The organism is Stutzerimonas stutzeri RCH2 (genome assembly GCF_000327065.1).
Lineage (GTDB): Bacteria > Pseudomonadota > Gammaproteobacteria > Pseudomonadales > Pseudomonadaceae > Stutzerimonas > Stutzerimonas stutzeri_AE.
The window spans coordinates 848,260-1,075,620 of record NC_019936.1; the positions used below are offsets into that span (position 1 = coordinate 848,260).

At 61.4% G+C, this 227,361-nt stretch carries 195 protein-coding genes, 2 tRNA genes, 1 other RNA gene and 11 pseudogenes (1 of these 209 only partly in view); 128 read left to right on the top strand and 81 right to left on the bottom strand.

Annotation, left to right across the window (positions count from 1 at the left end; translation table 11 throughout):
* The 3 genes from PSEST_RS03815 to phhA all read right to left on the bottom strand — a co-directional run.
* Positions 1-772, bottom strand: the 5' portion of a protein-coding gene (locus PSEST_RS03815) for an amino acid aminotransferase (protein ID WP_015275719.1). The gene continues 425 nt to the left of window position 1, outside the view; only the first 772 of its 1,197 coding nucleotides appear in the window; the start codon lies at positions 770-772; its stop codon lies off the left edge, out of view.
* Positions 772-1,128, bottom strand: coding sequence for a 4a-hydroxytetrahydrobiopterin dehydratase (locus PSEST_RS03820; RefSeq protein WP_011914586.1), 357 nt, complete (start codon positions 1,126-1,128; stop codon positions 772-774). The genes PSEST_RS03815 and PSEST_RS03820 overlap by 1 nt, the downstream gene beginning before the upstream one ends.
* Positions 1,129-1,355: 227 nt before the next feature.
* The gene (gene phhA / locus PSEST_RS03825) at positions 1,356-2,141 is read right to left on the bottom strand and encodes a phenylalanine 4-monooxygenase (RefSeq protein WP_015275720.1); all 786 of its coding nucleotides are present in this window, start codon (positions 2,139-2,141) and stop codon (positions 1,356-1,358) included.
* Positions 2,142-2,391: 250 nt separating this feature from the next.
* Between phhA and PSEST_RS03830 the strand changes: the two genes are divergently transcribed.
* The gene (locus tag PSEST_RS03830; RefSeq protein WP_015275721.1) at positions 2,392-3,951 is read left to right on the top strand and encodes a sigma-54-dependent phenylalanine hydroxylase transcriptional regulator PhhR; all 1,560 of its coding nucleotides are present in this window, start codon (positions 2,392-2,394) and stop codon (positions 3,949-3,951) included.
* Positions 3,952-4,058: 107 nt separating this feature from the next.
* On the opposite strand, the gene PSEST_RS03835 is transcribed toward PSEST_RS03830, so the two are convergent.
* The 3 genes from PSEST_RS03835 to PSEST_RS03845 form a co-directional block, all read right to left on the bottom strand.
* On the bottom strand, positions 4,059-8,231 hold the full coding sequence (locus tag PSEST_RS03835; protein ID WP_015275722.1) for a CheR family methyltransferase: 4,173 nt from the start codon (positions 8,229-8,231) through the stop codon (positions 4,059-4,061).
* 126 nt (positions 8,232-8,357) lie between these two features.
* On the bottom strand, positions 8,358-9,734 hold the full coding sequence (locus PSEST_RS03840) for an L-serine ammonia-lyase (RefSeq protein WP_015275723.1): 1,377 nt from the start codon (positions 9,732-9,734) through the stop codon (positions 8,358-8,360).
* Between the two features lie 108 nt (positions 9,735-9,842).
* Complete coding sequence (locus PSEST_RS03845; protein ID WP_015275724.1) at positions 9,843-10,790, bottom strand: NAD(P)/FAD-dependent oxidoreductase; 948 nt, start codon at positions 10,788-10,790, stop codon at positions 9,843-9,845.
* Positions 10,791-11,144: 354 nt separating this feature from the next.
* On the opposite strand from PSEST_RS03845, the gene PSEST_RS03850 reads away from it, so the two are divergent.
* A complete protein-coding gene (locus PSEST_RS03850; RefSeq protein WP_041756892.1) occupies positions 11,145-12,140 on the top strand; it encodes a TRAP transporter substrate-binding protein in 996 nt (331 codons plus the stop codon).
* A gap of 363 nt (positions 12,141-12,503) precedes the next feature.
* Positions 12,504-13,502 carry a TRAP transporter substrate-binding protein gene (locus PSEST_RS03855; protein ID WP_015275726.1) on the top strand — a complete coding sequence of 333 codons (999 nt, stop codon included), beginning with the start codon at positions 12,504-12,506 and terminating at the stop codon, positions 13,500-13,502.
* Here the strand turns inward: PSEST_RS03855 and PSEST_RS03860 are convergent.
* Positions 13,486-13,905, bottom strand: coding sequence for a DUF488 domain-containing protein (locus PSEST_RS03860; RefSeq protein ID WP_015275727.1), 420 nt, complete (start codon positions 13,903-13,905; stop codon positions 13,486-13,488). The two genes, PSEST_RS03855 and PSEST_RS03860, sit on opposite strands and share 17 nt — an antisense overlap.
* 216 nt (positions 13,906-14,121) lie before the next feature.
* On the opposite strand from PSEST_RS03860, the gene PSEST_RS03865 reads away from it, so the two are divergent.
* The 13 genes from PSEST_RS03865 to PSEST_RS03925 all read left to right on the top strand — a co-directional run bounded on the left by PSEST_RS03865 (position 14,122) and on the right by PSEST_RS03925 (position 28,691).
* On the top strand, positions 14,122-14,475 hold the full coding sequence (locus PSEST_RS03865; RefSeq protein WP_015275728.1) for a hypothetical protein: 354 nt from the start codon (positions 14,122-14,124) through the stop codon (positions 14,473-14,475).
* A gap of 68 nt (positions 14,476-14,543) precedes the next feature.
* Positions 14,544-14,984: a CopD family copper resistance protein gene (locus PSEST_RS03870; RefSeq protein ID WP_015275729.1), complete on the top strand. Its 441-nt coding sequence runs from the start codon at positions 14,544-14,546 to the stop codon at positions 14,982-14,984.
* A gap of 166 nt (positions 14,985-15,150) precedes the next feature.
* Positions 15,151-16,401, top strand: a complete 1,251-nt coding sequence (locus tag PSEST_RS03875) for an acyl-CoA dehydrogenase family protein (protein WP_015275730.1) — start codon at positions 15,151-15,153, stop codon at positions 16,399-16,401.
* Between the two features lie 275 nt (positions 16,402-16,676).
* Positions 16,677-18,854, top strand: coding sequence for a transcriptional regulator NosR (gene nosR, locus PSEST_RS03880; protein ID WP_015275731.1), 2,178 nt, complete (start codon positions 16,677-16,679; stop codon positions 18,852-18,854).
* Positions 18,855-18,921: 67 nt separating this feature from the next.
* On the top strand, positions 18,922-20,835 hold the full coding sequence (nosZ, locus tag PSEST_RS03885; protein ID WP_015275732.1) for a TAT-dependent nitrous-oxide reductase: 1,914 nt from the start codon (positions 18,922-18,924) through the stop codon (positions 20,833-20,835).
* Between the two features lie 121 nt (positions 20,836-20,956).
* A complete protein-coding gene (locus PSEST_RS03890) occupies positions 20,957-22,267 on the top strand; it encodes a nitrous oxide reductase family maturation protein NosD (RefSeq protein WP_015275733.1) in 1,311 nt (436 codons plus the stop codon).
* Positions 22,264-23,190, top strand: a complete 927-nt coding sequence (locus PSEST_RS03895; RefSeq protein ID WP_015275734.1) for an ABC transporter ATP-binding protein — start codon at positions 22,264-22,266, stop codon at positions 23,188-23,190. The genes PSEST_RS03890 and PSEST_RS03895 overlap by 4 nt, the downstream gene beginning before the upstream one ends.
* Positions 23,187-24,017 (top strand): ABC transporter permease, encoded by an 831-nt coding sequence (locus PSEST_RS03900; RefSeq protein ID WP_015275735.1) that lies wholly within the window; start codon positions 23,187-23,189, stop codon positions 24,015-24,017. Before PSEST_RS03895 ends, PSEST_RS03900 begins: the two co-directional genes overlap by 4 nt.
* 25 nt (positions 24,018-24,042) lie before the next feature.
* Positions 24,043-24,615: a nitrous oxide reductase accessory protein NosL gene (locus PSEST_RS03905; protein ID WP_015275736.1), complete on the top strand. Its 573-nt coding sequence runs from the start codon at positions 24,043-24,045 to the stop codon at positions 24,613-24,615.
* 45 nt (positions 24,616-24,660) lie between these two features.
* The gene (gene tatA / locus PSEST_RS03910) at positions 24,661-24,843 is read left to right on the top strand and encodes a twin-arginine translocase TatA/TatE family subunit (protein WP_015275737.1); all 183 of its coding nucleotides are present in this window, start codon (positions 24,661-24,663) and stop codon (positions 24,841-24,843) included.
* 322 nt (positions 24,844-25,165) lie between these two features.
* The gene (locus PSEST_RS03915; protein WP_015275738.1) at positions 25,166-26,356 is read left to right on the top strand and encodes an NnrS family protein; all 1,191 of its coding nucleotides are present in this window, start codon (positions 25,166-25,168) and stop codon (positions 26,354-26,356) included.
* Positions 26,357-26,474: 118 nt separating this feature from the next.
* Positions 26,475-27,218 carry an SDR family NAD(P)-dependent oxidoreductase gene (locus PSEST_RS03920; protein ID WP_015275739.1) on the top strand — a complete coding sequence of 248 codons (744 nt, stop codon included), beginning with the start codon at positions 26,475-26,477 and terminating at the stop codon, positions 27,216-27,218.
* Positions 27,219-27,554: 336 nt separating this feature from the next.
* Positions 27,555-28,691, top strand: a complete 1,137-nt coding sequence (locus PSEST_RS03925; RefSeq protein WP_015275740.1) for an HPP family protein — start codon at positions 27,555-27,557, stop codon at positions 28,689-28,691.
* A gap of 10 nt (positions 28,692-28,701) precedes the next feature.
* Here the strand turns inward: PSEST_RS03925 and PSEST_RS03930 are convergent, their stop codons facing one another.
* The 13 genes from PSEST_RS03930 to PSEST_RS03990 form a co-directional block, all read right to left on the bottom strand.
* Entirely contained in the window at positions 28,702-29,562 is an 861-nt protein-coding gene (locus PSEST_RS03930) for a LysR family transcriptional regulator (protein WP_015275741.1), read from the bottom strand.
* A gap of 70 nt (positions 29,563-29,632) precedes the next feature.
* Positions 29,633-30,160, bottom strand: a complete 528-nt coding sequence (locus PSEST_RS03935) for a GspH/FimT family pseudopilin (RefSeq protein WP_015275742.1) — start codon at positions 30,158-30,160, stop codon at positions 29,633-29,635.
* An 8-nt stretch (positions 30,161-30,168) separates the two neighbouring features.
* Positions 30,169-33,186 (bottom strand): pilus assembly protein, encoded by a 3,018-nt coding sequence (locus PSEST_RS03940; RefSeq protein WP_015275743.1) that lies wholly within the window; start codon positions 33,184-33,186, stop codon positions 30,169-30,171.
* Positions 33,187-33,209: 23 nt separating this feature from the next.
* Positions 33,210-33,683: a PilX N-terminal domain-containing pilus assembly protein gene (locus tag PSEST_RS03945; protein ID WP_015275744.1), complete on the bottom strand. Its 474-nt coding sequence runs from the start codon at positions 33,681-33,683 to the stop codon at positions 33,210-33,212.
* Positions 33,680-34,795 carry a PilW family protein gene (locus PSEST_RS03950; RefSeq protein ID WP_015275745.1) on the bottom strand — a complete coding sequence of 372 codons (1,116 nt, stop codon included), beginning with the start codon at positions 34,793-34,795 and terminating at the stop codon, positions 33,680-33,682. Before PSEST_RS03950 ends, PSEST_RS03945 begins: the two co-directional genes overlap by 4 nt.
* On the bottom strand, positions 34,792-35,352 hold the full coding sequence (pilV, locus tag PSEST_RS03955; protein ID WP_041756897.1) for a type IV pilus modification protein PilV: 561 nt from the start codon (positions 35,350-35,352) through the stop codon (positions 34,792-34,794). Before pilV ends, PSEST_RS03950 begins: the two co-directional genes overlap by 4 nt.
* Before the next feature lie 5 nt (positions 35,353-35,357).
* Positions 35,358-35,750: a type IV pilin protein gene (locus tag PSEST_RS03960; RefSeq protein ID WP_015275747.1), complete on the bottom strand. Its 393-nt coding sequence runs from the start codon at positions 35,748-35,750 to the stop codon at positions 35,358-35,360.
* A gap of 244 nt (positions 35,751-35,994) precedes the next feature.
* Positions 35,995-37,506 carry a nitrite reductase gene (locus tag PSEST_RS03965; protein WP_015275748.1) on the bottom strand — a complete coding sequence of 504 codons (1,512 nt, stop codon included), beginning with the start codon at positions 37,504-37,506 and terminating at the stop codon, positions 35,995-35,997.
* The gene (gene cobA, locus PSEST_RS03970) at positions 37,497-38,333 is read right to left on the bottom strand and encodes a uroporphyrinogen-III C-methyltransferase (RefSeq protein ID WP_015275749.1); all 837 of its coding nucleotides are present in this window, start codon (positions 38,331-38,333) and stop codon (positions 37,497-37,499) included. Before cobA ends, PSEST_RS03965 begins: the two co-directional genes overlap by 10 nt.
* A gap of 69 nt (positions 38,334-38,402) precedes the next feature.
* Positions 38,403-39,584, bottom strand: coding sequence for a heme d1 biosynthesis radical SAM protein NirJ (nirJ, locus tag PSEST_RS03975; protein ID WP_015275750.1), 1,182 nt, complete (start codon positions 39,582-39,584; stop codon positions 38,403-38,405).
* A 170-nt stretch (positions 39,585-39,754) separates the two neighbouring features.
* Entirely contained in the window at positions 39,755-40,003 is a 249-nt protein-coding gene (locus PSEST_RS03980) for a cytochrome C oxidase subunit IV family protein (protein ID WP_015275751.1), read from the bottom strand.
* Between the two features lie 3 nt (positions 40,004-40,006).
* Positions 40,007-40,594 carry a cytochrome c oxidase subunit 3 gene (locus PSEST_RS03985; protein WP_015275752.1) on the bottom strand — a complete coding sequence of 196 codons (588 nt, stop codon included), beginning with the start codon at positions 40,592-40,594 and terminating at the stop codon, positions 40,007-40,009.
* Positions 40,578-41,390 (bottom strand): CbbQ/NirQ/NorQ/GpvN family protein, encoded by an 813-nt coding sequence (locus PSEST_RS03990; RefSeq protein WP_015275753.1) that lies wholly within the window; start codon positions 41,388-41,390, stop codon positions 40,578-40,580. Before PSEST_RS03990 ends, PSEST_RS03985 begins: the two co-directional genes overlap by 17 nt.
* Before the next feature lie 343 nt (positions 41,391-41,733).
* Between PSEST_RS03990 and PSEST_RS03995 the strand changes: the two genes are divergently transcribed.
* From PSEST_RS03995 to PSEST_RS04055, 13 genes are all read left to right on the top strand, one after another.
* Positions 41,734-43,416 carry a nitrite reductase gene (locus PSEST_RS03995; protein WP_015275754.1) on the top strand — a complete coding sequence of 561 codons (1,683 nt, stop codon included), beginning with the start codon at positions 41,734-41,736 and terminating at the stop codon, positions 43,414-43,416.
* Between the two features lie 69 nt (positions 43,417-43,485).
* Positions 43,486-44,091, top strand: a complete 606-nt coding sequence (locus PSEST_RS04000; protein ID WP_015275755.1) for a cytochrome c3 family protein — start codon at positions 43,486-43,488, stop codon at positions 44,089-44,091.
* A 49-nt stretch (positions 44,092-44,140) separates the two neighbouring features.
* Positions 44,141-45,016, top strand: a complete 876-nt coding sequence (locus tag PSEST_RS04005) for an ethylbenzene dehydrogenase-related protein (protein ID WP_015275756.1) — start codon at positions 44,141-44,143, stop codon at positions 45,014-45,016.
* Between the two features lie 317 nt (positions 45,017-45,333).
* Entirely contained in the window at positions 45,334-45,648 is a 315-nt protein-coding gene (locus tag PSEST_RS04010) for a c-type cytochrome (RefSeq protein WP_015275758.1), read from the top strand.
* 18 nt (positions 45,649-45,666) lie between these two features.
* A complete protein-coding gene (locus tag PSEST_RS04015) occupies positions 45,667-46,008 on the top strand; it encodes a c-type cytochrome (RefSeq protein WP_015275759.1) in 342 nt (113 codons plus the stop codon).
* The gene (locus tag PSEST_RS04020) at positions 46,005-47,180 is read left to right on the top strand and encodes a cytochrome D1 domain-containing protein (protein ID WP_015275760.1); all 1,176 of its coding nucleotides are present in this window, start codon (positions 46,005-46,007) and stop codon (positions 47,178-47,180) included. Before PSEST_RS04015 ends, PSEST_RS04020 begins: the two co-directional genes overlap by 4 nt.
* Before the next feature lies 1 nt (position 47,181).
* Positions 47,182-47,640 carry an Lrp/AsnC family transcriptional regulator gene (locus tag PSEST_RS04025; protein ID WP_015275761.1) on the top strand — a complete coding sequence of 153 codons (459 nt, stop codon included), beginning with the start codon at positions 47,182-47,184 and terminating at the stop codon, positions 47,638-47,640.
* Entirely contained in the window at positions 47,637-48,149 is a 513-nt protein-coding gene (locus PSEST_RS04030) for an Lrp/AsnC family transcriptional regulator (protein ID WP_015275762.1), read from the top strand. Before PSEST_RS04025 ends, PSEST_RS04030 begins: the two co-directional genes overlap by 4 nt.
* Positions 48,142-48,585 (top strand): Lrp/AsnC family transcriptional regulator, encoded by a 444-nt coding sequence (locus PSEST_RS04035; RefSeq protein ID WP_015275763.1) that lies wholly within the window; start codon positions 48,142-48,144, stop codon positions 48,583-48,585. Before PSEST_RS04030 ends, PSEST_RS04035 begins: the two co-directional genes overlap by 8 nt.
* Entirely contained in the window at positions 48,560-49,066 is a 507-nt protein-coding gene (locus tag PSEST_RS04040) for an Lrp/AsnC family transcriptional regulator (protein WP_015275764.1), read from the top strand. Before PSEST_RS04035 ends, PSEST_RS04040 begins: the two co-directional genes overlap by 26 nt.
* A 252-nt stretch (positions 49,067-49,318) precedes the next feature.
* The gene (locus PSEST_RS04045) at positions 49,319-49,759 is read left to right on the top strand and encodes a c-type cytochrome (RefSeq protein WP_014819180.1); all 441 of its coding nucleotides are present in this window, start codon (positions 49,319-49,321) and stop codon (positions 49,757-49,759) included.
* Between the two features lie 44 nt (positions 49,760-49,803).
* Positions 49,804-51,228, top strand: coding sequence for a cbb3-type cytochrome c oxidase subunit I (locus PSEST_RS04050; RefSeq protein WP_015275765.1), 1,425 nt, complete (start codon positions 49,804-49,806; stop codon positions 51,226-51,228).
* Between the two features lie 82 nt (positions 51,229-51,310).
* Positions 51,311-53,152, top strand: coding sequence for a nitric oxide reductase activation protein NorD (locus tag PSEST_RS04055; RefSeq protein ID WP_015275766.1), 1,842 nt, complete (start codon positions 51,311-51,313; stop codon positions 53,150-53,152).
* Between the two features lie 401 nt (positions 53,153-53,553).
* Here PSEST_RS04055 and PSEST_RS04060 read toward each other — a convergent pair whose 3' ends face one another.
* From PSEST_RS04060 to ytfE, 4 genes are all read right to left on the bottom strand, one after another.
* Positions 53,554-53,745 carry a hypothetical protein gene (locus PSEST_RS04060; protein WP_015275767.1) on the bottom strand — a complete coding sequence of 64 codons (192 nt, stop codon included), beginning with the start codon at positions 53,743-53,745 and terminating at the stop codon, positions 53,554-53,556.
* Between the two features lie 67 nt (positions 53,746-53,812).
* Positions 53,813-54,496 (bottom strand): Crp/Fnr family transcriptional regulator, encoded by a 684-nt coding sequence (locus PSEST_RS04065; RefSeq protein WP_015275768.1) that lies wholly within the window; start codon positions 54,494-54,496, stop codon positions 53,813-53,815.
* A 136-nt stretch (positions 54,497-54,632) separates the two neighbouring features.
* Positions 54,633-55,151: a hypothetical protein gene (locus tag PSEST_RS04070; RefSeq protein ID WP_015275769.1), complete on the bottom strand. Its 519-nt coding sequence runs from the start codon at positions 55,149-55,151 to the stop codon at positions 54,633-54,635.
* A complete protein-coding gene (gene ytfE / locus PSEST_RS04075; protein ID WP_015275770.1) occupies positions 55,148-55,867 on the bottom strand; it encodes an iron-sulfur cluster repair protein YtfE in 720 nt (239 codons plus the stop codon). The genes PSEST_RS04070 and ytfE overlap by 4 nt, the downstream gene beginning before the upstream one ends.
* Before the next feature lie 148 nt (positions 55,868-56,015).
* Between ytfE and norR the strand changes: the two genes are divergently transcribed.
* The 5 genes from norR (at position 56,016) to ubiT (ending at position 60,406) form a co-directional block, all read left to right on the top strand.
* A complete protein-coding gene (gene norR, locus PSEST_RS04080) occupies positions 56,016-57,542 on the top strand; it encodes a nitric oxide reductase transcriptional regulator NorR (protein WP_041756455.1) in 1,527 nt (508 codons plus the stop codon).
* Positions 57,543-57,615: 73 nt separating this feature from the next.
* Entirely contained in the window at positions 57,616-57,825 is a 210-nt protein-coding gene (locus tag PSEST_RS04085; protein WP_015275772.1) for a hypothetical protein, read from the top strand.
* A 192-nt stretch (positions 57,826-58,017) separates the two neighbouring features.
* Positions 58,018-59,013, top strand: coding sequence for a ubiquinone anaerobic biosynthesis protein UbiU (gene ubiU, locus PSEST_RS04090; protein WP_015275773.1), 996 nt, complete (start codon positions 58,018-58,020; stop codon positions 59,011-59,013).
* Positions 59,014-59,027: 14 nt separating this feature from the next.
* Positions 59,028-59,918 (top strand): U32 family peptidase, encoded by an 891-nt coding sequence (locus PSEST_RS04095; protein ID WP_015275774.1) that lies wholly within the window; start codon positions 59,028-59,030, stop codon positions 59,916-59,918.
* A complete protein-coding gene (gene ubiT / locus PSEST_RS04100) occupies positions 59,912-60,406 on the top strand; it encodes a ubiquinone anaerobic biosynthesis accessory factor UbiT (RefSeq protein WP_015275775.1) in 495 nt (164 codons plus the stop codon). Before PSEST_RS04095 ends, ubiT begins: the two co-directional genes overlap by 7 nt.
* A gap of 180 nt (positions 60,407-60,586) precedes the next feature.
* Here ubiT and PSEST_RS04105 read toward each other — a convergent pair whose 3' ends face one another.
* Together PSEST_RS04105 and PSEST_RS04110 are read right to left on the bottom strand one after the other, a co-directional pair.
* On the bottom strand, positions 60,587-60,973 hold the full coding sequence (locus tag PSEST_RS04105) for a putative zinc-binding protein (RefSeq protein WP_015275776.1): 387 nt from the start codon (positions 60,971-60,973) through the stop codon (positions 60,587-60,589).
* A gap of 96 nt (positions 60,974-61,069) precedes the next feature.
* Entirely contained in the window at positions 61,070-61,747 is a 678-nt protein-coding gene (locus tag PSEST_RS04110) for a Crp/Fnr family transcriptional regulator (RefSeq protein ID WP_015275777.1), read from the bottom strand.
* 231 nt (positions 61,748-61,978) lie between these two features.
* On the opposite strand from PSEST_RS04110, the gene PSEST_RS04115 reads away from it, so the two are divergent.
* The 3 genes from PSEST_RS04115 to PSEST_RS04125 all read left to right on the top strand — a co-directional run bounded on the left by PSEST_RS04115 (position 61,979) and on the right by PSEST_RS04125 (position 64,919).
* Positions 61,979-63,997, top strand: a complete 2,019-nt coding sequence (locus PSEST_RS04115; protein ID WP_015275778.1) for a ribonucleoside triphosphate reductase — start codon at positions 61,979-61,981, stop codon at positions 63,995-63,997.
* Positions 63,998-64,071: 74 nt separating this feature from the next.
* Positions 64,072-64,227: an anaerobic ribonucleoside-triphosphate reductase gene (nrdD, locus tag PSEST_RS04120; protein ID WP_003279708.1), complete on the top strand. Its 156-nt coding sequence runs from the start codon at positions 64,072-64,074 to the stop codon at positions 64,225-64,227.
* Positions 64,224-64,919: an anaerobic ribonucleoside-triphosphate reductase activating protein gene (locus tag PSEST_RS04125; protein ID WP_015275779.1), complete on the top strand. Its 696-nt coding sequence runs from the start codon at positions 64,224-64,226 to the stop codon at positions 64,917-64,919. The genes nrdD and PSEST_RS04125 overlap by 4 nt, the downstream gene beginning before the upstream one ends.
* 49 nt (positions 64,920-64,968) lie before the next feature.
* Here PSEST_RS04125 and PSEST_RS04130 read toward each other — a convergent pair whose 3' ends face one another.
* The 4 genes from PSEST_RS04130 to PSEST_RS04145 are packed head-to-tail and all read right to left on the bottom strand — an operon-like array spanning position 64,969 to position 68,087.
* Entirely contained in the window at positions 64,969-66,345 is a 1,377-nt protein-coding gene (locus tag PSEST_RS04130; protein ID WP_015275780.1) for a 4Fe-4S binding protein, read from the bottom strand.
* Positions 66,342-67,199 (bottom strand): FTR1 family iron permease, encoded by an 858-nt coding sequence (locus PSEST_RS04135; RefSeq protein ID WP_015275781.1) that lies wholly within the window; start codon positions 67,197-67,199, stop codon positions 66,342-66,344. Before PSEST_RS04135 ends, PSEST_RS04130 begins: the two co-directional genes overlap by 4 nt.
* Before the next feature lie 16 nt (positions 67,200-67,215).
* On the bottom strand, positions 67,216-67,554 hold the full coding sequence (locus tag PSEST_RS04140; protein WP_015275782.1) for a cupredoxin domain-containing protein: 339 nt from the start codon (positions 67,552-67,554) through the stop codon (positions 67,216-67,218).
* Positions 67,554-68,087, bottom strand: a complete 534-nt coding sequence (locus PSEST_RS04145) for an iron transporter (RefSeq protein WP_015275783.1) — start codon at positions 68,085-68,087, stop codon at positions 67,554-67,556. The genes PSEST_RS04140 and PSEST_RS04145 overlap by 1 nt, the downstream gene beginning before the upstream one ends.
* A gap of 270 nt (positions 68,088-68,357) precedes the next feature.
* Between PSEST_RS04145 and mdtD the strand changes: the two genes are divergently transcribed.
* The 4 genes from mdtD to PSEST_RS04165 all read left to right on the top strand — a co-directional run bounded on the left by mdtD (position 68,358) and on the right by PSEST_RS04165 (position 73,158).
* Positions 68,358-69,785, top strand: a complete 1,428-nt coding sequence (gene mdtD / locus PSEST_RS04150) for a multidrug transporter subunit MdtD (protein WP_015275784.1) — start codon at positions 68,358-68,360, stop codon at positions 69,783-69,785.
* Between the two features lie 231 nt (positions 69,786-70,016).
* On the top strand, positions 70,017-70,277 hold the full coding sequence (locus PSEST_RS04155) for a hypothetical protein (RefSeq protein ID WP_015275785.1): 261 nt from the start codon (positions 70,017-70,019) through the stop codon (positions 70,275-70,277).
* A gap of 98 nt (positions 70,278-70,375) precedes the next feature.
* Positions 70,376-72,202 (top strand): phosphogluconate dehydratase, encoded by a 1,827-nt coding sequence (edd, locus tag PSEST_RS04160; RefSeq protein ID WP_015275786.1) that lies wholly within the window; start codon positions 70,376-70,378, stop codon positions 72,200-72,202.
* Positions 72,199-73,158, top strand: a complete 960-nt coding sequence (locus PSEST_RS04165) for a glucokinase (protein WP_015275787.1) — start codon at positions 72,199-72,201, stop codon at positions 73,156-73,158. Before edd ends, PSEST_RS04165 begins: the two co-directional genes overlap by 4 nt.
* Positions 73,159-73,230: 72 nt before the next feature.
* Here the strand turns inward: PSEST_RS04165 and PSEST_RS04170 are convergent, their stop codons facing one another.
* Entirely contained in the window at positions 73,231-74,100 is an 870-nt protein-coding gene (locus PSEST_RS04170; protein ID WP_014820929.1) for a MurR/RpiR family transcriptional regulator, read from the bottom strand.
* Positions 74,101-74,271: 171 nt separating this feature from the next.
* On the opposite strand from PSEST_RS04170, the gene zwf reads away from it, so the two are divergent.
* From zwf to sugE, 6 genes are all read left to right on the top strand, one after another.
* Positions 74,272-75,741: a glucose-6-phosphate dehydrogenase gene (zwf, locus tag PSEST_RS04175; protein WP_015275788.1), complete on the top strand. Its 1,470-nt coding sequence runs from the start codon at positions 74,272-74,274 to the stop codon at positions 75,739-75,741.
* Positions 75,728-76,441 (top strand): 6-phosphogluconolactonase, encoded by a 714-nt coding sequence (pgl, locus tag PSEST_RS04180; RefSeq protein WP_015275789.1) that lies wholly within the window; start codon positions 75,728-75,730, stop codon positions 76,439-76,441. Before zwf ends, pgl begins: the two co-directional genes overlap by 14 nt.
* 18 nt (positions 76,442-76,459) lie before the next feature.
* Positions 76,460-77,197, top strand: coding sequence for a bifunctional 4-hydroxy-2-oxoglutarate aldolase/2-dehydro-3-deoxy-phosphogluconate aldolase (locus PSEST_RS04185; RefSeq protein WP_015275790.1), 738 nt, complete (start codon positions 76,460-76,462; stop codon positions 77,195-77,197).
* A gap of 70 nt (positions 77,198-77,267) precedes the next feature.
* The gene (locus PSEST_RS04190; RefSeq protein ID WP_015275791.1) at positions 77,268-78,896 is read left to right on the top strand and encodes an NADP-dependent glyceraldehyde-3-phosphate dehydrogenase; all 1,629 of its coding nucleotides are present in this window, start codon (positions 77,268-77,270) and stop codon (positions 78,894-78,896) included.
* A gap of 12 nt (positions 78,897-78,908) precedes the next feature.
* Positions 78,909-79,772, top strand: coding sequence for an aldo/keto reductase (locus PSEST_RS04195; RefSeq protein ID WP_015275792.1), 864 nt, complete (start codon positions 78,909-78,911; stop codon positions 79,770-79,772).
* Between the two features lie 275 nt (positions 79,773-80,047).
* On the top strand, positions 80,048-80,368 hold the full coding sequence (gene sugE, locus PSEST_RS04200; protein WP_015275793.1) for a quaternary ammonium compound efflux SMR transporter SugE: 321 nt from the start codon (positions 80,048-80,050) through the stop codon (positions 80,366-80,368).
* 251 nt (positions 80,369-80,619) lie between these two features.
* On the opposite strand, the gene PSEST_RS04205 is transcribed toward sugE, so the two are convergent.
* Positions 80,620-81,543, bottom strand: coding sequence for a MalM family protein (locus tag PSEST_RS04205; RefSeq protein WP_015275794.1), 924 nt, complete (start codon positions 81,541-81,543; stop codon positions 80,620-80,622).
* 122 nt (positions 81,544-81,665) lie between these two features.
* Entirely contained in the window at positions 81,666-82,958 is a 1,293-nt protein-coding gene (locus PSEST_RS04210; protein WP_015275795.1) for a maltoporin, read from the bottom strand.
* 387 nt (positions 82,959-83,345) lie between these two features.
* On the opposite strand from PSEST_RS04210, the gene mta reads away from it, so the two are divergent.
* Positions 83,346-84,992: a glucan 1,4-alpha-maltotetraohydrolase gene (gene mta / locus PSEST_RS04215; protein ID WP_015275796.1), complete on the top strand. Its 1,647-nt coding sequence runs from the start codon at positions 83,346-83,348 to the stop codon at positions 84,990-84,992.
* Positions 84,993-85,152: 160 nt separating this feature from the next.
* Here the strand turns inward: mta and PSEST_RS04220 are convergent, their stop codons facing one another.
* Positions 85,153-86,268 (bottom strand): hypothetical protein, encoded by a 1,116-nt coding sequence (locus PSEST_RS04220; RefSeq protein WP_015275797.1) that lies wholly within the window; start codon positions 86,266-86,268, stop codon positions 85,153-85,155.
* A complete protein-coding gene (locus tag PSEST_RS04225) occupies positions 86,265-88,337 on the bottom strand; it encodes an alpha-amylase (RefSeq protein WP_015275798.1) in 2,073 nt (690 codons plus the stop codon). Before PSEST_RS04225 ends, PSEST_RS04220 begins: the two co-directional genes overlap by 4 nt.
* A gap of 252 nt (positions 88,338-88,589) precedes the next feature.
* On the opposite strand from PSEST_RS04225, the gene malE reads away from it, so the two are divergent.
* The 5 genes from malE (at position 88,590) to PSEST_RS04250 (ending at position 95,725) form a co-directional block, all read left to right on the top strand.
* A complete protein-coding gene (gene malE, locus PSEST_RS04230; RefSeq protein ID WP_015275799.1) occupies positions 88,590-89,777 on the top strand; it encodes a maltose/maltodextrin ABC transporter substrate-binding protein MalE in 1,188 nt (395 codons plus the stop codon).
* 67 nt (positions 89,778-89,844) lie between these two features.
* A complete protein-coding gene (gene malF, locus PSEST_RS04235) occupies positions 89,845-91,410 on the top strand; it encodes a maltose ABC transporter permease MalF (RefSeq protein WP_015275800.1) in 1,566 nt (521 codons plus the stop codon).
* Between the two features lie 11 nt (positions 91,411-91,421).
* A complete protein-coding gene (gene malG / locus PSEST_RS04240; RefSeq protein WP_015275801.1) occupies positions 91,422-92,312 on the top strand; it encodes a maltose ABC transporter permease MalG in 891 nt (296 codons plus the stop codon).
* Between the two features lie 102 nt (positions 92,313-92,414).
* Positions 92,415-95,162 carry an HTH-type transcriptional regulator MalT gene (gene malT, locus PSEST_RS04245; RefSeq protein WP_041756459.1) on the top strand — a complete coding sequence of 916 codons (2,748 nt, stop codon included), beginning with the start codon at positions 92,415-92,417 and terminating at the stop codon, positions 95,160-95,162.
* A 134-nt stretch (positions 95,163-95,296) separates the two neighbouring features.
* On the top strand, positions 95,297-95,725 hold the full coding sequence (locus PSEST_RS04250) for a hypothetical protein (RefSeq protein ID WP_015275803.1): 429 nt from the start codon (positions 95,297-95,299) through the stop codon (positions 95,723-95,725).
* Between the two features lie 45 nt (positions 95,726-95,770).
* Here the strand turns inward: PSEST_RS04250 and PSEST_RS04255 are convergent, their stop codons facing one another.
* Complete coding sequence (locus PSEST_RS04255; protein WP_015275804.1) at positions 95,771-96,394, bottom strand: glutathione S-transferase family protein; 624 nt, start codon at positions 96,392-96,394, stop codon at positions 95,771-95,773.
* A 174-nt stretch (positions 96,395-96,568) separates the two neighbouring features.
* Between PSEST_RS04255 and PSEST_RS04260 the strand changes: the two genes are divergently transcribed.
* From PSEST_RS04260 to PSEST_RS04300, 10 genes and pseudogenes are all read left to right on the top strand, one after another.
* Positions 96,569-97,117 (top strand): sugar O-acetyltransferase, encoded by a 549-nt coding sequence (locus PSEST_RS04260; RefSeq protein WP_015275805.1) that lies wholly within the window; start codon positions 96,569-96,571, stop codon positions 97,115-97,117.
* 150 nt (positions 97,118-97,267) lie between these two features.
* Complete coding sequence (locus PSEST_RS04265; RefSeq protein WP_015275806.1) at positions 97,268-98,896, top strand: alpha-amylase family glycosyl hydrolase; 1,629 nt, start codon at positions 97,268-97,270, stop codon at positions 98,894-98,896.
* Between the two features lie 81 nt (positions 98,897-98,977).
* Positions 98,978-100,093, top strand: a complete 1,116-nt coding sequence (gene malK / locus PSEST_RS04270; protein WP_015275807.1) for a maltose/maltodextrin ABC transporter ATP-binding protein MalK — start codon at positions 98,978-98,980, stop codon at positions 100,091-100,093.
* 174 nt (positions 100,094-100,267) lie between these two features.
* Positions 100,268-100,585 carry a helix-turn-helix domain-containing protein gene (locus PSEST_RS04275; RefSeq protein WP_015275808.1) on the top strand — a complete coding sequence of 106 codons (318 nt, stop codon included), beginning with the start codon at positions 100,268-100,270 and terminating at the stop codon, positions 100,583-100,585.
* Positions 100,585-101,904: a HipA domain-containing protein gene (locus PSEST_RS04280; protein WP_015275809.1), complete on the top strand. Its 1,320-nt coding sequence runs from the start codon at positions 100,585-100,587 to the stop codon at positions 101,902-101,904. Before PSEST_RS04275 ends, PSEST_RS04280 begins: the two co-directional genes overlap by 1 nt.
* Before the next feature lie 122 nt (positions 101,905-102,026).
* Positions 102,027-104,003: a type I restriction-modification system subunit M gene (locus tag PSEST_RS04285; RefSeq protein ID WP_015275810.1), complete on the top strand. Its 1,977-nt coding sequence runs from the start codon at positions 102,027-102,029 to the stop codon at positions 104,001-104,003.
* Complete coding sequence (locus PSEST_RS22355; protein ID WP_051035494.1) at positions 104,000-105,085, top strand: restriction endonuclease subunit S; 1,086 nt, start codon at positions 104,000-104,002, stop codon at positions 105,083-105,085. Before PSEST_RS04285 ends, PSEST_RS22355 begins: the two co-directional genes overlap by 4 nt.
* Before the next feature lie 131 nt (positions 105,086-105,216).
* Positions 105,217-105,339, top strand: a pseudogene (locus PSEST_RS22545) (restriction endonuclease subunit S); the annotation flags it as partial.
* Entirely contained in the window at positions 105,340-108,534 is a 3,195-nt protein-coding gene (locus tag PSEST_RS04295) for a type I restriction endonuclease subunit R (RefSeq protein WP_015275811.1), read from the top strand.
* Positions 108,535-108,574: 40 nt separating this feature from the next.
* Entirely contained in the window at positions 108,575-109,486 is a 912-nt protein-coding gene (locus tag PSEST_RS04300; RefSeq protein ID WP_015275812.1) for a restriction endonuclease, read from the top strand.
* 541 nt (positions 109,487-110,027) lie between these two features.
* Here the strand turns inward: PSEST_RS04300 and PSEST_RS21670 are convergent.
* Together PSEST_RS21670 and PSEST_RS04305 are read right to left on the bottom strand one after the other, a co-directional pair.
* Positions 110,028-110,234: a hypothetical protein gene (locus tag PSEST_RS21670; protein ID WP_197445814.1), complete on the bottom strand. Its 207-nt coding sequence runs from the start codon at positions 110,232-110,234 to the stop codon at positions 110,028-110,030.
* Between the two features lie 68 nt (positions 110,235-110,302).
* Positions 110,303-111,199, bottom strand: a complete 897-nt coding sequence (locus PSEST_RS04305; protein WP_015275813.1) for a LysR family transcriptional regulator — start codon at positions 111,197-111,199, stop codon at positions 110,303-110,305.
* Positions 111,200-111,339: 140 nt separating this feature from the next.
* Between PSEST_RS04305 and PSEST_RS04310 the strand changes: the two genes are divergently transcribed.
* From PSEST_RS04310 to PSEST_RS04325, 5 genes and pseudogenes are all read left to right on the top strand, one after another.
* The gene (locus tag PSEST_RS04310; protein WP_041756905.1) at positions 111,340-112,329 is read left to right on the top strand and encodes a zinc-dependent alcohol dehydrogenase family protein; all 990 of its coding nucleotides are present in this window, start codon (positions 111,340-111,342) and stop codon (positions 112,327-112,329) included.
* A gap of 149 nt (positions 112,330-112,478) precedes the next feature.
* Positions 112,479-112,790, top strand: a pseudogene (locus PSEST_RS04315) (transposase); the annotation flags it as partial.
* A gap of 112 nt (positions 112,791-112,902) precedes the next feature.
* Positions 112,903-113,241, top strand: a complete 339-nt coding sequence (locus PSEST_RS22060) for an inositol monophosphatase family protein (RefSeq protein WP_330216887.1) — start codon at positions 112,903-112,905, stop codon at positions 113,239-113,241.
* Positions 113,242-113,342: 101 nt separating this feature from the next.
* The gene (locus PSEST_RS04320; protein ID WP_015275815.1) at positions 113,343-113,669 is read left to right on the top strand and encodes a type II toxin-antitoxin system PrlF family antitoxin; all 327 of its coding nucleotides are present in this window, start codon (positions 113,343-113,345) and stop codon (positions 113,667-113,669) included.
* Entirely contained in the window at positions 113,666-114,169 is a 504-nt protein-coding gene (locus PSEST_RS04325) for a type II toxin-antitoxin system YhaV family toxin (RefSeq protein ID WP_015275816.1), read from the top strand. Before PSEST_RS04320 ends, PSEST_RS04325 begins: the two co-directional genes overlap by 4 nt.
* A gap of 644 nt (positions 114,170-114,813) precedes the next feature.
* Here PSEST_RS04325 and PSEST_RS04330 read toward each other — a convergent pair.
* Positions 114,814-115,116 (bottom strand): putative quinol monooxygenase, encoded by a 303-nt coding sequence (locus tag PSEST_RS04330; RefSeq protein ID WP_007182542.1) that lies wholly within the window; start codon positions 115,114-115,116, stop codon positions 114,814-114,816.
* 117 nt (positions 115,117-115,233) lie between these two features.
* Here PSEST_RS04330 and PSEST_RS22550 point away from each other — a divergent pair.
* The 3 genes and pseudogenes from PSEST_RS22550 to PSEST_RS21675 all read left to right on the top strand — a co-directional run.
* A pseudogene (locus tag PSEST_RS22550) lies at positions 115,234-115,716 on the top strand (DJ-1/PfpI family protein); the annotation flags it as partial.
* Positions 115,717-115,887: 171 nt separating this feature from the next.
* Positions 115,888-116,196 carry a helix-turn-helix domain-containing protein gene (locus tag PSEST_RS22555; RefSeq protein ID WP_369806812.1) on the top strand — a complete coding sequence of 103 codons (309 nt, stop codon included), beginning with the start codon at positions 115,888-115,890 and terminating at the stop codon, positions 116,194-116,196.
* Positions 116,197-116,400: 204 nt separating this feature from the next.
* A pseudogene (locus PSEST_RS21675) lies at positions 116,401-116,595 on the top strand (transposase); the annotation flags it as partial.
* Positions 116,596-116,698: 103 nt separating this feature from the next.
* Here PSEST_RS21675 and PSEST_RS04340 read toward each other — a convergent pair.
* From PSEST_RS04340 to PSEST_RS04360, 5 genes and pseudogenes are all read right to left on the bottom strand, one after another.
* Positions 116,699-118,034, bottom strand: a pseudogene (locus tag PSEST_RS04340) (DUF3422 family protein).
* A gap of 185 nt (positions 118,035-118,219) precedes the next feature.
* Positions 118,220-118,618 carry a VOC family protein gene (locus PSEST_RS04345; protein ID WP_003291554.1) on the bottom strand — a complete coding sequence of 133 codons (399 nt, stop codon included), beginning with the start codon at positions 118,616-118,618 and terminating at the stop codon, positions 118,220-118,222.
* Between the two features lie 43 nt (positions 118,619-118,661).
* Positions 118,662-119,771: an S-(hydroxymethyl)glutathione dehydrogenase/class III alcohol dehydrogenase gene (locus PSEST_RS04350; protein ID WP_003291553.1), complete on the bottom strand. Its 1,110-nt coding sequence runs from the start codon at positions 119,769-119,771 to the stop codon at positions 118,662-118,664.
* Between the two features lie 59 nt (positions 119,772-119,830).
* A complete protein-coding gene (locus PSEST_RS04355; RefSeq protein WP_013970887.1) occupies positions 119,831-120,055 on the bottom strand; it encodes a metal-sensing transcriptional repressor in 225 nt (74 codons plus the stop codon).
* A gap of 60 nt (positions 120,056-120,115) precedes the next feature.
* On the bottom strand, positions 120,116-120,859 hold the full coding sequence (locus tag PSEST_RS04360) for an SDR family oxidoreductase (protein ID WP_031633346.1): 744 nt from the start codon (positions 120,857-120,859) through the stop codon (positions 120,116-120,118).
* A gap of 144 nt (positions 120,860-121,003) precedes the next feature.
* Here PSEST_RS04360 and PSEST_RS04365 point away from each other — a divergent pair, with 144 nt between their 5' ends.
* The 5 genes and pseudogenes from PSEST_RS04365 (at position 121,004) to PSEST_RS04385 (ending at position 129,167) form a co-directional block, all read left to right on the top strand.
* On the top strand, positions 121,004-121,918 hold the full coding sequence (locus PSEST_RS04365) for a LysR family transcriptional regulator (protein WP_015275820.1): 915 nt from the start codon (positions 121,004-121,006) through the stop codon (positions 121,916-121,918).
* Between the two features lie 568 nt (positions 121,919-122,486).
* The gene (locus PSEST_RS04370) at positions 122,487-123,626 is read left to right on the top strand and encodes a glutathione-independent formaldehyde dehydrogenase (RefSeq protein WP_015275821.1); all 1,140 of its coding nucleotides are present in this window, start codon (positions 122,487-122,489) and stop codon (positions 123,624-123,626) included.
* 668 nt (positions 123,627-124,294) lie between these two features.
* A pseudogene (locus tag PSEST_RS04375) lies at positions 124,295-125,934 on the top strand (VRR-NUC domain-containing protein).
* A pseudogene (locus PSEST_RS04380) lies at positions 125,931-126,507 on the top strand (ATP-dependent DNA helicase); the annotation flags it as partial. The pseudogenes PSEST_RS04375 and PSEST_RS04380, both read left to right, overlap by 4 nt.
* An 8-nt stretch (positions 126,508-126,515) precedes the next feature.
* The gene (locus PSEST_RS04385) at positions 126,516-129,167 is read left to right on the top strand and encodes an excinuclease ABC subunit UvrA (RefSeq protein ID WP_015275823.1); all 2,652 of its coding nucleotides are present in this window, start codon (positions 126,516-126,518) and stop codon (positions 129,165-129,167) included.
* Positions 129,168-129,246: 79 nt separating this feature from the next.
* Here the strand turns inward: PSEST_RS04385 and mobH are convergent.
* The 7 genes and pseudogenes from mobH to PSEST_RS04420 form a co-directional block, all read right to left on the bottom strand.
* Positions 129,247-131,048: pseudogene (gene mobH, locus PSEST_RS04390) on the bottom strand (MobH family relaxase).
* Between the two features lie 179 nt (positions 131,049-131,227).
* A pseudogene (locus PSEST_RS21680) lies at positions 131,228-131,722 on the bottom strand (IS66 family transposase); the annotation flags it as partial.
* 267 nt (positions 131,723-131,989) lie between these two features.
* Positions 131,990-132,295, bottom strand: coding sequence for an ArsR/SmtB family transcription factor (locus PSEST_RS04400; protein WP_015275824.1), 306 nt, complete (start codon positions 132,293-132,295; stop codon positions 131,990-131,992).
* Positions 132,296-132,433: 138 nt separating this feature from the next.
* Complete coding sequence (locus tag PSEST_RS04405; protein WP_015275825.1) at positions 132,434-133,417, bottom strand: LLM class oxidoreductase; 984 nt, start codon at positions 133,415-133,417, stop codon at positions 132,434-132,436.
* 66 nt (positions 133,418-133,483) lie between these two features.
* Positions 133,484-134,608 carry an alkene reductase gene (locus PSEST_RS04410; protein WP_015275826.1) on the bottom strand — a complete coding sequence of 375 codons (1,125 nt, stop codon included), beginning with the start codon at positions 134,606-134,608 and terminating at the stop codon, positions 133,484-133,486.
* A gap of 63 nt (positions 134,609-134,671) precedes the next feature.
* Positions 134,672-136,171, bottom strand: a complete 1,500-nt coding sequence (locus PSEST_RS04415; protein ID WP_003291466.1) for an aldehyde dehydrogenase family protein — start codon at positions 136,169-136,171, stop codon at positions 134,672-134,674.
* Between the two features lie 599 nt (positions 136,172-136,770).
* A complete protein-coding gene (locus PSEST_RS04420) occupies positions 136,771-137,022 on the bottom strand; it encodes a hypothetical protein (protein WP_003291464.1) in 252 nt (83 codons plus the stop codon).
* A gap of 920 nt (positions 137,023-137,942) precedes the next feature.
* Between PSEST_RS04420 and PSEST_RS04425 the strand changes: the two genes are divergently transcribed.
* The 6 genes from PSEST_RS04425 to PSEST_RS04455 all read left to right on the top strand — a co-directional run bounded on the left by PSEST_RS04425 (position 137,943) and on the right by PSEST_RS04455 (position 146,010).
* On the top strand, positions 137,943-138,347 hold the full coding sequence (locus PSEST_RS04425) for a DUF6957 family protein (protein WP_015275827.1): 405 nt from the start codon (positions 137,943-137,945) through the stop codon (positions 138,345-138,347).
* Entirely contained in the window at positions 138,347-138,661 is a 315-nt protein-coding gene (locus PSEST_RS22360) for a hypothetical protein (protein WP_003291462.1), read from the top strand. Before PSEST_RS04425 ends, PSEST_RS22360 begins: the two co-directional genes overlap by 1 nt.
* Positions 138,662-139,178: 517 nt before the next feature.
* Positions 139,179-139,832 (top strand): 3'-5' exonuclease, encoded by a 654-nt coding sequence (locus PSEST_RS04440; protein ID WP_015275829.1) that lies wholly within the window; start codon positions 139,179-139,181, stop codon positions 139,830-139,832.
* 208 nt (positions 139,833-140,040) lie between these two features.
* Positions 140,041-142,524 (top strand): TerB N-terminal domain-containing protein, encoded by a 2,484-nt coding sequence (locus tag PSEST_RS04445; protein WP_015275830.1) that lies wholly within the window; start codon positions 140,041-140,043, stop codon positions 142,522-142,524.
* Entirely contained in the window at positions 142,521-143,816 is a 1,296-nt protein-coding gene (locus PSEST_RS04450; RefSeq protein ID WP_003291459.1) for an ATP-binding protein, read from the top strand. Before PSEST_RS04445 ends, PSEST_RS04450 begins: the two co-directional genes overlap by 4 nt.
* A complete protein-coding gene (locus tag PSEST_RS04455; protein WP_015275831.1) occupies positions 143,791-146,010 on the top strand; it encodes a DEAD/DEAH box helicase in 2,220 nt (739 codons plus the stop codon). The genes PSEST_RS04450 and PSEST_RS04455 overlap by 26 nt, the downstream gene beginning before the upstream one ends.
* Positions 146,011-146,335: 325 nt before the next feature.
* On the opposite strand, the gene PSEST_RS04460 is transcribed toward PSEST_RS04455, so the two are convergent.
* Positions 146,336-146,770, bottom strand: coding sequence for a hypothetical protein (locus PSEST_RS04460; RefSeq protein ID WP_003291593.1), 435 nt, complete (start codon positions 146,768-146,770; stop codon positions 146,336-146,338).
* A 566-nt stretch (positions 146,771-147,336) separates the two neighbouring features.
* Between PSEST_RS04460 and PSEST_RS04465 the strand changes: the two genes are divergently transcribed.
* The 3 genes from PSEST_RS04465 (at position 147,337) to PSEST_RS04475 (ending at position 151,299) form a co-directional block, all read left to right on the top strand.
* Positions 147,337-148,230: a site-specific integrase gene (locus PSEST_RS04465; RefSeq protein ID WP_015275832.1), complete on the top strand. Its 894-nt coding sequence runs from the start codon at positions 147,337-147,339 to the stop codon at positions 148,228-148,230.
* Between the two features lie 448 nt (positions 148,231-148,678).
* Positions 148,679-150,034 (top strand): SEC-C metal-binding domain-containing protein, encoded by a 1,356-nt coding sequence (locus PSEST_RS21970; RefSeq protein WP_015275833.1) that lies wholly within the window; start codon positions 148,679-148,681, stop codon positions 150,032-150,034.
* 356 nt (positions 150,035-150,390) lie between these two features.
* The gene (locus tag PSEST_RS04475; RefSeq protein ID WP_015275834.1) at positions 150,391-151,299 is read left to right on the top strand and encodes a DMT family transporter; all 909 of its coding nucleotides are present in this window, start codon (positions 150,391-150,393) and stop codon (positions 151,297-151,299) included.
* Between the two features lie 112 nt (positions 151,300-151,411).
* Here the strand turns inward: PSEST_RS04475 and PSEST_RS04480 are convergent, their stop codons facing one another.
* On the bottom strand, positions 151,412-152,368 hold the full coding sequence (locus PSEST_RS04480) for a DMT family transporter (protein WP_015275835.1): 957 nt from the start codon (positions 152,366-152,368) through the stop codon (positions 151,412-151,414).
* Between the two features lie 137 nt (positions 152,369-152,505).
* Here PSEST_RS04480 and bkdR point away from each other — a divergent pair, with 137 nt between their 5' ends.
* The gene (gene bkdR / locus PSEST_RS04485) at positions 152,506-152,991 is read left to right on the top strand and encodes a Bkd operon transcriptional regulator BkdR (protein WP_015275836.1); all 486 of its coding nucleotides are present in this window, start codon (positions 152,506-152,508) and stop codon (positions 152,989-152,991) included.
* A gap of 76 nt (positions 152,992-153,067) precedes the next feature.
* Here bkdR and PSEST_RS04490 read toward each other — a convergent pair whose 3' ends face one another.
* Positions 153,068-153,895, bottom strand: a complete 828-nt coding sequence (locus tag PSEST_RS04490) for an AraC family transcriptional regulator (protein WP_015275837.1) — start codon at positions 153,893-153,895, stop codon at positions 153,068-153,070.
* 130 nt (positions 153,896-154,025) lie between these two features.
* Between PSEST_RS04490 and PSEST_RS04495 the strand changes: the two are divergent.
* The 3 genes and pseudogenes from PSEST_RS04495 (at position 154,026) to PSEST_RS04505 (ending at position 155,686) form a co-directional block, all read left to right on the top strand.
* Positions 154,026-154,557 (top strand): annotated as a pseudogene (locus PSEST_RS04495) (carboxymuconolactone decarboxylase family protein).
* Positions 154,558-154,561: 4 nt separating this feature from the next.
* Positions 154,562-154,834 (top strand): glutaredoxin 3, encoded by a 273-nt coding sequence (gene grxC, locus PSEST_RS04500; RefSeq protein ID WP_015275839.1) that lies wholly within the window; start codon positions 154,562-154,564, stop codon positions 154,832-154,834.
* 561 nt (positions 154,835-155,395) lie between these two features.
* Entirely contained in the window at positions 155,396-155,686 is a 291-nt protein-coding gene (locus PSEST_RS04505; RefSeq protein WP_015275840.1) for a putative quinol monooxygenase, read from the top strand.
* A gap of 73 nt (positions 155,687-155,759) precedes the next feature.
* Here PSEST_RS04505 and PSEST_RS04510 read toward each other — a convergent pair whose 3' ends face one another.
* The gene (locus PSEST_RS04510) at positions 155,760-156,686 is read right to left on the bottom strand and encodes a LysR family transcriptional regulator (RefSeq protein WP_015275841.1); all 927 of its coding nucleotides are present in this window, start codon (positions 156,684-156,686) and stop codon (positions 155,760-155,762) included.
* A gap of 111 nt (positions 156,687-156,797) precedes the next feature.
* On the opposite strand from PSEST_RS04510, the gene PSEST_RS04515 reads away from it, so the two are divergent.
* From PSEST_RS04515 to PSEST_RS04530, 4 genes are all read left to right on the top strand, one after another.
* Positions 156,798-157,808, top strand: coding sequence for a zinc-binding alcohol dehydrogenase family protein (locus PSEST_RS04515; protein WP_015275842.1), 1,011 nt, complete (start codon positions 156,798-156,800; stop codon positions 157,806-157,808).
* 44 nt (positions 157,809-157,852) lie between these two features.
* Positions 157,853-159,034 (top strand): L-dopachrome tautomerase-related protein, encoded by a 1,182-nt coding sequence (locus tag PSEST_RS04520; protein WP_015275843.1) that lies wholly within the window; start codon positions 157,853-157,855, stop codon positions 159,032-159,034.
* Positions 159,035-159,120: 86 nt separating this feature from the next.
* A complete protein-coding gene (locus PSEST_RS04525) occupies positions 159,121-159,900 on the top strand; it encodes a glycine betaine ABC transporter substrate-binding protein (protein ID WP_015275844.1) in 780 nt (259 codons plus the stop codon).
* A 28-nt stretch (positions 159,901-159,928) separates the two neighbouring features.
* The gene (locus PSEST_RS04530) at positions 159,929-160,582 is read left to right on the top strand and encodes an oxygen-insensitive NAD(P)H-dependent nitroreductase NfsB (RefSeq protein ID WP_015275845.1); all 654 of its coding nucleotides are present in this window, start codon (positions 159,929-159,931) and stop codon (positions 160,580-160,582) included.
* Between the two features lie 233 nt (positions 160,583-160,815).
* Here PSEST_RS04530 and PSEST_RS04535 read toward each other — a convergent pair whose 3' ends face one another.
* A complete protein-coding gene (locus PSEST_RS04535; protein ID WP_015275846.1) occupies positions 160,816-161,799 on the bottom strand; it encodes an MDR family oxidoreductase in 984 nt (327 codons plus the stop codon).
* 45 nt (positions 161,800-161,844) lie between these two features.
* The gene (locus PSEST_RS04540; protein ID WP_015275847.1) at positions 161,845-162,477 is read right to left on the bottom strand and encodes a TetR/AcrR family transcriptional regulator; all 633 of its coding nucleotides are present in this window, start codon (positions 162,475-162,477) and stop codon (positions 161,845-161,847) included.
* A 167-nt stretch (positions 162,478-162,644) separates the two neighbouring features.
* Here PSEST_RS04540 and PSEST_RS04550 point away from each other — a divergent pair.
* From PSEST_RS04550 to PSEST_RS04560, 3 genes and pseudogenes are all read left to right on the top strand, one after another.
* Positions 162,645-163,795 (top strand): annotated as a pseudogene (locus PSEST_RS04550) (IS3 family transposase).
* A gap of 314 nt (positions 163,796-164,109) precedes the next feature.
* Positions 164,110-167,088: a TrlF family AAA-like ATPase gene (locus PSEST_RS04555; RefSeq protein ID WP_015275848.1), complete on the top strand. Its 2,979-nt coding sequence runs from the start codon at positions 164,110-164,112 to the stop codon at positions 167,086-167,088.
* Between the two features lie 33 nt (positions 167,089-167,121).
* Positions 167,122-168,426: a HEPN/Toprim-associated domain-containing protein gene (locus PSEST_RS04560; protein ID WP_015275849.1), complete on the top strand. Its 1,305-nt coding sequence runs from the start codon at positions 167,122-167,124 to the stop codon at positions 168,424-168,426.
* Positions 168,427-168,494: 68 nt separating this feature from the next.
* Here the strand turns inward: PSEST_RS04560 and PSEST_RS04565 are convergent, their stop codons facing one another.
* The 3 genes from PSEST_RS04565 to PSEST_RS21690 are packed head-to-tail and all read right to left on the bottom strand — an operon-like array spanning position 168,495 to position 170,312.
* The gene (locus tag PSEST_RS04565; RefSeq protein WP_015275850.1) at positions 168,495-169,175 is read right to left on the bottom strand and encodes a hypothetical protein; all 681 of its coding nucleotides are present in this window, start codon (positions 169,173-169,175) and stop codon (positions 168,495-168,497) included.
* Positions 169,176-169,187: 12 nt separating this feature from the next.
* Positions 169,188-169,925 carry a HupE/UreJ family protein gene (locus PSEST_RS04570; RefSeq protein WP_015275851.1) on the bottom strand — a complete coding sequence of 246 codons (738 nt, stop codon included), beginning with the start codon at positions 169,923-169,925 and terminating at the stop codon, positions 169,188-169,190.
* Between the two features lie 9 nt (positions 169,926-169,934).
* Entirely contained in the window at positions 169,935-170,312 is a 378-nt protein-coding gene (locus PSEST_RS21690) for a hypothetical protein (protein WP_074937815.1), read from the bottom strand.
* 106 nt (positions 170,313-170,418) lie between these two features.
* Here PSEST_RS21690 and PSEST_RS04575 point away from each other — a divergent pair, with 106 nt between their 5' ends.
* The 5 genes from PSEST_RS04575 to PSEST_RS22070 all read left to right on the top strand — a co-directional run bounded on the left by PSEST_RS04575 (position 170,419) and on the right by PSEST_RS22070 (position 173,218).
* Positions 170,419-170,712 carry a metal-sensing transcriptional repressor gene (locus tag PSEST_RS04575; RefSeq protein ID WP_015275852.1) on the top strand — a complete coding sequence of 98 codons (294 nt, stop codon included), beginning with the start codon at positions 170,419-170,421 and terminating at the stop codon, positions 170,710-170,712.
* A gap of 8 nt (positions 170,713-170,720) precedes the next feature.
* Complete coding sequence (locus tag PSEST_RS04580) at positions 170,721-171,842, top strand: nickel/cobalt efflux protein RcnA (protein ID WP_015275853.1); 1,122 nt, start codon at positions 170,721-170,723, stop codon at positions 171,840-171,842.
* Positions 171,843-172,283, top strand: coding sequence for a YqaA family protein (locus PSEST_RS04585; RefSeq protein ID WP_015275854.1), 441 nt, complete (start codon positions 171,843-171,845; stop codon positions 172,281-172,283).
* Positions 172,283-172,984: a TraX family protein gene (locus PSEST_RS04590; protein WP_015275855.1), complete on the top strand. Its 702-nt coding sequence runs from the start codon at positions 172,283-172,285 to the stop codon at positions 172,982-172,984. Before PSEST_RS04585 ends, PSEST_RS04590 begins: the two co-directional genes overlap by 1 nt.
* 99 nt (positions 172,985-173,083) lie before the next feature.
* The gene (locus tag PSEST_RS22070; RefSeq protein ID WP_015275856.1) at positions 173,084-173,218 is read left to right on the top strand and encodes a YHYH domain-containing protein; all 135 of its coding nucleotides are present in this window, start codon (positions 173,084-173,086) and stop codon (positions 173,216-173,218) included.
* A 47-nt stretch (positions 173,219-173,265) separates the two neighbouring features.
* Here PSEST_RS22070 and PSEST_RS04595 read toward each other — a convergent pair whose 3' ends face one another.
* The 12 genes from PSEST_RS04595 to PSEST_RS04645 form a co-directional block, all read right to left on the bottom strand.
* Complete coding sequence (locus PSEST_RS04595) at positions 173,266-173,589, bottom strand: rhodanese-like domain-containing protein (RefSeq protein ID WP_015275857.1); 324 nt, start codon at positions 173,587-173,589, stop codon at positions 173,266-173,268.
* Between the two features lie 9 nt (positions 173,590-173,598).
* Positions 173,599-174,960 carry a chromate efflux transporter gene (chrA, locus tag PSEST_RS04600; RefSeq protein WP_015275858.1) on the bottom strand — a complete coding sequence of 454 codons (1,362 nt, stop codon included), beginning with the start codon at positions 174,958-174,960 and terminating at the stop codon, positions 173,599-173,601.
* Positions 174,953-175,897, bottom strand: a complete 945-nt coding sequence (locus tag PSEST_RS04605) for a chromate resistance protein ChrB domain-containing protein (protein WP_015275859.1) — start codon at positions 175,895-175,897, stop codon at positions 174,953-174,955. The genes chrA and PSEST_RS04605 overlap by 8 nt, the downstream gene beginning before the upstream one ends.
* Positions 175,898-177,327: 1,430 nt before the next feature.
* Positions 177,328-178,593 carry a site-specific integrase gene (locus tag PSEST_RS04610; protein WP_015275860.1) on the bottom strand — a complete coding sequence of 422 codons (1,266 nt, stop codon included), beginning with the start codon at positions 178,591-178,593 and terminating at the stop codon, positions 177,328-177,330.
* 165 nt (positions 178,594-178,758) lie between these two features.
* Positions 178,759-181,200 carry a site-specific integrase gene (locus PSEST_RS04615; RefSeq protein ID WP_041756913.1) on the bottom strand — a complete coding sequence of 814 codons (2,442 nt, stop codon included), beginning with the start codon at positions 181,198-181,200 and terminating at the stop codon, positions 178,759-178,761.
* Positions 181,201-181,298: 98 nt separating this feature from the next.
* Positions 181,299-181,677: a transfer-messenger RNA gene (gene ssrA / locus PSEST_RS21695) on the bottom strand.
* 133 nt (positions 181,678-181,810) lie between these two features.
* On the bottom strand, positions 181,811-182,116 hold the full coding sequence (locus PSEST_RS04620; RefSeq protein WP_015275862.1) for a hypothetical protein: 306 nt from the start codon (positions 182,114-182,116) through the stop codon (positions 181,811-181,813).
* Between the two features lie 181 nt (positions 182,117-182,297).
* Positions 182,298-185,150 carry an FAD-binding and (Fe-S)-binding domain-containing protein gene (locus PSEST_RS04625; protein ID WP_015275863.1) on the bottom strand — a complete coding sequence of 951 codons (2,853 nt, stop codon included), beginning with the start codon at positions 185,148-185,150 and terminating at the stop codon, positions 182,298-182,300.
* A complete protein-coding gene (locus PSEST_RS04630) occupies positions 185,147-185,818 on the bottom strand; it encodes a LutC/YkgG family protein (protein ID WP_015275864.1) in 672 nt (223 codons plus the stop codon). The genes PSEST_RS04625 and PSEST_RS04630 overlap by 4 nt, the downstream gene beginning before the upstream one ends.
* Entirely contained in the window at positions 185,815-187,275 is a 1,461-nt protein-coding gene (locus PSEST_RS04635; protein WP_015275865.1) for a LutB/LldF family L-lactate oxidation iron-sulfur protein, read from the bottom strand. Before PSEST_RS04635 ends, PSEST_RS04630 begins: the two co-directional genes overlap by 4 nt.
* Positions 187,272-188,093, bottom strand: coding sequence for a (Fe-S)-binding protein (locus tag PSEST_RS04640; RefSeq protein WP_015275866.1), 822 nt, complete (start codon positions 188,091-188,093; stop codon positions 187,272-187,274). The genes PSEST_RS04635 and PSEST_RS04640 overlap by 4 nt, the downstream gene beginning before the upstream one ends.
* Positions 188,094-188,183: 90 nt before the next feature.
* A complete protein-coding gene (locus tag PSEST_RS04645) occupies positions 188,184-189,878 on the bottom strand; it encodes an L-lactate permease (RefSeq protein ID WP_015275867.1) in 1,695 nt (564 codons plus the stop codon).
* A gap of 267 nt (positions 189,879-190,145) precedes the next feature.
* Between PSEST_RS04645 and PSEST_RS04650 the strand changes: the two genes are divergently transcribed.
* Positions 190,146-190,931, top strand: a complete 786-nt coding sequence (locus PSEST_RS04650) for a GntR family transcriptional regulator (protein ID WP_041756473.1) — start codon at positions 190,146-190,148, stop codon at positions 190,929-190,931.
* Positions 190,932-191,000: 69 nt separating this feature from the next.
* Here the strand turns inward: PSEST_RS04650 and smpB are convergent, their stop codons facing one another.
* Positions 191,001-191,483 carry an SsrA-binding protein SmpB gene (gene smpB, locus PSEST_RS04655; RefSeq protein WP_003299438.1) on the bottom strand — a complete coding sequence of 161 codons (483 nt, stop codon included), beginning with the start codon at positions 191,481-191,483 and terminating at the stop codon, positions 191,001-191,003.
* Between the two features lie 210 nt (positions 191,484-191,693).
* Here smpB and PSEST_RS04660 point away from each other — a divergent pair, with 210 nt between their 5' ends.
* Positions 191,694-192,128 carry a type II toxin-antitoxin system RatA family toxin gene (locus PSEST_RS04660; RefSeq protein WP_014819218.1) on the top strand — a complete coding sequence of 145 codons (435 nt, stop codon included), beginning with the start codon at positions 191,694-191,696 and terminating at the stop codon, positions 192,126-192,128.
* On the top strand, positions 192,121-192,435 hold the full coding sequence (locus PSEST_RS04665; RefSeq protein ID WP_015275869.1) for an RnfH family protein: 315 nt from the start codon (positions 192,121-192,123) through the stop codon (positions 192,433-192,435). Before PSEST_RS04660 ends, PSEST_RS04665 begins: the two co-directional genes overlap by 8 nt.
* A gap of 40 nt (positions 192,436-192,475) precedes the next feature.
* Here the strand turns inward: PSEST_RS04665 and PSEST_RS04670 are convergent, their stop codons facing one another.
* Positions 192,476-192,991: an outer membrane protein assembly factor BamE gene (locus PSEST_RS04670; RefSeq protein WP_015275870.1), complete on the bottom strand. Its 516-nt coding sequence runs from the start codon at positions 192,989-192,991 to the stop codon at positions 192,476-192,478.
* Between the two features lie 95 nt (positions 192,992-193,086).
* Between PSEST_RS04670 and fur the strand changes: the two genes are divergently transcribed.
* Positions 193,087-193,491, top strand: a complete 405-nt coding sequence (gene fur / locus PSEST_RS04675; RefSeq protein WP_015275871.1) for a ferric iron uptake transcriptional regulator — start codon at positions 193,087-193,089, stop codon at positions 193,489-193,491.
* 58 nt (positions 193,492-193,549) lie between these two features.
* Here fur and recN read toward each other — a convergent pair whose 3' ends face one another.
* Complete coding sequence (recN, locus tag PSEST_RS04680) at positions 193,550-195,223, bottom strand: DNA repair protein RecN (protein WP_015275872.1); 1,674 nt, start codon at positions 195,221-195,223, stop codon at positions 193,550-193,552.
* Positions 195,224-195,426: 203 nt separating this feature from the next.
* Here recN and grpE point away from each other — a divergent pair, with 203 nt between their 5' ends.
* From grpE to PSEST_RS04720, 8 genes are all read left to right on the top strand, one after another.
* Positions 195,427-195,996, top strand: a complete 570-nt coding sequence (grpE, locus tag PSEST_RS04685) for a nucleotide exchange factor GrpE (protein WP_015275873.1) — start codon at positions 195,427-195,429, stop codon at positions 195,994-195,996.
* Positions 195,997-196,095: 99 nt separating this feature from the next.
* A complete protein-coding gene (dnaK, locus tag PSEST_RS04690) occupies positions 196,096-198,009 on the top strand; it encodes a molecular chaperone DnaK (protein WP_015275874.1) in 1,914 nt (637 codons plus the stop codon).
* A gap of 122 nt (positions 198,010-198,131) precedes the next feature.
* Complete coding sequence (gene dnaJ, locus PSEST_RS04695; protein ID WP_015275875.1) at positions 198,132-199,262, top strand: molecular chaperone DnaJ; 1,131 nt, start codon at positions 198,132-198,134, stop codon at positions 199,260-199,262.
* 76 nt (positions 199,263-199,338) lie between these two features.
* Positions 199,339-200,145, top strand: coding sequence for a 4-hydroxy-tetrahydrodipicolinate reductase (dapB, locus tag PSEST_RS04700; RefSeq protein WP_015275876.1), 807 nt, complete (start codon positions 199,339-199,341; stop codon positions 200,143-200,145).
* Positions 200,146-200,361: 216 nt separating this feature from the next.
* Positions 200,362-201,510 (top strand): glutamine-hydrolyzing carbamoyl-phosphate synthase small subunit, encoded by a 1,149-nt coding sequence (gene carA / locus PSEST_RS04705; RefSeq protein ID WP_015275877.1) that lies wholly within the window; start codon positions 200,362-200,364, stop codon positions 201,508-201,510.
* 36 nt (positions 201,511-201,546) lie between these two features.
* Positions 201,547-204,768 (top strand): carbamoyl-phosphate synthase large subunit, encoded by a 3,222-nt coding sequence (gene carB, locus PSEST_RS04710; protein ID WP_015275878.1) that lies wholly within the window; start codon positions 201,547-201,549, stop codon positions 204,766-204,768.
* A complete protein-coding gene (gene greA, locus PSEST_RS04715) occupies positions 204,765-205,241 on the top strand; it encodes a transcription elongation factor GreA (protein ID WP_015275879.1) in 477 nt (158 codons plus the stop codon). The genes carB and greA overlap by 4 nt, the downstream gene beginning before the upstream one ends.
* Positions 205,219-205,650, top strand: a complete 432-nt coding sequence (locus tag PSEST_RS04720; RefSeq protein WP_015275880.1) for a hypothetical protein — start codon at positions 205,219-205,221, stop codon at positions 205,648-205,650. The genes greA and PSEST_RS04720 overlap by 23 nt, the downstream gene beginning before the upstream one ends.
* Positions 205,651-205,685: 35 nt before the next feature.
* Here PSEST_RS04720 and PSEST_RS04725 read toward each other — a convergent pair whose 3' ends face one another.
* Positions 205,686-205,997 carry a YhbY family RNA-binding protein gene (locus tag PSEST_RS04725; RefSeq protein WP_015275881.1) on the bottom strand — a complete coding sequence of 104 codons (312 nt, stop codon included), beginning with the start codon at positions 205,995-205,997 and terminating at the stop codon, positions 205,686-205,688.
* A gap of 541 nt (positions 205,998-206,538) precedes the next feature.
* Between PSEST_RS04725 and ftsH the strand changes: the two genes are divergently transcribed.
* The 15 genes from ftsH to PSEST_RS04800 all read left to right on the top strand — a co-directional run bounded on the left by ftsH (position 206,539) and on the right by PSEST_RS04800 (position 221,636).
* Positions 206,539-208,449: an ATP-dependent zinc metalloprotease FtsH gene (gene ftsH / locus PSEST_RS04730; RefSeq protein ID WP_041756476.1), complete on the top strand. Its 1,911-nt coding sequence runs from the start codon at positions 206,539-206,541 to the stop codon at positions 208,447-208,449.
* Positions 208,450-208,613: 164 nt separating this feature from the next.
* Positions 208,614-209,465, top strand: coding sequence for a dihydropteroate synthase (gene folP, locus PSEST_RS04735; protein WP_015275883.1), 852 nt, complete (start codon positions 208,614-208,616; stop codon positions 209,463-209,465).
* A gap of 10 nt (positions 209,466-209,475) precedes the next feature.
* Complete coding sequence (gene glmM / locus PSEST_RS04740) at positions 209,476-210,813, top strand: phosphoglucosamine mutase (protein ID WP_015275884.1); 1,338 nt, start codon at positions 209,476-209,478, stop codon at positions 210,811-210,813.
* A gap of 65 nt (positions 210,814-210,878) precedes the next feature.
* Positions 210,879-211,634: a triose-phosphate isomerase gene (gene tpiA, locus PSEST_RS04745; protein WP_015275885.1), complete on the top strand. Its 756-nt coding sequence runs from the start codon at positions 210,879-210,881 to the stop codon at positions 211,632-211,634.
* A gap of 4 nt (positions 211,635-211,638) precedes the next feature.
* Positions 211,639-212,022 carry a preprotein translocase subunit SecG gene (secG, locus tag PSEST_RS04750; protein WP_041756478.1) on the top strand — a complete coding sequence of 128 codons (384 nt, stop codon included), beginning with the start codon at positions 211,639-211,641 and terminating at the stop codon, positions 212,020-212,022.
* 7 nt (positions 212,023-212,029) lie between these two features.
* A tRNA-Leu gene (locus PSEST_RS04755) sits at positions 212,030-212,115 on the top strand.
* A gap of 96 nt (positions 212,116-212,211) precedes the next feature.
* Positions 212,212-212,288: transfer RNA gene (locus PSEST_RS04760), tRNA-Met, on the top strand.
* 127 nt (positions 212,289-212,415) lie between these two features.
* Positions 212,416-212,874 (top strand): ribosome maturation factor RimP, encoded by a 459-nt coding sequence (gene rimP / locus PSEST_RS04765; RefSeq protein ID WP_015275886.1) that lies wholly within the window; start codon positions 212,416-212,418, stop codon positions 212,872-212,874.
* A 47-nt stretch (positions 212,875-212,921) separates the two neighbouring features.
* A complete protein-coding gene (gene nusA, locus PSEST_RS04770; protein WP_015275887.1) occupies positions 212,922-214,403 on the top strand; it encodes a transcription termination factor NusA in 1,482 nt (493 codons plus the stop codon).
* Between the two features lie 28 nt (positions 214,404-214,431).
* Positions 214,432-216,933 (top strand): translation initiation factor IF-2, encoded by a 2,502-nt coding sequence (gene infB, locus PSEST_RS04775; RefSeq protein WP_015275888.1) that lies wholly within the window; start codon positions 214,432-214,434, stop codon positions 216,931-216,933.
* Between the two features lie 102 nt (positions 216,934-217,035).
* Entirely contained in the window at positions 217,036-217,425 is a 390-nt protein-coding gene (gene rbfA, locus PSEST_RS04780; RefSeq protein ID WP_011914371.1) for a 30S ribosome-binding factor RbfA, read from the top strand.
* Between the two features lie 2 nt (positions 217,426-217,427).
* Positions 217,428-218,345: a tRNA pseudouridine(55) synthase TruB gene (truB, locus tag PSEST_RS04785; RefSeq protein WP_015275889.1), complete on the top strand. Its 918-nt coding sequence runs from the start codon at positions 217,428-217,430 to the stop codon at positions 218,343-218,345.
* Between the two features lie 114 nt (positions 218,346-218,459).
* The gene (gene rpsO / locus PSEST_RS04790) at positions 218,460-218,729 is read left to right on the top strand and encodes a 30S ribosomal protein S15 (protein ID WP_003293213.1); all 270 of its coding nucleotides are present in this window, start codon (positions 218,460-218,462) and stop codon (positions 218,727-218,729) included.
* Positions 218,730-218,893: 164 nt separating this feature from the next.
* Positions 218,894-220,999, top strand: a complete 2,106-nt coding sequence (gene pnp / locus PSEST_RS04795) for a polyribonucleotide nucleotidyltransferase (RefSeq protein WP_015275890.1) — start codon at positions 218,894-218,896, stop codon at positions 220,997-220,999.
* A 268-nt stretch (positions 221,000-221,267) separates the two neighbouring features.
* Positions 221,268-221,636, top strand: a complete 369-nt coding sequence (locus PSEST_RS04800; RefSeq protein ID WP_015275891.1) for a BON domain-containing protein — start codon at positions 221,268-221,270, stop codon at positions 221,634-221,636.
* A gap of 69 nt (positions 221,637-221,705) precedes the next feature.
* On the opposite strand, the gene PSEST_RS04805 is transcribed toward PSEST_RS04800, so the two are convergent.
* The 5 genes from PSEST_RS04805 to PSEST_RS04825 all read right to left on the bottom strand — a co-directional run bounded on the left by PSEST_RS04805 (position 221,706) and on the right by PSEST_RS04825 (position 227,262).
* Positions 221,706-222,014, bottom strand: coding sequence for a DUF2845 domain-containing protein (locus tag PSEST_RS04805; RefSeq protein WP_015275892.1), 309 nt, complete (start codon positions 222,012-222,014; stop codon positions 221,706-221,708).
* Positions 222,015-222,031: 17 nt separating this feature from the next.
* On the bottom strand, positions 222,032-222,328 hold the full coding sequence (locus tag PSEST_RS04810; protein WP_015275893.1) for a DUF2845 domain-containing protein: 297 nt from the start codon (positions 222,326-222,328) through the stop codon (positions 222,032-222,034).
* Positions 222,328-225,219 (bottom strand): DUF748 domain-containing protein, encoded by a 2,892-nt coding sequence (locus PSEST_RS04815; protein WP_015275894.1) that lies wholly within the window; start codon positions 225,217-225,219, stop codon positions 222,328-222,330. Before PSEST_RS04815 ends, PSEST_RS04810 begins: the two co-directional genes overlap by 1 nt.
* A gap of 85 nt (positions 225,220-225,304) precedes the next feature.
* A complete protein-coding gene (locus tag PSEST_RS04820) occupies positions 225,305-226,321 on the bottom strand; it encodes a class I SAM-dependent rRNA methyltransferase (protein ID WP_015275895.1) in 1,017 nt (338 codons plus the stop codon).
* A 65-nt stretch (positions 226,322-226,386) separates the two neighbouring features.
* Positions 226,387-227,262, bottom strand: coding sequence for an oxygenase MpaB family protein (locus tag PSEST_RS04825; RefSeq protein WP_015275896.1), 876 nt, complete (start codon positions 227,260-227,262; stop codon positions 226,387-226,389).
* Positions 227,263-227,361 lie beyond the last annotated feature (99 nt).

The following is a 227,361-nucleotide window of genomic DNA, read 5'->3' on the forward strand; positions in this document are numbered from 1 at the left end:
GCGCGCCGGTACGCTCGCGGTACAGGCCGAAGTTCTTCGAGCAGGAAGTGGTGATGAGCATTTCCGGCAGCGTTTCGGCGAACAGCCGTACCGCCCAGGCGTCCTCTTCCAGTCCGTCGCCAAAGCCCTGATAGGCGAAGTCGAATAGCGGCAGCAATTCGCGTGCGCGCACCACCTCGAGCACCCGCAGCCAGTCGTCGTGATTCAGGTCGAAGCCGGTGGGGTTGTGGCAGCAGGCGTGCAGCAGCACCACGTCGCCGGGCGGCACCTGTTGCAATGCGGCGAGCATGCCTTCGACATCGAGGCGGTTGTCGGCGCCGACGTAGGGGTAGTGCTGCACGCGCAGGCCAGCGGCGGCGAACAGGGTTTCGTGGATCGGCCAGGTCGGGTCGCTCAGCCAGATGCTGCGCCCCGGCAGGCACTTGGCGATGAACTCACCGGCCAGCCGCAGCGCGCCAGTGCCGCCCGGTGCCTGGGTGCAGCCGGCGCGCTGCTCGCCAAGGGCAATGGCGCGGCTGCCGAGCGCCTGGCGCAGCAGCAGGGCGCCGAACTGGGCGTCGCCGTGGCCGCCGATGTAGCTCTTGCTCTGCTCACCGTCGACCAGGCGCTGCTCGGCCAGTTTCACCGCACGCGGGATCGGCGTCAGGCCCTGGGCGTCCTTGTAGACGCCGACGCCCAGGTCGAGCTTGGCCGGGTTGGGATCGGCGCGATACAGGTCCATCAGGCCGAGGATGGGGTCGCCGGGCACGCGGGGAATCTGACCGAAATGCATTACTTGCGGCCCTCCGCGCTGGCGGCGAGCTGGTCGGTGCGTGCGGCCATGATGAAGTCGTTGCGGTGCAGGCCGCGCATCTCGTGGCTCCACCAGGTCACGGTGACCTTGCCCCACTCGGTGAGCAGGGCGGGATGGTGGCCGACCTCCTCGGCGATGGCGCCGACCGCATTGGTGAAGGCCAGGGCGTGGCGGAAGTTGCGGAACAGGAAGACACGCTCCAGCTCCATGTGGTCGCCGCGCACTTCGATGTTCCAGTCGGGGATTTCGCGGATCAGCTCGGCCAGTTCTTCATCGGACACCTTGGGCGCATCGGCGCGGCAGGCTTCGCATTGGGCTTGGGCAAGGGCGGTCATGGTGGTGGTCCTTTTGTTTGATGGTTGGAAAGCGTAGGTGAGATGGACGGGTCGTACTGGCCGCGTGGATAAGCCTTCGGCGTTATCCACCCTACAAGGCAAGAGGATTCGCGGCCAGGTTCCTTCCGCTGGGGTGTAGGTCAGCGTCGGCTTCGACCAGCACGCTTGGCCTGTAGGCCGAACGGTGTCTTGCGAAACGCGTGAACCGGCCTGCGGCGTTGTCCAGCCTACGCCGCCTTGGGCGGAAACTTCGGCTGGTGCAGGCCCAGGCGCATGGCCTCGCGCACCATGGCCATGATGTCCTGCTGGGCCAGGTCGAACAGCTGCTTGAGGTCCGGCAGGACGAAGTACAGCGGCTGCAGGATGTCGATGCGATAAGGCGTGCGCATGGCTTCCATGGCATCGAACGGCTGCCGCTCCGGCTCGTCGGACAGGCTGTAGAGCGTTTCCTTCGGCGAAGAGAGGATGCCGCCGCCGTAGATGCGCAGCCCGGCCGGGGTATCCACCAGGCCGAACTCGACGGTCATCCAGTACAGCCGCGCTAGATAGACCCGTTCCTCCTTGCTGGCTTTCAAGCCGAGCTGGCCGTAGGTGTGGGTGAATTCGGCGAACCACGGGTTGGTCAGCAGCGGGCAGTGACCGAAGATCTCGTGAAAGATGTCCGGCTCCTGCAGGTAGTCCAGTTCTTGCGGGGTGCGAATAAAGGTCGCGACCGGGAAGCGCTTGCTCGCCAGCAGCTCGAAGAAGCGCTGGAAGGGGATCAGCGCCGGTACGCGCTCGACCTGCCAACCGGTGGTTGCCTCCAGCACGCGGTTGATCTCGCCGAGCTGCGGGATGCGCTCGTGGGGCAGGGCGAGCTGGTCGAGGCCGTCGAGGTATTCCTGGCAGGCGCGTCCTTCGAGCAGCTTCAGTTGCCGCTCGACCAGCGTCTGCCACACCGCGTGTTCGGCGTCGGGGTAATGAATGTGCCCCTGCGCGTCCGGTTCGCGGGCTACGTAGTGGGTGGTCTTCATCGCTACTCCTGGCCGCTTGGGCATTTTGTTGTTGCCCTCATTCGAACCCGAACACGTACCGTCGTGGAGTCCCGCTGTGGCGGAATGTCGCAGTGTGCGCGATCTGTGCTGTAAGGAAAGCGTGACGTTATTGCCGATCGCCGGATCGGCGGCATTGCCAAGTGTGTTATCTGGCAAATAATCTTGACGGAAATTTGCGGCGCTCGAATGAAGCGTCGTCAGCCCCACAACAAAACAACAGGGCCTCGCCATGCGTATCAAGATTCTCTGCCAGAACCGCGTCGGCATCCTGCGCGACATGCTCAATCTGCTGGTGGACTACGGCATCAACGTCGCCCGCGGTGAAGTTGGCGGCGAGCAGGGCAACGCCATCTACCTGCATTGTCCCAACCTGATGAACCTGCAACTGCAGGCGCTGCGGCCGAAGATCGAGGCGTTGCCGGGCGTGTTCGAGTTGCGCAAGGTCAGCCTGATGCCCAGCGAGCGGCATTCCCTGGAACTCAATGCACTGCTCGGCGCGCTGGAATTTCCCGTGCTCTCCATCGATATGAGCGGTGCCATCGTTGCCGCCAACCGTGCCGCCGCGCAGTTGCTCGGCGTGCGTGTCGACGAGGTGCCGGGCATGAGCCTGTCGCGCTATGCCGAGGACTTTGACCTGCCCGAGCTGGTGCGCGCCAACAAGGCGCGGATCAACGGCCTGCGGGTGAAGATCAAGGGCGACGTGTTTCTCGCCGACATCGCCCCGCTGCAATCCGAACACGACGACAGCGAGGCGCTGGCGGGCGCGGTACTGACCCTGCATCGCGCCGACCGGGTCGGTGAACGCATTTACCAGGTGCGCAAACAGGAGCTGCGCGGCTTCGACAGCATCTTCCAGAGCTCGAAGGTGATGGCCGCGGTGGTACGCGAGGCACGGCGCATGGCGCCACTGGATGCGCCGCTGCTGATCGAAGGCGAGACCGGCACCGGCAAGGAGCTCTTGGCGCGCGCCTGTCACCTGTCCAGCCCGCGCGGGCAGTCGCCGTTCATGGCACTCAACTGCGCCGGCCTGCCCGAATCCATGGCCGAGACCGAGCTGTTCGGCTACGGCCCCGGCGCTTTCGAGGGTGCGCGGCCGGAAGGCAAGCTCGGTCTCCTGGAACTGACCGCCGGCGGCACGCTGTTTCTCGATGGCGTCGGCGAGATGAGCCCACGACTGCAGGCCAAGCTGCTGCGCTTCCTGCAGGATGGCGGTTTTCGTCGGGTCGGCAGCGACGAGGAGGTCTATCTGGATGTGCGGGTGATCTGCGCGACCCAGCTCGACCTGTCCGAACTCTGCGCCAACGGTCAGTTTCGCCAGGATCTGTATCACCGCCTCAACGTGCTGTCGCTGCATATCCCGCCGCTGCGCGACTGCCTCGACGGCCTGCAGCCGCTGGCGCTGCACTTCATCGATCAGGCCAGCCGGCAGATCGGCTGTCCGCTGCCGACGCTCTCGCCGCAGGCGCTGGAGCGCCTGGCCGGCTATCACTGGCCGGGCAACGTGCGGCAGCTGGAGAACACCCTGTTCCAGGCGGTTTCGCTGTGCGAAGGCGGCACCATCAAGCCCGAGCATATCCGCCTGCCGGGCTACGGCGCGGCGCAGCCGCTGGGTGATTTCTCTCTGGAGGGCGATCTGGCGAGCATCGTCGGGCGCTTCGAGAAGGCCGTGCTGGAAGGGCTGCACAAACAGTTCCCGAGCAGCCGTCAGCTGGGCAAGCGGCTCGGCGTTTCGCACACCACCATCGCCAACAAGTTGCGCGAGCATGGGCTGGGCAAGGCGGACGGCTGAGGCCATTCGCCCGCGAGCGGCACGCGTGGCTGCCCCAGGGTCGATCGCTCCCACGCTTTGCGGAAGCGCGGGAGCGATTAGCCAACCCCTGCTGCTGGCCAGTGGGATCAGCGCACGGCCTGGGTCACGGCATCGATCAGCGCCTGCAGGTCGATGGGTTTGCGCAGGTGCAGGGTGAAACCGGCGGCCCTGGCTTTTTCCACGTCGCTCAGCGTGCCGTAGCCGGTCAGTGCGATGCTCGGTGTGTGCATGTTGGCGCCATGGTTGCGGATGATGGACATCATCTTGTGGCCGTCGGTGTCCGGCATGCCGATGTCGGAAACGATCACATCGAACGGGGTCTGCTCGGCCAGTTCGATGCCTTGCGCGCCGCCGTCGGCGGTGGTGACGTTGGCGCCTTCGCTTTCCAGCAGTTCGCACATGGTTTCCAGAATGTCCGGTGAGTCGTCCACCAGCAGGATCCTGATGCCGGTCAGGCCGCCCAGCTCAGCGCCGTTCTGCAGCTCGTTGAGTTCCATTTCGGTCTGCAGGTGAATCGGCAGCCAGACACTGAAGCGCGCGCCGCGGCCGATGCCTTCTGAGTAGGCCTCGATATGGCCGTTGTGCGCTTCGACCAGTTGCTTGACCAGCGCCAGGCCGATACCCAGCCCGTGCTTGGTGCGCTGGGCATGGTGCATTTCCGCCTGGCCGAACATGTCGAACACCTTGGGCAGGAAGTCTGCCGAGATGCCTTGGCCGGTATCGATGACATCCAGCCGCGCCTGGTCACCGTCGCGCTTGAGCTGCATGCAGATGCGCTCGCCGCCCTTGGTGAACTTCCAGGCATTGTTCAGCAGGTTCCAGATGATCTGATCCAGCCGCGTCGGATCCGCCTGGATGTAGATCGGCTCGTCCGGCTTGAAGGCTTCGAACACCACGTTCTCGGCCTGGGCCAGTGGTTCAAACACCGCCTCGATGCCACGCAGCACGTCCTGATAGCGCAGCGTGGCGAAATGCAGCTTGAGCTTGCCGGTGCGGATGCGTGAGACGTCCATCAGGTCGTCGATGATGCGTGATTGGCTGCGCACGGCGTTCTGGATGGCCTGCGTAGCTTTGCGCAGGCTTGGCGATGTCTTTGCAGCCGGCGAGCGCGCAAGCAGGTCGGTGTTGAGCTGGATAAGATTCAGCGGGTGCTTGAGCTCGTGGGAGAGTACCGCGAAGAACTGGTCCTTCTGCAGGTTTGCCGCCTGGATCGTTTCCAATTCGTTCTGCTGTTCGGAGCTTTGCTTGCGCTCCTCGGTCAGGTCGCGGGCGATCTTCGCCAGGCCGATGACCTTGCCTTCACTGTCTACCAGCGGATTGACCAGGCCGCTGAAGAAGCGCTGGCTGCCGTCACGGCGAAGATGCCAGCGTTCGTCAGAGGCTTGCCCATGCTCCAGGGCATGTTTGCGTTCGGTTTCCGGCACGCCGGCCTGGCGGTCCTGTTCGGTATAGAGCATATCGATGCACTGACCGATGGCTTCCTGCTCGTCGTAGCCGAACAAGGTCTGCGCGCCGCGGTTCCACGTGGTGATGATGCCGTCGACGTCCAAGGTGATGATGGCGTAGCCCTTGGTGCTCTGCGCGAGCCGCCGCATGTGCGCTTCGCCGGCTTCGAGCCGCTCTTCGGCGCGGCGTCGATCGGTGATGTCGATGAAGGTCAGCACCGCACCCTGAATACGGTCATCGAGGGTGCGGTACGGCAGGAAGCGCGCCAGATACCAGTGATCGCGCTCGCGGTTGCTGACTTCGCGCTCCACCAGATGCAATTCTTCGAAGGCCTGGGCCGCATCCTTGTGTAGCTGCGGATAGTCGAGGCGATGGGTGATATCCAGCAGCGAGCGCCCGGCGTCGTTGCCGATCACATTGAAGATATCGCGCGTGCGCGGGGTGAACCATTTGATACGCAGCTTGCGGTCGACGAACAGAGTGGCGATGTCGGTCGAGGAGATCAGGTTCTGCAGGTCGTCGTTGATCTTGCTGGTTTCGTCGACCTTCGTTTTGAGCTCGAAGTTGACCGTGGTCAGTTCCTCGTTGATCGACTGCAGCTCTTCCTTGCTGGTTTCCAGCTCCTCGGTGGCCGAGCGCAGCTCCTCGTTGATCGCTTGCAGTTCCTCGTTGGAGGCGCGCAACTCCTCGGTGGAGGTCTCCGAGTGCTCCATGGTGATCTGCAACTGCTCTTTGGTCTGCTGCAGTTCGGTCTCCAGCTGGGTCAGTACGCTGTCCTTGGCTTCCGCTCCATCGCTGGCCCCGGTATCCATGCAGGCTTCGACCTCATCGAAGATGACCAGCACGTACTCGTTACCGGCCTCGTTGTCACGGAACGGCCGCACCACCATGTTCACGTAGAAGCTGCGACCGTCGCGCTCAAGGCGCACCCGGCGCGCTTCCACGCTCTTGCCCGTATGCGTTGCCTGATACAGCGCGGTACGCAGTTCCAGGCGCAGTTGTGGATGGACCAGCGTGGTCAGGTTCAGCGAAGGCTCGCCGCCGACATAGCGCAGGAAGTTGCCCGCCTTATCGGACATGTGCACGATCTCGGCTTCCTGATTGACGATGACGCTGGGTGGTGCGTACTGCTCAAGCGCCCGCTGGTGCACGTCGGCAAAGGAGAACTTCTTGCTGCGTCGGCTCGGCTCGCTGAACGGTGGTTGAGTGGGGGCGGAAAACGAGAAGCCCTGGAAAGGCCCTACCGGAGGCCGACGCAGCGATGCACCCACTTCCCTGGCGCGATAGATGCGGTTCTTTTTATCCACCGGCGTGAACAGCTGGGCGCAGGCGTCGGCGGTTTCAGAGTTGCCAAGGAACAGGTAGCCGCCAGGATTGAGGGCGAAGTGGAACATGCGCAGCACTTCGATCTGGATGTCCTTGTCCAGGTAGATCATCAGGTTGCGGCAGGAGATCAGGTCCAGTCGCGAGAACGGCGGGTCGCGCAGGATGTTGTGGCGGGCGAACAGGATTCGCTCGCGCAGCTCCTTGTGCAGGCGGAACTGATTCTGGTCCTTTACGAAATACTGCCGCAGTCGGGTCGGCGACACGTCGGTCAGGATGGCTTCCGGATAGGCACCGTTGCGCGCGGTTTCCAGAGCGCGGTCGTCGATATCGGTGGCGAACACCTGCAGTTTCAGCTCGCTGCCCGCGCCGGTGATTGCGGCCTGGTCGGCCAGCAGCATGCCCAGTGAATAGGCTTCCTCCCCGGTCGAACAGGCCGCCGACCAGACGCGCAAGGTCTTGTCATCGGTGCCGGCCTTCTGCTCCAGCAGCGCCGGGATGATGTCGCGCTCCAGTGCTTCGAAGGCGTCCCGGTCGCGGAAGAAATTGGTCACGCCGATCAGCATGTCGGCAAGCAGTTCCGGTGTCTCCTCCGGACGGCCCTGCAGGTAGCGCGCATAGCTCGGCATGTCGGGCAGTGCGTTGACCTGCATGCGTCGTTCGATTCGCCGCAGCACGGTTGCCTGCTTGTAATGCCGGAAGTCATGGCCGGTGCGCGTGCGCAGCGCGGCGAGGATCTCGCGCAGCGCCAGTTCGTTGGGTTTGGACTGGATATGTGCGTCGGCGTATTCCACCTCGGCCTGCTCCGCGCCCGCCTGTTCGGTATCGCCGCTGGACAGGCTCGGCTCGTGGCGCGCCAGCAATGCCTGCATGTTGCGGCACAACTCGATCAGTTTCTGCGGCATTTCCGCCACCGGCAGCACGATGTCGACCATGCCGGTTTCGATGGCGCTGCGCGGCATCGAGTCGAACTCTGCGTCCGCAGGGGCCTGCGCCAGGGTCACGCCGCCCTGTTCCTTGATGCGGGCCAGACCGACCGAGCCATCCGAGCCACTGCCGGAGAGTACGATGCCCAGCGCATGGCTATGGTGCGCATCGGCGAGGGCCCGAAAGAACAGATCGATCGCGACCTGGGGCCCGCGTTCGCGGGTCGGGGCGAGCAGGCGCAGATAGCCGTCGTTCATTGACAGATCCATCGCCGGCGGAATCACGTAGATGTGGTTGCGCTCGATAGCCACCGGCCCGCGCACTTGCAGCACCGGCATGCGGGTGAGGTTCTGCAGGATCCTGTCGACATTGCTCTCGTGATTGGGCGAGAGGTGCATGATCACCACGAAGGCCATGCCGCAATCGGCTGGCATGTGTTCGAACAGACTCATCAGTGCCTTGAGGCCGCCCGCGGAAGCGCCGATCCCGACCACTGGAAACTGCAGCGTGCTGCGGGTCAGGGTGTCGTTCTTGGGCGTGGCTGGCTCGGGGCTGGTGCTCATCGGTTCCTCTGTTCTGGCGTTTCCGCGGCGCTGGAAGGGGCAGCAGTCAGAGAATGTCCACCTGGCCTGCGGCACCGCCGAACCGATGATAGGGGTTTGCGCCGTCAATTACTGCCTGGCCGATGTTCAGCACTCGATGATGTTCACCGCCAGCCCGCCGCGAGCGGTCTCCTTGTACTTGCTCTTCATGTCGGCGCCGGTCTGGCGCATGGTGCGGATCACCTTGTCCAGCGAGATGAAGTGGCTGCCGTCGCCACGCAGGGCCATGCGTGCGGCGTTGATGGCCTTCACCGCGCCCATGGCGTTGCGCTCGATGCAGGGCACCTGCACCAGCCCGCCGACTGGATCGCAGGTCAGGCCGAGGTTGTGCTCCATGCCGATCTCGGCGGCGTTTTCCACTTGCTGTGGTGTGCCGCCGAGCACCTCGCACAACGCGCCTGCCCCCATCGAGCAGGCCACGCCGACTTCGCCCTGGCAGCCGACCTCGGCGCCGGAGATCGAGGCGTTCTCCTTGTAGAGCATGCCGATGGCGGCGGCGGTGAGCAGGAAGCGCACCACGCCGTCCTCGTCGGCACCCGGCACGAAGCGCATGTAGTAATGCAGCAGCGCCGGAATGATGCCCGCCGCGCCGTTGGTCGGGGCCGTGACCACGCGGCCGCCGCTGGCGTTCTCCTCGTTGACCGCCAGCGCATAGAGATCCACCCAGTCGAGCACGTTGAGCGCATCGCGCAGGTTGGCCTCCGGGTGCTCGCTGAGCTGGCGGTACAGGCCCGCCGCGCGCCGGCGCACCTTGAGCCCGCCGGGCATCACGCCTTCGGTACGGCAGCCGGCCTCCACGCAGTCCTGCATCACCTGCCAGATGCGCAGCAGTCCTGCGCGGGTTTCGCCTTGTGGACGCCAGACCGTTTCGTTGGCGAGCATCAGCTCGCTGATGGTCAGGCTGTGCGCCGTGCAGTGGGCAAGCAGCTGTGCAGCGCTGTGGAAGGGGTAGGGCAGCGGCGTCGCGTCCTCGACGATGCGGTCGTTGCCGGTGGCGTTTTCATCGATGACGAACCCACCGCCTACCGAGTAGTACTCGCGGCTGCGCACTTGCAGCCCGGCCGCATCGAACGCGCGGAAGACCATGCCGTTGGGGTGGAAGGCCAGCGGCTTGCGGATGAATTGCAGATCATGGCCGACATCGAAGCGAATGGACTTTTCGCCCAGCAGACGCAGCGCGCAGGTCTCACGTATCGCCGCCATGCGCTGAGGAATGTTCGTCGTATCCACGCGTTCCGGCCGCTCGCCTTCGAGACCGAGCAGCACTGCCTTGTCACTGCCGTGGCCCTTGCCGGTGGCACCGAGGGAGCCATACAGCTCGACCTTCAGATGGTCGGTGGTAGCCAACAGTTGGTCCTGCCGCAGCCCCTCGGCAAACAGCAGGGCTGCCCGCATCGGCCCCACCGTGTGTGAACTGGACGGGCCGATACCGATCTTGAACAGGTCGAAGACGCTGAGTGACATGAGGTGCTCCGGGGATAAGGGCTCGTATAAGCCTAGCCCTTCAGGCGCTGGCGAATGTTGATCGCACGCGGCGGCAGTGACGATCGGCCGAGTGTCTTTGCGCCAGGCCTATCTGCCGGCCACTGTCGAACCACCCCAGGGGTTGGCTTCCAGGCTGTTATGCACGGCGGTCGCCGCCTGGGCAGCCTGGCCGATGGCGACACTGATCTGCTTCAGACCCATGGTCACGTCACCGATGGCGTACAGCCCGCGCAGCGATGTCTGGCGGTGCTCGTCGACGTTCACCCCGCCGCACTCGTCGCAGTCGAGGCCAAGCTGCACGGCAAGTTCGGAGCGAAAGCGTGCGCCGAGGCTGGGATAGATGATGTCGAAGTGGTGCCGCTCGCCGCGCCAGGTCAGCAGTTCGATGCCGGTCTCGCAGGGGTGCAGTGACTCGACGCGGTCGCTGATCACGCGGATGGCGTAATGCTCGGCCAGGGCGATAGCCTGATCGCAGGCGTCCTGCTCGCCGTGCACCACCACGGTGACCCGGTCGGTGAAGGTGCGCAGGAACACCGCGTGGCTGATGGCATTCTCCGCTTCGCCATACACGGCGACGTTGTCACCGTCGACTTCATAGCCATCGCAGATCGCGCAGAGCCGGACCTTGCCCTCAGCGATCGCCGTTTCGATGTCAGGCATGTCCGGCAGACTGTCCTCGATGCCGGTAGCCAGAATGATCCGCCGTGTGACGCAGACGTTTTCACCGTAACGCACGCTGAAGCCCTCGGTATGCGGCTCGATATGCTCCACGCGGCCGTGTTCCAGGCGCGCCCCGTAACCGCTGGCCTGCTCGCGCAAGCGCGCCAGCAGGTCGTTGCCGTTGATGCCCGGCGGGAAGCCCGGGTAATTGCGTGAGCGCGGTATCCACGAAGCCCGGCTCGAGCCGGCATCCACGACCAGGCAGCTGCGCCGGAAGCGCGCCAGGTACAGTGCCGCGGTCAGGCCGGCGGGTCCGCCGCCGACGATCAGGCAATCGGTCACTGTTGTGGATGGGTTCGCTTGGTCGGTAGTCATCACATGGCCCGGGGCTGTGGTAGCCAGTAGAAGGCGGTGCCGGCGAGAAGTTCGGCCTAGCCGATGGATGCAATGTTCAGTTTTGCGAGCTGGTCGGAGCTTCAGCCCTTGTGCCAGAGCCTTCGATAGCCAACACTGCGCGGCTCGGTGACCAGGCGGATCCAACCCGTACTGATCGGTCATCGCCATTCCAATAAAGACCAGCCTGCGACCTCACTCGCGGTGCACTGGTCGCCTCGCTACAAACGTCGGCCACGCCTCACCAGGTGACGGCTGAACCACATCGAATCGCAAACACCACTCGAACGGAGCTCACGAGGCGCCGTGCCGAGCCTATTTCCCGTGGGGGTAAACGTGTTCAAGTCTCTGGTTGTTGCGCCGTTCGCGGCGCTGGTTCTCACCCTTTCTCCGCTGATTGCGCAGGCCGCAGAACCCATCGTCATCAAGTTCGCCCACGTGGTGGGGGACGACACCCCCAAGGGCAAGGGCGCACTGTTGTTCCAGACGCTGGTGCGCGAGCGCCTGGCTGGCAAGGTGGATGTCGAGGTGTATCCGAACTCGACACTGGTCGGCGACGCTGACGAGATGCAGGCCTTGCTGGACAACAAGGTGCAGATGCTGGCGCCGTCGCTGTCCAAGTTCATCGAGTACTCGCCGAAGCTGGAAGTGTTCGACCTGCCGTTCCTGTTCGATGACGATGCGGCGGTTGCACGCTTCCAGAAGCGCGAAGCAAGCCGGGACCTGCTGCGTTCGATGGCTGGGCGTGGCATTTATGGGCTGGCCTACTGGAATAACGGTCTCAAGCAGCTGTCGGCCAACCAGCCGCTGCAAACCCCGGCCGATGCGGCGGGGCTGGCGTTCCGCATCCAGCCCTCGCCGGTGCTCGAGGCGCAGTTCGCTGCGGTCGACGCGAAGGCTGTGCGGCTGCCGTTCTCGGAGGTGTCCAAGGCCATGCAGAGCGGTACGGTGCAGGGTACCGAGGGTCCGTGGTCGAACATCCGTGGCCAGAACGCCGGGCTCAAGCAGAGCTATGTCACCGAAACCAATCACGGTGTACTCAACTACATGCTGGTGACCAACTCCGAGTTCTGGACGAGCATCCCCTTTGCCGTACGTTCGGAGCTGGAAAACATCGTGCTTGAAGTGACCCAGACGGTGAATGCCGAGGCTGCGGCCATCAATCAGCGTGAGCGTGAGCAGATTCTCGCCAGCGGCAATACCACACTGGTCACGCTGACCCCGGCGCAGCGCCAGGCCTGGCGCGTGAAGATGCAGCCGGTGTGGAAGTCGTTCGAAGCGCACATTGGCGCGGACATCATGCGCGCCGCGCTGGCCGTCAACCGCCGTTGAGGCTGCCGACTCCGGCCCTGCCTCCGGATCTGTCATCGGAGCGCTCTGCGACGGGCCTTGCCAGGCTCGTCGCAGCGGCTGCCCGTGCGAGCAAAACGCTGTTTCGAGAGCTGGTCGCACTTTCTGGCCTTGTGCCATCCGCGGCGTTCACTAAGACTTTCGTACTAGCTGCGGACGGCCCTCACGCCGTGTTGTCGCAGCTGCATTCCAATAAAGGCCAGCGACGACTGCCGCAAGCGCGTCGATCGGGCTACCTCAGAAAAGACCGGCTGCGCGACGTGTGAGCCGGACCTTTATTCATTTCGACTAACCACTCGAACGGTGCTCACGAGGCGCCTTCGGGCATTTCCCATTGGGGGTCAGATGTACAAGTCTTGTGTCGCTGCGCTGGTTGCAGCGCTGTATTGGTTCAGTGCCCCGGCCATGGCTGCCGAGGCCGAGCCGATCGTCATCAAGTTCGCCCACGTGGTGGCGGATGACACGCCCAAGGGCAAGGGCGCGCTGCTGCTCAAACAGCTGGTCGAGCAGCGCATGGCCGGCAAGGTGAAGGTCGAGGTCTACCCGAACTCGACACTGGTCGGCGATGCGGAGGAGATGCAGGCGCTGTTCGACAACAAGGTCCAGTTGCTGGCGCCCTCGATGTCGAAGTTCGCGCCTTACACCAAGAAGCTGCAGGTCTTCGACCTGCCATTCCTGTTTGACGACGCCGAGGCGCTGCAGCGTTTCCAGAAGCGCGAGGCGGCGCGTCAGCTGCTGCGCTCGATGGCCGATCACGGCGTCTACGGACTTGCCTACTGGAACAATGGTCTGAAGCAGCTTTCCGCTACGACACCGCTGCGCAAGCCGAGCGATGCCAACGGCCTGGCCTTCCGCATCCAGCCGTCGCCCGTGCTCGAGGCGCAGTTCGCGGCGGTCGGTGCCAAGTCCGTCGTGCTGCCATTCGCCAAGGTCTACGAGTCGCTCAAGGGTGGTGTGGTGCAGGGCGCGGAGAATCCCTGGTCGAACATCCTCAGCCAGAACATGCACAGCGTTCAGCCGTACATCACCGAGAGCAACCATGGCGTGCTCGACTACATGCTGATCACCAACAACGATTTCTGGCTGAGCATGCCGTTCGCCGTGCGCTCCGAGCTGGAAGGCATCATCCTTGAAGTGACCCAGGCGGTGAACCGTGAGGCCGCAGCGGTGAACCGGCGCGATCGCGAGCGCATTCTTGCCAGCGGCAGCAGCCAACTGATCACCCTTACACCTGAGGAGCGCCAGGCCTGGCGCGAGCAGATGCTGCCGGTCTGGAAAACCTACGAAGCGGACATCGGCGCCGATCTGATCCGCGCTGCGATGACGGTCAATCGTCGTCGCTGAGACGACGGCGCAGCTCGCCGGCCATGTAGGCCGGCGAGCTGGGGCGTTCAAACCGCTCCCCCTCCTGTTCCAGCCATTCGGCCAGCACTCGCGCATTGTTCTGCTGTTCGTCGCGCGCGGCATATACCAGCGTCAGCGTGCCCCGCTCGGCGAGCTCCAGCAGAGGCCACCAGTGCTCGGGATGTGCCGCCAGCTCGCCGCGGTAGCGCCGGCTGAACTCGTCGAACTGCATCGCGCCGCCCTTGAACGCCTTGCGCAGCTCGACCGATGGCGCGAGGTCCGCTAACCACGCGTGCAGCGCCAGGTTGTCCTTGCGGAGGCCGCGTGGCCACAGCCGATCGACCAGCACACGTTGCCCATCCTCTGGGTCGGCAGGCAGGTAGGCGCGTTTACAGCGGATCATCGTGTGGCACCCCTTCGTTCGTGATGAACAGCTTAGGTGAAGATGCCGCAGTGGTTAGGGTGTATATCACTTTGTAGGGTGTATAAAGAACCACGGCGCACAGGGTTCTGTTTACCCTGTACTTTGATATCACCTTGATTTCATTGGCCTATCCGAACGGCACGTTTCCTGTAGCAGGGAATGGTGGTTACCCCCATTCGCGAAAGGAGCGATGACATGAAAAGCGCAACGGTTCTGATGGCGGCAGCGGTAGTTCTGGCGAGCAGTATGGTCAGCGCGGACGAGGTTCTGGAGGTGCACGAGGATCGTGCGGTTGGCGGTGGTTTCGGCGGGCTCAGTGGCTTCATGCTCGGCGCGGCGGCGGGCGGCCCGATCGGGGCGCTGGTCGGTGGCGGCATCGGCTATCTGGTCGGGCAGGGCGCCCAGCAGGCGGCCGGGCTGGAGCAGACGTTGTACGTGGTAAAACGCGACGATGGCAGTATCAGCCGCATCCGCACGTCCGACGGCGGATTTCTGCAAGGTCAGCACATCGAGCGCAATGGCGCGCAGGTCACCGCGTCGGCGAAATGACTGAGTGGGTAGTCTGCTGGCGCGCGGATGGAGGATGATCGCGGCTGACAGTCATTCAGGAGGTACCGATGAGTTATTCCGTTCTGCATGTGGTGCATCTGCTGGCCGCGATTTTCTTCATCGGTACGCTGTTCTTCGAAGTGATGATCCTCAGCCGTATCCGCCAGCAGATTGGTGAACAGATCATGCCGCTGGTGGAGCGCGCCGTTGGCGCCCGCTCGCGGGTCGTGCTGCATTGGGTGGTGCTGTTCGTCTATGGCGCGGGTATCGGCCTGGGCTGGTATCACCGCCAGGCGTTGGCCGATCCGTTCGCCAGCAGCTTCGCCACGCTTCTGTCGTTGAAGGTTCTACTGGCTATCGGCGTGTTCTTCACCTTCGGCCTGGTGGCGATCCTGCTGCGCAAAGGCCGCATGACGCCGACGCGTTACCGCGCCATTCACTGGGCAATTCTGCTGCAGATGATCGGTATCGTGCTGCTGGCCAAGGGCATGTTCTACGTGCATTGGTAAGGCTGAGCACATACCAGTTTCACCAGCGACAGTCATGACCACGGTCAATTCGACCGAAGCTTCGCTTCCTGCTTATCGCGCCTGATTCAGTCGCCGCAGCCTCGTTGCTTTAGCGGCAGCGGGGTCTATGGTGGCTGCATCGTTTCCCGATCAGCAGAGGTTAGCCATGGATTTCGCCTACAGCCCACGCGTCGAGGCGCTGCGCCAACAGCTGCGCGCCTTCATGGACCAGCACATCGTGCCGCGCATCGGCGCCTGGCACGCGGAGGTGGCGGCCGGACAGTATCCGGTGTCGTTCATGGACGACCTCAAGGCGCTGGCGCGTTCGGAAGGGCTGTGGAACCTGTTCCTGCCGTCGCTGCGCGAGGATGAGCCGGGCATGGGCCTGAGCAATCTGGAGTACGCTCCGCTGGCCGAAATCATGGGTCGCGTGCACTGGGCCTCCGAAGTGTTCAACTGCAACGCGCCGGACACCGGCAACATGGAGCTGCTGCACATGTTCGCCACGCCGGAGCAGCGCCAGCGCTGGCTCGGGCCGTTGCTCGAAGGCGAGATCCGCTCGGCCTTCGCCATGACCGAGCCGGATGTGCCGTCCTCCGATGCCACCAACATCCAGACGCTGATTCGCCGCGATGGCGACGACTACGTGATCAACGGCCGCAAGTGGTTCATCACCAACGCCTCGCACCCCAACTGCAAGCTCTTGATCGTCATGGGCAAGACCGACCCGGACGCCGAAACCCATCAGCAGCAGAGCATGATCCTGGTGCCGTTCGACACACCCGGTGTCGAGCTGGTGCGCAACATTCCGGTGATGAACCACATCGCCCCGGAGGGCCACAGCGAGCTGCTGCTGCGCAACGTGCGGGTGCCGGCGAGCAATCTGCTGGGCAAAGAGGGCGACGGCTTCATGATGGCCCAGGCGCGCCTCGGCCCTGGGCGCATCCACCACTGCATGCGCTCGATCGGCATGGCCGAGCTGGCGCTGGAACTGATGGTCGAGCGCTGCCAGGAGCGCAAGGCGTTCGGCAAATACCTGCAGCAGTATTCCAACGTCGCCGACTGGATCGCCGAATCGCGCATCGAGATCGAACAGGCGCGACTGCTGGTGCTCAAGACTGCCTGGATGATCGACGAGGTCGGCGCCAAGGCAGCGCGCAAGGAAATCTCGATGATCAAGGCGCTGGTGCCGCGCATGCACATCAACGTGGTCGACCGCGCGATCCAGGTCTACGGCGCCATGGGCCTGACCCCGGACACGCCGCTGGCCGACATGTGGACCGGTGGCCGCGCCCTGCGCTTTGCCGACGGCCCGGACCAGGTGCATCTGCGTAGCATCGCCAGGATGGAAATCAAGGCCAGTGAAGCCACGCGCGGTGCGACGGCGGCCTATCTAACCCCACCCGGTCGTCACTGAGCGCGCCGTCCTGCTGGCGGCGTGGGTTCGATCTGCGCCGCCTTCTCCTTCTTGCGCTACCGCACAGAAACGTCCCTGCCACGCCGCCGCCCTCGCATTTGCCCGGTACTGACCTAGGCTTGGTCATAACAACGTCTTCGTTCTCCATCAGGGTGTTTCTTTGACATGGAACAACGAAAGTGGTGGCCCGGCGCGTCCTTGATTGCAATCAAGGGGAGTCCCGTCAGCGGTCACCTACCATTCGCCCCACGTCGACAGTGGATTTAGGTGATCTGATGGTTTCCCGTGGACATTCGTCGCTGGCCGGTACCGCACGTGCCTGGATCAGTAGCTTGCTCATTTTCCTGAGCCTGGCAGTTTGCTCAGTTGCGGTGCAGGCCGTTGAGTACGAAGTCGAGCAGCAGCGCATCGAGCAGTTCTTCCCCGGTGCGAGCATTTCCGAGCCCGAGGGCGACTATCAGGTTCGAACGCTGCGCAAGGGCGACGAGATCCTCGGCTACGCCTTCCAGAGCATCAATGTCACCAAGATTCCGGCCTATTCCGGCAAGCCGATCAACATGCAGGTGCTGCTCGATCCGCAGGGCGTGATCCGCGACGCCTATGTGCTGGAACACCACGAACCGATCCTGCTGATCGGTATTCCCGAGCAGAAGCTGCACGATTTCAATGCCAAGTACGAGGGCATCAAGGCTGACCAGCGCGTCGTGGTCGGCCGCTCCAGCGACAGCAATGCGGTGACCATCGATGCGGTAACCGGCGCCACCGTGACGGTGATGGTGGTCAACGAGGTGGTGATGCGCGCCGCCCATGAGGTGGCCGTATCGCTGGGGCTGATCGAGGCGGGCAACACGGCGCGGCCGAAAATCGCCCTGGTGCGCGAAGACGTTTACCAGCCGGCCGACTGGACCGAGCTGACCGGCAATGGCGCGATTCGCCGACTGCACCTGACGCGCGGGCAGATCGACGAAGCCTTCAAGGGGACCGAAGCCGAAGGTATCGACGAAGCTTCCCCGGAAACTGCCGACGAAACCTTTATCGATCTCTATGTGACAGAACTGAATCCGCCGACCATCGGCCGCAACCTGCTGGGCGACAACCAGTACCGCTTCCTGATGGAAGAACTCAAGCCGGGCGAGCACGCCATCGCCGTGCTGGGCAGCGGTGAGTATTCGTTCAAGGGCTCGGGCTACGTGCGCGGCGGCATCTTCGATCGGGTTCAGCTGCGCCAGTTCGGCGACATCATCAGTTTCCGCGATCTCGACTTCCAGCGACTCAACGATATCTACATCGACGGTGCACCGCGTTTCAGCGAGATGGCGATCTTCATCGTCCGCGAGGCGGCGCGTTTCGATCCGGGCTCGCCCTGGGTGCTGGAGCTGCTGGTGCGCCGGCAGATCGGGCCGGTCAGCGGCATGTTCACCAGCTTCGAGCTGCCCTACCAGATGCTCGACGAATACATCGAGCGGCCGCAGCCCACCGCCGAGGAGCTGGCTGCAATCGAGGAAGCCAACCGGCCGATGTGGGTCAACATCTGGTACCAGAAGACCTTCCAGATCGGCGTCATCCTCGCGGCGCTGGGCCTGCTGACGGTCATCCTGTTCCTGCAGGACAAGTTCACCCAGAAGCCGCAGTTCCTGCACTGGCTGCGCCGCGGCTACCTCGTGTTCACCGTGGTGTTCATCGGCTGGTATGCGCTCGGGCAGCTGTCGGTCGTCAACGTGCTGACCTTCGTCCATGCGCTGTTCCAGGATTTCCGCTGGGAGCTGTTTCTCTCCGATCCGGTGATCTTCATCATCTGGACCTTCACCGCTGCCACCATCCTGCTCTGGGGTCGTGGCGTGTTCTGCGGCTGGCTGTGCCCGTTCGGCGCGCTGCAGGAGCTGATCAACGAGGCCGCGCGCAAGCTGAAGATTCCGCAGTACGAGCTGCCCTTCGCGGTGCACGAACGGCTCTGGGCGATCAAGTACATCATCCTGCTGGTGCTGTTCGGCATCTCCCTCGAGTCGATGATGATGGCCGAGAAGGCCGCCGAGGTTGAGCCGTTCAAGACCGCCATCACCCTCAAGTTCGACCGTCAGTGGTGGTTCGTCACCTACGCGGTGTTCCTGCTGGTCATCAACATCTTCACCCGCAAGGTGTACTGCCGCTACGTCTGCCCGCTGGGCGCGGCGCTGGCGATTCCGACCAAGCTGCGTCTGTTCGACTGGCTCAAGCGCCGCAAGGAGTGTGGCGACCCATGCCAGCTCTGCGCCAAGGAGTGCGAGATCCAGGCGATCCATCCGGACGGCCGCATCAATGCCAACGAGTGCCACTACTGTCTCGACTGCCAGATGACCTATCACAACGAGAACAAGTGCCCGCCGCTGGTGAACAAGAACAAGCGCAACAAGCGCGGCAAGAAAGCGCCGGCCTCCGCCGAGCTGATTCCCGTGGTGCAAGTGGTGGAACCCTGAGCCGTCGCCGCTGGCGAGGTGCTCGATCGATGTGTTTGAAGCAGATGTCCCAAAGGAGCGAAACCCCATGAGTGACAAGAGCAAGAACAATCCCGAGGTACTGGAGAAGGGCGGCATGAGCCGTCGCGGTTTCCTCGGTGCCAGCGCGGTAACTGGCGCGGCCGTCGCGGCCACTGCCTTCGGTGGCGCGGTAATGAGCCGCGAGTCCTGGGCTGCAGCGGTAAAGAATGCGCAGCAGAACATCCACGTCGCCCCGGGCGAGCTGGATGACTACTACGGCTTCTGGAGCGGCGGCCACCAGGGCGAAGTCCGCGTGATGGGCATCCCGTCGATGCGCGAACTGATGCGCATCCCGGTGTTCAACGTCGACTCGGCGACCGGCTGGGGCCTGACCAACGAAAGCCGCGCGATCATGGGCGACAGTGCCAAGTTCCTCAACGGCGACTGCCACCACCCGCACATCTCGATGACCGACGGCAAGTACGACGGCAAGTACCTGTTCATCAACGACAAGGCCAACACCCGCGTCGCACGTATCCGCCTGGATATCATGAAGTGCGACAAGATGCTGACCGTGCCCAACTGCCAGGCGATCCACGGTCTGCGTCTGCAGAAGGTGCCCTATACCAAGTACGTGTTCGCCAACGCCGAATTCGTCATCCCGCACCCGAACGACGGCAAGGTCTTCGATCTGCAGGATGAGAACAGCTACACCATGTACAACGCCATCGATGCCGAAACGATGGAGATGGCCTTCCAGATCATCGTCGATGGCAACCTCGACAACACCGACATGGACTACACCGGCCGCTTCACCGCAGCCACCTGCTACAACTCGGAGAAGGCCTACGACCTCGGCGGCATGATGCGCAACGAGCGCGACTGGGTCGTGGTGTTCGACATCGAGGCGGCGGAGAAAGCGGTCAAGGCCGGCAAGTTCACCACCCTCGGCGACTCCAAGGTGCCGGTGCTCGATGGTCGCAAAAAGGGCGACAAGGACAGCGAGTTCACCCGCTACATCCCGGTGCCGAAGAACCCGCACGGCTGCAACACCTCGTCCGATGGCAAGTACTTCATCGCCAACGGCAAGCTCTCGCCGACCGTGTCGATGATCGAGATCGCCAAGCTGCCCGATCTGTTCGCCGGCAAGCTGAAGGACCCGCGCGACACCATCGCCGCCGAAGTGGAACTGGGCCTCGGCCCGCTGCACACCACCTTCGACGGTCGCGGCAACGCCTACACCACGCTGTTCATCGACAGCCAGGTGGTCAAGTGGAACATGGCCGACGCGGTACGCGCCTACAACGGCGAGAAGGTCAACTACATCAAGCAGAAGCTGGACGTGCACTATCAGCCGGGCCACATCCATGCCTCGCTGTGCGAAACCAGCGAGGCCGATGGCAAATGGCTGGTGGCGCTGTGCAAGTTCGGCAAGGACCGCTTCCTGCCGACCGGCCCGCTGCATCCGGAGAACGATCAGCTGATCGACATTTCCGGCGACGAGATGAAGCTGGTGCATGACGGCCCGACCTATGCCGAGCCGCACGACTGCATCATGGCCCGCCGCGACCAGATCAAGACCAAGAAGATCTGGGACCGCAACGACCCGTTCTTCGCGCCGACGCTGGAACGCGCGAAGAAGGACGGCATCAACCTGGACGCCGACAACAAGGTCATCCGTGACGGCAACAAGGTGCGCGTGTACATGACCTCCATGGCGCCGGCGTTCGGTGTGCAGGAGTTCACCGTCAAGCAGGGCGACGAAGTCACCGTGACCATCACCAACATCGACCAGATCGAAGACGTGTCCCACGGCTTCGTCATGGTCAACCACGGTGTGAGCATGGAGATCAGCCCGCAGCAGACCTCTTCCATCACCTTCGTGGCTGACAAGCCTGGCCTGCACTGGTACTACTGCAGCTGGTTCTGCCATGCCCTGCACATGGAAATGGTCGGCCGCATGCTGGTCGAGCCTGCGTAAGCTGGTCGAACCATCGCCCCTAAGCCGGGGGATGGTTCAGTGATTGCGCAACGAGCCTCGGTGCTGCCGAGGCTCTTGCCGCAGTGTTACCCGCCTGGAAGCTGAAGAAGGTCAAAACGCAGTGTTCAAAGCTCAGGCTATTTTCTCGCGGTACTCGGCGGCAGTTTCGCTGCTGCTCTTATTCAGCGGTGTGGCCCAGGCGGCACCGCAACCAATCACAACCCTTCCGCTGCAGCCCGACGGTGAAAACCGCTGGCGCTTGCCTGCCGGTGAATATCAGGGGCAGTTCACCATCGAGCAGCCCATGCAGCTGCGTTGCGAGCCGGGTGCAATCATCCAGTCGCAACGGCAGGGCAGCAGCCTGCTGATCAGCGCGCCCGACGTGCTCGTCGATGGTTGCACGCTGCGCGAGTGGGGTGCTGACCTCACCGCCATGGATTCTGCGGTGTTCATCCTGCCTGCCGCCGAACGCGCGCAGATCAGCAACAACCGGATGCGTGGTCCCGGGTTTGGCGTATTCGTCGACGGCACCAGCGACGTGCAGGTGCTCGGCAACCAGATCGACGGTGACGCGAGTGTTCGCTCGCAGGACCGCGGCAACGGCATCCACCTGTTTGCGGTGAAGGGGGCGCGGATCGTCGGCAATCAGGTGCGCGACGTGCGCGACGGTATCTATATCGATACCTCCAACGGCAATCATCTGGAAGGCAACGTCATCGAGGATGTCCGCTACGGCGTGCATTACATGTTCGCCAACGACAACAGCGTGATCGACAACATCACCCGGCGTACCCGTACCGGTTATGCGCTGATGCAGAGTCGCAAGCTGATCGTCACCGGCAACCGCTCCGAGCAGGATCAGAACTACGGCATCCTGCTGAACTACATCACCTACTCGACGATAAAGGACAACTTCGTCAGTGACGTGCAGCGCGGCGATACCGGCGGCGACAGCATGATCAGCGGTGGCGAGGGCAAGGCGCTGTTCATCTACAACTCGCTGTTCAATACCATCGAGAACAATCACTTCGAAAAGAGCTCGCTGGGTATTCACCTGACTGCGGGTTCGGAAGACAACCGTATTTCCGGCAATGCCTTCGTCGGCAATCAGCAGCAGGTCAAGTATGTGGCCAGCCGCACCCAGGAGTGGTCGGTAGACGGCCGCGGCAACTACTGGAGCGACTACCTCGGCTGGGACCGCAACAACGACGGCCTCGGCGATGTCGCCTACGAACCCAACGACAACGTCGACCGCCTGCTCTGGCTCTACCCGCAGGTGCGCCTGCTGATGAACAGCCCGAGCATCGAGGTGCTGCGCTGGGTGCAGCGGGCCTTCCCGGTGGTCAAGTCGCCGGGTGTGCAGGACAGCCATCCGCTGATGAAGCTGCCCACTGAAAAACTCCTTACCGAAAAGCAGGAACCAACGTCATGAACGCCGTCGAGATCCAAGGCGTAAGCCAGCGTTACGGCAGCATGACCGTGCTGCACGATCTGAACCTGAACCTCGGTGAAGGTGAGGTGCTGGGGCTGTTCGGCCATAACGGCGCGGGCAAGACCACCAGCATGAAGCTGATTCTCGGCCTGCTCGCGCCAAGCGAAGGTCAGGTGAAAGTGCTCGGCCGCGCGCCGAACGATCCGCAGGTGCGCCGCCAGCTCGGCTACCTGCCGGAGAACGTCACCTTCTATCCGCAGTTGAGCGGCCGCGAGACCCTGCGCCACTTCGCCCGCCTCAAGGGCGCGGCACTGACCCAGGTAGACGAGTTGCTCGAACAGGTCGGCCTGGCCCATGCCGCCGATCGCCGGGTGAAGACCTATTCCAAGGGCATGCGCCAGCGCCTCGGCCTGGCGCAGGCGCTGCTCGGCGAACCGAAGCTGCTGCTGCTCGACGAGCCGACCGTGGGCCTTGACCCGATCGCCACGCAGGACCTCTACCAGCTGATCGACCGCCTGCGTCAGCGTGGCACCAGCATCATCCTCTGCTCCCATGTGCTGCCGGGCGTCGAGGCGCACATCAACCGCGCGGCGATCCTCGCCAAGGGCCGCCTGCAGGCAGTCGGCAGTCTGTCGCAACTGCGTGCCGAGGCCGGTTTGCCGGTGCGCATCCGCGCCAGTGGCGTCAGCGAGCGGGACAGCTGGCTGCAGCGCTGGACCGACGCCGGGCACAGTGCCCGCGGCCTCAGCGAGTCGAGCCTGGAGGTGGTGGCAGTCAACGGCCACAAGCTGGTGCTGCTGCGGCAGTTGCTCGGTGAAAGCGAGCCGGAGGACATCGAAATCCACCAGCCATCGCTGGAAGACCTCTATCGCTATTACATGGAGCGCGCCGGCGACGTGCGCGCGCAGGAGGGTCGCCCATGAACCAGGTCTGGAACATTGCCCGCAAGGAACTCAGCGACGGCCTGCGCAACCGCTGGCTGCTCGCCATCAGCCTGCTCTTCGCCGTGCTCGCGGTGGGCATCGCCTGGCTCGGCGCCGCGGCCTCCGGCCAGCTCGGCTTCACCTCGATTCCGGCGACCATCGCCAGCCTGGCGAGCCTGGCCACCTTTCTGATGCCGCTGATCGCGCTGCTACTGGCCTATGACGCCATCGTCGGCGAGGACGAGGGCGGCACGCTGATGCTGCTGCTGACCTACCCGCTGGGACGCGGGCAGATCCTGCTCGGCAAGTTCGTCGGCCACGGGCTGATTCTTGCCCTGGCGGTGCTGATCGGCTTCGGCTGTGCGGCGCTGGCCATCGCTCTGCTGGTCGATGGCGTCGAGCTGGGCCTGCTGCTCTGGGCCTTTGGCCGCTTCATGATCTCCTCGACACTGCTCGGCTGGGTGTTCCTCGCCTTTGCCTACGTGCTCAGTGGCAAGGTCAATGAAAAATCCAGCGCCGCCGGACTGGCGCTCGGCGTGTGGTTTCTCTTCGTGCTGGTGTTCGACCTGGTGCTGCTGGCACTGCTGGTGCTCAGTGAAGGCAAGTTCAACCCGGAACTGCTGCCCTGGCTGCTGTTGCTCAACCCCACCGACATCTACCGGCTGATCAACCTGTCCGGCTTCGAGGGCAGCGGCAGCGCCATGGGTGTGCTGTCGCTGGGTGCCGATCTGCCGGTGCCGGCTTCGGTGCTCTGGCTATGCCTGCTGGCCTGGATCGGGGCTTCGCTGCTGCTGGCCTACGGCATCTTCCGCCGTCGTCTGACCTGAATATCGAGATCTGAGGAAACGAATTATGAACGCACTGCATCGCATCGGCGCCGGAACGCTCTTCGCCCTGGCGCTGGCCTTCACGCTGGCCGGCTGTGGGGAAAAGGAGGAGGTCCAGCAGTCGCTCGAGCCGGTGGCCTTCCATGACAGCGATGAATGCCACGTCTGTGGCATGATCATCACCGATTTCCCTGGCCCCAAGGGGCAGGCGGTAGAGAAGGGTGGGGTGAGGAAGTTCTGCTCGACGGCAGAAATGCTCGGCTGGTGGCTGCAGCCGGAGAACCGTCTGCTCAATGCCAAGCTGTACGTGCATGACATGGGGCGCAGCGTCTGGGAGCACCCGGACGATGGTCATCTGATCGACGCAACCAGCGCCTACTATGTGGTCGGCACTTCGCTCAAGGGCGCCATGGGCGCTTCCCTGGCGACCTTCGCTGAGGAGCAGGCTGCCCTGCGTCTGGCTGAGGAACACGGCGGCCGCGTATTGCGCTTCGATCAGATCGATCAGGCGCTGCTGCAGGAAGCCGCGAGCATGCAGCATGGTGGCATGCACGGGCACATGCCCAGCGATTCACACAACGCACACAGCGGTCACTGAGCTCAGGGCTGCAATCGATTTTCGGCACATCCGAGGTAAGCACAAATGATGGGTATCAGCGTCTGGCAACTTCTGATCATTCTCCTGATCGTGGTCATGCTGTTCGGCACCAAGCGCCTGCGTGGCCTGGGTTCCGACCTGGGCGGCGCGATTAGCGGTTTCCGCAAGTCGGTCAGTGACGGCGAAACCACTGCCCAGGCCGAAACGGTCAAGCAGGAATTGAAGTAAACCCGCCCCACCGAGGCTGCTCGGGCAGGCACCTGCCTGAGCGTGTCGGCATCTGGCCGGACAGCGTGCCGGATGACGGATCGACCTCTCTAACCGCGCGGAAAAGCCGGTCGCGGCGCACTGCAATGGTGCGTTGGGGTTCGGCTTGTTACTCCGGTCGTCACTTGTATTCCGCCTCGAAGAAAATCTGATCGCAATCAAGTCTGTCGAAGCCTCCTACCCTGTAGAAAGTAGTCCTGGCTCCCAGATATTGGGAGCGCTCATCGATCCGGCGTGCAGGCCTTGTATGGCCGCCGGATAAGGCAAGTCTGGAGGTCCTTCCGTGCAAGTAATCGATCGGCGAAAAGCCCTGAGTATTCCGCCCATCTGGCGACTCGCATTTCGCCCGTTCTTTCTCGCCGGCGCGGTTTACGCGCTGTTGGCGATCCCGCTCTGGGTAGCGACCTGGACCGGTCACTGGCCGGGCTTTCAGCCCACAGGTGGCTGGTTGGCCTGGCATCGTCACGAGATGCTGTTCGGTTTCGCCATGGCCATCGTCGCCGGCTTTCTGCTCACCGCGGTACAGACCTGGACCGGCCAGACGGCGCCCTCCGGGAAACGACTGATGGGCTTGGCGCTGGTATGGCTGGCGGCCCGCCTGGGCTGGCTGTTCGGCCTGCCCGCCGAGTGGCTGGCGCCATTGGACCTGCTGTTCCTGCTGGCGCTGGCGTGGATGATGGCGCGGATGCTCTGGGCGGTGCGGCAGAAGCGTAACTACCCGATCGTGGTGGTGCTGTCGCTGATGTTCGGTGCTGATGTGCTGACGTTGACCGGCTTGCTGCAAGGTAACGATGCGCTGCAGCGCCAGGGCGTACTGGCCGGCTTGTGGCTGGTCGCGGCGCTGATGGCCCTGATCGGCGGCCGGGTGATTCCATTCTTCACCCAGCGCGGGCTGGGCAAGGTCGAGGCGGTCAAGCCTTGGGTCTGGCTGGATATCGCCTTGTTGGTGGGCACTGGGGTGATCGCCTTGTTGCATGCCTTCGGTGTCGCCATGCGTCCACAGCCGCTGCTGGGTCTGCTGTTCGTCGCTATCGGCGTCGGCCACCTGCTGCGCCTGGCGCGCTGGTACGACAAGGGCATCTGGAAGGTCGGCCTGCTCTGGTCGCTGCATATGGCGATGCTCTGGCTGGTGGTCGCTGCGTTCGGCCTGGCGCTCTGGCATTTCGGTTTGCTGGCGCAGTCCAGCCCATCACTGCATGCGCTGAGCGTGGGCTCCATGAGTGGGCTGATCCTGGCGATGATTGCCCGAGTCACCCTCGGCCATACCGGTCGGCCACTGCAACTGCCCGCGGGAATCGTCGGGGCGTTCGTGCTGTTCAATCTCGGTACGGCGGCGCGGGTTTTTCTCTCCGTCGTCTGGCCGGTTGGCGGCCTGTGGCTTGCAGCAACCTGCTGGGGTCTGGCCTTTGCACTCTATGTCTGGCGCTATGCGCCGATGCTGGTCGCCGCACGTGTAGACGGTCATCCGGGCTGAACCCGGAGCGTGAATCGGGCGGGTGCGCGTCTGCACCTGTCCGCAAATTACCTAGCCCAAAAAACGCTGCCTTGCGGGGTGGCCTGTGACTCGGCATGCGTCGAGCTCGGAGATGATGATGAAAAGCGAGTTTCAGGATCGTCTGGCTGTTGTCACCGGAGCCAGCTCCGGGATCGGTCTGGCATTGTGTTCGGCGCTGCTGCAGCGTGGCGCGCGGGTGCTGGCAATGTCGCGCAGCATCGGCGGGCTCGAGCCGCTGCTGGAAACCCATGCCGAGCAGCTGCAGTGGCTGCGTGGCGACGTCACTTCGGCTGAAGACCTGGCCCAGCTGGCTCGGCGCGCCGCACAGCTGGGGCCGGTGCACTACCTGGTGCCCAATGCCGGTATCGCCGAACTGGCCGACGGGCTGGATATGGCGGCATTCGATCGGCAGTGGGCGGTCAATGGCGCCGGCGCGCTGAATACTTTCGCCGCGCTGCGCAACGAGCTGGCCAAGCCGGCCTCGGTGGTATTCGTTGGGACCTTCCTGATCCGCTCGACCTTCCCCGGCCTGGCTGCCTATATCGCGAGCAAGGCCGCACTGGCGGCGCAGGCGCGCACGTTGGCGGTGGAGTTCGCGCCGCTGGACGTGCGTATCAACATGGTCTCGCCGGGTCCTACCGCCACGGCCATCTGGGGTTCGTTGGGGCTGAGCGATGACCAGCTCGAGAGCGTTGCCGAAGGCGTGACAAAACGACTGTTGCCTGGACACTTTCTCGAGTCCGCAGCCGTGGCCAACGTCATCCTGTTCCAGCTTTCGCAGGGTGCGCGCGGCGTGTTTGGCCAGGATTGGGTGGTGGACAACGGCTATACCATCAGCTGATCCAGTTGGCTTCCCTCGGCGTCCTCCAGTGACGCCGGCATCTCCAGGCAGTCAGGACACCCAGGGCCTGACTGCTCTTCAACCGGCAGCACTTCTGTAACAGAAGCGCGTGCACGGTTTTAGTGCATTTATATTGCACTATCCCCTCAAAAGTATTCGTTAGAGATTGGTCGACGCCCCGTCGACAATGCCGGCCGCATTCACGCGCTGTGGCATTGCGTCGCAGCGGCTGCGGCCGTTTGCCGCGTTCCGCGCGCCGGCAGTAGCCTGCTGCCGGGGCGATCAGTTGCAGAGTGTTGATGCGTGCCTTTCGCCGTATCGATCCAAGCAGGACACATGCACGACAACCTCATCGACTGGTTTCGCTCCTTCGTTCCCGCCCCGTTCAATGCCGCGCCGAAAGAATGGCTGCGTGCTGCCGGCGGTATCGCCATCGTCATGCTGCTCAGCGTGTTCAGCGGCTTCCTGCTGTTCGGCGTGCCCCTGACGCTGCAGCTGATCGCCCCGGCTGGAGCCTCGGCGGTCCTGCTTTTCGCCGCGTCATCCAGCCCGTTCGCCCAGCCCTGGTCGGTGCTCGGCGGCAATCTGCTGGCTACGGTGATCGGGGTCAGCCTCGGCCTGACCAGCCTGCCGTCGATGGCTGCTGCCGCGCTGTGCGTGTGCCTGGTGCTGGTCGGGCTGTTCAGCCTGCGCTGCCTGCATCCGCCGGGTGCGGCGTTGGCCCTGGTTGCGGTGGTCGGCTGCCCCGAGATCCATCATCTGGGCTATGGACTGCTCTATCCGGTGGCGTTCAATTCGCTGCTGCTGCTGGCCGTGGCGCTGCTCTACAACAACCTCACCCGGCACCCGTACCCGAAACCGCGGTTGCCGCGGGAGAACGTTCACCGTACCCGAGATCCGCAGCCGAGCGAGCGCATGAGCTTCAGCCATGACGACGTCGATCGAGCGTTGCGCGAGTTCGGCGAATATGTCGACGTCACCCGTGACGACCTCGAGCGGCTGATCAAACAGACCGAGAAGCATGCGTTGCGTCGCAGCATGGGTGAAGTCACCGCCGCGGACATCATGTCCCGCGATGTCTACTCGCACACACCGGATACCTTTATCGAGCAGGCCTGGAGCACGCTGCAGCGCAATCGCCTGCGCTCGTTGCCGGTGGTGAGCGATGCCCGCGAGCTGGTCGGCATCGTCACGCTGGTCGATCTGCTCAAGCATTTTCATCCGCGCCCGGGCCGGCTCAACTTCGGTCAACTGAAGTTCCTGCGCGGCACCAAGCTGCGCGCCATCATGAGCTCGCCGGTGGTTTCGGTCACGCCCGATACGCACATGGTGGAGCTGGTCTATCTGCTGTCCGATCGAGGCCTGCACTGCCTGCCGGTAGTGGATGGCGAAAGGCGCCTGGTCGGCATGATCACCCAGACCGATCTGATCGCCGCGCTGTATCGCAACTGGCTCCGACACCTACCGGACTGAGGCGTTGGCCTCAGTGCGGGTAGTACCAGCGCGACCAGTCACACTCGTCACGGGCCACATCGCGCAGAGCCTCCACGGCCTTGCTCAGCGCGGGTGATTCGCTGGCACGCGCGTGCACCAGATACACCGGATAGCTGAACTCCGGCGCGTGTGCGACCCGCTCGAGCAGGCCTTCATCGAGATAGCGCTGCACCACCCGAGTCCGGAAGTAGCCGCGCCCGCCGCATTGCAGCAGGTACTGCAGCGCTAGCGGCCCGAGGCTGAAGGTAAGCGCGGCACGGGTGTGCTCGGGCAGGGCCTGATCGTGCTGCTTGCGGAATACCGGGCCCCAGTCGATGTACAGATAGGGTGCCGGCAGGCGTTTGTGTGCTACCAGGATCAGCTTCTCTTCCAACAGCTGTTCCACCTGCAGACCCGGACGGTACTCCGGCTGATGCACCAGTGCCGCATCCAGTGCGCCGAGCTCCAGCTTGTGCTGCAGTTCGGTATCGCTGGCTACTTCGCTGCGCAGGGCATGGCTGGGCAGAGCCTGTCGCAGGCGCTGTATCCAGGCCAGCATCAGCGGATTGCACAGACTCACCTCGGCGCCCAGCGTGAGCAACTCGCCATAGCCGCGTGGCAATGGCAGATCGCGCCGCGCGGCTTCCCAGGTCTGCACCAGCTGCCGCGCATACGAGGCGAAGCGCTCGCCATCGGCCGTCAGCCGAGCACCGGCACGGTTGCGCACGAAGAGCTTGCAGCTCAGCTGGCTTTCCAGATTCTGAATGCGTGCCGTGACAGCGGTCTGGGTGATATGCAGTCGCTCTGCAGTGGCGATGAAGCTGCCGCTGCGGATGATCTCGAGAAAGGTGCGGGCGAGATCGATGTCCATGTGCGAGCCCTGAGCGAGTGGGGCGGACGATTGTAGCAACCGCGACGGTGCCGGGGGCGGGTAGTTACGCTCAGGAACAGCTGCCGGTATGGGTTCGAGTGATGGTGATGCGCCCGGTTCGCGACAGCGCAAGCGAGCGCTCCTGATTACCGAGCGGCGTAGCGCGGCAGATGATCAGTTTGTCGTCCTCTTCTAGAGCTGAGCCGAAACCGCTGGGCAGGAAGGTCAGCTCACGCACCGAGGAGGACAGCAGGTAGCCGGTCTTGGCCGCTGGGAAGTGCTTGACCAGCGTGCTGCCGGTAAGGATCACCCAGCCCTGCTCCCAGCCGGCGGAGCTGTCGCAACTCGTGCCGTCACTGGAGCTGCACAGGGTGACCGGAGCGTTGCGTTTCATTGCCTCGCTGCGGGCGAGCTGGGCGCTGGCCGAGAAGTCAGTGGTGTAGGTGCGCAGCCGACTGCTGAGCACCAGGCTGTCGTAACCCGGTACGGCGATGGCCGCCAGTATTGCCAGGACGGCCAGCGCCACCATCAGTTCGATCAGGGTGAAAGCGCGCTGGCGAATGCCAGCGCTTACCTGAATCCCGTTGCAATGCTGCATGCGTTCACCTACTGCTCAATGTTCCAGAACACCCGGGAGGTGGGCTGCATGACCGAAGCGGGATTAATTGGCGGGCTGCCTTGCAGGGGCGAGGACGGATCTGCACCGATGACGAACGGCACGGTGGTCACACCATCGTCCAGCGTCACCATGCCGGCCACAGGTGAGGGCGGCAGACCATCGCCGACCACGTCGTGATAGACGCCCTGGCCGGTTAGGTAGTTGACGGTATAGACGCGTGTTTCACCGAGTCCGGAGCACACCCCCGACGTCGGTACGCGGGGCTGATGGGTGCTGAAGGTGACATCGCCGAACACGGTAATGGCCGAAGTCACCACCTGCTCGGTGGCGTCCAGTTGCAGATACCAGCCTTTTTTCTGTCCGAGGCTGGTGGTGGTCGGTGCGCTCTGGGTGGTCACACCCAATAGCGAGTTCATGCAGAGCAGGTTCCCGCCGCAGTTGCTTGCCTCGCTGGTGAGCCAGGTCGAGTCACTCGGACGGTCGCGCAGCATGAAGAAGTAGTTGGTGGTGGCCGCCGCGTCGTCATAGTCGAGCAGAGGCTTTTCCCGGTCGCCGGAACCGAGCATGAGCACGTAGTCGGCACCATCGGCAACGATGTCCGGCGCGAACATGAACTTGCGGTTTCGTGTGCAGGTGCCGGCGGTGGCGCAGCCCAATGCGGCGATGCGCGTCATGGTCCACTGTAGTGGGGCGGACGCGCCCATGGTGATGCGATAGACGTTACCGCCGAGGTCGGCGAGATAGCCGTAGAGGGCCTGGCCTGCACTGTTGCGCACCAGGGTGACGTCCGAAATCACGCTGCGCTGGGTGTCGAACGTCCTGAGCAATTCGCCGCTGTCGGCATCGAGCACGTAGACCTTGTTGCCCTTGGTGGCGTCGGTGCAGGTGTGCGGGTCGCCATCTTCGCAGGCATCGTAGCCGCCGCCCATGATCAACATCGGCGCCGTGCCATTGCCGTATCCGCTTGCCTTGAGCAGTTTGGGCGGTGCCCAGGTCTGGCCGATGCCGCTAAATCCGTCGCTGCAGCTGGTATCGACGACCGCGCCATTGGCGTCGAAGTTGTTCGGACAGCCGCGCTTCCACTTCAGACTTGGCGATGCCGGTGTGTTGACATTGAACGCATACACAGCCCGGCCGCCACGGCGCATGGTGGCGTAGATCCAGGCGGAGGATTCGTCCTGGTAAGCCACGACTGGCCCGTCCATGCCGTAATCCTTGGGCTGGGGCGTCGAGGTGCCGACATAGCCGGGAAAGCTGATCGGGACGTTGTTGTCGTAGAGACGCTTGATCTTGCCGTAGAACTCCGGCGGCATGAACGACCACAGTTCGCTGCCTGCGGCATGGGTGCCGAGTGCACTGGTGCGGTTGCCCACCACGGCGCGCAATGCACCATCGTTGCCGCCGTAGAACGCCACGACGTTCGGGTTCCCGGCCGTTCCGTAGTTGATTGCCACCGGACGGGAATGCACCACGTCACCATGCACCGAGGGGCGCATTTCGCTGACGTTGCCATTGCCATTCTCGTCCTTGAGGTCGACACCTCGGGCCCAGTTGATCATCGCCGTGCGTTCGGTTTCATTGGCGGCGTTCAGGGCCGTTGCGGTTATGCCGTTGTTGGTGGTCGAGAAACTGGTCAGCGATGTGCAGCCGCTCGCTGTACCACAGGTGAGCATATTGCGAGAGCTGGAGGCTCGTAGCAGATAACCCTGGCCGCCTTTCTCGACGATATTGCCGTCCGGGCTGTTGGACCCGCTCGAATCCGCGCCCGTCAGGCAGTTGCCGCGGGCGCTGAAGCCCCAGTAGCTGTCCGCTGCGGTCGGTGTCCAGAAGCTGCGGGCGCACTCGGTGATGAACCCGGTGTTGCTGTTGATCGCACTGACGCCATCGGCGTCCAGCAGGCGCAGATCGGAACCGATGTAGCCGAGCTTGTATTGCTTGAGGTTGCCGTACCAGCGAGGAAAACCGTCGCCGTCGGGGCGGAACATGCCGATAAACACCTGGTTTAGGTAGGTGCCCTGGGCATTGACGCTGACCGGCAGGCTGACCGAGGCGAATACGCTGTTGGTCGCCTGAACCTCGGAAAAGATCGCATTCAGCGCGTCGACAATCTGATTGCCGGTGCTGGTCACGTCGAAATATTTGCCGTCACTGGTACGGGCCATGCTCTGCAGTAACGCCGTCCAGCCGAGTCCTTGGCGGTTGGTGGTGCGGTTGATATCGATGGTGTAAGTGGTGATCTGCTCGCTGCTCTTCTTCATGAAGCGCGCCCACTCGTCGGCCACGTTGTCCTGCGAGTCGCTGGGCGTGATGGGAATAGTGGTCGTCGAGCCGCCGAGACCGGCAAGTGCCGTAGTGGCCTGGGTGATGTCGGAGCTGTTGTCCTGCGCTGGGCCGTTACTGATGTAGATGACGTAGTTCTTGCCGCAACCGGAGACGATGGGTGAGAGATAGCTGGTGGCGTCCTTGCTGGCCAGGGCATTGTTCGGCAACGCATAGACTGCATCGGCGGCTGTCGATACACCGCGGTTGCCGGCGAAATCGGTCTTGGCCTTTTTGTTGCCCGCGTACGGCGTGGCGCCAGCGAAGTACAGGTATGCCTCCTGCATGGCCAAGCTGACCTTGCCACCGTTGGACTTGTCGCCGAGCTTGTCGAAGCTGGTCACCAGGTTTGCCATCGCGATCTTGTTGGCGGCGTCCATCGGGCGGAGCGCCGCGCGCACGTAAGCACCGTCCGCTCCCGAATTGCTTCCCCCCGTCTCGGTAAACATCATGATGCCCACACGGAATTTGTCTTCCGGTAGTGCGCTGATCACCGAACGCAACGCTGCCATCTCGTTGGAGAATGCGTTGTTCCAGTTGGCCGTATTGTCCAGAACGATCAGCACGTTGGGTGCACCGGTCGAACTGCTTGGTACGCCGACGAACAGGTCGATGTCCTCGGCGCTGGCAGCCTGGGCCAGGCTCACGGCCAGCGCCAGCAGGAACCGGTTGAAATACTTTTTCATGCGCTTACCTCGTGAGGCCGACTTCAGGGGCACAGCTGGTTCTTGCGAGCGTCGGAGAGCAGCAGGCGCACGCCGGAGCGCACCCTCACCGAGGCGCCGGTGCTGGGGTCCAGCACGCTGGCGACCAGCTCCCATTCGGTATTCCAGGTGGAGCTGGACATCCCTTCAAGGGTCAGGCTACTGGGCGCCACATGGGTGGCGACGCTGACGCGGATGCACTCGGGCTGGGCAACGGCTACCTCGTAGTCATCGGTGTGGTCGCGATTGATATCGACGCCGATCGTCTGGGCCGCCGGCATGGTGCTGGTCAGGGACGGGATCACCTGCTCGAGCGCATCGTCGGCCGCTGCCAGTGCCTCGTTACGCCACTGCTGATTGCTCACCACGTCCAGATTGACCTTGCTCAGGGTGAAAGACGACGTCACCAGCACAGTCAGAAGCAGCAGCATGATCAGCGCCGTAATGAGGGCGAAGCCCCCGTGCCGGGATGCATTCATGGGGTTTCCCTGCGAGCTGAAACGTTGGTCAGGCGCACGGTCGTGGAGTAGACGTGGCGCTGGAAGGCGTCCGTGAACGGACCGAAGCTCTGGTCGCCCAGGTTGTAGGTCTTGCCAGACTGATAGCCGGGGGTGGGCTCGATATTGCGCACCAGCAGATGAACTTGCACCACCACTGTGTTGGTCAGTTGCTCCAGCTCGCAGGGTGTCGCCGAGGTGCAGGTCGAATCCGGAGCGCCATCACCGCGATTGGTCGGCGAGTTGCGATTGAGTTCGCTGGCCCATTGCACGGGTTGTTCATAGTCGACCGGCAGCCCAGTGTCGCCCAGGTCGTCTACGCCAAAGACGAAACGCATCGCTTCGATACCTTCGACCATCGGGACCGCCGCTTGCTGGTCGAGCGCGCCGCTGTCCAGATCGAAGGTGGACTGCATCAGCGTTGGGATGCCGTCCCCGGCCGTCACCGCATAATCGCGAATGTAGTAGGCGTTATTGAGGAAGCGCCGCGTCTCCGCTTGCGTCGTGCAGTCGCGCTTGTGCAGCGTGAAGCCGCTGCTGCCGAGCACGTAGCGAGGTTCGCTATCGCAGTAGCCGGTTTGCCAATAGAGTTTGCCGCTGACGTTGGCTTCGCAGTTTGGCGAGCCGGTCACGCAGCTCGCCACCCGACGTACCAGCAGCACGTCGCTGCCGACAAGCGCGGAGGGCATTACTCCGCTGCAGCTGGCTGGTACTGCAGCGTAAAGCTGAACGGGTAACCCGATCAGGTTCGTCTTGTACGCGGCATTCCAGTCGCTATAAGGAGCGCAAGGGGCCGGTATGTCTGCCGGATAGTCGCTGGGCACGGCCGCGTAGGTCAGGTCGTCGAACTGCGGCACGAAGCCGTTGAGGAACCCCGCATGCATCAAGTCGTCGCGCAGCAGGCGAATCGCCAGTCGACCATGCTCCATCTGGCTGCTGGTCTTGGCCAGCTCGCTGTTGCTGCGGCTCATGTTCAGGTAAAGGGTGAGCGTGGCTGCGCTGAGTATCAGAGCGATGGTCATCGCCACCATCAGCTCGATCAGGCCGAAACCTTCGGCGCTCGCGCGATAGCGAATCGGGCTCGGTCGTCTCATAGCGGTGCCACCCGTACCAGGGTGGTTACTACCCGGCGGCAGCGGTCGTTGCTGCACTGGCTACCGGCCGCGCCATTGAAGGCGTTTCTGCCACAGGCTACATCGGACGGAGGCGCGGACAGCGGCAGCAAACCCTGCCAGGCCACCGTGAGCAGGTACTGGTTGCTGCCCAGCGACTCGATACAGCCACGTCCGCCAATCAATGCACCGGCGAGGCCCGTGCTGGTGCTTTCGCTGGCGCCTTGCAGCGCGGCGCACCAGGCGGCGGCGTCGCGTTGTTGTGGCGTGGCGGTCGTGGCAGGGCAGGTCATGCCGGCGCCCAGGGGGTTCGCGTTACCAGTGACATAACTGGCAGCGGCGGTGCGGTTGGCCGTCATGCGCGCGGCGATATCGTCGAGCAGCAGCAGTGCCTGGGAACGTTGGTAGGTCTCCATCTCCGATTGCTGCAGGCGTGTCTGCAGTGCCATCACTCCAAGCAGCCCGACGGCCAGGATCACCAGAGTGATCAAGACCTCGATCAGGCTGACGCCGGTCTGCCGGCTGGTTGCCGAACGCACGACGCTCACCACTTGTCTGCAGGCGTTTTCACGCCTTCGTTGTTCAGGGTCAGGTCGCCGTCGCTGGCTTGGCTGCCGATGGCCGTGAAGGTGATCAGATAGGACGGCACGGTACCGCTGCCGACGGTAACGTCGAAGCTGTAATGCGGGCTGACTTCACCAGAGAGGCTGAAACCGCTGGCGGTAAGTGCCGCGGCGTCTGCATAGGCGCGGTTGGCGAGCAGAAAGTGCTGCTGGCGGTTGGCGATATCCAGCATCTGCGCCTGCGCCGCAGTGCGGTTACTGCGAATGACGTATTGGCGGTAGTTCGGCAGCGCAATGCTGGCAAGGATGCCGATGATGACCACGACGATCATTACTTCGATCAGGGTAAAACCACGCGCCTTATATCGAGCCACATCACTTCTCCAAGAGAGGCCGATTACGTCGGGAGCGCGAACTCCCGCCATCCCGACTTCGACAAGTCATGTCAGTGATGGCTTACAAATATTATGGTGACATCAAGGTCAAAGATAGACTGACTGGTCACAAAGGCCGAATTTTTGTGTCGCAGTTCAAGGTTTCGCAGGAGGGGGGATGCTGGCGCGGCAGCGCGAACACCAGTAGCACTGGCGTCCGCGTTGGTGGAGAAGGGCAGTTTCTCTAGTGCGAGGTGCCCTCGGCGAACTCGATCTTGTTGCCGACGTTGTACTTGCCGGAAGGCTTGTTCATCGGGATGCGTTTGACCTCTTCCAGCGTGTTGGCGTCGTAGACGATCAGTGCGCCGTCGGTGTCCCAGACGCTGAGCAGCGCGTAGCGGCCGTCATTGGTGAACTCGACATGGGCGGCGTTCTTGCCTGGCATCGGGCGCAGGGTGTGGGCGACTTCCAGGGTCTGCTTGTCGATCAGGTGCACGGCGTCGTTGTTCGGGCCGAAGAACACGTCGGTCCAGGCGTAGGGCGAGTTGGCCTGGCTGCGCATGAAGAAGCCCGGGCCTTCAGTGGGGATCTCCTTGATCAGCTTCCAGGTTTCCAGGTCTAGCACCGAGATCAATCCCTTGCTGACGTTGGGGGTGGCGAACACCCACTTGCCGTCGCGCTTCCAGTAGATGCCCGAGCCCAGATGCGGCATGCCCGGCAGCGGGATGTCGGTGACGGCCTTGCCACTATCCAGATCGATCACCTGGCCGCCGTGTGCCTTGCGCGAGGTGGCCAGCAGGTAGCGGTAGTCTGGAGTGAAGGAGAAGTCGTCGAGATAGTCGGCTGCCTTGATCCGTCGTGGTTCGAAGGTCGGCTCGCCGGCATAGGAGAGCTCCCAGGCTTCCTGCACGTCTTTCAGGGCGACCACGAAGCTGTCGCGTGGCGGTGCGGTGTATACGGCGCTGACCCGGGACGGCGTGCCGTCCTGGCCGACCGCCGGGATGTGCTTGATCAGCGAAAGGTCGCGGGCATCGAGCAGCACCAGATTGCCCGGTAGGTAGTTGCCCACCAGCACCCAGCGGCCATCGTTGCTCACCGCCAGGTTGCGCGTGTTCAACCCCGCGCGCACCTCGGCGAGCATGGTCAGGTTGTGCAGGTCGTAGACGCTGACCCAGCCGTCGCGGGAGGCAAAATAGACGAAGCGGCCGTCCGGCGAGAACTTCGGCCCGCCGTGCAGGGCGAAGTGCGACTGGAAGTTGGCCAGTTCCTCGAAGCGATCGCCGTCCAGCACCCGCACATGGTGATTGCCGGCTTCCACCACGACGAACAGGTTGCGCGGGGCGGCACCATGTTGCGGTGTGCTTGGCAGGCTGGTGACGTCCTTGAGAATGCGGTGGCTGGCGCGGATGTCAGCGTCGCTCCAGGTCGGCGGTACGGCCGAGGGCTGATACAGATAGTCGACCAGCGCGGTGATCTGCGCTTCGTTCAGCATGTGGGAATAGGCGGCCATCTGGCTCGCCGGACGGCCGTCACGGATTACCGCATGGGCTTCGGTCGGCTTGATGCGGCTGAGGCTTTCTGGCAGCAGGGCCGGGCCGGCACCGCCGAGGCGGTTGATGCCGTGGCAGCTCTGGCAGTGCTGTTCGTAGAGGGCCTGGCTGTCGGCCGGCAGGCTGGCGGCAGTGGCCATGTCGAGGGCGACGAAGGTGGCTGCTGGCAGTGCGGCGGCCAGCAGCAGGGCGGGCATCAGTTGCATAAGGCCTCCGTTTGCGGGGCAGGGTCACCGTGCAGGCGTGCGGGGTGCTGGACTTGGCGATCTGCGAACAGGCCGACCACGCGGCCGATGACGGTCAGGGTCGGCGGCGTGAGGTGCTGCTCGTCGGCCATGCTCGGCAGTTGCCGTAGCGTGCAGCGCACCACCTGCTGGTTCTCGCGGGTGCCGTTGCCGATCAGTGCGGCGGGCGTGTCGACCGGCAGCCCGGCGGAGATCAGATTGCGCGAGATCTCACCGAGGCTGGCCAGGCCCATGTAGAACACCAGCGTCTGTCCGCCCTGGGCCAGGGCGTCCCACGGCAAGTGCAGCTCGCCATTGGTCTGCAGGTGGCCGGTGATGAACTGACAGGAATGCGCCAGGTCGCGATGAGTCAGCGGAATCCCGGCATAGGCGCTGCAGCCAGCCGCTGCGGTGATGCCCGGCACCACCTGGCAGTCGATGCCGCGCTGCAGCAGGAATTCGAGTTCTTCGGCACCGCGACCAAAGATGAACGGATCGCCGCCCTTGAGCCGCACCACACGCTTGTTCTGCAGCGCCAGATCGGCCAGCAGCTGATTGATTTCCGGTTGCGGCAGGCTGTGGTAACCGCTGGTCTTGCCGACGTAGTGGCGGCTGCAGCTGGTCGGCAGCAGCTCCATCAGACCTTCGCTGACCAGGCGGTCGTAGACCACCGCATCGGCTTGTTGCAGCAGGCTCCAGGCGCGCAGGGTAAGCAGGCCCGGGTCGCCCGGACCGGCACCAACCAGGGCGACTTCGCCAGGGGCGAACGCGGCGCTCAGCGAAGCGGGAAATGTGAGTGGCTGGTCCATGCGGTGCTCCTGAATGCTCATCGGACTTACGGAGTGCTTGCTGCGGCGCTTGCTGGCCGCTTCGATTGATCAGATGGCGATGCTGGGGATGCGCTCGGCGGCTGGTCGACCGATCTCTGCGTCGGTCAGGTAGCAGCCCGGGTCTTCGGCCCAGAGATCGCCCTGCGCCCAGGCGCGGGTACGGGTGTTGCCGTTGCAGATCGCCAGCCAGCGGCAGTCGGCACAGCGACCGCCTACGGCCCGCGGATGCTGGCGCAGCTCCTGCAGCAGTGGGGCGGGGTCGTTCAGCCAGATGTCGCTGAAGCGCTGCCGGCGCACATTGCCAACGGTGTGCTGCCACCAGTAGGTGTCGGGGTGCACGTCGCCGATGTTGTCGATATTGGCGATACCACTGCCCGAAGCATTACCACCCCAAGCGCGCAGCATGCCTTCCAGGCGATCACGATGTTCCGGCAGGCGCTCTTCGGCCCACTGCAGCAGGAGAATCGCGTCGGCGTCATTGTTGCCGCTGACGAAGTCGGTCTCGCGGCCGTGCTGTACGTCGTCCCAGGCCTGATCGAACAGCTGGCGCATGGCGTCGCGGGTCATCTGGTGATGGGCGTCGGCCTTGCTGCTGCGCTTGCCGCGACCGCTGTAGTTGAGGTGCGAGAGATAGAACTTCTGCACGTCGTGTTCGCGCATCAGCGCCAGCAACGCCGGCAGCTGCGGGTAGTTGTTCTGGGTCAGGGTAGTGCGCAGGCCGACACGGATGTCGCGCTGACGGCACAGGTCGATCGCATGCATGGAGGCGGCGAAGCTGCCTTTGAGCTGACGCCATTCGTCATGCACCGCTTCCAGGCCGTCGATGCTGATGCCGACGTAGTCGAACTGCGCCGCGGCGATACGACCGATGTTGTTCTCGTCGATCAGCGTGCCATTGGTCGACAGGGCGACGAAGAAGCCCTTGTCGCGGGCGTAATCGGCCAGCAGGAAGATGTCGGGCCGCAACAGCGGTTCACCGCCGGAAAGAATCAGCACCCGCACGCCGGCTTCATGAAGTTCATCGATGACCTTCAGCGCCTCGTCGGTATCCAGCTCGTCGCGGAACTCGCTGTCGGCGGAAGTGGCATAGCAATGCTTGCAGGTCAGGTTGCAGCGCCGCAGCAGGTTCCAGATCACCACGGGTGGGCGCTTGCCGCTGGTGCTGCGGGCTCCCAGTACCTGTGTGGCCGGTTGGGCCAGGGCGCGCAGGTAATGACTGATTCTCAACATGTGGCGGCTCCGCTTCGGCAGCGTGTTTCGCAGGGCGCGCCGTGGTGGCCGCCCGCTCCTTGGGCAGCAGGATCACCGAGCGGGGTAGGGCTGGCCTTGATCGTAAACAATAAAAGGCGCGGGGGGCGGGCTGACCGCTTTGTCAGCTTCTTGCGGAGGGAGACCGTTGGTCAGAGCAGCGTCAGCAGGACGCCAAGCACCAGCACCAGTGGCCAGGCGAGCAGCAACAGACGCCATGCCCGCGGGGCATGACGCAGCTCCATGAAGCCGTCGGTGATCAGCCAGGCCTTACCGAACGCGGTGAGCAGAACAGCAGCGGTCAAGGCCAGCGTGGCGCCGGCGTTGCCGAGCAGGACGGTGGAGACCGACAGCACGGCCAGGCCGAGCCAGCAGGCCACCAGAACCTTCGAAGCGGACATGACTTACCTCAACACGTAAACCAGCGGGAACAGCAGCACCCAGACCATATCCACCATGTGCCAGTAGAGCACTCCGGACTCCAGCCCGCTGTGGTTGTCGGGGCCGTAGGCGCCGCGGCGGCAGCGCATGGCCAGCCAGCCGAGAATCACCATGCCCAGCAGCACATGGAGGAAATGAAAGCCGGTCAGGATCCAGTACAGAGTGAAGAAGGTGTTGTGTTCCATGCCCAGGCCGAGCCCGGCGAGATGGCCGTACTCGTTGAGCTTGAGCACCACGTAGACACAGGAAGACCCCAGCGCGGCTAGCAGCAACAGCGTTGCGCGTGCGGATCGGGCCTGGCGTACCTGCTCCACCGCCAGCGCGGCGAACAGACCCGAGGTCAGCAGACTCAGGGTCAGCGCCAGGCCGATGGGGCTGTCCAGCGCCGCGCGGCTTTCATCGAACTGCTCGGGGTAGACCATCTGCGCGACTGCGAACGCCAGGATCAGGATGGCGAAGACGGTCAGCTCGGCGAGGATGAAGAACCACATCGCCAGATCGCCCGGCAGGCGCCGGGTCGGGCTGGAGAAGGTGTCAGCCGAAGTGGACATCGACCACATCCATCAGCGCGGCGACAGTCTGCGGGTCATCCGACAGCGGTTCGGCCAGGCAGGCCAGGCAGGCCTGGCGCGGCGTCATGCCGGAGCGGATCATCCGCGCGGTGAAGATCAGCAGGCGGGTCGAGGCGACTTCTTCCAGGTCGTGCTGCTCCAGCCGGCGCAGTGCCTGCCCAAGCTTGACCACCTGGGCGGCGAGTTCGCCATCCACCTGCGCCTCGTTGGCGACGATGCGTTCTTCCTCGGTGGCCGGCGGATAGTCGAAGCGCATCGCCACGAAGCGCTGACGGGTGCTCGGCTTCATGCCCTTGAGCAGGTTCTGGTAGCCCGGGTTGTAGGACACCACCAGCATGAAGCCCGGCGGCGCCTTGAGCGCCTCGCCGGTGCGCTCGATGAACAGTTCGCGGCGATCGTCGGCCAGCGGATGCAATACCACGGCGGTGTCTTGCCGCGCCTCCACCACTTCGTCCAGGTAGCAGATGCCGCCTTCGCGCACTGCGCGGGTCAGTGGGCCGTCCTGCCACCAGGTGCCCTGGGCGCCAATCAGGTGGCGGCCAACCAGGTCGGCGGCGGACAGATCATCGTGGCAGGCCACGGTGTACAGCGGCAGGTTCAGGCGATGCGCCATGTGCTGCACGAAACGGGTCTTGCCGCAGCCGGTCGGGCCCTTGATCAGTACCGGCATGCCGTGTTGCCAGGCTTGCTGGAACAGCTGTTCTTCGTTGCCCAGCGGTTGATAGAAGGGCGCGTCAGGCGTGCCGGCAGCAGTCGGGATTTCAAACGCATTCACAGGCAAGTACCTCACGGCAGCAGTTGGTTATTTCGATTGCCACGCTACCGATCCCTCCTGGGTGTCTCAAGCCGCCCGCCGGCGAAGCTTGATTGTGATCAAGAGTTGGACGAGATACAGCGCGTATCAGTGGCGAAAAAAGGGCGTTCGTCCGCCGTCGAGCGGGAGTCTCCGCGACAAGGCGTCACGCCGCAGGGGTGCTGGGGGCTCTCTTGATTGCCGTCAAGCGCTTTCGGATTGCCGCTCTCATAGCATCCAAATCGCAAAAAGAAGAAGTCCCCGGGAACTGCCACACCGCCGTAACTAGCAGGAGTCGCCAGAAGCGCTCCCATAGGAGAGAAGGATGAGCAATGTTGGTAAACCTATCCTGGCTGGCCTGATCGCCGGCCTATCGTTGCTTGGTCTGGCAGTCGCCCAGGCTGCTGCCCCAGAGATGACCGCCGAAGAGAAAGAAGCGGCCAAGCAGATCTATTTCGAACGCTGTGCCGGTTGCCACGGCGTTCTGCGTAAAGGAGCCACGGGTAAGAATCTCGAGCCGCACTGGAGCAAGACCGAGGCGGATGGCAAGAAGACCGAGGGCGGCACCCTCAATCTGGGCACCAAGCGCCTGGAGAACATCATTGCCTATGGCACCGAGGGCGGGATGGTCAACTATGACGACATCCTCACCAAGGAAGAGATCAACATGATGGCGCGCTACATCCAGAACACTCCGGATGTGCCGCCAGAGTTCTCCCTGCAGGACATGAAGGACAGCTGGAAACTCATCGTTCCGGTTGATCAGCGTCCGAAGAAGCAGATGAACAAGATCAACCTGAAGAACGTCTTCGCCATCACCCTGCGCGATGCCGGCAAGCTGGCCCTGGTTGACGGCGACACCCATACCATCTGGAAGGTGCTGGACACCGGTTACGCGGTGCACATCTCGCGCCTGTCGGCTTCCGGCCGCTACGTCTATACCGTTGGCCGCGACGGTCTGACCACCATCATCGACATGTGGTACGAAGAGCCGACCACCGTGGCCACCGTGCGTCTGGGTTCCGATGCCCGTTCCGTGGACACCTCCAAGTTCAAGGGCTACGAGGACAAGTACCTGATCGGTGGCACCTACTGGCCGCCACAGTACTCGATCATGGATGGCGAGACCCTGGAGCCGATCAAGGTCGTTTCCACCCGTGGTCAGACCGTCGATGGCGAATACCACCCCGAGCCGCGCGTCGCGTCCATCGTCGCTTCGCACATCAAGCCGGAGTGGGTGGTCAACGTGAAGGAAACCGGGCAGATCATCCTGGTTGACTACACCGACCTGAAGAACCTCAAGACCACCACCATCGAGTCGGCTAAGTTCCTTCACGACGGCGGCTGGGACTACTCCAAGCGCTACTTCATGGTCGCTGCCAACGCCTCCAACAAGGTCGCTGCGGTCGACACCAAGACCGGCAAGCTGGCCGCGCTGGTCGACACCGCGAAGATCCCGCACCCGGGTCGCGGCGCCAACTTCATCCACCCGCAGTTCGGCCCGGTCTGGACTACCGGTCATCTGGGTGACGACGTTGTCTCGCTGATCTCCACAGCGTCCGACGATCCGAAGTACGCCAAGTACAAGGAGCACAACTGGAAGGTGGTGCAGGAGCTGAAGATGCCGGGCGCCGGCAACCTCTTCGTCAAGACCCATCCGAAGTCGAAGAACCTCTGGGCCGATGCGCCGATGAACCCCGAGCGGGAAGTCGCCGAGTCCGTCTACGTCTACGACCTGGCCGATCTGAGCAAGGAGCCCAAGCGTCTCGACGTCGCCAAGGACTCCGGCCTGCCGGAAAGCAAGGCGATCCGTCGCGCTACCCACCCCGAGTACAACGAGGCGGGTAACGAGGTGTGGATCTCCCTGTGGGGTGGCAAGACCGACCAGTCCGCGATCGTGATTTACGACGACAAGACGCTGAAGCTGAAGAAGGTGATCACCGACCCGGCAATCATCACGCCGACCGGCAAGTTCAACGTCTTCAACACCATGTACGACGTGTACTAATCCGCCCGAGGATTGCCTGTTAACACCCACCGCGCCTGGCGCGGTGGGTCTGGCAAGGGAACAGATTCCATGACAGATCAAGACGGCAACAAGCAAAAGAAGGGCGGCATCCTTGCGCTACTGCGGCGGCCGAGCACGCGCTACTCGCTCGGCGGCATTCTGGTGGTGGGCATTGTTGCCGGGATCATCTTCTGGGGCGGCTTCAACACCGCGCTGGAAGCCACCAACACCGAAACCTTCTGCATTTCCTGTCACGAGATGGGCGATAACGTCTACCCCGAGTACAAGGAAACCATTCACTACGCCAACCGTACCGGCGTGCGTGCCACCTGCCCGGACTGCCATGTGCCGCGCGACTGGACGCACAAGATGGTGCGCAAGGTCGAGGCCTCCAAGGAGCTGTGGGGCAAGATCGTCGGCACCATCGACACGGCCGAGAAATTCGAAGCCAAGCGCCTGACCCTGGCGCGTCGTGAATGGTCGCGGATGAGGGCATCCGACTCGCGCGAATGCCGTAACTGCCACAGCCTGGAAAGCATGAGCTCCGATATGCAAAAGCAGCGTGCCCGCAAGCAGCACGAGATGGCGCGCGAAGACAACCTGACCTGCATCGCTTGCCACAAGGGCATCGCGCATCACCTGCCCGAAGGTATGACCGAAGAAGACGAAGACTGACCTACGGTCCTGGCGGGCCAGCCACACCATCGATGATGAGGAACCGATTATGAAAAAGACTCTGATGGCCAGTGCAGTGGGGGCGGTAATCGCCTTCGGTGCACAGAGTGCTATGGCCGCCGCGCCTGCCGACTGGAATTCGGTGGCAGCGACCGATGTCACCCTGTTCTATCCGGGCGTATCGCCGGTGGAATGGATCACCAAGGGCACCGAGCACGGCGGCGCACGCGCGCTGAAGAAGGGCGAAACCTGCGCGGGTTGCCACTCCGAGGAAGCCGGTGACATGGGCGCCAAGATGGCCAGCGGCAAGAAGCTCGAGCCCAGCCCGATCGCCGGCAAGGCGCCGTTCATCAATGCCAAGGTCCAGGCCGCCAATGACGGCGAAAACCTCTACCTGCGCTTCACCTGGAAGCAGCCGGCTGCCTCCGGCGCAGCGCCGATGGACGCCGACAATCCGGTGAAGATCGCCTACATGCTCGAAGGCGGCTCCAAGGTGGAGCTGGCCGAGGCAGGCGGTTGCTGGGGTAGCTGCCATGGCGACGCGCGCACCATGCCCGGTGCCGCCGACACCAAGACCAAGTACGTCAAGGACGGTTCGCTGGCCAACGGCGTGTACTACGACCTGAACCAGTGGCGCAGTGGCGAGAACAAGGCCTTCGATGGCTACGTCGCTACCGAGCGGGTGATGGAAGGTGGTCAGGCGCTGGTCGATGCCCAGGGGCAGCTCGACGGGGATACCTGGTCCGTGGTGTTCACCCGCAAGTTCGCTGGTGGCGAAGGCGATGTGACGCTGGCTCCTGGCAATCTCTACAACTTCGGCTTCGCCATCCACGATGACAGTGCCACCGGTCGCTACCACCATGTGTCGCTCGGCTACACGCTGGGTATCGACGCCCAGGGCGATATCACTGCCGCCAAGCAGTAACCAGGCGAGAGGCAACGGGCCGGCATGATGCCGGCCCTGTGCTTTCCGGTAGCCGACCAGCGGCTGGCAACGGCGGGGCGCCAGCGGAACGATTTGATTGCAATCAAGGAAGCGCTACAGCGGCTCATTCATCCTGAGCTTGCCCGCACCGGTTGCGACGCAGCCGTTTGAGGTCCGGAACCCACAAACAATGACCAAGGACAAAAGGTTGCCTAGCACAAGCGGTAAATTTACCGTGCACTTGCTCAGTGCGTTTTGCTGAGCACCCTTTGGGTGGGCGGTAACGTTCACCCCTTTAGCCTTGAGGAATAGTTCTAATGAAGAAAATCCTTATCCCGATGCTCGCCCTTGGTGGCGCGCTGACCCTGCAGCCGGCTCTGGCTCAGGACGGTGAAGCGCTGTTCAAGAGCAAGCCCTGCGCGGCCTGCCACAGCGTCGACACCAAGATGGTTGGCCCGGCTCTGAAAGAAGTCGCCGCCAAGAACGCGGGCGTCGAAGGCGCCGCCGACACCCTGGCCCAGCACATCAAGAATGGCAGCCAAGGCGTTTGGGGTCCGATCCCGATGCCGCCAAACCCAGTCACCGAAGAGGAAGCCAAGACCCTCGCCGAGTGGGTTCTTAGCCTCAAGTAAGTCGCCCCGGAGGACGCCATGACAGTTGCCCGACACGCCGTTTCACGTCTGGGGCTGGCCCTGGCGTCCTTTCTCCTGATTCCTCTTTCCCTGGCCGCAGCACCCGCTGCCGAGCGCCAGGCGAAGCTCGACCATCTCTTACTTCAGGACTGTGGCTCCTGCCATGGCCTGCGCATGACTGGCGGCCTCGGCCCCGCGCTGACCCGCGAGGCGCTCGCTGGCAAACCCCGCGACAGTCTCATTGCTACCGTTACCCACGGCCGCCCCGGCACCGCCATGCCCGGCTGGAATGCGCTGCTCGACGAGCAGGACATCGCCTGGCTGGTCGACCGCCTTCTGGAAGGATATCCCAAGCCATGATTCGTCCTTTTCTGCTGCTGGCTGCGGCCGGCCTGCTTGCGGCCTGCGCGCAGCAACCGCTGCGCGGTACCGGTGACCTGGGCGTGGTGGTGGAGCGCGCCACCGGCAGTCTGCAGATCATCGAGAGCACCAACCAGAGCCAGCTTGCCCGTGTCGAGGGGCTGGGCGATCTGTCCCACGCCTCGGTGGTGTTCTCCCGTGATCAGCGTTACGCCTACGTGTTCGGCCGCGATGGCGGGCTGACCAAGGTCGACCTGCTGCGCCAGCGCATCGATCGCCGGGTGATCCAGGGTGGCAACAGCATCGGCGGCGCGATCAGTCAGGACGGCACGCTGATCGCGGTCGGCAACTACGAGCCGGGCGGGGTCAAGGTGTTCAACGCCAATACCCTGGAGCTGGTGGCCGACATTCCCGCCACGCCGCTGGCCGATGGCAGCCGCAATGCCCGCGTCGTCGGCGTGATCGACGTACCCGGTCGGCGCTTCATCTACAGCCTGTTCGATACCGACGAAACCTGGCTGCTGGATTTCAGCCAAGGCAACGAGCCGCAGATTACCCGTTTCGAGGGCATCGGCCGCCAGCCCTACGATGCCCTGCTGACGCCGGAGGGCCGATACTACATCGCCGGCCTGTTCGGCGAGGATGGCATGGCCAAGATCGACCTCTGGCACCCTGAGCGGGGCGTCGAGCGCATTCTCGACGGCTATGGTCGCGGCCAGCAGAAACTGCCGGTCTACAAGATGCCGCACCTGGAAGGCTGGACCGTCGCCGGCAACCAGACCTTCGTGCCCGCGGTCGGCCAGCACCGGGTGCTGGTGATGGATTCCGAGAAGTGGCAACAGACCGACGCCATCGACGTTGCCGGTCAGCCGATCTTCGTCATGGCACGACCGGACGCGCGGCAGATCTGGGTCAACTTCGCCCACCCCGACAACGGCAAGGTACAGGTCATCGATAGCGAGACCCACGAGATCATCGCCGATCTGGAACCGGGCCCGGCCGTGCTGCACATGGAGTTCACCGCCCGCGGCGACCAGCTCTGGCTGTCGGTGCGCGATGGCGAGGAAATCCAGGTCTGGGATCCCTATACCCTGAAGCTGCTCAAGCGACTGCCGGCGCACAGTCCGAGCGGCATCTTCTTCAGCAGCCGCGCCCACGAGACGGGGTTGTGACATGCATATCGACGCACTCAGCCGCCGCCTGATCGACCGCTACCAGCATGGCATGCCGCTGTGTGCCGAACCCTACCGCGCCATGGCCGAGGAGCTTGGCTGCAGCGAGGACGAGGTGCTCGTCTGTCTGGAACAGCTGCAGGACGGCGGTGGCCTGTCGCGCATCGGCCCGGTGTTCGAACACAGCCGTGCCGGCGCCAGCACCCTGGTCGCACTGGCCGTGCCCGAGGCACGCCTGGAGCAGGTGGCTGCACGCATCAATGCCTTTCCCGAGGTCAATCACAACTACCTGCGCGAGCATCGCTACAACCTCTGGTTCGTGCTGACCGGGCCGGATCGCCCGCATATCGACCGGCTGCTGGCCGAGATCGAAGCCGACACCGGGCTCACCCCGCTCGACCTGCCGATGCTGCACGCCTTTCGTATCGACCTTGGCTTTCCGCTGGGAGACCCGTCATGACCGGTTGCCTCAACGAGCTGCAGGCGATGCAGTTGCGTCGCCTGCTCGAGGGCGGCCTGCCGCTGGCTGCACGCCCGTATCAGCGACTCGCCGAGCAGATCGGCAGCGTCGAGGAGCGCGTGCTGGAGCAGATTCAGCGCTGGCAGGAAGAAGGGCTGTTCCGTCGCGTCGGCCTGGTGCTCAAGCATCGCGCGCTGGGTTTTCGCGCCAACGCCATGCTGGTGATGGACATCCCCGATGCGCAGGTCGACGAAATAGGCCGACGACTCGGCCAGGCGGCGGGGGTCAATCTCTGTTATCAGCGCCCGCGACGTTTGCCGCAGTGGCCCTACAACCTGTTCTGCATGGTCCATGGGCGCGAGCGCGAGCAGGTCTGCCAGCTGATCGAGCGCCTGCTGGCCGACAACGGCCTGAGCGATGTGCCGCACCAGCTGCTGTTCAGCACGCGGGCGTTCAAGCAGTGCGGCGGCCGCTTTGCGCCACCGTTGGTGGAGAGCGCCAATGGATGAGTTCGATCGCCAGTTGATCAATCGGCTGCAACATGGCCTGCCGCTGGTTCGTCACCCCTGGGAAGCGCTCGCCGAGGAGCTTGGCAGCACATCCGAGGCCCTGCGCGAGCGGGTACAGGCCTTGCTCGAGGATGGCACGTTGACCCGTTTCGGGCCGATGTTCGATATCGACCGCCTCGGCGGTGCCTTTACCCTGGCTGCGTTATCCGTACCCGAGGAGCGCTTCGACGAGGTCGCCGCGCACCTCACAGCGATGCCAGAGGTTGCGCACAACTATCGCCGTGAGCACCGCTGGAACATGTGGTTCGTGCTCGGCTGCGAAACCCCGCAGGGCATTGCCGAGAGCATTGCGCGCATCGAGGCCGAAACCGGCCTGGCGGTGCTGAATCTGCCGAAAGAGGAAACCTTCCATGTCGGTTTGCACTTCCCCGTCTGATGAAGGCCTGACCCGCCGCCTGATCGAGCTGACCGAGGCCGGGCTGCCGCTGGTGGCCGATCCCTGGGCCTGGCTTGCCGATGAGCTGGGGATCGATGTCGACGCGACGCTCGAACTGCTGCAGCGCCTGCAGGCCGATGGCGCGATCCGGCGGATTGCGGCGATACCCAACCACTACCGCCTCGGCTATCGGCACAATGGCATGACCGTGTGGGATGTCGACGATGACGAAATCGCACGCCTGGGGGCGCTGATCGGCGCGCAGCCCTTCGTCAGCCATTGCTATCGCCGGCCGCGCCAGGAAGGCTGGCCGTACAACCTGTTCGCCATGGTGCACGGGCGCGACGCCAGTGATATCGAGGCCTATCGCAACCAGATCCGCGCGCTGCTCGGCGGTGCCTGTCGGGCGAACGAGATGCTGGTATCCAGCCGCATCCTGAAGAAGACCGGCCTGCGCCTGGCGGGTCAGCGCCGCGCCTGATCTGTCGTCAGCGGCCACGCCGAGGTGCAGTTGCGCACCGTGGCGTGACCGAAAGAGCCGATTGCAGCAGCGAAAACTGGCGCGTCCAAACCGCCTGAATCGCTACAGGCCTTGCCCCGCAAGGCTTTGCGTCCTCCCTCCCATCTCCTCATAAAGCCCTACTGCCACGTTCGGGTTTTTCTTGATTGCCATCAAGCAGGTTTCGATAGGCGCCTTCTTAAACTGGCCACGCCAAGCCATGAGGAGGCGACCATGTCCGAGACCTTCACCAAGGGTATGGCCAGGAATATCTACTTCGGAGGAAGCGTCTTCTTCTTCCTGGTATTCCTCGGTCTTACTTACCACACAGAGCAGACTTTCCCCGAACGCACGAACGAATCGGAAATGACCGAAGCGGTAGTACGCGGCAAGGCAGTCTGGGAAAACAACAACTGCATCGGCTGCCACAGCCTGCTCGGTGAAGGCGCCTACTTCGCGCCGGAGTTGGGCAACGTGTTCGTCCGTCGTGGTGGTGAAGAGGCCTTCAAGCCCTTCCTGCACGCCTGGATGAAGGCCCAGCCACTCGGCGCCCCCGGTCGTCGTGCGATGCCCCAGTTCAATCTGACCGAACAGCAAGTTGACGATATGGCGGAGTTCCTCAAGTGGACTTCGAAGATCGATACCAACAACTGGCCGCCAAACAGGGAGGGTTGATTGATGGACGTCTTTGTTTCCGATTTCACTGGAGGGGCCACGAGATGAGCATCATCAATCCGCATCTCAAATTCCAATCGCAGGCCGTTGCCAAACCCTACTTCGTGTTTGCACTGATCCTGTTTGTCGGTCAGATCCTCTTCGGTCTGATCATGGGGCTGCAGTACGTCATCGGTGACTTCCTGTTCCCGCTGCTGCCCTTCAACGTGGCACGGATGGTTCACACCAACCTGCTGATCGTCTGGTTGCTGTTCGGCTTCATGGGTGCGGCCTACTACCTCATTCCCGAGGAAGCGGACCGCGAACTGCACAGTCCGAAACTGGCCATCATCCTGTTCTGGGTGTTCGCCGCGGCCGGCGTGCTGACCATTCTCGGTTATCTCTTCGTGCCCTATGCAGGGCTGGCGGAAATGACCAAGAACGAACTGCTGCCGACCATGGGGCGCGAGTTCCTCGAGCAGCCGACGATCACCAAGATAGGCATCGTGGTGGTGGCCCTGGGCTTCCTCTACAACGTCGGCATGACCATGCTCAAGGGTCGCAAGACCGTGGTCAGCACGGTGATGATGACCGGTCTGATCGGCCTCGCGGTGTTCTTCCTGTTCTCCTTCTACAACCCCGAGAACTTGGCACGCGACAAGTACTACTGGTGGTTCGTCGTGCACCTGTGGGTGGAAGGCGTGTGGGAACTGATCATGGGTTCGATGCTGGCCTTCGTCCTGATCAAGATCACCGGCGTGGACCGCGAAGTGGTCGAGAAGTGGCTGTACGTGATCATCGCCATGGCTCTGATCACCGGCATCATCGGTACGGGTCACCACTTCTTCTGGATCGGCGCACCGACCGTGTGGCTGTGGCTGGGCTCGATCTTCTCCGCCCTCGAACCGCTGCCGTTCTTCGCCATGGTGCTGTTCTCGCTGAACATGGTTAACCGTCGCCGCCGCGAGCATCCGAACAAGGCCGCTTCGCTGTGGGCCATCGGCACCACCGTGACTGCCTTCCTCGGTGCCGGCGTGTGGGGCTTCCTGCACACCCTGGCTCCGGTGAACTACTACACCCACGGTTCGCAGCTGACTGCCGCACACGGCCACCTGGCCTTCTACGGTGCCTACGCGATGATCGTGATGACCATGATCAGCTACGCCATGCCGCGTCTGCGTGGCCTGGGCGAAGCACCGGATGCACGCGCTCAGCGCATCGAAGTCTGGGGCTTCTGGCTGATGACCATCTCGATGGTCGCGATCACCCTGTTCCTCACCGCAGCCGGCGTGGTGCAGGTGTGGCTGCAGCGGATCCCTGCCGATGGCGCTGCCATGTCGTTCATGAACACCGCTGACCAGCTGGCCATCTTCTTCTGGCTGCGCCTGATCGCCGGGGTGTTCTTCCTGATCGGCCTGGTCTGCTACCTGTACAGCTTCCGCCAGCGCGGTCGGGTACCGGTCGTAGCAGCAGCTGCCGCCGCGGCCTGAGACGAGTCGCAATGAGGATCGACGGCCCGGCTGGTAACAGCGGGCCGTTTTGCTTTTTCAGTGCCTGCACGGAGTAACCGCCATGGCCTTTACCATCGAAGTGGAAGAGTGGGTCGGTAGTGTCTGGCACCGCTTCATCACCCGTCGCGCCAACCCGGATTTTCCGGAAGCACGGGTCGAGCTTGAGAGCATGCAGCGGCCGCTGTCGCTGCTGTTCCGCGCCATGGGCGGCGCCAGCGGGGTCGGCGTCGAAGCCGCCAGCGCGCGCGATCTGCTGCTCAGGCGCAACCTGCTGCAACAGGTCGCCGGGACTTGCAAGCAACTGCCGGTGGCCTGGTGCGACGCCAGCAACCTGCGGCTGCCGCAGAGCCTGGCAGTCTATCCGGAAGTCTCGCTGAACCAGGATCTCTACCGCTGGCTGGCGCTGCTCGCGGCGCAGGCCGGGCCGATGCGCCACTGGGCGCGTGACAACCAGCGCTGGACCCAGGCAATCCTTGAACAGTTTCCGGCCATGCGCCCGCGCTATCAGCGCCTGGTTGAAGCTCATCTGCAGCTGCGCCCGGACCCGAGCCAGCTGCCCAAGGCCGAGGCCGCGCTGGAAGCGGCGCTGTGCCAGGCCCTGCGCGAGCCGGGTAGCGTCAGCCAGTTTCCACGCAGCGAGCGCGCGCCCTGGCCGCTGCCGCTGTGGCTGTATCCGGCCGACAATCTTGGTGAACCCCAGGCCGCCCAGCGCGCCGAAGAGGGCGAGGGCAATTTGGAAACCCCGCCCGGCGGCGAATCGCGCCAGCGCAAGCGCGCCCGGCGGGTGGACGAGAGCTCCAGCAAGGGCGGTCTGCTGCTGTTCCGGCTGGAGAACCTGTTCAGCTGGTCCGAGCACATCGAACTGGATCGCTGCGGCGACGACACCGAAGACCTCGACGCAGCACGTGTCGCCGAGGATCTCGACGAGCTGGCGCTGTCCCGTCAGCGCATGCGCCAGGGCGGCGGGCTCAAGCTCGATCTGGACCTGCCGGCCGCGGATTTCGACGATGTGCCGCTGGGCGAAGGCATCAAGCTGCCCGAGTGGGACTATCGCAAGCAGTGCCTGCAGAAGGATTTCGTCAACCTGCAGCTGATGCTGCCCCGCGGCGCCGAGGCCAAGCCGTTGCCGCTGCACCTGTCGCCGCTGGCGCGGCGTTTGCGTCGGCAGTTCGAGCACCTGCGCAACGACCGCCAGTGGCTGCGCCAGCAACCCCAGGGTTCCGAACTGGACATGCAGGCCTGGCTGGACTTCCACGTCGAGCGGCAGAACGGCCAGTGCGCCGAGCGCGGCCTGTTCATGGAGCAGCGGCAGAATCGCCGCGACCTGGCCTGCCTGCTGCTGGCCGACCTGTCCATGTCCACCGACGCGCACCTGGACAACGAGCACCGGGTGATCGATGTGGTCATCGACAGCCTGCTGCTGTTCGGTGAAGCGCTGTCGGCGGTCGGCGACCCGTTCGCGCTATACGGATTCTCTTCGCTACGTCGCCAGCAGGTGCGCATGCAGGAGCTGAAGAGCTTCCGTCAGCCCTATGGCGACGAAACCCGCGGTCGTATCCAGGCACTCAAGCCTGGCTATTACACCCGCATGGGCGCCGCGATCCGCCAGGCCACCGAGCTGCTCGGCAACTGCAAACAGCGGCGCAAGCTGTTGCTGCTGGTGACCGATGGCAAGCCGAATGACCTGGATCTCTACGAAGGCCGTTACGGCGTCGAAGACACCCGCCAGGCAGTGATGGAAGCACGCAAGCAGGGTCTGCTGCCGTTCTGCATCACCATCGACCGTGAGGCTGGCGACTACCTGCCGTACATGTTCGGCGCCAATGGCTACACGCTGATCAAGGAACCGCAGCAACTGCCGTTCCGCCTGCCGCAGCTGTACAAGCAGCTGACCCAGTCGTAAGCGCAAGGTGACTGGCACGCGACGGTATCGCAGGGTGGATGTCGCTTTCAGCAGCCACCGTGCATACCGCGCGGTGGGTGGCCACCCCGTGGATCGGTAAGACGCGATCCACCCTACGACCGACGGGATTCGGTGAGTAGGCGGGTGGGGTGGCATGTAGGGTGGGTGTCGCTTTTCACATACACCGTGCACACCGTTCGGTGGGTCTGTGGATCGGTGAGCCGCGATCCACCCTACGACCGACGAGGGTTCGTCGGGCAGGTGGGTGGCGTGTAGGGTGGATGTCGCTTTTCACATCCACCGTGCATATCGATCGGTGGTTCGATGGATCGGTGGATCGGTGGATCGGTGGATCGGTGAAGCGTGATCCACCCTACGGCTATGCCTTGTCGGGAAGGCCATCAGAACAGATAGCGCGGCAACCAGACGATCATCACCGCGCAGAAGATGCTCAGACCGATGCAGAACCACAGGAAGCGCCGTTGCCGGCGCTCCGGTGCACTGTCGGCGTGTTCCGGCAGCGGCATGCCGCAGTTGCTGCATTCGGCTTCGTTCGGCGGGTTGTCCTGTTGGCAGTACAGGCATCTGGGCATGGCGGTTTCCTCTTGGTCGGTAGAGCCTGACACGGTGGGAAAACCGCGGGCTTTGACGACAATCAACTCACTCGAACTGCTCGAGCCGCTGGCGATCGAGGATGGCGATCTGCCGACCTTCCTGGGTAATGATGCCCTCGTCGATCAGCCGGCGGATGATCCGTGAAAAAGTTTCCGGCTGGATCGACAGGTGCCCGGCGACCAGCTGCTTGGCCATCGGCAGTTCGAAGCTGTTGCCTTCATCTTTCGCGCGCGCCAGTTGCGTCAGTAGATAGCGCACCACGCGGTGCGTGGCGTTTTTCAGCGACAGCGTCTCGATCTCGTTGATGCGCTGGTGCAAACGCACGCAGAGCTTGCCGAGCAGGGCGAAGGTCAGGCGCTGGTTGGCTTCCAGCAGACGCATGTAGGCCGCGTTGGAGAAGCGATAGACCTGGGACGGGCAAACCGCCTGGGCCGAGGCCACGTAGTTGGGGGTATCCATCAGCATCATGGCTTCGGCGAAGGTCTGGCGGTTGCCGATGACCTCGAAGACCTTCTCCTGACCGTCCGGTGTCAGGCGGTAGACCTTCACCGCGCCGGAGATGACGAAGTAGAAGTGGTGTGCCGGCTCGCCCTGATGGAACAGGTTGTCGCCCTTGTCGAGATTGAGCAGCTGGCTGGCATTGAGCAGCTCTTCCATCTGCTCTTCGTTCAGCGGTTCGAACAGGTGGTGACTGCGGAGGATCTGGTGGTGTACGCGGTGAAGCACCATGCAAGGCGTCCTGTTTCAATTGAACAATGACAACAAACGTCGGCCTTCAGCCTAGCGCATGTGGTGAGGATGGCGCAGGCCAGACCTTGATGATCGTCAAGGTCGGACCGATAAGGGGTGGTAGCTGTTCACAAGATCAATGCAAATGGGCGACGAAGCCCGCACGCCATACCGGCTCGGCGAAGATCCGTGGATAGCGTTCGAGTGCGTCGAAGATCCGTTGCAGGCCTTGCTCGCGCTGCTCGGTTTCCGACAGGGCTTCGGCGCCCTTGAGCAGGTCGATCAGCAGGCCGTGCAATGCCGCATCAGCCGCTTCCGGCAGCTGGCAGTTGGCGATCAGGTAGCTGGTGGCCGCCTCGATATCGCGCTGCAACGCCGCGGCTGACTCGTCGCTGAGTGGCTGCCGTGGATCGCTCGGCGTGCTGCGTTGCGCGGCCTCGTGAATCCGCGTCATGCCTTCGCGCAAGGCTTCGTCGGTGGCCCAGCGCTCGGCCGGCGTGGATTGATTCGCAGCGGCCGGGGCATGGTGGCTGTGGTCGTGGCCAGTCGCCGCGTGGGCCGTGCTGACAACCATGCTCAGTGCGAAATTGCTGGCCAGGGCAACGACGGAGGCCATTGCCACACCCCAGGCGATCGGTTGCAGATACTGCTTCATGGACGGACCTCCTCGGCGCTTTCGGTGGCCTGCACGGTGGGTATTCGCGCAGGCGCCTCGGCATTGCGGAACAGTACGTTGTTCTCCAGATGGATGTGTTGCATCAGATCGCTGCGCATTTCCTCCAGTCCGCGATACAGGGCGCGCCAGGTATTGCAGGCATTGGCCGGCGGGGTAATGTCATTGGTCAGCGCCGCCAGCCGCTCCAGCGCGTTGCCATGCTCCTGATGCTCATAGCGCATGACCGATATCGGCCCCTGCGCCTGCGGGAAGCCCATGCCGCGCTGCAGCATCGGGAAGAGGATCTGCTCCTCCTTGAGCATGTGACTCTCCAGCTCCTGCTGCATGTTCCACAGGTGCTCGGCCAGGCCGTTGGGGCACTCCGGGCGGCTGCCATGCACCTGCTCGACCCGGCTGGCCAGACGAATCAGCTCGGGGAACTGGTCGCGATGGCGCTCGTGAAAACGCGCCAGGATGTACTCAATCAGCTGGCCGGCCGGCACGGTACGCCAGTCCTGTTCCTCGGCGTTCGGCTCGAGCGCAAGCAGCGCAGCGGCGATGGTTTCCGGATCGACGCCGATCCGCTGTGCAGCTTCGCGCAGCGGTAGGTCTCCGCCGCAGCAGAAGTCCAGGCGATATTGACGAAATACCCGTGTTGCACCCGCCACGGAGCATGCGAGGTTGCCGAGAGTCTGGTCGATAAGTGCGGTAGTCATGCGCAACAGTCCTGGTGAATGTATCGGGACCATCGCAACAGACGTGCCAAGCGGGGAGCGGCGCAAACTGCCGACTTCGGCAGGTTGGTGGTGAAAAACACCCGAAGCGGTTATGGTGAGGAAAACCCGGAGGGTAACTGGAACCATGATGCTGGCTGACGCACTGCTTGCCGACCTGACCACCGAACTGCCCAACGCCGTGCGTCTGCAGCGGCTGGTGCACACCCTGCAACAACGCTTCCGCTGCGGTGCGGTGGTGCTGCTGCGGCTCGACGAGGACAGCCTGCGGCCGTTGGCGGCGGTGGGGTTGGTGCAAGAAGCGCTCGGCCGGCGTTTCGTCATTGCCCAGCACCCGCGGCTGGCGGCGATTCTCTCGCAGCGCGAGCCGACCTGGTTCGAGCCGGACAGCCGCCTGCCGGACCCTTACGACGGCCTGCTCGATGCGCATATCGGCGAACCGCTGCCAGTGCACGATTGCATGGGTGTCAGCCTCTACGTCGAGGGCAAGCTGTGGGGCGCGCTGACCCTGGATGCGCTGCACGCCGGCACCTTCGATGACGATGCCCGACGCGACCTGCAGCGTTACACCCTGGTGATCGAGGCCGCCGTTCGCGTGACCCGTCTGGAGCACGAGAACCGCGGCTTGCGCCTGGCGCGCAGCGATGTGATGGAAACCACGCTTGATCACGGTGATGGCGAAATCCTCGGTCAGAGCGATGTCATCCGCGAGCTGCTGCGTGAATTGCAGGTGGTCGCCGACTCGGAGCTGCCGGTGTTGCTGCTCGGCGAGACCGGTGTCGGCAAGGAGCTTTTCGCACGCTGGCTGCATCGGCATTCGCGGCGGCGCAACAAGCCGCTGGTGCACGTAAACTGCGCGGCACTGCCGGAGTCCCTGGCTGAAAGCGAACTGTTCGGCCACGTCAAAGGTGCGTTCTCTGGTGCCACCACTGATCGTCCCGGTCGTTTCGATGCCGCCAATGGCGGCACGCTGCTGCTCGATGAGGTCGGCGAGCTGCCGTTGACGGTGCAGGCCAAGCTGCTGCGTACGCTGCAGAACGGTGAAATCCAGCGCCTTGGCGCGGACAAGCCGCGTCAAGTCGATGTCCGCATCATCGCCGCGACCAACCGCAACCTGCGCGAAAGCGTGCGCGACGGCCATTTCCGGGCCGATCTCTATCATCGGCTGTCGGTTTATCCGGCACCAATTCCACCCTTGCGTGAGCGAGGCAACGATGTGCTGATCCTTGCCGGGCACTTCCTCGAGCTCAACCGCGCGCGTCTGGGCCTGCGCAGCATGCGCCTGTCGCCGGCCGCCGAGCGTGCGTTGCTCGGTTATTCCTGGCCAGGCAACGTGCGTGAACTGGAGCACGTGGTCAGTCGCGCGGCGTTGCGCCTGCTCAGTCGCGGCGCGTCGCGCAGTGAAATCCTCACGCTGGAGCCTGACCTGCTGGACCTGGACAGTCATGCCGTCGGCGTGACGGCTTCACAGGTGGTCGAGGAACCAGTGATTGCCGACGAGGTGCTGCCGCTGCGCCACACTGTGGATGCCGCCCAGCGTCAGGCCATTGTCCGTGCGCTGGAGGCCAGCGGCGAGAACTGGGCGCAGGCTGCACGTCTGCTGGATGTCGACCCTAGCAACCTGCACAAACTGGCACGACGACTGAAGCTCAAGTAGCGCCCGTCGGCCCGCGAGAGTCGCGAAGGCCGCACCATGGTCTAACCTCACATCACCACTTGAGGAGAGCCTAATGGCCCTGGACCAGAACCAATTCGAAGCGCTGCTCAGCGAGGCGCAGACCTTTGCCGAGCGGGCTGTCAGCGAAAACAATCCGCTGCACTACCGTGACGCCTTCGCCGCGAGCCTCAAGGCCATTCGCTTGCTGGGCGAGGAGTCTGGTGCGTGGCGGCAGATGGTTGCTCGCGCCACCGAGGAGTTCGAGGGCGACGAAGGCATCTGAGCCAGCAACGGCGCTGCCGGCGCATGTCCCGCTGCTGCGTTTCGTCGCAGTCGCGACGTCCGACCAATCTTGACCCCTATCAATGCTGGCCACTGGTCAGCTGCCTAGACTGCCGGCTGTTTTCCGTTCAGCCGAACGACCGCCACGCCATCGGTGCGTGGCGCGCATGTACCCGAATGTCTAGGAGTTGTCATGCACCTGGTCTGCCCGGCAGGAAGCCTGCCCGCGCTCAAGGCCGCCGTCCAGCAGGGCGCCGATGCCATCTATGTCGGATTTCGCGACGACACCAATGCCCGCCATTTCGCCGGTCTAAACCTGGATGAAAAGCAGCTCGACAAGGGGCTGCAGCTGATTCGCGAGAAGGGCCGACAGCTGTATATCGCCGTCAATACTTACGCCGAGCCGGAGGGCTGGAACCGCTGGCAGCGTGCCGTCGATCAGGCCGCCGACATGGGCGTCGATGCGCTGATCGCGGCCGACCCCGGCGTGCTCGGCTATGCCAGCAAGCGCCACCCCAAACTCAATCTGCATCTGTCGGTACAAGGCTCGGCAACCAATGCCGCCGCGCTGGGTTTCTATCAGGAGCGTTACGGCATCAGCCGCGCGGTGCTGCCGCGGGTGCTCTCGCTCAAGCAGGTCAAGCAGGTCGCGGCAAGCAGCCCGGTGCCGATCGAAGTGTTTGCCTTTGGCAGCCTGTGCATCATGGCCGAAGGTCGTTGCCACCTGTCTTCCTATCTCACCGGCGAATCACCCAACCTCTGCGGCGTCTGTTCGCCGGCCAAGGCGGTGCGCTGGAGCGAGGAGCCGGAAGGACTCACTTCACGCCTGAACAACGTACTGATCGACCGCTACGCCGAAGGCGAGTCGGCCGGTTATCCGACACTGTGCAAAGGTCGCTTCATGGTCAATGGCCAGCGTTTCCATGCGCTGGAGGAGCCGACCAGCCTGAACACTCTGGATCTGATTCCGGAGCTTTCCGCCATCGGCGTCACCGCGATGAAGATCGAGGGCCGCCAGCGCAGCCCCGCCTATGTCGAGCAGGTCACCCGCGTCTGGCGCGCCGCGCTGGACAGCTACCTCAAGGCACCGCAGCGCTATGCGGTCGAACCCGGTTGGCGGCAGGTGCTGGATGGCCTTTCCGAAGGCTCGCAAACCACTCTGGGTGCCTACCACCGGGCCTGGCAATGAACGAGGAGCCACGCATGAAACTCTCTCTCGGCCCGGTGCTGTTCTACTGGGATCGCCAGCAGACGCTGGATTTCTACGCGAACATGGCGGAGCAGCCGCTGGATGTCATCTACCTCGGTGAAACGGTGTGCTCCAAGCGCCGCGCGCTGATGCTCGACGACTGGCTGGGCCTGGCCCGTGATCTGGCGGAAGCCTCGTCGGCACAACTGGTGCTGTCCGGCCTGACGCTGGTCGAGGCGGCTTCTGAGCTGTCCAGCCTGCGCCGTCTGTGCGACAACGGCGAACTGCTGGTGGAAGCCAACGACATGGGCGCGGTGCAGCTGATGTCCGAGCGCAAGCTGCCCTTCGTCGGTGGCCCGGCGCTCAACCTCTACAACGGCCATGCCTTGGCCGAACTGGTGGCCAGTGGCATGAGCCGCTGGGTGCCGCCGGTGGAAGCCTCCGGCAAGTTGATCAAGAGTGCCCGGGCGCAGCTGATGGAGCTCGACGTTCCACTGCCGGAGATCGAAATCTTCGCCTACGGCCATCTGCCGCTGGCCTATTCGGCGCGCTGCTTCACCGCCCGTGCCGAGAATCGGCCCAAGGATGATTGCCAGTTCTGCTGCCAGAACTACCCCGAGGGCATTCCGCTGCTGAGCCAGGAGGGCGAGGCGCTGTTCACCATCAACGGTATCCAGACCATGTCCGCGGCGGTCAGCAACCTGCTGGCCGACTATGCGGGGCTGGTCGACAGTGGTGCCGACCTGCTGCGTCTGAGCCCGCGTGCCGCCGGCATGGAAGATGTAATCGCTGCCTTCGATGCGGTGCGCAAAGGCGCACTGCCGCCGCTGGCGGTGGATGGCTGCAATGGTTATTGGCATGGCCAGCCGGGCATGCTGCGTGCCGAGGAGGCCGGATTATGCTGAACCCACGAGCTCATCTGGTGAATCTTGGCGGGCGGTTATTGCCGCTGGCGGCCAAGACGCCGTTCCTGTTGCAGCGCCTGGCGCTGGAGCGCAGCCTGAATCAGGTTTTCGCCGAAGCGCTGAGCGACGGTGCCTTCGATGTACTCGATGGCCACTGGATGAAGCTCGAGGTTGCTGACCTCGGTCTCGCCTGGTGCCTGACCTGTGAGCGCGAGCAGCTGCGCATCGCCGCGCAGGCGCCAGTGGAGGTGACCATCCGCGGCAACTGGCGGGAGTTCCTCCTGCTGGCCAGCCGTCAGGAGGACCCGGACACGCTGTTCTTCCGCCGCCGGCTGGTCATCGAGGGCGACACCGAGCTGGGTCTGGCGATCAAGAACCTGATCGACAGCCTGGACCCCGATACCTTGCCGGGCTGGCTGTGGAAGCTGTTGCAGGGGGCCGGTGAGGAAGTCGCTGCAGCCGGTCGGGCGCAAGCAGCAGGCGCCTGACACAGCGGTTTGCTGGCGCCGAGTAAAGCTGCTGCTTTTCTTCTTTGGTCGAACCACGCGCTGCGCCTCAGGGCGGGGCGCTGGGGTTGGATTCCATGTAGATGCATGGAGGTCGGTGGCGAGCGCTGCGTCCCGTCACATTGGGCTAAGCGCATCGCGCTGCCGTTGGTTCCAGCTATGTCAACCGACGTGCATCTGCATGCGGTCGCTGGCAATGATGTCCTTCATGTCCTCGAACAGCGCGGTGATCTCTTCCTCGCTGCAGTCTTCCCGATAGCGTTTGCGCAGCCCGTAGCTGCTGAGAGTGATGTGCACGTCCGGAATGACGCCATGCTGTGCCAGACAGGCGCGAGCGCAGTGCATCGGGCAGCCGTCGATAGCCAGGATCGGCCGGCCGGAATTGGCCTTCTTCACCAGTGCAGCGACGCGACCGCCTACCCCGGCGATGCACGACATTTCCGCCAGTCCGGCACGGTCGAGGCGCACCGCCAGGGTGTTGGCCAGTTGAGCGACATTCGAACAACCGGAGCAGGAATAGACCAAGGGCAGGGGCGTGGTGGGGATCATCGCGTTCTCCTGGCAGTGGTGTGATGCGGGCTGTTGAGGGCGCGCGGGTAGCCGACTTCGACAGCCATCAAGAATGACGAACAGCTGTACCGCAGCTCACTCGTCATAGGCGGCGAGCTTGCGGTTATCGAGAATCTCGATGCGCCGGCGCTGGACGGAAATGGTTCCGGCATCGATCAGCCGATGCAGGATGCGCGAGAAGGTTTCCGGCTGGATACCGAGCTTCGATGCGATCAGCCGTTTGGGCACGTCGAGCATCACCACGCCACTGTCATCCTGCTGCGATTGCGCGAGAAAGCGCACCACGCGATGGCTGGCATTGGCCAGGGTCAGCGTGTCGATCTCGGTCATGCGCTGGTGCAGGCGGATGCTCAGGGTGGCGAGAATGTCCAGGCAGATGTCCGGGTGCTGTTCGAGAATGCGCCGGTAATGCGGGCCGTTCAGGCTCGCCACCAGGCTGGCCTTGAGTGCTGTCGCGCTGACCGGGTAACTGGGTGTGCCCTTGAACAGCAGGGCTTCGGCAAAGGATTCTCCGGCACGCATCACCTCGACCAGCTTTTCCTGGCCGTCGCAAACAACGCGGTGCAGCTTGATCTGTCCGCTGAACAGGAAATAGAAGCGGTCGGCCTTGTCGCCCTGATGAAACAGCGACGCCCCGGCCGGCAGGCGCTTCAGGTTGGCAGAGGTACACACCTCCTGTAGCGCAGCCTCGGGCAGTCGGCTGAACAGATGGTGGCGGCGCAGCTCGGCCACCAGGGTTTTTTCGGTGAGCATGTGTCCTCCCCCGGACTGAACCGGGTTTTATCAGCCTGCATCCTAGGAGGCAGGCATCCGGCGCTTCCTTGATCAGGGACAAGTCTGCCTGTCATGGCAGGTGAGGGCCGTTTGGCAGTCGCTTGGGCAGGCTTGACGTTGGTCAATTCGGTAACTGGGTTACGCCTCTAAAGTCACACCATATTGTGTTTGTTCTGAAAAAATACACTACATATGGTTATGGAGGCGTTGATGCCCAGGCAGGCAGAAGTGGCAAAACCGGTTTCGCTGCGCAAGCGTGACGGACGGTTGGCAGCATTCGAAGTGGACAAGATCGCCCGTGCGATCGCCGCCGCTGGCGCGGCGACCGGCGAGTTCGAGGCCGCAGTAGCGCACGCGCTGGCCGAGGCCGTCCGCCTGCCACTGGCGCATCGCACAGCGGTCGAAGTCGAGCAGGTGCAGGATGGTGTCGAGCGCGCGCTGATGGCGGCCGGCTATTTCGATACCGCGCGTGCCTACATCGTTTACCGCGAACGCCATGCGCGGCTGCGCCGCGATCGCAAGGCGGTGGTTGACGTGGCGACCTCTATGAACGAGTACCTCTCCCGCGAAGACTGGCGAGTACGCGCCAACGCCAACCAGGGCTATTCGCTCGGCGGGCTGATCCTCAACGTGTCGGGCAAGGTTACTGCCAACTACTGGCTGGACGAGGTCTACAGCCCCGCAATCGGCACCGCGCATCGCGAAGGCGATCTGCATATCCATGATCTGGACATGCTCGCCGGCTACTGCGCGGGCTGGTCGCTGCGCACGCTGCTCAATGAAGGCTTCAACGGCATTCCCGGGCGAGTCGAGGCCGGCCCGCCGAAGCACCTGTCCAGCGCGCTGGGGCAGATGGTCAACTTCCTTGGCACGCTGCAGAACGAGTGGGCCGGCGCGCAGGCATTCAGCAGCTTCGATACCTATCTCGCGCCGTTCGTGCGCAAGGACCGGCTGGGTTTTGACGAGGTGCGCCAGGCGATCCAGGAGTTCATCTACAACCTCAACGTGCCGTCGCGCTGGGGCACGCAGACGCCGTTCACCAATCTGACCTTCGACTGGGTGTGCCCGGAAGACCTGCGCGAGCAGATTCCCTATATCGGTGGCGAGGAAATGCCCTTCGCTTACGGCGAGCTGCAGGCCGAGATGGAGCTGATCAACCGCGCCTATATAGAAGTGATGCAGGCCGGTGACGGCCTCGGTCGGGTGTTCACCTTCCCGATCCCGACCTACAACATTACCCACGACTTCCCCTGGGACAGCGAGAACGCCGAGCGCCTGTTCGAGATGACCGCGCGCTACGGGCTGCCGTACTTCCAGAACTTCCTCAACTCGGACATGCAGCCGAATCAGGTGCGCTCGATGTGCTGCCGCCTGCAGCTGGATGTGCGCGAGCTGCTCAAGCGTGGCGGCGGGCTGTTCGGTTCGGCCGAGCAGACCGGTTCGCTCGGTGTGGTAACGGTGAACTGCGCGCGGCTGGGCTATCTCTATCGTGGCGACAAGGCGGCGCTGCTCGAGCAGCTGGATGTGCTGCTCGACATGGCGCGGCAGAGTCTGGAGGTCAAGCGCAAGGTCATCCAGCATCACATGGACGCCGGTCTCTATCCGTACACCAAGCGTTACCTCGGCACGCTGCGCAATCACTTCTCCACCATCGGTGTGAACGGCCTGCACGAGATGGTGCGCAACTTCACCGACGACACCGAAGGGCTGCAGACCGCTGCCGGCCGGGCGCTGGCGATCGAGGTGCTCGACCATGTGCGCGCACGGCTGGTGCAGTTCCAGGAAGACACCGGGCACCTCTACAACCTCGAGGCGACGCCGGCCGAAGGCACCACCTATCGCTTCGCCAAGGAAGACCGCAAGCGCTTCCCCGACATCCTCCAGGCGGGTTCGGCCGAGGCGCCGTACTACACCAACTCCTCGCAGCTACCCGTCGGTTTCACCGACGACCCCTTCGAGGCGCTGGAGCTGCAGGACGAGCTGCAGTGCAAGTACACCGGCGGCACCGTGCTGCACCTCTATATGGCCGAGCAGATTTCCTCGGCCGAGGCCTGCAAGAAGCTGGTGCGCAATGCGCTGTCGCGTTTCCGCCTGCCCTACCTGACGGTAACGCCGACGTTCTCGATCTGCCCGGTGCACGGCTATCTGGCCGGCGAACACGAGTTCTGCCCGAAGTGCGATGAGGCACTGCTGCACAAGCAGCAAGCCGAAGCGGCCCTGGCCGTCTGATCTGCGATCCCATGTCACGCCGCCCCAAGAGGTGCGGCGCCGCATACTTAACCCTCAGCAAAAGGAGCGTCACCATGAACCCAGCCAGCCAACTGCCCCAGGACCAGCGCCAGCGTTGCGAAGTCTGGACTCGCGTGATGGGCTATCACCGCCCGGTTACCGCGTTCAACCCGGGCAAGCAGTCCGAGCATCGCGAGCGCCTGCATTTCACTGAAGCAGCGGCGCGGTGACCGCAGCACTTCGCGTCGGGGGGCTGGTCCCCCTGACCACGCTGGACTTCCCCGACCATCTGGCCTGTGTGTTGTTCTGCCAGGGTTGCGGCTGGCGCTGCCGCTACTGCCACAACCCGCAGCTGATCCCGGCCTGTGGCAACGAGGAAAAGCCCTGGTCGGAGATCCTCGCCTTCCTCGAACAACGCGTCGGCCTGCTCGAGGCGGTGGTGTTCAGTGGTGGCGAGCCGACCCTGCAGACCGCGTTACCCGAGGCGATCGCCCAGGTGCGGGCGCTGGGCTACAAGGTTGGCCTGCACAGTGCCGGCATCAAGCCGAAGCTGTTCGCCAGCATCCTGCCGCTGGTGGATTGGGTCGGTTTCGATATCAAGGCGCTACCCGAGCACAGCACGGCGATCACCGGTGTGGATGGCAGCGGCAAGGCCAACTGGAAGAGCCTCGAGCATCTGCTGGAAAGTGGCGTCGAGCACGAGTGCCGGACCACCGTGCACTGGCAGCTGTTCGACGCCGATACGTTGTGGGACATGGCGCAGCGCCTGCGCCGGCTGGGTGTCGAACGCTTCGCCGTGCAGTGCGTGCGCACCGCGCGCATGCTCGACGACAACCTCGCCGAAAGCCGCGCACCCTACGACCAGCAGCGCCTGTGGGAGCGCCTGGATCGACTGTTCCCATCCTTCGTGCTGCGTGGATAGAGCCGTGCGGGGTGCCGCACCGGGCACCCCATTCAACCCCTGATCGGCGTCAGCTCCAACCCCAGAACTGCAGCCACCAGCCATAGCCCACCAGTGCGCAGCCTGCGTTGACGCAGGCGAACGCCAGCAGTCGGCGCAGGCCGTTGCCGCCGTGACGGCTGATTACGTTCCAGGCCAGGTACAGACTCCATGCCACGGCACCGATCAGCAGTGCAGCGCGAGCCGGCTGTGCCCAGGCGAGCAGGAAGCCTTCGTAGCGCAGCAGCTTCACCGTGGTGGCGGAAAGGCCGAGGAACAGCCCGGCGCCGCCCAGCGGCACCAGTGCCAGTGCCAGGTGCTGGAATACGTTGTCGCCACGGCGCATCACCCGCACGGCGGCACGCAGCAGCAGCCACAGCGCGCCACCGACGAGCAACGAGGCGCCGAAGATATAGGTGAGGATCGCCGCACCATCGAGCCAGGTGAAGGCATCGTTGGCCTGCGGATAGTGGGTCAGCAGCCACCAGGGCGCGTTGGCTTCCAGCGGCCAGAAGATGTCGCGGTCCACCAGCCATTCCGCCGCGGCCTGCTTGAGGGTGATGAACCAGGGACTGACCGTCCACTGGAAGGCGCCCATGGCCAGGCCGATCATGCCAAACAGCAGCAGCGTGCTGTCCCAGTGATCGCTTTGCTGCTGACCGCCGACGATAAGGATTTCCGAATTGGGCGAGCGGGCGCTTAGCTGCACTGCGCCGCGCTGGCTGCTGCAGCGGCCGCACGCGTGGCAATCGGAGTTGCCCTGCATGCGGCGGATGTCGATCAGCGGGGCGCAGTTGGGCGTCGGCAGGTGCGGTTCACGATTCTCCAGCCAGCGCTGCTCATCGACCTTGTAGTGCACCGGTGCCAGCCGGGCGAGCAGGGCGAACACGCCGCTGACCGGGCAAAGATGGCGACACCAGACGCGCTTGCCGCGCCCGTAGAGAAAGCCCACCAGCATCGCCGCGACGGTGGAGCCACCGAGGATCAGCAGTGCCGCCTGGGCATAGTCATAGACGCTGATCAGCTGGCCGTAGACGGTGGTGAGGATGAAGGCGATGGTCGGCCAGCCGCTCCAGCGTACCCAGCGCGGCGTGCGTTTGTTCAGCCCGCGCCAGCTGATCCATTCGCTGAGCGAGCCTTCGGGGCAGAGCACGCCGCACCAAAGACGGCCGAAGAAGATCATCGACAGCAGCACGAAGGGCCACCACAGGCCCCAGAAGATGAACTGCGCCAGTACCGTCAGGTTGTCGAGCATGCCGGCCTGGGCCGGCGGCAGATCGAGGAAGGCGGGAATCACCAGCAGCGTCAGATAGAAGCCAACCACCAGCCATTGCAGCGTGCGAATGGCCTTTGCATGTTGGCGCAGCAGATCACCGAGTCGCGCCAGCCACGGCGCCTGGGCGATCATGCCGGCCTCGCAGCGAGCTGCACCTGTGCCCGGGGTTTGAGCCAGGCCCATGCGGCGAGCCAGTACAGGCCCAGAACCACTGCGGCTGCCAGCGAAGGCATCGACCGATAGCCGGTGAGACCGGCGATGGTGCCGCCCAACGCGCCGCCGTCATCCAGCAAGGCTGAGGTATCCCAGAGCGGATCGCCGAACACGGTGTAAAGCACTTCCGGTACATCCATGCCCATCAGCTGGCCGCTGAAACGATCCAGCGCAGCCATCAGCAACGCGCCACCGAGCAGCAGCAACATCACCTCGCTGATCTGGAAGAAGCGCCGCCAGCTGACGTAGCGACTGCCGGCCTGCAACGCGGCATAGCTGAGCAGAGCGAGAGCGAAGCCGAGCACACCGCCGATGACGAAACGGGTGAGGTCCAGCCCTTGCTGCTGGTTACCGATGCCATAGAGGAACACCACCGTCTCGCTGCCTTCACGACCGACGGCGAGCATGGCCAGCAGCAATAGGCCGAAGCCGCTGCCCTGGCTGAGCTTTTCCGCGGCGCTGTTCTGCAGGCTGGTCTTCAGCGTGCGGCCATGCTGGTGCATCCAGCCGACCATGTGCAGGATCAGCATGCTGGCTACCAGCAGCATCGCGCACTGGAACCATTCGCCACCGCTACCGGCCAGCCAGTCGCCGGCCTGCAGTACACCCCAGCCCAGCGCGGCAGCCAAGCCGAGGCCGGCAGCGACACCGGCCCAGAGCATGCGCAGCGCATTACCCGCCCCCGGTTGCTGGCGCAGCCAGGCGTGCAGGATGCCGATGACCAGCAGGGCCTCGACGCTTTCGCGCCAAACGATGAACATGGATTGGCCCATGGATGTGCTCCTTTTACTACTTGGCGATGATCTCGCCTTCGGGAAGATCCATATGGAATTCGTCGAAGAACGGATAGCGGCCCGGCTTCAGCGGGTGGATCACGACGAAGGAGGTCACGCCGGGTGACAGCACCTTCTCGACGCGCAATGGCGTGCTTTCGAATTCGGTCGGTCCGCTGCCGGCGTTGTGCACGATGATCTTGAAGCGCTGGCGGGCCGGGACTTCAATGGTTGCTGGCTCGAAGTGGCCGTCACGAATGGTCAGCTCGTACGTCGGCAGCGCTGCCTGAGCCGGACCTGCGAGCCCGAACAGCAGCGGCAGCACGCCGAGCAGCGCTTGCCCGGCGCGACGCATCAGTAGCCCCCTTTCTTGCCGATGCCGGCGTAGGTGAACTCGTAGTTCAGCTCGCAGCCTTCGAACCAGGGGGCGACGCCGGTTTCCTTGTCGGTGTGGCGACCGAACATGTTGTGGCCCGAGCCCGGCGGCAGGATCTTGTAGGTCAGCTGGTATTTGCCCGGGCCGAGCAGCTTGATGTTGTCGCCGTAGTGCGGCCCATCGTTGGCCACCATCGGATGGAATTCGCCTTCGATCACCTCGTCGGAGCCCTTCTTGCGCAGGGTGTAGTGAATGCTCAGGTAGGGCACGAAGCTGCCTTCCTGCCAGCCGTTGCGGTTGTCTTCGGTGGCGCTGATATCGGCTTCCAGGTGCACGTCGGACTCGGCGGCGGCGCGCATCATGCCCGGCGGGTCCATTTCGACCGGCTGCAGATACACCGCGCCGACCTCCATGCCGCCGCACTGTTGCGGTTCGCCGATGGGGTATTCCTTCGCCTGGGCGAGCGGGGTGAGCAGCAGGGTGGTGATGGCCAGGGTGGCGGGGATGCGCATTGAAGCCTCCGGAAAAGCAGAAAAGGGCGGAGAGAAGATCGCACTTGCGCCTCCGAATGATAATGATTCGCGTCAATTTCCCAAGAAATATTTTGTTACCGGTGGCTGTATGCAAATCCGAATGCCACTACAAGCCGCTGCTCGCGGGGGCTGTAGCGGAGCTGCGACCGGTCGTCACAGTGCGGCTGGTTGCGGGCTAGCGAGCGCTTCGGTGCGAACCCTGAGAAGGGAATCCTCTAAGATGGTGCACTTTTCGACTCCGGGGCTTTCATGCAATCGCCCGTATCCCTAGATGCTCGCACTGCACGGGTTCTGCCGTGGCTGGTGGCGATCGCCTTCTTCATGCAGACGCTGGACGGCACCATTCTCAATACCGCGCTGCCGGCCATGGCGCGTGATCTGGCAGAGAATCCATTGCGCATGCAGGGCGTGGTGATCGCCTACATGCTCACCGTGGCGCTGCTGATTCCGGCGTCCGGCTGGATCGCCGATCGTTTCGGTAGCCGACGTATCTTCGTCACCGCCATCGTGCTGTTTTCCGTGGGCTCGCTGCTCTGTGCGCTGTCCACCAGCTTCAACCAGTTGGTGGCGTCCCGTGTGCTGCAGGGGCTGGGCGGTGCATTGATGCTGCCGGTGGGGCGCCTGGTGGTGCTGCGGGCGTTTCCGCGCAGCGAGTTCGTGCGGATCATGGCCTTTATCGCGTTGCCGGGACTGGTCGGTCCGCTGCTCGGTCCGACCCTGGGCGGCTGGCTGGTGGAGTACGCCTCCTGGCACTGGATCTTCCTGATCAACCTGCCGGTGGGGGTAATCGGCTGCATTGCTGCGCTGCGCTTCATGCCGGACCTCAAGGGGCCGGAGCGGGTGCGCTTCGATACGCTGGGCTTCGTGCTGTTCGGCGCGGCGATGGTGTTGGTCACCATTGCCCTGGAAGGGCTCGGCCATATGCATATGTCGCATGCCCGCGTAATGCTGCTGCTGGTTGTCGGCGCGGCCTGCATGACGGCGTACTGGCTGCGCGCAGGGCGCATCGACGCGCCGCTGTTCAGCCCCAAGCTGTTCCGAACGCGCAGCTTTGCCGTGGGCATCTTCGGCAACCTGTTCGCCCGCCTGGGTGGCGGTGCGCTGCCGTTCCTGCTGCCGCTGCTGCTGCAGGTGGCGCTGGGTTATTCGCCGGCGCAGGCGGGGATGAGCATGATTCCGCTGGCCTTGGGTGCGATGGCAGTGAAATCGATGGCCAAGCCGATCATCGACCGTCTCGGTTATCGCCGCCTGCTGATTGGCAACACCCTGTTGCTTGGCGGCCTTATCGCCAGCCTGGCTACGATCGATACGCAAACGCCGACCTGGCTGCTGCTGGTGCATCTCGGGCTGATCGGCATGGTCAACTCCATGCAGTTCACCGCGATGAACACCGTCACCCTGGTCGGCCTCAGCCACGCCGATGCCAGCAGCGGCAACAGCCTGTTGTCGGTGGTGGTGCAGTTGTCGATGAGCCTTGGTGTCGCCACTGCTGGGGCGCTGCTCGGTGGCTTCACGGTGGATGACGCCCAGGGCAGCGAGGTGCTGCATGCATTCCAGCTGACCTTCCTCTGCGTCGGCGGCATGGCGATGCTGGCTGCCGCGTTGTTCCTGCAGCTGGAACATCGCGATCCCGCCAAGGCTGACGATCCGCGGCGCCCGGTGGATGTCGGCGAATAGCGCCGACGCCTATCTGTAATGTTTCAAGACACGTGGTTGCTTGAGCGCTGCGTCAGGCTGGCGCAGCGCCCAACGAGCTCAGCGGGATGTGGGGGTCATGGCCATCGGCTCAGCGCAAAGACCCGCTGCAATTGTTTACCTGTTCAAGTAAACATTATCGACCTGTCGTCATAAGCTACATATCGTTAAGGCTCTGAAGCGGCACTGCGCCGTTATCAAAGGAGCGAAACGATGAGTGCAATGAGCCTAGCCTGGCTATTGATCGGCACCTCGCTGTGCAGCGTGATGGTGCTACTGGTAGTGCTCTGGCTGCTATGGATGGGACGGCAGAGCCAGTGCCGTGAGCTGGCGGTATTGCGCGAGCTGCTGGATGACCTCGGCCAGGTGATCGTGCGCCTGGAGCAGGACAAGGCTGAGCTCACTTCCGGGCTGCGGGCGGAAAAGGCCCATGTCGCCCAGCTACGTCGCCAGCTTGATTTGCTGCGCAGCTGATTGTTTGTTGTTTAAACAAACATATTTCTTCGAATACACCTGATTCGCCGTTATGATTCCGACCTATTGTTTATAAAAAACTACAAATAGGAGGTTTCATGCATCCCGTAGTCGTCGAAGTCACTGAGCGCCTGATCCAGCGCAGCCGGCCGACGCGCGAGGCCTATCTCGCCATGATTCGTGGCGCTGCCAGCGCTGGCCCTGCACGCAACGGGGCGCAATGCGCGAACTTCGCCCATGGCGTTGCCGGATGCGGCACCCAGGACAAGCAGCGCCTGCGCCTGCCGGACGCGGCCAACGTCGCAATCGTCACCGCCTACAACGACATGCTCTCGGCGCATCAGCCCTACGAGGGTTACCCTGAACGCCTGCGCCAGGCGCTGCGCGATGTCGGCTCGGTGGGGCAAGTGGCGGGCGGCGTGCCGGCGATGTGTGACGGCGTCACCCAGGGCGAGCCGGGCATGGAGCTGGCCATTGCCAGTCGCGAGGTGATCGCCATGAGCACCGCGGTGGCGCTGTCGCACAACCTGTTCGATGCGGCGCTGCTGCTCGGCATCTGCGACAAGATCGTTCCCGGGTTGCTGATCGGCGCGCTGCGCTTCGGTCATCTGCCCGCCGTGTTCGTGCCGGCCGGGCCGATGCCGTCCGGTCTGGCCAACAAGGACAAGGCCGCGGTGCGCCAGCGCTATGCCGAAGGCAAGGCCAGTCGCGACGAGCTGCTGGCGGCGGAAATGCAGGCCTATCACAGCCCTGGCACTTGCACCTTCTACGGCACCGCCAACACCAATCAGATGCTGATGGAAGTGATGGGCCTGCATCTGCCGGGCTCGTCCTTCGTCAACCCGGGCACGCCACTGCGCGATGCGCTGACTGCCGAGGCCGCGCGCCAGGTCACTCGACTGACGCCACAGGGCGGCTGCTTCACGCCGCTGGGTGAACTGGTCGACGAGCGCGTGCTGGTCAACGCCATCGTCGCGCTGCATGCCACCGGCGGTTCGACCAACCACACCCTGCACATGCCGGCAATCGCCCAGGCGGCGGGCATCCAGCTGACCTGGCAGGATATGGCCGACCTCTCCGCGGTGGTGCCGACGCTGGCGCGGGTCTATCCCAACGGCCCGGCCGACATCAATCATTTCCATGCTGCGGGCGGTGTGGCGGTGCTGGTGCGCGAGCTGCTCGCGGCCGGCCTGCTGCATGAAGATGTGCATACCGTGATGGGGCGTGGCCTCAGTCGCTATACCCAGGAGCCCTTCCTCGAAGGCGGTCGATTGACCTGGCGTGAAGGCGCTGCGGCGAGCCTGGACGAAAGCCTCCTGCGGCCGGTTGCGCGGCCGTTCTCTGCCGAGGGCGGTCTGCGGGTGATGAGCGGCAATCTCGGCCGCGGCGTGATGAAGGTGTCTGCCGTGGCGCCCGAGCACCGCGTCGTGGAGGCTCCGGCGCGGGTCTTCGCCGATCAACTGGAGTTGGTCGAGGCATTCAAGGCGGGCGAGCTGGAGCGCGATGTCGTTGCGGTGGTGCGCTTCCAGGGGCCGCGCGCCAACGGCATGCCCGAGTTGCACAAGCTGACGCCTTATCTTGGTCTGTTGCAGGACCGCGGTTTCAAGGTCGCGCTGGTCACCGACGGGCGCATGTCCGGTGCGTCGGGCAAGGTGCCGGCGGCGATCCATGTATGTCCCGAGGCAATCGATGGCGGCCCGCTGGCGCGTGTGCGTGACGGCGATCTGCTGCGCGTGGATGGGCAGGCCGGCGTGCTCGAGGTGCTGGTCGATGCCGCCGAGCTGGCCGGCCGATCGCCTGTTGCTGCGCCGGCTGCGAGCGTGCAGGGTTGCGGGCGCGAGCTGTTTGGCTTTATGCGCTCGGCGTTCAGCTCCGCCGAGCAGGGCGCCAGCGTGTTCACTGCTGGGCTGGAGGCGCTGCGATGAGGCTGGCGCTGGTCGGCGATATCGGCGGCACCAATGCGCGCTTCGCGCTGTGGCGCGACTCGCGGCTGGAGTCGGTACGGGTTCTGGCGGCGGCGGATTTCGCCACGCCCGAAATGGCGGTTGAGTATTACCTGGCATCCCTCGGCCTGGCGCCGGGCAGCGTCGAGGCAGCCTGTCTGGCCTGCGCCGGGCCGGTCAAAGGCGAGCAGTTCACTTTCACCAACAATCACTGGCGGCTGACGCGAAGCGACTTCTGCGGCGCCCTGCAGATGGGCGAGCTGTTGCTGATCAATGACTTCGCCGCGATGGCGCTGGGTATGACGCGTGTAGGCGAAGCGGGGCGCCGCATGATCTGCGCTGGCGAGGCCGAGCCCGATGCGCCGGCACTGGTCATCGGGCCGGGCACCGGGCTTGGCGTTGCCGGGTTGCTACCCTTGGGGGGTGGCAGCTGGCGTGCATTGCCGGGGGAGGGTGGGCATGTCGACCTGCCCGTGGCGGATGCGCACGAGGCGGCGCTGTGGCAGATGCTGTTCGCTCAGCTTGGCCATGTGCGCGCCGAGGACGTGCTCAGTGGCGGTGGCCTGTTGCTGCTCTATCGTACGGTCTGCACCGTGGCCGGTTTGGCGCCGCGACTGGCGTCGCCGGCTGAAGTCACCGCGGCTGCGCTGGCTGGCGATCATGTCGCGGTGGCGACCCTGGAGCAGTTCTGCGTGTGGCTCGGCCGGGTCGCCGGCAACAACGTGCTCACGCTCGGCGCGCGCGGTGGGGTGTATATCGTCGGTGGTGTGGTGCCGCGTTTCGCCGATTTCTTCGCGGCCAGTGGTTTCGCTCGCGGCTTTACCAGCAAGGGCTGCATGAGTCGCTATCTCGGCGATGTGCCGGTGTGGCTGGTAACTGCTGAGTTTCCAGGGCTTGAGGGCGCCGGTGTGGCGCTGGAGCAGGCGCTGGCGCGCTGATCTGGCGCTTTCGGGTGTGGAGGGCGGGATGTTGTTATAGCAACATCCCCTTCTCATGCCGGCGCGGTTGCCTCAGCTCGGCTCTTCGTCCGCCGGATAACGGCTGGCATTGAGGCTTTCCTTTACCTTGCGCAGGTGCGGCTGGAAATCCACGCCGCGGCGCAGGGTCATGCCGGTGGCGAGCACGTCGAGCACGGTGAGCTGAATGATGCGCGAGGTCATCGGCATGTAGATGTCGGTGTCCTCGGGCAGCGGGATGTTCAGGCTCAGCGTGCTGGCCTGCGCCAGCGGCGAGCCGGCGGCGGTCAGGCCGAGTACCGAGGCGCCGTTCTGTCGCGCGATTCGTGCCACCTCTACCAATTCGCGGGTGCGGCCGGTGTAGGAAATGATCACGAACAGCTCGCCGGTATGCGCCACCGAGGCCAGCATGCGCTGCATCAGCACGTCCGAATGCGCGGTCACTGCCAGGTTGAAGCGGAAGAACTTGTGCTGCGCATCCAGCGCCACCGAGGCCGAGGCGCCGAGGCCGAAGAAGTGGATCTGCCGCGCCTGGATCATCAAATCGACAGCGCGGCTGACCAATTGCGGGTCGAGGCTCTGGCAGGCGCTGTCCAGCGAGGCGATGGCGGAGCCGAAAATCTTGCGCGTGTATTCCGCTGGGCCGTCGTCGGGCTCCACCGCCTGGCTGACGTAGGCGGCGCCGCTGGCCAGGCTTTGCGCGAGCTGCATCTTCAGTTCCGGATAACCGCTGACGCCGAACGAGCGGCAAAAGCGATTCACTGTCGGCTCGCTGACCTGCGCGGTCTGCGCCAGGGTGGCGATGCTGAAACGGGTCGCCTGCTGCGGATTGCGCAGGATCACCTCGGCGACCTTGCGCTCGGCCTTGTTGAGGTCTTCGATGCGGCGCTGGATCTGCTCGAGCAGGTTGTGTACGCGGTCCATGTCGGTCCTGATGCGGCTTGCCAATGGGGTGGCCTATCCTACTGAGGGCGGTGCGGAGCGGCCACAGGTATCTAAATTTGCGCTAAATGTTGTTTTTATTACTACATTGAACTTGAATAACCAGGCATCGCCGTGTATTCATAGTGCAGTTTTAGTAGAAGAACAAACATCATGACGCCACTATCTGTCGAACCCTGCACCCTGGCGCTGTTCGGCGCCCTCGGTGATCTGGCCCTGCGCAAGCTGTTTCCCGCGCTCTATCAGCTCGATCGCGCCGGTCTGCTGCCAACCGAAACCCGCCTGCTCGCGCTGGCGCGTGAGAGCGGCGAGCCGGCAAGCCATCTGGCGATGATCGAAGAGCATCTGCGCCGCCACGTCGGCGAACGCGACCTCGATGAAGCCGTGCTGCAGCGCTTCATGGCGCGCCTGGACTATCTGAGCATGGATTTCCGCCGCGCCGAGGACTTCGCCGCGTTGGCGGACAAGGCCGGCAACGCGGATAGCATCGTCGCCTTCTTTGCCACGCCGGCATCTGTCTACGGTGCGATCTGCGCCGGGTTGGCCGAGGCGGGCCTGGCCGAGCGCACCCGCGTAGTGCTGGAAAAGCCCATCGGCCACGACCTGGAGTCGTCCCGCGAAGTGAACGACGCGGTGGCGCGCTTCTTCCCGGAAGACCGCACCTATCGCATCGACCATTACCTGGGCAAGGACACGGTGCAGAACCTGATCGCCCTGCGTTTCGCCAACAGCCTGTTCGAAACCCAGTGGAACCAGAATCACATCTCCCACGTGGAGATCACCGTTGCCGAAACCGTCGGCATCGAAGGCCGCTGGGGCTACTTCGACCAGGCCGGCCAGCTGCGCGACATGATCCAGAACCACCTGTTGCAGCTGCTCTGCCTGATCGCCATGGACCCGCCCAGCGACCTCTCGGCCGACAGCATCCGCGACGAGAAGGTCAAGGTGCTCAAGGCGCTGGCGCCGATTGCACCGGAGCATCTTGGTCAGCAGCTGGTGCGCGGCCAGTACGTCGCCGGCAGCATCCTCGGCCGCCACGTACCGGGCTATCTGGAGGAAGAAAACTCCAACACCCAGAGCGACACCGAAACCTTCGTCGCGCTGCGGGCGGAAATCTGTAACTGGCGCTGGGCCGGCGTGCCGTTCTACCTGCGTACCGGCAAGCGCATGCCGCAGAAGCTGTCGCAGATCGTTATCCACTTCAAGGCTCCGCCGCACTACATCTTTGCCCCGGAGCAGCGCCAGCTGATCGGCAACAAGCTGATCATCCGCCTGCAGCCGCAGGAGGGCATCTCGCTGCTGGTGATGACCAAGGACCAGGGCCTGGACAAGGGCATGCAGCTGCGCAGCGGCCCGCTGCAGCTGAATTTCTCGGAAACCTACAAAAGCCCGCGCATCCCCGACGCCTACGAGCGGCTGTTGCTGGAAGTGATGAAGGGCAACCAGAACCTCTTCGTGCGCAAGGACGAAATCGAATACGCCTGGAAGTGGTGCGACCAGCTGATCGACGGCTGGCAGCGCGTCGGCGCCCCACCCAAACCTTACGCAGCAGGCAGCTGGGGACCGGCTGCTTCGATTGCCCTGATCAGCCGTGATGGCAGGAGTTGGTATGACGATCTCTAATCTCGATCTGCCGGTGCAGACCCTGGGTTTCAGCCTTGGTGACGCTGAGCAGCTGGCCGGCGAACTGGCGCTGACCGTGAGCAATGCGCTGCGCGGTGCGATCACCGAGCGTGGTGCGGCGACGCTGGTGGTTTCCGGCGGCCGCAGCCCGATCGCCTTCTTCGAGCGCCTGGCGCAGCAGGAACTGGATTGGACCAAGGTCACCGTCAGCCTCGCCGACGAGCGCTGGGTGCCGGTCAGCCATCCCGACAGCAACGAAGGCCTGCTGCGTCGCCATCTGTTGCAGGGTCCGGCCGCTGCGGCACGTCTGGTCGGCCTGTACCAGAGCGCGGCAAGCCTCGAACTGGCCGCCGAACGCGCCGATGCCGTATTGACCGAGCTGCCGCCGATCGACGTATTGGTGCTGGGCATGGGCGAGGACGGCCACACCGCCTCGCTGTTCCCGGACAGCCCGAATCTGCAGCAGGCGCTCGACCCGCGTGGTACGCGGCGTTGCCTGCCGATGCAGGCGCCGACTGTGCCGCGCCAGCGTTTGAGCATGAGCCTGGCGTTGCTGGCCAGCGCCCGCCTGACGCTGCTCGCCCTGCACGGTCGCGGCAAGCTGGCCACGCTCAATCAGGCCCTGGCTGGCGAGCCCTACGAAGCGATGCCGATCCGCGCATTCCTCGCTCGCCCCCTCGAAATCTACTGGTGCCCTTGAGGCCGCAAGGAATTTTCCATGACATCTATCCAAACCAGCGCCGAAGCCATGAACGACAAGATCGCCCTGATCGACCAGTGGTGCAGCGCTGCGCGCATCCTGCCGGTAATCACCATCGAGCGTGAGGCGGACATCCTGCCGCTGGCCGATGCTCTGGCCGCCGGTGGCCTGCGCGTGCTGGAAATCACCCTGCGTTCGGCGCTGGGCCTGCGCGCCATTCGCCTGCTGCGCGAGCAGCGCCCGGAGCTGATCGTCGGCGCCGGCACCGTACTCGACGCCAACATGCTCGAGCAGGCCGAGGCCGCCGGGGCGCAGTTCATCGTCTCGCCCGGCAGCACCCCGGCGCTGCTCGAAGCCGCCTTGCAGGGCCCGCTGCCGCTGCTGCCAGGCGTCGCCAGTGCTTCGGAAATCATGCTCGGCTACGCCATGGGCTATCGCCGCTTCAAGCTGTTCCCCGCCGAGATCTGTGGCGGCGTGGCAGCACTCAAGGCACTGGGCGGGCCGTTCGGTGACATCCGCTTCTGCCCGACTGGCGGTGTCAATGCGCGCAATGCGCGGGATTACCTGAGTCTGGCCAATGTGATGTGCGTCGGCGGCACCTGGATGGTCGACGCCAAGGCCGTGCGTGCCGGCGACTGGGCCGCCATCGAAAGTGCCACGCGCCAGGCTCTGCAAGCGCTGGACAGTGCACCGGCAGCCGAACTGCCGCGCGACTTCGACCTGCGCGCCGAGCGTGCCGAACAGCGCGAGCTGTAACAGTCCCATCCCCTGCGGCGGGCGAAGGTCCGCCGCCTCTTTCACCATCTTCTCGCTACCTGGAGGTTGCATGAGCAACGCGCGCCCGCTTTCCGAGCTTTTCCCCCGTCTGGATGAGATTCCCGAAGCCTATCGGCCGGACGCACCGGTGACGCAGCGCGACTATCTGGTCGATGGCGAGTTGATGCACTGGGACGGCCCGCTGGCTGAAGTTCGCAGCCCGGTGTTCCTGCGCGAGGCCGATGGCAGTGAGCGTCAGGTGGTCCTCGGCAGCACGCCACTGCTGGATGCCGACGCCGCGCTGCGTGCGCTGGACGCCGCCGTTGCCGCCTATGACTATGGCCGCGGTGCCTGGCCGACCATGCGCGTGGCCGAGCGCATCGCCCATGTCGAGGCCTTCCTGGCGCGCATGCGCGAACAGCGCGAGGCGGTGGTCAAGCTGCTGATGTGGGAGATCGGCAAGAACCTCAAGGATTCCGAAAAGGAGTTCGATCGCACCTGCGACTACATCGTCGACACCATCCATGCGTTGAAGGAGCTGGACCGCAGCTCCAGCCGTTTCGAGCTTGAGCAGGGCACCCTCGGCCAGATCCGCCGCGTGCCGATGGGCGTGGCGCTGTGCATGGGGCCGTACAACTACCCGCTGAACGAAACCTTCACCACGCTGATCCCGGCGCTGATCATGGGCAACACCGTGGTGTTCAAACCGGCCAAGTTCGGTGTGCTGCTGATCCGTCCGTTGCTCGAAGCCTTCCGCGACAGCTTCCCGGCTGGCGTCATCAACGTCATTTACGGTCGCGGTCGCGAGACGGTCAGCGCACTGATGGCCAGCGGCAAGATCGACGTGTTCGCCTTTATCGGCACGCACAAGGGCGCCGCTGACCTGAAGAAACTGCACCCGCGTCCGCACCGCCTGCGTGCTGCGCTGGGGCTGGATGCGAAGAACCCGGGCATCGTTCTGCCGGATGTCGATCTCGACAATGCCGTGGAAGAGGCCGTGACTGGCGCGCTGTCGTTCAATGGCCAGCGTTGCACGGCATTGAAGATTCTCTTCGTGCATGAGGCGGTGCTCGATGGCTTTCTCGAACGCTTCGCCGCTCGCGTCAACGCGCTCAAGCCCGGCATGCCCTGGGAGCCGGGCGTGGCGCTGACGCCGTTGCCGGAGCCGGGCAAGACCGATTACCTGCATGCGGTGCTGGAAGACGCCGTGGCCAAGGGCGCGCGGGTGATCAACACCGGTGGCGGCGAGTCGCACCAGACCTTCTTCCAGCCGGCGGTGCTGAGCCCGGTGGATTCGTCCATGCGCGTCTACCACGAAGAGCAGTTCGGCCCGCTGGTGCCGGTGGTGCCGTATCGCGAGCTGCAGGAGGTGATCGACTACGTCACCGCCTCCGACTACGGCCAGCAGCTGTCGATCTTCGGCAACGACCCGGCGCAGGTCGGCGAGCTGGTCGATGCCTTCGTCAACCAGGTCGGCCGCATCAACATCAATGCCCAGTGCCAGCGCGGGCCGGACAGCTACCCGTTCAACGGTCGCAAGAATTCCGCCGAGGGCACGCTGTCGGTACATGACGCCCTGCGCGTGTTCTCCATCCGCACTCTGGTGGCGACCCGCTTCAACGAGGCCAACAAGCAGCTGGTCGACCGGATCATTCGTGACCGCCAGTCGAGCTTCCTGACCACCGATTACATCTTCTGACGGAGCTTGTTCATGGCCTCGCCCGTGCTCGACCAACCGCTGTTGCTGGGCATGATGCGCCTGCTGGAGTACCCCGAGCTGGGTGAGCCCCAGGCATTGCTGGGCTTTATCGAACGCTGCGTCGAGCGTGGGCTGAACGGTTTCGACCACGCCGACATCTATGCCGGCGGGCATTGCGAGGCGCACTTCGGCGCGGCCTTGCGCCTGGCACCGGGGCTGCGCCAGCGACTGCAGATCATCGGCAAGGCCGATATCGTGCCGGCCGGGCAGGACTGCTCGCGCTGGCGGGTCAAGCACTACGACACCAGTGCTCGCTATCTGCGCCAGGCGGCGGACGGCAGCCTGACGCGGCTGGGTGTCGAGCGGCTCGACGGTTTTCTGCTGCATCGCCCGGACCCGCTGCTGCAGGTCGACGAGGTGGCCGACACGCTGAACGAGCTGATCGCCAGCGGCAAGGTCGGCTGGGTCGGGCTCTCCAACGCCGGGATGTTGCATTGCCAGGCATTGGCGCAGCGCGTGCCGCTGCGCTGCAACCAGATCGAACTCTCGCTGCAGGCCCAGCACTGGGTATGGGATGGCAGCCTGCATGCGTTGCAGGCTGCCGGCCTGCAGGTGCTGGCCTGGTCGCCCATGGCGGGTGGGCGCTTCGGCGAGCGACTGCGCAGCGCCCTCGATGAAGTCGCCACGGATCGGGGCGCGACGGCCAATCAGGTGGCGCTGGCCTGGCTGCGGCAGCTGCCCGGCCGGCCGTTGCCGATCCTCGGCAGCCTGCGCTGGGAACGGATCGAGGAGGCGCTGCACGGCGCCGAGCTGGAACTGGGTCGTCCCGCCTGGTTCTACCTCAGCGAAGCGGCCCGCGGGCATGAGGTGGCGTAGGGCTGGGTGTTCATCTGCCGCCAATCCAAGGTGGAAAATGCTTCGCAGTTTTCCACCCTACGGGGTGGCTAGTAGGGTGGATGACGCTTCACCCATCCACCGCGTGGCATCTGCGATGGTTCGGCATAACCCCGATTAGGAACGCTATCGATCAACAGCTGCTGTGAGTGGTCCAAAACGGTGCGCCCCTGTGCTAGGGTCGCGCCCGTCGCGGGACGACCCGCTGGCATGTCGAATCGTGCGGGGACGGCCCTGCAGTTGATGGAGTCATCGTCATGCATTCGGCCTGGATCATGTTGACCATTGCCGGCCTCCTGGAAGTGGGTTGGGCCATTGGCCTCAAGGCTTCCGAAGGCTTCACCCGCCCGCTGCCCAGTGTGCTCACCGTTGTGGCCATGGCGGGCAGCTTCTTTCTTCTTGCCCGCGCCATGCAGGTCCTGCCGGTGGGTACCGCCTATGCCATCTGGGTCGGCATCGGTGCGCTGGGTACTGTAGCCCTGGGCATCATCATTTTCGGCGAAAGCGCCTCGCCCGCTCGGCTGGTGAGTGTCGTGCTGCTGCTGGCAGGGCTGGTGGGGTTGAAGCTGACCGCTTGAACCGCGCCGCTACCGGTGTCTGCGGGCAGTGGCGGCACCGTAGCTCTCAGCAGCGTCGGAACAATCGAGCCCGTAGGGTGGATGACGCTGTACCCATCCACCGCTGCGATTTCCCAAGGTATAAGGCGCCTCGTTCGTGCCGGCGTCCGCGGAAACTGCTTCGCAGTTTTCCACCCTACGGTGCCGCCAAGAGCTCCGTAGGGTGGATGGCGCTTCATCCATCCACCGCTGCTACGGTGCTTGCCGGTTTTTCAGCGAATCTCGATTCGTTGCAGCAGGTGCTGCTTCGCCTGGGTGTCACCCACTCGTGCCGCTTCGTCGGCCAGGCGCAGGGCGCGCTCGAGGTCCTTCTGCGCCAGTGCGGCATCGATTGCCTGGCGGTAGTAGGCCGAGGTTTCTGGCAGCACGGCCGGTGCCGGCGCGCTGGGCAGCTCGTTACCCATTTCCTGGCCGATGCTGTAACCCGGTACGTAGCCTTTGGCGGTCGAGCCGGCCGCACTGTCGGGGATCATCACCAGCCGGATCACGCCTACTGGCGAGTGCTTCGCTACCGGGTCGGGAATGCTCGGCGGCTCGTTGCCCGCCGCCTTGGCATAGGCCTTGGCCGGGTGTTGCAGCACGGTCTGTCCGGCCATCTGCGCGTCGCTGGTGTAGAGGATCAGGTAGCGCTCGTTGCCCGGGTGCTCGGGCTGGGAGCGGTCGATGCGAATGCGCGCATCGAGGCTGTCGCCCTTGAGCCCGGTCGGCGGCACATAGCTGAAGTCATCGGCGTCGAGCAGCCGCGTCGGGCGCATACGGCTGTCCAAGAGCATGGCATTGGGCGCCAGCACGCTGCTGCCGGCCTGGCTGTAGATCCGGATCTCGAACGAGGGGCCGCCGGCCGGCAGGGCGAAGGCGCGGAAGAAACTCTTGCCGGTCTCGAAGCGGTAAGCCGGCGCCTGGGTGTCGATCAGCACGTCGCCGGTGAAACCGGCTTCGAGTGGCTGGTACGGCAACTGGTCGATACCACTGCAGCAGGTCGGTGCGCCGGCCAGCGCATCACGGGCCTGCTCAATCGGATGTTGCAGCGGCTTGGGGCTGCTGGTGAGAGCATCGACCCGGCGCAGCGGTTCGCTGCTGCAGCCGGCGAGCGCCAGGGCCAATAGCCCGGCGGTAAGGAAGGACAAGCGATGCATGGTGGTTCTCCGAACAAAAAATGCCCCGACCTGCCAGCGTCGGGGCAAAGGCACCGTCTGGACGGTGGGAGCGGAAAGGGCGCCGTCGCGGTCGGCCCGCGACGGCACTTAAACGTTACGGCTTACCACCAGGCTTCGGCCTGCACGCCGAAGGTGATGCCGTCGTCGTCACCGGCATCGATGGACTCGCTGGCGGCCTGGTAACGCCCGCCGTCCCACTTGGCATAGGTGGCGAACACGCGGATCTGCGGGCGCGCCCAGAAGCTGTTGCCGGCCGACCATTGCTGGGCGAGGGTGAGCTTCTTCAGGTCGCGGCTGCGTTCACCGTCGGCCTGCGGATCGACGCGGTCGTAGCCGAACTCCAGCGCGGTGCTCATCACGTCGCTCCACTTGTACACCGGGCGCACACCGAAGCTGGCCCAGGTCTGCCCGGAGTCGTTGTCGAAGTCGCGGTCCTCGTAGATCTGCACGTACATCATCTCGATGTTGTCGGTCAGGCCGACCACGCCCTGGTTGACCAGGCGGAACATCTTGCCGTCGCTGTTACCGGTGTTGTTGCGCCCGCTGCTGCCGATGATGCCGTCGGTGCCGTATTGCAGGGCGAGCTTGTTGTAGCCGCCGAACCAGTCGCTCTGGGTGTGCTCGAGGGTGACCAGATGGCCTTTCTGGTCCTGGTAGCCGGGGTCGCGTTCCTGCTCGTCGGTGAGGTTGGCCTTGCCGTAGTCGTAGCCGATCTCCAGCTTGCCGCCCGGGTTGACGTCGATCTCGGCGAGGCGGAAGTCGAGGGTGTCGTTGGCCAGGTTGGTGCCGGTGCCCGAGCCCTGGTAGACCCAGTCGCCATCGGTGTTGCGGATCCACGCCACGCTGGCCTTGGCGAAGCCCAGGTCGATGTCCTCGATACCGGCGCCGGGGCCGGAGACATCCCAGTAGTAGTAGTCGTTGATGTGCACGTCATGACGCTTGTAGTAGCGCTTGCCGGCCCAGATCGCCGCGCCCGGCAGGCTCGGGATGAGGTTCTTGCCGACCACGTTGAACTGGCGGATGGAGGTGGTGCCGGCCTCGTCGAAGGGGTTGTTCTCACCGCCATTGGTGTCGGTGCCGCCGGCTTCCCAGTCGTTACCCTGGTCGGAGCGGTAGGCGATCATGCTGTCGACGTAGAAGCTGCGGTTGCCTTCGCTCCACACCTCCTGGCCAAGGCCGATCTCGGCGTAGGTTTCGCATTCGTTGCCCAGGCGATATTTCGCTGGTGCGCCGGCGGCCTGGAAGCAGGCCTGGTCGCCGCCACCGGCGGTGGCGCCGACGCCCGAACGCAGATAGCCGTGGAAATCGACCGCCAGGGCAGGGCCGCTGACCAGCAGGGCGGCGAGCAGACAGGCGGGTTTGCGGGCAAAGCTTGGGTGCGCGGTGTGCTTCATGACGAGGTCCTTGTTTTTCTTGTTAATGCCGAATCGATCACGCCTTCGCTGCGTGTCGTAAGGGGCGCAGCTCGGTGGCAGAAGCCTCGGGGAATGGGCCGGGGGTAGCATCCTCCCAGCAGCGGATTTCGTTGGCGCAGGGCGAGGGCGTACCAGGGATGAGTACGGCGTAATCCCTGGGGCGGGGATGAGGCGAGAGGGGCGCAGATGATTGCCAGAGGCCTTCGGCCTGGCCACTACGCCGCCTGCAGATGGGCGGGGGAGGTTGGTGACGGGGGGCTGCAGGGGCAGCCTGCGGGTGCCGGTCGAAGACCCGGCCGGCGTTCATCCTCGTCTGGCGGCCCTGCCGTCGGATACCCGAAAAAGCACAAGAACCGGAGTATTGCGATGAGCCACATCCTGCGTGCCGCCGCATTGGCGGCAATCCTGCTGCCGCTGCCGGCGCTTGCCGATCAGGCCGGCAAGAGCCCCAACGCCGTGCGCTACCACGGCGGCGACGAAATCATCCTCCAGGGCTTCCACTGGAATGTCGTCCGCGAGGCGCCAAACAACTGGTACAACATCCTTCGTCAACAGGCCTCGACCATCGCTGCCGATGGCTTCTCGGCGATCTGGATGCCGGTGCCCTGGCGTGACTTTTCCAGCTGGAGCGAAGGCGGCAAGTCCGGCGGCGGCGAAGGTTACTTCTGGCACGACTTCAACAAGAACGGCCGCTACGGCAGCGATACCCAGTTGCGCCAGGCCGCCGGCGCGCTCGGCGGTGCCGGGGTGAAGGTGCTTTACGACGTGGTGCCCAACCACATGAATCGCGGCTACCCGAACAAGGAAATCAACCTGCCGGCCGGTCAGGGTTTCTGGCGCAATGACTGCGCCGACCCGGGCAACTACCCCAACGACTGCGACGACGGCGATCGCTTCGTCGGCGGCGATGCGGACCTCAACACCGGCCATCCGCAGGTCTACGGCATGTTCCGCGACGAATTCGCCAACCTGCGCAGTCAGTATGGCGCCGGCGGCTTTCGCTTCGATTTTGTGCGCGGCTTCGCACCGGAGCGGGTCAACAGCTGGATGACCGACAGTGCCGACAACAGTTTTTGCGTCGGCGAGCTGTGGAAAGGCCCCTCCGAATACCCGAGCTGGGATTGGCGCAATACCGCCAGCTGGCAGCAGATCATCAAGGACTGGTCCGATCGGGCCAAGTGCCCGGTGTTCGACTTCGCGCTCAAGGAGCGCATGCAGAATGGCTCGATCGCCGACTGGAAGAACGGCCTGAACGGCAACCCCGACCCGCGCTGGCGCGAGGTGGCGGTGACCTTTGTCGACAACCACGACACCGGCTACTCGCCCGGGCAGAACGGCGGTCAGCATCACTGGGCGCTGCAGGACGGGCTGATCCGCCAGGCCTACGCCTACATCCTCACCAGCCCCGGCACGCCGGTGGTGTACTGGTCGCACATGTACGACTGGGGCTACGGCGACTTCATCCGCCAGCTGATCCAGGTGCGTCGCACCGCCGGTGTGCGTGCCGATTCGGCGATCAGCTTCCACAGCGGCTACAGCGGTCTGGTTGCCACCGTCAGCGGCACCCAGCAGACCCTGGTGGTCGCGCTCAATTCCAATCTGAGCAATCCCGGCCAGGTCGCCAGCGCCAGCTTCAGCGAGGCGGTCAACGCCAGCAACGGCCAGGTACGCGTCTGGCGCAGCGGTACGGGCAGCGGCGGCGGCGAGCCCGGTGCGCTGGTCAAGGTGAATTTCCGCTGCGACAACGGCGTGACGCAACCCGGCGACAGCGTCTACGCGGCGGGCAGTGTCGGTCAGCTCGGCAACTGGAGCCCGGCATCCGCCGTGCGCCTGACCGACACCAGCGGCTACCCGACCTGGAAGGGCAGCATCTCCCTGCCGGCCGGCCAGAACGTGGAGTGGAAATGCCTGATCCGCAATGAGGCCAATGCAACGCTGGTGCGGCAATGGCAGGGCGGGGCGAACAACAGCCTGACGCCCAGTGAGGGCGCCACCACGGTTGGCCGGCTCTAGCCGGACGCGGTATCTGCGGCCCGCCTCGCCATCTTGAGGCGGGCTCTTTTCGTTGCTGGCACCGTCGCGCTGGGCTGAAGCCCAGCGTTTCAGCGCTTCGGTCAGGCAACGCCCCCCTCGGCTAGCGCACTGTCCACCGCTGTCGCAGCAGCGCAGCTCACTACCCTTCGGCGCTCTGCATATCGCCCAGCTGCCAGCCTACTGCCTGTGCTTGCGCCAGGCGCAGGTCGTTCAGCAACGCTTCGCGGTCGGGGTGTCGTTCGTTGGCCAGCGCGCCGCTGGCGAGCAGCTCCGCATGTTGGGTGGTGGCTTTATCACGGAGCCAGGCCAGGCGCTGCAGGGTCAGCGGCGTGCAGCTCTGCCCGCTGAGGTCGTCCTTCACGTCCAGCCAGTGCGAGCGCCAGGCCTCCTGCAGGTACAGCCCGCCCAGATCGCCGGCCAGCGCGTTGCGCCACTGACGCATCAACACGGCCAGCCAGTCCAGCACACTCTGGTTGGCACCGCGGGCGGCGAGTTCTCGCTGCAACCGCTCGTAGGCATCCAGCGCGATGCGCTTCTCCAACTCGAAATCGGCCAGTGCCGATGTCTCGCTTACCTGCTCCAACCGTAGCAGGCAGGCGAACAGCTGGCGCGTCTCGAAGCGCTCGGCGGCATGGAAGCCCGGCGAGGCGAGGCCGTCGCTGTTGTACTGGCGCAGCGGGTCGAAGGGGTAGAGGTAGCCGAAATCGAACAGGCGAATGCGGCCATCGTCCAGCGTATTGCCAGGCGCCAGATCCCACTCGAACAGGCCGGCCAGCAGCAGGGCGACCAGCAGGTCGAACAGCTCCAGCAACTGACGCTCGTCCCAGCGCTCGATGCGCCGGCCTTCGATCCAGGGTGACAGCACGATGCCCTGCTGCAGCGAGGCGTACTGCGTTGGCACGATGCCGGCCAGGCGCTCGGTCTGTTGCGGCGCGCGCATCAGCCGGGCCAGGTCGCGGCGGCGCTGCAACTCGTTGAGGAAGCTTGTCTGGCCGTCCGGGTTCTGCACACGACAGGGGCGCCGGGCGACCTTGAGCGCCCAGTCGCGGCCATCCAGCTGCACGCGGTAGACCCGCGCTGTCAGCCCGTCGTCGAGGCAGTCGCACACCCAGGGCTCGTTGCCGGTCACTGCGGCCAGCTCGGCCGGTGGCAGCGGGCAATCCTCCGCTCGGCCAAGGCGAAACTCGGTGCCGCTGGCGAGAAAGGCCAGCTGGGCCTGACGCCGTGCCGCTGCGGTCAGCGAGGCGGCGCTCATCGGGCCTGCACCACGATGACCTTGTCCTCGCCCAGTGTGCGAGCGAAGGCATAGGGCTGGCCGGCCGAGAGCAGCCGATGCTCACCCGCGCCGATCGCCGGGTGACGGGCGCGGAACTGACCGATCCGCTGCCAGTGTTCGATCAGTGCGGCTATCTCGGGCCGCTCATGCTCGGCCCAGTTCATCGGGCTGCGGGTGCCCTGATAGGGGTCCGAACCTGTGGGGCCGAAGGCGCGGGCGCTTTCGTCGCCGTAATAGACCTGCACCGCGCCGGGCGCCAGCAGCAGGGCGGCGGCGAGGCCGCGCTGGCGGGTCAGATCGCCCTTGGCCAGCTGGTTGAACAGCGCGGTGTCGTGGGACGAGGCATAGCTCAGCAGGTTGTGCCCGGGTGTCTCGCCCAGGCGCCGGGCATAGTCGGCGTAGCTGGGTTCGGCGGCGGCGAGGCAGTCGCTGGCGGCCACGGTCTGCGCCTGAAAGTCGAAGTTGATCAGCGCGTCGAAGCCTTGACCCAGGTAGTCGCTGGCCTGCGGGCCGTGGGCAAACACCTCGCCGACCATCCAGAACGGCTCGCTGGTCATGGGGTCGTCCGGGTTGGCACGAGCCCAGTCGGCGCGGGCGCGCTCGGCAGCGGCGCGCAATTCCGCCCAGGTCGATGGCTCGACGTGCTTGACGGTGTCGACACGAAAGCCGTCGACGCCGAAGTCCCGAACCCAGAGCGTCAGCCATTCGATCAGGTAATCACGCACCCGATAACCCTCACGCGGGACGGCGCGGGTTTGCGCCTTGTGCGCGAGAAACTCCGGCAGCGCGACGACCGCCTCGGATTCGGTACGGAAATCCGGCAGAAAGGCCAGCGAGCCCTTGAGCGGATCGACCGTGCTGCTGGGCGGTGTGTCGTAGTCGGCGATGCCGGCACGGACCCAGTCGCGGCCCCACCAGGCGGCCCAGCTCGGGTGCTCGTAATCAACCAGGTTGTGGTAGGCGTGCAGGTTCTCGTGGGCTTCCGGCTGCCAGGTGCTCCACTGCTCGGGCAGGTAGTCGGCCATGCCGTCGCGCAGGGCGCCGAAGCCCTGTTGCTGCATGTCCTGCAGGGTCGAATAGCCAGGATGGTTCATCACCACATCGAACAGCACGCGGATGCCGCGGGCATGGGCGGCGCGGATAAGGGTGCGCAGGTCATCCTCGCTGCCCATGTTGGCGTCGAGCTGGGTGAAATCCAGCGCGTAATAACCGTGGTAGCCGTAGTGGCGGAAGTCGCCGCTATCGCCGCCGCCGACCCAGCCGTGGATCTGCTCGTAGGGCGCGCTGATCCACAGCGCATCGACGCCGAGGCTGGCGATATGGTCGAGCCGTTCGGTCAGCCCCTTGAGGTCGCCGCCGTGGAAGGTGCCGATCTCGTCGGCGCCGTCCAGCTCGCGGCCATAGCTGCGGTCGTTGCTCGGGTCGCCGTTGGCGAAGCGGTCGGTGAGGACGAAGTACACCGTCGCGTTGCGCCAGTTGCGCGACGGCGCGGCACCAGCCGGTTCAGCGGCTTCGAGCAGTAGCAGGCCATCGCTGCCGGCGGCGGGTTGCAGTGTCACCTGGCCGTTGCGCACGATCGCCGTGGCGCCGGATAACGCATCGCGCAGGGTCTGGCCGTCGCGGAACACATCGCCAACCGCCACCTCCACCGCGCCGCCGTCCCAGGCCCGGCAGACCGGTGCCGCCGCCTTCTGCTCGGCAGCCTTGATCGGCAGCAGCCGCAGCGCTGCCGCCGTGCCGGTCTCGACGATCAAACGATAGCGCCCGGCCTCGGGCACTTCGTAGCGGTAGGCGCTGTCTTTGCCAAGCGGCTGACGACGGAACGGCGCAAGCGCGGTGTTTTCGACGCCTGCTTGCGGCATCACCAGATGCAGCCGACCGGGTTCGAGTTCCAGCTCCGCGTCGTAGCGATCGGCTGCCAGCGCGTTCCAGCTCGGTGACAGCGGCTGGTCGTTCAGGCGAACGCTCAGCTCGGGGGCGGCGAGGCCGGACAAGGGCAGGGCGAGGCCGAACAGCAGCGGCAGGACGGATAACCGGTGGGCACGCATCAAATGTGGCTCCATTATGCTTTTTCGCTACATTTGACCGCGCGTTGGCAGCCGGGTATAGGCGTAAACGCCAGGCTGATGGCGTATTTTGTGCCGCTGCGACGACCTGTCTACGCCCCGCTTCTACGCCCTCCGCCCCCTCGGGGAGGAGGATGCACATGGCACAGGACGCGCCGAGGATGGAACGACTGCCAGAGCCTCAGGCCGGCAGCAGGTGGAACAACTAATAAGAAGCCACGAGGAAAGCGAAGCATGAACAAGAAATTCTGGTGTATCGCCACCGTCGGCCTGGCGGCCACCTTCAGTCTGCCGCTACCGGCGCTGGCGGCGATCGAGGAAGGCAAGCTGGTCGTCTGGATCAACGGCGACAAGGGCTATAAAGGCCTGGCCGAAGTCGGCAAGAAGTTCACCGCCGAAACCGGCATTCCCGTCGAAGTGGCCCACCCCGACAGCGCCACCGACAAATTCCAGCAGGCAGCCGCCACCGGCAACGGCCCGGACATCTTTATCTGGGCCCATGACCGCATCGGTGAATGGGCCAAGAGCGGGCTACTGACTCCGGTAACCCCCAGCGCAGACACCAAATCCGGTATCGCTGACTTCTCCTGGCAGGCGGTGACCTACGACAACAAGCTGTGGGGCTACCCGATCTCCGTGGAAACCATCGGCCTGATCTATAACAAGGCGCTGGTGGACACCCCGCCCAAGACCTTCGATGACGTCATGGCGCTCAACGAGAAGCTTGCCGCTCAGGGCAAGCGCGCCATCCTCTGGGACTACAACAACACCTACTTCACCTGGCCGCTGCTTTCGGCCAAGGGCGGCTACGTGTTCGAGCACGCCGATGGCGGCTACGACGTCAAGTCCACCGGGGTGAACAACGCCGGCGCCAAGGCTGGTGCACAGGTGCTGCGCGATCTGATCGACAAGGGCGTGATGCCCAAGGGCGCGGATTACAGCGTGGCCGAAGCGGCGTTCAACAAGGGTGACTCGGCGATGATGATCAGCGGCCCCTGGGCCTGGTCGAACATCGAGAAGAGCGGCATCGACTTCGGTGTGGCGCCGATTCCCGCGATCGATGGCGAGCCGGGCAAGCCCTTCGTTGGTGTCGCCGCGGCGCTGCTCAACGCGGCCAGCCCGAACAAGGACCTGGCCGTGGAGTTCCTCGAGAACTACCTGCTGCAGGTCGAGGGCCTGAAGACCGTCAATGCCGATGTGCCGCTGGGTGCTGTGGCCAATACAGCCTATATGGAAGAGCTGTCCGCCAACCCGCATATCAAGGCGACCTTCGAGAACGCGCAGATGGGTGAGCCGATGCCCAACGTACCGGAGATGGGTGCGTTCTGGTCATCCATGGCCGCCGCGCTGACCAACATCACCTCCGGCCGGCAGGATGTCGACGCCGCGCTGGATGATGCCGCCAAGCGCATCACCCGTTGAACCCGTCGCCGGCCGCCTGCACAGGCGCGCCGGCAGACTAAGCTCCGTTCAGAAAGGTTCTTCTCCCGTGAATGCCCGTGCCGAGTTGCCCAGCCCCGCCATGACCCGCCCGACATCCTGGGGTTTGCCCCGCTTCCTGACCACCGGCGTGCGCTGGCTGCTTTGGCTGGCCTTCAACGCCTTGTCGCTGTATCTGGTGGTCGCGCTCTACGTTCAGAAGCAGATGGCTTTCGCCCTGCTCGGGCTGGTGGTCACCGGGATCGCCAGCTACCTGTTCATCAATCGGCGCATGTACGCCCAGCGCTACATCTTTCCGTCGGTAGCGGGGATGCTGGTGTTCGTCATCTTTCCGTTGCTCTATACCGTGGGCATCGGCTTTACCAACTACAGCGGCACCAACCTGCTCAGCCAGGCCCAGGTCGAGCGTTATCACCTGAGCCAGACCTACCTGGCCGGCGAGCGTTTCCGCTTCACGCTGCATCAAAGTCCTGATGGCGAGCGCCTGCGGGTGGACAAGGGCGAGCTGGGCGTGTTCGTAAGCCCGCCGCTGACCGGCGAACCGGACCCGGAAGCGCCGCTTTCGCTGCTACCGGCCGAAAGCGTCGAAGGCCTCGGCGAAGCGTTGGCGCTGCGTGAGGTGATCCAGCGGCGCAAGGTGCTGGAACAATGGGTGATGCAGGCGCCGGATGGCAGCCTGCTGCGGCTGTACGGCTTGCGCGAGGTGGCGGCGGTCGAACCGCAGTACCGCCAGGATGGCCCCGGTGTGCTGGTCGAAACCCGCACTGGCGCGCGGCTGACTGCCGACATGGAGCGTGGCTTCTATGTCGACGAAACGGGCAAGGCGGTGCCGCCGGGCTTCACCGTGTTCACCGGCTTCGCCAACTTTTCCCGGGTGCTGACCGAGCCGAGCATCCGCGAACCCTTCATGCAGATCTTCGCCTGGACCTTCGCCTTCGCCGGCCTAACGGTGGTCTTCACCCTCGCCGTTGGCCTGGTGCTGGCCAGCCTGCTGCAATGGGAGCTGGTGCGCGGCAAGGCGTTCTACCGGCTGATGCTGATCCTGCCGTATGCGGTGCCGGGGTTCATTTCCATCCTGGTGTTCCGCGGGCTGTTCAATCAGAACTTCGGCGAGATCAACCTTCTGCTGGAAGGGTTGTTCGGCATCCGTCCGGACTGGTTCAGCGACCCGAGCCTGGCGCGCACCATGATCCTGATCGTCAACACCTGGCTCGGCTACCCGTACATGCTGCTGCTGTGCATGGGCCTGCTGCAGGCCATCCCGCGGGACCAGTACGAGGCGTCGGCGATCGATGGCGCAAGCCCGCTGGACAACCTGCTGCGCATCACCCTGCCGCAGCTGATCAAGCCGCTGATGCCGCTGCTGATCGCCTGCTTCGCCTTCAACTTCAACAATTTCGTACTCATCACCCTGCTGACCCGAGGCGGCCCGGACATCATCGGCGCGACCACGCCGGCCGGCACCACGGACCTGCTGGTGAGCTACACCTACCGCATCGCCTTCCAGGATTCCGGACAGGACTTCGCCCTGGCCGCGGCCATCGCCACGATGATCTTCATCCTCGTCGGTGCCATGGCGCTGCTGAATCTCAAACTCTCGAAAGTGAAGGTATAAGGAGACCGGCAATGGCCATGGTGCAACCGAAATCCGCGCGTTACCGGCTCTGGGCGACTCATGCGGCACTGCTCGCCTTTGTCGCGGCGATCCTCTTTCCGCTGCTGATGGTGATCTCGATCTCTTTCCGCGAAGGCAACTTCGCCACCGGCAGCCTGTTCCCCGAGAACCCGACGCTGGAACACTGGTCGCTGGCGCTCGGCATTCCCTACACCCACGCGGATGGCAGCGTGACCCAGCCACCGTTCCCGGTGCTGCTGTGGCTGTGGAACTCGGTCAAAATCGCCTTCGTCAGCTCGATCCTGATCCTGCTCTTGTCGACCACCAGCGCCTATGCCTTCGCGCGTATGCGCTTCGGTGGCAAGGCGCCGATCCTGAAAAGCATGCTGATCTTCCAGATGTTCCCGCCGGTGCTCTCGCTGGTGGCCATCTACGCATTGTTCGACCAGCTCGGCCAGCACGTCAGCTGGCTGGGGGTGAACAGCCACGGCGCAGTGATCGTCGCCTCGCTGGGCGGCATGGCGCTGCATATCTGGACCATCAAGGGCTATTTCGAAAGCATCGATGCCTCGCTTGAGGAAGCCGCCATTGTCGATGGTGCGACCACCTGGCAGGCGTTCTTTCATATCCTGCTGCCGATGAGCGTGCCGATCCTGGCGGTGGTGTTCATCCTCGCGTTCATCACCAGTGTCACCGAATATCCGATCGCCTCGGTGCTGCTGATGGACGTCGACAAGCTGACGCTGTCGGTTGGTGCGCAGCAGTATCTCTATCCGCAGAACTATCTGTGGGGCGATTTCGCTGCGGCGGCGGTGCTCTCCGGTTTGCCTATCACAGCGGTGTTCCTCTACTGCCAGAAGTGGATCGTCGGTGGGCTCACGGCGGGTGGCGTGAAAGGCTGAGGACATAGCGAAACAGCGCCAGACCGGAGAGCGGGAGCCATGCGAGCCGGTGCGCCAGGCCACGGGAAAAACAACAACAAGAACGAGAACAGGGAGCCGTCCATGAATGCCTCGATGCCAGCCTTGCTGCCGCTGATCCCCACCAAACTGGCGATCCCCATGCTGCCGCCGGGCCTGCTCGAACGCCCGCGCCTGGACGAGTGGCAGCTGCGCCTGCCGCAGGTACGTCTGGCCGTGCTGCACGCGGCCAGCGGCTTCGGCAAGACCACTCTGGCGGCGCAGTGGGCGCGGGCTTTCGATGGCCGCGTCGCCTGGCTGCAGCTGCATGCCAGCGACAATCTGGCGCTGCAGTTCGGCCGCTACCTGACCCAGGCGCTGGACCGCCAGCTCGATGCCGGCTGCCCGCTGGCCGCTGCACTCGCCGAGCAGGGCCAGGTGTCGCTGGACGCGCTGTTCACCCAGTTGCTGGCCGAGCTGCCAGGCGAGCACGAGGCGATCCTGATCGTGCTCGACGAGTTCGAGGTGCTGCACGAGCGTGAGCTGATCGCCGGGCTGCGCTTCTTCCTGCGCCACATGCCCTGCTGGATGACCCTGCTGGTGTGCAGTCGGCGCCTGCCGGAGCTGGGCGTGGCCGAGCTGCGGGTCAAGCATCAGCTGCTGCTGCTCGATGCCCGCCAACTGGCCTTCGAGGACGACGAGGTGCAGGCCCTGCTGCAGCTGGGCGTGCCGGTAAACATCAACCGCGAGCAGGTCGAGCGCCTCAACCGGCGCATCGGTGGCTGGCCCTGTGCATTGCAGCTCGCGCTGCAGGAGGTGCAGACCAGTCGCGGTATGGACTCGTTTCTGGAAAACCTGCTGCTCGGCCATCCCGATATCCGCGACTACATGCGCGAGCAGGTGATCGACGGCCTGCCGGAAGACCTGCGCGGCTTTCTCGAAGCCACCTGCCTGCTCGAGCGCTTCGATGCCGCACTGGCCGATCGCCTGACCGAAGCCTGCCATGGCCGCGAGATGCTCGAGCGGCTCGAACGCGGCGGCTTGTTCATCCAGCCGCTGGACAGCCTGCGCCGCTGGTACAGCTACCATCCGTTGTTCGCCGTGTTCCTGCAGGGCGAGCTGCGCACCCACCAGCCGCAGCGCGTCAACCAGCTGCACCTGCGTGCTGCCGAGGCGCTGTTGTCCGAGAACCTGCCCGAGGAGGCCGCACGGCACGCGGTGCAGGCCGGCGATCCGCAGCAGGTCGCCGAAATCCTCCAGCGCCACGGGCGCGCCTTCTACCGTCAGGGCCAGCTCGGGCTGTTGCAGCAATGCCTGGAAACCTTGCCGGAAACGGTAATCGCCGGCTCGCCGCTGCTGACCCTGCTGCAGGCCTGGGTGTCGCAGAATTCCTACCAGTTCGAACATGTCGAACGCTGGTTCAAGGCTGCCGAACTGGCGCTGCAGCGCAGCTGCTCCGAGCAGGACTGGGAACGCATCGTCTGTGAATTCAATGCGGTGCGCGCGCAGGTCGCGATGAACCAGGGTGATGAGCAGCGCGCCATCACCCTGGCCCAGGAGGCGCTGACCTGCGAACCGCTGATCATGCGCACCTCGCGGGTGGCGGCAATGTCCGGCCTGGCCGAAGTGCATTTCGTTCAGGGCGCGTTGCCGCAGGCACAGAAGCAGTACGAGGAAGCCGAGCGCCGTGCCCGTGAGATCAATGCGTCGCACCTGGTGGTCTGGAGCCTCGGCCAACTGTCGGAGATCGCCATTGCCCAGGGCCATCTGCAGAAGGCCTACACCCTGCAGGAACGGGCCATTCAGTACATCGAACAGCAGCACCTGCGTGCCACGCCCATCGTCGAGTTCATCTATCGGGTGCGCGGCCAGGTACTGCTGGAGTGGCATCAGCTGGACGCCGCCGAACAATGCGCGCTGCAGGGCATCCAGATTCTCGACGAGCTCGGCGACCAGCGCTGGCGCCTGCAGAGCCACACGTTGCTGGCGGGCGTCGCTTACGCCCGCGGCCAGCAGAGCGCCTGTGCCGATTACATCGGTCAGATGCAGACGATGCTCGCCGATGATCGCTACCACATCGACTGGTTGGCCAATGCCCATGCGGTGATGCTCGCCTACTGGGACTCCAGCCAGGATCGCGAAGCGATTCGCCAATGGCTGCTCAGCGCGCCGCCGGTCAGCGCCGGTGCCAACCACTTTTCCCAATTGAACGCGCGCAACCACGCGCGGGCCCACGTGACGCTCGGCCAGCTGGACAGTGCACTGCCGATCCTGCGCCAATTGCTGACCGACGCCGAACGCCACGGTCTGGTGATGGATCGCAACCGCAACCACATCCTCCTGGCGCAGCTGCACTGGTTGCGCGAAGAACGCCAGCAGGCGCTCGATCACCTGCAGCGGGCGATGACCCTGGCCAGCGGCAGCGGCGCCATCGGTAGCTTTCTGCGCGTCGGCAAGCCGATCATCGGCATGCTCAAGAGCCTGCTGCACGAGCGCACCCTCGACGAGCCGGAAGCCCAGCGCGCCACGCGGCTGATCCAGCTGGCGCAGCAGCAGCGCGACTTCAGCCGCGCCATCCGCATCACCCTCGACGAGGCGGTGATCCAGGACATCATCAATCGCCCCGACGTCCCCGAGCTGATCCGTCGCTCACCGCTGACCCGGCGCGAATGGCAGGTGCTGAGCCTGATCCATGCCGGGCAGTCCAACGAGCAGATCGCCGACCACCTGAACGTCGCGCCCACCACCATCAAGACGCACATCCGCAGCCTCTACCAGAAGCTCAACATCACCCACCGCAGCGAGGCCGTGCAGCTGGCGCGCGACCTGCTGAGCAAGATTCAGGGGGACTAGGCCGCTCGCCGCCGCCGAGGCGAGCGGCTATGCTCGCGGCCGTACAGCACAACAGGGATGTGGCGGATGATGAAGACCAACCAGCGAGCCAGCCGTTGCGCGCATGGCGCAGCACAGTACGGCGGAGGCCGCCCATGAGCCTGACACGCGTGCTGTTCATGGCCGCCGTCCTGGGCCTCGGCTACAAACTGTGGAGCGGCCATCAGCAGGAGGCACTGCTCCAGGCAAGCACGACAAGCAGCCCCTCAGGGTTTATCCCGGTGGCGATGCCCGGTGGTGCGCGCCCAGGCGTGGTAATGGTCTTCGCACCGGTCAACTGCCCTTCTGATGAAGCGCGGCGGGCCGACGAACTGGCGGCCGGGCTTTCCCGTATGGGCATCGCGGTGCAACGCTCCAGTCACTTCAGTACCGAGACGAGCAACCCCAACGCCGAGCAGCAGGCCCAGCTGCAGCGCACCGTCGCGGTCCTCAACGGCGGTATTCCCGCCGTATTCTTCAATGGCATGGGCAAGGCCAACCCGACCCTGGACGAGGTAGTGGCCCAGGTGCGCGCGCCGCGCTGAACACACGGGCAATGGTCCGATAGCGCTTGGCCTGCAGGGCGCCGTTCAGCCCTTCCACTGGGTCTGGGCGAAAGCGGGCAGGGCGTTGGCGCGTTGCGACGCCGCTGCCAGATGCGGAAAGGCGTCATCTGGCGCCAGCGTGTTGGGCAGGGTGAGACGGGCGAAGTCGTAGGCAACCACCGCGCTGATATCCACCTGGCTCATCCGCTCACCAAACAACGGCCGCTCGCCGCGCTCGGCCTGGCGTGCATCCAGCAATGCCAGCGCGCCACGCGCCTGGTCCTCGCAATGCCGATACCAGTCGTCCCAGACCAACCCCTCGGGCCGCCGATCGCGTTCGTAGTACGCCGCGACGGTTTTCTCGCAGGCCCCGACGGCGAAGGGCAGCAGGTTCATCGCCTCGCTGCGCCCGGGGCCGGATAGCGGCAGCAGGGCGCGCTCGGCGCCAGCCTGCTGATCGAAATAATCGAGGATGGCGTTGCTGTCGATCAGCACCTGACCATCGTCCAGCACCAACGCCGGTACCCGACCCAGCGGCGAATAGTGGCGAATCTTCTGGCTGTCCGTCAGGACGCTGAGCGGTTCGTTGGTGAACGGTATTTCCAACAGATGCAGGCTGATGCCGACGCGGCGGACGAAAGGCGACATATAGCGACCGATCAATTTCACGGCAGTGCTCCAAAGGCAACGGGACAGTGCATCAACCCTAGTCGAGGGTCGCGGCGAACGCGAAGGCGCCGGGCCGAACCGTCCATCGCCTCGCCCGTTGGCCATCATTTGGGGAGGAGGAGGGCCGCTTCATGCTGTGGCACCCTCGGGCTTTTCAGTGAAGGAGGCGTTGCCATGGCGATGAGCGAGAAGCAGAAGATGCTGGCCGGCGAGCTGTACTACCCCGGCGATCCGGAAATCCTCGCCGATCAGGCCGCGGCCAAGGCCTGGATGGTGCGCTACAACGCGGCGCTCGCGGCCTCGCCGGACGAGCGCCGAGCGCTGCTGGCCGAGCGCCTGGCTTCGGTCGGTGCCGGTGCGGTGATCCGCCCGCCATTTCACTGCGATTACGGCTACAACATCCACCTCGGCGAGGGCGCCTTCCTCAACTTCAACTGCGTGATTCTCGATGTGGTCGAGGTGCACATCGGTGCCGGTGCGCAGATCGGGCCGGCGGTGCAGCTCTACACCGCCGACCACCCGCGTGACCCTGAAGCGCGCCGCTCGGGCGTCGAATTCGGCCGTCCGATCAATATCGGCCGCAACGTCTGGGTTGGCGGCGGCGCGATCATTCTTCCAGGCGTCACGATTGGCGACGATGCGGTGATCGGCGCGGGCAGCGTGGTCACCCGCGATGTGCCGGCCGGCGCCACGGTGGTCGGCAATCCGGCGCGGATACGCTGACCGGCTCGCTGTCGCCGTCTACGCCCTCGGCCAGCGCGCCGTCTACGCCCGACTCTTACGCCTGCAAGAGCCCGCCGCCGGAGGATGTTGCGACCGGATGCCGCACCTAGAGTGGCCACATCTTCACTGGTCACTCATAGGTAACGTGGCATGTCCGAGCAACTTCAGAATTGGTGGCGCGGCGGGGTGATCTATCAGGTCTACCCACGTAGTTTCTTCGACAGCAACGGCGACGGCGTGGGCGACCTGCCCGGCGTGTTGCACAAGCTGGACTACATCGCCAGCCTCAACGTCGACGCCATCTGGCTGTCGCCCTTCTTCACTTCGCCGATGAAGGATTTCGGCTACGACGTCGCCGACTACCGCGGCGTCGATCCGCTGTTCGGCACGCTGGACGACTTCGTCCGGCTAGTCGAAGCCTGTCATGAGCGCGGCATGCGTGTGCTGATCGATCAGGTGCTCAATCATTCCTCGGATCAGCACCCCTGGTTCGCCGAGAGCCGTTCCAGCCGCGATAACGACAAGGCCGACTGGTACGTCTGGGCCGATCCCAAGCCGGACGGCACCGTGCCGAACAACTGGCTGTCGGTGTTCGGCGGCCCGGCCTGGAGCTGGGACAGCCGGCGCCGGCAGTACTACCTGCACAACTTCCTTTCCAGCCAGCCGGACCTGAACTTCCACTGCCCCGCCGTGCAGGATCAGTTGCTCGACGACATGGAGTTCTGGCTCAAGCTGGGCGTGGACGGTTTCCGCCTGGATGCCGCCAACTTCTACTTCCACGACGCCGAACTGCGCGACAACCCGCCGAACACCGAGATCCGTGAGGGCAGCATCGGCGTGCGCATCGATAACCCCTACGCCTACCAGCGCCATATCTACGACAAGACGCGCCCAGAGAACATGGATTTCCTGCGTCGTCTGCGTGCCTTGCTGCAGCGCTATCCCGGTGCCTCTTCGGTAGCCGAGATCGGCTGCGACGAGTCGCTGCGCACCATGGCCGCCTACACCAGCGGTGGCGACACGCTGCACATGGCCTATTCCTTCGACCTGCTCACCGAGCAGTGCAGCCCTGGCTACATCCGGCATACCGTGGAAGGGATCGAGCGGGAACTGGCGGACGGTTGGTCCTGTTGGTCGATGGGCAACCACGACGTGGTGCGGGTGATGACCCGCTGGGCGCTCAACGGCCGGCCCGACCCGGAGCGCGGCCGCTTGCTGATGGCTCTGCTGTTATCCCTGCGCGGCAGTGTCTGCATGTACCAGGGCGAGGAATTGGGCCTGCCGGAAGCGGAACTGCGCTACGAGGATCTGGTCGATCCGTACGGCATTACCTTCTGGCCGGAATTCAAGGGCCGCGACGGCTGCCGCACGCCGATGCCCTGGGAGAGCGAAGCACACCATGCCGGCTTCACCGGCAGCCAGCCGTGGTTGCCGGTGGACGACTCGCACCGTTCGCTGTCGGTGGCCGCGCAGGATGCCGATCCGCATTCGATGCTCAATTGCTACCGGCGCTTCCTGGGCTGGCGGCGCGAGCAGCGCCTGCTGATCGAGGGCGATATCCACATGGTCTACCATGACGACGCCTTGCTGGTGTTCGAGCGGCGGCTGGGCGACGAAGCCTGGCTGTGCCTGTTCAACCTCGGCGATCTGTCGCGCAGCTACGAGCTGCCGGCGCAGGCGGTGCCGCTGGTGGACGTACCGGCGAGCTTTGCCGAATACGATGGCCACTGGGCGCGGCTGCCGGCACATGGTTTCGGCTATGTCCGGCTCGCGGGTTAAGGGAGCGTTGGCAGCGGTGGGGTTGGCCCACCGCTGCGCCAGATAACGAGAGCTTGGCGGCATCAACGGAGAACAATAACCATGGCCAGTGTCACGCTGCGCGACATCTGCAAGAGTTACGACGGTACGCCGATCACCCGGCATATCGACCTGGACATCGAAGACGGCGAATTCGTCGTCTTCGTCGGCCCGTCCGGCTGCGGCAAGTCCACCCTGCTGCGGCTGATCGCCGGGCTTGAGGACATCACCTCCGGCGATCTGCTGATCGACAATCAGCGCGTCAACGACCTGCCGCCCAAGGATCGTTCGGTGGGCATGGTCTTCCAGTCCTACGCCCTCTATCCGCACATGACCGTGGCGGAGAACATGGCCTTCGGCCTCAAGCTCGCCAGCGTCGACAAGCGCGAGATCAAGCGCCGCGTCGAAGCAGTCGCGGAAATCCTCCAGCTCGACAAGCTGCTCGAACGCAAACCCAAGGACCTCTCCGGCGGCCAGCGCCAGCGCGTCGCCATCGGCCGCACCATGGTCCGCGAGCCGAAGGTGTTCCTGTTCGACGAACCGCTGTCGAACCTCGATGCCTTCCTGCGCGTGCAGATGCGCATCGAGATCGCCCGCCTGCACCAGCGCATCCGCTCCACCATGATCTACGTGACCCACGATCAGGTTGAAGCGATGACCCTGGCCGACAAGATCGTCGTGCTTAATGCCGGCGAAATTGCCCAGGTCGGCCAGCCGCTGCACCTTTACCACTACCCGAAGAACCGCTTCGTCGCCGGCTTCCTCGGCTCGCCGCAGATGAACTTCGTCGAGGTGCGCGCCATCTCCGCCAGCCCTGAAACCGTCACCATCGAACTGCCGAGCGGCTACCCGCTGACCCTGCCGGTGGACGGCAGCGCCGTGAGCCCCGGCGATCCACTTACCCTCGGCATCCGCCCGGAACACTTCGTCATGCCGGACGAGGCCGACTTCACCTTCCACGGCCAGATCACCGTGGCCGAACGCCTGGGCCAGTACAACCTGCTCTACCTCACCCTGGAACGCCTGCAGGACGTCATCACCCTCTGCGTTGACGGCAACTTGCGCGTCACCGAAGGCGAAACCTTCGCCGCCGGGCTCAAGGCCGACAAATGCCACCTGTTCCGCGAAAACGGCGAAGCGTGCACCCGGCACTATCGGGAACCAGCGATTTATGGGTGAGTTGCCAGTTGTGTCCGGTGGAGCAGGCTGGTGGCGAGCCAACAGAAAAAATCCTCACTGATGTGAGGATTTGTTTGATTAACACGTCATGCGGACTAGAATCCTCGCGTTCGTGAGGATTTTCTAAAGCCGCCTCTGTTCAGCATGCTTATCCTCACGACCGTGAGGATTTCTATGAAGGTTGAAATCGATTCCCCCGAAAAGCTTGGCACGCTCATTCGCGCCAGCCGCAAGGCCTTGGGCATGCGTCAGGACGACGCGGCTGGCAGCATCGGCGTGAGCGAGAATTTTCTTGGCAAGGTTGAGCGCGGTGGCGAGACGGTGCAATGGGGCAAGCTCTTTCAGGTCCTGACAGAGCTGGGCCTGACCGTTGAGGTTGAAGTCCCTGAGAGCTTTGCCTCTGAAACCATGGCGCAATTCCAGGATATTCAGCACAAGCGCGGCCAGGCCGCAGGCTCTGAACATGACGCCTCGAAACATGAGGTGAAATGATGGAGCGGCAACTCAATGTCTGGATCAACGATGTTCTGGTCGGAGTGCTTCGCGAGTTCAACGGCTTATGGGCATTCGCGTATAGCCAAGAGTGGCTGAGCAGACCCGATGCACACGCCCTAAGTCCAGGGTTGCCGCTGCAGCCCAACGAACATGTCGACGGCGCGAGCGTACGGCCCGTGCAGTGGCACTTCGACAACCTCTTGCCCGAGGAAGGGCAGCGCCTGCTGATCGCCCAAAGCATCGGAGCTGCAGTTGCGGACGCCTTCAGCCTGCTGCAACGCTTTGGCGCCGAGTCTGCAGGCTCCCTGACGTTGCTCCCGCCCGGACAGCAGCCGCTAGCAGGCGGCAAGCAGACATTGACCCACGAAGTGCTGTCCTTGCGGATACGCGAAATGCCGCGAGTACCGCTCGCCGAGCGCTCAGCAAAGAAGATGTCCCTGGCCGGGGCTCAGCATAAGGTGGCGGTGATCTATCAGGATGGGGAGCTTCTGGAGCCCACCGGAAGTACGCCATCCACCCATATTCTCAAGCCCGACCACCCTGATATTGCCTGGGGCCATTCGGCCGTTAACGAATGGTTCGTCATGACTTTGGCGAAGCGATTAGGGCTGGATGTTCCGGCCGTTAGCAGACTGTACGTGCCTCAACCGATCTATCTGGTCGAGCGATTCGACCGCTCATTCACTCACGCCCAATGGCAGCGCCTGCACTGTATCGACGCCTGCCAGCTGACAGGCCTATCCCGCGAGTACAAGTACAGCGCCGGCAGCGTGCAGAAACTGAGCGACATCGCGAAGCTCTGCGTGCCTTCGGTGAAAGCGCGCGAAGCGCTGTTCAAATGGCTGGTGTTCAACGCCCTCGTCGGTAACGAAGACGCCCACCTGAAGAACCTGAGCTTTCTCGTGGGCCGGAAGGGCGTGGTATTGGCGCCGTTCTACGACCTGCTGAGCACAGCTGTTTACGGCACCCGCGCATTCGATCAGGACAAGTGGCCAACCCAATCGACACTGGCCTGGCCGCTCAATGGAGTGCTGTGCCTGCATGAGATTACCGGTGCCGTGTTGATCGATGCCGGGGTAGGCATGGGCATCAAACCTGCCACCGCGAAAAAGCATATCGACGCATTGGCGGGCAAGATCTACCAGCAGGCCACGGCGCTGCAGAACGAGGTGCAGCGGCAGAACGAAGCACTCAGCGAAGCCCAGCCAGCACTTCGTGCAACCTTCAACGGTGAGATGCGACTGCTGCGGGCCATCGTCGAGATTGTTATCAGGGAGATGGCGAGTCAGGTTAGCGGTGCGACTGGCATACGCTGAGCCTCAAGCGATACCTCAAGCGATACCTCAAGCAATAGTGAGGCTATGCGTCTGCGCGGGTCTCCCTGTGACGCTCCGCGGGTTAAAGTAGCGGCTTTGCCGCCTCACCCAGGAGCAGTTACGTGAACACGGAAAACCATTCCCAGACGGCCGCCTTTCTTTGGTCTATCGCTGACCTGCTGCGTGGTGATTTCAAACAGTCCCAGTACGGCCGCATCATCCTGCCGTTCACCCTGCTGCGGCGGATGGAATGCGTACTCGCTCCAACCAAGGACGAGGTGATTAAACAGACCTTCGCGCAGGAAGGCCGACCGGATACCGTGCGCGAGATGATCCTGCTGCGCGCCGCGGGCCAGCAGTTCTTCAACGCCTCGCCGCTGACCCTCGGGACGCTGTCCGATACCCAAACCGCCGCTGACTTGATGAGCTATGTGCAGGCGTTCAGTAAGGACGCCCGTGAGATTTTCGAGCACTTCCACTTTGAAGATTTCGTCCAGCAGCTGGAAACCGCCAATCTGCTCTACCAGGTGGTGCAGCGTTTCGCCGCCACCGACCTGAGCCCCGAGCGCATCAGCAACTTCGGCATGGGCATTATCTTCGAGGAGCTGATCCGCAAATTCGCGGAAAGCTCCAACGAAACCGCCGGGGAGCACTTCACCCCGCGCGATATCGTGCACCTCACCACCTCGCTGGTGATCACCGGGCAGGACGGCAAGCTCGCGCCCAACAGCATCGTCACCATCTATGACCCGACCGCGGGCACCGGCGGCTTCCTCTCCGAGGGCGACGAGTACATCCAGTCCATCAGCGAAAAGGTCACCGTGTCCCTGCACGGCCAGGAGCTCAACCCCGAGTCCTACGCCATCTGCAAGGCGGACATGCTGATCAAGGGTCAGGACGTCGCCAGCATCAAGCTCGGCAACACCCTGTCCAATGACCAGCTTGCCGACAAGCGCTTCGACTTCATGCTCAGCAATCCGCCGTTCGGCGTGGAGTGGAAGAAGGTGCAGAAGCAGATCACCGACGAGCACAGCCACAAGGGTTTCGACGGCCGCTTCGGCCCCGGCCTGCCCCGTGTGTCCGACGGTTCGCTGCTGTTCCTGTTGCACCTGGTCAGCAAGATGCGTGACCCGCGCGACGGTGGCTCGCGCATCGGCATCATCCTCAACGGCTCGCCACTGTTCACCGGCGGCGCCGGCTCGGGCGAGTCTGAGATTCGCCGCTACCTGCTGCAGAACGATCTGGTCGAAGCCATCATCGCCCTGCCCACCGACATGTTCTACAACACCGGCATCGCCACCTATGTGTGGGTGCTGAGCAACCACAAGGCTGCCGTGCGTCAGGGCAAGGTGCAGTTGATCGACGGCAGCCAGCACTTTGCCAAGATGCGCAAGTCGCTGGGCAGCAAGCGCCAGTACCTCACCGAGGAACAGATCGACGAGCTGGTGCGCCTGTATGGCCGCTTCGAGGAAACCCCGCAGAGCAAGATCTTCCCGGTCGAAGCTTTCGGCTATCGACGCATCACCGTCGAGCGCCCGTTGCGCCTGAACTTCCAGACCAGCCCTGAGCGCATCGAGAAGGTGCTGGAAGAAAAAGCCATCGAGAAGCTGGAAGCCCCTGCACGTCAGCGCCTGATCGAAGCCCTGCAGGCTATGGATGCCAGCGCGGCGCATCGCAACCGCGAGCAGTTCAGCAAGCTGCTGAAGAAGGCACTCAACGCCCACGACGTATTCCCCAGCACGCCCGAGCTGAAGGCCATCCTCAACGCCCTGAGCGAGCGTGACTCTGATGCCGATATCTGCATGGTCAAAGGCCAGCCGGAAGCCGATGCCGGCCTGCGCGACAACGAGAACGTGCCGCTGGGCGAGTCGGTGTACGACTACTTCGAGCGCGAAGTGAAACCACATGTGCCGGATGCCTGGATCGACGAAAGCAAGACGGACGCGCAGGACGGCGAAGTCGGCGTGGTCGGCTTCGAGATCCCCTTCAACCGCCACTTCTACGTGTTCCAGCCACCGCGTCTGCTGGAAGAGATCGACCGTGACCTGAAAGCCTGCACCGACCGAATCAAGCAGATGATCGAGGGGCTGTCGGCATGACATTTCCCTGCTACCCGAAATATAAGGCGTCAGGCTTTTTGTGGTTGGGGGACGTACCTGAGCATTGGACTCTCAAGCGCCTTGGCCATTACTTTGAAGAGCGTCGCGAAAGGGCTAGTGATACTGAGTTCGAACCTCTGTCAGTCACCAAGAACGGGATTGTTCCTCGGCTTGAAAGCGCAGCAAAAACGCAGGACGGAGATAATCGAAAGAAGGTTCTGGCAGGCGATTTTGTTATCAATAGCCGCTCTGATCGAAAGGGCTCATCCGGGCTATCGCCACTCGATGGCTCGGTTTCATTGATATGTACCGTATTGATCCCGGCTGGATTACACGGTCCATACATCCATCACTTATTCAGAAGCGAGCTGTTCCAAGAGGAATATTACCGTTGGGGTAAGGGGATAGTTGCTGACCTCTGGAGCACGAATTTTTCTGACATGAAGAATATTGTGCTGGGAGTCCCTTCTGAGGAAGAACAAGCCCAAATCGCCCGCTTCCTCGACCACGAAACCGCCCGCATCGACGCGCTGATCGAAGAGCAGCAGCGCCTGATCGAACTGCTCAAGGAAAAGCGCCAGGCCGTGATCTCCCACGCCGTCACCAAAGGCCTCGACCCGACGTTGCCGATGAAAGACTCCGGCGTCGAGTGGCTGGGAGAGGTGCCGGCGCATTGGGATGTAGTGCCAACTAACTATCGCTATGAAATCCAACTCGGGCGGATGCTTAATGAACAACGCGCCCAGGGCGAGCATTTAAAGCCATACCTGCGTGTTTTTGATGTCCAATGGCATTCAATCAATACGGCGGACCTTCCAATGATGGACTTTCCGCCAGATGCACAGTCTATGTACCGCCTCAGAGATGGCGACCTTCTTGTCAATGAAGGCGGAAGTTATGTTGGCCGCTCAGCGATATGGCGAGGTGAGCTGGATGAGTGCTATTACCAAAAAGCGCTTCACCGGCTACGCCCGCATAGTCGTAAGAACGATACTTCCGAGTTTTTCCTTTACGTCATGGAAATGGCCACTCAGCTAGGGGTTTCGTCGCGGGCGGCAATCAGACGACCATTGACCACCTGACGGCAGAGCAGCTTCGGAAGTACCGATTTGCCTTCCCACCGCTGGAAGAGCAGCAGCAGATCGCTGAGTTTCTTTCTGCTGCGTCTTCAGAAAACTTGAGCACAACCGCCGAGGCAGAAAAACTGATTGGATTCCTTCAGGAACGCCGCTCCGCCCTAATCTCCGCCGCCGTCACCGGCAAAATCGACGTGCGCGGCTGGCAGCCCCCAGCCAGCACTCAAGCCCCAGAACCAGTAGTAGCAGAGGCCGTATAAATGGCGGACAGCAAGGAAGCCCAGTTCCAGCAGGACATCATCACCGCCATGGTTGCCCAGGGCTGGCTCACTGGCCCGGCCAGCGGCTACGACCGGCGCACGGCGCTGTATACCGAGGACTTTCTTGGTTACTTCAAGGACGCCTGGCCGGAGCGTTGGGACAAGTTCGCCAAGGCCAACCCGAATAACCCTGACGATGTGCTGGTGCAGAAGCTGGTGCGCGAGTTGGAGCAAAGCGGCACCCTCGACGTGCTGCGCCATGGCTTCAAACTACCCGCGGTAAAAGTCGAGCTGTGCAGCTTCCAGCCCGACCACGGAATGAACCCTGACACCCTCAAGCGCTACTGGTGCAATCGCCTGCGCGTGGTGCCAGAGGTGTCCTATTCACCGCATGCGCGTGAGGCCGGCAGCAGCGGGCAGAGCTACAACCCACGGCTGGATTTGGTGCTGTTCGTCAACGGCATTCCCACTGCCACGCTGGAGCTGAAAAGTGAGTTCAAGCAGAGCGTGGAAAACGCCAAGCGTCAGTACCGCTACGACCGCCCGGTAAAAGACCCGCTGACGCGCAAACCCGAGCCGCTGCTGACCTTTAAACGCGGCGCGCTGGTGCATTTCGCGGTGGGCCAGAACGAGGTGGCGATGACCACCAAGCTGGACGGCAAGGACACCTTCTTTCTGCCGTTCAACCTCGGCAGCGCGGAAGGCGGCGCGGGCAACCCACCGCCGCCCGACGACAGCCAGTACGCCACCGGCTACCTGTGGCAGCAATTGTTCCAGCCGGATGCCTGGCTCAAGGTGCTCGGGCGCTTCCTGCACCTGGACAAGAAGACCAGCGAGGGATTCGACGGCTCGCTGACCACCAGGGAGACGATGATCTTCCCGCGTTACCACCAATGGGATGTGGTCAACCAGCTGATCCAGACCACTCACGCCGAAGGGCCGGGCAAGCGTTACCTGATCCAGCACAGCGCCGGCTCGGGCAAGTCCAACTCCATCGCCTGGACCGCTCACCAGCTCGCCTCGATGTACAGCGATGACGGCCAGAGGCTGTTCAGTTCGGTGATCGTGGTCACCGACCGCACGGTGCTGGACAGCCAGTTGCAGAACACCATCTACCAGTTCGTGCACGCCCAGGGCGTGGTGCGGCCGATCACCCGCGACGTCGGCAACCAGAGCAAGTCCGAGCAACTGGCCGAGGCGCTGGCCGAGCAGACGCGCATCATCATCGTCACCATCCAGACCTTCCCGGCGCTGTTCGACGCGCTGGAGAAGTACCCCAAGCTCGCGTCGGGGCGCTATGCGGTGATCGCCGACGAGGCGCACTCTTCGCAGACCGGCTCATCGGCCAGCAAGCTGAAGCAGATTCTCGGCAGCGATGCGCTAGATGCCGAGGAGATCAGCGCCGAAGATTTGCTCGATGCCGCCGTACAGGCGCGCCAGCCGAACGAGCGCATCAGCTATTACGCCTTCACCGCCACGCCCAAAGCCAAGACACTGGAGCTGTTCGGCCGCGTGCCCGACCCGACGCTGCCACCAAGCGCCAGCAACAGGCCCGAAGCCTTCCATCTGTATTCCATGCGCCAGGCCATCGAGGAAGGCTTCATCCTCGATGTGCTGCAGAACTACACCACCTACAGCACCGCCTGGAAGATCGCCCACCCGGACGGCGAAGACGACGAGGTGGACTCGAAGAAAGCGCGCATGAAGCTGGCGCGCTGGGTGCGGCTGCATCCGTACAACATCGACAAGAAGGTCGAGATCATCGTCGAGCACTTCCGCGGCAACATCCGCCACCTGCTCGGTGGCCAGGCCAAGGCGATGGTGGTGACCAGCAGCCGGCAGGAGGCGGTGCGCTACCAGTTGGCGGTGAAGGCCTATGTGCAACAGATGGGCTACGCCGACGTGCATCCGCTGGTGGCGTTCTCAGGCAGTGTGCTGCCGGATGAGGTGATCCCCGAGGAAGTGACGGAAAGCAGCAGCCTGCTTAACGCTGGCCTGAATGGCCGTGACCTTGCGGACGCTTTCGACACCCAGGACTTCAACGTGATGATCGCGGCCAACAAGTACCAGACCGGCTTCGACCAGCCCAAGCTGTGCGCCATGTACGTGGACAAGAAGCTGCAGGGTGTGGACTGTGTGCAGACACTGTCGCGGCTGAACCGCACCTTCCCGGCCAAGCAGACGTTCATCCTCGACTTTTTCAACGAGCCGCAGGACATCCTCGATGCCTTTCTGCCGTACTACACCAAGGCCGAGCTGAGCGATGTCACCGACCCGCAGATCATCTACGACCTGCAGAAAAAGCTGGATGCCGAAGGGATCTATCACTGGCAGGAGGTCGAGGCGTTCGCCCTGGCCTTCTTCGACCCGAAGGCGGCAGCCAGCAAGCTCAGCTACTACTGCCAGCCGGCCAAGGAGCGCTTCGCCAAGCGTTACGCGTTCAGCGTCGAATCGCGCCAGCAGGCGCTGGATTACAAACGCACCGCCGAGGCCAACGGCGACAGCGCCGGCCTGAAGAAGGCCGAGCATGCGCTGAAGGAGGCCGGCGAGCAGGTTGATCAGCTCGACCTGTTCCGCAAGAACCTGCAGAGCTTCGTGCGCCTGTACGAATTCCTTTCGCAGATCGTGCCTTACGAGGATCGCGAGCTGGAGCAGCTCTGCGTGTTCGCCAAGCACCTGCACCCACTGCTGCGGGTCGACCGCCTGCAACAGGACGACGTCGACGTCGGCGAGCTGCAACTGACCCACTACCGGCTAAGCAAACGTGCCGAACACCAGCTGCGCCTGAGCGAGGAGGGCGGTGAGTACACGCTCAAGCCTGGCAGTGACGTGGGCAGTGGTAAGCCACACGATCCGGAGAAGAAGCGGCTGTCGGAAATCATCGATGCGCTGAACGATATCTTCGGTGCCGAAGTCAGCGATGAAGATCAGCTGCACTTTCTCACCGGCATCGCCGAGCGCATCAGCCGCCAGGAAGATGTGATGGCGCAAGTGAACAACCACTCGGTGGATCAAGTGATGCACGGGCTGCTGCCAAAACGGGTAATCGATACCGTGCTGGACGCCATGACTGATCAGGAGAAGCTCTCGCTGGAAGTGCTGGACAACGAGACCAAGAGCCGGGCGTTTGCGTTGGTGATCTACAAAATGCTGAAGGCGCTGGCTGGCGGGGCTCATCCGTCGGCCGGCTTGTGAGTTCCTTTTAACTACACAGCGCTCAGGAGAAATGCACAGGATGGCAATTCCGGATTTTCAAAGTGTCATGCGCCCGGTGCTGCAGGCGGTTGGCGACGGCGTTCCGTTGCCGCTTGGCGCCCTGCGCGTGCGCATCGCCGATGTATTCCAGCTGACGGAAGAAGAGCGCAAGGAGCGGCTGCCCTCGGGGAATCAGACCGTGATCAACAATCGGGTGGGCTGGGCCAGAACCTATCTGAACAAGGCTGGCCTGCTGACGATTCCGAGCAAAGGAATGGTGCAGATCACCGACCGGGGGCGTGAGGCGCTGGCCAGTGGCCCGGCGCGAATCACCGTGACCTGGCTGAAGCAGTTTCCGGAGTTCGCCGACTTCCATACGGCTAAACCCCAGGTGACAAACGCCGCCGCCGTTGCAGACAGCGATCTAGCCGAAACCACGCCGGATGAGCAGTTGGCCGCGGCCTATCAGGCGTTGCAGCAATCCCTGGCAGACGAACTGCTGGCGCAGGTGCGGGCTGCTACGCCGAGCTTCTTCGAGCAGGTGGTCGTCGATCTGATGATCGCCATGGGCTATGGCGGTTCGCGAAAGGAGGCCGGCAAAGCGACCCAGCTCACCAACGACGACGGTATCGACGGCATCATCAAGGAAGACAAGCTCGGGCTGGATGTGATCTACCTGCAAGCCAAGCGCTGGGCCAACACCGTGCATCGTCCGGAAATAGACAAGTTCATCGGCGCGCTGACGCGAAAGCGGGCACGCAAAGGCGTATTCATTACCACCTCGGACTTTTCTACTGGCGCGAAGGAAGCGGCGCTCGGTCTGGATATCAAGGTCGTGCTGATCGACGGCATCGAGCTCGCCCGCCTGATGGTCGAACACAACCTCGGCGTGAGCGTTAAGCAGGTGTATGAGGTCAAGCAGGTCGACAGCGACTACTTTTCCGAGGAGTGACTTCGCTTGCGCTGTGATGGCCGGCGCGAACGTGGTTAGTGTCGCCCAGCCTACCCGCAAGATTGCCGGCAGAAATTCAGGCGCGTATCGAGGCGCACGGCTGCTCGCTGAAGACCTTCGACCATCTTTCGACAGCGCAAAGAAAAAGCCCCGAGAATCTCAAGATTCTCGGGGCTTTGCATTTGGTGGAGCCGGGGGGATTTGAATCCCAAACTTCAATATCCCGGCCAAATCAAGGCTTCAGCGCATTATGCAAGAAACCTTGATTTGTTGGATTGCTCACAGTGAGCGCGAGTATATGAACCTTTCGAGCCTTGTCAAGCATCGCAGTCACCTATCTGTGAGAGTGGCTTTGCGTGCGTTGGCGAGTAGAGCTGCCCGCAGTCGGTTGGGTTTAGGCTGCGTTGAAGCCAAACGCTCCTGAGTTTGAAGTTACCAATGATCTAGGGAGGCGTCTTGGGTTTCTAAGGTGTTCCCGTTGGCACCCGATCATAATCACCTCAACTCAATTTACGGTCTTATTTTGACTGCGGTTTGAGGTTCATGGAGCAGGATTGCCTGGTGTGATTCCAGGTTTCAATCGCGAGGTGCGAAAATGGATGGGGCGATTCACCCGCTCCTGGATCAGGCGGTCCAGCACCTTATGGACCTGCGGCCCCAGGCCAACGAACACGGCATCCTTCAGTTCTTCGACTTCCGCCGCGAAGTGCTCCAGCAGGTACTTCCTCAGCAAGGGGTGCTTGGTCATATCCGGTGAGCCACGGTAATCGTCGTCCTTTACGAATACCGGATAGCGCAGACATTGATTTTCGTGCGTTAGAGAGGGCCTCGCTGCCCAAAAGCCTCACGCGCAAACTCCAAGAAGCTGCGCAGCTTTGGAGTCATTCTTCGGTCAGGGGGATAGAGGATGTGCATTGCGGTATTCGGCACGGGGTACTGCGGCAACAGACGCACCAGTGTCCCATCGCGCAGTGCATCGCTAACCAACTCTATCGGCTGTAGAACCACACCTAGACCAGCTACAGCCGCTGCCAGCAGTGGATCACCTTGATTGATCGTTAATTTGCTTGTAATAGGAACATCTATACGCCCCTCCGGGCTGTCGAAGCTCCAGTGTGAGCGGCCATCAGAATAGGTAAACCCCAGACACTCCTGCTGCTGTAGATCCCACGGATTGATGATGGGAGGGCGACGTGCAAGATAGGACGGCGCAGCGCATAAAACCATCTGATAGGGCTCCAGTGGCACTGCCTTCAACCCACTGCTCACCAGCTCGCCGATGCGAAATACCACGTCGTAACCATCATCAACGATATCGACCAGTTCGTTCGATAACGTTAGGTCAACAGACACCTGAGGATACCGAACCATGTATTCCAGCAGGCGTGGCGAAAGCGTGCGAATTCCGAACGTGACCGGCGCGTTGATGCGAAGGCGGCCACTTGGTGTGCCCCGAGTGAGGGCGGCCAGGTTCTCGGCAGACTGCATGTCTGCAAGGATCAGTTTTGCTCGCGGGTAGAACGCCCTGCCGAAGTCGGTGAGGCTTTGCCTGCGCGTAGTCCGGTGCAGCAGGGAAACACCCAGATGTTGTTCGAGCATTTTCACCTGTTTCCCTACCAATTGAGGGGAGAGATTCAGGTCGTCCGCAGCGGCGCTGAATGAACCCAGCTCAACTGTTTTGACGAACGTGGCCATCTGGGTCAGGCGATCCATTATAAACACTCTGTTTCTAGTAATGCGCCATCGTAGGCCTTTATCTAGCGCCAACCAATGACTAAATTTTCGTCACCTTTCGAGTGCCCGGATACCTTCCGGATGTACGTCGAGGCCCATTGATAAACGAGATATCTATGATGGCACGCATTGTCAGAATTCATGAATACGGTGACGCCAGCGTTCTGAAGCTGGAAGATCTGGAAGTATCGGCACCAGCAGCAAACGAGGTGCAAATTAGTGTTAAAGCCATTGGCTTGAACCGAGCCGAAGTGATGTTCCGCAATCACGCATACCTACAAGAAGCGGAGTTCCCCAGCCGCTTAGGCTACGAGGCCGCAGGCATCGTAACGGCAGTTGGGAGCGACGTAACCGAGATCACGATTGGTGACTCGGTCGCTCTGATCCCACCTCTGGATATTGCTCGCTGGGGCACCTACGGCGAGTTGGCCAATGTACCGGCCCACCTGGTGGTAAAGAGCCCTGAGAACTTGTCCTTTGAAGAGGCTGCGGCGTCTTGGATGCAGTACGTCACCGCCTGGGGGGCATTGATTGAACAGGCGAAGCTACGGCAGGGCGATTTTGTCATCGTTACCGCCGCGTCAAGCAGTGTTGGCTTGGCCGCCTTCCAAATGGCTCGTATGGTCGGCGCCACATCGATTGCGATCACTCGAACTCACGCGAAGAAGCAAGCCCTACTTGATGCAGGCGCTGCGCATGTCATCGTCAGCGATGAAGAGGATATCGTCGAGCGTGTTATGACGATAACTGCCGGTCAAGGCGCTCGCGTTGTATTCGATCCTGTAGGCGGGCCGTCCTTTGAACCTCTCACGCAGAGCATGGCGCGGGGCGGAATTTTGCTGGAGTACGGCGCACTTAGCTCTGAACCGACACCATTCCCACTGTTTACCGTGCTGGGCAAAAGCCTGACTTTGAAGGGCTATATCTACGCAGAGATTGTGGCCGACCTTGAAGCCCTAGAGAGAGCAAAGGCTTTTATTCTGCAAGGGTTGAAGTCCGGTACGTTGCGCCCGATCATCGCAAAGACATTCGCACTTAGCGACATCCAGGATGCCCATCGTTTCCTTGAAGCCAATCAGCAGATCGGCAAGATCGTGGTAACTGTCTGACCAGCAATTATGGGGCTGAGAGCGTAATCCTTCGGCCCCGATTCAAGCCAGCCCTGATGACCGCTTTTGGCCGATTCTGTTGAAAAAGTAGCTGCTCCCCCCATGCTGTTGGCAGAATTGCTCTGTCAGCTAGCGCGTGGGCGAACAGCATGATGGGACAGTTACCAGGAGGACAGCAGTGCCTGTTCTACTCGTTCAATCTGGAAGACCACGTTCCGCCCCAACACCTCTTACGCAGCATCGACCAGTGCCTGGATCTCAGCGATCTGCGTGACTACCTGGCGGATTTCTATAGCCCCATCGGGCGCACCTCGATTGACCCGGAATTGATGGTGCGCATGCTGGTCGTCGGCTACTGCTATGGCATCCTTTCCAAACGGCGATCGTGAGAAGAGGTGCACTTAAACCTGGCCTATCGCTGGTTCTGCCGACTGGGCTTTGAGGATGAAGTACCCAATCACTGGTGATTCCGACTGCGTCGCATGGGCAAAAGGGGCACCGTGTGTGCTTCGCAATGGGAGCCCCATTAAAGCGACACTCGCCCAAAAAGAATGGAATCAAGACAGCAGAGTTATGGTCAGCACTGCGGCAACGAACAAGCCCGAAATCAATTCTGAATTGTGCTCACCAGGTTGCTTTGTGGCGATGCCCAGCATCGCCTATCGGTTGGCACGAGTCGCAGCAGGTGATGGGGATGCAGGCGTATCGCTTGTGCCGGTTTCAGCACACGATGTGGCTGCAGGTCATGCGCTGCTAATTGGCGCAGGGGGTGTGCTGATTGACCAGGATGGGAACAGCATCACTTATGTCACTGAAGCCGACATGCAGACAGTATCTCGGAGATGTTTTGGCGGCACCTCAGAAGCATGTAAGACGCTGGTTACCCGCAACTGGAGCACGGTATTCAGCTAGCCCATTGCTCGACTATCGCCCCAGCTCAGACAATGCAACCGCATTGACAAGGTAATGCATCCGCATTACCTTGAAACAGCTCACACGAGCCGGAGCAAGTCATGGCCAGAGCACTTGAAGTCGAATCCACCCTTACCGACCGCTATCAGACGACGGTACCAGAAACGGTTCGCCGCGCACTTCAGCTAAACAAGCGCGACAAAATCCATTACTCGATTCGCCCCAGCGGTGAGGTCGTGCTGAGCCGTGCTGAGCCCACTGAGGATGACCCGGCAATCGGCCAGTTTCTCAGCTTTCTTGCACATGACATCGCAGCGAACCCTCAGCACCTGCGAGCCATAGATTCAGATCTCGTGGCACGCATTCATTCGCTGGTCGATAGCAACGATATAGATCTGGATGCCCCGCTGTCGGCAGACGATGAATGAGCCAAGACCAAGGTAAGCCACTGGTTGCTCATGGCTGGACAGTATTTGCGCACCCCTTGTTTCTGGATCAGCTCGAAACCCTCATTCAGCAAGTTGAGCTCTCAAAACAAAAAGACCCCGTGGGTTATCGCAAGAATAATGCAGCCAAGCGGCTGGCAGCCATCACCAAGCTGGCTTTTGACGTTATCCCACAAGACCCGAGCAAGCCCGAATACCGCCAAGGTGGCACATTTGGCGAGGAACATAAGCACTGGTTCCGTGCCAAGTTTTTTCAGCAGTATCGGCTGTTCTTCCGGTACCACGGCCCAAGCAAGGTAATCATCTTGGCGTGGGTTAATGACGAAGACACCAAGCGTGCCTATGAGAGCAGCGATGACGCCTACAAGGTGTTTCGAAAAATGCTCGCAAGCGGACATCCACCTGACTCGTGGGATAAGCTGCTGAATGAAGCCACGCAGGAAAACGCACGATTAAATTCTGCCGCCACCTCGGTCAACTGAGCCCCCAACAAGCTGCCGGTTCAAATCCCTATCGAGGATTTGAACCCAGAACATCCTTCCCGCACCGCGCGGCGCCTTTAAACTGGAAATCGTTTTGGTTGCGCTCTTGACGGAAGGCTCAAGGTTCCTATATTGCTTAAGAGTGAAATCCTACAAATCAGTTTTCAGAGACCAAGTGCCTGAAACGCTGATTTGAGCTGGGTATTTTTGTCTTTGGATTCAAATCCCCCGGCTCCGAGCCCCCGCAGGAGTTCGAATCGTTACGTACGAACCCCCAGAAACCCTCACTAGCCCGCACGGCCCGATGCTAGGTCGTTGATTTTCAACAAACCGCTCTATCGGTCCGCGCTTGCGGACTGCGGACTTTCGATTGGCCGGAAATCTGGCTCGCCCAGACGGCTCTCGGTACCGACACGTTGCAAACAGTCGGTACTTCTCGATAACTACCCGACGAATCGGAACATCACAGCCAGCCCTGATGTTGCCCCTGCTTGCTGACGCAGCTTGGAAGTTCTGGCTGCAATATTGCCCCCCATCGCTGTGGAAAGTAGCTCCCTGGGCAAGTGCAATCGAGGGGGGGATCGCTGCGTAGAGCTTGTGACCCCCATCCTGCAGCGTGACCTGATTGGGTCAAGGCCGGGTTGTCATGCAGGCAGTTTGGCTGCAAGCAGTTCGACCTTCTCGATATTGGGCGGAGAACTGAGCAAGGTCGCGGCGTTGGCCATCAAGGCCGCGGCGATCTGGCCGTTCAGATGTGCTTGGCGACCTGCCTCATCGGCAAAGGCATCGAACACACCGAACGTCGAAGGGCCAAACTTCAATGCGAACCAGGCAGTGGTGCCGGACTCTGCGTTGGCGAGTGGCAGTGCGCTGGCCAGGAAGTCGGCAAGCGCAGCCTCCTGGCCGGGTTTGGCTTCGAGGCGAACAAACAAGGCGAGCTTGGTCATGCTGTAATCCTTGGGGTAAATGGAAAAGTGGGTGAAGGGATCGACGAGACAGCACCCTAAGTCTTCATGATAGACATCTCTATAGGCAATAATGACAACATTGATATCATTGTTGCCATGAAAATCCACATCCTTGTTTGTGATGGCGTGTTTGATCTGGGGCTTGCGGCCCTGACTGACACCCTTGGCTTGGCCAACGCAATGGCGGGCTCGCTGCCACAGGCTCCCGCGCCCATCGAGATCACGCTGGTGGCCGTGCGGCGTCGCATCCGGACTGCGCAAGGCTTGACGGTCCCCGTGGTCACTGCGCGTGGTGTGCCAGAACCAGACGTCGTGCTCGTGCCCGCGTTTGGTGACAAGATGCCTGACACGCTCTCGGCTCGGCTCACACGCCCCGACGTGCCCGATGCGGTCGCCGCGCTACAGCAGTGGTCCACCGCTGGCGCGCACCTTGGTGCCGCCTGCTCCGGTAGTTTCTTGCTTGCAGAGAGTGGCCTGCTTGATGGGCATCGTGCGACGACGTCATGGTGGCTGGGGCCGATGTTTCGGCAGCGCTATCCGAACGTCACGCTGGACGAGTCACGCATGATCGTGAACTCGACACGCTTCACTACCGCGGGTGCCGCTTTGGCCCACGTCGACCTGGCCTTGCGCATCATCCGGGGGCGCAGTCCGGCGCTGGCGGCCCTAGTAGCACGCTATCTGCTGGTCGAGGCACGCAGTTCGCAAGCCGAGTTCGTGATTCCCGACCACCTTGCGCATGCCGACCCGATGGTGGAGCGCTTCGAGTGCTGGGCCAGAAGTCAGCTCGCGAAGGGGTTCTCGCTGGCCGAGGCGGCCAGCGCCGCGGGCACAAGCGAGCGCACCTTGGCGCGGCGGCTGCAAAGCGTTTTGGGCAAGACACCGTTGTCGTATTTCCAGGATCTGCGCGTGGAGCATGCCGTCCATCTCTTGCGCACCGGAAACGCGAGCGTCGACCAAGTCGCCGCACAGGTCGGGTACTCGGATGGGGTGACCCTGCGGGCCCTGTTGCGCCGCAAGCTGGGCCGGGGTGTCAGGGAGTTGCGACGCGGTGGATGACCAGAGGCGTTTGGTGTATGTACAGCTGGAGACCGCCGGGAAACTGACGCAGGCCAAACGGCGCATTTGGACCTGATAAAACTACTGCGCCACGTTATTTGAACTGGTTTGCTAGGGTCTGTTGCCATTTCGCGCTAACCCATTGATCTATAAGAGCAAGCCCGTATCGTTGAAGCTCTGACCCAACATCGATACGAGCTTGCAATGCCCCGATTACTGCTCAGCGATGAGCATTGGTCGAAGCTGCGGGAAATTCTGCTGCACAAGGCCATCTACAACAAGCGTGATCTACGAATGACCGTGGACGGCATGCTGTACCGCATGCGCACGGGATGTCCCTGGAGAGACCTGCCCAAGGCGTTTGGCTACTGGAATAAGGTCTACAAACGCTTCAATGCAGGCCGCAGCGGTACAAGAGGATTCACCGAAAGAATTGCTTGGCATGTTGTTCTCCTCTGTTCAAACGGACGGCGCAGCTATCGCGCGCCAGGACGGCAGCTCGTCAGGAAGATTTCTCTTCCGCCGCCGTGTCGCTGTGGGCGTGTCTTATCCTGCGGACGATCCACCAGATCGTCAGCATCACCGCAGGTACCAGAACCGCCATCACCGGCGCCACGCTGTCGTGAACGATCGGAATGCCCTTGAGCAGGTAGCCGAGAAGACTCACGACGTAATAAGAAATTGCCGCGACCGACAGGCCTTCGACGGTTTGCTGAAGGCGCAATTGCAACTTGGCCCGGTTGTTCATCGAAGCCAGCAGATCGCGGTTCTGGCGTTCAAGTTCGACGTCGATCCACGAACGCAGCAACGCGATGGCTCGGGTCAGTTTGTCGGAGAGCTTGGCCTGGCGCTCCTTTACGGATTGGCACGTCCGCATGGCTGGAGCGATGCGACGCTGCAGGAAGTCCGCCCAGGTGCTGTATCCGGATACGGCCACTTCTGAAAGCGCAGCCAGCCTTTCCTCGACGATCTCATAGTAGGCACGGCTGGCGCCGAAGCGATAGAGATTTGCCGCGACGCCAGCTTCCAGTTCGGCGGCCAGACCGGTCAATTCGGAAAGCAGCACGTCGCTATCGCGGCGTTCTACCAAACTCGTACACATCTCGTCAGTGATCGCTGCAAGGCGCGACTCCATGCGTCGCAGCTCCGACGTCATCGATCGCGTCAACGGCAGAGACAGCAACGCCAAGGTACGGTACGTCTCGATCTCCAATAGACGTTGAGCCAGCGCACCTGCCCGCGCCGGGGTCAAATCACGAGCAAGGATGAGGATCTGCGTCAGGCCATCCTCATCCTGTCGGAAGTCGGTCAAGATGGCGGCAGAGCCGTTCTCTACCAGCGAGTAGCACAGGCTGGCAGGATCGAAGCGATCAGCCTCCTTCTCCGTTTCTGGCATCCACGGAAGAAGTCTCAAGCGGATGCCGGATACGACCGGGCCCGGAGGAACAAATCCATATTTGAAAGGGATTTTCTCCGCAAGGCTCTCCCGTCTTGGAATCCAGCGAAGCGCACCAGAGATACGTAGAGAACTCGGTGTGCTTTTCACAGTGAAGGTCTCCCTCATCCCATGTCACGCCGTGTAGCGGCGTAGCGTGGTCGGGCTCGGCAACGCCGAAGCGATGAGATAACTCGCTCATCGCCATCTGATCCCTGGCCTGGTCGCCTTCGGTCATGAAAGAGAGCTGCAATATACCGCGGGGGGCCTGAAGCAACAGATGCGGGCGCGCATGCACTTCACCCACGGCTGCAGCACGATCGGCATAGGCCGGCATGCCGTACACGGTGGCGGTCGGGGTGGGTTGTACGGTCGTCGTATTGATATTGGCCGGCTCTTTCATAACGACCTCATTTCTCATTGGTTGAAAAGCACGCTTCAAAACAAATGCCCGCAGCCATGCGTTTCACACATGGCTGCGGGCCGATCTTCATGAGCATGCACCGCGTTACGCAGTCCGTCTAACAGGCTCGCCGTATAATAGAGGCTTGTGCTGACCCTGTCAGAACGCTCTCAGCTTCCTTGCTTTCAGACGAAGGTGTACGAGCAGACCTTGTTGCCCGCCGGATCACGCAGGTAGGCAGCATAGGCACCCGGCAGGTGACCACGTGCGCCAGGTTGGCCCTCGTCAGTGCCGCCTGCGGCAAGGCCGGCGGCGTGGAAGGCATCCACTTCAGCGGGAGTGGCGGCCGCAAAGCCGATCGTCACGCCGTTGCTGGAAGGCGCTTCACCATTGCCCGGGCGGGCGATGATGAAAGCCGGCTTTTCGCGACCGAAAAGTACCCATCCGTTGTTGAAAGGACCGAGGTTCTTGATGCCAAGAGCACCCAGAGCGGCGGCGTAGAACGCGACCGACTTCTGAAGGTCGGCAGCGCCGATAAAGATGTGCGAAAAGATGCCATCGCCAGAAATGACAGGAGTGGACATGATTAATTTCCTTGGTGGTTGGCGTTGAATGGGTAGTGGGCGATCAGTAGTGGATCACCGTGCGAATCGACTTGCCTTCATGCATCAGGTCGAAGGCCTTGTTGATGTCGTCGAGGCCCATGGTGTGGGTGACGAACGGGGCGAGATCGATCTCGCCTTTCATTGCGTCCTCCACCATGCCGGGAAGTTGAGTGCGGCCCTTGACCCCGCCGAAAGCCGAGCCCTTCCAGGTGCGACCGGTGATCAACTGGAACGGGCGCGTCGAAATTTCCTTGCCTGCACCAGCCACGCCGATGACGATCGACTGGCCCCAGCCACGATGTGCTGCTTCCAGTGCCGAGCGCATCACGTTGACGTTGCCGATGCACTCGAAGGTGTGATCGACACCCCAACCGGTCATCTCGATGAGAACCTCGTGAATCGGCTTGTCGAAGTCCTTCGGGTTGAGGCATTCGGTCGCGCCGAAGGTACGAGCCAGCTCGAACTTCGCTGGATTGGTGTCGATGGCGATGATGCGACCCGCCTTGGCCTGGCGTGCCCCCTGAATCGCAGCGAGCCCGATGCCGCCGAGGCCGAAGATGGCCACAGAGTCACCCGGCTGAACCTTGGCCGTGTTGTGAACAGCGCCGATGCCGGTGGTCACACCGCAACCCAGCAGGCAGACATGCTCGGGATTGGCGTCCGGGTTGATCTTGGCCAGCGAGACTTCGGCCACCACCGTGTATTCGCTGAAGGTCGAGCAGCCCATGTAGTGGTAGATCGGCTGGCCGTTGTAGCTGAAGCGGGTGGTGCCATCGGGCATCACGCCCTTGCCCTGGGTGGCGCGCACCGCCACGCACAGGTTGGTCTTGCCGCTCTTGCAGAACAGGCACTCACCGCACTCGGCGGTGTACAGCGGGATCACGTGGTCACCCGGCTTGACCGAGGTCACGCCCTCGCCGACCTCGACCACGATGCCGGCGCCCTCATGGCCCAGCACCGCCGGGAACACGCCTTCCGGGTCCTCGCCCGACAGGGTGAAGGCGTCGGTATGGCAAACGCCGGTATTCGTGATCCTGACAAGCACCTCGCCCTTGCGCGGCGGCTCGACGTCGATCTCGACGATTTCCAGTGGCTTTCCAGGCCCGAAGGCAACTGCTGCACGTGATTTCATGATGTCGCTTCCTTTACTAGCTAACTAAATTTTCCCTCACCGAGGGCACCCTGGTGCCTCTACCGCAGGTAGGAGCGGACGATGGAGATGGTCTCGTCAATGGACTTGTTCTGCGAATCGCTCCTGATTTCGCTACTGGGAAACTCTTCCCGTAGATAGCTCTCCATAACCGTTGCCATCAATCCGTTGTCAGCCCCACGAACAGCTGCAAGCTGCTGAAGAATTGCAGGGCATTCAGCACCTGCATCGAGCGCTTGCTTCTTTTCTTCCGGGCCATGTGGCACTCACCGCTTTTCACTCCAGATAAGCGGGGCCTGACGCCGAAGAGACAGGCCCTCAACTCATTAGAATTCCTGCACGGTTGGGCGCAGAACGATCTCGTTAATATCCACGTCAGCAGGCTGCTCAATTGCGAAGGCGATAGCTCGAGCGACCGATTCGGCGGGAATTGCATGCTTGTAGAAGTCCACCACGAAATCGCGGCTCTGTTGGTGGGTGCTGCCGAATTTCAGTTCGGAGTCCACGGCGCCCGGTTCGATAGTCGTGGTGCGGATGCTGCCACCGACTTCGTGACGCAGTCCTTCGGAGATAGCCCGCACAGCAAACTTGGTGCCGCTGTACACGGTGCCACCTGGGCTGAACACCTTCAGGCCTGCAACCGATGCGATGTTGATGAAGTGACCACTGTTTTGTTTCTGGAAGACTGGCAATGCAGCCGCGACTCCGTACAGCAGACCCTTGATGTTGATATCGATCATGCGATCCCACTCGTCAGTGCGAGTATCGCTGAGCGGTGCAATCGCCATCAGTCCGGCATTGTTGATCAGTACATCAATGCGACCGTAGGTGTCCACGGCACCTTGAATGAGCGTTTTGACCTCTTCCTGAGAGGTAACATCGGTCTGATACGCGATTGCCTGACCACCTGCATTGGTCAGCTCAGCCACCAATGCGTCGAGTTTATCTTTGCGACGTGCAGCCAGCACTACGCGAGCGCCAAGCGCAGCAAGGTGGCGTGCAGTAACCTCACCCAGGCCGCTACTGGCACCGGTGATAACGACAACTTTTCCAGAAATGTTATTGCTCATGCTGAGAACCTCATCGGCGGGTTTGTACTTCGCCATGGCTGGTTAACCTGGCAGTGCGCAAACTTTAGACCCATGATTGATCTCAATAAATGGAAATGATTGGATTATACTATTCCTGAAAATGGAATAAATGGGAGGGGCAACATGCTTAACCGCATGGAGATGGTTAGGATTTTTTGCACAGCAGCAGAGGCAGGTAGCTTCCGCGAAGCGGCAACTCGATTAGGCATCTCCCCACAAGGGGTGACTCGAGCCATTCAAGCCCTGGAAACTGAGCTTGGCGAATCACTGTTCCACCGCAATACCCGCCAGGTGAGCATCACTGCTTTCGGTCAGGATTACGCCAAAGATGCCAGGTCAGCTCTGGATCATTTCGATACGCTATTCCGGTCGCACAGGACGGAGCCTGAGCTGTCAGGTAAGGTGGGGATTACGGCTCCACATGCTATTGGCAGGCGCTTCCTAATACCGTTTCTTCAGCCCCTGGCCGCTGCACATCCTGACCTGCAATTCGATCTCCGCTTGGAAGATCAGATGACTGATGCCGTTGAAGCGCATATCGATATTGGTATCCGGGTGGGGGTTATTCGCGACCGGCGCTACGTTGCACGTGCCTTAGCTCCCGTGCCGTTTTACGTTGTCGCGTGCCCGTCTCTCATAGGCCAAAAGACACCACCTAAATCTTTGGATGCCTTAGCTAAGCTGCCACTTTCAGTCCTGATCGACCGGAAAAATGGCCGCCCTTGGCCTTGGCTATTTGCCGACGGGCAAACGTTCGCGCCCAGGCAGCCAGCGCTTATCTGTGATGATCCAGATACGGAATTGGAAGCCACCCTGGCAGGCATGTGTTTTGGCCAAATTCCTGCCTATCTGGCTGAGCCTCATCTGCGGTCAGGAAAGCTGGTTGCCGTTTTGGCTGATCACGCTCCAGCACCATGGGATCTGTTCATATACCGCCCGCAGCAGGGTCCTGTATCGAAGCGGGTGCGATTGGTGTACGACCACCTTAAGCAGGCTTTCTCAAACCCCAAGCTATTTCCCCAGGGCCTGGGGACATAGCTTGAATACCTGCCAGCAATCGTCCGCTTTTGGCCCAGAGTGTGTAAAAACACTTTCACATCTTGTATGCCCCAGCCCACTGCGCCTGGGCGTAGTGATTTCCCGAGCATTTGCCACGATCAGCGCCGGTGGCGCGTCAGAGCGCTTATAAAGCACTGTGGTACCTCTTGGGACAGTAAAAACCGGGGCTTTTACGCCGTCATCGCCTTCAATAAGCCTTCGGTACCCATGATTTTCATCACCCGCTTCAAATTATAGGCAAGCACATTCAAGCTCATTTCTGCACTCACCCCGTTCAGCTTTCGTGAATGCTTGAATCTTAGCGGTCTCCATTGGGCATCTCGATTTGTCTGCAAAAACGGAAAGTTTAGTCCAGTGCCGAGCAACGGCGACGTGCGCTTCAATAGAGGAAAATGGTCGTTTTAGAGCTGTTGCATCAGCCTCGAACGCGGTACCGCCCGTCAGGCTTTGACCAGTTTTCCTGAACAACGCGCGTTGTATGGGAGACGAACCAAGGTAGGAGCGAAAGCGCAATCGGCGCTCCTTTGAACTGACTTGGAGAACCCAGATGAAAGCAATCGTCTACAACGGCCCGCGTGACGTCAGCGTCCAGAACGTCCCAGATGCGAAGATCGAGAGACCAACGGATGCTCTCGTTCGAGTCACATCCACGAATATTTGTGGTTCCGATCTGCACATGTACGAAGGCAGAACCACCTTCGAGACGGGTCGAGTCTTCGGTCACGAGAACCTCGGTGAGGTGGTCGAGGTAGGTGCAGGAGTTGAGCGCGTTAAGGTTGGAGACATGGTCTGCTTGCCCTTCAACATCGGCTGTGGTTTTTGTGAAAACTGCGAGAAAGGACTTACCGGCTATTGCTTGACCGCCAATCCAGGCAGCGCTGGTGCCGCCTACGGCTTTGCAGAGATGGGCACTTATGACGGTGGCCAGGCCGAGCTGCTGCGAGTTCCCTTCGCGGACTTCAACTGTCTCGTGCTGCCTGAGGATGCGAAGGAGCGCGAGGACGACTACGTCATGCTCTCCGACATTTTCCCCACGGGATGGCACGCAACAAGGCTGGCGGGGCTGCAACCAGGCGAGTCCATTGCCATCTACGGCGCAGGCCCGGTCGGCTTGATGGCGGCGCACTCCGCGCTTATCCAAGGCGCTTCGCAGGTCTTCGTAATAGACGATCAACCAGACCGCTTGAAACTGGCTGCCCAGATGGGGGCCACGCCAATCAATTCCGTCGAGCAGAAGGCTGTCGATGAAATCCTGAATTACACCGATGGTAAAGGCACGGATCGTGGGTGCGAATGCGTGGGCTACCAGTGCTGCGACAAACATGGCCACGAGGTGAATCACCTGACCATGAACAACCTCGTCGCCTCGACCAAGGCAACCGGTGGTATCGGAGTAGTCGGGCTATTCGTTCCCCAAGATCCGGGTGCCAAGAACGAGTTAGCCAAAGAAGGGAAGATGGCTTTCGACTTCGGTTCCTTCTGGTTCAAAGGGCAGAAAATCGGCACCGGGCAAGCCAACGTCAAGGCGTACAACCGCCAGTTGGCTGAGCTAATTCATCACGGGCGTGCCGCACCCTCGCAGATCGTTTCCCATCGATTGAAGCTGGATGATGGCCCAAGTGCTTATAAGCACTTCGATGCACGAGACAAGGGGTGGACGAAGGTTGTGATGAAGCCTGCGGCTTAGTGTTTTGAGTAGCCGTCTCCTGCTCGGGGCGGCTACTCGGATGCTGTATCGTTCGAATCCATGCGAGCATCAATGATGCTCAGGCAGGATCCAAGTTTCGCCGGTCATGAAACATCGTTCTGAGCGACTCATGGCGACTTTGGAAATCTGCCAATCGCCATGCTGTTCCTAAGCTTGAGTACCGACGGCTTGTGATCCTGATGAGAGAACGAATCGAATCTGCCAACCAGCAGCATCTTGTATTAGTCAGTTAGCAATGGATCTAAGGATTATTGCTGCGTGAGCTCCAGTCGCTGCCTTATGGTGAATCATCTCTATGGTATCGCGACTGACCGCTATTGGCCCAGAGTGTGTAAAAACGCTTCTTCAAAATTGAAGTACTCGCGTCTACGTGAAATCTGGAGTTTATCGGCACGTCAGCAAATGTGGATTTCTCCCAGATGCACGATTTCTAGCTTGTGTTTGAGTACCTGCCGCACTTGAAAACGTTTTTACACAGTCTCGGCCGGTACCTGCCTAACGCGACAGGCAGATACCGGCCGGGAGTCGCCAGTAGCATCGGGCTGGAGTTGGCCACTTTCACCTGCTGATACCGTCAGCTTCTGCGCCAGTTGATCCTCGGCACCGCAACACGGACAATCCTGTACAAGAATACAGTGATCACTACCATGTCCGTCTCGTTAGCCCCTGAGCTTTACTACCTCAGCAATTTCCGTACGGCACTCGCCTGGGTGGCTGAGCGCTATGCAGATCTACTGGCGGATGAAGAACGTGCCTTTCTCGACACCTTCAATACCCTGCCCTGGCCATCGCAGGCCTTGCTGGTGCGCATGATTAGCGCAAGGGCTGTCATTTTCGTCTGAGCAAGCTCGTTTACCCGGAAATCGGCGACTGCCTGGCTGCTGCCGATCCACTGCTTGAACAGGGATGGATCACCGAGCAGGCGCTGCTCACAGCCGATGAGATTGCCGAGCTGCTGCGCAAGGATGAGGTGCTGACTCATATGCCGCTCACAGACCGCCGCGCGGCGCAGAAAAAGGCCGAGCTGCTCGAACAACTGCGCGCAATGGAGCTACCTGCCCAGACCTTCACGGACTGGTGCCCTATGTTGGATGATCAGTTACTCAGCCTGATGGTGGGCGAGTTGTGTGATCGTTTGCGCCTGATGTTCTTTGGCAATCTGGCTCAGGACTGGTCCGAGTTCGTGCTGACGGATCTGGGCATCTACCGTTACGAATCGGTGGATATAGGCCCGGAGTCACGTGGTTTTCAGTGCCGCCAGGATCTTGAGGATTACCTGCACCTGCGCCAGTTACGCGTCAGCGTTGAGCAAGGCGCAGACCTGGCGGACATTGTACCGCCGTTGCTGGCGTTCAGTTCAAGCAACCCATACCTTTGCAGCCGCCAATCGTGCCTGCTGTTTCAGATCGCCCAGCAACTGGAGAGGAGCGGTGAGCTGGAGCAGGCCCTGCTGCTTTATCAGCAAAGCGCGCATGGCGAAGCCCGCTGGCGACAGATTCGCGTACTGGAACAACTGGGGCGCGATGCCGAGGCCTATGATCAGGCCCTGGCCTTTAGCCAAACCCCAGGCAGCGATGAAGAAAGCCAGCGCCTGGAACGAGCCCTCACCCGCCTGCAGCGCAAGCTCGGCCTGCAGATGGTGAAAAAGCCCAAGGCTGCGAGCGAAACCCGCATCGACTTGGTATTGCCGGCGCCGACACATGGCAGTGTGGAGATAGCTGTGCGTGATCACCTGCAGCAGGATGATGCTCCGGTGCACTATGTGGAAAATACCCTGCTCTGCAGCCTGTTCGGCTTGCTGTGCTGGGAGGCGATCTTCGCACCGCTGCCGGGGTCATTTTTTCACCCGTTCCACAGTGGCCCGGTGGACCTGCACAGCCCGGACTTTTATGCGCGCCGCCAACACCTGTTCAAACGCTGTCTACTGCAACTTGAACAACCCGACTACAGGCAATTGATCAAGGCTCGGTATCAGGAAAAGTTCGGCCTGCAATCACCCTTCGTCTTTTGGGGCATGCTCGATGAGGCGCGCCTGGAACTAGCCCTGCAGTGCATTCCCGCTGCACACCTGCACGCCTGTTTTACCCGCCTGCTGCGAGATCTGAAAGCCAACCGCGCCGGCATGCCCGATCTGATCCAGTTTTATCCGCAGGAACATCGCTACCGGATGATTGAGGTCAAAGGCCCCGGCGACCGCCTGCAGGACAACCAGAAACGCTGGCTCAGTTTCGCGGCTGAGCACGGTATCGCCGTTGTAGTTTGCTACGTGCGCTGGGCTGAGGCATGAGCTATCGGGTAGCGGTGCGGGCACTGTGCGAGTTCACCGCCAAGGAAGGTGACCTGGATCTGCGCTTCACCCCTTCCCCCACCGCTCAGGAAGGCATGGCTGGGCACCAGACAGTGGTTGATCGGCGGGGAGACGGCTATATCGCCGAGTTACCTCTAAGTGGCAGCTACCCCGGCCTGCTGGTCGGCGGCAGGGCCGACGGGTACGATCCGCAAGAGCGGCGCCTAGAAGAGATCAAAACCCACCGTGGCGATATCAGCCGCATTCCGGCCAACCACCGGCTGCTGCATTGGGCGCAGGTCAAGGTCTACGGCTGGCTGCTCTGCCAGCAGCTTGAGCTGGAAGAGTTGGAATTGGCTGTGGTGTATTTCGACGTGATGAGTCACGCCGAGCATGCCTTCAGCGACCACTTCACAGCCGCTGAACTGGAAGACTTCTTCAATCAGCAGTGCCAATTGTTTCTGAGCGGGGCTGAACAGGAAGAAGCACCGCATCAAGCGTGACGAGCATCTGCAGAGCATCAGTTTTCCCTACCACTCAGGAAGTCCCGTCCTGAGCGGGGCGAACTACAGGATAAGAACATGCCAAACAATACTTTCGGTGAATCCTCTTGTACCGCTGCGGCCAGCGGCCTCGTGCAGGTGCGTGGCGCGCGTGAGAACAACCTCAAAGAGGTGGACGTCTCTATCCCGCGGAATGCGCTGGTGGTGTTCTCGGGTGTCTCCGGCTCCGGGAAGTCCTCGCTGGCCTTCGGCACCATCTATGCCGAGGCGCAGCGACGCTACTTTGAGTCGGTGGCCCCCTATGCACGGCGCCTGATCGACCAGGCGGGCGTGCCGGACGTAGATGCGATCGACGGCCTGCCACCAGCGGTGGCGCTGCAGCAGCAGCGGGGGTCCAGCAATGCGCGTTCCTCCGTGGGCAGTGTGACCACCCTGTCCAGCCTGGTGCGGATGATGTATTCGCGCGCCGGCGCCTATCCCGCCAATCAGCCGATGCTGTACGCCGAGGATTTTTCGCCGAACACGCCGCAGGGGGCGTGCCCGACCTGCCACGGCTTGGGTCATGTGTACGAGGTGTCCGAGGCGATCATGGTGCCCGACCCCTCCCTGAGCATCCGTGAGCGGGCGATTGCTTCCTGGCCACCCGCCTGGCAGGGCCAGAACCTGCGCGACATCCTGGTCAGCATGGGCTACGACGTTGACCGGCCGTGGAAGGACCTGCCGAAAAAGGATCGCGACTGGATTATGTTCACCGAGGAAACACCAACGGTGCCGGTGTACGCCGGTTTCACGCCTGCCGAAACCCGTACCGCGCTCAAACGCAAGATGGAGCCGAGCTACATGGGCACCTTCACCGGCGCCCGGCGGTATGTGTTGCACACCTTCGCCAATACCCAGAGCGCGCTGATGAGAAAGCGCGTATCCCGGTTCATGGAGGGCAAGCCGTGCCCCACCTGCCACGGCAAGAGGCTCAAGCCCGAAGCGCTGTCGGTCACCTTCGCTGGGGTGGACATCGGCGCGTTTATGCAGATGCCGCTGGACCACTTGGCGGCATTGCTCGAACCCATCGCACAGGGCGATTTCCGCGCCCATGCAGCGGGTGCGGCTACGGACAAGGAAGCGACCCGGCGCGAGCGTGCCGAACGCGCTGCCACCGGCCATGCGGTCCATGCGGTATCGCCCGACGTGCGCCGTACCTCCGCGCTGTCGGAAGAAAAGCGCCTCGCCGCACAGCGCCTGGCTGGAGGCGTGATGGCGCGCCTGCGCCAACTGCGCGAGCTAGGCCTGGGCTACCTGACGCTGGACCGGGCCACGCCGACGCTTTCGGCCGGCGAGTTGCAACGCTTGCGGTTGGCCACGCAATTAAGTTCCCTGCTGTTCGGCGTCGTGTACGTACTTGACGAACCCTCGGCGGGCCTGCATCCCTCCGACAGCCAGGCCCTGTACGATGCACTCGACCGGCTGCGCGACGCGGGCAACTCGGTGTTTGTGGTGGAGCACGACCTGGACCTGATGCGCCGCGCGCAATGGCTCGTGGATGTCGGGCCGGATGCCGGGGAGCGTGGCGGCCGCGTGCTCTACAGCGGCGAGCCGGATGGCCTGCGCAAGATTGCCGAATCGCGTACTGCACGTTACCTGTTCGACGAAATTCCCGCACCCGGAAGCCGAGCACGCGAAGCGACCGGCTGGTTGGAGCTGCAGGGCATCCACCGCCATAACCTGCATGGCGTGGATGCGCGCATTCCGCTGGGCGTGCTGACAGCCGTTACCGGCATCTCTGGCTCCGGCAAATCCAGCCTCGTCGCGCAGGCCCTGCCGGAATTGGTGCTGCTGCACCTGGGCCACGAGCCTGAAGACGATGCCGCCGAAAGCGCCACCAGCGAAGGGCCGGCAGTGGTCGAAGCGACCGGCGGCCATCTGGCGGGCGACGTGGACGCCATACAGCGCCTGGTGCAGGTGGACCAGAAGCCGATCGGGCGCACGCCGCGGTCGAACCTGGCTACCTACACGGGTCTGTTCGACCATGTGCGCAAGCTGTTCGCCGCCACGCCCGATGCTCGACGCCGCCGCTATGATGCCGGACGGTTCTCGTTCAACGTCGCCAAGGGGCGCTGCGAGACTTGCGAGGGCGAAGGTTTCGTTAGCGTGGAACTGCTGTTCATGCCTAGCGTGTACGCGCCGTGCCCGACCTGCCATGGCGCGCGCTACAACGAGGCCACGCTGAAGGTGCAGTGGAACGGGCGCAACATCGCCGAGGTGCTGCAGATGACCGTGGACGAGGCCAGCGAATTCTTCGCGGGTGAAGACGCGGTGGCAAGGCCCCTGCAACTGCTGCGCGACATCGGACTGGGCTATCTGCGCCTGGGGCAACCGGCCACTGAGCTTTCCGGTGGCGAGGCGCAGCGCATCAAGCTGGCGACCGAGCTTCAGCGCAGCCAGCGCGGCCGAAGCCTGTACGTGCTCGACGAGCCGACCACCGGGCTGCACGCGTCGGATGCCGACCGGCTGCTGGTGCAGTTGCAGCGCCTGGTCGATGCCGGTAATACCGTAGTGATGATCGAGCACGACATGCGTGCGGTGGCCCAAGCCGACTGGGTGATCGACGTAGGGCCAGGCGCGGGCGCTGCCGGCGGCAGCATCGTGGTGGCGGGTTCCCCTCAGCAGGTGGCCCGAAAGTCTGGCAGCCGAACCGCTCCGTTCCTTGCACGGGAGTTGGCGCGGGCCGAGTAGCTTAGTTCGCCAAATGTTGCCAGCTTCGCGGGGCATTGATCGTCGCCACACGGTGGTGACGGTCGCTGCCCGAGTCGCGTCATCCTTCCTGAGTCAGAGCAAGATAGGGATTGTTGGGCGGTATTTCGGCGAATACCAAGGACCCATTTTCGAGGAGGTAGCCATGCAGTCGGCGGGACTTCCTCGGGCCCGTGACTTCACAGGTCCAAATGTTCAGGCCATTTGGGTGCTTGCGGTATAGCTGCAGTTTCTAAAAGCGCTTTTGCACCCACTGCCAATCCGGTTGCTTGTCCTGCCTGACCAGCGCATCCACCTGGGATGTTCCTACGCATAGCGCTGGAACACGCTGGGACTGACCAGGTAGGCGGTGTCGCTCACCGTATGCACGAGCGCCTTGGCGTCGTTGATGATGAGTCGCCGCGCGGCGACTCCCTGTTGCAGCCACGTCATGAAATGCTCCCCGGATGGTATCGCGACTGTTGGAGTTGATGCAGGTCCAGGCGCAGGGGTAAGTGGCAAGGGAGACGCTGCGGCTGTGGTTGGGGCAGGGACTTTCTCCACTGGATCTTCACCCTTCCCCATGTCGGCCGTGCGATCCAATCCAACCATCGCCAGCATGTCCTCCATGACGTCAGGCACGGGCGGGGCCGCAGTCGGCAAGGCGGTATCGCTGCGAGGGCATTCCCAAGGGGGAGTCTCCAGACCTTCGGGGGTTGGCTGCCCCACGACCGCGGGCGGTGTGCCTGGTGCACTGCCGTTGGTTTCCGCTGGCGTCGTGTCGATCGCCACCGTGCCTGCGAAAAGCGCTGGCCGCTCGCCGGATTCCCAGATCAGCGCGGGCGCGAGGCGCAACAGGGTGAACGAGTAGGACCAGCCGGTCGCACTGGTCACGGTCGCGCGCCAGACCGCCTTGCCGTCTGAGGTGGGCTGGAGCATGCCGTGGTTCTGCAGCACTTTGAAGACGGCGGTGTTGTTCACAGGAATGCCGTCGATCCCCTGAGACAGCAGGTGCGCGCGCAGCTTGTCCGAGACAGTCTTGCTCACCAGCCACAGCCCATCCTCAGTGAGCCAGCCATCGGAGGCTTCCGGCTGATTCAGCTTCAACGGTTCCTTGAGCAGGAAGCGCAGCCCGTCCAGCAGCTTGCGTTGCAGCGCGTGCCTGGGCGCGGCCATGGCGCGCGCGGGATCGCCGCCCAGTTCCTGTGCCACAGAAGCGCGATCAGCCTGCACGACCAGTTCACCCAGCACGCCGGCGTGCTCGTACTGCCCGGCCAAGACGTAGAGCAATGGTGCCCACAGAGACGGATAGCCGCTGAGCCAGTCTAGGAGCGGACCATCGAGCAATTGGCGGTAGAGCAGCCCTGTTGCGGCGCTGTGCAACCGGTACTCGCGGTCTTCGCGGTAGCGGAAGCGGTACGACTGGTGCAGCGGGCCGTGCCAGGGATGCCACAGCGAGCCGTCTGCCAGCTCGACCAGCAGATCGACGGCCACCTTGCCGATGTCGTGCAGCAGCGCGGCGTAAGCAACGGCGGCGGTCCAGGCTTCCGACTGCGCCGCCTGGTCTTAGGGGCTGGCGCCGATGGGCAACAGATGGGACTGCCGCAGCTTGAGCGCATAGGCGACGATCTCCAACCCGTGATCCAGCATGCCGCCGGGGTAAGCGTGATGATGGCTCTCGGAAGCGGGGAATTGCTGGACCAGCTCGGCGTAGCGCTCCAGCGGCGTGCGCTGCCAGATGTGTTCCAGCAGCTTCTGTCGGCGCGGTGTCGCCAGCAGCGATGCGGCCGATTCGGGCCGTAGCAGCCCTTTGGGGAGGTCGGTGGCGGGCGCTGGTGATGGGGCAGTGACCGGAGGCCGTTTTCGCTGGAACAGGGAGAGCATGTGGGTGTCCTCTGGGGGGGGCCGGCCGGGATGCCTTTTCGCCTTTTCGAGGTAGGGCCTTTCCCCTTGCACCCCCATTCCCTTGCCGTTTCGGCCCTTTGGCCTTTAACCGCTTCGGTATAGCGGGAAATGGGATGCGGCTCCAGCGTCAATGGGGAACCCGCTGGAATGGAATGGTCAGCGTCCTTCAGGTCACGCTCGATGCCGTAGAGCTTGTTGATCAGGCTCAGCGCCACGTCGGCACGCCCAGTCTTGCCCTTGGGCTGCACCTTTTGGGCTTCGACGAACTTGCGTCGCGCATGCGCCCAGCAGCCCAGGCGTTCGATGCCGTCGCGTGCAGCCACGGCGTTGTAACCGGCGTAGTCGTCGGTCATCAGGTAGCCGCGGTAGCCATCGAGCAGGCGTAGCGGCACCTCCTGCGCGCGGCTGGCTGTGTAGTCGAAAAGGATCACCGGCTTGTCCGGCGGCCCACCGCTTTGCACCCACATCCAGGATTGTGCCGAGGGGTCTCGTCCCGGTTCATGCAGCACCTGCAAGCGCGTTTCGTCGCAGTGCAACACGGGGTAGTCCAGCAGCTTGTCGCGCATCAGGTTGAGCAACGGTTGCAGTTGCTCGCCACTTTGGATCACCCAACGCGCCAGGGGCTGGCGTGGGATGTCGACGCCGTGGCGGCTGCCCCCTAAAGAAGGTTGGCCGTAGAAGAGCACTTGAAGGGCTTCGCGTCCCTCTCTGGAGTGTGCTGTCTTTTGCGTGTACAGCCCCTGGTTTCAGCGTTGTCAAGTGGCAGTTTTGCTATAGGAGCGTTTTTTCCGCGCACCGCATCACTGGTAATGCTGTTCGATCACTCGAAGCTTCGGATGATCTGATCGTTATTTGGTCAGATTGCTGTTTTTGACATCGGCAAAGACTGAAATCAGTCAGAAATACAAGGGTGTGCAGCCCTAGATTCTTTCTTGCAGCGCCTTGAAGAAGGCATCGATATTCTCATCGTGGCGTTTGTAGTAGGTCCAGGGGCCGATCCGCTGCGATGTCACCAATTGCGCGCGCTGTAGAGCTGCGAGATAAAGCGATGTCGTTGACTGCGAGAGGCCCGTGCGCTCTTGGATGATACTGACGCACACGCCTACCGTTTCTGGGTCGACTTCCTGCTCGGGAAAGACTGTCCTGGGATCCTTGAGCCAATTGAGGATGGCAAGGCGCATCGGGTTCGCCAATGCTTTCAGGGCTTCGTTGACGTCAATAGTCATGAATTTTTTGAGACCTGTTTTTTTCGATATCTAGATATCTTCCTGATTCGCGCATCAAATTGGAAGGCTTCGCCATGATCTCTGCGCGCCTGCCCGTCGCAATGACGGGCTGGTTTGGACTGGAATCCTATTGTCCTGTCAGGTAGGACTATCGGGCACCTGTGCGCCGAATTGCGGGACGATATGTTTGCCAAGTTCCTCGATAACCTCTGCTGCGGGGCGTTTACTATACTTGAGGTTCAGGATGACGTGATCTACACCGATTTCCTGAAGTGTATCCAGCAAGGCCCGCAGGTGGTTACGTCCCAGTCGGAATCCTAGATGGATAGGCGAGGGTGGCGTGGATGGGTGTTCGTCCAGGTCGATATACAGCGATTGCAAGAACGGCTTGTAGATAGTGCCACATTGTTTAGCCGTTTCCTGTCGCCAATCTTCCACGATGAGTCGCTGCATTTTTGGCGGACGTGGATAGTTGATCCATCCATGGCTTTCACGCGCGATCCAATCGAGCGGCTGGCGGCTGTGTCCGGTTACGAATAGCGGTATTTCCCGAGTCGTAGGTTTGGGAACGAGATCGGCCCCCAGTAACTCGCCGTGACTCCAGCGAATGGGCTCGAAGTGTGTTCGATGGGCTTGGCGTATCACATTGAGGTTTTCTTGAAAGGTCTCGCCACGCTGTTCTGGATCAACGCTGAATGCGGGAAACTCCACGGGACGATCGCCAGAGGCTACTCCCAGGAGCAAGCGACCTCCGCTCAATTGATCAATGCTCGCTGCGGCCTTTGCCGTGTGCAAGGGATTACGCAAAGTAAGGGCGATGGAGGCGGTGCCTAGTGCGATTTTTGTTGTATGGGCTGCGATGTAGCCCAGATACACCCAAGGGTCGAAAACCTGGCCGACATCACCGAAGCTTGGGTCCCTGAGCGGGACGTCGCGAAACCAGAGCGCCGAAAAACCAAGTGCCTCTGCACGTTTGGCCAGCGCGACCTGATCTAGCATGCTCGGTGTATCACCTTCGAAAGCCTCCAGGGGAAAGAACAGCCCAAGGCTTAGATGACCCTGCCTGAAGGTTCGTTTGAATCCCCTATGCTCTTGGTAGGGGATCGTGCTCGGTTGGTACATGCTTAACTTCCTCGGTCAGCAAACGCTGAGCCACGCCCCTGACTTATGGGGCGTGGCTCTGAGCGTTTAGGATTTGTAAGTCGGGTAGTCGGTGTAGCCCTTATCGGTACCGCCGTACATGCTGCTTGGATCAACTGGGTTAAGCGGCCAGTTGTTGGCGATACGAGCGGGCAGGTCGGGGTTCGCAATGAAGGGGCGGCCAAAAGCGATCAGGTCGCCCCAGCCAGCTTTTATCACGCGATTTCCTCGTTCAGCGGTGTACTTGCCGGCATAGATAATCTTGCCGCTGAAGGTCTTACGAACAGCTTCCCGGAACGTCTCAGGCAGCTCGGGTGCGTTTTCCCAATCGGCTTCGGCGAGCGACAGGTAGGCAATGCCTACTTCCTCGAGGATCTTCACTGCCTCGATGTAGGTTTGGTGAGGATCTTCTTCGACCAGGCCAAGGTAGACGCGGTCTTCGTCTGTGGTCGCGAACAGCGGGGCGAAGCGAACGCCAACGCGCTCCTTGCCGACGACACCAGCAACGGCGAGGGTGATTTCGCGCAGGAAGCGAAGACGGTTCTGCAGCGAACCGCCATATTCATCATCACGCTGGTTGGTATGCGCCGAAATGAACTGGTTTACCAGGTACCCATTCGCGCAGTGAAGCTCCACCCCGTCAAAACCTGCGTCCAAAGCATTTCGGGCTGCTTGGGCGTAGAGCTCAACCAGTTCCTTTACCTCCTTGGTGGACAGGGCTCGTGGGGTCGAAGGGTCGGCCAGTGTACCCGTGCCGGGGCCAGTTTCGATGAACACCTTGACGTTGTCCGCGCGGATGGCTGATGGCGCGACGGGCGCTTCACCACCGGGTTGCAGCGACGTGTGCGACACGCGGCCCACATGCCAAAGTTGAGCAAAGATCACCCCCCCTTCGGCGTGAACAGCGTCGGTGACCTTACGCCAGCCTTGTATCTGTTCCGGGCTATGAATGCCAGGTGTCCAGGCATAACCCTGTCCTCGGGGTTCGATCTGTGTGCCCTCGGTCACCATGAAGCCAGCACCGCTGCGCTGACGGTAATATGTGGCCATTAGGTCGTTCGCAATATTGCCGGGTTGAGAGCTGCGTGAACGCGTCAGTGGCGGCAGAACGATACGGTTCTTGAGGGTGTATGGGCCCAGCTGAGTGGTTTTAAAAAGTTCTGAGTGTGTCATTTTGCTTACCTGCATATCTAAGATATTCGATGTTATAAGTCAAAAAAATATGGTTCAAGGAGGTCAGAAGAGCCCGAGCGGTGCTTCGTTGAGGCTGACGTAGATGTTCTTCTTCTGGCTGTAGGCTTCCAGCATTGACTTGTGAGTTTCCCGTCCTAGGCCAGATTTCTTATAGCCACCAAAGGGGGCATGGGCAGGGATCTCATGGTAGGTATTTACCCACATACGTCCGGTTTCCACCGCGCGTGCCACACGTAACGCCCGGTTGATGTCTTGGGTCCAGACTGCACCGGCTAGGCCGTACTCGGAGTCGTTGGCCATGGCGATGACCTCCGCTTCATCCTTGAAAGGAATGACGCACAGAACAGGGCCGAAAATTTCCTCGTAGGCGACGCGCATATCGTTGCGAACACCGACCAGAATCGTTGGCTGGATGAAGAAGCCGGCATCGTAATTGGCACCTGTGAGACGACCGCCGCCGATCAGTACCTCAGCGCCTTCCTGTTTGGCGATATCGACGTAGCCGAGGATCCGTTCCATCTGGGACTTGCTGACCTGTGCACCCATCATGGTGTCCGGGTTCAGTGGGTCACCCACACGTACAGCTTCGAACTTATGCTTGAGCTCAGCTAGGAATCGTTCGTAGATGGATTCGTGAACGAACAGCCGTGCGCCGGATTCGCAGACTTGGCCTTGGTTCCACAGGATGGCGAGGACTGCGCCTTCCACGGCCTTGTCCCAGTTCGCATCGGGGAAAACGATGTTGGCCGACTTGCCGCCCAGTTCAAGGGTGGCGGGAATGATTTTCTTCGCTGCCGCATTGGCGACGAGTTCGCCGACACGCGTCGAGCCGGTAAAGGCAAGCTTGCGCAGGTCCGGATGATCCAGTAACGCCTGCCCAACTGTGGTGCCTAAGCCTGTGACGATGTTGACCACGCCGGCTGGAAGTACCTTAGCGAAGATCTTCGCCAGTTCGAGGATGGTTACCGGGGTCAGCTCGGAAGGTTTGATGACTACGGTGTTACCCGCTGCGATGGCCGGAGCGATCTTCCAGGCGGCCATAAGCAGCGGGAAGTTCCACGGAATCACTTGGCCCACAACTCCGAGGGGTTCACTGAGAGCGATGCTGAGTGTTTGCTCATCCAGCATGACCGCCTCATCCGATTGGCTGCGGATTACGCCGGCGAAGTAGCGGAAGTGATCAATTGCCAGCGGGATGTCGACGGAGCGACTTTCACGAATGGGTTTACCTACATCAAGGGTTTCCAGAACGGCGAACCGATCGGCATCGGCTTCCAGCAGGTCGGCGATCTTCAACAACGCATTGGCGCGTTCCGCAGGTGAGGTGGTACGCCAGGTCATGAAGGCGCGCTGTGCGGCCTGCACCGCGCGGTCGACGTCGGCAGCTGTGGCGTTTGGGATGTTGGTGAGAATTTTTCCGTTGGCGGGGTTGATAATGTCGAGGGTTTCACCGTATTCGTCCGAAACCCACTGGTTGTCAATAAACAGGCCGTAGCTGCTGTCGGGAAGGTGATTCGGATGGGTATCGCTGGAATCTTTCATGGGGGGTGCCTCCTGAGGTTTCTAGCGCGGGTTACGAGTCCAGGCTATTCGCAATATTCATATATGTCAATATAACGCTATTGGTTCCGGCACGTGTGCATATTTCCACGCCCTTGCAGCTCACTTCTGGATCAGCTGGGAACGCGCCGTGCTTCGCGCCAGGGTTGCCTATGCAGCCAGCTCCCTTGAGCTTTTCATCATGGAGGCTGGCTGCATCAGGTATTGATGTTTGCGTTGATGTGCAGATGAAGTTAGAACGGCGCGTCAATATCGATGACGCTAATCAGCTTGTGATTGACGAATTCCTTGATGCCCAAGCCGATTAGCTCGCGCCCGTAGCCGGAGCGTTTGATTGCGGATTCCACGCTGACTCGGACACCCATTCCACGCACATCCGGACAGTGATTCCACGCTGACCCGGACACTCATTCCACGAGCATCCGGACACCGATTCCACGGCCATCCGGACACTTTTCAGGCAGGCAGACGGCTTGTATGGTCATTAGACATCCCGTTACGACAGGGTATCGAAGGCTGGCGCATTCAACCGACGTGCTTGATTGGCCCCGAATACTTCGCTATAGCATGATTATTGGTTACTAGGATGAAGCCTTCCGAAGCGGCTTGTCCGATGAGCATCCGATCAAATGGGCGCTGTGAAGGAGAGGCGAGGCCGCAGCCGTAATGGCGTGTCGGCTGGTCATGGACAGCTCCTTGTAGTCGCCGTCCAGAAGAGACCTTCTTAGTACTCCTGTATCGAACTGAAAGCTGGCTTTGCCCATCGCGTTTTGGCCGATTTCCCAGATGCTAGCGGCGCTGATGAACAGCTCATTGGCGCGATCCTCGATCATCTCCACAGCCCCGAGTTAGCTAACCTACTTAGTCTATCCCCTCGTTGGAGGGGCAGCTGTCATGGTCAATTGCAGGCTGTAAATAATTGCGGTTTTTCCGTGACGCTGCGGTTATATGGAATTATGGCTCAGCCATAATTATTGCTGAGCCATAATTTCCATCATTTTGTGGCCCCGCCGTACAGCTCGACGCGTGACGCGCTTCGTGCGTGCACTAGATAGGCAGCTAGATGTTAGTGAGCAGATCTCAGCGTACGCAGACTGAATCGAACCTGCCCCTCGCTACAAATTACTCAGGTCATCCGCTTTCGTTTGCAATTTAAGCAGTCGCGAGGAGTCGCGGTACCCTTCCGCGTCACAGACGCGCCTCGCTTGTGGTGATTACCAACGGTGCGAAATTTCAAAATTCGAAAAGACGACTCCGAGCCGGTTGGATCAGCCTCGCATCGTCCGTGGAGATATGTCTTGATCTCAAATAGTCATTGGCCGCGCCTAGGGTAAGTCCGATAAGGATTATCTTTCTTGCTCTTCTGGTGCGTGAGTTCTGGCAATCCTTGTCAATATATACGTATTACAAATACCGATGGTCAGTGGTTGGCTTTTTCTTTTCTAAAAGTGCTTGACGAGCAGTGGTTGGAGCTGGATTATTTTATTGCATTGGTTTCAGGTTGCTGTTTTTTGTCCAATACTGAGCGTAGTGGGGCGATGCCATAGGCTTGCATCGATGAATAAGGTACTTAGTTTAATAATGGAGGTTGATGGGGTTGCGCTGCTCGCCTTTTAGACTCAGGCCATATATTAATAGTCAGAACTGACGCTCATTGGGAAACAAGCTTTTCATACTTGGTAGGTTTGTCAAGGTAGGGACGTTTTGCCCAGATTCTGCCTCTAGACATCTATGGCTCAGATAGAGAGATGGTATGGACGATTTAAAGAAAGTATCTTATTTGTTATACGCCCCGGGTGAGGTAATGCCTGGTATCGAGATGTCGTTAGCAGAGGCGTGCGCGCGTGGTTCAGCGGCTGCGTTGCTTGACGAGGTGCCTTTCTGTGTTGTGCGTGACTGGATCTGGATCGATCTCATCGTGCCTGACGCGATACGAGAAACGTTACAGGCGGCCGGGCAACAGCCCGCGATGGTGTATGCCGGCCGCGTGTTGTACGACAGTGCCAACCGTTTCCAAGAGGGTGACTGGGTGCGTACAACACAACTGATTGAGTTTGCCGATGGGTGCATTTTCAGAACGCGCAATACGCGATATGTGCTTGCTGGCCCAGGGGCTCGCAAAAGCGCCGAGCTCACTACTGTGTTGAAGATTTTTTGATGCGTCGTCAGATATTGGCGGGCATGGACGTACCAGACAACCGACACCCCGATGTGCCTTGCGACGTCTGTGGTACCTCCATGCGAGTGCCTGGGTACGGCGAACAGTTCGGTGTGCTGCAAGCGCACTGGGGATACGGCGCGCGACATGACGGTGAGCGTTATCGCGTACGGATGTGTGAAACCTGCTTCTTCATGACCTTGGCGTACCTGCGACAGGAGCGACGCATACATCATTTGTTTGGCGACGCCCCGCAGCATGAAGACTACAAGTTTGGGCGTATTGCTCGAGACGATTATTGGTTGGACAGCTAGCCGTTAGTGGGGGGGGCAACGAGTTTTGATCCGAATTTGGGTGCTGACGTGATGAGTTCAACTAAACGAAGTATCGACCAAACACGTGATGTATCTGACGCGTTGTCGCGAGCAATGGATATGTGTTTTGGTAGGGAAGTTACGGCGTATCTCACGGACGCTTATTTAATCGCAGGCTGTTGTATCGGCGTGGTTCATCGTCACGTGCGGGCGGATGTGTATGGAAGGTTCCAGGACGGTCACCGGGTTCGGACCTCAGATGTACTGAAAGCTCATGAGCAAGGCGGTTTTTGGGCGCTGTTTACCGCCACGGGCAGCTTGTACGTTATTGTGACTTTCAAAGAAGACGGGCGCCTGTCACTGGATTGGCTGTTGGCACAGAGGGCAAAAGGCATACACGCAACCCCGGTAACGATTCAGTGATCCGTTTCTCGTGTCACTACTATAAAACTGAGCCCACGGTCCGTGCTGATGCTCGTAAGTTTATATCCTCTGAGGAAAAGAAGGGCGGGGTGTCATGCAGGTAAAGCGTTGGGGGCAGCTTGATGCGCTTCGTCAACAAATTGGAGAAAGTCGCTGGTTACTTTGCGTGGATCTGGAAGCGACTTGCGATGAATACCCTGCCGGCCTAAACGAGGCGGCCCGGAACGCTCACGTATTGAAGGTCCAGCGCGACGAGATGGAGACGATCGAAATTGGCATCGCGCTGTTGGATGTTCAGTTGGAGTACAGGATTGTCGATCATTTCGGACAGTTTGTCCGACCGCTACTTCGCCCCACGCTAACTGAGTTTTGCACGGGGCTGACCGGCATATCTCAATCTGACGTCGATACTGCAAAGCGTTTCGCGGAGGTACAAGATCAGCTTGGTGACTGGCTGAGGCCGCGAAATACAGAAGGCTGGCGCTGGTGCTCTTGGGGCGATTACGACCGAAACCAGCTGAAGGAGGACGCTTTCAGAGCAGGGGTAGATGTATTGCTGGATCCGGCGCGTCATATCAATCTAAAGAAGTGCTTTTGGAAGATTTTCGCTTGCCGTGCGCTAGGGCTGAAGTGTGCAGTGGAAAACATAGGCCTTTCCTGGGAGGGTGAGCATCACAGGGCCATCGACGATGCGCGTAATCTGGCACGGTTAGCGCAGTTACTGCTCAGCGCGAGGCAACCGACGTAGTAGGGCGGACGGCGCTGTGCCTGCTCATCAATTCTACCCCGTGGCCGCCCGGCTCGCATCGAGCCGCCATCTCACCAGTGCATACGGAACACATCTGGATAACATCATAAAGAGATTCAACATGTAGCTTGGCGTGAGGTATTGGCTGATGCACCCGAATTGCCGATACTGCTAAATGGCCAGCATGCTTGTATAGGGAGTCGAAGCGATGGCAGGGAAGCGTAAGCGCAGCAGCAAGTCTGGCGTATCTGGAGCGATGGTTCTGTGTGCCCTAGTGATTGGGGGGCTAGCTTCCGTTCCCAAGGGTGTTTGGGTTTTCTTGGGCGGAGCACTCATTGTCGGCATAGGCGGGTGGCTAGTAATAAAGGCCTTCAGCAAACCGTCAGTCATGTCTTCGGCAACAACTATGCGGCCACCTCAAGGGGGAACTCGTTCAAGTTCCTCGGACCTCGGCATAAGCACCGGCCTGACGTTTTCATTGGATGAGGTCTCGCCACTAAATGAGCCCTCTGCTCCTGCGCAAGTCTCGGCGTCGCCCCGGCAGGTTTCGGCAAAGCGAGACGACTCTGGCTTTTTTACCGTAACTTTGGAGGCCACTGAGCGGTCTTCCCACCGAATTCCGAGCGCGCCGGCGAACCTGAATAGTGCCAACGTGCGGTGGCTTTCTGCTGGCGAAAGCATCGAAGTGGCGGGCGAAAATATCCCAATTGGTCTGATCTACGTCGGCGAAGATAAAAACAGGCGCAATGGACCTTCGGAACCGTCACTGATCAACCCGAAACTGAAGGTCGCACGGGGCATCGTCGATATATCTGAGCGTCTCACCTCTTACTGGCCCAGTTACGACAGCATCTCTCCTGAGGCCCGCCGCGCATATTTGCAATGGCTATCCAGTGGTCGTAAGGCTCCGCATGCCAACATCGGCTACGTGTTCCTATTCTTCTACGGTCTTGAGCGTAGGGTTTTTGTCGACGCCAAGACGGATCAGGCTGCGGCGGGCGACATACCTATCATAATTGCCGAGGTAGAGCGGCTGCTCTCGATCTATGGCAAGAATAACTCCTTCAATAACTACGCCAGTCGCTTCGTAGACTTCCTCCGCCAAGGCCAAATACTCGCCAGGCGCTATCAAAAGGCGCCGCCGGCACCATTACCTTACGGCTACGAAATGCCTGTAGAGCTGCGTATTGGCCTGGGTCAGTTGGCGGCTGACAAGCAACCAATGCCGGCTGACTGGGCGTTGGCCTGGGTGCTGTCTGATCACAACGTCGGGAAGCGAACACCCGTAACCCGTTGTAAAGAAGCGTTCGCCCAGTTGTTCTGCATGCGCTACGAGGAACGTTATGGCGCCGGTATGGTGCTCCCTCAGAACAAGACCCGTCTGAGACTCCAATACAACACCGCTTCTGCGGGTCTACCACCCCAAGAACTGGATGGCCTATCCGGTATTCCTGACGTCACGGCGACTAGCGCAGCTCGGAAGAAGCTGCAGCAGTTGGTTGACGAATGCACGGTGCAGTTGGAGCCCTACAGTCGTTATCTCGGCCGCAACCCCGACACTCCTGATGCACTAGAAGGGCTGTTACAGTTGCCTGTAAACCTGTGGCCGCCAACAGCTCGAACAGCGCTCGCCGAGCTAAAGCAACGCATCGGCGACGGCATGGTGGTCATGAGCTTCGGTGAGCTGGCAGGACGACTGCAGTGTGCAGGTAGCCTGTCGCGAGAAAAGGTTCTGACGCTCGCCCGCGCGCTGGAGTCTTTACACATCGGTATCGAGCCGGATGTGCTGACAGGCAGCCGAACACCCAAGTCTGAGGACAATGTGGCGCTCTTTGCGACCCAGGCTGACGATGGTGATCTGCGGTCTTCGCCGGCTTATAGCGCCGCCTCTGTTACGTTGGACCTTGCTTGTGCTGTGGCTGCGGCCGATGGTGACACGTCGCCGCAGGAAATTATGCTGCTATCCCAGCATATAGACTCTTGGAGTCACCTGAGCGGTGCTCATCGGAAGCGCCTGAAGGCCCACCTGCGCCTGCAGCTTAACCAGCCACCAACCCTGCAGAGCCTGAAGAAGAAACTGGAGCCCCTGGCCGAGCCGGCGAAGAGGGTTGTGGCGGCTTTTCTCGCTCACTTGGCGCAGGTCGACGGCGAGGTTAGTCCCGCAGAGGTGAAGTTGCTGGAGCGCGTCTACAAGACCCTGCAGCTGGATCCGCAATCGCTGTACAGCGACCTTCATGTGGCCTCCAGTGGCAGCTCCGTTGGCTCATCGCAGACAACGCCTTCCATACCCGGAGCAAGTCCGTCCAAGCCCGTTGGCGGATTTGCTCTGGACCAGGAGCGCATCGCTCAGCTGCAGCGTGAAACGGAACAGGTATCTGCGCTGCTGGCTCAGGTTTTCGTTGACGACAAGCCTGCTGAGCCAGATGACGTAGTTGTGGAAGAGACTGTTGAGGATACTTCCTCCATTTGTGGCTTAGACGCCGATCACTCAGCCTTCCTGCGTGTACTCGTATCCCGTACCGAGTGGTCTCATGACGAGTTGGAGGCCGTTGCAAGCGATATGGAGCTCATGCTCGACGGAGCATTGGAGCAGATCAACGACATGGCATTTGAGCATTTCGATATGCCAGTCACCGAGGGGGAAGACCCCTTCGAAGTCAACCCTGACATTATGGACAAATTACCGCTATGAGCAGCATCAGAGCCAAGGACCGCGATGCGGTCATCCAGTCCCTGCGCGCCGGCGTCGTTCCCCGTGCAGGCCAGCACCTGATTCAAGTGGGGCGTGTCGGGGAGCTGGAAGCACTCATCCGTGATGTGGAGCGCCTCGCGGAAAGCGGTTCCGCGTTCCGCGTAGTGATCGGTGAGTATGGTGCAGGCAAGACATTCTTCCTCAACCTGGTTCGTTCTATCGCGATGGAGCGCAAGCTCGTCACCATGCATGCCGATCTGAACCCAGATCGTCGTCTCCATGCTACTGGTGGCCAGGCTCGCTCGCTGTATGCCGAATTGGCCAAGAATATGTCCACCCGAACTAAGCCTGATGGCGGCGCTCTGCAAGGAATAGTCGAGAAATTCGTGGCACAGGCCAAGACGGAAGCCAAAGCGTCCGGCAAAGACAGTGAGGCTGTGATTCGCGAGCATCTAGACCAACTGACAGAGATGGTCAACGGCTATGACTTTGCTGATGTAATCGCGGCCTATTGCAAAGGCTTCGAAGAGGGTAACGAGCAGCTCAAGGCCGATGCTATCCGCTGGTTGCGTGGCGAGTTCACTACCAAGACAGATGCCCGCACCGCACTGGGGGTGCGAACCATCGTCGACGATGCGTCGGTCTACGATCAGCTCAAGCTGCTTGCTCGATTTGTTCGGTTGGCCGGCTTTAGCGGGTTGATGGTATGTCTCGATGAGCTGGTGAACCTGTACAAACTTTCCAACACCCAAGCTCGTAACGCTAACTACGAGCAGATTCTTCGTATCCTCAATGACTCCCTGCAGGGCTCTGCTGAGGGGCTTGGTTTTGTGTTGGGCGGTACACCCGAATTTCTCATGGATACTCGCCGCGGCCTCTACAGCTATCCGGCGCTGCAGTCGCGTCTGGCTGAAAATAACTTCGCCAAGTCCGGGCTGGTAGATCTGTCCGGCCCTGTCATACGCCTCACTAGTCTGACACCTGAGGATTTCTACGTGCTGCTGCAGAAACTGCGTCATGTATACGCGGCAGGCGTGAACGAGCGCTATTTGCTACCCGACGAAGCATTGCCGCTGTTTATGGCCCACTGCAACCAGCGGATGGGTGAGGCCTACTTCCGTACCCCGCGGACGACCATTACCGCATTCATCAGCCTGCTAGCGGTGTTGGAGCAGAATCCTGACGCTGATTGGCGGACCCTGTTGGGTGCCGTGGAGATTGCACCGGATCGAGGCGGTGAGGCCGATATCCAAGTGGATGCGGACGATGAGCTTGCCACCTTCCAGCTCTGAATCGGTTGGCTTCGAACTCCTTGAACCGCGAATCCAGCGCTGGATATGGACCGAGGGCTGGACCTCCCTACGCGATGCCCAGGAGCGTGCTATCCCTGCGCTCTTGGGGGCCGACCAGGATGTCATCATCGCGGCGGCTACAGCTGCAGGCAAAACCGAAGCCGCGTTTCTGCCCATCCTTACCAATCTCCTGCAGGACACGGAAAAGCCTGGGGCGGTGCTTTACATCAGCCCGCTGAAGGCTCTCATCAATGACCAGTGGGATCGTTTGGCGAGGCTTTGCGATGAGCTTGAGCTTCCTGTCATTGCTTGGCATGGGGATATCTCAGCGAGCCGCAAACATCGCTTCCTCAAGTCCCCGGAAGGCATTCTGTTGATCACGCCGGAGTCGCTCGAAGCTCTGTTCGTGAACAAGGGAACCAGCCTAGCGGGATTGTTTGCCAACCTGCGGTACCTGGTGGTGGATGAGCTCCATGCCTTTATCGGCAGTGAGCGAGGCAAGCAGCTGCAGTCACTCATGCATCGTGTTGAAACAATCATTGATCGCCCCCTGCCCAGGGTTGGTCTTTCCGCCACGTTGGGCGACATGACGCTGGCTGCTGCCTTCTTGCGTCCCAATGCCCCTCATCATGTGTCGGTGATCGAATCCAAGGGTAGCGGCCAGATACTTAAGGCTCAGATCAGAGGGTATGTGGAGTCCAAGAAAGCGCTCCCGGTACAGCCTGAAGGTGACGATGTTTTTTCTCCGGACCATGCCATCGCAGAGCATCTCTTTCAGGTCCTACGCGGCAGCAATAACCTGATCTTCCCCAACAGTCGAACTCAGGTTGAGTGGTTCGCTGACAATCTGCGGCGCCGTTGCGAGCAGAATGGTGTACCGAACGAGTTCTGGCCGCATCACGGCAGTTTGGCGAAGGACATTCGAGAGGAAACCGAGAAAGCGCTGAAAGCCGGTGACCGGCCTGCCACCGCAGTCTGCACTACCACGCTGGAGCTTGGGGTCGATATCGGCAGCATCAAGACGGTAGTGCAGATCGGGGCTCCGCCATCGGTAGCTAGCTTGCGTCAACGCTTGGGGCGATCCGGACGCCGTCCGGGAGAGGCAGCCATTCTCCGAAGTTACTGTAAGGAGCGTCAGCTAGACGATGGCTCGCCCCTGTCGGATCGACTTCGCCAGGGTTTGCTGCAAAGCATCGCGATGATCCGGTTGTTGATGCAGGGCTGGTTCGAGCCTCCTCGTGTTCATGGTCTTCATTTATCGACGCTGGTACAGCAGTGCCTCTCGGTGATAGCCCAGCGGGGTGGAGCTACAGCTGCAGAGCTGTGGAGCACCTTGATACGCAGTGGTCCGTTCACTGGGGTGGAGCAGGGCAGCTTCCTCAGTTTGCTTCGTGCCCTCGGTGAGCGCGATTTGATAACCCAGGAAACATCGGGGCTCCTGCTGCCCGGCGTAGTGGGGGAACGCCTGATCAACCACTACGACTTCTACAGTGCATTTGTCAGTAATGAAGAGTTCCGCCTGGTATGCGATGGGAAACCACTTGGCGCATTGCCCGTCTCCAGGCCATTGACCGTCGATCAGCGAATCATCTTTGCTGGGCGCCGCTGGCGGGTGACGAGCGTGGACACTGAGGCCAAGGTCGTTGTCGTGAGATCCGATCCCGGTGGTGCTCCCCCGTCCTTTGACGGGCTTGGAGCCCGTGTACATGATCGGGTTCGGCAAGAGATGAGGAGCGTCTTGTTGGAGGCGGACGTCTACCCCTATCTTGATACTACGGCACAAGAGCTACTAGCTCAGGCACGTAGCGCTTTTTCGGACCTTGGACTGGCACATTCGAGCATGACCGAAAGCGGAGGTAAGACTTACCTTTTCAGCTGGCGAGGCGATTGGACAAACGATGCCCTAGCCATCTTGTTGACGCACACCGGACTAGCCAGTGAGAACAGCGGGTTTGTCATCGAGGTTGAGGGAGATCGGACGTCGCTTGAAAGCAAGCTGCGTGAGATCGCCGAGTGGGACGGTATTGATGAATCCGCTGTTCTGGCGGACGTACAGAACATGGCTCAAGAAAAATGGGATTGGGTGCTTCCGCCAGCATTACTCATGCAGTCTTACGCCACGATGCATTTGGACTTGGGTGGAGCAAAGGCCTTGGCATTGGCTCTAGTGAGCCAGCCTGCGGAGACGGCCTGAATCTAGCTTATTTGTGTGGTGCCTGCTTTGTTGAAAGCCGACTTTGGTTCATCTGCTGTAGATGAACCATAATCCATGCGCTTTTGTTGGTGCAATCTTTAAGCGTGCGTCGGTTGTCGGGCATTAGTAAATGAAAGGCTACCGAGACAGTAAAGATTTGAAGTGAGCAGCCTTCAAGTTAATCAGGCGATCTACAATAAAGCCAGCGTCTAACCGAGTCGCATTGAAGCCAATTTAGTCAATAAACGTCTTTATCTATAGCGCGCCTCGGTTGCATGCGGCTTTTGATTAGGAATGCAATGGCGGGACATTAGCGCTTGCACGCTTACCGTGGCGCATTGAAATCCAAAATATCCAGTTGCTCGGTCAGCCAGCGATATGCCTGATATGTGCTATTAAATTTACGAACTAGGGTGCGTACACCTTTATCTATGTTACAGTCGCGGAGCGTGAGGCCAAGACCTTCTTCGTCGATTTCGTAGGTCTTTGCTTTCATATCGCCGAGCTGCATCGCAAGCAGCCTAACGTCATCGAGTGAGTGAATGGGGGCGATGCTGTGCTTGCGCACGTAGGAGCGTACCTTCTCTGAAAGCTCATTGAAGTCATCTGCATTAATGCGGTGGACTATATCATCTGAATCTGGGATTTGCTCCGGATAGTCATCATCAAGTGATACGCAGTGTTCCACACCGTGAATGCTTGCTACTAGGTATTGACCGCCGACTTCGTCGCGCTCGCGGTTAAGAATTAGGATAGACATGTTTTTTCCTCAGGTTGTTGTTCTGTTCATTATTCTAAGTTGCTCCGCTTTAAAAAGGCAATAGGCTATACTGTATTTTTATACAGCTTATGGTTAACGCCTCGGAGGCCGTTCGGCTGGCTATCTAATGAGTGTCCGATCCAAAACCCATAATTTAAAAGTGGCATAAGCAGTATGTCGTGGGCAGTGGTGTCTCGGTAAGCGATTGCGCCAGTCCGTCGCCGACCCAGGCTGTGAGCGCAATTTAAAATTACTCTACTTGGTTCTCGCATTTTAAAATGTGAATCGGCTGAAAGAGTGGAAGCACCTGCTCATACCCAGCGCTGTTCAGCCGGTCTATGTGCTGCTCCCGGCGGGTCGTCTTGTGGGGTCAGGTAACATGGTTCGTCCTTGGCCAACGAACCAAAGTCCTGAATTCGATATGGAAATGATAGGATTTTTTAGCCTTTGTAATACTTGGCTTTTGGGTTATATAAAAAATAATGTTTTAGTTGTTGTTTTTTTGTTTTCGTTTTTGCAATAATTGATTGTGTGGCATGTGTCACGCAAATAATAAGAAGAATAGTATGAACGCAGAGACTCAAAGCGCCTACATTAGTTTGGCCAGTAACTTCTATGCGACTCGAATGCAGGGCGTTGAGCTTGATGAACTCAATATTATTGGTGCTTTGCTACGGGCTGCCCCCGATTATCGCCCGGATTATTACCGGCGCTTACGTAACGCTTTGGCGTTTGATCAAAAGCATCGAGGCAATTTCTGGGCTGCTCAAGAAATCAATCGGACGCTCAATCCGGTCACTGTGTTGAATCTTCCGCGCAAAAAAAAGCAACAACGTCCGCAAAAGCTTTCTACCGCTGATTTTGAGGCGTGGCTCCGATGTTTAGCTGAACGAGATATGCCTGTCGAAGCGGGAGCGTTAATGGTGATATCTCTTACCGGAGCGCGACCATGCGAGCTTAACGGAATCTCTATTGATGGCCGGCGCATCCATATATCTGGTGCAAAGCTTAGCCACAACGGTTTACGCGGCGCTAGCCGAACGCTTGAGGCTGATGGAGACGTCTGCAATATCTTGAGAAACGCTCTCGCTGCTTTTAAATGTCAGCCGCGCAGTATAGATTCAATACGCATTGCGCTTCACCAAGTCGCTACTGAGCTATTCGGTAGGAGGAAGGTGCCGAGTATGTACACACTTCGTCACCAGTTCGGCTCAAATCTGAAAGCCTCAGGCATGTCCGCAATAGAAATGGCATACGTCATGGGGCACCAGGCTACCGATTCGATTAGCCGCTATGGCGATAAAAGATTTGGACGTGCAGAAGCGGTTAAGGTTAAGCCTGCAAGCGATGCTGACTTTTCAAAGGTGAGAGATACAGTGCCTGCTCGAATGCGTGCGGACGCCGTGGCCCTTAATGATCAGCGAGACTTGGATCGTAGGTCTGAGGTCGCTGACGGCTGAGGTGATGTGGGGCGGCGGACAATCAGAGGAATTCCTCAGGCCATAGAGCGTTTGTATCTAGCTTTGGTTTCGATAGCGGCTTCTAACTTTACGTCGTGGATGCCCGGGTGTCTGTTATGTAATATTGCGCACATGGGTTGCTCACTGGCAGCTTGCGGTCGATTCTGTTGAAAAACTCCCGTTGCGATTTTCACCAACGAAAGTGCGTGCCTGAGGTTGAATCTGGATCATTGCGGAGGCTGAACTCCTCCAGATTTCGCGTAGCAACTCCTGAATCGGCCGCTTTTGCGGTTCTGTGTAAGTGAAGCGGAGCAGCGCCGACTTTTTCAACAGAATCGGCCAGGAGCGGTCATCCAGTTTCTACTAAAGCTAGGCTGCTTCAGGCCATGGCCGAATAGTTACCGCTGCTGCAGACTAGGCTCATTTCGCGAACCCAAGGACGAGTGGATTGAATATCAGACGTGAGATGACCGATGTAGAGCTCTGCATCAATCTTGTGCCGGAGGCGGGAGAGCACTACCGCCGTGCCTTGGACGTGATGTTTGCCTATCCGGACTATGCAAAAACCCAGTTTCGGATTGTGGTTGAGCATTTAACCTCGATGCTGGCCAAGCGCTTCCAAGTGGAAATCGACCAAGTTGCTCTCTACGACGCAATCAACCAGTTGTCTGCGAGCCAGATTATCGACCATAGCCTGCGCTCTGATTTGCATGCCATTCGCAAAGCTGGAAACGCAGTAGTCCACTCACAAGGAACCAGCACAGCAGGCTCAGGAGAGTCAGGCAGCAAAGAAGCTCATGGGGTAGGTGATCTACAAAGCGCAGTAGATGCTCGGAAGACTCTGGTGGGGATATTCGAGAGCATGTTCCTACTGCTCAACAGAGGCGAGAAGTTACCAGCCATTACCACCGTCGAAGTCGGCGATTTTACCAGTCAGCAGACTCTCTGGAAGGCGGTAACGACCATGGACTTTGAGGCCAAGATGGCTGCTGGCCTAATTCTTGAAGCTCAGTCGATGGCCCCGATAAACAGTAAGGCACTACTTATTGGTTATAGTGAGGACGTGCATAAGAATACTACCGTCCGAATGGCTGCTGAGCTGTACTGGGCAGCCACTGAGATCAGTGCAGGGCTCGATAGGTTTAGCTTTAGCGAGATACATTTAAAGGGCGGGAAAGAGGCTTGTCTGTTTAAGCTGGCGAATACAGAGGCTCTATACCGATATGGCCAACTAACTTTTGATAAGAATGAGGGTGAGGAGAGTCATCGCCTGGGTGTAAAGGCATTGGAAATTGCAGCAACGCGTGGATACCCCTCCGCCTGTGCGCTGTACGGTGATCATCTGCGTCAGAAGGGGCAGTTCGAAGATGCCTTGGCAATGTTTGAGGTAGCTTTATCTAGGGGTGAAATCACTGCCTACGCTGGGTTAGCTTTTCTGCATCTCGAAAAGGAATCGCCCTTTTACTCACCAGAGAAGGCCGAGCAGTGCCTTGAAGATGGTATCGCTAGAGATTGCCACCACAGCGAATATCTACTTGGCCGTTGGCTCTATGAAGGCAAAGAATTAGAAGAAGACAAGGAGCGGGGCCTTAAGCTCTTAGAAGCTGCTGCCGCAGGCGGACATGGGGTGGCAAAAAACTACATCAATTTTTGCGTGGAAGACCGATTCGCCAAGATGCTTCAGCAGCAGTTCCTGAATGCCCTTCCTTTCCTAGGGCCTAACACCGATGCGCCAAAACAGGGTCGAAACGAACCTTGCTCTTGCGGCTCGGGGAAGAAGTACAAGAAGTGTTGCGGGGCATGATGGTTCAACCCTAGGGGTTTGCAGTGGCGGGTAGTCCCCCATTTTTACACTCGCCAGAAGTAGAAGTCCGCTTTTGGTCGACTTTTGCCTGATGCGATGGGCTCAAAGCGGCCAGAAGCGGAAGCTGGCGACAGTGCATCGGGTGCCATGTTGTAGCCATCTGTCGATGGCAGCTTGCTGCAGACTGGTTTGTAGCACCTGTTGACAGCCTGCTGCCCCAGATTGATTAATAGCGGCAGATGAAAGCGCTTTACCGACTTGCCTTAACGTTAGAGAAGAGATTGAAGGCAAACTCGGGCTTTCTTGCGGCCTCTCCGCATGCTCTAACCACTCCAATTTGAATGGATGGTTTTCGCATGCCTGTTCGTCAGACATATCTATGCCTGTTAATCCTCGGAACCGCGTTCTGGGGGATTTCGTTTGCCTTCACCAAAGTGGGTGTTGCGGACGGGTCACCCTTCGTATTCCTGGGGTACAAGTTCGCACTCGCTACGCTAGTGCTTTGCGTGATCTTTTTCAGACGGCTGAAACTGATCAACAAAGAAACGCTCCTGGCCGGCGTGGCCATAGGTCTACCCTTGTGTTTGGGTAACATTTTCCAGACTGTCGGGCTTCAGCACACCAGCATCACCAACACCGCCTTCATCACTGGCCTGGATGTATTGCTCATCCCGGTCTTCAAGTGGGCTCTCTTTCGGAAGCGCGTCGAGCCTCGAATCTGGCTCTGCTGCGCCGTCGCGCTGACAGGGCTCTATCTGATCGTTACGAGGGCCGGGCTTACTCTGAATCCAGGTGACATCTGGATCATGTGCTGTGCAGTCTTTTTTGCCGCATATGTGCTCACGGTTGGCTTCTTCTCGCATAAGTACGACTCGATGCTTACGGTCATCACTGCGCTGGCTACCTGCGCTACTGGATGCCTTTTTGCTGCACTTTTCGACGCTAGGGCCGAATGGGCCCCAATGGATTCCTCCTTCTGGGAAGGAGTTCTGTTCTGCGCGTTGCTCGCCACAGCCTTCATGTACGCGGTTCAGAGTGCTGCGCAGAAGTATCTCGAAGAAGAAAAAGTAGCCCTGACCTACCTGTTCGAGCCCATCTTCGCAGCATTCGCGGGAGCGATGCTCCTTGGCGAAACCTTGGATGGAAGAACCCTGGCCGGTACAGCTCTCATCTTTTCAGCTCTGCTGATCGCCGAGATTGATGTACCCAAGTTCTTATCCCGCCTGCTGCGCGCCCTGTTTGCCCCGTGGGCTAGGCGCCAATGAGTATTTGGATGGAATTCTGTGGAGGCTTTGGTCGGTAGCTGCCGGAGGCAGCATTTGGCCGAAAGCGCCCGCTCTGCAGGTAGGCGAAGCGCTTATAACAGTGAGACATGCTTCACGATGTAGCCTTGGCCCGTGTCTTCACGATCGCAAGGAGAACTCCCGCAGAGATTGCAAGTACTCCCGCTATGAGACTGGCACTCAAGGTCTCACCGAGCCAGAACACCGAACTCATCAAGCCCACCAGGGGTACGCCCAGCATGGCCAGCGACATGCTGGTCGCGGGCAACCACATGCTCGCAGCGTTGACGGCGCAGAAGCAGAAGGCAGTAGCCAGCGGGCCGACGAACAGAATGATCTGCCAGAACGCCACCGAGCCATCGCCTGTGAACGGCCCTTCGACGATTCGCGCTAGTGCCAGCAAAGGAACCGTAGCGACGAGCATCTGCCAGGGGGCGAGCTGGTAGGCCGTGGCGCGAACCTTGGCGTAGCGCAGATGCAGGATGCACAGCGCCCAGCAGGCCGAGGCGATGAGCAACATCAGGTTGGCGCGCACCAGGCTCGCATTATTCCAGTCAAGCGTCAGCGGATTGAACAAGACGGCTACGCCGAACATGCCGAGGGCGGCGCCGAGGAGCTGACGAGGGACCAGCCGCTCACGAAAGACGAGCACTGCCAGTGGCGTCACCCACAGCGGGGTGGTGTAGGCGAGTACGGCCGAGCGGCCCGCCGGGATATCGGTCATGGCCAGCGCGCCGAGCAGTGTGAAGGCGAGCATCTGCAGGAGCCCGACGCTAAGCAGGAGCGGCACGTCGCCTCGGCTGGGTCGATAGAGGGTGCCGGTCAGCAGCTGCAGAAGGAACAGGCACAAGGCGCCCAGTGCGAAGCGGCTGGCTGAGAACCAGACGGGTGTGACGTGGCCAAGTCCTGCCTTCATCACCGGCCAGTTCGCGCCCCACACCAGAATCGCCAAGAGCAACAGCACCATGCCCTTGAGTCGAGGCGTCAATAAGGTACGGCTGGATACCGGGGTGTTTCGTGCTTCGGTAGTTAGGCTGTGCGGGCAGGTCATCACCGTGGCCTCCAATAGCTATTCGTGTTGAGAACAGCCTAAGGGGACCGAGGCGGAGAAGCTTTCCTAAATGGCCTAGATTGTTTCTAATTGCAGGAAAATATTCTGTTATATGGTATTTATGAGGAATATTTGAAATGCGTAAATTGGATCGGATCGACATCGGCATTCTCAACCGACTGCAAGAGGATGCCCGCGTCACGAATGCTGAGCTGGCGCGCGCAGTCAATCTTTCATCAACGCCATGCTTCAACCGGGTCAAGGCCATGGAGGAGCTGGGGCTGATTCGACAGCAGGTCACGCTGCTGGCTCCTGAGCTGCTGGGGCTCAACGTCAACGTATTCATTCACGTCAGCCTGGAGAAGCAGGTAGTCGATGCGCTGGCGCGTTTCGAGAGTGCCATCGCCGAACGCCCGGAGGTGATGGAATGCTATTTGATGACAGGGGATGCCGATTACCTGCTCCGCGTGCTGGTGCCTGACATCCAGGCGCTGGAGCGCTTCATCCTCGATCACCTGACCAAGATTCCCGGCGTCGCGAATATTCGCTCGAGCTTCGCGCTGAAGCAGGTGCGCTACAAGACGGCGCTGCCGTTGCCACCCAACGGTTTGGTCGTTGGATGATACGGGTTCCGAAGGTGGGGTCGCTCATTCGGCAGTACTACCAAAAACCCTACCGCTGCGAGTACGTGCTCGCTCGCTAACTTGCCTGTGTCGCGCTGAGCCATTCGCGTGGGCTTTTGCCGACCTTGCGGCGAAAGGCACGCGATAGAGCCGACGGGCTTTCGTAGCCGACCTCATCGGCGATGAGTGCAATCGGCCGCCCCTCGCGCAGACGCTTTAGGACCAGGCTGACCCGCCAGCCACGTAGGTAGTCAGCCGGTGTGCTGCCTACGATTTCATGGAATCGCGCAGCGAAACCGGCCCGGGACATGTTGCAAGCTTGCGCAAGGGTTTCCACCGACCAGGCCTGGTGCGGTGCGTCGTGCATCAGGGTGAGGGCGCGGGCCAGCCGCGGATCGGCGAGGCCGGCCATAAGGCCCGTGGACAGGGTGCGGGTCGCCAGCAGATGACGAAGCAATTGAATGAGCATCAGCTCAAACAGTCGGTTGAGCACCGCGAATCGTCCGCACTCTTCGTTGAACGCTTCCTGAAACAGCCATTCGAGATTGCCGGCAAGGTTCGGTAGCTGCGACAGCGGCAAAAGCAAGTGACCCGGCAAGGCGAGGGTCAGCGGGTTGTCGATACCGCCGTCGAACGTCAGCGAGGCGCAGACCAGTTCCGCATGATCGGCAGTGTCGGCGATTAGAGCGTGCGGTGCCGGGCGTGGAAAAAGGATCAGCGTAGGCTCTTCAATTTCGTAGACCAATAACCGTTCGGCCTGGATACGCACCCGCCCGGCGCGCAGCAGGTGCAGATGGCCCTGCCGATCTCGGCCATCGTATTCGGCCGTGCCGCACAGGCCGCCGCTGTAATAGGTAGTGGCGTGTAGGCGGAAATGGGTGAGCAGAGCGGACAAGCGGTCCATGTGGCCTCACAGGTTTGGACGATCTGCAGCATAAGGTCGACGATCAGCCGCCATTTGAAAAGTCGTTTTGCTGATCATGTGTTCGAGGCTGGCGCACAGGCCCAGCCACCTTGAACTTAGGAGAACCACCATGAGCCGGATTACCCCTGTATCTATCGAACACGCCCCTGATGCCGCGCGCCCGTTGCTGTCTGGCATTCAGAAAAGCCTTGGCAGTGTGCCTAACGCCTTTCGTACCTTGGCTCACGCGCCGGCTGCGCTGGGCGGCTACCTTGCGCTCTCTCAAGCACTTGGCAAAAACTCCCTCAGCGCACGCCAACGCGAAACCGTTGCGCTGGCGACTTCGGAGGCGAACGGTTGCGACTACTGCCTCGCCGCGCACTCTCTGTTCGGCCGCAAGGCGGGCCTTGACGATTCCGCCATCGAGCTGGCGCGGCGTGGCAGCCTGGACGCGGTTGCAATATTCGCCCGGCAGGTGACTGAAAGCCGCGGGCAGGTCAGCGACGAACAGTTGGCCGAGGCGCGGGCGGCGGGGGCTGAGCGATGCTCAAATAGTCGACATCGTGGCGCAGATTGCCCTGATGACACTGACCAATTACCTCAACAACGTTGCCCAGACAGACGTTGACTTTCCGGCAGTCCAGCCGCTTACAGAGGAGTAAAAGCGTGAACGCTACGCTTTATACCACTAGCGGCTGCCCCTACTGCATCCAAGCCAAAGCGCTGCTATCCCGCCGAGGGGTTAACGTCACGGAGATCGACGTCGGAGCCAGCCCCGATCAGCGCGCCGCGCTGATCGCCCGGACCGGCCGGCGTACGGTGCCACAGATCTATATCGAGGGTAACCATGTTGGAGGCTTTAATGACTTGGTGGCCTGCGACAGGATCGGCGGCCTTAGAACGGCGGATACCCAATCGGATAGCGTATCGGGTGTATGACGCTGGTGGGCGGCTGTCGCCGGATCGGCGCGCAGCTTCGAAACCCTAGTTCAGCAGGTTCAGATCGGCCTCATGTATGTGTCTCGATCTGAACCTGGCTGAACTATTCCTTCGTCATGTGCTGCTGGCAGGCCACCATTTTCACAATATTGGTGAAAGTGGCATTTCACCGAGAACAGGCTGAGAAATCAGGTCCCGACGTTCAACTTCAGCCACGACCAGACACTGGAATCGTCGGAAAAGCTGGAGCAGCTGGCCAGCCGTGAAGGCGTGACCTTCATCATCCAACATGAGCCTGCTGACAACGCACGGTTGCCCGCTCTTCCTGGCTATCTTGACTGAGTGGTCCGCTGGCGCGGGTGGGTTGGAGTGGCGTGTATCGCAACGGCTGTGCAGCAGTAACGGCAATTGCTGCACAGTTGTTAGCGTGCCCAGCTCACTCGTCTGGCCGGATAACAGAACCTCCAATCTTCCAAATCGCCTGCTGTACCTAGGCCGGCACCATCGTGTGGATGCCGGTCAGGCATGCCCCGAAACATCAACCCTTAGGAGTACTGATTCATGGACACCCCGATCATTGTGGTCGCCACGATTACGCTACAGCCCGGCAGCCGTGAAGTGGCCGAAGCGGCGCTTCGCAAAGCTGTCGCACGAAGCCGCAAGGAACCTGGCTGCGACCAGTACCAGCTGCATGAAGACAGCGAGCGGCCGGACAGGTTGGTCATGATCGAGCGTTGGCGAGACGAGGCGGCGCTACAAGACCATCTTGAAGGGCCGGTCTTTCGAGAGCTGGCCGAAACGCTTGAAGGGCATATCACGCTCGACGTGATGAAGCTGTCGTTGCTGGCTTGAAGCCGTAGCGTCTCGGCCGCCAGAACCGTGGGATGCGATACTGGTTCTGGCAGCTGCTATCTAGCATTGCCGTTCAAGCGATCAGGCCAGGATCAGACGCGAGAGGCGGCAGCTCCTGCTTCAGCGGATCGAGATGACTGCGCAACAGTGCATGCAATTGCTGAACGGCCGGCGAATATTGCTTGCGATGCGGGCACACCAGGTTAAGTGGTGTGGACTCGCCTTGATACTGAGCCAGCACGATCTCCAGCCGTCCCGCCTCGATGTCGTCGTGTACGTCGAGCCAGGATTTGTAGACCAACCCTTCCCCCGCGACCGCCAAGCGTCGCGCGATGTCGGCGTCGTTGCTGTACAGCGGGCCAGTGACTTGTACCGTCTGATCACCTAACCGCCAGCGGTCATGCGCGCGTCCGTTGAGCGAATACAGCAGGCAATGGTGCTGAGCAATATCGGCGGGCGTTTGGGGCCTGCCGTTACGCTCCAAGTAGTGCGGGGCGCCTACCAAAACGCGGCGATTCCAGGGAGCCAGCGCCAAGGCTACCCAACTCGCATCGTCAAACACACCGTAGCGCAGCGCAACGTCCACCGGGTCTCGAAATACGTCGGCCACTTGATCCGATATCAGCAAGCGAAGGCTGAGCGCCGGATGCTGACGACGGAACTCGGAAAGCCACGGCAGCAGTAGGTTACGGCCGAGATCTGACGGCGCGGAGACCTGCAGCAAACCATGCAGCTGAGTGCTTTCCCTGCGCACCCGGTCCTGGCCTTCGCGCAAGGTATCCAGCACCTCGCGGGCAAACGGCAGGTACTGGTCACCTTCGGCAGTCAACCGCAGGCTGCGCGTGGAGCGAGCGAACAGACGGACATCCAGGTCACGCTCGAGGCGCTTGATCGCTGCGGCCACCTGGCCCGGCAGCAGGCCGACCTCGCGGGCGACATTGGAGAAACTGCCCAGCGCGGCTGTGCGCACGAAAAGCTGAAGATCTTCGAACCGAACCATTTTCACACCTGTGGTGAAAGTGCTGGCGGATTTTGAGCCTTTTTCCAGGGGTATGGGAAGACGAAGATGCCCCTACGTTTCGCTTGTACCTGACCTTCAAGGATTGCCCACATGAAAGCTATCGTCTTCACCGAATACGGCCTGCCAATCGACGACCCTCGAGCATTGTTCGATAGTGAGCTGCCAGAACCTACCCCAGCGCCGCACGACCTGCTGGTGCAGGTCAGGGCCATCGCGGTGAACCCGGTCGATACCAAGGTCCGTTCCGGCAAGGGTGCTACCGAACAGCCCAAGGTGCTCGGCTGGGACGCTGTCGGCGTAGTGCGTGCCGTAGGCGCCGACGTGACGCTGTTTCAACCCGGCGATGAAGTCTTCTATGCCGGCGCCATCGACCGTCCAGGCAGCTACAGCGAGCTGCACCTGGTCGACGAACGTATTGTCGGACGCAAGCCGCGCAGCCTGGACGATGCCAGTGCCGCGGCTTTGCCATTGACCTCGATCACTGCCTGGGAATTGCTGTTCGACCGCCTGGGCATCAGCGAGCAGGGTGGAGCAGGACAGAGCCTGCTGATCCTGGGTGCCGGCGGCGGCGTGGGTTCGATCCTGACGCAACTGGCCCGCCAGTTGACCGGCCTGCAGGTGATCGGCACCGCTTCGCGCCCGGAAACCCGGGAATGGGTCAGTGCCCTGGGTGCGCATCATGTGATCAACCACAGCCGGCCGCTGGCCGAGCAGCTAAAGGGCATTGGTATCGAGGCGGTGGATCACGTGATCAGCCTCACCCACACCGACAGCTACCTTGCTCAACTGGTCGAGGTGTTGCGGCCCCAGGGCCATCTGGCACTGATCGACGATCCGGCCGTGCTCGATGTGGTGCCGCTCAAGCGCAAGTCGCTGGCGCTGCACTGGGAGCTGATGTTCACCCGCTCGCTGTACGGGACGGACGACATGATCAAGCAGCATCAGTTGCTCAACCGTGTGGCGAAGCTGATCGACGCCGGTGTGCTTAAGACGACTGTAGGCGAGCATTTCGGCCGCATCGAGGCGGCCAACCTGCGGCGTGCCCATGCACTGATCGAAAGCGGCAAAGCCATGGGCAAGATCGTTCTGGAAGGCTTCTGACTTATCCATGGACCAGCGCCCGCCGCGCGGGCAGGAGACTCATCATGCGCATCGAAAAACGGTTTCGCCACACACTGTTGGCCTTGGCGCTCGCCAGTCCAGTCACCTTCGCCACGCAACTCCAGCCGCTGCCGGCGAGCGCTGCGTCGGCTCGGCCGATTGGGGTGATTGATCAGGTATTTGCATTCCATGACGCCATGCCCACCGGCGTAACCGTCAGCGAGACCGGGCGTATCTTCGTCAACTTCCCGCGCTGGGGCGACGCCGTGCCTTTCACAGTGGGTGAAATTCGAGACGGGAGGGTTCAGCCGTACCCCAATGCAGCCATCAACACCGAAGATCCGGACGACCCGGCCAAGGGATTCATCAGTGTGCAAAGTGTGGTCGCCGACGGCATGGGGCGTATCTGGGTGCTGGACACAGCCGCGCCGGAGTTCGCCACGCCGCGTCCAGGCGGCGCGAAGCTGGTCGCCATCGACCTGGCCAGCAACCGGGTGGTCAAGACCCTGGTCTTTCCACCTGAGGTGATCCTGCCCACCACCTATGTCAACGACATGCGCTTCGACTTCCGGGTGGGCAAGCAAGGCACGGTTTACGTGACCGATTCATCCGTGTCCGGCCCTGGCGGCATCATCGTCATGGATATCGCCAGTGGTAAAGCCAGCCGTCGGTTGAGCGGCGCAGCACAGACCTCTGTCGACCCGGACTTCGTGCCGGTCGTGGAGGGCAGACCGGCGCTACTGACCAAAGGCACCGATGGCAAGCCGAAGGCGCTGGGGGTGGCTTCCGACGGCATCGCTTTATCCGCGGATGGAAAAGACCTCTATTTCTCTCCGTTGTCCAGTCGCCACCTGTACGCCGTGTCAACTGCACTGTTGCGCGACCCAGCTGTGAGCGAGGCACAGCTGCAGGCTGCCGTGCGTAACCTGGGTGAGAAGGGCGCCTCCGATGGCCTCGAGGCGGATGCCGAGGGTGCCGTTTACGCCACCGACTACGAACACAACGGAATTCGCAAGCGCCTGCCTGACGGCACGTGGCAAACCATTGTCCATGACCCGCGGGTGCTCTGGCCGGACACCCTTTCCATCGGCCCGGACGGCTACCTGTATTTCACCGCCAACCAGCTGCATCGCTCACCTGGCTTCAACGGTGGCCAGGACCTGCGTAGCAAGCCCTACAGCCTGTTGCGGGTAAAAATCGATGCAGCGCCGGCACCTACGCACTGAGACGGCCTCCGCCTACGCAGCTGCAATCGGAAAAACGTTGACTTCGGACTGTGCCCGAGACGCGCGTCTGCGGGCGAGGTGAAACCATGAAACCGATCATCCGTCTCGGTTACATCGACCTGAGCTTTCATGCGGCGAGTGCCGCGCTGGTGCAGCGCGTACTTGAACGCCACGACTATGAGGTTCAGGTCAGTGCCGCGCCACATGAAGACATGTTCCGCCGCTATGGTGCCGGCGCTGTCGACATGCTGGCCTCGGCCTGGCTGCCGGCGAGCCATGGAGACTACCTGGCGCCTTATGCCGCGCAAACACGCACGCTCGGCGTACTGTACCGGCCTTACTGCATCTGGGGCGTGCCGGACTATGTTCCCGTCGACGCGGTACAGAGCGTCGCGGATCTCCTTCGCCCCGAGGTCGCTACACGAATGACGCGGCTGATCCAGGGCATCAATCCCGGCGCCGGCATCAGCCGCTTCTCCAGGGCGATTGTCCAGCAATACGGCCTCGATCGGCTCGGATATCACTTCGAGAACGGTACTCAGGCCGATTGCTTCGTGCGCTACGAACAAGCCCATGCACGGCGCGAATGGTGCGTCGTGCCACTCTGGCATCCGCAGTTCCTGCATCACTCACACCGCATTCGCCCCTTGGACGAACCCCTGGGGCTGCTCGGTGGCCAGGATGACGCAACGCTGATCGTGAGCGAGCCATTTGCCCGCGATATGCCCGCGGCATTGCTCGAGGAACTGAACCGCCTCAGTCCAGGCAACGAAGTCATTAGCGAACTTGATCACTCGATCTGCCGCGATGGGATGTCAGCGCTGCAAGCCGCCGACGCGTGGCTGGCTCGCAGCGTTGCCCTTTGAAAACACTATCTGACAGGAGAAACCACCAATGGAACTCGCCAGCCTCGCCAAACGTCGCTATACCACCAAGGCTTTTGACGCCAGCCGCAAGATTCCGCAGGCGTCCATCGACGCGTTGCTTGAACAACTGCGCCACAGTCCGTCCTCGGTGAACTCGCAACCCTGGCACTTCGTCATTGCATCTACCGACGAAGGCAAGGCGCGAATCGCCAAGGGAACCGAGGGTAGCTTTGCCTACAACGCACCCAAGGTCCTCAAGGCTTCGCATGTGATCGTGTTGTGCAGCCGTAACGACATGACCGAGGAACACCTGCAGGCGCTGCTAGATCAGGAAGCGCGTGATGGCCGTTTCCATAGCGAGGATGCCAGGGTCGGGCAGGACAATGCCCGCCGCGGTTACGTAGCACTGCACCGCTATGACCAGAAGGACCTGCAGCATTGGATGGAAAAGCAGACCTATCTTGCGCTGGGGACCCTGCTGCTGGGTGCTGCCGCGCTTGGTCTGGACGCTACGCCAATGGAAGGCTTCGATTTCAAGAAGCTCGATGAGGAGCTGGGGCTGCGGGCACAGGGCCTTACCAGTTTGGTGCTGGTCGCGCTTGGCTATCGTGACGAAACCGATTTCAATGCCGGTCTACCAAAGTCGCGTCTGCCAGCGGAGCAGGTTTTCACTCATATTTAAGAAACAGGCCCCCCTAAATCGACGAGCAAGCGGGCGCCACTCGGCTTCCTGATGGCAGGGTTTCGCCAGCGGCTTCTTTTGTGAAGCAACGAGCAGCCGCTACGACAGGGCTTGATCGATCCAAGCAACCCTGGATGGTACCGATCAGCCCTATGGAAACGCCGGGGGGAGCGGCGCGCGAAGCGGCGATGATGAGGGGCCGCCTCGCGATGCCCTATAGGCGACGCTTGCGCTCATCGATTCACATCTACCACCACGCGACCGCGAACCTTGCCATTAAGTAACTGTTCGACGACCGGCATGGCCTCGCTCAGGCCAATCTCATGGGTGATCTGATCGAGTAGCGAGAGGTCCAGGTCAGTGCAAAGACGCTCCCAGGCCTCGACACGCTCCTTGTAGGAACGGGTGACGCTGTTGATGCCAAGCAGACTTACACCGCGCAAGATGAAGGGCGCCACCGTTGCTGGGAATTCCATCCCTTGAGCTAGGCCGCAAGCAGCAACGACCCCATCAGCGTGCGTACCGGCGCATACGTTAGCAAGCGTATGGCTACCGACCGAGTCGATTGCCGCGGCCCATCGCTCTTTCGCAAGGGCTCGCCCGGGATTGGACAGCTCGTTGCGATCGATGACGGTAGCTGCGCCTAAGCGCTTGAGATATTCCGTTTCGCCGATTCGGCCTGTCGCGGCGATCACCTGGTAGCCTCGGCGCGCCAGCAGCGCAATGGCGAAGCTGCCAACACCGCCATTGGCCCCCGTTACGAGTACCTCGCCACGCGCCGGCGTCAGGCCATGACGCTCGAGGGCTAACAGACAAAGCATCGCTGTATAGCCTGCAGTTCCTATTGCCATGGCCTGGCGTTCGCTCAAACCCTTCGGCAGCGGGATCAACCAATCCCCCCGCAGCCTGGCTTTCTGGGCCAATCCTCCCCAGTGGCTTTCACCTACGCCCCATCCGTTTAGCAAAACTCGGTCACCAACCTGATAGTGCGGGTGATTGCTGGCTTCAACCGTTCCGGCCAGGTCAATCCCCGGGATCATCGGGAATTGGCGGACGACCGGGCTCTTGCCGCTGATAGCCAAGCCGTCCTTGTAGTTGAGCGTGCTGTAGCTCACGCGGACGGTAACATCGCCAGCCGGGAGCTGCTCGTCATGCAGGTCAGCTAACTGGGCTTGGTATCCGTCTGTATTCTTCTCAATAAGAATCGCCTTGAACATCTTCACCTCCTATTTAGACCGATCGTCTATTAATTCCCAAAAAATTTAACGGCCAATCGCCGCAAAGAATCCTTCGCTGAAGATTTCCAGCGGGCGCACATCGCGGCTCAATTTGCTGCGAAGCACTGCGCCTTCCCAGCCAATCCAAAAAAAAGCGGCTAGAGAATCGCAGTCGCTATCGCTGTCTATCTGTCCTTGGCTCGCGGCTTCACGCAGACAGCAAGCCAGACGTTCCTGCCAATCAATCAGCGTATGCTCCAGAGCCAGACGGAAGCTCTCAGGCAAGGCCATGATCTCCTGTCCAAGGTTGCCCACCAGGCAACCGCGGCGGAATTCGTACTTAGCCATACCCTCCTTGGCATCCTCGACGAAGTTTCGTATGCGCTGGAGCGGTGGGTCCGCCTCGTTGAGCAGCAGGAGATCCAGTTTCCGGGCAAAGCGGCTTGCATAGCGGTCCAGTACCGCCTGTCCAAAGGCTTCTTTACTATTGAAGTAGTGATAGAACGAGCCCTTGGGAACATTGATCCGCTTCAACACGCTGTCGATACCTGTCGCCGCAAAGCCCTGCTCGCTCAACACTTCCATCCCGCACCGAAGCAGCGCGTCGTGGGTGTCTTCACGCTCACGAGGAACCTTTGGGGGACGGCCGCGACGGGCTACTGGTTTTGCACTAGTCATGGCAGCATAATAGACCGATCGTCTCAAATATCAAGACAGCAACAACTGGGTGCTCAAATGTGCAAGGGGCTTCACGGGAGTATTGCGCAGCCGAAACTGTTCGCCTGAATCGCCCCTAGTTTCGTAGACACCTCCAGGCCTCATAATACGGCCCACTAGGAGGTGCCATGAGCAACCCGCGTTATCCCGAAGAATTCAAGATTGAAGCGGTCAAGCACATCACTGAACGCGGCTTGCGCGTTGCCGATGTAGCAGAGCGTCTAGGCGTGTCCGCGCACAGCCTGTACGCCTGGGTAAAGCGCTACAGCAAACCCCAAGTACAGCGGCAGCAGGTAGATGATCAGCAGGCTGAGCTGCGTCGCTTGCGCGCGGAACTCAAGCGGGTGACCGAAGAGCGAGACATTCTAAAAAAGGCCGCCGCGTACTTTGCCAAGGAGTCAGGCTGAAGTACGCCTTCATCAGCAAACTGTCGGTGGAGTACCCGGTGCGGCGTCTCTGCCAGACCCTCAAGGTGCATCCCAGCGGTTACTACGCCTGGCTGGTCGAGCCGAAATCGGTACGCGCCAAGGAAGATCAACGCCTGCTCGGATTGATCAAGCATGCCTGGTTGGAAAGCGGCGGGGTCTACGGCTACCGCAAGATCCACGACGACCTGCGTGAGCTGGGCGAGCCCTGTGGCCGGCACCGTGTGGCTCGCCTGATGAGGAGAGAGGGGCTGCGCTCGCAGACCGGTTATCGCCGGCGCCCCGGGTACTACGGTGGCAAGCCGCCAGTGGCCTCGCCCAACCGTCTAGAGCGGCAGTTCAATGTCAGTGAACCGAACAAGGTCTGGGTCACCGACATCACTTACATCCGCACGTATGAGGGCTGGTTGTACTTGGCAGTGGTTCTGGATCTGTTTTCTCGCCAAGTGATCGGCTGGTCGATGAAGCCTCGGATGTGCAGCGACCTGGCCATTGATGCGTTGCTGATGGCTGTGTGGCGGCGCAAGCCCAAGCAGGAAGTGATGATCCATTCCGACCAGGGCAGCCAGTTCAGCAGCTCGGACTGGCAGAGTTTCCTCAAGGCCAACAACCTGATCAGCAGCATGAGTCGACGCGGTAACTGTCACGACAACGCGGTCGCGGAAAGCTTTTTCTAGTTGCTGAAGCGGGAACGCATCCGACGGAAAACCTACGGAACCCGCGAAGAAGCCCGCAGTGATGTGTTCGATTACATCGAGATGTTCTATAACCCCAAGCGCCGGCACAGCAGCGCTATGCAGCTATCGCCAGTGGAGTTTGAAAAGCGCTATTTCCAGAGCTTGGAGAGTGTCTAGGAAAGCTGGGGCGATTCACTTTGGCAAGGTTTCCGGTCCTCAAAGCCAGCAACGGATCGCGGGAATTATCTGCAATTATCTCGACATAGATAATTGGTCGATTGTTAACCAGTCGCCCTATCCCGGCGGTCACAGCAGCCTCAACCATCAAACGCCTCCTTGTCATGGACAGCACTCGGAGAAAGCGGCACATTGCCATACTGTCAAAGCACTCAATTCGGAAGCTCCGATCGTGCTGACTATGCTGCATCAGGTTCAAACGGGTAGCGCCTTGCGCACTCAAGGTATGGAAACTTTGGTCGTGAGGACTTCAAATGATTAGTCGGGGTTCAGAGTGGCATCGGTGGGAACCACATATTCATGCTCCTGGCACCGTGCTCAACAATCAGTTTGGATCTGCAAATCCGTGGGGAGAGTATCTCTCGAGCCTCGAGAAACTAACGCCACAGATCGAAGCCATTGCCGTAACTGACTACTACGTTACGGACACCTACGAAGAGTTTCTCAGGCACAAAGCCGCAGGCCGATTGCCAGGCGTGAAGCTAATTTTCCCCAACATCGAGCTGCGCCTCGATGTAGCTGCAAAGTCGGGGTTCGTGAACATCCACCTCTTGGTAAGCCCGGAAGACCCGGAGCATTTGTCTGAGGTCAAACGCCTCCTCAAGCGGCTTCAGTTTCCAGCATTCAATGACAACTTTGACTGCACACGCGAAGAGCTGATCAAGCTCGGCAAGCGTGCTGACCAGTCAATCATTGATGATGAGGCGGCTCTACGGCACGGCGCAACGCAGTTCAAAGTCAATTTCAACCTGCTGCGAAAGGTCTTTCACGAGAGTGAATGGGCAAAGAAAAATATCCTGATCGCGGTAGCCGGTGGGTCTGGTGATGGTACGTCCGGATTGCGCCAGGCTGCCGATGCAACGGTTCGCCAGGAAATCGAGAAGTTCGCCCACATCATTTTCTCGAGCAGTCTGTCTCAGCGAGAGTTCTGGCTTGGCCTGCGGCCTGGTATGACTGCAGCTGACTTGCGCAGTCGATATGACGGTTGTAAGCCTTGTTTGCATGGGAGTGACTCCCATAACCAACAATCCGTGGGGCAGCCTGTCGACAATCGTTTTTCGTGGATCAAAGGAGGGCTGGAGTTCGACTCGCTTCGCCAGGCCTGCATTGATCCCGAAGGTCGGGCCTATGTTGGAGAAGTGCCACCCCGTACGGCAATGCCTTCCCAAGTCATCTCTCACGTCAGGATCGATGATGCGGACTGGCTAACAACGCCGGACATACCTCTGAACCCAGGCTTAGTAGCAATCATTGGCGCGCGTGGCTCAGGTAAGACCGCCTTGGCAGACATAATCGCCGCAGGTTGTGAGGCGATTTCGCCATTCGGATGGAGTGCTGATGAAGCTATCAGCCCATCATTCCTTGCCCGTGCACGCCAGCTGCTTGGCGATGCTTCAACGACGCTATCCTGGGGCGGTGGAGCAGAGATTACGCGCTCCCTCGATGGCAGGGATGCGAATGGGCATTTGTCATTTCCTCGGGCGCGCTATTTGTCTCAGCAGTTCGTCGAGGAGCTTTGCTCGGCTAAAGGTGTTTCTGATGGTCTTGTAGAGGAGATCGAGCGAGTCATTTTTGATTCGCACTCGCCGGATGATCGCGACGGTGCCATTGATTTCGCAGAGCTTCGAGATCAGCTCACTGCACGATTCCAACAGGCTCGTGAGCGCGAAGCCGGCGCGCTAGAAGACATCTCAAGTCGAATTGCTACCGAGCTTGAAAAGGAAGGCCTCGTAGCCGCGCTGACTACCCAAGTCGCTCAGAAGAAGAAGCTGATCGCAGATTACAACGCTGACCTGGCAAAGCTGGTCGTCAAAGGCACTGAGGCCCACGTTAATCGCCACACCGAACTCAGCCAGGTGGCTCAAAGCCTTCGCTCCAAGATTCAATCCTTCGGCAACCAGCGTCGGACCTATGAAGCGCTGCAGGATGAAGTTCGAAGCATGCGCGCGACGCGTGCACCAGAAATGCTTCGCCAAGCTCGTGAGCGTCATTCGAACAGCGGACTAAGCGACCAGCAGTGGGACGATTTTTTGCTGGTGTATAAGGGCGACGTCGATGAGGGCCTCGCGTCATACATCAAGTGGGCCGACGGAGAAGTCCGTAAATTAAATGGCATCGCACCACCGCTTGGCGATCCGAATGTCCCTCTTATCGATGGGGCTACCGATCTCTCTAAGCTACCACTAGCGCCCATCGCAGCTGAGATGACACGCCTTGAGGCACTGTTCAGTGCTGACAAGATCGTGCGGGATCAGTACACGACGCTAGCAGCACGGATCGCGCAGGAAAACACTGCACTTCAGGTACTCGAGTCACGTCTCGCTGATGCAGTTGGAGCCGAGGCCCGTCGCAAGGCCTTGCAAGCCGAGCGTAATGACACGTACGGACGCGTTTTCGACGCCATTATTAACGAGCAGAACGCGTTGGCCAGCTTGTATGAACCATTAATGGCCCGGCTCGCAGCATCTTCCGGCACCCTCAAAAAACTCAGCTTCTCGGTTCGCCGCATAGCCGATGTTGAAAGCTGGGGAACAATCGCCGAGGAGGAACTGCTTGATCGGCGGAAGGCTGGTCCATTTTATGGCCGCGGCTCACTAATCAAAGCAGCCATCCAAGAACTAAAGGCAGCGTGGGAAACCGGCTCGGCACCGGAAGTGCAGGAAGCGATGACCTCCTTCATGGAAAAGTACAGCAAGGATCTGCTAACACATGCGCCTTATGTACAGTCCCAGCAAACTGAGTTTCGTGCCTGGTCGAAGCAGTTTGCACATTGGCTTTTTGGAACCGATCACCTGACCGTTCGCTATGAAATTTCCTACGACGGCGTCGATATTCGAAAGCTCTCTCCTGGAACGCGGGGCATCGTCCTTTTGCTCCTGTATCTAGCACTAGATGATGCGGACGATCGTCCCCTGATCATCGACCAGCCTGAAGAAAACTTAGACCCCAAGTCGGTGTTCGATGAGTTGGTGTCGCTTTTCATTGCAGCGAAGGCAAAGCGTCAGGTGATCATGGTCACCCACAACGCAAACTTGGTCATTAATACTGATGCCGATCAAATCATTGTGGCCGCGTCAGGCCCCAATGTAGATGGTGGCCTGCCTCCGATCACCTACATATCAGGTGGGCTAGAAAACGAGGAGATTCGGCAATCTGTTTGCGAAATCCTCGAAGGAGGCACGACAGCTTTCCAGGAGCGAGCAAGAAGGCTAAGGGTTCGACTCGACAGATAAAGTCAGCCGAGAGCAGCATCATTAGGAGTTCCGATGAGCACACCCATCACGTTAACCGTGGGCGACATCGAGCTCACCTACAACACGACCTATATGGGCATTGACCATGGGATGCTCTTCCAAGAGTTAGATCGTAAGTGTCGACGCCATAAATACATCAATTATGAGTACTACGAGCAACACCCTGACGAGGACGTCTCCCAGAGTGAAATGTGCTTTTGTCGTCCGCTTAGGTCGCTCATTCCAAGACTCGAACTGCTTGGTTATACGCTCCCAGCGGTAAAGGCCGAATATGATCGCCTCGCAATGCAGGATCACGAGCAGCGACTGGATACGGAAGCCCCTGAGCGAACTGACACATCTGGGCTGCTGGATTTCGATCAGTTCGTAGCCTTCATACGAACCTATGCCGTGAGCAAACTTAGCGACGAGTACAACGCTGACTACGACGAGGAGCACAGGGCAAAACGCGGTTTTTTCTCGCACGAGGCCGCCATAGAGCAACTGCCGGCAGGCGCTCTGTATCGAGAGACTGGCGGGTACTCCGAGCGAAGTCATTTTGGCAACCTGCTAGGGTTTCTCAGCCCCTATTCAACGCTGAGAGTTCTTGCCGAAAATCCAGAAAATTTAGACCTTGAGGTCGTCTGGGACTACGGTAAATTCGTTAGCGCAGGCTGGGCGCAGAACAGTGATTTTGTTGCCGGCGCACGTCGCACCCAAACGTACTTAATTGCAACGGAAGGATCATCTGACACCCACATCCTGAAGCGAGCAATCGCGCTCCTTCTCCCTGAGGTTCAGGACTTCTTCAAGTTCATGGAAGTGGCAGATCGGCACCCTTTCTCTGGCACGGGCAACCTGGCCAAATTCGCGGAAGGGCTCGTCAAAATCGACGTCCACAATCGAGTCGTTTTTCTCTTTGACAACGACGCAGAAGGTCACGATGCGTTCCGCAGCCTGCAGCGCTTCAACTTCCCCGTGAACATGTGCGCGATGGTCCTTCCTGACCTAGAGGAGCTGCGCAGTTTTCCCGCACGAGGCCCTGATGGGGTATCCAACGCTGATCTCAATGGTCGAGCTGCGGCGATCGAATGCTATTTGGATCTGCGACTGAAAGACCGCAATCCACCGCAAGTGACTTGGACGAACTACAAAGAGAAATTGGATGTCTATCAAGGCTCACTTGACTTCAAGGAAAGCTATGCCGATGCGTTCTACAAAGCGAGTGCAGAGGCTATCGCCGCCAATGAGTACGACGTGAGCAAGCTACGAATCGTGCTAGGTGCTCTTTTACGACAGTGCAGTCAGATGGCTGAACAAATGCACTCTGTGGAATAGCACGCAGAGCTCTAGCCGTATGGCCTGCAGGCATTGATGGCAGCCCCATTCAGGGCTGCCTGGTGAAGTCAGATTACGCGCTTGATGCTGATGTAATCGCCCTGAGTGCGCAGGGTAACTGTCACCGGTTTGCTAGTTCGATTGCGCCAGAACCAACCGTGCTTGCCATCGAATGCAGCCTCCAGAACACCCGAGTCTTCCGCGGTTGAACGTCCTTTCCCATAGCCGTGGTAGAAGTCGCGCGGCGCGTTGTAAGGATCGCCGTGGGTGTCGTAGTTAACGACGCCGCCATTGGCAGTCCAGAGGTAGTTCACCTTGGCTCCCTGCTTCATTTCCAGCTTCACTTCGGCGCCCTGGTTCGGGCTCAAGGTGATGCTCATTTCATGCTGCAGACCAGCTGCCTGCTCAGGCGCAGTCGGTTGCTCTGGAGCGGGAATGACCTCGACAGGAGCTGATGGGGAAGTTGCCGGGGCGGTAGGTGCTACGGCGATAGCTTCAGCTGGCGGCGGAGTTGGAGTCTGAGCTGCGACCTCATCGGCGCGGGCCTCGTCAGCCAGCTGGATCTTCACCTCACCCATCTGGGTGAGTCCAAGTGCTCGGCCCACGCCAGTGGGGTCGATCGCATATTCCGAAGGCATTACCACAGTAACCAGAAGCACGCAGGCAATGATTGCCGCGATGATCGTGGAGCGCAGTAGCTGTGCTGTCGAGGGGAGTTCGTTAAGGGTCGGAAGCTTGGTATTGAACATAGAAAGAATTCCTTACTGAGAGACGATCAGGCCGGTGATCTGGTAGCCCATGAGCAAGAAGCCGGCGCTCATCATGGCGACGTTGGCGGTATAGGCGTGGCGCCAGAAGCTGGCGGTACGTCGCCAGTAGCCCATCAGAATTAGAATGCCGCCGAGAGCCAGTAGCTGGCCGATCTCGACACCTACGTTGAAGGCAATCAGGTTGGCGATCAGGCCGTCAGAAGAGATCTCGAACTCCTGGATCTTGGTAGCCAGACCGAAGCCATGAAGCAGGCCGAAGATCAGCGTTGCTGCGCGGGTGTCGGGTTGATAGCCAAACCAGCGCTGGAAGGCGCCGAGGTTATCCAGGGCCTTGTAGACGACCGAAAAGCCGATGATGGCGTCGATCACATAAGAGCTGATGCTGATGTTGCTCAGCACCCCAAAGAGCAGGGTGATGGAGTGACCAAGCGCGAACAGCGTGACGTACAGCCCTACGTCCTTCAGGCGGTAGAGGAAGAAGATCACACCGAACAGGAACAGCAGGTGGTCGTAGCCGGTGATCATGTGTTTGGCGCCCATATAGATGAAGGGCATCAACATCACGCCGGTACTTTCCTGGATGAAGCCCTTGTCTCCTTCGGGCACACCGTGGGCCAGCGCCTCAGGCATGACTGCCATCAGTAGAGCGATGGCAAGCAGGGGCAGAAAAAGCGGTCGACGCAGGCGTGCGATCAGCGCCGTTGCCCCGCTCAGGGGAAGCGAATTCATAACGATTTCCTAGGTTGTAGTGGTCTGGGCCGCAAGGCGGCCGGTTTCAGAACACAACCTAGAGCGTGGTGGCCGTTCGATCAGGTAGATCGGCACTTCAGGGACAGTTGCCCGCAACGCGTTGGGAGGGGTTTCCCGCTCGGGGCGTGACAGCAGTGTCAGCGCCGACCCGAGATAAGGGATCTCATGGCTATGGTCAGCCGCATGTTTGTGGCTCGGGAACGCCGGCGCGTCCACATCATGGGAATGACCATGGGGCACAGCGCCAGAGTAATCACCCGGTATCAGCGGAGTCTTGATGGCGGCCAGCGAATGCCCTACCCAGGCCAATAGCAAGGCCAGTATCAATGCGATAACGGGTTTCTTCGAGGCGCTACGACTAGCCATTTTTCTATGTCTTGCATCTCGCGATGAGCGAATAGGGTCGTTTGACCGTATCCCCCCCAGGGGGATAGGATGCGAGCGTAAATCATCGAGACATAGGACTCAAGGCATGAGCGATCACGAGCACAGCCATGGCCATCGGCACCAGAGCCACAGCGATGTCGTGAAGCGCCTGAAACGCGCTGAGGGTCATCTGCGCAGCATCATCACCATGATCGAGGATGGTCGTGAGTGCGTTGATATCGCGCAGCAGCTGCATGCCGTTGAGAAGGCCGTGTGCCAGGCCAAGCGCACCCTGATTCAAGATCACATCGATCACTGTCTGGAGCACACGATGGACGCTCTCGCCACTGGCGAGCGCACCTCCCTTGAAGACTTCAAGCAGATCACGAAGTACCTGTAGGTCTCCCTATGTCGAGCTTTGCCGAATTACTGCAGCAGGGTGCGTCCCACGCTTGGCTGTACTTCCCCAGCGCTATCCTCCTGGGGGCATTGCATGGCCTGGAGCCGGGCCACTCGAAGACCATGATGGCGGCCTTCATCGTCGCCATCCGGGGCACCGTAAAGCAGGCAATCCTGCTGGGTTTGGCAGCGACAATCTCGCACACAGCAGTGGTCTGGCTGGTGGCCATGGGTGGCATGTATCTGGGCCAGAACCTGAATGCCGAAACGACAGAGCCGTACTTCCAGCTCGCTTCTGCCGCGATCATCATCACCATCGCGTTGTGGATGCTCTGGCGCACCTGGCGTGGGGAGCAGATGTGGCGTTTCGAAGAAGGTGATCACGCGCATGATCACCATCACGATGAGACCCGCCGAATCGATACCGGACACGGGCGCATCGAGCTTTCGATCTTTGAAGAAGGTGTTCCCCCGCGCTGGCGCTTGCGCACCCTGAGTGGCCATTCCTGGCCGGCAGAGGACGTGAGCCTGTCGACGACACGCCCAGACGGAACAGCTCAGCTATTCCGCTTTGTGCAGTGCGGCGAATACCTGGAGTCGGAGTCAGAGATCCCCGAACCCCATCAGTTCACCGCGCGCCTGAGCCTTGGTCACGTGGGCCATTCGCACGATTACGACCTCGATTTCCATGAGCACGACCACGGCCACGACCATTCCGATCTGCAGGGCCTGGAGCTGTCGGTGGAGGGGTATCAGGATGCTCATGAGCGAGCCCACGCCAACGACATCCGCAACCGCTTCAATAACCGCAACGTCACCACTGGGCAGATCATCCTATTCGGCCTGACCGGGGGACTGATCCCTTGTCCCGCCGCAATCACGGTGTTGTTGCTGTGCCTGCAGGTGAAGGAAGTCGCACTCGGGGCTGTTCTGGTGCTGTGCTTTAGTGTCGGTCTGGCGCTGACGCTGGTGTCCGTCGGCGCAGCTGCCGCAGTAGGCGCTCGCCAGGCCTCTAATCGTTGGCCATGGCTGGGGGCAGTCGCGCGTCGCGCGCCCTACCTCTCGAGCGTGCTCATCATTGGTGTCGGTATCTATGTCGGCGTTCATGGCTGGATCGGTCTGACCGCCTAAATGTGGGAGCTATCAGGCTACCTGGGCCTATTCCTCGCGGCCTTCAGTGCCGCGACTTTGATCCCTGCACAGTCCGAGGCAGTGCTCACCGGCCTGCTGATAAGTGGCAACTACTCGGTGGTCATGCTGTTGGTGGTGGCTACAGCAGGAAACGTTCTGGGTTCCGCGCTCAACTGGCTGCTCGGTCTCTACATTGAGCGTTACCGGCACAAGCGCTGGTTTCCAGTCAGTGACGACAAGCTGGCCCGCGCGCAGCGGGCCTACCACCGCTACGGTCGTTGGTCACTGCTGCTGAGCTGGGTGCCGATCATTGGCGACCCGCTGACCCTGATTGCCGGCGTCATGCGCGAACCCTTTTGGAGCTTCTTATTGATCGTGCTGCTGGCCAAGGCTGCTCGATACTTGGTGCTCACCGTGGTGACCCTCGGGATCATGGGGTAATGCGCTCGACCAGCCTGGATCTCGTCAAATGGCTCGCCATGCTGACGATGGTCATAGACCACCTGCGCTATCTCTGGCCTGAAGAGACAGCCTGGCTGTTCGTGGTTGGACGCTTCGCCTTCCCACTGTTCTGCGTGGGTATTGCCGCCAACGTGTCACGTTCACGCCCAGGAGATCTGTACAGCGATAACAACTTTCGTTATCTGAGCTGGCTACTGGCTTTTAGCCTCATATCCGAGCTGCCGTATCGGGCGTTGTCCGAGATGAGCAATACGCTGAATGTCATGCCGACACTGATGTTGGGGCTCATAGTTGCTTGGAGTGTCCATCACAGCGATCGTGCAGGCTTGATGCTGGGGCTATTCACGTTGACCGTTGCGACAGTGCTTCATGATCGGCTGATGTACGGCGCGTTTGGAGTCCTGCTGCCGGCCACCATGGTGTTAGCAGTGCAGCGCCCCGGGGTCACCTGGCTCATACCCGCAGTCATCAGCGTGTTGGCCAATAGCCGTGACGGTTGGATCGGAGCTGGTCCCTTTGGCACCTGGTGGGCCATGGCCACGACCTTTGCGGCTCCGCTGGTTGGCCTGTGGCTATTGCGCCAGAAAATCACCCAACACATATGGCCAGTGGGGCGCTGGGGTTACTACTTCTACCCCGGCCATCTAGCGGTGCTGGCGTTGTTTCGTGCGGCTCTCTGACCGGTCGATCAAAATCCCCTTGCTCAATGCAGGCCTTTTGCCATAATCCGGAGTGTGACCTAGATCACATATAAGAGCCAATCGAAACGGAGTTTGAACATGAAGAAGCTTTCTGCCGCCCTGATCGCCACCGTGATTGCCCTGTCCTCTGCTGTCGCAGTTGCCCATAGCGGAGGCACCGACTCGAAGGGCTGCCATACCAACCACTCCACGGGCGAGTACCACTGCCATTGATTTAGGCAGTGCTGGCCGCCTCTCGTGAGGCGGCCAGAACCAGATGGCTAGACCAAATCGCACACCGGCTGCTTGGCTTCACGCCAACCTGCAAAGCCGTCGACGAGATACCGCGCATCCAGTCCCATTGCCCAGAGAGTAGCGGCACACCCCTGGCTGATCTCATGCCCATGAGCGCAGTAAAGAATCACGGGGCGATCCCGTGGCACTTGATCCTTCCAAGAGAAAAGCTGTTCGGGGTCATACCATTTCGCCTCAGCGATCTGTGCTCCGTCAGCGTTGCGTGCGATAGCTCGGCGCACATCGAGTAACTCAAAGCAGCGACCTGAAGCCTGCCACTCAGCGAGCTCGCGAATCGATATGCGCTCCATAACCTCTCCCTAACGCAACAGGTGGATAGCCAAACCCACAAGAGCACATCCCACCAACACCTGGATGACTCCACGCTTGAAGCGGAAAAGTGCGACTGCGGCACCGACAGCGATCAACGCCGAGAGCCAATCGAAGCTGCCAGCAAAACCCTCAGGCCACAGCACGTGATAGCCGAAGAACAGCGCCAGGTTGAGGATGACGCCAACCACCGCAGCAGTAATGCCGGTCAGCGGCGCGGTGAACTTCAGTTCGTTGTGGGTGGATTCCACCAGCGGCCCGCCGGCGAGGATGAACAGGAACGAGGGCAGGAAGGTAAACCAGGTGACGAGGCTGGCTGCTACAGCGCCGGCAAGGAATGCCTGTTCTGGCCCGAAGACCTGATGCACATAGGCACCAACGAAGCCCACGAAGGCCACCACCATGATCAGCGGCCCTGGGGTGGTCTCGCCCAGCGCCAGGCCATCGATCATCTGGGTGGGGGTCAGCCAGCCGTAATGGCCTACCGCGCCCTGATAGACATACGGCAATACCGCATAGGCGCCGCCGAAGGTGAGTAGAGCAGCCTTGGTGAAGAACCAGCCCATTTGAGTCAGGGTGCCCTCCCAACCATATAGGGCGGTCAGTAGCCCCATCGGCAAGGCCCACAGCACAGCTCCTACGGCGACCAACAGAGCCAAGCGCGACCAGCGGAAGCGCGCATGCGCCGGCGGTGGCGTGTCATCGTCGATCAATGCCGGCCCATAGGACTGTTTGGATGCCCCATGCCCACCACCGACGCTGAACTTGTCCGGGGCATAGCGTCCGCCCAGGTAGCCAATCATGGCCGCCCCTAGAACGATCAGCGGGAACGGGATATTGAGGGCGAAGATCGCCACGAAGGAGGCAGCAGCGATCGCCCACAACCAGTTGTTTTTCAGCGCGCGTGAACCGATACGGTGGGCAGCCTGAACAACGATGGCGGTGACGGCGGGTTTGATGCCGTAAAACAATCCCGCCACCACCGGCACTTCGCCGAAAGCGATGTAGACCCAGGACAGGGCGATCAGGATGAACAGTGAGGGCAGCACAAACAGTACGCCGGCGATCACCCCACCCCAAGTGCGATGCATGAGCCAGCCGATATAGGTGGCCAGTTGCTGAGCCTCCGGGCCTGGCAGGAGCATGCAGTAGTTCAACGCATGCAGGAAACGGCGCTCCGAGATCCAGCGCCGCCGCTCCACCAGCTCCTGGTGCATGATCGAGATCTGCCCGGCTGGGCCACCGAAGCTGATGAAACCGAGTTTCAGCCAGAACAGAAATGCCTCGAGTAGGCCAATTTTTTCTACCCTGTCCTGGTCTTGCTCTGTCGCTTGCATGGCTGTCTCACTCATCACTCTGTCCTTCCTTGCCGAATGCAGCCAGCAGCCCATCGAAGATGGCGCAGGCCGCAGCCAATAACTGATCGTCGTTTTCGATGCTGGCTCGCAGTCCGGCCAGTACGCGCTCTACACCCGTTGCTTCTGTGGGTTGCGCGCCCCCCACGTCCAGGTAGTGAACTAGAGCCCCTACGCGCTGAAGCCCTGGAGCCTCCAGCCCGAAGCTGGCCTGCAGGGTTTCGAAGGTGACCTTGTTGCCGACATGGCTGAACTGGGCACCATCGAAATCGAACCCAAGTGCTTCCGCAGGGCACGCATCAAGAGAGGGAAGCCAGAGGATGCTGGCACCTGGATCGATGAAGCGGCGGATCAGCCAGGCGCTGGCCAGGCGGTCCACCCAGGGGCGCTGGCGAGTCGCCCAGGTTCGCCCTTGGTAGTCCCGCGGGTCGAGTTGCTCGATGATTTGCTCGTGGCTGGTGGGCTCATCCTTGGAAAGCGCGCGGTTGATGGCCACTTCGAGGTCACGCAGCAGCGCGTCTGCCTGTTGCAGAGCTGCGCCCGGAAAGAAGTCGATGGCTTGGATCTGCGCGAACGACTTGCGCAGCTTGCGGGCCTGGCGAGCAGTCGCCAGTGCGTTCTCGGGCGTCAGCTGGGCCAGTTGGGGCTCAACCTCCGAGCGCAACCTGGTGTAGTCGTCGCCACGGTCAAAGAGAGGTATGAAGCGCTCACCCTGGGGATCAGTGACCGGCAGGAGCGACGCCGAGCCACCACTATCCAGCACGTCACGCTCGACGGACTCCAGTACCTCACGACTAGCCGAGCCATCCGGCAATAGGTACACGCCGTCGCGAAGAACGGCAGCTCCTGCACTCTTCAGCGTCCGCCAAGCCCGCATTCGCTCGGCGGCATTTGCCGTAGGCAGTGCCATCACGAGACATAGCCAATTAATCAATGTAGCGATCTCACCAAATATGTTCGATCTCTACATTACTCTGCGGCTGCTCTATTTGGAACTGCGATATGGGCTCTGCAGCGTCAGTGACTGCTTATCTCCGGGCACCGGCAAAGCGAACTGTCGGTGTGGTGCGAATGACTGTCGGAGGGATGCGAATAGGTGTCGGTGGCGTGCGAATGGCTGCCGGAGGGATGCGAATAGGTGTCGGGGCGTGCGAATGGCTGTCGGAGGATGCGAATAGGTGTCGATGTGTGCGAAAGGCTGTCGATTTTGAAAAACGCGTTGTGTCGGTTTTGCGTGCGAATCAGTGTTGGTTAGGCATGCGAATTAGTGTCGGAACCAATGCGAATACTCACATGGGAAACTGCTTTGTGTGTCTCAGTCTACCGTTTGGGCACGGAGGGAGAAAACTAAGGACCGACCTATTTCGCGAGTGATCCAGTCATCGAGAGGCTGGCAGGGATAGCGCTGCGGAGTGTTTGTCAGCCAGAGATGTGCGTACTTTCCTGACATATGAAGTGGTGGGTTCGCAGAATGGGAGGTGACCAAGCGGCGGCCGTTGCATAGAAACGTCGCGCATCCCGTAGAGGAAGCGGACGTGAGCAGGCTTCTTCCGCTTTAGCAGAGGTAGCCATGCATAGCATCGAAATTCGAGCTAGCCATTTACCTGCGGCAAATGAAGAAAGCTGCCTTTTTTGACAACAATGGCAGCCGCTTCGCGAAGGCAGTTGATCATTTTGGTCTTATTGCTCGGTCTCGCTCCACATTCGTTTCGCTTACCTGCAAACGCCCAAAATGCTCAACTGCCCCATACTTGAAGATTTCAAGTATGGGGCGCGGGGGCATACTTGAAGGAACGCTTCGCTGCTTCAAGTATGCCCCCGCAATTTTGTTGTCAAATCATAGCCGCCAGGCGTTGCCTGGCCGAAATGGCGATTGTGCACAGACGTGAGCTGCGCCATTCGCGGGCGCTGCCGCCCCGGCCTCAATCATAAGCCCGATCACCGCGGCACACTTGTCTTACGACCGCCATGTCACATGACTCGAGTGCTGCAGTCTCGCCGTGTCACTCGTAGGGCTTGCGGCAGTTAGTGAGTGTCGATGCGCCGGGTGACCGTGCCGTGTGTCTGTCACAGTGGCGTTATGAAGCGGTGTCCGGTCTGATGCCAAAGCGCCCACGCTTCAAGTGAAATTTGTGTGGCAGCAGCCGACTGTCACGGAATTCGCGTCGCAGCGGATGCAAGTTCTTCGATGGTGGACTGTGCTCAGCGATAGGGCGTGCCAACCGTCGCCGCAAGCGATGCCCGGAGTTGCGTGAAAATTCGGTTTCTTTCCTGTTGTGTTGAGAACTAAAAAGGCCGCAGATTAGCTGCGGCCTTTTATTCATCCTGTCTCATAACCATCTCCAAGCGATGATCGTTCCCACTCTATGCGTTAGTGAAGCTGCAGCTTGCTTTCCTACCGCGCTTTCCGCGTCCCGCCTGGCTATGGAGCAGCATTTTAAAATGTTCCCAGCGAATCTCGTCGGTCTGGATGTTGTAAGTCAGGCCGCGCTCCATCTGCTCCAGCAGTCTCAAACTCAGCGGCTTTTCCAAGTAGTGGTCTGCTGTGACCTCCGGAGCGCTGCCCTCATGGCCAAGCAGATAGGCGATCGTGGACGGAGATATGCCTGACCGTTCCAGCCGGACGGCAAACGAACGACGGAGACTTTTAAAATTGAGCCCGCCATTAACGGCCGGCGGACAATGCTGACCGATGTATCCCGTTCCCGTACACGGCCCGCAGAAAAAACGACTCGGATCGCGGGAGTATAAGTGCTTCGGGTCAAAGCTCAGCTCGCCGAAAAGCAATGCATCGTTGCCATCGGCCTGACGTCGTTCCTCTACGAAATTTATAAAACCCATCTCCACAAGCTTCGTGCAGATCGGAATCTGCCGTGCCGATGAGCCCGTTTTTAGCGACTTGTTGTAGCCGTTATCGTTAATGTCGATGAGCTCTACGCCGTGGACATCCCGGATCACATCATGCACACGAAGCTGGCAGAGTTCATTGAGCCGCGCGCCGGTGTAGAGTCCGAGAGGAAGCAACCAGAACCGATACGGCTTGGCGTCTTGGTAGACCTTGGGCAGTGTGCCCGCGAGGTACTTTTGGTAAGGCCAGCCGGAGAGCATCTGAATCAGGTTGCTATCTAGAAATGGCTTGGTGACCTCGGCCTGTTTTGTACTGCAAGTAGCAACCTTGATCGCATCAGTAATCAGCTTGCTCTCCAGCGCCTCGTCTAGCATGCGATTGAACAGCTGGTAATAGGTCGTGAGGTTTGCGCCTTTACTTCCCGAAGCCGAGTTCTGCTTCAGTAACAATGGCAACTGATCCTTTAGACGCTGCACATCAGCTCGATCAAGCTCAGCGACTCGGCGTGTAGGGTTATCTCGGGTCAGGATGACTTTCAGCTTTTCCATTCGAGCCCGTAGCATATGCTCGGACTTTCCTGCGTAAGTGTTTTCTCGCAGGAAGCGGGACAGCGTAGTGTCCATGAACTCGGTAAGTAACGGTGAAGAGTGGAAGCGGTTGATCGCGTCCGTTACCGCGGAGATGTTCGCCAAGGCGATTCGCAAGTGCTCTTCATGGCCAGGCTCTACAATCAGACTCAGGCCCTTATAAAAAGGAATGGAGATAGGGGACGTTACATTCATATATACCTCACGGTGGGTGAGGCTTGAGATTATTACTGTATAAATGAACAGTCAAGATAATCTATTGTAAAGGCACCTTCGATAGCTTTTATTGACACTTTGTCAATAATTGAGGGATGTGTAAAAAGGGCAGGAGCAGGGCCCCCGCCTCTGTTTGGCTAGGCCTTATGCGTACGATTTCCAGTGGCGTTTAGGGGCTCGCACGTTCGGAAATGGCGTGCCCACCGGCCGCCCGACTTTGAAGTCACCTTGTGCTTTTTTTAGCTCCTGATAGTGCCGGTAATGGATGTGATCCAAGCCAAGCCCGAAATCGATTTTGTCGATCTCGTCCTTGAGGACGTCTGACGGATAGCAGTCGCCATAGCCGCCAGTTGTACTTTTATCAGCGTGACCCACGAGTGCTTTAGCTTTCGCGAGGTCGAGGTTCTGTCTGCGGAATTGGTTGATAAAAGTATGCCGTAGGCCGTGATACGTCAGGCCCTCCTCTCCGAGGCCGCAGAGCCCCAAGTAGCCATGACTGCTCTGGCTTGAGCCCAGGTACCAACGACTCGCAACGTGCCCAGGAGAAAGATCACCGTAGACACGGATATTTTCGAAAAGAGGAGCTTTCATATCCTGCTTAACTATGTCCAGGCGAGCTTGGTGATAGTCGAGGAAGCCTGTCTCGATCAGCTGCTTGTGAATGGGCACTAGCCGTTCAGAGTCGGACGTTTTGAGTTGCTTCGACCCTGTCCGATTGATGCTGATGATCCAAGCGCCGAGCTCCTGCCGAATGTCTTCGAGCCGTAGCTGGCACAGCTCGCTGAGCCTCGCGCCGGTATAGAGGCCAAGCAGCGGCAACCAAAACTTGTAGTCGTCCAGACGCCAGCGAGGCGGCTGGGTCAGCGTGTAGGCCGGGCCGTGAAGAAGTTTCTCGATCTGGCTTGGGCTATAGGTGCGCTTCCTCGGGGCCTCGGCACCTTTGGTGCTGAATGCCAATCCGGCCGCGATATTTTCGGTGATGTGGCCTTGATCATGTGCGTAGGTGACAAGCGCCCGTGCCAGCTCAAAGAACTTTTTCGCGGTGCGTGGATTGATCGGCTCAAATTTCCCGTCGCTGATGATCTTGCTCAGCGGCTGATTACGGGTGGCGCGAAGGCGGTGCCGGTTCTTCGGATAGCTGCGCAGATGATCGCGTAGCGTGTTGAATTCAGCACGAGTCAGCGTTTCGACTTGCCGGTGCCCGCCAAGCAGCTCGCACAGGCCTTCCAGGCGGGCCCGAGCGGTAATGCGGGTCCGCGGATTAGCCCAGGCTCCTTCACGAATTTGCCGTTCTTCGTATTCCTTTACCAAAGCTGCGAGGCTCAACCCTGCGTTTGGACCGCACGCCGGCGAGACAATGCGTTCGTTGACAGAGGGCTGCGTAAAGAGGGTTTCAAGCTTGGCTTTCTGCGCGTCGGGCAGAACGCTCCCGAGCGCATTCAGCAACGCGAGCGTGCCAGGATCCTGTGGCGGTGCCGCAGCATCTGTCGGCGAGTTCAGCTCCGGAATCGTCTGCATAGGCTCGGTGGTTGCAGCAGAACCCAACATCCGCCGAACCAGGTCACCGATTTCCTGCATGGCTTGGGCGTAAGGATCTTGGTGATCGTCTTCCTGAAAGTAACGCAACAGCACCTTATCAACCTTCTGCAGCGTATACGTCAGCATGAGGACCGCAATGATGATGGAGCTAGTGAGCAGCTCAACCCGAAAGCTTTTCTTTTCTCTCAGATGCGCTTTCATGCACAGCGGATCAAGTTCGATAAGCATCACATAAAGCCCCGATTCCTCCTGCACCAAGAGCGCTCGATCAATGATGCGGAGCTTCAGATGCATCGCGTTGGCTTGCTGAAGATGAAAATGCAAAGCTTGCCGAGATTGCGGTAGTGCTGGGGGGATGTGCATGAGATTCCGACCCTGGTCTGGGCGGGCATGGCACAGGTATTCATAAAGCGTCATCGCTGTAAATGCAGGAGATTCTTTCGAATAGCGCCCTGGAGAGGGTGGGACGGTCTCGAGTACATCAAGGGCGGCGTAAATGTACCGGGCAGCGTCGCTGGCGACATTGTGATCGCAGGTTCCGAGCGGCCAGTCGAATCGTACGAATCCAACGCCAAGCGCTTTCACCAGTGCGGGCGTTGGTGTCAGTGCGAAGAAAATTTCGCACCCTGGCTCGTGACTATAGAGCACCACTCGCTCGGCACTGTCCTTCATCATGCGAGCGTGGGCGACCGAAAGGTCTTGGTTCGCGAGCTTCATTGGCGACGGGCGGACTTTCCAAACCCGGTCGGCGAATTTGAGTGCTTCCGCTACCGCTAAGTGAAACCTTTGAAGGTCAGCCAACAGTCGGTCAGAAAAGAGCTCGACATAGTGCTCGGTCGCCTTGGCAAGGAACTGCTCGAAAGCCGTGTTCAGATACCTCGCAAGGTCGCGGGCAAGCGCTTCGTCGTGGCTGAGCGACCACCGGATTTGCGCAGGCAGTTTCGGGTTGGCCGCGAAATGCTTCGGGAATGTGAGGTAGTACTGGAAGCCAGTGTTGGCTTGATAGACGAGGTGCGGAACACCTGTTTTGCTTTGGCGCTTGGACATGATGGCATACCTTTTGGATTCACAGACGGACTGTGAGTAATCCAATGCCATCAAATCTGGCCTGAAACCCGCGTTCTAGACGGGTTTCAGTGTTGAATTGGTGGAGCCGGGGGGATTTGAACCCCCGTCCGCCAGCTCTCCGCTATCGGTTCTACATGCTTAGCCAGATCTACTGAGTTAACTCCGCGCCGCCCGATTGGCAGGGTGCTTGGAGCGAGCTGTATGAGTTTTAGCCGTTACGTCTACAGCGAACTTGGCGGCGATCCTGTTCTGTCTGACAGTCCTTTCGGGTTTACAGGCATCCCCTAGTGACCGCTGGAGCCGAAGCTACCAGATGAAGGTTAGGCGGCTAGCGCGTACCCTTCGTAGTTGTCGTCGTTGGCAACTATAGGTTTGCAACAGTTTATTTACGAGTTCTGTTACCAACTCGGCATGCCCCTCAAGTTTTGTTACCGGCGTCGAATCCTAATCGGCCCCTGGTGACGCTTGTGGTGCTGGGGCGGGAGTGTACGGCGATCCTTTCGGGATGTCGATCACTTTTTAATCATGCTGGTTAAAAAATATACAGGCAACTGCGGCAGGATCGCTCGCACGATCCCGCCGCCTTGGCTCAGTTGCCGGCGCCGGAGCCGGAGCCTGCGGTGCCGCCGCTACCGGAGCTGCCAGGGCCTTTCAGCTCTTGCAGGGCTTTGGTTGAGTGGGCGATGCAGGCTTCGGTATCGCCGGACTGTTGAGCTTGGCGTGCCTGCTGGACGTATTCCTCGACTTTGCTTTTGGCCGGCTCACCCAGGGTCGCGGTGTTGGTGGCCATGTTGTCATCGATTTCCTGCAGGTTGGTCTGGCACAGGTCGTTCTGGGCGAAGACGGCGGGGCTGGCGAGCAGTACCGCGGATGCGAGCAGTGCGTGAACTTTCATGGTGGGTCCTCCAGTCTTGTGGACTTCCCGGGCCTGCCTGATAACTGCTGAAACGGCGGCGCCGAGTCGAATCGAACCCGTCAGGGGCTCTAAAATTCCGACTGCGATTGCGCGTGAGCGTTCATCGAAGCGACACAAACGAAACGGCCCCGCTCCGCTGAGCAGGGCCATAACGCCTGTGCTAGAGCGTTGGCGTCGCTGTTTTACTGCGCGTTACGCGATCCACCAGGTAGACCAGTCCGTGATAGTCGATCTCGCCATGACGTGACAGGCCGATCTCGCAGGTGCGGCTGGTGGAGATGCCTTCATCGCATATCTGCACCGCATCTTTAAGGCTGCGCAGGGCGTGACAGTTGAGTTCCGGCGTGGTGAAGCCTTTGTCACCAGCGAAACCGCAGCAATGAATGCCCTCCGGAACCACGACTTCCTTGGCGCAGCGGCGGGCGATATCGATCAGTGCCTGCGCTTCGCCCAGGTGCTGGGTGCTGCAGGTGACGTGCACGGCAATCGCTTTTTCCTGTGGCACGAAGTCCAGCTTGTCGAGCAGGTACGTGCGGATGAAGCGCACCGGATCGTACAGGTCGAGGCGCTGATCGGTTAGGCCCTGGACCAGGCGCAGGGTGCAGGGGCTGGTGTCGCAGTAGATCGGGTCGAGCCCGCCGCGACTGGCTTTGAGCAGCGCGTCGAGCATCTCCTGGCGCTTGCGTTCGCCCTGTTCGGCATAGCCCTTGGAGGCGAACGGCTGGCCGCAGCACAGGTCGTTCAGCTGTTCGGGGAAGATCACCTGGTAGCCGGCCTTTTCCAGCAGGCTGCGGGTCTTGTCCAGTAGCGGCTCCTGCTCCTGGTCGCGTGCGGCCGGCGCCATTGCTCGGGAAACGCAGGCGGCCAGGTAGACCACGCGCGGACGCTCATCCTGAGCGGTGGGCTTGGGCAGATGCAGGCGTTGCAGCGGCTGCGGCGTGGCTGGGGTCCATTGCGGCACGCGGCCCTTGCTGGCGTTGGTCATGGTCGCGGACAGCTTGGCCAGGCGCTTGGTACCGAGGATGATGTGCGCGCCGTTGGCGGCATGCAGCATGAAACGGGTGCCCTGCACGGCTGTGGCGAAATGGTCGGCCAGCCAGTTGGCGGCGCCGGTTTTGCTCGCTTCACGCCCGCGCAGTTTGCGTATCAGGTCGCCAGTGTTGATGCCGACCGGACAGCGCTGGGCGCAGAGGCCGGTGGCGGCGCAGGTTTCGATGCCGTGGTAGTGGTAGAGGCGCTCGATCTCGGTGGTGTCGACACCGGCGCGCTTGCGTGCCTGGATGTCGCGCCAGATGACGATGCGCTGGCGTGGGGTGAGGGTCAGTCCGTTGGACGGGCAGACCGGCTCGCAGAAACCGCACTCGATGCACTTGTCGACGATCTCGTCGGCGGCGGGCATCGGCTTGAGGTTCTTCAGGTGGATGTCCGGGTCTTCGGAGAGCACCACGTCCGGGTTGAGGATGCCGGTGGGGTCGAGCAAGCGCTTGATCTTCCACATCAGCGCGTAGGCTTCGCTGCCCCATTCCAGCTCGACGAAGGGCGCCATGTTGCGCCCGGTGCCGTGCTCGGCCTTGAGCGCGCCGCCGAATTCGACGGCGACCAGCTGCGCCACTTCGCCCATGAAGGCTTCGTAACGGGCGACCTGGGCCGGATCATCGAAGCCCTGGGTGAAGACGAAGTGCAGGTTGCCCTCCAGCGCGTGGCCGAAGAGGATCGCCTCGTCGTAGCGGTGCTTGTCGAGCAGTTCGATCAGGCGGTTGACGCCCTCGGCCAGGCGCTCGACGGGGAAGGTGACGTCTTCGATGATCACCGTGGTGCCGGTCTGGCGCACGGCGCCGACTGCCGGGAAGGTGTCTTTGCGGATCTTCCACAGCTGGTTGTAGATCACCGGGTCTTCGCTGAAGTCGACCTGCTTTTCCACCGGGAAATGCGCGATGGAAGTCATGATCAGGTTGATCTGCTCATGCAGCAGCGACTGGCTGGCTGCGCGCGATTCGATCAACAGTGCGCAGGCAGTCGGCGACAGTTCCTTCACCCACTCCGGCATGCCGACCTTGTGCTCGACCGAGCGCAGGCTGCGACGGTCGAGCAGCTCCACGGCGGACACCGGTTGCTGCTTGAGCACCGGTACGGCCAGGCAGCAGGTTTCCACGTCGGGGAACACCACCAGCGCGCTGGCCTTGTGCGGATGGTCCGGTACGGTGTCGTAGGTCACCGCGCTGATGAAGCCCAGCGTGCCTTCGGAACCGACCATCAGGTGGTTGAGGATATCCAGCGGCTCGTCGTAGTCGACCAGCGCATTGAGCGAAAAGCCGGTGGTGTTCTTCAGGCGGTACTTGTGACGGATCTTCGCCGCGAGTTCGCTGTTGGCGCGGGTCTCGCGCCCGAGTTCGGCCAGCTGTTCGAGCAGTGCTGCGTGGCTCTGGCGGAAGGCGTCGACGCTGGCGGCATCTTCGCTGTCGACCACAGTGCCGTCTGCCAGTACGACACGCAGCCCGGCGAGGGTCTTGTACGTGTTCTGCGCAGTGCCGCAGCACATGCCGCTGGAGTTGTTGGCAACGATGCCGCCGATCTTCGCTGCGTTGATCGAGGCGGGATCAGGGCCGATCTTGCGCTGAAACGGCGCGAGTACGGCGTTGGCGTTGGCGCCGATTACACCCGGCTGCAGGCGGATCTGCTCGCCGCCGTTGCGAATCTCTCGGCCGTTCCAGTTGTCACCGAGCACGATCAGCACCGAGTCGCTGATCGCCTGGCCGGACAGGCTGGTGCCCGCGGCGCGGAAGGTCACCGGGACGTTCTCCGCATGAGCCAGTTTTAGCAGCGCGATCACCTCGGCTTCGGATTCGACGCGCACCACCAGCTTGGGAATCAGCCGGTAAAAGCTGGCGTCGGTGCCGAAGGCGAGGGTGGAGAGCGGATCGTCGAAGCGCCGCTCGACCGGGATCACGCGCTCGACTTCGCGGAGGAACTCGGCCGGCAGCGGCGCGCGTTCAAGCTGCGCGGCCGCGTTCATGCGTCCTCCAAGATCAGCAGGATCAGATCCTTCGGGCCGTGGGCACCGTAGGCCAGCACCTGTTCGATGTCGGCGGTTTTCGACGGGCCGGAGACCAGCAGCGCATTGGTCGGCATGCCGGCGGCCCACTGGAACTTCTGCTGGATCTCGTAGAAGTTGTCGTGGATCTCACTGGCCTTGAGGATGGCGAAATGCACCGGTGGCACCAGACTCATCAGGCGCGGCTCCTCTCGGGTCGGCCACATGATCAGGCTGCCGGTGGAGGCGATGGCGCCGAGGGTGCCGGTGAGGCTCGCCGGGGTGTCGTTGAACAGCTCGTCCTTCCAGTCCTCGACCGGGCGGTCGTAGGCCTTCAGCGTCGGCAGGCCCTCGCGGCCGGCGCAATGCGCGGTGAAGCGCTGGCCGTACGGCGTGGTCGGCGCGATCAGCAGGCTCGGCAGTTGACGATCGTGCAGCAGCTGTTCGAGCAGGGCGGGCCAACCGGCGTCGGTGGTCAGGTGGATCTCGGTGTGCACCGCTTCCATCAGCTGGCGCAAGCGGGCGATACGCTGCTCGGGCGCATAGCTCCAGGGTTGGGTGACCAGCGATACGTCGTAGTCATCGACGATAGGCGTGGTGCCCTCCAGGCTGTTCTTCAGCTTGGCGAGGATATTGGCCTTGGCGCTCATCGCTTGCCCTCCAGGTGCTCGCGGGCCAGCTCGTGCAGCGAGCGGGCGGCAGGTTTCGGTGCGCTGTGGTTCTGCGTCCAGGGGCCGATGTTCGATGGCGTCAGGCCGCGCAGGCGAGTGGCGAAGAAGCCGAACACGCGGTACAGCGTCGGGTTGGTGTTGAGCAGGCGCCAGCCGGCCCACATCAATCGTTCTTTCTTCGAGTATTTGCTGCCCTGGCCGCGCATGACCTTGTGCGGATCGTCCGGTGCCTTGATGTTCTCCTCACGCAGGCGCCGCAGGATGGACGGGATCGGGATCTTCACCGGGCAGACTTCGCCGCAGGCGCCGCACAGCGACGAAGCGCTGGGGTGATCCGGCACCTTGTCCAGGCCGACCATGTGCGGCGTGATGATCTTGCCGATCGGTCCCGGGTAGACCTCGCCGTAGGTGTGGCCGCCGACGCGGGTGTACACCGGGCAGTGGTTCATGCAGGCGCCGCAGCGGATGCAGTTCAGCGTCTGGCGCAGCTCGCTGTCGGCGAAAGCCTGGCTGCGGCCGTTGTCCAGCAGGATCAAATGCACTTCCTGCGGGCCGTCGAGCTCGTCGGCCTTGCGCGGGCTGGAGATCATGTTGACGTAGGTGGTGATCGGCTGGCCCAGTGCCGAGCGGGTCAGCAGCGAAAGCAGCGGGACCACGTCACGCAGGTTCTCGACTACCTTCTCGATGCCGGTGACAGCGATATGTACCGGCGGCACGCCGGTGGACATGCGCCCGTTGCCCTCGTTTTCCACGAGCAACAGGGTGCCGGTCTCAGCCACCGCGAAGTTCACGCCGGAGACGCCGATATCGGCCTCGAAGAACTTCTGGCGCAGGGTGCGGCGGCCGATCTGAATGAGTTGGTCGACGTCCTTGGTGTACTCCACGCCGAGTTTCTCGTGGAACAGGGACGCGACCTGGCCGGCGTTCTTGTGGATTGCCGGCATGATGATATGGGAAGGCTTTTCGTGGTCGAGCTGGACGATGTACTCGCCCATGTCCGATTCCAGGCATTCGATGCCATGGCCTTCGAGGAAATGGTTCATCTCCATCTCTTCGCTGACCATCGATTTGCCCTTGATCACTTGGCGCGCCTCATGAGCGCGGGCGATCTCGAGGACGATGTTGTTCGCCTCTTCAACCGTCTCCGCCCAGTGCACGTTCACACCGTTACGGGTCAGGTTGGTTTCCAGCCGCTCGAGCAGTTCGGGCAGCTTGGACAGTGCGCGGGCGCGGATACGGTTGCCCATCTCGCGCAGCCGCTCGCGTTCGTCGGCATCGCTGAAGGCCACGGCGCGCTTGGTCATCAGCGAGTCCATGGCGGTGCGGAAGTTGCGCCGCAGCTGGTCGTCCTTCAGGGACTTGCGCGCGCGGGCGCGGAAGTCCGGGTCACCGGCGTTCTCGATCTGTATCGCGGGAATACGCTGTTCGGCGTTCATCGGGCACCTCCGGTGCGTTGCCAGAGGAAGCTCGCCAGATGCTGGCCGCGCAGGGCTTCACGCTGCTTTTCCAGCGAACCATTGATGTTCATCAGGCAGCCGCAGTCGGCGCTGATCACCTGATGCGCGCCGGATTCCTTCAGTGCGCGGGTCTTGTCCAGCACCATGGCGCCGGAGATATCGGGCATGCGCACGCTGAAGGTGCCGCCGAAGCCGCAGCATTCGCTTTCGTGGTCGTGCTCGACGCGCTCGACCTGGCCCAGCTGGGCAAGCAGGGCGCGGCCGTGCAGGTGGGTGTTCATTTCGCGGCGGGCCGAGCAGGAGGTATGCAGGGCAACCTTGGTCGGCGTGCCGGCGTCCTTGAATTCGACCTTGCAGACATTGAGCAGGAACTCGGCCAGCTCGAAGGTGCGCTCGGCCAAGGCCTGCGCCTTCTTCAGCGTGGCCGGGTCGTCCTTGAACAGGTCCAGATAATGGTGGCGCAGCATGCCGGCGCAGGAGCCGGACGGCACCACCACTGGCCAGTCGTTGGCGAACAGGTCCAGTTGCGCCCGTGCGACGTTGCGGGCCTCGTCGGTGTAGCCGCTGGTGTAGGCCGGCTGACCGCAGCAGGTCTGGCCCTGCGGGTAGTGCACGGTCAATCCTTCGCGTTCGAGCAGGCGGATGGCATCCAGGCCGGCCTCGGGATAGAACAGGTCGACCACGCAGGTACCGAACAGATAAACCTGGCTTGGCTTGGCGGGGTATTCGCGCGGCTTTGGCAGCGGCGGCGCGACGCGGGTAGCGTTCGGCGCAGCATCGTAGAAGAGTTCGCTCATCGGCTTGGTCTCCGGGTTGGCCCGGTTATCCGCAAATGCGGTTTCTGGAATGCAACCGTGCCCCCCAAGCGGGGGCACGATTCCTGTTTCTTACACTCCGACCAGTGGGTCGGTCACGCCCAGCACGTAGATGGCGATCAGGCCGATCACCCCCGTGAACAGCACGTAGTACAGCGTAGGCCATATGGTCTTGCGCAGCGTGGAGCCTTCACGACCGAGCAGGCCGACGGTGGCGGATGCGGCCACCACGTTGTGGATCGCAACCATGTTGCCTGCAGCAGCGCCAACAGCTTGGGTGGCAACTACCATCGCTCCGGAAATTCCGAGCGACTGCGCCACACCAAACTGGAACTGGCTGAACATCATGTTGCTGACTGTGTTGGAGCCGGCGAGGAACGCACCCAGTGCACCGACAGCTGGCGCCAGCAGCGGGTAGATGCTGCCCACGCTGTCGGCGACGTAGCGCGCCATGACGATCGGCATGCTGGCCAGCTCGGCACCGTTGACGCCGGAGTTGATCAGGATGCGTACCATCGGCACGGTGAACAGCAGTACGAAGCCAGCGCTGAGCAGTACGCCGCTGGATTCCTTCACCGCTGCCTTGAGCTCGGAAACGCGCATGCCATGCAGGAAGAAGGTAATCAGCACCACCATAACGAGGATGCCGCCCGGCAGGTACAGCGGCTCGATGCCTGCATTGATACCGGTTTCGCCAAGGATGTTGGCAAAGGCGATGGATACCGATTTCAGCGCAGCGGTGACCTGCGGGAACACCCGGCTGATCACCAGGATCGCGCCGACCAGCACGTAGGGCAGCCAGGCACGGAAGGCGCTCATCGGGCGGGCGGCCATCTCGTCCAGCTTCATTTCGATGGTGCCCAGCCACTCGGCCGGCCATTCCTTGGCGTCGGCGAAGTCCCAGGTGGTCTTCGGCGTCAGGAACTTGAAGCGGGCAGCGGTGGTGACGATCGCCAGGCCAACCAGACCACCCAGCAGTGACGGGAATTCCGGGCCGAGGAAGATGCCAGTGGCCGCGTAGGGCAGGGTGAATGCCAGGCCGGCGAAGATCGCGAATGGCAGCACCTCGAAGCCGGCTTTCCAGCTCTTCTCCTTGCCAAAGAAGCGGGTCAGCATCAGCACCATGACCAGCGGCATCACGGTGCCGACGATGGCATGGGTGATCGCCACGCTGCTGGTGATCTGCTGCAGGTAAGCGTTCCAGCTGGAACCCTGCGCGACCAGTTGCGCGCCGATGGTGGCGGTATCCAGGCCGCTATTGATGCCAACGACGATCGGCGTACCGACCGCACCGAAGGACACCGGCGTACTTTGCACCAGCATGCCGAGTAGGACTGCGGCCATCGCCGGGAAGCCAACCGCAACCAGCAGCGGCGCGGCGATGGCGGCCGGAGTGCCGAAGCCGGACGCGCCTTCGATGAAGCAGCCGAACAGCCAGGCGATGATGATGGCCTGGATACGGCGGTCAGGGCTGATGGTGGTGAAGCCAGCGCGAATGGCGGTAATACCGCCCGAATGCTTGAGGGTGTTCAGCAGCAGGATCGCGCCGAAGATGATCCACAACAGACCGAGGGTAATTACCAGGCCTTGCAACGTCGAGGCGATGATGCGGTTGACGCTCATGTCCCAGACGAATAGCCCGATTGCTGCGGTGAACAGGAAGACCAGCGGCATGGCGCGGCTGGCGGGCCAGCGCAGGCCGATCAGCATGATTGCTGCGAGCAGAATGGGTGTGAAGGCGAATAGTGCGAGCAGTCCGTTGGACATGTCAGGCTTCCCCTGCGGTTCGGTTCAGATGGGGCCCTGAGCGGACCGTGGAGTTGTTGTTGTGCGCAGATCTCATGCTGAGTCCTCTTATTTTTAGACCACTCTGTAAAGTGGTAAGACCACTTAACAGAAGGGAATGGCCAGCGTAAGAGCTGTGTATAGGGGCGTCAATTAGCTAGCTATAGACTTTGGTCGCAACGGCCGCACTTGTGCGGATGCGCGGTCATGGCTAGCATTCTCGATTGGTAAGACCATTTGGGGGCTGATATGGATGTGGGCATGGTGCGGCAGCGGCGGCTGGCAGACGACATCGTCGCGCAGCTGGAAACCATGATTCTCGAGGGCACGCTCAAGGCGGGTGAGCGTCTCCCTGCCGAGCGCGCCCTGGCTGAAAGCTTTGGGGTTTCCCGGCCTTCACTGCGTGAAGCGATTCAGAAACTGGCGGCCAAGGGCTTGCTGGTCAGTCGGCATGGCGGGGGCACGTTCGTTGCCGAGTCGCTGGGCTCCACGTTCAGCGATCCGTTGCTGCACTTGCTGGAAAACAACAGCGATGCGCAGCGCGACTTACTGGAGTTTCGCCATACGCTCGAAGGCAGCTGTGCTTATTACGCGGCCTTACGTGCAACCGAGGTGGACCAGAAGCGCCTCACCGAAGCCTTCGTGGCGTTGCAGGATTGCTATACCCGAGAAGGCAAGGTGAGCCGAGCGGAGGAGGGCGCAGCCGATGCCCAGTTCCACCTGGCCATTGCCGAAGCCAGCCACAACGCGGTGCTGCTGCACACCATTCGTGGTCTGTTCGATCTGCTCAAGCGCAACGTGGTGACCAACATCGGCGGCATGTACGCCCTGCGTGACGAAACGCGGGACATGCTGATGAGTCAGCATCGCGAGTTGTACGAGGCGATCATGGCCAGGCGGGCAGTGGAAGCGCGCGAGGTGATTCATCGGCACATCAATTATGTGCAGGAAGTGCTGGCCGAAGGTCAGCAGGAAGCCCAGCGGCTGGCGCGCGCGCAGCGTCGGCAGGGTGAAAGGATGCAGAAGGAAGGTTGAGAGCGGAGCCGGCATTGGCTGCCGGCTCGGTATTAGCTTGGGCTGATCAGCCCAAGAGTCGGGTGCAGCTCAGTCGTCTTTGCCCTTGGTGCGCATGGCGCGCTGGATCTCGCGATCGGAATCACGCTCCTTCTCGGTGTGGCGCTTGTCGTACTCCTTTTTGCCTTTGCCGAGGGCGATCTCGCACTTGATCATGTGCTTCTTCCAGTACAGCGAAAGCGCCACGCAGGCGTAGCCCTTCTGCTGCACGGCACCGAACAGCTTGCCCAGCTCGCGCTTGTTCAATAGCAGCTTGCGGGTGCGGGTCGGGTCGGCGATGACGTGGGTGCTGGCGCTGGTCAGCGGCGTGATGTGCGCGCCCATCAACCAGGCTTCGCCATCCTTGAGCAGGACGTAGCTGTCCACCAGCTGTGCCTTGCCGGCACGCATGCTCTTCACTTCCCAGCCGGCCAGGACGAGGCCTGCCTCGAATTTCTGTTCGATGAAGTAATCGTGTAGCGCTTTCTTGTTCAGCGCGATGGTCCCGGGGGACTGTTTCTTCTGTTTGGCCATAGGGGGCGCATTATAGGGAGTCCCGTTGCGGCTGGCGACAGCCCTCGACAGTGGCGGCGCCAGAAACTTGAGGGGCGGCCGTTAATCCCCGACAATGTGCGCGCTTTGCCGCCGCCTTGACTCTTCATGACGTCAATTGTGCGGTTGCGGGCTGGCTGCGTCGGATGCTTCCGATCGGCGCGCAATGAAATGACGACGTAGAAGGTCCGCATGACGACGCACATTCAACGTTCCGCGCTGCTGCCGTATCCCGCGCAGGCGCTGTTCGACATGGTCAATGATGTAGCCAGCTACCCGCAGTTCCTGCCCTGGTGTTCTGCGACCGAGGTGCTTTCCAGTAGTGAGACCGAAATGCACGCCAGCATGACCGTGGCGAAGGCTGGGTTGAGCCAGCGCTTCATGACGCGTAACGCGCTGGAGTTCGGCAAGCGGATCGAGATGACGCTTGAGGAAGGCCCATTTAGCCATTTACATGGCATCTGGGAGTTCAAGGCGCTGGGTGAAAAGGCCTGCAAGATCAGCCTGGACCTGACCTTCGATTACGCTGGGCCGCTGGTCAAGGCGACGCTCGGGCCGCTGTTCAACCAGGCGGCCAACACCTTGGTCGATGCCTTCTGCGAACGGGCGAAGCAGCTTTATGGATAAGCCATCGATTGCGGTCGAAGTGGTTTATGCGTTGGCGGACAAACAGAAGCTGCTGCAGATGACTGTGCCCGCCGGCACTACCGTGCGCGAGGCCGCCTTGCGCTCGGGGCTGGACGCGCATTTCCCCGGTCTCGACCTGGGCAGTGCGCCGCTCGGGATCTTTGGCAAGGCGGTACTCAAGCCTGAGGAAAGAGTGCTGGAGGAGGGTGAGCGAGTCGAGATCTACCGGCCTCTGATTGCGGACCCGAAAGAGGTGCGCAAGCAGCGGGCGGCGAAGGCTGCGAAGAACAAGGTCGATGATGCGTAACAGGCCGATACAAAAACGCCCGGGCTAGCCGGGCGTTTGTTTATTCGGTTTCCAGAGGTTCCGGAATCGGCACCGGGACCGGTTCGGCCTGGTCCACTTCACGCTGAATCTGCTCCAGTAGCGATCCCGGCGCAGGGCGCTCTTCGGGCTGGCGTGGTACAGCGGCTGGAGTCGTGCTGGTGCCCTGCGGCTGGCGGCCAAGGATCTGCTCGTCACGGCTCACGCCGGGCATGAAGTCACCGGCCAGACCGGCCAGTTGATCGTTCGCGTTGAATACCAGGCTGACGCGTTCCTGCTGGCGCTGGCTGCCGCCGGGCTGGATGCTGTACAGGTAGTCCCAGCGGTTGGCGTGGAAGGTGTCGGTGATCAGCGGGTTGCCCATGATAAACCGCACCTGCTGGCGGGTCATTCCGGGGCGCAACTGGTCTATCATGTCCTGCGTGACGACATTGCCCTGTTGAATGTCGACCTTGTAAACCCCGGGAAATGAACAACCGGCGAGTGCGAACAGACCCACGAGGGTGAGGCTGGTCAGCATGAGCTTGGTGTTTTGCATCGGTGGGTGACTTCCACTATCTTGGCTGGGCAAAGAACCCGGATCATACCCGTATTGAAGGAGGCTGCGAAACAGCAGCAGCGAGAAAGCCAACCATGGTCGAAAATAGCGAACTACGTAAAGCTGGGCTCAAGGTAACTCTGCCGCGGGTGAAGATCCTGCAGATGCTGGACACTACCGATCGCCGTCACATGAGTGCCGAAGACGTCTACAAGGCGTTGATGGAAGCGGGTGAGGATGTCGGTCTGGCGACGGTCTATCGCGTGCTGACCCAGTTCGAGGCGGCCGGCCTGGTAGTTCGGCACAACTTCGATGGTGGTCATGCCGTCTTCGAGCTTGCCGACAGCGGGCACCATGACCACATGGTCTGCGTCGACAGTGGCGATGTCATCGAGTTCTTCGATCCCGAGATCGAAAAATTGCAGAAAGAGATCGTCAAGCGCCACGGCTACGAACTGGTTGATCACAACCTTGTGCTCTACGTGCGCAAGAAGGACTGATCTCCCGTGCATGAAAAAGGCGGCCGCGGCCGCCTTTTTTTGTGCCTGTCAGCCGGGCTCAAGCCTGGGCGGAGGTGACCATCTGCCGTGCATGCGCCAGCGATTGTTCGGTGAGGTCGACGCCGCCGAGCATTCGGGCGATCTCCTCGACACGGCCGTTCTGATCCAGTTCGGCGACGGCCGTGCGGGTTTCATCTGCCCCGCGAGCCTTGTGCACGAACAGGTGGTGATGCCCCTGGGCGGCGACCTGGGGTAGGTGGGTTACGGTCAGTACCTGTCCGCGTTCGCCGAGGCGGCGCAGCAGTTGCCCAACGATCTCCGCGGTGGGGCCGCCGATGCCAACGTCGACTTCGTCGAATACCAGCGTCGGTACGCGAGACGTCTGAGCGGTGATGACCTGGATCGCCAGGCTGATGCGTGATAACTCACCGCCCGAGGCGACCTTGGCTAGCGGTCGCAGTGGCTGGCCTGGGTTTGCGCTGACCAGAAACTCCACCTGTTCGAACCCGTAGGGCATCAGTTCGCCTTCGACTGCGGGCTTGAGCTGCACGCTGAATCTGCCACCGGGCATGCCGAGGCGCTGGATCTCAACTTCCGCCGCGCTTGCCAGCTGATCCGCCGCGGCCTGGCGCATGCGGCTGAGCTCGCTTGCTTTTTCTTCATAGTGCCGGGCGTAGGCCGCAAGCTCTTCGCCGAGTCGTTCGACTGCTTCGTCGTCGGCGTTGAGCCCTTCAAGTTCTTCCAGCAGTTGCTGATGCAGCGAAGGTAGCTCGGAGGGTTGGACGCGATGCTTGCGGGCAAGGGTGTAGATGGTGTCCAGACGCTCCTCCAGCGTCTGCTGCCGCTCGGGATCGGCGTCGAAATGATCGACGAAACGGTTGAGTTCGCCGATGGCTTCTTCGACCTGAATCTGCGCGCTCGCCAGTAAGTTGACCGCTTCGCTGAGGGATTTCGGCTGGTTCTGGAAAGCCGTCAGACGTTGCAGGCTGCTGGTCAGCGCCGACAGCACGTTACCGGCATCGCTTTCGCTGCACAGCTCCATGACCTGACGGCAGGCGCCGAGCAGTTGCTCAGCGTTGGCGAGGTTCCTGTGTTCCTGCTCCAGTTGCTCCAGCTCGTTTTCGCCAAGCGCAAGATTTTCCAGTTCTTCAAGCTGGTAGCTGAGCAGCTGATGACGGGCGCGTTGTTCGTCGCCGCTGTTACTCAGTCGTTCCAGCGTCTGGCGGGTCTGTCGCCAGCGTTGCGCAGCCAGTTGTACCTGGCGCGCCAGTTCCTGGCTGCCGCTGAACTCATCGAGCAGGCGTCGGTGGGTGTCCGTCTTCAGCAGCGACTGATGCTCGTGCTGGCTGTGAATGTCGATCAGGAGCTCGCCCAGCGCCTTGAGATCACCCTGGGGGCAGGGCGTGCCATTGATGTAACCGCGCGAGCGCCCTTCGGCCGTGATCACTCGCCGCAGGATGCAGGGGCCGTCGTTGTCCATGTCGCGCTCGGCGAGCCAGGTGCGGGCATCGGGAATGTCGTCCAGATCGAAGCTGGCAAGGATGTCGGCTTTGTCGGCGCCGATGCGCACCACGCTGCTGTCGGCACGGTCGCCCAGCGTCAGGCCGAGGGCATCGAGCATGATCGATTTGCCTGCGCCGGTTTCACCGCTGATGACGCTCATGCCGCGTTTCAGCTCGAGGTCGAGATGCTCGACGATGGCGTAGTTGTGTACCGACAGATGAACCAGCATGGCAAGGCTCCCGATATTTGCGTGGCTGGCTATTTATACAGTGGTTTTCCTTGCAGCTACAAGCGCGAGTGGATGAATGTGCGGTCGCTCGTCATTTCGCGCGCTGCACTTTGCTCCGCGCCCCTTGAAGCCGGCTTTCGCGCCCCCATATAGCGGCACAAGCGCGGGTTTGCTGCCCGCTGATCGTATAGAGAGGAGGACTCATGGCCGACGAGCAGAACCTGGATAACCAGAACCCGGAAACGCCCGAGCATTCGGAAGCGGACGTAGCCGAGGACCTGGCTGCACGCGTGCAATCGCTGGAAGAGCAGCTGGCAGCGGCGCAGGACCAGTCCCTGCGCGTGGCGGCGGAGCTGCAGAACATCCGTCGGCGCGCCGAACAGGATGTTGAGAAGGCCCACAAGTTTGCGCTGGAGAAGTTCGCTGGTGACCTGTTGGCGGTTGCCGACAGCCTTGAGCGTGGCCTTGAGTTGTCCAGCCCCGATGATGATGCGGTCAAGCCGATGCGTGAAGGCGTCGAGCTCACCCTCAAGCTACTGCTGGACACTCTTGCGCGTCACCAGCTCGAGCAGCTCGACCCGCATGGCGAGCCGTTCAACCCTGAGCATCACCAGGCCATGGCCATGGAAGAAAGCACCCACGTCGAGCCGGGCAGCGTGCTCAAGGTGTTCCAGAAAGGTTACCTGCTCAACGGTCGCCTGCTGCGTCCGGCGATGGTCGTCGTCAGCAAGGCGCCCGCCGACGCACCGCCTTCGATTGATGAGAAGGCTTGAAATCCGGCTGCCGACCCCCATCTGGTAGCCAAGCGTTTTTGTGTTACCCGCAGCCGGTAAAACAGGCGCGGACCAATCGAAATTTGGAGAGCGAATTAAATGGGCAAGATCATTGGTATCGACCTGGGAACCACCAACTCCTGCGTCTCGATTCTGGAAAACGGCAAGGCCAAGGTTATTGAGAACGCCGAAGGCGGCCGTACCACTCCGTCGATCATCGCGTATGCGAACGACGGCGAAATCCTGGTTGGCCAGTCGGCCAAGCGCCAGGCAGTGACCAACCCGCACAACACCCTGTATGCGGTGAAGCGTCTGATCGGTCGTCGCTTTGACGAAGACGTCGTGCAGAAAGACATTCAGATGGTCCCTTACAAGATCGTCAAGGCAGACAACAGCGACGCCTGGGTCGAGGTGAATGGCCAGAAAATGGCGCCGCCGCAGATCTCCGCGGAAATCCTGAAGAAGATGAAGAAGACCGCCGAGGACTACCTCGGTGAGCCGGTGACCGAGGCGGTGATCACCGTTCCGGCCTACTTCAACGACAGCCAGCGTCAGGCCACCAAGGATGCCGGTCGCATCGCCGGTCTGGACGTCAAGCGCATCATCAACGAACCGACCGCGGCTGCGCTGGCTTACGGCATGGACAAGGCCAAGGGCGACCACACCGTGATCGTCTATGACCTGGGCGGCGGTACCTTCGACGTTTCGGTGATCGAGATCGCCGAAGTCGATGGCGAGCACCAGTTCGAAGTGCTGGCCACCAACGGCGACACCTTCCTCGGCGGTGAGGACTTCGACATCCGCCTGATCGACTACCTCGTCGACGAGTTCAAGAAAGAAAGCGGCATGAACCTCAAGGGTGACCCGCTGGCGATGCAGCGCCTGAAGGAAGCGGCCGAGAAGGCCAAGATCGAGCTGTCCTCCAGCCAGCAGACCGACGTCAACCTGCCGTACATCACCGCCGACGCCACCGGGCCGAAGCACCTGAACGTGAAGATCTCCCGTGCCAAGCTGGAGGCGTTGGTCGAGGATCTGGTGCAGCGCACCATCGAGCCTTGCCGCATCGCGCTGAAGGATGCCGGCGTCGACGTTTCGAAGATCGACGACGTGATCCTGGTCGGTGGTCAGACCCGTATGCCGCTGGTGCAGCAGAAGGTCGCCGAGTTCTTTGGCAAGGAAGCACGCAAGGACGTCAACCCGGACGAAGCCGTCGCCATGGGCGCTGCCATTCAGGGCGCGGTTCTGGCTGGTGACGTCAAGGACGTGCTGCTGCTCGACGTGTCGCCGCTGACCCTGGGTATCGAGACCCTCGGTGGCGTGATGACTCCGCTGATCGAGAAGAACACCACCATCCCGACCAAGAAGTCGCAGGTGTTCTCCACTGCCGACGACAACCAGAGCGCGGTGACCATTCACGTGCTGCAGGGTGAGCGCAAGCAGGCAACCGGTAACAAGTCGCTGGGCCGCTTCGACCTGGCCGAGATCCCGCCGGCGCCGCGTGGCATGCCGCAGATCGAGGTCACCTTCGACATCGACGCCAACGGCATCCTGCACGTGTCCGCCAAGGACAAGGCTACCGGCAAGCAGCAGTCCATCGTGATCAAGGCCAACTCGGGTCTGTCCGAGGAAGAAATCGAGCAGATGGTGCGCGACGCCGAGGCGAATGCCGAGGAAGACCGCAAGTTCGAGGAGCTGGCCACTGCGCGTAACCAGGGCGACCAGCTGGTGCATGCCACTCGCAAGATGCTCGTCGAGGCCGGTGACAAGGCCAGCGATGACGACAAGGCGGCGATCGAGAAGGCGCTGGGCGAGCTGGAGCTGGCCATCAAGGGCGACGACAAGGCCGAGATCGAAGCGAAGATCGCTGCCGTCTCCCAGGCTTCCACTCCGGTCGCGCAGAAGATGTACGCCGAGCAGGCTCAGGCGGGCGAAGGTCAGCCGGCCGACGAGCAGGGCAAGCCGGGAGACGACGTGGTCGACGCCGAGTTCGAAGAGGTCAAGGACAACAAGTAAGCCCTGGCTTGCTTCCGCTCCAGCCCGTCCCGACTTCGTTCGGGCGGGCCCGACCGCTGCGCGGGGGCTTGCTCCCGCGTCGGCGTGTCTGGAAGGCATGAAATTGAGGGTTCAGGATAGTTATGGCCAAACGCGATTTTTATGAGGTGCTGGGCGTCGAGCGCGGCGTCAGCGAGGCGGAGCTGAAAAAGGCTTACCGGCGCCTCGCGATGAAGCATCACCCGGACCGCAATCCGGGCGACAAGGCTGCCGAGGAAGCTTTCAAGGAGGCCAACGAGGCCTACGAAGTACTTTCCGATCCGAGCAAGCGTGCTGCCTACGATCAGTACGGGCATGCCGGCGTCGATCCGCAGATGGGTGCTGGCGCAGCGGGCGCCGGCTATGGCGGAGCGAACTTCTCCGACATTTTCGGCGACGTATTCAGTGATTTCTTCAGTGGCGGTCGTGGCGGCGGACGTGGCGGCGCGCAGCGCGGCAGTGATCTGCGCTACACGCTGGAGCTCGACCTGGAAGAGGCGGTGCGCGGCACCACGGTGACCATCCGTGTGCCGACGCTGGTCGAGTGCAAGATCTGCGATGGCTCCGGTGCGAAGAAGGGCACCAGCCCGGTGACCTGTACCACCTGTGGCGGCATCGGTCAGGTGCGCATGCAGCAGGGCTTCTTCTCGGTGCAGCAGACCTGCCCACGCTGCCATGGCAGTGGCAAGATGATTTCCGACCCGTGCGGCAGCTGCCATGGGCAGGGGCGCGTCGAAGAACAGAAGACGCTCTCGGTCAAGGTTCCGCCAGGCGTTGATACCGGCGACCGCATTCGCCTGTCCGGTGAGGGGGAGGCGGGCACTCAGGGTGGTCCGGCCGGCGATCTGTATGTCGTGGTCAATGTGCGCGAGCATGCGATCTTCCAGCGCGATGGCAAACATCTGTACTGCGAAGTGCCGATCAGCTTTGCCGATGCGGCACTGGGTGGTGAGCTGGAAGTGCCGACCCTGGATGGTCGCGTCAAGTTGAAGATCCCCGAAGGCACGCAGACCGGCAAACAGTTCCGCCTGCGCGGCAAGGGTGTCGCGCCAGTTCGCGGCGGTGCCGCGGGCGACCTGATGTGCCGCGTGGTGGTCGAAACGCCAGTCAACCTGAGCAAGCGCCAGCGCGAGATGCTTGAGGAGTTCCGTGGCACCCTGCAGGGCGACACTTCTCATTCACCCAAGGCCAGCGGCTGGTTCGAGGGTGTGAAGCGCTTTTTCGGCGATGTATGACAAGGGCTGCGGGTGGCGGGCGACAGGCTGCATGCCTTCGTCTGCTGTCTGAGGCCCACAGCCTGGAGCTGATTTGATGCGACGTATTGCAGTGACCGGCGCCGCCGGGCGCATGGGCAAGACCCTGATCGAGGCGGTGCAGCAGACCGGCGGCGCGGCCGGCCTGACGGCAGCCATCGATCGACCGGACAGTACGCTTGTCGGTGCAGATGCCGGTGAGCTGGCAGCCATCGGTCGTCTTGGGGTGCCGCTGACAGGTGAGCTTGCTCGAGCCGTCGATGAGTTCGACGTGCTGATCGATTTCACCCACCCCTCGGTGACCCTGAAGAATCTGGAGGTCTGTCGGCGCGCCGGCAAGGCCATGGTGATTGGCACCACCGGCTTCTCGCCGGAAGAAAAGGAGCGCCTAGCCGCGGCGGCCAGAGAAATCCCGATCGTCTTTGCGGCCAACTTCAGTGTTGGCGTCAATCTGTGCCTCAAGCTGCTGGATACGGCGGCGCGGGTGCTGGGTGACGATGTGGATATCGAGATCATCGAGGCACATCACCGGCACAAGGTGGACGCGCCTTCGGGGACCGCCCTGCGCATGGGCGAAGTCATCGCCGAGGCGCTGGGGCGTGACCTGCAGAAGGTTGCGGTGTACGGCCGCGAGGGGCAGACGGGGGCGCGTCAGCGTGAAACCATCGGCTTCGCCACGGTGCGTGCAGGGGATGTGGTTGGTGATCACACTGTGCTGTTCGCCGCAGATGGTGAGCGAGTCGAAATCACTCACAAGGCCTCCAGCCGCATGACCTTCGCCAAGGGGGCGGTGCGTGCCGCGCTCTGGTTGGATGAGAAGCCCGCTGGGCTTTATGACATGCAGGATGTGCTTGGTCTGAAATGAGTTTTTGCGCCGCTTGGCAGCGCGGTGCTCGTTCCGGGTGCGCTTGTCGGGCATTTTGGCTGGACCCTAAACAGGGTTTTCTGTAAGCTACTCGCTTTAGTGTGTCCACTAAAAGTTGCGCAGAAATGAATCAAACAAAAAGCGGGATGACCTTCACACGTCATCCCGCTTTTTTACAATCTGCGTCTGCTCCAGCCTTGATCTACGGGAGGTCTCTTGACTAAGCCAGCCCTTACGCCAGCCATTCTGGCTCTTGCCGATGGCAGCATCTTTCGCGGCGAATCCATCGGCGCCGATGGGCAAACCATTGGTGAGGTGGTGTTCAACACCGCCATGACCGGCTATCAGGAAATCCTCACCGATCCTTCCTACGCCAAGCAGATCGTTACGCTCACCTACCCTCATGTTGGCAATACCGGCACGACGCCGGAAGATGCCGAGTCCTGGAAAGTCTGGGCTGCGGGTCTGGTTATTCGCGACCTGCCGCTGATTTCCAGCAACTGGCGCGACAAGCAACCCCTGCCTGACTACCTCAAGGCCAATGGCACCGTTGCCATCGCCGGCATCGATACTCGCCGCCTGACCCGTATCCTGCGTGAGAAGGGTGCGCAGAACGGCTGCATCCTGGCTGGTAGCGATGCGACCGAAGAGAAAGCGCTGGAGCTGGCGCGCAGTTTCCCCGGCCTCAAGGGCATGGATCTGGCCAAGGAAGTCAGCGTCAAGGAGCGTTACGAGTGGCGCTCTAGCGTCTGGTGCCTGAAGGATGACGGCCATGCCGAGATTCCCGCTAGCGAGCTGCCCTACCACGTCGTCGCCTTCGACTACGGTGTGAAGTACAACATCCTGCGCATGCTGGTCGCCCGCGGTTGCCGCGTCACCGTGCTGCCGGCACAGACGCCTGCCAGCGAAGCCCTGGCGCTCAATCCGGACGGCATCTTCCTGGCCAATGGGCCGGGTGACCCCGAGCCGTGCGACTACGCAATCAAAGCGATTCAGGAAGTACTCGAGACCGACATTCCGGTATTCGGTATCTGCCTCGGTCACCAGCTGCTGGCGCTGGCCTCCGGTGCCAAGACCGTGAAGATGCCCAACGGCCACCATGGCGCGAACCATCCGGTTCAGGATCTGAAGACCGGCGTGGTGATGATTACCAGCCAGAACCATGGCTTTGCCGTGGACGAGGCGAGCCTGCCGGCCAATGTGCGCGCGACGCACAAGTCGCTGTTCGACGGCACTCTGCAGGGTATCGAGCGTACCGACAAGGCTGCCTTCAGCTTCCAGGGCCACCCGGAAGCGAGTCCTGGCCCGCACGACGTCGCGCCGCTGTTCGACCGTTTCATCGAAACCATGGCCAAGCGCCGCTAAGCCTGCCGACTGACCAAAGGATTCGAGAGTAAGAAAATGCCAAAACGTACAGACATCAAAAGCATCCTCATCCTCGGCGCCGGCCCCATCGTCATTGGCCAGGCCTGCGAGTTCGATTACTCCGGTGCTCAGGCTTGCAAGGCGCTGAAGGAGGAAGGCTTCCGCGTCATCCTGGTGAACTCCAACCCGGCCACCATCATGACCGACCCGTCGATGGCGGATGCCACCTATATCGAGCCGATCAAGTGGGCCACTGTGGCCAAGATCATCGAAAAGGAGCGCCCTGACGCGCTGCTGCCGACCATGGGTGGCCAGACCGCGCTGAACTGCGCGCTGGACCTGGAAAAGCATGGCGTGCTGGCGAAGTTCGGCGTCGAAATGATCGGCGCCAATGCCGACACCATCGACAAAGCCGAAGATCGTTCGCGCTTCGACAAGGCGATGAAGGACATCGGCCTGGCCTGTCCGGTATCCGGCATCGCGCACAACATGGAAGAAGCCTATGGCGTCCTCGACAAGGTCGGCTTCCCCTGCATCATCCGTCCGTCGTTCACCATGGGCGGCACCGGCGGCGGCATCGCCTACAACCGTGAAGAGTTCGAAGAGATCTGTGCCCGCGGCCTCGATCTGTCACCGACCAGTGAGCTGCTGATCGACGAGTCGCTGATCGGCTGGAAGGAATACGAGATGGAGGTGGTCCGCGACAAGAAGGACAACTGCATCATCGTCTGCTCCATCGAAAACTTCGATCCGATGGGCGTGCACACCGGCGACTCCATCACTGTCGCACCGGCGCAGACCCTGACCGACAAGGAATACCAGATCCTGCGTAACGCCTCCTTGGCGGTGCTGCGTGAGATCGGCGTGGAAACCGGCGGCTCCAACGTGCAGTTCGGCATCTGCCCGAACACCGGGCGCATGGTGGTGATCGAGATGAATCCGCGGGTGTCGCGTTCTTCGGCACTGGCTTCCAAGGCCACGGGCTTCCCGATCGCCAAGATCGCGGCGAAGCTGGCTGTGGGTTACACCCTCGACGAACTGTCCAACGACATCACTGGGGGGCGCACCCCGGCATCGTTCGAGCCGGCCATCGACTATGTCGTTACCAAGATCCCGCGCTTCGCCTTCGAGAAATTCCCCAAGGCTGATGCGCGCCTGACCACCCAGATGAAGTCGGTCGGTGAAGTGATGGCCATCGGTCGCACCTTCCAGGAGTCCATGCAGAAAGCCCTGCGTGGTCTGGAAGTTGGTGCTACCGGTTTCGATCCGAAGCTGAATCTGGCTGATGCCGAAGCTGAGAGCACTCTCAAGCGCGAGCTGACCGTGCCGGGCGCCGATCGCATCTGGTTCGTTGCCGATGCGTTCCGTGCCGGTAAAACGGTCGCCGAAGTGTTCGAGCTGACCCGGATTGACGAGTGGTTCCTGGTGCAGATCGAGGATCTGGTCAGGGACGAGGAACACGTCAAGACACTGGGTCTGTCCAGTATCGACCGTGATCTGATGTACAAGCTCAAGCGCAAGGGTTTCTCCGATGCGCGTCTGGCCAAGCTGCTGGGCGTCACCGAGAAGAACCTGCGCAGCCACCGCCACAAGCTCAAGGTGCTGCCGGTCTATAAGCGCGTCGATACCTGCGCCGCCGAGTTCGCCACCGACACGGCTTACATGTATTCGACCTACGAGGAAGAGTGCGAGGCCAACCCGTCGAGCCGCGAGAAAATCATGATCCTCGGCGGTGGGCCCAACCGTATCGGCCAGGGTATCGAGTTCGACTATTGCTGCGTGCACGCCGCGCTGGCGATGCGTGAGGACGGTTACGAGACCATCATGGTCAACTGCAACCCGGAAACCGTCTCCACCGATTACGACACCTCGGATCGCCTGTACTTCGAACCGGTAACCCTGGAAGACGTACTGGAAATCGTCCGTGTCGAGCAGCCCAAGGGCGTGATCGTGCAGTACGGCGGCCAGACCCCGCTGAAAATCTGCCGTGCGCTGGAAGAGGCGGGCGTGCCGATCATCGGTACCAGTCCGGACGCGATCGACCGCGCTGAAGACCGTGAGCGTTTCCAGCAGATGGTGCAGCGTCTGAATCTGCGCCAGCCGCAGAACGCCACCGCGCGCAGCGAAGAAGAAGCCATCGCCGCCTCCAAGGCGATCGGTTATCCGCTGGTGGTGCGTCCGTCCTACGTGCTGGGCGGCCGCGCGATGGAGATCGTCTACGAGGAAGAAGAGCTCAAGCGCTACATGCGTGAAGCGGTGCAGGTGTCCAACGACAGCCCGGTGCTGCTGGATCACTTCCTCAACTGCGCCATTGAAGTGGATATCGACGCCGTGTGCGACGGTACCGATGTCGTCATCGGCGGCATCATGCAGCACATCGAGCAAGCCGGTGTTCACTCCGGCGACTCGGCGTGTTCGTTGCCTGCCTACTCGCTGCCGCAGCACATTCAGGACGAGATCCGCGATCAGGTGCGCAAGATGGCCCTGGAGCTCGACGTGATCGGCCTGATGAACGTGCAGATGGCCGTGCAGGGCGAGGACATCTACGTGCTCGAGGTCAATCCGCGTGCTTCGCGTACCGTGCCATTCGTATCCAAGTGCATCGGCGAATCGCTGGCCAAGGTCGCGGCGCGCGTGATGGCGGGCAAGACGCTCAAGGAAATCGGCTTCACTCGCGAAATCATCCCGACCTACTACAGCGTCAAGGAAGCGGTATTCCCGTTCGCCAAGTTCCCTGGCGTCGATACCATCCTTGGCCCGGAAATGAAGTCCACCGGTGAGGTGATGGGTGTCGGCGACAGCTTCGCCGAAGCGTTCGCCAAGGCTCAGCTGGGAGCCAGCGAAATCCTGCCGACCTCGGGCTGCGCGTTCCTCAGTGTGCGTGAAGACGACAAGCCCTACGTCGAACAGGTGGCCCGCGATCTGGTCGGCCTCGGTTTCGAAGTGGTGGCTACCGCCGGTACTGCGCGCATCATCGAAGCGGCAGGGCTGCCGGTGCGTCGCGTGAACAAGGTGACCGAAGGTCGTCCTCATGTGGTCGACATGATCAAGAATGACGAAGTCACCTTGGTCATCAACACCACCGAGGGGCGTCAATCCATCGCCGATTCGTATTCCATTCGTCGCAACGCCCTGCAGCACAAGATCTGCATTACCACCACCATCGCGGGTGGTCAGGCGATCTGTGAGGCGCTCAAGTTCGGTCCCGAGAAGACCGTGCGCCGGCTGCAGGATCTCCATGCAGGAATCAAGGCATGACAAAATTCCCAATGACCATCCAGGGCGCTCGCGCCCTGGAAGACGAACTCAAGCATCTGAAGACCGTGCTGCGACCGCAGATCACTCAGGCAATCGCCGAGGCGCGGGAGCTGGGTGATCTCAAGGAAAACGCCGAGTACCATGCTGCGCGCGAGCAGCAGGGTATGGTCGAGGCGCGTATCCGCGACATCGAGGGCCGCCTGCAGAACGCTCAGGTCATCGATATCGCCAACATCACGCCCACCGGCAAAGTGATTTTCGGCACCACCGTTGATATCGCCAACGTCGAGACCGACGAGCAGGTGACCTATCAGATCGTCGGCGACGATGAAGCCGATATCAAGCAGGGCAAGCTGTCGGTAAGTTCGCCGATTGCGCGCGCGTTGATTGGCAAGGAAGAAGGCGACGTTGTGGCCGTCAAAACGCCCAGCGGGCTGATCGAGTACGAGATTGTCGAGGTCCGTCATATCTGATCGGCAGCCCGCACGGGCCGGCATCATCACTTGGCAGCTGGCCCAGACGTTCTGGGTTGGCGGCCTGTGGCTGCTGCAGTTCATGGTCTTGCCTGCCCTCGGGCGTATCGGGCTGGCGCCGTTGCTGGTCGAGGAAATCGCAGGCAGCCTGAAGCCATTGCTCGTCGGCTTCGCTGCGTTCTGTAGTGCGCTACAGGCGCTGGTCCTGGTTCAAGTGACGGGGCTGCGCGGCTTGTGGCGCGATGTGCGGGGGCAACTGTTGCTGGCGGTGGGGCTGCTTGCGGGCAGTCAATTGCTGATGCGGGCGGGTTGGTTCGAATCGCTCTACTGGGCCAGCTTCAGCTATTTGGTCATGGCGCTGTGTGGCTTGATGCTGGTCTTGCAGCCGGCTCCGGGGCGCGAGCACTGATCTTGCGCGGCAGACCTCGGTCTGCCGCAGCGATTTCAAGCCTGGAAGCGGTGAATGTTGGACAGCTGCTTGTTCGGTTTCGGGTTTTTACGATACACCAGTGCCATCTTGCCGATTGCCTGCACCAATTCGCACTTTGCGATCTTGCACAGTTCTTCCATCAGGGCGCGGCGGTCCTCTCGCTCGGTGATGCGGAACTGGATCTTGATCAGTTCATGATCATTCAAGGCTCGCTCGAGCTCGGCTTGAACGCCTTCGGTCAAACCGTTATCGGCCACGATCAGAACCGGCTTCAGGTGGTGACCGATGGATTTGTACTGTTTCTTTTGCTCGTTGGTGAGCGGCATATTTCGACCCTTGCGTCAGAAGCCTTGAAAATGGCGGCTAGTGTACCCGACAGGTTGAAGGTCGCCCAGCGGAGGCATCGGCCGGGCGCATTCGGGTGTCAGCTGATTTGCCCTGGCGCAGCGCACGGTTAGCTTGGCGCTGCGCATATGCGAGACGGGCGTATTCGGCGAGCACGGCATGGGCCTTGTGATTTCCAGCGTGGCCCCAATATCGGTGTAAGAATGCTTCATTGCTGTGGTGTTTAAGGGCTCGAAGCCATTCATTTCGATTCTTGAACGTGCTCCGCTGTACGCGTCAGTTCGGTAGTAGTTGCAGTGGAGGCGTTGCATGCGGTGCAGAACGCCGGATTTCGCGGTCTATCGGGACAGGCTTCAGTCGAATGGACGGCCGCGCAGGACAAGGGCTACGCTGTTTCATAGGGTTACAGACCGGCTGCCAGTTTCAGTGCGTTGTGTAGTAAGTTAGGCCGAGCAACCAATCGGCCGTCATGCGGGCCCGCAGACAACGGGTTTGCTCCAGAGGGTAGTTAATTTGAACGACATGGCAAAAAACCTGATCTTGTGGCTGATCATCGCCGCCGTCCTGGTCACGGTGATGAACAACTTCTCCAGCCCGAGCGAGCCGCAGACGCTGAACTACTCGGATTTCCTCGAGCAGGTCAAGCAGGGGCGCGTCGAACGCGTAACGGTCGACGGCTTCGTCATCATCGGCAAGCGCAGCGAGGGCGATACCTTCAAGACCATTCGTCCGGCAATTCAGGACAATGGCCTGATCGGCGATCTGCTCGACAACAACGTGCTGATCGAAGGCAAGCAGCCCGAACAGCAGAGCATCTGGACTCAGCTGCTGGTGGCGAGCTTTCCGATTCTCGTGATCATTGCGGTGTTCATGTTCTTCATGCGCCAGATGCAGGGTGGCGCGGGTGGTAAAGGTGGCCCCATGAGCTTCGGCAAGAGCAAGGCGCGCCTGCTCTCGGAAGATCAGGTCAAGACCACCTTTGCTGACGTGGCCGGCTGTGATGAGGCCAAGGAAGAAGTGCACGAACTGGTCGAGTTCCTCCGTGATCCGGGCAAATTCCAGCGTCTGGGTGGCCGCATCCCACGCGGCGTGCTGATGGTTGGTCCGCCCGGTACTGGCAAGACCCTGCTGGCCAAGGCGATCGCCGGCGAGGCCAAGGTGCCGTTCTTCACCATTTCCGGCTCGGACTTCGTGGAGATGTTCGTCGGTGTCGGCGCCAGCCGCGTACGCGACATGTTCGAGCAGGCTAAGAAGCACGCGCCGTGCATCATCTTCATCGACGAGATCGACGCCGTCGGCCGTCATCGTGGCGCCGGCCTCGGCGGTGGGCACGATGAGCGCGAGCAGACGCTGAACCAGCTGCTGGTCGAAATGGACGGCTTCGAGATGAATGACGGCATCATCGTCATTGCTGCGACCAACCGTCCCGATGTGCTGGATCCGGCATTGTTGCGCCCAGGTCGTTTCGATCGCCAGGTTGTAGTCGGTCTGCCGGACATTCGTGGCCGTGAGCAGATTCTCAAGGTGCACATGCGCAAGGTTCCGATAAGCGAGAACGTCGAGCCTGCGGTGATTGCCCGTGGTACTCCGGGTTTCTCCGGTGCCGATCTGGCCAACCTGGTGAACGAGGCATCATTGTTCGCTGCGCGCTCCAACAAGCGCATCGTGGAAATGCGCGAGTTCGAACTGGCCAAGGACAAGATCATGATGGGCGCCGAGCGCAAATCCATGGTCATGTCCGAAAAGGAGAAGCTCAATACGGCCTATCACGAGGCCGGCCATGCCATCGTCGGTCGTGTGGTGCCTGAGCACGACCCGGTGTACAAGGTTTCCATCATTCCCCGTGGGCGGGCGCTGGGCGTCACCATGTTCCTGCCGGAAGAGGATCGCTACAGCCTGTCGAAGCGGGCGCTAATCAGTCAGATATGTTCGCTGTTTGGTGGCCGGATCGCTGAAGAGATGACGCTGGGTTTCGAAGGTGTCACTACTGGTGCGTCGAACGACATCATGCGCGCCACGCAATTGGCGCGGAACATGGTCACCAAGTGGGGGTTGTCGGAAAAGCTCGGGCCGTTGATGTATGCCGAAGAGGAAGGCGAGGTCTTTCTCGGTCGCAGCGCCGGCAGTCAGCACTCCAACGTCTCTGGAGAGACGGCCAGGCTGATCGATGAGGAAGTACGCAGCATCATCGATCACTGCTATGGCACAGCCAAGCAGATCCTGACCGACAACCGCGACAAGCTGGACATGATGGCTGAGGCGCTGATGAAGTACGAAACCATCGATGCGCCGCAGATCGACGACATCATGGCTGGGCGTACGCCGCGTGAGCCGCGTGATTGGGAAGGCGGCTCGGGAGCTTCCGGCACGCCGGTCGTTCCAGATGACAGTCGTCCGCAAACCCCTATCGGTGGGCCGGCTGGCGAGCACTGAGATCGCCGTCCTGCGGGTTTGCCGCTTGCAGAGTAGATGGCTGTAACCAGAAGGGGCGCATAGGCGCCCCTTCTGGTGTAAATTGTTCACCCCGTTGTGCCATGGTGGTGCAATCGGATGGACGCCCGTTTAGAGCGTCCGGCCTGAACGCTCAAGGCTTGTGAATGATAGATTCGTTTTCTCCCTCTCGGCTGGTGTGTGGCAGCCGGGTTCTTGATCTATCCCGTCCGCATGTGATGGGGATTCTCAACGTCACTCCCGATTCCTTCTCCGATGGTGGTCGCTTCGCCGGGCTTGATGCCGCTCTTCGGCACGCGGAGGCCATGGCTGCAGCCGGGGCTACGCTGATCGACGTTGGTGGTGAGTCCACGCGCCCGGGTGCGCGCGCCGTGTCGCCGACCGAGGAGCTGGAACGGGTGGCGCCAATCGTTGAGGCGGTCGCTCGCGAACTGGACGTGGTGGTTTCAGTGGATACTTCCACTCCCGCGGTTATTCGCGAAAGCGCTCGCCTGGGTGCCGGACTGATCAATGATGTGCGCTCGTTGCAGCGCGATGGTGCGCTGGACGCAGCTGCTGACACCGGCTTGCCAGTCTGCCTGATGCACATGCGAGGTGAGCCGGGTGACATGCAGGTCGATCCGCATTACGAAGATGTCACGTCCGAGGTCTGTTCCTTTCTCGAGCAGCGCATGGCGGCCTGTGCCGCCGTTGGTATCCCGCTCGAACGGATAGTTCTTGATCCCGGCTTCGGGTTTGCCAAGACGCTGACCCATAATCTGGTGCTGTTCCGGCATATGGAGGCGCTTCACCGTCTCGGTCGTCCGTTGCTGGTCGGCGTGTCTCGCAAGAGCATGGTGGGGGCGGTTTTGGGGCGCCCGGTTGATCAGCGCTTGTACGGCAGTTTGGCGCTTGCTGCACTGGCAGTGAGCAAAGGCGCTCGGATAGTTCGCGTTCACGATGTCGCCGAGACGGTTGATGTAGTTCGAATGATTGCTGCAGTGCAGGCGGCGGAATAGGGAAGACACCATGACTAGAAAGTATTTCGGCACCGATGGTATCCGTGGGCACGTCGGGCAGGCTCCGATCACTCCGGACTTCATGCTCAAACTGGGATGGGCAGCTGGCATGGCCTTTCGCAAACAGGGAAAGTGCCGGATTCTTATTGGCAAGGACACGCGTATCTCGGGCTACATGTTCGAGTCAGCATTGCAGGCGGGATTGTCCGCAGCTGGCGCGGACGTACTCTTGCTTGGGCCTATGCCGACACCCGCAGTCGCCTATCTGACGCGTACCTTCCATGCTGAGGCGGGCATCGTGATCAGTGCCTCGCACAATCCGCATCACGATAACGGAATCAAGTTTTTTTCCGGTCGCGGCACCAAGCTTCCCGATGAAGTTGAGCTGATGATCGAGGAGTTGATCGATGCGCCGATGACCGTGGTCGAGTCGGCCCAGCTGGGCAAGGCGTCGCGTATCAATGATGCGGCAGGGCGTTACATCGAATTCTGCAAGAGCAGCGTGCCGACCAGCACGGATTTCTCCGGGCTGAAGCTGGTGATCGACTGCGCACATGGTGCGACCTACAAGGTTGCACCCAGCGTATTCCGTGAGCTGGGTGCCGAAGTGGTCGTGATAGGTGCGCAGCCGGACGGTCTGAATATCAATGCCGATGTTGGATCCACTCATGTCGGTCAGCTGCAGAAGGCGGTCGTCGATCATGGGGCGGATCTTGGCATCGCCTTCGATGGCGATGGTGATCGGGTGATGATGGTCGATCACACCGGCGCCGTGGTTGATGGCGACGAACTGCTTTACATCATCGCAACCGATCTGCAGGAGCGCGATCGGCTTTCCGGCGGAGTGGTGGGCACGCTAATGAGTAACCTCGGGCTCGAGCTTGCTCTCAAGGCGCGCGACATCCCGTTCACTCGGGCAAAGGTTGGCGATCGCTATGTGATTGCGGAAATGCTCGATCGCTCATGGGTTCTGGGTGGCGAGAACTCCGGGCATATCGTTTGTGCGCAGCACACTACTACGGGCGATGCGATTATTGCGGCTTTGCAGGTGGTTCTGGCGCTTCGTCGACGCGGGCAAACACTCGCCCAGGAGCGGTTGGCGTGGCACAAGTGTCCTCAGGTGCTGATCAATGTGCGTTTCTCCGGGGATCGGGATCCCATATCCCATCCGAGCGTGCAGGCTGCTTGCGACAGTGTTACCGAGCGTATGGCGGGGCGAGGTAGGGTGCTTCTGCGCAAGTCCGGGACCGAGCCGCTGGTGCGGGTGATGGTCGAGGGCGATGACGAAACTCAGGTGCGGGGTATGGCAGAAGAGCTCGCCAAGATCGTTACTGAAGTTTGTGCGTAATCGCGCTTGCCAGAGCGTTTTCTGTTGAGTAACATCTGCGCCCACTTTGACCGATGAGGTAAAGCATGCGTCGCCCCATGGTAGCTGGTAACTGGAAGATGAACGGTACCCGCGCTAGCGTCGCAGAGCTTGTCGAGTCTCTCCGTATGCAGGCATTGCCTGTAAGTGTCGAGATTGCGGTGTTCCCCTCCTGTCTGCATGTCGCTCAGGTTTTGGGTGGTGTCGATAGCAAGCATGTTGCCGTCGGAGCCCAGGACTGTGCAGCGCAGAACGGCTTCGGGGCGCTGACCGGCGAAGTGTCAGCCGAGCAGTTTGCTGAGGTTGGTTGTGAGTGGGTTCTGGTTGGTCACTCGGAGCGTCGCCTGGTTCTAGGTGAGACGGATGAAGTGGTCAGTCGCAAGTTTTTGGCGGCGCAGGTAGGTGGTTTGAAACCTGTGCTGTGTTTGGGTGAAACGCTCGAGGAGCGTGAGGCTGGTCGGACGCTGGAAGTGGTCGGGCGCCAGTTGGCGCAAGTGCTGGATGATCATGGTATTGCAGTTTTCGAATCGGCGGTCATCGCTTACGAGCCTGTTTGGGCGATTGGTAGTGGCTTGACCGCGACCCCTGAGCAGGCCCAGGAAGTACATGCTGCCATACGCGAGCAGCTGTCGCGTCAAGATCGCCAAGTCGCCGCAGGCGTTAGGCTTTTGTACGGCGGTAGCGTCAAGGCGGACAACGCCGCTGAGCTGTTCTCAATGGCGGATATTGACGGGGGGCTGGTTGGTGGGGCCTCTCTGAAAGCGAATGAATTTGGTGCGATCTGTCGCGCCGCGGGGAACTGATCAGATGTTGCAGACTGTCGTGATTGTGGTGCATCTGCTGGTTGCTCTGGGTGTTGTTGCGCTGGTGCTTCTGCAGCAGGGCAAGGGTGCGGATGCTGGTGCTTCTTTTGGTTCGGGTGCTTCGGCAACTGTTTTCGGAAGCCAAGGTTCTGCTACCTTTTTGAGTCGTCTTACTGCTATACTTGCCGGCGTTTTTTTCGTGACTAGTCTCGGCTTGGCGTTCTTCGCGAAGCAGCAGGCTGATCAGTTGTCTCAGGCGGGGTTGCCGGATCCAGCGGTACTGGAAGTCCCGGTCAGCAAGCCAGCGGTAGAAGATGTGCCTGTGCTCGAGCAGCGCAAGCCGGCAGATACTGCTAGTGATCTGCCTGAGGTAGAAAAAGGGCAATAAGCTTTTTGCCGAGGTGGTGGAATTGGTAGACACGCTACCTTGAGGTGGTAGTGGCCATAGGCTGTAGGGGTTCGAGTCCCCTCCTCGGTACCAAACAAGCAGGCCCGCCTAGTGCGGGCTTTCTTGTGTTTTAAGGGTTTTAAGTTGACCTGTATTAGGCGCGAGTCGTATAATTCGTGCCCAGTTTGACGCGGGGTGGAGCAGTCTGGTAGCTCGTCGGGCTCATAACCCGAAGGTCGTTGGTTCAAATCCAGCCCCCGCAACCAGTCAATAAAGAGCCCCTGTACAGGGGCTTTTTATTAGCTTGAGGCCAGGTCGCCGGCATTTACAGGCGGTCAAAGGGATGGGCGTTTCGCCCATTTTTCATTTGTACAGCATGCGCGAGGGACTTCGATGTCGAGCAAGCTAGAACAGTTGCAGGCCTTGTTGGCCCCGGTGGTTGAGGCGCTTGGCTATCAGTGCTGGGGTATTGAGTTCATTTCCCAGGGGCGGCATTCACTGCTGCGAGTCTATATCGACCATGCCGATGGCATCCTCATCGACGACTGCGAGAAGGTCAGCCGTCAATTGAGTGGTGTGCTCGACGTGGAAGATCCGATCAGTGTGGATTACACCCTTGAGGTTTCTTCTCCCGGTATGGATCGGCCCCTGTTCACCATTGAGCAGTACACCGCCCATGTCGGTGATCAGGTAAAAATAAAGCTGCGCTCGCCCTTCGAGGGCAGGCGCAATTTCCAGGGTCTTCTCCGTGGGGTGGAAGAGCAGGATGTCGTGGTGCTGGTAGATGACCATGAGTATCTGCTGCCGATCGACATGATCGATAAGGCCAACATCATTCCCCGTTTTGACTGAGAACGGATCCCGCGGACCCCAATGGATTGCGAAAGGCGAGGCGTACGATGAGCAAAGAAGTACTGCTGGTTGTGGAGTCGGTGTCCAATGAAAAGGGCGTACCGGCTAGTGTGATTTTCGAAGCGCTGGAGCTGGCCTTGGCCACGGCTACCAAGAAGCGTTACGAAGACGAAGTTGATCTGCGTGTGGAAATCAATCGCCAGAACGGCAGTTACGAAACGTTCCGTCGCTGGACCGTGGTCGATGATGAGCATTTCGATGATCCAGCCCATCAGCTGGCTCTGGATCAGGCTCAGGAACGCAATCCTGACGCCAAGCTCGGAGATGTGTTCGAAGAGAAGATCGAGTCGATCGAATTCGGCCGTATCGCCGCGCAGACCGCCAAACAGGTGATCGTGCAGAAGGTCCGCGAGGCCGAGCGCGCGCAGGTGGTAGAAGCCTACCGCGATCGTTTGGGCGAGATCATTTCCGGTACGGTCAAAAAAGTTACCCGCGACAGCGTAATCGTCGATCTGGGCAACAACGCCGAAGCATTGCTTGCCCGAGAAGACATCATCGCGCGTGAGACCTTCCGCGTTGGTGCTCGTGTCCGCGCGCTGCTCAAGGAGATCCGCACCGAGAATCGTGGGCCGCAGCTGATTCTGTCGCGTACCGCGCCGCAGATGCTGATCGAGCTGTTCCGTATTGAAGTACCGGAAATTGCCGAGGGCCTCATCGAGGTCATGGGTGCGTCTCGTGATCCTGGCTCGCGGGCCAAGATCGCCGTTCGCTCCAAGGACAAGCGCATCGATCCGCAGGGCGCCTGCATCGGTATGCGTGGTTCGCGCGTACAGGCAGTCTCCGGCGAAATTGGTGGCGAGCGAGTGGATATCGTCCTCTGGGACGAGAACCCCGCGCAGCTGGTCATCAACGCGATGGCGCCTGCTGAAGTTGCGGCGATCATCGTCGACGAAGATGCCCATGCGATGGATATCGCAGTCGCCGAGGATAATCTGGCGCAAGCGATCGGCCGTGGCGGTCAGAACGTTCGGCTGGCCAGTCAGCTGACTGGTTGGACGCTCAATGTCATGACCGAAGCGGACATCCAGGCCAAACAGCAGGAAGAAACTGGCGACATCCTGCGCAACTTCATCGACGAGCTTGACGTTGACGAAGAGCTGGCGCAGGTGCTGGTTGAAGAGGGCTTCACCTCCCTCGAAGAGATTGCCTATGTCCCCATGGAGGAAATGCTTGGCATCGAAGGCTTCGACGAAGACATCGTCAATGAGCTGCGTACGCGGGCCAAAGATCGCCTGCTGACCAAGGCCATCGCCAACGAGGAGAAGCTTGCGGATGCTCAGCCGGCTGAAGATCTGCTGGCACTCGATGGCATGGATAAAGAACTGGCGGTCGAGTTGGCCGTGCGGGGAGTCATCACCCGCGAAGACCTGGCCGAGCAGTCGATAGACGATCTGCTCGACATAGACGGCATCGATGAAGAGCGTGCCGGCAAGCTGATCATGGCCGCCCGAGCCCATTGGTTCGAGTAAGTAATTAGCGGCCTGAGGAGAGAAATGCATGACGCAAGTCACGGTGAAAGAACTGGCCCAGGTGGTCGACACACCGGTCGAGCGACTGCTTCAGCAGATGCGTGAGGCAGGACTGTCGCACACCAGCGCCGAGCAAGTAGTGACCGATAACGAGAAACAGGCCCTGTTGGCCCATTTGAAAAGCACCCACGGGGCGAAAGTGGACGAGCCGCGCAAGATTACCTTGCAGCGCAAGACCACTACCAAGCTCAAGGTGGGTGGCAGCAAGACCATCAGCGTCGAAGTGCGCAAGAAGAAAACCTTCGTCAAGCGCAGCGCCGAAGAAATCGAAGCGGAGCAGCGCCGCGAGCTCGAAGAGCAGCGTGCGGCGGAAGAAGCTGCCCGTCTGAAGGCGGAGCAGGAAGCGCGCGCGCGTGCCGAGGAAGAGGCTCGCCGTAAGGCCGAGTCGAACCAGCCGCAGGCCGACGTGACCGCCCCGGCCGCAGTCGAGCCGGTGGTCAATGCAGAGCCGACACCGGCCGCAGTCGAGCCTGCCGCTCCTGCACCGGAGCGCAAGAAAGAAGAGCCGCGTCGTGTCGAGAAGCCACGCAGCGACGATGACGAGCGTCGTGATCGCAAGCATGCGCAGCATCGCCCGTCGCTCAAGACCAAGGCTCCATTGGCGCGTACCGTACGTACCGGCGAAGACGAGGCCGATGGCTTCCGTCGCGGTGGTCGTGGCAAGTCCAAGCTCAAGAAGCGTAACCAGCATGGGTTCCAGAGCCCAACAGGACCTGTCGTGCGCGAAGTGTCGATTGGCGAGACCATCACTGTGGCTGAGCTGGCCCAGCAGATGTCGGTTAAAGCGGCCGAAGTCATCAAGTTCATGTTCAAGATGGGCTCGCCTGTCACCATCAACCAGGTGCTGGATCAGGAAACTGCTCAGCTGGTTGCCGAAGAGCTGGGCCACAAGGTCAAGCTGGTCAGCGACAACGCCCTGGAAGAGCAGCTGGCCGAGCTGCTGAAGTTCGAAGGCGAGTCGGTCTCGCGTGCGCCGGTCGTGACCGTGATGGGTCACGTCGACCACGGTAAGACCTCGCTGCTCGACTACATCCGCCGCGCCAAGGTTGCAGTCGGCGAAGCCGGCGGTATTACCCAGCACATCGGTGCTTATCACGTCGAAACCGAGCGGGGCATGGTCACGTTCCTCGATACCCCTGGTCACGCTGCGTTTACCGCCATGCGTGCTCGTGGTGCCAAGGCGACCGATATCGTGATCCTCGTGGTTGCTGCCGATGACGGTGTAATGCCGCAGACGCAGGAAGCCGTCCAGCACGCCAAGGCTGCCGGCGTTCCGATCGTGGTAGCGGTGAACAAGATCGACAAGCCGGATGCCAACCCGGACAACATCAAGAATGGCCTGGGTGCACTTGACGTGATCCCGGAAGAGTGGGGTGGCGACACCCCGTTCATTCCGGTCTCCGCGAAAATGGGTACCGGCGTCGATGAGCTGCTCGAAGCCGTTCTGCTGCAGGCCGAACTGCTCGAACTCAAGGCCACGCCTTCGGCGCCTGGTCGCGGTGTGGTAGTCGAATCGCGTCTGGACAAGGGGCGTGGCCCGGTTGCCACTGTGCTGGTTCAGGACGGTACGCTGCGTCAGGGCGATATGGTGCTGTGCGGCGTCAACTTCGGTCGCGTTCGCGCCATGCTCGACGAAAACGGCAAGCCTGTTAAGGAAGCCGGCCCGTCGATTCCGGTCGAGATCCTCGGCCTGGATGGTACGCCGGAAGCCGGTGACGACCTCACCGTTGTGGCCGACGAGAAGAAGGCCCGTGAAGTTGCCCTGTTCCGCCAGGGCAAGTTCCGCGAAGTGAAACTGGCTCGCGCCCATGCCGGCAAGCTGGAAAACATCTTCGAGACCATGGGTCAGGACGAGAAGAAGACGCTCAACATCGTGCTCAAGGCGGACGTACGCGGCTCGCTCGAGGCGCTGCAGGGCTCGCTCAACGGCCTGGGTAACGACGAAGTGCAGGTTCGTGTGGTCGGCGGCGGTGTCGGTGGTATCACCGAGTCCGATGCCAACCTGGCGCTGGCCTCCAACGCCGTGCTGTTCGGCTTCAACGTCCGTGCCGATGCTGGTGCGCGCAAGATCGTCGAGGCCGAAGGCCTGGATATGCGCTACTACAACGTCATCTACGACATCATCGAGGACGTCAAGAAGGCGCTCACCGGTATGCTCGGCAGCGACGTTCGCGAGAACATCCTCGGCATCGCCGAAGTACGTGACGTGTTCCGTTCGCCGAAGTTCGGCGCGATTGCCGGTTGTATGGTCACCGAGGGTATGGTGCACCGCAATCGTCCGATCCGCGTCCTGCGCGACGACGTAGTCATCTTCGAGGGCGAGCTGGAGTCGCTGCGTCGCTTCAAGGATGACGTTGCAGAAGTCCGCGCTGGCATGGAATGCGGTATCGGCGTGAAGAGCTACAACGACGTCAAGGTCGGCGACAAGATCGAAGTGTTCGAGAAGGTCGAAGTGGCGCGTTCGCTGTAAGCAAGCGTCAATCTGAAAGCTGGGAGCAAGGAGTCGGTGATCGCCTGGGTGCGGTTACCGCTTCGAGCTTCCAGCTTTCGGCTTTTAATCGGGTAGAAATTTATGGCCAAAGAATTCAGTCGTACCCAGCGTATCGGCGATCAGATGCAACGCGAGTTGGCGCTGCTTATTCAGCGTGAGATCAAGGATCCGCGTCTGGGCCTGATTACCATCACCGCGGTCGACGTCAGTCGCGATCTGTCCCATGCAAAGATCTTCATCACGATCATGGGGCAGGACGACGATCAGGAAGCAATCAAGGGCAACCTGCGCATCCTCAACGATGCTGCCGGATTCCTGCGCATGCAGCTGGGCAAGAGCATGAAGCTGCGCACTGTTCCGCAGCTGCACTTCAACTACGACGCGAGCATTCGTCGCGGTGTCGAGCTGAGCTCGCTGATCGAGCGAGCGGTGGCGGAAGATCGCAAGCACAGCGACGAGCGCGGAGAATAAGCGTGGCACAGGTCAAGCGTGTACGGCGCAACGTCAACGGCATCATCCTGCTCGACAAGCCGCGTGGGTTCACCTCCAATGCGGCCTTGCAGAAGGTTCGCTGGCTGCTGAATGCGGAGAAGGCCGGACATACCGGGAGTCTCGATCCGCTCGCCACAGGTGTGTTGCCGCTGTGTTTTGGAGAGGCGACCAAGTTCTCGCAGTACCTGCTGGACGCGGACAAGGCTTACGAAACGGTCATGCAGCTGGGGGTCACCACGACCACCGCTGATGCCGAAGGCGAGGTCCTGGAGCGCAAGCCGGTCGCGGTCACCGTCGAACAGCTGGAGGCGCTGCTGCCGCAGTTTCGTGGCGACATCCTGCAGGTGCCGCCGATGTATTCGGCGCTCAAGCGGGACGGCCAGCCGCTGTACAAACTGGCGCGTGCCGGAGAGGTGGTGGAGCGCGAGCCGCGTTCTGTTAATATTGCGCGCTTGGAGTTGCTCTCGCTCGAAGGCGATAAGGCACGCCTCGCCGTTTCATGCAGCAAAGGCACCTATATCCGGACGCTGGTCGAAGACCTTGGTCATTTGCTTGGTTGCGGTGCGCATGTTGCCGAGCTGCGACGAACTCAGGCCGGACCGTTCGACCTTTCGCAGACGGTGACGCTCGAGACCCTCGAGCAGCTGCACAGCGAGGGTGGCGCCGAGGCGTTGGATGCGCTTTTGCAGCCGGTAGATAGCGGGCTTGAGCATTGGCCGCTGTTGCAGCTGTCCGAGCACAGCGCTTATTACTGGCTGCACGGACAGCCGGTGCGGGCCCCGGAAGCGCCCAAGTACGGCATGGTGCGTGTGCAAGATAACAATGGTCGCTTCATCGGTATCGGTGAAGTGAGCGAAGACGGGCGCATCGCGCCACGTCGGTTGATTCGGTCGGAATGACCGTTACGCAGCGCGTTCGCGCGTTGCGTCAGAGGGTGGCTGTCAGCAGGCACGGTCATTTCTCTTTATTAAACACGGGATGATTCCCGGCCTGTTCACTCAAGGAGCCCTATCATGGCACTGAGCGTTGAAGAAAAAGCCCAGATCGTTAACGAGTACAAGCAAGCTGAAGGCGATACCGGTTCTCCGGAAGTGCAGGTAGCCCTGCTGACCGCCAACATCAACAAGCTGCAGGACCACTTCAAGGCCAACGGCAAAGACCACCACTCGCGTCGTGGTCTGATCCGTATGGTTAACCAGCGCCGCAAGCTGCTGGATTACCTGAAGGGTAAGGACACCACTCGTTACAGCACCCTGATCGGTCGTCTGGGTCTGCGTCGCTAAGACGCGCCCGCGCTGGAAGCCGGAAGCTGGAAGCCTGAAGTTGAAAGTGGGATATCCCTCGATCAGCTTCGGTCTTCCAGCTTTTGGCTTTCTTGCAGGTCGTTTCGGGCCGACTCCCGAACGTTCTGCCAATTTCCCCAAGGCAACAAAGAGAAGGAAAAACCGTGAATCCGGTAATCAAGAAGTTTCAATTCGGTCAGTCGACCGTAACCCTGGAAACGGGTCGTATCGCCCGCCAGGCCTCCGGCGCAGTGCTGGTCACCGTCGATGACGACGTGACCGTACTGGTCGCTGTCACCGGCGCCAAGACCGCCGACCCGAGCAAGGGCTTTTTCCCGCTCTCGGTCCACTACCAGGAAAAGACCTACGCAGCCGGCAAGATCCCCGGCGGATTCTTCAAGCGTGAAGCGCGTCCTTCCGAAAAGGAAACCCTGACCTCGCGTCTGATCGATCGTCCGATCCGTCCGCTGTTCCCGGAAGGTTTCCAGAACGAAGTGCAGGTCATCTGTACCGTCGTTTCCACCAGCAAGAAGACTGACCCGGACATCGCCGCGATGATCGGTACTTCGGCCGCTCTGGCTGTTTCCGGCATTCCGTTCGACGGCCCGATCGGTGCTGCACGCGTGGCTTTCCACCCGGAAACCGGCTACCTGCTGAACCCGAACTACGAGCAGCTCAAGGCCTCCAGCCTGGACATGGTCGTAGCCGGCACCAAGGACGCTGTACTGATGGTCGAATCGGAAGCCAAAGAGCTGACCGAAGATCAGATGCTGGGCGCCGTCCTGTTCGCCCACGACGAGTTCCAGGCTGTGATCAAGGCGGTCGAAGAGCTCGCCGCTGAAGCCGGCAAGCCGCGCTGGGACTGGACCGCTCCGCAGGCCAATACCGCACTGCTGGACGCCATCCGTGCCGAGTTCGGCGAAGCCATCTCCCAAGCCTACACCATCACCATCAAGCAGGACCGCTATGCGCGCCTAGGCGAGCTGAAGGACCAGGTCGTTGCCAAGTTCTCCGGTGAAGAAGGCCAGCCGTCTGCTGGCGAAGTGAAGGATGCATTCGGTGAGATCGAATACCGCACCGTTCGCGAGAACATCGTCAATGGCAAGCCGCGCATCGATGGTCGCGACACCCGCACCGTCCGCGGGCTGAACATCGAGGTCGGCGTACTCGACAAGACCCACGGTTCGGCGCTGTTCACCCGTGGTGAAACCCAGGCTCTGGTAGTTGCCACTCTCGGCACCGCCCGTGACGCACAGCTGCTCGACACCCTGGAAGGCGAGAAGAAAGACCCCTTCATGCTTCACTACAACTTCCCGCCGTACTCGGTGGGCGAGTGTGGTCGCATGGGCGCTACCGGTCGCCGTGAAATCGGTCATGGTCGTCTGGCCCGTCGTGGCGTCGCCGCCATGCTGCCGAGCGCTGACGAATTCCCCTACACCATCCGTGTAGTGTCGGAAATCACCGAATCCAACGGTTCGTCCTCCATGGCTTCCGTCTGCGGTGCTTCCCTGGCCCTGATGGACGCTGGTGTGCCGATGAAGGCTCCGGTGGCCGGTATCGCCATGGGGCTGGTCAAGGAAGGCGAGAAGTTTGCCGTTCTGACCGACATCCTCGGTGACGAAGATCACCTGGGCGACATGGACTTCAAGGTCGCCGGTACCGCCAAGGGCGTGACCGCGCTGCAGATGGACATCAAGATCCAGGGCATCACCGAAGAGATCATGGAGCAGGCGCTGGAGCAGGCTCTGGAAGCTCGCCTGAACATCCTCGGCCAGATGAACCAGGTCATTGCCCAGTCGCGTAGCGAGCTGTCGGCCAACGCGCCGACCATGATCGCCATGAAGATCGACCAGGACAAGATCCGCGACGTGATCGGCAAGGGCGGCGCTACCATTCGCGCTATCTGCGAAGAGACCAAGGCCTCGATCGACATCGAAGACGATGGCTCGATCAAGATCTTCGGCGAGACCAAGGAAGCGGCAGAAGCGGCCAAGCAGCGCGTGCTGGGCATCACTGCCGAAGCCGAGATCGGCAAGATCTACGTCGGCAAGGTTGAGCGCATCGTCGACTTCGGCGCGTTCGTAAACATCCTGCCTGGCAAGGACGGCCTGGTGCACATCTCGCAGATCAGCGACCAGCGGATCGAGAAAGTCACCGACGTGCTGAAGGAAGGCCAGGAAGTGAAGGTTCTGGTACTGGACGTGGACAACCGCGGACGTATCAAGCTGTCCATCAAGGACGTAGCCGCCGCGGAAGCGTCTGGCGTCTGAGCCGGTCAACGTAGCTGACAGAAAGGGCCTTCGGGCCCTTTTTGTTTGCGTTCAATAACTGCGCTGGGCTCGGCGGAAGATTGCAAGATGCACGCAATGTCACGCCAAAACATGCATAGTGCATGTGCTCGAGCAAGGTCTGTTTTTTCAAGTCATTGTTTTTAAAGGAGAAAAATAACGGCAATAGTTGGCACACCGCTTGCGCTGTTATCTGTGCATCTGAGGCCGGAGTCATGCCCCAGAAACCATGAGAACAGGAGTGACATCTATGAAGACTACTCAGACCCTTACCGCTGCCGCCATTGCCGCTGCTCTTAGCCTGCCGTTCGCCGGCGCTGCCCTGGCTGATACCACCCCTGCCATCGACAAGACCGATACCGTGATGTTGGCCGCCAACACCATGGACGACGCCGGTGATGCCGCATCCGATACCTGGATCACCACCAAGGTGAAATCCACTCTGCTGGCTGAAGACGCCACTCCAGGCATGGACATCGAAGTAGAGACCAAGGACGGCGTCGTCTCTCTGTCCGGCACAGTAGCCACCGAGGCTGAGAAAGAGGCCGCTATCGCCAAGGCCAAAGGCATCAAGGGCGTCCGCGATGTCGCCGCTGACGGCCTGAAAGCTGGCAACTGATGGTTCTCTCCCGCCAGTTATTGGCGGCATGAGTAAAAAACCCCGCTTCTCAGCGGGGTTTTTTATGGGCTAATTGCCGCGTTGGCTGTCGATCTGTCGCAACCGGCTGCCCTCGAAGCGCAAGAAGTGGAGCATTCCATGGTTCGGCCCATAGACCCACTCCTCGACTGGCACCTCCTGCCGGTAGCCGTACTCGTCGATGATCTCCTTGTAACCCGCCATGGAGCTGCTAGCGGGCTCGCCGCACTTGCTGCGGACCTCCGCCGTGGTGGCATCCAGGCTCACCAGGCGGCTGTTGCAGCGATAGGTAGACGATGCCTCTGCGTGCAGAGCGTCTAGCGACAGGCAGAGCAGTAGGGCGGATACGCGTCGATTCATCAGCTGACTCCAGGTGTTCAATTGGCCCGGCGGGTTTCGATACGAACCAGACGGTTGCCTTCGAAGGTGAGAATGCTGAGCATCCCGTTGCGAGGGCCGTAAACCCACTCTTCCAGGGCGAACTCTTGTCGGTCGTTGCGGCTCAGGGTGTAGCCCACCAGATCGCGATGTTCCGGTGTTCCGCATTTGCGTTCGACTTCAAATGTCCGATCGCCGGTGGTGACCAGTTGGCTGCCACAGCGCATGGTGTCGGCCTGAGCATTGCTAACGGCGGCCAGCAACATGCCGGCGACGAGGTATTTCATCATTCTCATCAGTCGCTCCCCAGGTGCAGTGCAGTGACTACCTTGCCATCGCTCGGCTGTTCTGCGGTGCCGGTGTCCAATAGATAGACCCGCTCGGAATCCAGGCCGGCGTCGACCAGATAGCCTTTGATCGCCGCGGCGCGATCACGGCTGAGGCGACGCAGTAGTGCTGCATTGTCTGCCCAGGACTCGAGCACCGCCTGACGCATCTGCTGCGTGCGTTGTTCGGCATCCAGTTCGGCCCACGCAGATGGCGGCTGATGGCCGAGTCGGCTGCGGTAGATGCCCTCCAGCAGCGGCGCTTCGTCCTCAGCCTCGATGCGTATCAGCGAGGGATCGGCAGGCACCTTGTCGCCTCGACGCTGCAGGATCCGGTACTGGGTTTCGCGATACTCCTGCTGCAGACGCTGTTCGGCCAAGAGCGGCCCATCGATTGCACCGGCGCTCATACCCTCCACTTCCAGGCGCAGCCCTGGACGCTGCTTCAATGCCGATGCGAGGGTGTCGAGAACCTTGCGCGCTTCGCCGTCCAGCGTGCTGCTGGCCGGTTCGAAGCCGATGTGGCTGAGGTCGGTATCGTCACCGCCGGCCAGGCCCGCTATGAACTTGAAGGGCGCCTGCGCCGCGCGCACCACCAGGTTGCGTAGCGTCTGCCAAACGATCGGCATGACACTGAATTGCGGGTCGTTCAGGTTGCCCTGCACCGGAAGCTCGATGGAGATGGTGCCCTTGCTGTCCTTGAGCAGTGCCACCGCCAGGCGCACGGGTAGATCCACCGCGTCCGGGCTGTCGACTTTCTCGCCGAGCTGCAGCTGTTCGAGGACCACCTTGTTCTCGGCGTTCAAGCGGCCCTGCTCGATCCGGTAGTGCAGATCCAGGTTGAGACGACCCTTGCGGATGCGATAACCGGCGAATTTGCCGGAATAGGGCGTCAGGGTGGTCAGTTCAACCTGGCGGAAGCTGGTCGCGATGTCCAGGCTCTGCAGCGGGTCGAACGGCGTCAGGTTGCCCTTGATGCTGACTGGCGCGTACTGATCCACCTTGCCGGTGATATTCACCGAGGCAGCCTTCTGTTCGCGATTGTCGAGCGTGCCGATCTCGCCGTTCAGCGACTGGATAGCGGTAACGAAGGGCGGGCGCAGGCTGAAATCGGCGAAGTTCGCCGAGCCGTTGGCGATACCGATGCCGCCGATGCGAATGGCTAGCGGCTCGCTCGCCGGCGTCGGTTGCTCTGCTGCAGCGCTTGCCGGATCGCTGCGCTCGACCAGCAGATCGTTGATGTTGGTGCTCAGGTCGGGGTTGATGATGAAGCGGGCATACGGCTGGCTCAGATCGATGTGGTCGATCGCCAGGCTGCTTGGGTGACGGTAATCCAGGCCGCTGAGCTGTAGCCGCTGCCATTTGATGAAGTCGCGGTTGTTGATCGTGTCGAGGGTATGCAGTTGCGTGGCGTCGACGCTGCCACGCACGCTGAACGCCAGCGGCTCGGTGCCCAGTAGGTCGATGTCCAGTTCGCTGGCGAGCATTCCGCTGCGCAGCTCGAGATGGACCAGCGGGCTGAGGTAGGCCTGGGCAATGCGTAGGTCGATGTCGCGCGTGGTCACCGCCAATTTGCCGCTCATGGGGCTCAGCTGCAGCTGTCCGCTGGCCTGGACCGCACCCTGCTTGCCGATGCCGGTGTCCAGCTTGAGGGCGAAGGGGCTGTTGCCGAGGCTGTCGAAATCGCGGACGTCGAGATTCAACGGGCCCAGCGCCAGCTCAACCTCTTCGTCCGGAACGCGATCGGCCAGATGTACCCGGTAGTCGCGTAACTGTGCGTCGCGTAGCAGCACCTGCCAAGGCTCTCCGGCTGGCCGTGCTTGTTCTTCGGCTGTGGCCTTGCTGGCATCCGCCTTCGCCGGCGCCGAGGCGAACAACTTCTGCCAGTCCAGCTCGCCGTCTGCTTCACGGGCGGCCCAGGTTTCCAGGTTACGGCTGCGCAGCTTGCCGATGATGACCTGCTGCTTGGCGAGATCCAGCGCGGTTTCGCTCAGCTCGAGCCGCTCCAGGCGCACAAGTTTGCGTCCGTCCGGGCTATCCAGCGCCAGTTGGGCTGCCGCCGCGCTGGCGTTGTCCAGCGTAAGCGTGAAGCCGTCGTCGAGAGCGAGGCGATAGCCCGTGCTGAGTTCGAGGCTGCCATCTTTGAGCTCCAGCGGCGCAGCGTCGCGCACATAGGGCCAGAAGTCCTTGAGCTGCAGTTTGCTGACCTGCAGTGAGCCGCGGGAAGCCAGCGGCTGCAGGCTGAGATCGCCCTGCCAGTCGATGCGTCCGCCACTCGCGCCGCTGGCAGTGAGACGCGCATCGGCGCTGCCGTCACTGCGAGTCGCAAGATTATGCAGTTCGAAATCCAGCGAATCGTAGATCAGAACAATAGGCTCGCTCGGACGCTTGTCCTCGAAGCCGAGATGCCCGCGCATCAGTTGCAGCCGGTCGATACGCAGCGGGAAGAGTTCGCCCGCTTCGCTGGTTGTCGGCTCTGCCTCTGGCACTTCGAACAGCTGACCAAGGTTGAGCGCGCCATCCCTAGCGAAGCGCGCCTCGACATACGGTGCCCACAATTCGACTGCAGCCAGGTGCAGGGTCCGCTGCCAGAGGCTGTCCCATTGCAGGTCGAGGTAGAGCCGCTCGAAGGCCAGCTGGCGGTCGTCCGGCTCGCCGATGCGCAGGTCGATCAGTGAAAGCTCAAGGCTGAACGGGTTGAATTCGATACGTTGCAGGTTGGCCGGTACGGTGGCGTAGTTGGCCAACTGCTGATTGGCGACGCGCTGGGCGATACCCGGCAGGATCAGAAAGCCAAGCAGGCTGTAGCAGATCAGCACGAGCGCGACACCGGTGAACGCACGCTTCATTCCATTGGGCATGACCGGAAGTATTCCTGGCGGATGGATGCCTTGGAGTATGGCACGGGCATGCGGTTCCCCGAATCGAGCGATGCCGGCAATGCGCTCAGAGCCGCAGAATCAGCGTCTTCAGCGGTGCCAGCCCATCGAGGGAAGGGAAGTCGGCAGCCGGCGCCAGCACCTGCCATTCGCGTACCGGCCGGCCAGCTTTCTCCGCGCAGCGCAGCACCTGGGTCCGCCAGTCTTCCATCGACACTTTCGCCAGGTTGTTGCAACAGATCAGCACGCCATCTTCTGCGGTGGCCAGCAGTGCGGGTTTGAGCAGGCTCTGGTAGTCGCGCAGCAGGTCCACCGTGCCGAACGCGCTGCGCGCCCAGGCCGGTGGGTCGAGCAATACCAGATCGAATTGGCGTTGCGCCAGGCGTGGGTACGCCGGCAACGTCCGGCCACGGCGCGCACTCACCGGCAGGCCGGCCAACTGGCGAATAGCCGGGAAATAGTCGGAGTGGACGAAGTGCATTGGCGGCAAGGAAGGATTCAACTCACCGTTCTCCCGCCCAACCGCCAGGTTGCGCTCGGCGAAGTCGACGTTCCAGATTTCCGCCGCGCCTCCTGCAGCTGCGCACAGGCCGACGCCGCAGGTATAGGAAAACAGATTGAGCACCGACTTACCGGCGCTGTGTTGCTTGACCCAGCCGCGGGCGTTGCGCAGGTCGAGGAAAAGCAGCGGATCCTGACCGGAGTGACGCGCGCGTACGCGGTAGCGCAGCCCCCACTCGTGGCCGACCTGATCCTCGAGTGCGGCATCGTCTGGCTGATGTCCCGTAGCGCTACGGTCGATACGCGAGTTGCTCTGCGAGCGGTCGTTGTAGACGAACTGCAGCGGCTCCCCGAGGAACTCGCAGGCCGCATTCCGAATGCTCTCCAGCGACAACGCATCGACCGGCTGGTGGAAACTCTGCACCATCAGCTGCGGACCGTAGCGATCGACCGTCAAGCCGGCCGCGCCTTCCTGGCTGCCATGGAAAAGCCGGTAGCAATCGGTGCCCTGTTGGTGCAGCTCCTCGAGCAGCGGGCGACGGGTTTCAAGGGCGGCGCGCAGCGCCTGGTCTAGAGATGGCATGCGCGGCGGCTCGAAAATAGGAGGGCGCGCAGTTTACCAAGAAACGCTGCGCTGGTTGATCGGTGCTAGCGTGGCGGCAGGCCCATGCGTCGCCGCGCGCGATGCACCGAGCCGCTGCGCACGGCCCAGCGAAGCACCGGTGCGGTACGGCGAACCCCGGCGCGGATCAGCTGGCGACGACTTTCGCTCAGCGACAGGCCAAGCATTGCCGGGGCCCATTCGGGCAGGAGCTCGACACCCGCGTGCAGCATCAACGTTCCGAAGGGCCTCAGCAGCGGGCTCGGCGCCGGGGCGCTACGCAGTATCTGAAGTATTTCCAATGCGCGGTCGTCACTGCGCAGCTGCGGGCGGACCCGCTCCAGATAGTCCGCAATCTGCGCGCGCGAACGCGGCACGTCCTGGGCGCCGAGCCGTTCGGCAATTAGCGCGACTTCGGCGTAATAGCGATCCTGCTCGCCAGCCGGGAGGGCGGGGTTCAGGTAACGCAGGTGTGATTTGAGAAAACTGCTGACTTCCGCGACATGGACCCAGGTCAGCAGGTCGGGGTCGGAGGCGGCATACGGCCGGCCATCCGGCGCCGTGCCGGTCACTCCGGCGTGAATGCGTTGGACCCGTTCGATCAACCGGTCGGCATCGGCTCGGCTGCCGAATGTCGTGGCAGAAATGAACTGGCCGGTGCGTCGCAGCCGGCCGAGCAGGTCCTGGCGGAAATTCGAGTGATCCCAGACGCCGGCCAAAGCCAGGGGGTGCAGGGCCTGCAGCAGTAGCGCGGAAATGCCACCGACCATCATCGAGGTGAAGTCGCCATGCACCCGCCAGCAAACTGACTCAGGCCCGAACAGGCCGGGATCGCCCGGAGGGTTTTCGTAGTCGACACCGCCGATTGCCAGGCCGGTGAGGCTCAGCACGCGGGTTTCGATCTGGCGGCGGATGAATTCCATGGCAATGGCGCTGCTGGCTTGCGAAGCGACCGATAGTACCTGAGGAGACGATCATTGCTTGTGGTTGCAAGCAGGTTCGGACGAGGGGGCATGGCAAGG

What these genes read in the sequence shown, in the direction of transcription:
- PSEST_RS03925 (WP_015275740.1), top strand. Translation starts at nt 27,555, where the DNA reads ATGCACGACAACCTCATCGACTGGTTTCGCTCCTTCGTTCCCGCCCCG.
- tpiA (WP_015275885.1), top strand. Translation starts at nt 210,879, where the DNA reads ATGCGTCGCCCCATGGTAGCTGGTAACTGGAAGATGAACGGTACCCGC.
- malE (WP_015275799.1), top strand. Translation starts at nt 88,590, where the DNA reads ATGAACAAGAAATTCTGGTGTATCGCCACCGTCGGCCTGGCGGCCACC.
- recN (WP_015275872.1), bottom strand. Translation starts at nt 195,223, where the DNA reads ATGCTGGTTCATCTGTCGGTACACAACTACGCCATCGTCGAGCATCTC.
- PSEST_RS04365 (WP_015275820.1), top strand. Translation starts at nt 121,004, where the DNA reads ATGCTTAACCGCATGGAGATGGTTAGGATTTTTTGCACAGCAGCAGAG.
- malG (WP_015275801.1), top strand. Translation starts at nt 91,422, where the DNA reads ATGGCCATGGTGCAACCGAAATCCGCGCGTTACCGGCTCTGGGCGACT.
- nrdD (WP_003279708.1), top strand. Translation starts at nt 64,072, where the DNA reads ATGAACCCAGCCAGCCAACTGCCCCAGGACCAGCGCCAGCGTTGCGAA.
- ytfE (WP_015275770.1), bottom strand. Translation starts at nt 55,867, where the DNA reads ATGACTACCGCACTTATCGACCAGACTCTCGGCAACCTCGCATGCTCC.
- PSEST_RS04055 (WP_015275766.1), top strand. Translation starts at nt 51,311, where the DNA reads ATGGCCTTTACCATCGAAGTGGAAGAGTGGGTCGGTAGTGTCTGGCAC.
- PSEST_RS04610 (WP_015275860.1), bottom strand. Translation starts at nt 178,593, where the DNA reads ATGAATGTAACGTCCCCTATCTCCATTCCTTTTTATAAGGGCCTGAGT.
- PSEST_RS22360 (WP_003291462.1), top strand. Translation starts at nt 138,347, where the DNA reads ATGCGTCGTCAGATATTGGCGGGCATGGACGTACCAGACAACCGACAC.
- PSEST_RS04570 (WP_015275851.1), bottom strand. Translation starts at nt 169,925, where the DNA reads ATGAATTCGCTTCCCCTGAGCGGGGCAACGGCGCTGATCGCACGCCTG.
- PSEST_RS04205 (WP_015275794.1), bottom strand. Translation starts at nt 81,543, where the DNA reads ATGCATCGCTTGTCCTTCCTTACCGCCGGGCTATTGGCCCTGGCGCTC.
- PSEST_RS03875 (WP_015275730.1), top strand. Translation starts at nt 15,151, where the DNA reads ATGGATTTCGCCTACAGCCCACGCGTCGAGGCGCTGCGCCAACAGCTG.
- PSEST_RS04135 (WP_015275781.1), bottom strand. Translation starts at nt 67,199, where the DNA reads ATGGGCCAATCCATGTTCATCGTTTGGCGCGAAAGCGTCGAGGCCCTG.
- grpE (WP_015275873.1), top strand. Translation starts at nt 195,427, where the DNA reads ATGGCCGACGAGCAGAACCTGGATAACCAGAACCCGGAAACGCCCGAG.
- PSEST_RS04085 (WP_015275772.1), top strand. Translation starts at nt 57,616, where the DNA reads ATGGCCCTGGACCAGAACCAATTCGAAGCGCTGCTCAGCGAGGCGCAG.
- dapB (WP_015275876.1), top strand. Translation starts at nt 199,339, where the DNA reads ATGCGACGTATTGCAGTGACCGGCGCCGCCGGGCGCATGGGCAAGACC.
- nosR (WP_015275731.1), top strand. Translation starts at nt 16,677, where the DNA reads ATGGTTTCCCGTGGACATTCGTCGCTGGCCGGTACCGCACGTGCCTGG.
- PSEST_RS04590 (WP_015275855.1), top strand. Translation starts at nt 172,283, where the DNA reads ATGCGCTCGACCAGCCTGGATCTCGTCAAATGGCTCGCCATGCTGACG.
- PSEST_RS04815 (WP_015275894.1), bottom strand. Translation starts at nt 225,219, where the DNA reads ATGCCCAATGGAATGAAGCGTGCGTTCACCGGTGTCGCGCTCGTGCTG.
- PSEST_RS04820 (WP_015275895.1), bottom strand. Translation starts at nt 226,321, where the DNA reads ATGCCATCTCTAGACCAGGCGCTGCGCGCCGCCCTTGAAACCCGTCGC.
- PSEST_RS04155 (WP_015275785.1), top strand. Translation starts at nt 70,017, where the DNA reads ATGAGTGCAATGAGCCTAGCCTGGCTATTGATCGGCACCTCGCTGTGC.
- PSEST_RS04455 (WP_015275831.1), top strand. Translation starts at nt 143,791, where the DNA reads ATGAGCTTGCCACCTTCCAGCTCTGAATCGGTTGGCTTCGAACTCCTT.
- PSEST_RS03855 (WP_015275726.1), top strand. Translation starts at nt 12,504, where the DNA reads ATGTACAAGTCTTGTGTCGCTGCGCTGGTTGCAGCGCTGTATTGGTTC.
- PSEST_RS04505 (WP_015275840.1), top strand. Translation starts at nt 155,396, where the DNA reads ATGGACACCCCGATCATTGTGGTCGCCACGATTACGCTACAGCCCGGC.
- rbfA (WP_011914371.1), top strand. Translation starts at nt 217,036, where the DNA reads ATGGCCAAAGAATTCAGTCGTACCCAGCGTATCGGCGATCAGATGCAA.
- pgl (WP_015275789.1), top strand. Translation starts at nt 75,728, where the DNA reads ATGACGATCTCTAATCTCGATCTGCCGGTGCAGACCCTGGGTTTCAGC.
- PSEST_RS04640 (WP_015275866.1), bottom strand. Translation starts at nt 188,093, where the DNA reads ATGAGCGAACTCTTCTACGATGCTGCGCCGAACGCTACCCGCGTCGCG.
- PSEST_RS04185 (WP_015275790.1), top strand. Translation starts at nt 76,460, where the DNA reads ATGACATCTATCCAAACCAGCGCCGAAGCCATGAACGACAAGATCGCC.
- PSEST_RS03950 (WP_015275745.1), bottom strand. Translation starts at nt 34,795, where the DNA reads ATGAGACGACCGAGCCCGATTCGCTATCGCGCGAGCGCCGAAGGTTTC.
- PSEST_RS04555 (WP_015275848.1), top strand. Translation starts at nt 164,110, where the DNA reads ATGATTAGTCGGGGTTCAGAGTGGCATCGGTGGGAACCACATATTCAT.
- chrA (WP_015275858.1), bottom strand. Translation starts at nt 174,960, where the DNA reads ATGAGTGAGACAGCCATGCAAGCGACAGAGCAAGACCAGGACAGGGTA.
- PSEST_RS04030 (WP_015275762.1), top strand. Translation starts at nt 47,637, where the DNA reads ATGACCGGTTGCCTCAACGAGCTGCAGGCGATGCAGTTGCGTCGCCTG.
- PSEST_RS04425 (WP_015275827.1), top strand. Translation starts at nt 137,943, where the DNA reads ATGGACGATTTAAAGAAAGTATCTTATTTGTTATACGCCCCGGGTGAG.
- PSEST_RS03930 (WP_015275741.1), bottom strand. Translation starts at nt 29,562, where the DNA reads ATGGACATCGATCTCGCCCGCACCTTTCTCGAGATCATCCGCAGCGGC.
- PSEST_RS04320 (WP_015275815.1), top strand. Translation starts at nt 113,343, where the DNA reads ATGGCCAGAGCACTTGAAGTCGAATCCACCCTTACCGACCGCTATCAG.
- PSEST_RS04410 (WP_015275826.1), bottom strand. Translation starts at nt 134,608, where the DNA reads ATGACACACTCAGAACTTTTTAAAACCACTCAGCTGGGCCCATACACC.
- PSEST_RS04020 (WP_015275760.1), top strand. Translation starts at nt 46,005, where the DNA reads ATGATTCGTCCTTTTCTGCTGCTGGCTGCGGCCGGCCTGCTTGCGGCC.
- PSEST_RS04225 (WP_015275798.1), bottom strand. Translation starts at nt 88,337, where the DNA reads ATGCGTGCCCACCGGTTATCCGTCCTGCCGCTGCTGTTCGGCCTCGCC.
- PSEST_RS04385 (WP_015275823.1), top strand. Translation starts at nt 126,516, where the DNA reads ATGCCAAACAATACTTTCGGTGAATCCTCTTGTACCGCTGCGGCCAGC.
- PSEST_RS04005 (WP_015275756.1), top strand. Translation starts at nt 44,141, where the DNA reads ATGAAAAAGACTCTGATGGCCAGTGCAGTGGGGGCGGTAATCGCCTTC.
- nirJ (WP_015275750.1), bottom strand. Translation starts at nt 39,584, where the DNA reads ATGTTGAGAATCAGTCATTACCTGCGCGCCCTGGCCCAACCGGCCACA.
- PSEST_RS21670 (WP_197445814.1), bottom strand. Translation starts at nt 110,234, where the DNA reads ATGACCAAGCACCCCTTGCTGAGGAAGTACCTGCTGGAGCACTTCGCG.
- PSEST_RS04190 (WP_015275791.1), top strand. Translation starts at nt 77,268, where the DNA reads ATGAGCAACGCGCGCCCGCTTTCCGAGCTTTTCCCCCGTCTGGATGAG.
- PSEST_RS04520 (WP_015275843.1), top strand. Translation starts at nt 157,853, where the DNA reads ATGCGCATCGAAAAACGGTTTCGCCACACACTGTTGGCCTTGGCGCTC.
- PSEST_RS04560 (WP_015275849.1), top strand. Translation starts at nt 167,122, where the DNA reads ATGAGCACACCCATCACGTTAACCGTGGGCGACATCGAGCTCACCTAC.
- PSEST_RS04310 (WP_041756905.1), top strand. Translation starts at nt 111,340, where the DNA reads ATGGCACGCATTGTCAGAATTCATGAATACGGTGACGCCAGCGTTCTG.
- PSEST_RS04000 (WP_015275755.1), top strand. Translation starts at nt 43,486, where the DNA reads ATGACAGATCAAGACGGCAACAAGCAAAAGAAGGGCGGCATCCTTGCG.
- tatA (WP_015275737.1), top strand. Translation starts at nt 24,661, where the DNA reads ATGATGGGTATCAGCGTCTGGCAACTTCTGATCATTCTCCTGATCGTG.
- zwf (WP_015275788.1), top strand. Translation starts at nt 74,272, where the DNA reads ATGACGCCACTATCTGTCGAACCCTGCACCCTGGCGCTGTTCGGCGCC.
- PSEST_RS04035 (WP_015275763.1), top strand. Translation starts at nt 48,142, where the DNA reads ATGGATGAGTTCGATCGCCAGTTGATCAATCGGCTGCAACATGGCCTG.
- PSEST_RS04490 (WP_015275837.1), bottom strand. Translation starts at nt 153,895, where the DNA reads ATGGACCGCTTGTCCGCTCTGCTCACCCATTTCCGCCTACACGCCACT.
- PSEST_RS03920 (WP_015275739.1), top strand. Translation starts at nt 26,475, where the DNA reads ATGAAAAGCGAGTTTCAGGATCGTCTGGCTGTTGTCACCGGAGCCAGC.
- phhA (WP_015275720.1), bottom strand. Translation starts at nt 2,141, where the DNA reads ATGAAGACCACCCACTACGTAGCCCGCGAACCGGACGCGCAGGGGCAC.
- PSEST_RS04420 (WP_003291464.1), bottom strand. Translation starts at nt 137,022, where the DNA reads ATGATCGAGGATCGCGCCAATGAGCTGTTCATCAGCGCCGCTAGCATC.
- PSEST_RS04810 (WP_015275893.1), bottom strand. Translation starts at nt 222,328, where the DNA reads ATGAGAATGATGAAATACCTCGTCGCCGGCATGTTGCTGGCCGCCGTT.
- PSEST_RS04260 (WP_015275805.1), top strand. Translation starts at nt 96,569, where the DNA reads ATGGCGATGAGCGAGAAGCAGAAGATGCTGGCCGGCGAGCTGTACTAC.
- infB (WP_015275888.1), top strand. Translation starts at nt 214,432, where the DNA reads ATGACGCAAGTCACGGTGAAAGAACTGGCCCAGGTGGTCGACACACCG.
- PSEST_RS04300 (WP_015275812.1), top strand. Translation starts at nt 108,575, where the DNA reads ATGGCAATTCCGGATTTTCAAAGTGTCATGCGCCCGGTGCTGCAGGCG.
- norR (WP_041756455.1), top strand. Translation starts at nt 56,016, where the DNA reads ATGCTGGCTGACGCACTGCTTGCCGACCTGACCACCGAACTGCCCAAC.
- ftsH (WP_041756476.1), top strand. Translation starts at nt 206,539, where the DNA reads ATGGCAAAAAACCTGATCTTGTGGCTGATCATCGCCGCCGTCCTGGTC.
- PSEST_RS04275 (WP_015275808.1), top strand. Translation starts at nt 100,268, where the DNA reads ATGAAGGTTGAAATCGATTCCCCCGAAAAGCTTGGCACGCTCATTCGC.
- PSEST_RS04805 (WP_015275892.1), bottom strand. Translation starts at nt 222,014, where the DNA reads ATGAATCGACGCGTATCCGCCCTACTGCTCTGCCTGTCGCTAGACGCT.
- PSEST_RS04195 (WP_015275792.1), top strand. Translation starts at nt 78,909, where the DNA reads ATGGCCTCGCCCGTGCTCGACCAACCGCTGTTGCTGGGCATGATGCGC.
- PSEST_RS04660 (WP_014819218.1), top strand. Translation starts at nt 191,694, where the DNA reads ATGACGACGCACATTCAACGTTCCGCGCTGCTGCCGTATCCCGCGCAG.
- mta (WP_015275796.1), top strand. Translation starts at nt 83,346, where the DNA reads ATGAGCCACATCCTGCGTGCCGCCGCATTGGCGGCAATCCTGCTGCCG.
- PSEST_RS04530 (WP_015275845.1), top strand. Translation starts at nt 159,929, where the DNA reads ATGGAACTCGCCAGCCTCGCCAAACGTCGCTATACCACCAAGGCTTTT.
- PSEST_RS03840 (WP_015275723.1), bottom strand. Translation starts at nt 9,734, where the DNA reads ATGTCACTCAGCGTCTTCGACCTGTTCAAGATCGGTATCGGCCCGTCC.
- malT (WP_041756459.1), top strand. Translation starts at nt 92,415, where the DNA reads ATGAATGCCTCGATGCCAGCCTTGCTGCCGCTGATCCCCACCAAACTG.
- dnaK (WP_015275874.1), top strand. Translation starts at nt 196,096, where the DNA reads ATGGGCAAGATCATTGGTATCGACCTGGGAACCACCAACTCCTGCGTC.
- nosZ (WP_015275732.1), top strand. Translation starts at nt 18,922, where the DNA reads ATGAGTGACAAGAGCAAGAACAATCCCGAGGTACTGGAGAAGGGCGGC.
- PSEST_RS04475 (WP_015275834.1), top strand. Translation starts at nt 150,391, where the DNA reads ATGCCTGTTCGTCAGACATATCTATGCCTGTTAATCCTCGGAACCGCG.
- PSEST_RS03820 (WP_011914586.1), bottom strand. Translation starts at nt 1,128, where the DNA reads ATGACCGCCCTTGCCCAAGCCCAATGCGAAGCCTGCCGCGCCGATGCG.
- PSEST_RS04825 (WP_015275896.1), bottom strand. Translation starts at nt 227,262, where the DNA reads ATGGAATTCATCCGCCGCCAGATCGAAACCCGCGTGCTGAGCCTCACC.
- PSEST_RS04400 (WP_015275824.1), bottom strand. Translation starts at nt 132,295, where the DNA reads ATGACTATTGACGTCAACGAAGCCCTGAAAGCATTGGCGAACCCGATG.
- PSEST_RS03860 (WP_015275727.1), bottom strand. Translation starts at nt 13,905, where the DNA reads ATGATCCGCTGTAAACGCGCCTACCTGCCTGCCGACCCAGAGGATGGG.
- PSEST_RS04165 (WP_015275787.1), top strand. Translation starts at nt 72,199, where the DNA reads ATGAGGCTGGCGCTGGTCGGCGATATCGGCGGCACCAATGCGCGCTTC.
- dnaJ (WP_015275875.1), top strand. Translation starts at nt 198,132, where the DNA reads ATGGCCAAACGCGATTTTTATGAGGTGCTGGGCGTCGAGCGCGGCGTC.
- PSEST_RS03980 (WP_015275751.1), bottom strand. Translation starts at nt 40,003, where the DNA reads ATGTCCGCTTCGAAGGTTCTGGTGGCCTGCTGGCTCGGCCTGGCCGTG.
- PSEST_RS04665 (WP_015275869.1), top strand. Translation starts at nt 192,121, where the DNA reads ATGGATAAGCCATCGATTGCGGTCGAAGTGGTTTATGCGTTGGCGGAC.
- PSEST_RS03940 (WP_015275743.1), bottom strand. Translation starts at nt 33,186, where the DNA reads ATGAAAAAGTATTTCAACCGGTTCCTGCTGGCGCTGGCCGTGAGCCTG.
- PSEST_RS03995 (WP_015275754.1), top strand. Translation starts at nt 41,734, where the DNA reads ATGAGCAATGTTGGTAAACCTATCCTGGCTGGCCTGATCGCCGGCCTA.
- rimP (WP_015275886.1), top strand. Translation starts at nt 212,416, where the DNA reads ATGTCGAGCAAGCTAGAACAGTTGCAGGCCTTGTTGGCCCCGGTGGTT.
- PSEST_RS04515 (WP_015275842.1), top strand. Translation starts at nt 156,798, where the DNA reads ATGAAAGCTATCGTCTTCACCGAATACGGCCTGCCAATCGACGACCCT.
- PSEST_RS04800 (WP_015275891.1), top strand. Translation starts at nt 221,268, where the DNA reads ATGAAGACTACTCAGACCCTTACCGCTGCCGCCATTGCCGCTGCTCTT.
- PSEST_RS04115 (WP_015275778.1), top strand. Translation starts at nt 61,979, where the DNA reads ATGCCCAGGCAGGCAGAAGTGGCAAAACCGGTTTCGCTGCGCAAGCGT.
- greA (WP_015275879.1), top strand. Translation starts at nt 204,765, where the DNA reads ATGACAAAATTCCCAATGACCATCCAGGGCGCTCGCGCCCTGGAAGAC.
- PSEST_RS04110 (WP_015275777.1), bottom strand. Translation starts at nt 61,747, where the DNA reads ATGCTCACCGAAAAAACCCTGGTGGCCGAGCTGCGCCGCCACCATCTG.
- PSEST_RS22555 (WP_369806812.1), top strand. Translation starts at nt 115,888, where the DNA reads ATGGTGGAGCGCTTCGAGTGCTGGGCCAGAAGTCAGCTCGCGAAGGGG.
- PSEST_RS04010 (WP_015275758.1), top strand. Translation starts at nt 45,334, where the DNA reads ATGAAGAAAATCCTTATCCCGATGCTCGCCCTTGGTGGCGCGCTGACC.
- PSEST_RS04510 (WP_015275841.1), bottom strand. Translation starts at nt 156,686, where the DNA reads ATGGTTCGGTTCGAAGATCTTCAGCTTTTCGTGCGCACAGCCGCGCTG.
- PSEST_RS04040 (WP_015275764.1), top strand. Translation starts at nt 48,560, where the DNA reads ATGTCGGTTTGCACTTCCCCGTCTGATGAAGGCCTGACCCGCCGCCTG.
- PSEST_RS04580 (WP_015275853.1), top strand. Translation starts at nt 170,721, where the DNA reads ATGTCGAGCTTTGCCGAATTACTGCAGCAGGGTGCGTCCCACGCTTGG.
- PSEST_RS04625 (WP_015275863.1), bottom strand. Translation starts at nt 185,150, where the DNA reads ATGAACGCGGCCGCGCAGCTTGAACGCGCGCCGCTGCCGGCCGAGTTC.
- mdtD (WP_015275784.1), top strand. Translation starts at nt 68,358, where the DNA reads ATGCAATCGCCCGTATCCCTAGATGCTCGCACTGCACGGGTTCTGCCG.
- PSEST_RS04095 (WP_015275774.1), top strand. Translation starts at nt 59,028, where the DNA reads ATGAAACTCTCTCTCGGCCCGGTGCTGTTCTACTGGGATCGCCAGCAG.
- PSEST_RS04145 (WP_015275783.1), bottom strand. Translation starts at nt 68,087, where the DNA reads ATGCGCATCCCCGCCACCCTGGCCATCACCACCCTGCTGCTCACCCCG.
- PSEST_RS03895 (WP_015275734.1), top strand. Translation starts at nt 22,264, where the DNA reads ATGAACGCCGTCGAGATCCAAGGCGTAAGCCAGCGTTACGGCAGCATG.
- rpsO (WP_003293213.1), top strand. Translation starts at nt 218,460, where the DNA reads ATGGCACTGAGCGTTGAAGAAAAAGCCCAGATCGTTAACGAGTACAAG.
- PSEST_RS04460 (WP_003291593.1), bottom strand. Translation starts at nt 146,770, where the DNA reads ATGTCTATCCTAATTCTTAACCGCGAGCGCGACGAAGTCGGCGGTCAA.
- PSEST_RS22070 (WP_015275856.1), top strand. Translation starts at nt 173,084, where the DNA reads ATGAAGAAGCTTTCTGCCGCCCTGATCGCCACCGTGATTGCCCTGTCC.
- PSEST_RS21690 (WP_074937815.1), bottom strand. Translation starts at nt 170,312, where the DNA reads ATGGCTAGTCGTAGCGCCTCGAAGAAACCCGTTATCGCATTGATACTG.
- PSEST_RS04280 (WP_015275809.1), top strand. Translation starts at nt 100,585, where the DNA reads ATGGAGCGGCAACTCAATGTCTGGATCAACGATGTTCTGGTCGGAGTG.
- PSEST_RS03845 (WP_015275724.1), bottom strand. Translation starts at nt 10,790, where the DNA reads ATGACTACCGACCAAGCGAACCCATCCACAACAGTGACCGATTGCCTG.
- PSEST_RS04305 (WP_015275813.1), bottom strand. Translation starts at nt 111,199, where the DNA reads ATGGATCGCCTGACCCAGATGGCCACGTTCGTCAAAACAGTTGAGCTG.
- PSEST_RS04295 (WP_015275811.1), top strand. Translation starts at nt 105,340, where the DNA reads ATGGCGGACAGCAAGGAAGCCCAGTTCCAGCAGGACATCATCACCGCC.
- PSEST_RS03900 (WP_015275735.1), top strand. Translation starts at nt 23,187, where the DNA reads ATGAACCAGGTCTGGAACATTGCCCGCAAGGAACTCAGCGACGGCCTG.
- PSEST_RS03835 (WP_015275722.1), bottom strand. Translation starts at nt 8,231, where the DNA reads ATGAGCACCAGCCCCGAGCCAGCCACGCCCAAGAACGACACCCTGACC.
- glmM (WP_015275884.1), top strand. Translation starts at nt 209,476, where the DNA reads ATGACTAGAAAGTATTTCGGCACCGATGGTATCCGTGGGCACGTCGGG.
- secG (WP_041756478.1), top strand. Translation starts at nt 211,639, where the DNA reads ATGTTGCAGACTGTCGTGATTGTGGTGCATCTGCTGGTTGCTCTGGGT.
- PSEST_RS04015 (WP_015275759.1), top strand. Translation starts at nt 45,667, where the DNA reads ATGACAGTTGCCCGACACGCCGTTTCACGTCTGGGGCTGGCCCTGGCG.
- PSEST_RS04405 (WP_015275825.1), bottom strand. Translation starts at nt 133,417, where the DNA reads ATGTACCAACCGAGCACGATCCCCTACCAAGAGCATAGGGGATTCAAA.
- PSEST_RS04725 (WP_015275881.1), bottom strand. Translation starts at nt 205,997, where the DNA reads ATGCCGCTCACCAACGAGCAAAAGAAACAGTACAAATCCATCGGTCAC.
- PSEST_RS04615 (WP_041756913.1), bottom strand. Translation starts at nt 181,200, where the DNA reads ATGTCCAAGCGCCAAAGCAAAACAGGTGTTCCGCACCTCGTCTATCAA.
- PSEST_RS22060 (WP_330216887.1), top strand. Translation starts at nt 112,903, where the DNA reads ATGGTCAGCACTGCGGCAACGAACAAGCCCGAAATCAATTCTGAATTG.
- folP (WP_015275883.1), top strand. Translation starts at nt 208,614, where the DNA reads ATGATAGATTCGTTTTCTCCCTCTCGGCTGGTGTGTGGCAGCCGGGTT.
- PSEST_RS03965 (WP_015275748.1), bottom strand. Translation starts at nt 37,506, where the DNA reads ATGCAACTGATGCCCGCCCTGCTGCTGGCCGCCGCACTGCCAGCAGCC.
- PSEST_RS03905 (WP_015275736.1), top strand. Translation starts at nt 24,043, where the DNA reads ATGAACGCACTGCATCGCATCGGCGCCGGAACGCTCTTCGCCCTGGCG.
- cobA (WP_015275749.1), bottom strand. Translation starts at nt 38,333, where the DNA reads ATGGACCAGCCACTCACATTTCCCGCTTCGCTGAGCGCCGCGTTCGCC.
- PSEST_RS04645 (WP_015275867.1), bottom strand. Translation starts at nt 189,878, where the DNA reads ATGTCCAACGGACTGCTCGCACTATTCGCCTTCACACCCATTCTGCTC.
- PSEST_RS04440 (WP_015275829.1), top strand. Translation starts at nt 139,179, where the DNA reads ATGCAGGTAAAGCGTTGGGGGCAGCTTGATGCGCTTCGTCAACAAATT.
- PSEST_RS04650 (WP_041756473.1), top strand. Translation starts at nt 190,146, where the DNA reads ATGGATGTGGGCATGGTGCGGCAGCGGCGGCTGGCAGACGACATCGTC.
- PSEST_RS04065 (WP_015275768.1), bottom strand. Translation starts at nt 54,496, where the DNA reads ATGGTGCTTCACCGCGTACACCACCAGATCCTCCGCAGTCACCACCTG.
- PSEST_RS04060 (WP_015275767.1), bottom strand. Translation starts at nt 53,745, where the DNA reads ATGCCCAGATGCCTGTACTGCCAACAGGACAACCCGCCGAACGAAGCC.
- PSEST_RS04045 (WP_014819180.1), top strand. Translation starts at nt 49,319, where the DNA reads ATGTCCGAGACCTTCACCAAGGGTATGGCCAGGAATATCTACTTCGGA.
- PSEST_RS04465 (WP_015275832.1), top strand. Translation starts at nt 147,337, where the DNA reads ATGAACGCAGAGACTCAAAGCGCCTACATTAGTTTGGCCAGTAACTTC.
- PSEST_RS04370 (WP_015275821.1), top strand. Translation starts at nt 122,487, where the DNA reads ATGAAAGCAATCGTCTACAACGGCCCGCGTGACGTCAGCGTCCAGAAC.
- PSEST_RS04070 (WP_015275769.1), bottom strand. Translation starts at nt 55,151, where the DNA reads ATGAAGCAGTATCTGCAACCGATCGCCTGGGGTGTGGCAATGGCCTCC.
- ubiT (WP_015275775.1), top strand. Translation starts at nt 59,912, where the DNA reads ATGCTGAACCCACGAGCTCATCTGGTGAATCTTGGCGGGCGGTTATTG.
- PSEST_RS04210 (WP_015275795.1), bottom strand. Translation starts at nt 82,958, where the DNA reads ATGAAGCACACCGCGCACCCAAGCTTTGCCCGCAAACCCGCCTGTCTG.
- PSEST_RS04130 (WP_015275780.1), bottom strand. Translation starts at nt 66,345, where the DNA reads ATGATCGCCCAGGCGCCGTGGCTGGCGCGACTCGGTGATCTGCTGCGC.
- PSEST_RS04325 (WP_015275816.1), top strand. Translation starts at nt 113,666, where the DNA reads ATGAGCCAAGACCAAGGTAAGCCACTGGTTGCTCATGGCTGGACAGTA.
- PSEST_RS04620 (WP_015275862.1), bottom strand. Translation starts at nt 182,116, where the DNA reads ATGAAAGTTCACGCACTGCTCGCATCCGCGGTACTGCTCGCCAGCCCC.
- PSEST_RS04140 (WP_015275782.1), bottom strand. Translation starts at nt 67,554, where the DNA reads ATGCGTCGCGCCGGGCAAGCGCTGCTCGGCGTGCTGCCGCTGCTGTTC.
- PSEST_RS22355 (WP_051035494.1), top strand. Translation starts at nt 104,000, where the DNA reads ATGACATTTCCCTGCTACCCGAAATATAAGGCGTCAGGCTTTTTGTGG.
- PSEST_RS03870 (WP_015275729.1), top strand. Translation starts at nt 14,544, where the DNA reads ATGAGTTATTCCGTTCTGCATGTGGTGCATCTGCTGGCCGCGATTTTC.
- smpB (WP_003299438.1), bottom strand. Translation starts at nt 191,483, where the DNA reads ATGGCCAAACAGAAGAAACAGTCCCCCGGGACCATCGCGCTGAACAAG.
- PSEST_RS04565 (WP_015275850.1), bottom strand. Translation starts at nt 169,175, where the DNA reads ATGTTCAATACCAAGCTTCCGACCCTTAACGAACTCCCCTCGACAGCA.
- fur (WP_015275871.1), top strand. Translation starts at nt 193,087, where the DNA reads ATGGTCGAAAATAGCGAACTACGTAAAGCTGGGCTCAAGGTAACTCTG.
- bkdR (WP_015275836.1), top strand. Translation starts at nt 152,506, where the DNA reads ATGCGTAAATTGGATCGGATCGACATCGGCATTCTCAACCGACTGCAA.
- PSEST_RS04050 (WP_015275765.1), top strand. Translation starts at nt 49,804, where the DNA reads ATGAGCATCATCAATCCGCATCTCAAATTCCAATCGCAGGCCGTTGCC.
- PSEST_RS04105 (WP_015275776.1), bottom strand. Translation starts at nt 60,973, where the DNA reads ATGATCCCCACCACGCCCCTGCCCTTGGTCTATTCCTGCTCCGGTTGT.
- PSEST_RS04415 (WP_003291466.1), bottom strand. Translation starts at nt 136,171, where the DNA reads ATGAAAGATTCCAGCGATACCCATCCGAATCACCTTCCCGACAGCAGC.
- PSEST_RS04345 (WP_003291554.1), bottom strand. Translation starts at nt 118,618, where the DNA reads ATGTCCACTCCTGTCATTTCTGGCGATGGCATCTTTTCGCACATCTTT.
- PSEST_RS04585 (WP_015275854.1), top strand. Translation starts at nt 171,843, where the DNA reads ATGTGGGAGCTATCAGGCTACCTGGGCCTATTCCTCGCGGCCTTCAGT.
- PSEST_RS03945 (WP_015275744.1), bottom strand. Translation starts at nt 33,683, where the DNA reads ATGAATGCATCCCGGCACGGGGGCTTCGCCCTCATTACGGCGCTGATC.
- PSEST_RS04540 (WP_015275847.1), bottom strand. Translation starts at nt 162,477, where the DNA reads ATGACTAGTGCAAAACCAGTAGCCCGTCGCGGCCGTCCCCCAAAGGTT.
- PSEST_RS04635 (WP_015275865.1), bottom strand. Translation starts at nt 187,275, where the DNA reads ATGAACGCCGAACAGCGTATTCCCGCGATACAGATCGAGAACGCCGGT.
- PSEST_RS03935 (WP_015275742.1), bottom strand. Translation starts at nt 30,160, where the DNA reads ATGCAGCATTGCAACGGGATTCAGGTAAGCGCTGGCATTCGCCAGCGC.
- PSEST_RS04360 (WP_031633346.1), bottom strand. Translation starts at nt 120,859, where the DNA reads ATGAGCAATAACATTTCTGGAAAAGTTGTCGTTATCACCGGTGCCAGT.
- PSEST_RS04330 (WP_007182542.1), bottom strand. Translation starts at nt 115,116, where the DNA reads ATGACCAAGCTCGCCTTGTTTGTTCGCCTCGAAGCCAAACCCGGCCAG.
- sugE (WP_015275793.1), top strand. Translation starts at nt 80,048, where the DNA reads ATGCATTCGGCCTGGATCATGTTGACCATTGCCGGCCTCCTGGAAGTG.
- PSEST_RS03985 (WP_015275752.1), bottom strand. Translation starts at nt 40,594, where the DNA reads ATGTCCACTTCGGCTGACACCTTCTCCAGCCCGACCCGGCGCCTGCCG.
- PSEST_RS04025 (WP_015275761.1), top strand. Translation starts at nt 47,182, where the DNA reads ATGCATATCGACGCACTCAGCCGCCGCCTGATCGACCGCTACCAGCAT.
- PSEST_RS04265 (WP_015275806.1), top strand. Translation starts at nt 97,268, where the DNA reads ATGTCCGAGCAACTTCAGAATTGGTGGCGCGGCGGGGTGATCTATCAG.
- PSEST_RS03830 (WP_015275721.1), top strand. Translation starts at nt 2,392, where the DNA reads ATGCGTATCAAGATTCTCTGCCAGAACCGCGTCGGCATCCTGCGCGAC.
- PSEST_RS04670 (WP_015275870.1), bottom strand. Translation starts at nt 192,991, where the DNA reads ATGCAAAACACCAAGCTCATGCTGACCAGCCTCACCCTCGTGGGTCTG.
- edd (WP_015275786.1), top strand. Translation starts at nt 70,376, where the DNA reads ATGCATCCCGTAGTCGTCGAAGTCACTGAGCGCCTGATCCAGCGCAGC.
- PSEST_RS04450 (WP_003291459.1), top strand. Translation starts at nt 142,521, where the DNA reads ATGAGCAGCATCAGAGCCAAGGACCGCGATGCGGTCATCCAGTCCCTG.
- PSEST_RS04250 (WP_015275803.1), top strand. Translation starts at nt 95,297, where the DNA reads ATGAGCCTGACACGCGTGCTGTTCATGGCCGCCGTCCTGGGCCTCGGC.
- PSEST_RS04630 (WP_015275864.1), bottom strand. Translation starts at nt 185,818, where the DNA reads ATGAGCGCCAAGGCCAATATCCTCGCCAAGCTGAAGAACAGCCTGGAG.
- PSEST_RS04525 (WP_015275844.1), top strand. Translation starts at nt 159,121, where the DNA reads ATGAAACCGATCATCCGTCTCGGTTACATCGACCTGAGCTTTCATGCG.
- PSEST_RS04575 (WP_015275852.1), top strand. Translation starts at nt 170,419, where the DNA reads ATGAGCGATCACGAGCACAGCCATGGCCATCGGCACCAGAGCCACAGC.
- malK (WP_015275807.1), top strand. Translation starts at nt 98,978, where the DNA reads ATGGCCAGTGTCACGCTGCGCGACATCTGCAAGAGTTACGACGGTACG.
- PSEST_RS04535 (WP_015275846.1), bottom strand. Translation starts at nt 161,799, where the DNA reads ATGTTCAAGGCGATTCTTATTGAGAAGAATACAGACGGATACCAAGCC.
- PSEST_RS04220 (WP_015275797.1), bottom strand. Translation starts at nt 86,268, where the DNA reads ATGAGCGCCGCCTCGCTGACCGCAGCGGCACGGCGTCAGGCCCAGCTG.
- PSEST_RS04350 (WP_003291553.1), bottom strand. Translation starts at nt 119,771, where the DNA reads ATGAAATCACGTGCAGCAGTTGCCTTCGGGCCTGGAAAGCCACTGGAA.
- PSEST_RS04480 (WP_015275835.1), bottom strand. Translation starts at nt 152,368, where the DNA reads ATGACCTGCCCGCACAGCCTAACTACCGAAGCACGAAACACCCCGGTA.
- PSEST_RS03865 (WP_015275728.1), top strand. Translation starts at nt 14,122, where the DNA reads ATGAAAAGCGCAACGGTTCTGATGGCGGCAGCGGTAGTTCTGGCGAGC.
- nusA (WP_015275887.1), top strand. Translation starts at nt 212,922, where the DNA reads ATGAGCAAAGAAGTACTGCTGGTTGTGGAGTCGGTGTCCAATGAAAAG.
- PSEST_RS04445 (WP_015275830.1), top strand. Translation starts at nt 140,041, where the DNA reads ATGGCAGGGAAGCGTAAGCGCAGCAGCAAGTCTGGCGTATCTGGAGCG.
- carB (WP_015275878.1), top strand. Translation starts at nt 201,547, where the DNA reads ATGCCAAAACGTACAGACATCAAAAGCATCCTCATCCTCGGCGCCGGC.
- PSEST_RS04595 (WP_015275857.1), bottom strand. Translation starts at nt 173,589, where the DNA reads ATGGAGCGCATATCGATTCGCGAGCTCGCTGAGTGGCAGGCTTCAGGT.
- ubiU (WP_015275773.1), top strand. Translation starts at nt 58,018, where the DNA reads ATGCACCTGGTCTGCCCGGCAGGAAGCCTGCCCGCGCTCAAGGCCGCC.
- PSEST_RS04170 (WP_014820929.1), bottom strand. Translation starts at nt 74,100, where the DNA reads ATGGACCGCGTACACAACCTGCTCGAGCAGATCCAGCGCCGCATCGAA.